We start from the raw sequence: 217526 nt of genomic DNA, 5'->3' as shown, positions 1-217526 counted from the left end.
TTAAGGCAGTTTCCGTTGCTCGTAACGATGGCCGAGCCGCTTTCAGAGACTACCACTGCCGGGTTACTCCCCGAGACGGCGGTGTATTCAACGGCCCCCTTGACTGTGCCGCTTATCGGGTTGATGCGGAGGAGCACGGGGCTTCCGTCCTCGGACGTTCCAGTTGCGAGCAGGTCCCCCCCGTCGAAGGCCAGGGAGTGCTTGAATGAGGGGTACACCGAGTAAGTCCTCTGCCAGATGACGCTGCCGTAGGGGTTCAGACGGAGAACCCAGAGGCGCGGCTCACCTCCGACCTCAGTGTAGCCCGCCACGAAAACACTGCTCCCGGCCGTGACGACCGACGTCCCCATGTCGGATTCGCTGAGGCCGTAGACCTTTGCCCACAGGGGGTTTCCTTTATCGTCGAGCTTCATCACGAAGAGATCCGAGTTCGCGGGAGTGCCGGCTCTCCTCACCGTTCCAACCGCGATTACGTCGCCCTTGTCGTCGATGGAAACGTCTTTGAGCTCTACCTCCAGCCCGTTCCCCCCGGGAACGTAGTACTTGGACCAGAGCACGTCCCCGTAGCGGTCTAGCCTGAGAACCCAGGGGTAGAGGGAACTGTCAACCTCGGTGCTCCCCGCGGCCACCAAATCCCCGTTCGGGAGGATCGCTAGGCCAGTTAGCTCGTCGTTCCCGCCGCTCCCGTAGAACCTCACCCAGAACTCATCCCCGTTTGACGCTCCCGCAATGCCTGAAAACACCATCAAAGTGAGCAGTGCCGCAGTTATTAACACTCCCATCCTCATGTCGCCCACCGAATCCTCTCGCTGGCATTTTCCCTTAAGCGTTGTGGTCTTCCCTGGCCATAGGTTAGCTCTCCGGGTTCATCGCCCTCTCTGCAAAACGGACGTCGAGGGGATTCCTGACCTTGAAGAAGCTCAGCGTAACTTTGGGGTTCCTCTTGGCCAGCTCCTCGATTGATACCGGCTCGTAGTCGAGGAACTCCGTTATTCTGCCCAGATTTCTGTACCCCTCGGCTAAGGCTGCCTCTATGGCGTCCGCTAGTGCATCCGGCTCGTAGACCGCGTGCGTAACCTCCGCCGTTCCGTCCTTCCAGACGGGTATCAGAGCATCAGGCTCGCCCTCGTAGAAGAGGCCCACCAGGTAGTTCACCAGGAAGGGCATCACGAGCGGCATGTTGCCCTCAACCAGGAAAAAGGGCTCATCGGGAAGGGTCTTCAGAAGGGCCTCGGTTTTACTCCTCGCGCTCACCGGAACGGGGTTCAGAACGTGGAGAGAGTAGGTTTTGAGTTTGTCCTTTCTTACGACTGTGAGGGTCTCGTCTACCCTCTTGCTCATCAAGAGTCTTTTCTCGGTGAGTTTTATCACCGGGTCGCCGTTGATAGGCAGTGTGTAGTTCTCCCACCTCTTTTCTGGGAACGCGAGGATTAGGGCTTTCATGGGTTTGAAGTTTGAGGGGCCATTTAAAAACCCTGCCCACCGAAACTTTTAAATACTAAAGGTTACTAAAATTGGGTGGAACACACGGAGGAGGTGATGGACATGGCGGAGATGATAATACCCTACCCCCAGCTCCAGAAGATTCTGGAGAGAACCTGTGAGCTCGCGGTGATCAAGCCCCGCGCCGAGGAGATGATGGAGATCGTCGAGAAGAAGCTGGCGGATCTCTTCGAGGTTGCCTACGAGAACGCGAAGGCCGAGCGCTCCGAAACCATAAAGCTCAGGCACATACCGATTACCAAGGGCTTCAAGAACAGCATGAACCTCTTCAGGGCCGTCATAGAGGACGAGAAGGTTCAGATGGAGCCCATCAGGAAGTACGTCCTCAAGAAGATACCCGGCGACATACCTCTCGAGGAGGAGGTAGTCAACGAGCTCCCGATTATAGCGGGAACCCTCTTCGTGCTCGTTGGAAGGGTCATCAAGGCCCTCCATCCAGAGATCAAGAACGTCTATCCTGAGCACATCGAGGAAGCGGGGAAGGTGCTGGATTACACGCTTTGAAGGTTTAACTCCTTAAACTCTCCTTTTATCCACTCGAAGTGCCTGTCCTTCGTGAAGAGCATCAGCTCGCGGTTTATCGCAACGGCGGCAACCACTGCATCAACCGCCGGAATCGGTGTTCCCTTTTTCACCATCGCCTGAGAAATCTTGATTGCCAGCAGATAGTCCTCCAGAGTTGGTGTTATCACGGTTAAGCCAAGCTCGAGACCCCTTGGAAACTCAACGATGTTGAGAACCGTCGTGTATCCCCTGAGCTTCTTCCCGGATTTGAGAGCGTCAATCAGGACGTTGGTGTCGTAGAGAGCCTCTTCCATTCCTCATCCCTCGTTTCTTTGAGTGCCTCCTCGTACTTCTCAACCGGCGTTTCCTCGAGCTCCTTCCTGAATTCTTCACCGAGGAGGGATAGCAGTTCTTCCGATTCAAGCTCTTCCGCCTCGATTTTCGCGAGATACTCTATTATGGCCCTCCTCGCCACCTCGCTCCACTTTATCTCAGGGTGCTCCTTCATCTTCTTGTATATGTCGGGAGGAACGGAGAGGGTTATGTTGGGCATGGGATCACCGCACATAATTATGTGGGCTCACGTATTTAAGACTTTCACCTCTCCCGCCACTCGACCACGGAAAGAGCCGAAAAACCCACTATCAACCAGAAAGCCAGGGAAAGGATGGCAACCCCCGTCGCCTTGCCGCTCATGACTGCCGAGGCGCTCACAGTGGGAATCAGGAGCAGGGGTTTCCTCAGTGGCTCCGGAACCACGCTGAGTGGGTAATACACCGGCGGAAAGACCGTCAGGAGTGTCGTTAGAATCGTTGAGAGTCGCATAACCGTTAGGGGCTCCCTTATCCTCGCCCCGAGGAACGTTCCCAAGGAGACGCTCCAGAGCCAGAGGGCAGTTACCGCGAAGAGAATTCGGGGCAAACTCTCAACTCCCCCACTCATGGTTAGGAAAAACGCCAGCACGATGACGTAAGGAAGAGCGGGCAGGCTCATGCCGATGGAAACCCCGAGGGTCTTCTCGATTCCTCTCCCCGGGATGGAGGTGAAGATGTCGTAGAACTTCGAGCGGACCTTCATGCCCACGAGCTCTATCGAGAGATCCGCTATTCCAACCCCGACGATGAAGCTCACCATCGCACCGGCTATCGCTGAGGAAAGGAACCTTCCCCCGCTGACGACATAGACTATGAAGACGAACGAAAGGGGCTGTATCGCGAAGCTGAGCATAGATGCCTTTCCCTTCATCAGCGCCCTGCGGTAGTACTCCACTATCGCGAGAATCATTCAAGATCACCCACGAGAAACACATCTTCTATGGTGAGCCCCTCCCTCCTGAAGGGGAACCCGAGCTCTTCAAGGAGCTCTATGGCATCTCTTTCCTCGGCCTTTGAGCGTAGGTAAATGAAGGTGTTCCTTCCGGCTCTTCTTACCACGAAATCATCCTTGAAGTCGCCGAAGACGACGAGCTTCGAGGTGAAGCCGGAGAGGTAGTGCTCCGCTATTTTCTCTGGCTCTCCGAAGGCGAGGACCTTGCCACCCTTGACGAGCAGGACCAGATCTGACACGCTCGATATCTCGTTGAGGTAGTGACTCGTCAGGACTATCGTTGAAGTCTCCACCCGTTTTCGGAGTATCTCCCACAGCCTAAGCCTGCTCTCGACGTCGAGGCCAACGGTGGGCTCGTCCAGGAAGTAAAGTTCTGCATTGGCCGACAGGACCATCGCGAGGAGGGTCTTCCTCACCATCCCGCCCGAGAGCGTCGAGACTATCCTGTCCGGATAATCAATCCCGAACTCCTCCATGGCTCTCTCAGCCCTGCTTTTGGCTTCCCCCTTCGGCAGGCCGCGCATCCTGAGGTAGTGATAGACGTACTCGAAAGGCGTTAGCGTGTAGAAGTGTGCTCTAGCCTCCTGCGGGAGGAGGGCTATCCTCTTCTTTATCCCGTCCCTGCACTTCTTTATCTCCTCTCCAAAGAGCCTGACGGTTCCCCCGTCATAGGCCAGCAGACAGCTCAGAATCCTGATGAGGGTGGTTTTTCCGGCACCGTTGGGCCCGATTATCCCCAGGATAACCCCCTCGGGGACGGAAAAGGATACGGAGTCGAGGGCCCTTAGGCTTCCGTAGTACTTTGTCAGACTCTCGACTTCGATGACCTTCATACTTGGAAACTTTCAGGGGCGAAAAATAAAAGATTTTGGGCTACTTGAGCCACCTCTCCATCCACCCAGCTATCAGCTCCAGCCTCTTAACCCTGTGCTTCGGCTTTCCACTCCTGCTTAAGTCGTGGTTCTCGCCCGGGAAGAGCGCAAGCTCGACGGTCTTGCCGAGGTACTTGAGGGCCGTGTAGAACTGCAACGCCTCGGGAAGCCAGCACCGGTAGTCCTCGGTCGAGTGGATTATGAGGAGAGGTGTTTCAACGTTGGGAGCGTACTTCAGTGGGCTCTTCTCCCAGTAGCCCTCTGTGTTGCTCCAGGGGTCGCCGCCTATCTGGTCCGGGGCGAAGAAGTAGCCTATGTCCGTCGTTCCAAAGAAGCTCACCCAGTTCGAGATTGAGCGCTGGGTAACTGCCGCTTTGAACCTCTTCGTGTGGCCGACTATCCAGTTCGTCATGAAACCGCCGTAGGAACCGCCGGTAACTCCTATCCTTTCTCCATCTATGAAGTCGAACCTCTTTAGAGCCTCGTCAATGACCTCCATCAAATCCTGATAATCCCTCTCACCGTAGTGTCCCCTTATATCGGCGAACTCTTCTCCATAACCGTCGCTACCGCGCGGGTTGGAGAGTATCACAACGAAGCCTTTGGCAGTAAGAACGTGGAACTCGTGCATGAAGGAGTAGCCGTAGGCGGTTTTAGGCCCGCCGTGGATCTCAAGAACGGCCGGATACTTCCTCCCGGGTTCGAAGTTCACGGGCCTCATAACCCACGCGTCTATCTCAACGCCGTCGCTGGCCCTAACTTTGAAATACTCGGGCTTGGAGAGGGTGTATTCCCTAATCCAGCCGTTGAAGTTGGTGAGCTTCCTCTCCCTCCCGTCCCTCAGAACGTATAGCTCCAGGGGAGTAACGGCGTCCTGGGCCGTGAAGGCTATGTAATCCCCTATGGCAAAGCTCTCAACGCTCCTGTCTCCGCCGACAACGCGCTCTATCTTCCCCTCGAGGTTAACCCTGAAGAGGTTCGCCTTCGGCCCGTCGGTGGCAACATAGTAAACCCAGCCGTCCCTGAAGACCAGCTCCGCCCTCTGGCTCCCCCTAACATCGCTGTTGAGGGAGTTGTATGCCGAGCGGTCAAGCTTGGCTGTTAGCTTCCTCATCTCGCCGGTTTCGGGGTTGTAATAGTAGATGTGGGTGTTCGTGGGGATCCCGCGCTCGCGGGTGTTGGTCTTGATAATGAAGGTCCCATCGTCGAGCGGAATGAAATCCGAGATGCTCCACTTCCCCGGCGTCAGGCGTCTCGCTTTCCTCCCTTCAAGCACGTAGAGGTCACTCACCATCGGCTTCCTCTCGCGGTCTTCCTGGGCAATGAAGTAGAGCTTTCCTCTGTGGAAGCGAACCTGCGAGACGTCGAGGTTCTTCGGCGTCAGACGTTTCTTCTTTCCGGTTTCAACGTCCACCAGATAGACGACGCTCCTCTTCCCGTAGACCCAGCCGACGCCGTTGAACCAGAAAGGAAGCTCTTTGATAATGTGCACATCATCTTTGGGCTTCTTTTCGACGTCTATTGGCGTCACAACCGCTATGCCCTTCCCGTCCTCGGTGAAGCGGAGGTTTTTGATTCCGTACTTGAACTTTGCTAAGAGTCTCGCCTCTCCGCCGTCGGTCGGGATGACGTAGAGCTCGGCCTCCTCACCTTTATCGCGCTTTGAGGTAAACGCCACAAGCTTTCCGTCCGGCGAGAACCTTGGATTGGAGTCCTTTTTGCCGGAGGTGAAGGGCTTAACCTTCCTGCCATCGTAGAGGTAGAGCCTCGAGAAGTAGTCGTCCTTCTCAACGCTTATCTCCGTCACCTGGAAGACGAGTTTTCTCCTGAAGGCATCAACGTTGCCAACGAGCCTGAACTTTCCGAGGTCCTTCTCAGCTAGACCCTTCGGCATTAGAACCACCGAATTAATTCGGTCTTTTTCGTATAAAAGCTTAGCGTTTCGATTATCGTCTGAAATGCACCCTATGAGAAAAGGTAATAAACCCCAAACCAACATGTTTCTTCATGAGAGGAGCCCTGAAAGTAATCGGTGTTGCTGTGTTGATCCTCATCTTGACGTCCACATTTCAGTGGGTTGAATACGAGAAGGCCTACGGGGTGGCAGAGGCTCTCCCCTGCAACGGGACGCTCGCACCGTACAGGGCCGAGGTAACGTCTTTTCTCCCTCCCTGGGATCTTCTTCAAAAAGCCCTTGGACAGAGGAAAAGGCGCGGTGAGATCGAGATCCTCGTCCCGGAGGGGGTTAGGGGTTCAAAGAAGAGCCTAGAGTACGACATCCTTCTAGATATTGCCTCCCATAGGCTCAGCTCCGATGCTAAAGATCTAAGGAGCATGCTGACCGGCGGAAACTCCACAGAACACGTGAAGGACATGTTTTTCTGGGTAAAGGTGGACTACTTCGTTATGAAATTCGCCGGGGACTACGGGAAGAAAAACCTCACGGAAGTGGTCATTAAACCGTCACCGCCCCTCGGCTGGCTCATAGAGGTTAAAGATGCACTCTCAGTTCTCAACGAGCCTGTCAAAAACGTACTCTTTGCATTTTTGCTGTCGTTGGGTATATTTTCCCTGGCACTCCTCTGGTTTTACATCCTCGGCAGGGTTTTTCAGAGGTTTGGGGTAAAATCCTCCGTTCTGAAAGGTGTACTTGCAGTGGTAACCCTGCTCTTGATCTCCTTCCCAGCCGCTCGTGTTGTCCTGTGGCTGGGTGGGAATGCGGATCGGTCCGAGACCTGGGGCGGAGAGAACTTCTGTGGTTGGGTGGACATCCCAGAGGGCCGTCTTTGGAATATGGCCGTCGATTACGTGTACTCCCACGAGAACACCAGCTCCTGCGAGGTCCTCGGCTACCTCAGGGGGCACCTCACCCGGGGGGAGTTTGAGACCCTTCAAAGGGCCGTCCGCGTTGAATGTCCCCAGCTTATCCAAAGGGAGGGATGACGGTGGGTAAGGTAAAGGTTCTGCTTCCGATAGCAATAGTGGCCCTCCTGGTTGGTTTTCCGATCTATCAGGAGGTCTCCTACAGGAACGTGGGGGAGAGGCTTGAGGATTATTCCGTCCTCTCCACACAGCCCCATTTCGAGAAGGAAGTGGCCCCGGTGCTCGCCGGGAGGTTCCTCGACTCGCTCGAGGATCGCGTCATCGGATACGAGTACTCCCCCTACTACGATGCCTACGTCCTCTACGTGAAAGGGAAAGTCGATGGATCCAACGAGAACCATCTCTACGCCGGTGATATGGAGGTGCTCAGTGACCAGTACGAGAGGTTCCTTCGCGTTACTGCCAGGGAGTTCGCGGGGTATCTCTCCACGGGGAACGAAACGCTCCTCCGCGATGCGATGCTTGATGCCTACGAGCTCGTGATAATCCGGGCCCACATCGAGAGCATGAAAAGGTGGGAGAACGTGACCGCGGTTATCTTAAAACGCGGCAGACCCCTGAGTTCGATGCTGGACTCTCTGAGCTTTCTAAAGGTTCTGCTATTGTCCTTGGTAGCCCTGGGGGTGGGCATAGCAGCGCCGTTCTTCGCCTTTGATCTATGGGACAAGTACGGGATCAAGCTCATACTGGCGGTCTTAATTGTGGCGCTCCTCTCGTGGGGCCTCTTTCACGTTTTCACCTCCCACGGAGAACCCCTGGAGGACTTCGGGCGGGCTGGAAATCTGAGCATGAACTGTCAGGGACTCGAGTACGGGGTGGAGCTCAACGGTGGGGCCGAGAAGGAGATCCTAAGGGCCAGGGACTACGCGCTTGCCTATGCCCCTTGGGGGGAGAAAGGCGTCGTTTTTGTATTCCGGCCAGAAGACGCTTCCCGTTTCCTGGACGGCCTTAAGAGAAGGACCCTCGTCCTGGGCATGTGGAACTCCTCCAGCGTGGCTTTCTCTTTGGGGGATAATCTGGACGAGTACTCCGTGAAAAACCTGGACAGGATCTCTGAGAAAGTCGTGAGGGACCTCGTAAACATCTCAGGGGGAAGAATAAGTGATGAGGACGCCAGGACGCTCTTAAAGCTTACCCGGGAGAACTACCTGGCGTCCCTGGTGAAAAGGGTGCCGGTGGGCAACTGCACCAGGGTGCGCCTCCTCTTCAACGCCGGGCCCTGATCACCACCTTTTTAAATCCCCCCTCTCCCTTTTATCCGGGGATGAGAGATGACCGTCAAGGTCCGCTTCGATAAGGAAGTGAGAGACTACGCAAAGGGCGAGAAGGTTAAGGATGAGGTTCTTAAGCTCACCGAGACCGCCCTCGCTCAAGCGCTTGAGAAGTTTCACAGGAGAATGATAGTCATCGAGGGCGACACCGAGAGAAAGGCTGAAATAGCCGGAATTCTTGCGGGTGCTTCGGCGAGGGTTCTGAACGAGATTCTCGACGAGCTGATGAAGAAAAGGTTGAGGGACGAGAGCGAGAGCGCGATAGAGGTTCTCTACGCGACTGATGCCTTGGGTGAAGACACCTTCGGCAGGAAGCGCTACGAGGCATTCAGGAAGCACTTCGACGTTTTAGCGGGAGGAAGCGCCGAGGTTAAAGCTGTAACCTTCAAGCACACCCGTGATATACTCGGAAGAACCTATGACCTCCTCATCCTGGACATGAGCTACGATTATTCCCCGAACGACCTCGGCAGGATCATCGAGACGGTTAGAGGCGGCGGGCTGATATTCATCCTCGCGCATCCGTTCAAGAAGTGGAAGGACATGTGGACGGGCTTCCACAAGAGCCTAGTTACTCCGCCTTACACGATAGACGACGTGAAGAAGCGCTTCAACAGGCGCCTCATAAGAAAGTTCACCGAGTACGGCGAGATCTACATAATCACCGAGAACGGCAAGATAAGGAAGAAGCCGAAGAGGAGCAAGAGCCAGGCGAAGATAAAGGGCCGGAAGGGAGTCCCCATCCCTGAAGAGACCCTCTTCCCGCGCGAGCTCTACGAGATGGCGCTGACCGAGGGGCAGGTTGAAGTCCTCAAAGCCTTTGAGAACCTCGTTGAGAACGAGGGCATGCTGGTTATCACGGCCGACAGGGGTCGCGGAAAGAGCGTTTCCGTTGGTATCGCGGCGATTGGTCTGGCGCTCGCCCTTGGAAAGCGCACGCGCATAGTTGTAACTGCCCCCGAGCCTGAGAACGTCCAGGCCCTCTTCCGCTTCGCCAGGCGCGCCCTCGAGAGGCTCGGCTTCAAGCCCTACGTCGTCGAGGAGAAGGGCCTCATAAAGGAGCTGTATGCGAGGAAGATCGGCCTGCGCTACTATCCGCCGGCCGAGGGTTACAGGAAGAGCGCCGACCTCTACATACTCGACGAAGCAGCTGGAATCCACGTGCCGATACTCCACAAGTACCTGAACAAGGAGCGTGTTGTTTATTCCTCAACCATACACGGCTATGAAGGAGCAGGAAGGGGCTTCTCCGTCAAGTTCCTCAAGAAAGCGAGGGAGAAGCGCGAGTTTAGGGAGCTTCACATGGACGAGCCTATCAGATATGCTTATGGTGATCCAATAGAGAAGTGGCTCTTCGACGTCCTCCTCCTCGATGCCGAACCGGTCGAGCTCACCGAGGAAGACTACGAGCTCATCAAGAACAAGGAGGTATACTTCGAGGAGCCCGACCTCGATGACTGGTTCGAACATGACAGGGAAGACCTTAGAAACTTCGTTGGAATTTACATCCTCGCCCACTACCGCAACAGGCCGAGCGACGTGGCGCTTTTGGCAGACGCGCCCCACCACGAGGCGAGGGTACTCCGCCTCAAGAACGGCAAGATAGTTACGGCGGTGCAGATAGCCAAGGAGGGCGGCATTCCGAAGAAGGTCATAGAGAAGATGGCCAAGGGCTACAAGCCGAGGGGGAACATAATCCCGGACATGATGGTCAAGCACCACATGCTCAAGGAGTTCGCAAAGCTCAAGGGCTACCGCATCGTGAGGATAGCGACGCACCCAGACGCGATGGACATGGGGCTGGGCAGCAAGGCGCTGGAGCTTCTCGAAAAGGAGGCCAGAGAGAAGGGTCTCGACTGGATAGGTTCCGGCTTCGGAGCGAGTGAGGAGCTTGCACGCTTCTGGGTGAAAAACGGCTTCGCGGTTGTGCACCTCAGCCCGGCGAGGAACCCGGTCAGTGGGGAATTTACGGCCATAGTCCTCAAGCCGATAAGCGAGAAGGCCAAGAAGCTCATCCGCCAGGCCAACGACGAGTTCAGGATAAGGCTGACGGAGTGGCTTGGAGATACGCACCGCGAGCTTGAGCCTGAGATAGCGCGCTGGCTCTTCGAGACGCCCTTCGGTGAGGCCGTCGATTATCCAGTTCACCTGACGGATGTCCAGAAGAAGCGTCTCGATGCGTTTACAGGCAAGGTTCTCACCTACGACACCGTTGTCGATGCAGTGAAGCCGATAGTCAAGCTCTACTTCCTCGACGGCTGGATGAAGCCCTACCTCGACGAGAGGCAGATAAAGCTGCTGATCTACAGGGTTCTGCAGGCCCACAGCTGGGAAGAAACCGCGAGGCTCATAGACAGGACCGAGATGTTCACAATGATCGAGATCAGGGACATAATCAGGGGGCTGTGGTACTACTACAAGAGGCTCCTCCGGGGATGAATAATTTTTTAACGTCCTCATCCAACTCGCCCCGTGATGACATCGATGTACAGCGGTGTTTCCCATGGCGGGAAAGTGGGAGAAGATAGTTTCGATGACCAAGAGCGGGATCAGGATCATCGGACAGATGAAGCGGAAGGTCTCAAGGGAAAAGAAGATAGCCCTCCTCATAGACGGGCCCAACATCCTGAGGAAGGAGTTCGGAGTGAAGCTGGAGGATCTCGTAGATGCTCTCTCCGAGATAGGGGACATCAGAGTGGCCAAGGTCGTACTCAACCAGTACGCACCCCAGGGACTGATAGAGGCCATATCCAACCAGGGCTTTGAGCCAATGGTTGTCTCGGGTGAAACTGGCGTGAAGCTCGCGGTAGAGGCTATGAAGGAGATCTACAATCCCCACATCGACATCATAGCCATAGCCACGAGGAACGCCGAGTTCCTGCCGGTCGTCCTAAAGGCCAAGGAGAAGGGGAAGGAGACGGTCGTTATAGGCGTCGAGCCGGGATTCTCGGTCGCGCTGAAGCACGCCGCTGACTACGCGATAATCCTCGGCGGTGGAGGGGCATGAAGGAGACCATCTTCAGGATACTCAAGAGGGGCGAGAAGGAAGGCCGGGAGGAGGTCCCGAGCAAGACCATAGGCCTCATAATAGACGGGCCCAACATCCTGAGGAAGGAGTTCGGCATCAAACTTGAGGACATAATGGAGGCCCTGAGCAGGATAGGGAGCGTTAGGATAGCCAAGGTGATCCTAAACCAGTACGCGCCGCAGGGACTGATAGAGGCGGTGGTTAATCAGGGGCTTGAGCCCGTGATAGTGGCCGGCGACACCGACGTGAGGGTCGCCATCGAGGCCATGGAGATGATATACAACGCGGACGTCGACGTAATAGCCCTGGCCTCCCGCGATGCGGACTTTCTCCCGATAATAATCGAGGCGAAGAGGAGGGGCAAGGAAACCGTTGTCATAGGCGTTGATCCGGGCTTTTCCATAGCGCTCCAGAACGCGGCAGATTACGTCATAAAGATGGAGTCGGCCAGGAGGGAAGAAACCGGGCCGTCAGGACCGAGAAGGGGTTGAGGGGATGCCCATGACCTCAATGCTCATCGTGGCGATTGCCTTCCTAGTGGGGCTCGTCCTTCTCGTCAAGGGGAGCGACCTCTTCATCGAAGCTGCGGCGAGGGTTGCGAAGGGGTTCGGCGTCAGCGAGTTCATGATAGCCCTCGTCCTGGCCAGCATAGCGACGACCCTGCCGGAGGTTACGGTCTCGGCTTTAGCGGCGTTCAGGGGAAGCAGCGACATAGCCCTCGGAAACGCGATAGGGAGTGCATTGGCCAACATAGCCCTCATCCTCGGCGTGACATCGATGATACTGCCCCTCGACGTCGATGAGGACTCCTGGAGGCATTCGCTCTTCCTGATCGGCATAACAGCCTACGTATCCCTCCTAATGCTCGACGGAACGATAGGCAGACTCGACGGCCTCAGCCTGATAGCGATCTACGCCGGCTTCATCTACTACCTCTACAAGCGACACGTGAGCCTTGAGGAGATAGAGGCCGAAGGCAGGGGCAACCCGCGCAGGGACGTTCTCATACTCTTCGGATCCGGCCTTCTGGTAATCGGTGGCGCTGAGATGGTGGTTGACAGCGCGGTTAAGATAGCCAGGGCCGCCGGCATTCCGGAGGTAGTGATCGGCCTCACTCTGGTGTCTATAGGGACCTCACTGCCAGAGTTCACAAACTCCCTGATGGCCGCGATCAAAAAGCTCCCCAACATAAGCGTCGGCAACATCATAGGGGCCGACATACTCGACATCCTGATGGTCATCGGCATAGCCTCGATAATAAGGCCCATAAAGGTCGATCCGGCGGTTCTCCACACAACAGTCCCGCTGACACTCCTCGCGATGCTCGTCCTCACCGTCTCCCTCAGGAGGAACAGCCGGGTCGGCAGGAAGACGGGGCTCATTTTCCTGGCCATATACGCGTACTTCCTCTACGTCTCGTTCTTGGGCTGATCCACTATTCTTTTAAACTCCCCTCCCCGAGTCAGGGACATGATAGTTGCCATCGTCGACGGCTACACCGACGAGCCGGCTGGCCTGGGCGTTCCGCCTTACCTCGGCATCTACCCGAGGTACGCCTACGGGGCGATAAAGAAGGCCAGGAAGGACGCCAGTATTTTCTACCTCACCATAGACGACCTAAGGGCCACCTTTGAGGGGGAAAAAGGAATCGCCACGAAGAACAAGACTCCAAACTTCCCAAAGACCCGCGAAATACTCGAAAAGGCCGACATCATAGTGTACATCGGCGGCCTTCACACTCCAGGAAAATACCTCTCCGCAGTTCCCTCCCAGGTTGAAGAAATCGCCAGGTTCGTAAAGCCCTTCAAAGGCATCAAAATCCTCGGTGGACCGGCCTTCATGGGCTCAGCTCACGCCGGCGGAACAAGGATAACCTCCCGCGAGCTCTCTTTAGCTCATTCCGTTTTCGACCACGTTGTGTACGGCGACCTTGAGGCTTTCCTCTTCGATTTCCTCAGCAGGCCCAACGATGCAGACCCCTTCCGCTTCAGGGACTATGGCGAATTGAGGGACTACGCAATTATCGGGGCGGAAGTCGTCAGGCAGTTCCCGGACTTTCCAGACTTTGTAATAGTCGAGATCGAAACCCAGCGCGGCTGTCCGAAGGCGATGGGCATAGGCGGCTGCTCCTTCTGCACCGAGCCGGTTCGCTATAGAGCGGTCGAGGACAGGCCCGTTGAAGACGTTGTGGCAGAGGTTAAGGCCCTCTACGACCTCGGCGTTAGGCACTTCCGCGTGGGGAGGCAGAGCTGCATATTCTCCTACATGGCGAAACCGAATGACCGGGTTCCGGTCCCAAATCCTGAGGCAATAGAAAAGCTCTTTGCTGGAATACGTTCCGTTGCTCCTCATGTTAAAACCCTCCACGTGGACAACGCGAATCCTGCGGTGATAGCGAATTATCCCGAGGAGAGCATTAGAATAGCCAAGGCCCTCATCAAGTACGGAACTCCAGGCAACGTCGTTGCCTTCGGCCTGGAAAGTGCCGATCCCAAGGTTGCCAGGCTAAACAACCTCAACGCCACGGCAGAGGAAACCTACGAGGCGGTAAGGATACTCAACGAGGTTGGCGGAAAGAGAGGCCCCAACGGCATGCCCTGGCTTCTTCCTGGGATAAACATCATCTTCGGTCTCCCGGGAGAGACTAAGAAGAGCTACGAGATAACCTTCCAGTTCCTAAAGAGACTTTTGGACGATGGCCTGATGGTGAGGCGCATAAACATCCGCCAGGTGGTCGTCTTCCCCGGCACACCTCTCTGGCACATGAGGGACAAAGTTAAGACAGAGAAGCACAAAAGGTTAATCCAGCACTACAAGTACAAGATAAGGCACGAGATCGATTTGCCAATGCTCAGGCGCGTCGTTCCGGTGGGCACGGTCTTGAGGGACGTTCGCGCGGAAGTTTTCGACAACGGCCTCACCTACGGCAGGCAGATAGGGAGCTACCCCCTCATCGTTGGCATTCCCAAGGAGGTTCCGCTGAACGGGTTTTACGACGTCCTGATAGTTGATCACGGCTTCAGAAGCATAACGGGAATCCCTGTTCCGATAAACGTGAACCGCGAGAGTCCAAAAGTCCTCCAGATGATCCCGGGCATAGGGAAGAAGAGGGCCGTCAAGATACTGGCGCAAAGACCACTCTCCAAGGAAGCCTTCCTTGAGATGGTCGATCCGGGTTTGAGAGGGGTTTTAAAGGATCTGGTTGAGGTGTGAGGTGGTAACCATGGAGCAGAGGACCCACAGGCTTACCTCGGAGAGGCTTGTCGGGAGGCCCGTCCTGATCGAGCCTGGAAAAGCGGAAGTCGAGCTCGTTACCACAGAGGAAATGGCAGTTGACGAGTACGGTCTAGTACACGGCGGCTTTACCTTCGGTTTAGCAGACTACGCCGCTATGCTGGCTGTCAACGAGCCCACCGTCGTCCTCGGAAAGGCCGAAGTCAGGTTCCTCAAGCCGGTGAAGGCTGGCGAAAAGCTAAGGGCCGAGGCAAGAGTAGAGGAAGACCTCGGGAGGAAGAAGGTGGTCATTGCCAGCGTCCTCAACGAAGAGAACGAGAAAGTTTTTGAGGGAACCTTCCACTGCTACGTTCTTGAGAAGCACGTCCTGGAAAGGGAGGAATAAAGGGATCAAACGAGCTTTTTCTCCCTCAGGACCTTTTCCATTCTGTCCATTGCCTCCTCGAGCTTCTCGTAGGCCGTTGCATAGCTTATCCTGATGTAGCCCTCGCCGGCCTTTCCGAAGGCACTTCCAGGGACGACGGCAACCCTCGCCTCCTTCAGCATTAACTCGCTGAACTCCTTGCCGGTCAGGCCAGTGTCTCTGATGCGCGGGAAGATGTAGAAGGCACCCTTGGGCTTAACCGTCGGGAGGCCCATCTCGTTAAGCCTCTTCCAGACGAGGTTCCTCCTCCTGTCGTATTCCCTGCGCATCTCCTCAACTGCCTTCCAGCTCCTCTCATCTTCGAGGGCCTTCGCAGCAGCGTACTGGACGAACGTTACCGGACAGGTGGAGTTGTACATCTGGAAGCGGGTCATCTTCTCGATGATCCAGGCGGGAGCGGCGACAAAGCCGAGTCTCCAACCGGTCATGGCAAAGGTCTTGGAGAAGCCGTTGACGGTAATGGTTCTCTCGAACATGCCGTCGAGGGAAGCTATGCTGTGGTTCTTAACGCCGTCGTAGACGAAGTGCTCGTAGACCTCGTCGCTGAAAACTATGAGGTCGTGCTCCAGCGCGAAGTCGGCTATCTCCTCGATGTCCTTCTTTGTCAGGACCGCTCCGGTCGGGTTGTTAGGGCTGTTGATGATGAGCGCCCTCGTTTTCTCGGTGACGTACTTTTCAAGGTCATCAACGGAAAGCCTGAACTCGTTCTCCTCGTAGGTCGGCACCTCAACGGGCTTTCCACCCGCGAGTATTACAGCTGGAGCGTAGCTCACGAACATCGGGGATGGGATCAGAACCTCCTCGCCGTCCTTCAGAAATGCTGCGAGACCCATCAGAAACGCCTGGTTCGCGCCGGTCAGGATCATTATCTCGCTCTTTGGGTCGGCCTCTATGCCGTTCTGCTCCTTTAGCTTTTTAGCCACAGCTTCGCGGAGCATTGGCAGGCCAGCGTTCGGGCCATAATGGGTGTAGCCCTTGTCTAGACCCTCCTTGGCGTACTCCTTGATATGCTCGGGGGTGTCAAAATCGGGCTCGCCGATTCCGAGTGAGATCACATCCTCCATCCCAGCAGCCAAATCGAAGAGCTTCCTTATCTCAGAAGGGTTTACCAGCTCAAGTCTGTCGCTCAGCGCCATCGTGATCACCGAAAACCCTAGGAGGGAATGCTTATAACGTTACCTGAGGGAAAAAGAGTGCCCTGCGGGACTTTATTGATCATCAGAGACCGTATCATTCCCCGGGTGGACTAACATCAACGTACGTTTCAACGGCCCTTCTAACCCTATCGACGAAATCCTTCCGCGCGTAGACGCACCATGTCCACTGCGTGTCTTTGAGCTCGACGAGAGACCTAACCAGGGGCGAAACCTCGCTGAGCCTCTTCACGCCCTCCAGCGTTTCCACGAAGGCGTTCCTCTCCTCGAACTTCGGCTTGGGAGGATAGTCGAGGATCGCCAGATGGTTGAACTCCGCCTCTAGAGTTTTCTTTATGTCGCGGAGCTCGCCCTCTAGGAGTTCCTTCCCCGAACAGAGGGCCCTTTTGTAGAGCATCCTTTCGTCAACGGCCCTAACCAGCTCGCGAACCTCTGCCCTCTCGCTCCCCCTGAGCCTTGAGATCAGGTCGATCTCGTCCATGGTTCTTACCTCCTCCTGGGCCAGCCCCTCGAGCTTAACTGCCTCCGTTATCATGGCCCCGGCTATCCTCGAGACGTGGTGCTGGTAGACCGTTGAGTACATCATGCTCCTCGCCAGGAGGAGGTTTTGGGCCGCAGTGAGGCCTTTTTCACGGACCAGGAGCCTTTTCCCGTCCCAGTGCAGGTTCCTGACGAGCCTTTCGAGGTCAACCAGACCGTAGGCAACGCCGGTGTAGTAGGCGTCCCTGACTAGGTAGTCCATCCTGTCGGCGTCTATGTCGCCGCTGACGAGGGGGTGCCCGAGGAGGCCTAGAACCTCCTTTAGGGAGTACCTCTCCCCTATAACGTCCCCGATCTCTCCGTGCTTGATTATCCACACCGTGTTGGCCTCGTGTTTGGGGAAGAGGGACTCGAGGGTATGAGAGAAAGGGTAGTGACCGAGGTCGTGGAGCAGGGCTGCGTAGACGACGCCCTCCTCGATCTCTGGGTTGCGTGAGCTTATTTCCTTGGCCAGGTGGTAGGTTCCGAGGGAGTGCTCGAAACGGGTGTGTCTGGCGGACGGGTAGGCCAGAAAAGCGAGCCCGAGCTGGGTTATCCTTCTCAGCCTCTGGAACTCAGGCGTATCAACGAGCCTAACGGCGAAGTCTTCGAGCTCTATGGTCCTGTGAACCGGGTCGTGGACGAGCTTCATAGGAATCACTCAGTAAACGTTCTCCCTCTTTCCGATTTTCAGAATTCGTATTGACCTTTCTTGTTTTTGATACTCGAATATAACCCGATATTCGCCGATTCTGAGGCGGTATACATCCTCATATCCCCGAAGTTTTTGAACGTCTAACCTTGCAAGGGGAAAGAAGGCTAACTTAGAAATCCGGTCTTTTATTAGCTCCCTCTCTTTTTCAGGAATGCTCATGAGTTCTTTAAGGGCACTTTTGCTGATTAGTACTCTGTTCTCAAAGCTCATTCTTTACCACGTCCCAGATGAGGAACTCGTCTCTTCTCCTCTCCTCCACAGCTTTCCGTTCCCATTCCTCCGGTTCTGCATCCTCTATGAGCTGAAGATTAACCTCAATGAGCTCCCTGAGGTATCGTTCCAGTTCATCCATCCTATGAAGGATCTCCGCGAGAGTACTCACAATATCGCCCCCGTGAAAATGGTAGATAAAGAAAAAAACTACTCCCTCTCCCTTATCACCTTGACGAGCTTGTACCTCCTCCCGTTGCAGTCTACTTCCCCCATGATCTCCAGGATCTTGACGGTGTCCCCCTCGAAGAGGCCCTCCGGCCTTACAAGGTTAAGCTTGTCCGGGTCGCTGCAGTCCACGAACTTGAGAGAGATCTTCGAGCCTATGATGGCCGTCCTTGGATCCATAAGGATCTCGATGGAGGGCTCCACCACTTCAACGACGCGAACCTTCCCCTCGTGCAGTGGACAGGAGTGCTCTATGTTCCTGACTTTGACGACCTTGTACCTCCTCCCTGGCTCGAGGTTGCCTACGCAGACCCTTGCCAGCCTGCAGGTCTTGCAGGGCTCAGCTGGACCGTAGTAGATGAACTCCATCCCCGGTTTTGCCAGCTTTTCACCGACCAGCGTGATGACCATTCCAAACACCTCCGGCTAATGAAGACATGACCCTAGATAACCCCAGTGATTTTAGCCGCTTTTTCAGCCGCGTCCCACGTCAGGCCATCGCGCCCCAGTATTGTATAGCGCTCGGGCCTTATCGTGTGGGCTATCGTCAGGGCATTGATTATTACCTCTGGATCGATTCCAAGCTCGTATGCGTTGGTAGGTGCGCCAACCCTCTTTAAGGTTTCCCTGATCCGCTCCCACTTGAGGCCGTGAAGGTAGGCCATGATTATCGTCCCGACCCCACACTGCTCCCCGTGGAGGGCCGGCTTTGGGGCGAGCATGTCCAGGGCGTGGCTGAAGAGGTGCTCTGCACCGCTGGCGGGTCTGGAAGAGCCCGCTATGCTCATAGCGACGCCGCTCGATATCAGGCCCTTTATCACCTTCCTGACGCTCTCCTCGTTTCCGAGTCTTATGATGTCCGCGTTCTTTATCACCATCTTGGCGCTCATGAGGGAGAGCGAGGCCGCGTACTCGCTGTAGTACTCGCCCCTGATCCTATGGGCTAACTGCCAGTCCTTAACGGCGGTTAGGTTGCTTATTATGTCACCCACACCCGCCGCCAGGTAGCGGTAGGGGGCGGTCTTTATGACCTTCACGTCTGCTATGACTGCTATCGGGGGTCTGGCTTTCACCGAGGTCTTCGCGCCCAAATCTTTTATGGACGCGTTGGCGCTCGCTATGCCGTCGTGGGAAGCTGTGGTCGGGAAGCTTATGAAAGGAAGTTCCAGACGGTAGGAGGCGAGCTTGGCGACGTCTATTATGCTCCCGCCGCCGACCGCTATGAGCCAGTCGGCATTAAGCTCCCTGGCCAGACCCATAACCCTCTCGACTTCCTCCATCGTGGCCCCCTTCACAACGACCCCAGAAACCTCAAACTCCCGTGATAGGTTCTCCTCAACCTCCTCACCCGCTATCTTTCTCGTCCGGGGGCCGTAGAGAACGAGAACCCTCTTCCCCAGCTTAAGCCTCTTCGCCACGTTCACGGTTTCCCCAGCCAGATTCTCACCGAGGAGTACTTCCCGCGGCAGCTCCATCAAGTGCACCTTTTTCACCTCACCTAACTAAGGTGCCCGAGCTTAAAAATTGATTGGCGTACCCTATGCATGACGTCTGGATCCCTGGGCACCCAAGGGAAGCTCGGGCCCGTTCACTTCATGGGAGGAAATTTTGGGGACGTTTCCCCGTGTGTGGCCGCGTTAGAGGCTGAACTCCATTCACGCTCCAAAACCTTTAAGTGATCCGGCCCCATCCCTACACGGTGGTGAAATGAATCTCCAGGAGTTCTTCCAGAGGTACTTCGTGGATCCGATAAAGTACAACCAGGGCTACAATCCTGTCAACACGACGGTCTACGCCATAATCCTTGGCGTAGCCGTGCTCCTCCTCTACAAGCTTCTGAAAAAGCTTGACATCCGCGTCGATGAGCGCTTTTTCGTAGCGTTGATGCCCTACATCATCCTGGGCCCGCTCATGAGGGCGATGACGGACAGGGGCATGCTCCCAAGGACCTACCTCACCGTGAGTCCCGGCGGCTACTTCGTGATAGCGGCCTTTGCCCTCGCTTCCCTCTTCGTTGTCTGGAGGCACGTAGGGCCGGGGGAGAAGTTCTACCCCCTCTACCGGGACTTCGGCCTCGTCCTCGTTGGCGGGTTGATCTTCCTGCTGGTCATCAACCTGGACAAGGTGGATTTTAGGTGGAACTACTTCGCCTACTTCGTACCGGCTTTTCTGGCGGCGGAGGGGTTCGTATGGCTCCTTTCCCGGAAGTTTGAGCTGATAAAGAACAACGGGATCCTGTTCTACACCCACTTCTACGACGCCACAACGACCTTCGTCGGGATCCAGTTCTTCGGCTACTGGGAGCAGCACGTTCTCGCTAGGACGCTGATCAACCTGACCGGCACTGCCGCCGTCATGTACCTCGAAAAGGTCCTGATCCTTCTTCCGATAGTCTGGATCCTCGATAGAATGATGGAGGAAGAAGATCCGGATCTTATAAACTTCGTCAAGCTGGCGATGTTCATCCTCGGCTTCGGGCCGGGGACCAGGAACCTGCTGATAACCCTAATGGGGGTGTGATTGTGGACGTTCAGTGGAACGGGATAGTCTTTTCCCTAGCGAAGGACGTGGGAAAGGCCGTTATGCCCATCTTCGGCAAACCAAAGGCCGGGGAAAACGTCGGCACGAACGTGAGCGGTGACGTCACCAAGTACGTCGACAAGGTATCCGAGGAGCTCGTCCTTGAGAGACTTAAGCCGTTGGGTATAAACGTCGTCAGCGAGGAGATAGGTTTCCTCGACAACGGAAGCGACTACACTGCTGTGGTTGACCCCATAGACGGCTCCTACAACTTCGCCGCTGGCATACCGATCTTCGCCTTCAGCTTTGCGCTCTTCAGGGGCAGAAAACCGGTTTACGCGGCGCTCTATGAGCCCGTGACCGGGAACTACTACGAGGCCGTCCCCGGGGAAGGGGCCTATATGAACGGTGAGCCCATAAACGTTAAGCCCAAGCCACCGGAAAAAGCTGCTCTCAGCTTCTACACCCGGGGCCGGGGAACAGGGCTCATAAAACGCGTGAAGAGGGTGAGAGTCCTTGGAGCCATAGCCGTTGAGCTTGCATATCTCGCCAGGGGCACCCTCCAGGGCGTCGTCGACATAAGGAACTACGTTAGACCAACGGACATAGCGGCCGGGACGATAATAGCTAGAGAAGCCGGGGCATTGGTCGTGGACGAGATGGGCAGGGAACTCAAGGTTAAGCTGAGCGCGGAGGAGAAGATGAACATGATCGCGGCCAGCGACGAGAAGCTCCTGGAGATAATCCTCGAAGAGGTGAATGGTTGATGGGTTTGGAGGACGTACTGAAAGCTGCTAGACACGCGTGGATGACCTACGCCCTTTTCATCGTAAACGTGGCCGTCTTTGCCTACGAGCTCTACCTGAGCGGTTCGCTGACTGTCCAGACGAAAGCTCTTCTCAGGCTGGCCCTGATAAACTTCTGCGTCACCGACTGCCACGAGTACTGGAGATTGATAAGCGCCATCTTCGTCCACCTGAGCTGGCTTCACCTGGCCATGAACATGTTCTTCCTGATATACCTGGGCAGCCAGCTGGAGATCTTCGTGGGGAGGCTGAGGTACCTCGTGCTCTACTTCACCGCGGGGATATTCGGCAACGTGCTCACCGTCGCCCTGATGGATCCTTGGACGGTAAGCGGAGGCGCCAGCGGGGCCCTCTTCGGCATAGCGGGGGCGCTCATAATGATAGAGGGCGTTCTCAAGAGGAACATCCAGACTGCCCTGGCCAACGCCTTCTTCCTTTTCCTGATAAACAGCTGGATGCCCCACGTCAACGCGGTTGCACATCTCGGTGGGCTCATAGTTGGCATAGCCTTCGGCTACCTCTACGGCCAATACGTTAAAGAGAGGATGGCCCGCATGCTCTACTGGGATGAGTTTTACTGAGGTGATCCCATGAAAGCGGACGAGAGGTGGAGCGGTGTTTACTCCTTTGAGGACTCCCCCTTCATAATGGAGATCCTTACCGAGCTCAGGGACAAGAGAACGGGGAGCATAGCCTTCAGGAAGGGACTCGTCAAGCTGGGGAGGTACATGGGCTACGAGCTGACGAAGACGATGGAGACGGAGGAGGTGGAGATCGAGACTCCCCTGGAGAAAACTAGGGGCACTGTCGTCAAGGACAGGAGGGACGTCGTCATCATAACCGTCCTCCGCGCTGCGATACCGCTCATGGAGGGTCTGATAAAGGTTCTGGAGCACGCGAGGGTCGGCATAGTTTCCGCTTCCAGGGGCAAGGCACCGAAGTTCGAGATAGAGATGAACTACATCAAGATACCTGACCTCAAGCCGGAGGACACCGTCATAGTCGCGGACCCTATGATAGCGACCGGCTCAACGCTGATAAAGGTTCTCAAGGAGGTCAAGAAGTACGGCAGGCCGAAGCGCCTCCTAGTCCTCGGGGTTCTGGCTGCTCCGGAGGGAATATCCCGGATAAAGGCCGAGTTCCCCGAGGTGGAGATCTTCGTGGCCAAGGTCGACAGGGAGCTCAACGAGAAGGGCTACATCCTGCCTGGCTTAGGGGACGCCGGCGACAGGGCTTTCGGCGCGCCCCTCAAAGGGATCCAGGGGTGACCCGTTTACTTCTTTCCCTTTAAGATGGCGCGACTAAATTTCCAACTATCCGGCAGCAACCCCCCAAAGGCTGACAAAGTAACTACGAAAACCTTATTAAATTTCAGTGTTGAACTTTAGTACGTTAGGATCATGGCAGAATTCACACCGGAGGGGCTAAAATGAGGATAGAAATAAAGCTGAGACCCATTGGGGAGGATCCAATACTGCCCTTTAACTACAACTACGAGGTATACCGCCAGATAGTCGACAAGATCACGCTCATATCTCCCGATATCGCGAAGGAGGTAGAGCTCAGTCACGTCGATCACTTCACCTTTTCTAGGATCCTTGTTAGAAAGCGTGAGCTCCTCCCCGAGAGGGGGATAAGGATACTCTCTGATACGGTTTCCCTTTACATATCGTCCCATTCTCCGGAGGTCATACAGGCCATAGTCGAGGGGTTCATGACGAGCCCTTCGATGAAGATAGGCGAGACGGATTTTGTGGCGGATGATATAAAGCCCCTCAAGGAGCCAAAAATCTACAACGGGGTGCTCTTCTCAACCCTCAGCCCGATAATAGTTCGCACGGTTAAGTTCGAGAACAACAGGATGAAGATCTGGGACCTCTACCCGAGCGAGCCGACCTTCTTCGACAAGCTCCGGAAGGTCATGCTCCTGAGGTACTCCGAACTCTACGGGCACACGCCCGAAGATTCGGCCTTTAAAGTCGAGGTCGTGAAGTTCAAGCCCGTCAGGATACTCGTGGCGGACACATACTACAGGGGCTCCCTTATGATATTCCGCTACTTTGGCTCGCAGGAGATAGCGCGCTTTGGCTACGACCTCGGCTTTGGGGAGAAGACGCGCTACGGCTTTGGGATGGTGAAGGTCATAGACGAGGACAAAACAAAGACTCTAGGGTGAAGCCCTCGGCCCTTTCTTTTTAGGAGAGGCCGGCGTATAAGTTCCTTCTTCAACCAGTAGAGTTAAAAAGCCCCGCGAGGATTATGTTCTGGTGGGAAAGATGAGCAGTTTTGATGAGGTTAAGCGCTCAGACTCGGGTTACGATGATTACATCACTTTCCTCAAGAGGAGGGTCAGGCAGCTTGAGCTCCAGGTTAGAACGCTTGAAGCGGACAAGGAGAGGCTGGAGAGGGAGCTCTCTCGCCTCAGGATGGAGATGTCGAGGCTCAGGCAGCCGCCGGCATTCGCAGGGACTGTGATAGAGGTTCTCGACGACGACAGGGCAATAGTGCAGAACTACAACGGGCCGCGCTTCGTCGTCAGGATAGCGCCGTGGATAGAGCGCGACAAGCTTAAACCCGGTTCCAGGGTGGCACTAGACCAGAGGACGATGGCGGTCGTTGAGCTACTCCCGAGCGAGAAGGATCCGAGCGTTCTTGGTTTCGAGGTCATCGAGAGGCCGCGGGTTACTTACGCGGACGTCGGCGGTCTGGAGAGGCAGCTCCACGAGCTCAGGGAGGCAGTGGAGCTTCCGCTTAAGCACCCGGACCTCTTTGAGAAGGTCGGTATAGAGCCCCCTAAGGGCGTCCTCCTCTACGGTCCACCGGGCTGTGGAAAAACCCTGATGGCTAAGGCCGTGGCAAATCACGTCAACGCCACCTTCATCCGCGTCGTCGGCAGCGAGCTCGTCAGGAAGTTCATAGGCGAGGGTGCCCGCTTGGTTCACGAGCTCTTCGAGCTGGCGAAGGAGAAAGCTCCAACGATAATATTCATCGACGAGATAGACGCCATAGGCGCGAAGAGGATGGACGAAACTACGGGCGGCGAGAGAGAAGTGAACAGGACGCTGATGCAGCTCCTGGCGGAGATGGACGGCTTCGACCCGAGGGGGAACGTTAAAGTTATAGCGGCAACTAACAGGCCGGACATCCTGGATCCGGCCCTGCTGAGGCCCGGAAGGTTCGACAGGCTCATAGAAGTGCCGCTCCCGGACTTCAAGGGCAGGCTCGAGATACTCAAAGTCCACACCAGGAAGATGAACCTCAAGAACGTTGACCTGACGGTTATAGCGGACATAACGGAAGGTGCCAGTGGGGCGGACCTCAAGGCCATCGCGACGGAGGCCGGGATGTTCGCCATAAGGGACAGGAGAACCTACGTGACCCAGGAGGACTTCCTCAAGGCCGTCGACAAGGTTCTCGGTGCGGAGAAGAGGCTTGCACAGGCCATAGCTATGCACGAGGTCATGTACGGCTGACGACAAGCCTTTTATACCTTTTTTGAGTTTTAACTTTGATGGCTATGGGGTGGAGAAGGTTTCTAACCCTGGGCATTGTAGTCCTTCTAGCCATCGCGGTTCTTGTGGTGTACCTCACCGTTCCTTCCCAGGAGGAGCCCCGTTTCATACTCCAACGGAACAGCACCCTGGAACAGGGCCACGCGGTGGTGGGGCGTGGGGGAGAGGCCATAGCAAACTTCAGCGGGCGGTTTGCGGTTACGGTTTATCGGGAATCCGGTAGGATCCACGTTCACATAGGCACCCTGGAGAAGAGTCATATAACGGACGTCAAGGTCTACGTGAGGAGGAACTTCCTAAACGGCCTTTACGTGGAGCTCGAACCCCCGTGCTGTGGGGCCCGTGAGGTTATAACCCGGAGAAAGGTCGACTACGGAGTCCTCTACGTCATCCATTTGCGGGATCTTCGGGAGGCCGGGAGAGGCGATCTGGAGCTCACCTTCGTGGACAGGGCCCCCGAGAACGAACTCACGATAAGGGTCGAGGTTGAGGCAAAGGAGCACTACAGGCCCTACCGCGGAGAGGCCGTTTTCGTGGTCGTTGACCCCTATGCGAGTTATTCCCACTAGCCCACGCAGCGGAGGCCCCGCAAGGTTTTTATACTATCGCGAGTTTTAACTTTTGGTGGTACCCTTGAAGAAAAAGTGGCCCGCTCTCCTGGTCGTTGCGGTTCTGACGGCCGTGGTCCTACCTCTCGCCCACACAATGACTCCGGCGAAGGTCAACGCGAGGGTTATGGTGTCCGACGGAAACGTCACCCCCACTTACCCCACCGAGGTCGGCCCGGGGAAATGGGCGCTAGCCAACTTCAGCGGGAAGTTCTGGGTGGCCCTGGCCAGAGAATCCGGGAGGATAGTCCTCCAGATCAGACCCCTCGAAGGCTACAGGCTTGAGGAGGTCAGGGTCGTTGTCCCGGTGCGGTACGGGGCCAACCTGAAGATCAAGCCTCCTCTAGTAGGTAGGACAGTTGTCCACCTTGAGGGGGATTCGTATGTGGTCGAGTCAAAGGACTTCGGGGATCTGGGTAAAGGTCAGATAGTGCTGGCATTCTTTGAGGGCACGCCGAGAACATCGGCCCTGATGGAAGTCCACGTCAGGGTAAAGAGGGGCCTGAGGAGCTACACCGGCGACTGGGCCTTCTTCATAAGAAACCCCTCCGGCTGATGGCTACATTTATAAATCTCCCCTCCGATGGGGGCAGGGAGAGAAGATGGTCAGCAAACTGCTCGCGCTCGAGGCTTATCCTAACCTCCGGGACCTCGACTTCAGGATTCTGAGGGGAGTAGAGCTCAACATGCGTCACCACCGCTGGGTGCCCCTGGAGGACGTGGCGCGCTTCGCCAGGGTTGACGTTGAGACCGCATCGTTCCGCCTTGGAAAGCTCGACAACTGGGGCCTCGTGGTCAGGAGGAGCGACATAGGCTACATAGGCTACCAGCTCACGATACACGGCTACGACACTCTCGCTATACGGGCCCTGGCGAAGAAAGGCGTCGTTGAGGCCATAAGCACGGCCCAGATAGGCGTTGGGAAAGATGCCGACGTTTACGTCGGAGTAACCCCCTCGGGGGAGAAAGTCGCCGTAAAGTTCAACCGAATCGGGGGGAGGACTGCCTCGAGGAAGGCAGCGTACCACAGGCACGTGTTCCACGACAAACGTCACACGAGCTGGCTGTACGTCTCAAGACTCATAGCGAAGAAGGAGCACGAGGCCTTAACGCTCCTCAGCCCGATAGCGAAGGTTCCGAGGCCAGTGGCATGGAACAGGCACGTTCTGGTCATGGAGTTCATCGAAGGAACCGAGCTCGCCGACCTGAGGGACACCGACCTGACGCGGAAAGAGGCCGGCGAGATACTCTCGAAGATCCTCGACGAGTACCTTAAGATAGTCCGCTTCGGGATAGTCCACTCCGATATGAGCGAGTTCAACATAGTTTTAACCAACGACGGCGACATCCTTATAATCGATTGGGCCCAATACATCACGACGGCGTACCCCGAGAGCTACGAACTCCTCAGGAGGGATCTGACGGTTCTAATCAACGCCTTCAAGCGCAGGTGGGGTGTGAAGGTAGGGTTTGACGAGGTCTGGGATAGTTTCGAGGAAGCTTGGAAAGCGAGCAGAGGTGAGGGGCATGGTCATTAAGTACGAACCCCTGAACCGAAGGGAGCGCATCATCAGGCTCTTCCGCGAGGCGATAGAGGCCGAGAACGAGAACGATCTTGAGACCGCGAAGAGGAAGCTCGACGAGATACTCCACGAGAGCATGGAACATGAGCCCGAGCTGTACTTCGAGGCCTGCTTCAGGCTGGCGGAGGTGTTCCTCCAGGAGGACAACTACAGGGGGGCCGTTAAGTGCGCCCTCCGCGCCATAGCCCGGGCCCCCAACGAGAACCTATTCAGGCTGGGCTTTAAGAGGCTGGGCGACATGTTGGCGATAATACGGGACTCGGGGAAGCTGGAAGAGCTGGGCCGTGATGGGGAGAGCTTTTTCCCGCACGTTGGGGAGGACGAGGACCTCAGGGACTTTGTTGACGCCATGATCAGGCTGGCGAGGGGAGAAAGGGTGGAAAAGGAGTTCCCGCTCAAGGAGATGAACGAGGCCCTCTCAGTCCTCAGAGGATAGTCTCTATGATCCTCTTCACGTACTCTTTTTCAGGTCTAACCGGGAAGTTGTAGGGCTCCTTTCTCGGCCTCTCGTTGTAGTAGGGCCTGTTGCAGCCGGGGCAACCATGGGTGGAGAAGACCTCGGGCGGAACCAGCTCCGCAAGCTCCTCTTTTGGGATCCTAAAGCCGGTGAGGTTGCCGTCGTTGTCGAAGGTGAAGTCCTCCACGGAGGCGAGGCCAGCCTCAAGGAGATGCCTCGCTAGCTGGATCCGGCGGTAGCGCTCGAGGGACGGCGGCCTGGCGTTCTCAAGGCGCGTTCCCTTAACTGGAGTGAACGCGAAGAGGGAAACCTCGGCGTTCATGTCATAGGCCCTCGCCATCGTCTCGACCATCTCCCTGTCGGTCTCACCGAGGCCCACTATGAGGTGGACGAAGGCCCTTCCGGGGCCGAAGACGTCGATGACGTCCCGGGTAAAGGCCCACATGTCGTCCCAGGAGTAGAGGGAGTCCTTGACTTCTCCGTAAACCCGCTCGCTCGCGGCATCTAGACCCACCCCGATGTAGTCAACGCCCCTCTTTTTGAACTCCTCCAGCGTTCTCTTTTCAACGGGCGTTATCGAGACCGATACCGGTAGGTCAAAGGGAGCAAAGGCCTCGAGGAGATCCAAGACGTCCTCCACCATCCCCGGGTAGTCTATCGTCTGGAGGCAGATCCGGGAGAAGTTCCCCTTCGGTAGTGCATCCAAAACCTCCTCAAGCTCGAAGGCCGGCCAGGTGATGCGGGAGAGCTTTTCCAGGTCGGCCCTGCTCTCCCTCGCCTGGACGCAGAAGGCGCAGTTGTTCCTACAGTGGCCCGGCCAGTAGGTCATGAGGTAAGCGGTGGTCGGCCTGGCGAGCATCTTTCCCTTCCTTAGGCCCATCGCAACCGCCGTTCCGTAGGAGACCCTTATGAATTCAACCATGTTCACCACCTACGACGTGCGGCGAGATGACGGTTAAAAGCGCTACCCCTCCGAGGAGAGGGAGAAAGGCGAGAACGCCGGCGTAGCCCAGCAGTCCAGCTGCGTAGCCGAGGGTGAACTGGCCACCCATCGTCCCGAGGTCGAAGAACATCGTGTAGACGCTAGAGCCCATCGTCCTTATCCTCTGGGGCAGGTTTCCAAGGGCCATGAGCTGCATCGCCGGGACGGCAAGACCGAAGCCGGCGCCGATGAGAACCGCGCTCGCGTAGGAAGCAGGGGGAGTCGTAAAGCGGAGGAGAACCAGGTAGCCGGCTATGACCGTTATCAGGCCCGCCGCGGAGACGGGTATCGGGCCCATCCTGTCGGCGCTCCTGCCCCCGAGGACCCTCGTGACGAAGCTCGCTATCCCGATGACCATCATGTACGTCCCGAAGACCCTCTGGGGATAGGAGAGCTCCTTGTAGAGGGCTGGAAGGAAGGTGCTCACGCCGGCGTAGGAAGCGGCGAAAAAGAGGAGAGCCAGCGATGCCGCCACGAAGTAGGGCCTTAGAAGTTCGGAGTAGTCTGCCCTCTCACTATTCTCCGTCCGTACGAAGGTCTTTCCGACTCTCCCCCTAACTGGAAGGACGAAGAGGGCACCGATGGCTGAGAAGAGCACCACAAGGGAGAACGCACCGGAAAAGCCGAGGTAGTCCGAGGCGTAGCCGCCGAGGGCGGGGCCGACGATGTTGCCGAGGGAGAACATCATGCCTCTCCAGCCAAGGGTCTCGCCGACCCTCCCGACGGGGGCGAGGTCAACGGCCGTGGAGAGGCTCGAGGGGAAAAAGATACCCATCGAGAAGCCGTGTAGCGCCCTACTAAAGGCGAAGAGCCAGATGCTGCCCGTTAAAGCCGCGGCAACGTAGAGGGAACCGGAAACGAGGCTCAGGAGGTTCCCGAGGATCATAGCCTCGAGCCTGTAGCCCCTGTCGCCGACGACCCCACCTATCGGCTTAGAAATCAGTGAGAGGACCGAGGTTATCCCTGCCAAAAGACCCACCAGAAAGGGGCTGGCGCCGAGGGTCATTGAGAAAGGTGACACTATGGGGTTGACTGAGCTTATGCCCAGGAAGAAAAAGAAGGTCGAGAGGTTGAGGAGCCATATGTCCCGGAAGTTTCCGTCCACTAAACCCCGACCTCCGGTTCGTCCATGCCGTCCTTCATGAAGGCGTGGCTCATGTGCTTGGTGTTCTTGGCGAAGCCGACGTTTCCGCGGGAATCGACCATTATGATGCCCATCGTGTCTTTCCCGAAGTATTTGGTCGCGAGGCTTATCGCGGCTTCGCTGGCTGTTTGTGCGTCCATACCCAGCCTCACGAAGTCGGTGGCGCTCTTCGCCAAAGCGAGCTTTATGGCAACCTCCCCGAGACCTGTGCAGGAAGCTCCAGCAACCTCGTTGGCGTATGTTCCGCCGCCGATTATCGGCGTGTCGCCAACCCTGCCGAACATCTTGAGGAAGACGCCTCCGGTTGAGGTTCCGGCAACCACCTCCTCGCCGTCGAAGGCCACCGCTCCGACGGTACTCCTCAGAACCTCCGGGTACTCCTTTATCAGCTCGTTGAGCTTCTTCCAGTGTCTGGTTTCGCCCCTCTCGATAAGCTTCTTCCTGAGTTCTTCCCACTGCTTCAGTCTCTCGTCGGTTACTGGGTTGTACTCCTCGAAGCCGAGCAGACGGGCGAACTTCACGGCTCCTTCGCCGCTCAAAAGGACGTGGTCCGTCTTCTCCATGACCTTTCTGGCGACGCTTATCGGGTTCTTAACACCCCAGATTCCGGCAACAGCGCCGGCGTCAAGGGTTTTCCCGCGCATTATCGCCGCGTCCATCTCGACCTTGCCGTCAAGGGTTAGAACGCTCCCGGTCCCGGCGTTAAAGACCGGGTTGTCCTCGAGGGCTTTAACCGCTTCCTCGACAGCATCCAGGGCAGAACCGCGCTTCAGCTCCCTCCAGCCAGCCAAGACAGCTTCCCTGACACCGTCAAGGACCTTCGGAATGCGCTCCTCCTTTTTAATCGTCCCGGCCCCGCCGTGGACTATGATAGCGACCATCGACACCACCGCTGAAAAAAGAGCTCGAAAGGTTAAAAGAGTTATGGAAACGGAATCACTTCATCGAGACGAGGAGTATACCGACGATTGCGAGCGCAAGTCCCTCGAATATCCTCCTGTTCGGGGTTTCCCTCAGGAACAGTACCGCCATGAGGGACGTTAAAAGCGGGTTTATGGCCGAGACCGGGGCCGAGATCTGGGAACCCACCGCCTGGGTGGAGTAAACGAAGAGGAACTGGCCCAGGAAGAGGCCGCTGAAGGCCGCTCCAGAGAGCACCGCGAGCTCACGGAGGTTCGTGTTCAGTATCTCTCCCCTGTAGGCCGGGAGAAAGACCGAGACACCAACGGCCGCTGAGAACATCCTGAAGCCGGCTAACGTCAGGGGGTTGAAGTGCCCGGTAAGCCAGTCCATCATCGTTATTGCGATGCTCCACGAGATGGGAGCGATCAGGGCGTAGACGAAGCCTCTAGGATCCGCGTGCTCCTCATCCTCCGCCCTGCGGACAATTACTATGGCCAGGACTATCAGGAGGGCACCCAGGTATACCCTAAAGCCCACCTTCCTCCCGAGGAAGAGCGACGCCCAGAGGACGGCCCATAAGGGATAGGTGGAGGTCACGGGGACGGTTCTCGAGACCCCCATCCTGTGGAGGGCGTGGAAGTAGAAGTAATCGCCTATCACAAAGCCGAACTGGGCCGAGACGAAGGCCACCGCAAGGTAGAGGGGATCGGAATGGAGTATCTCGTCTATCCCGCCAGTTGGGATCAGAACCGCCAGGTACATCAGGGAAACGATGTAAAGCCTGGTTATGTTGGCCGCCACGGGGCTCTTGGACCTCATCCCTACCTTTATGAGGATCGTTGCAGTTGCCCAGCAGAGGGCCGACGCGAGTGCAGCCGCCACTCCTACTATAGTCCCGTCCATGATGGTTGGGGGATTGCTTCAGCTTAAAAGTTTAACGTTTCGATGGGCCTCAAAAGGAGGGGATATAAAGCCCCGGGAGAAACATGGGACGTGATGACCTCGGCAGTTGCTGACGGAAGGATGATGACGATCTTGAGTGCTGAAAATTTAAAGCTCAGGCCTTGAGGAAGGCCTCAACTAGGTTCCTCGTCTCGACAAAGGCCTCCAGGGGGATGCCCTTCGGGAGCCCCCCGACTTCCCCCTTGACGTCCTTCAAAACGCCCTCTCCAGCGCCGAGGAACATGCCCTCGCTGACTATTCCCCTGAAGTTCGCCGGCGGGAGCAGAGCCACTGCAACGCGGTTTCCTTCCTTAACGGTTAGGTCGTTTGTGACGACGGTTATCGCCCTGTCGCCAATGTTCACGTTGGTAACCAAAAGCCTGTCGGCGTTCGGGTGCTTGGCGACGCTCATGACTTCCCCGACCTTTATGTCAACCGCTATGACCGGGTCGTTTATCTTGCCGAGGGAAAGCCTTTTGTCGAGGTTGAGGATCGTGTTGAGGAAGAACTTTATCTTAGCCACTGCCTCCTCGACCTTCTCGCGCTCGCCCTTGTCCGCCAGGCTTAGGAATTTGTGGTGCCAGTCTTCTCCACCTAAAGCCTCGATTATGCCCTCGGCCTTCTCCTTGAGGGCCTTCATCTGGGGCGTGTCGACTAGCTCCTTCGGGTCAACGTAGGTGTACCTCATCGCCTGTATCTCGGGGATCATCTCCTTAGCGAGCTGGATTGCCCCCTTCTTGTCCCATTTGCCCTTGAACTTGGCCCCCTCGATCGTCTTCAGGAAGAGCTCAACGCTTTTCTCCGCCACTAGCAACCGGTAGTCCTTGCTCGTATCCCACATACTCCCCACCGCCAAGTTGCTGGAGGACCCTGCTCTTAATGGTTTCGCTCGGTATGCTCATAGCGACCGATCTCGCCATCAGCTCGTCGCCCTGTTTGTGGTAGTGAACGGCCACCCTGGAGAGGATCTCCGAGAGGAACCTGTCGCTCCGTATGAAGTTCGTGATCCTGAGGGCCAGGTCCGGGTGGTCCAGCTTCAGGAAGTCCCTGGCCATCTCGACCAGCTCCCGCTCGTCGACGTCCGAGAATGTGAGGAGGTTGATGGCGTCGTTGAAGACCTCCCTTCCGAGTTCGGGGTAGTCGTTGGCGTAGAGCCAGAAGGCGACCTCCAAGAAGGCCAGGCCCCTGCGTTCCGGCGGGACGTACCTGGCCATCAATATCGCATCGTCCACCCTGTCCTCTGCCAGAAGGCGCCTCAGGAACTCCACGTCCCCGTTTACGGCCCTGTCTATTACCCTAGCCTTAGCCTCGATCGAGTTGGCCAGGAACTCTATCCCTATGTACCTGTACACCTCGGCGGCCGTTTCTAGGTACAGTCTGGCCCAGTCGCCGTAGTCCACCCACTCGATGGACATCGTGAGCGCGTCGCCCAGCTTTCTGAGGAGCCTGATGGCCTTCTCTGGCTCGTCCTCCCTAGCTAGCATCAGGCTCTCAAAGGCCGCGTTGAAGAGAGAGTACGCGTCCTCGTATAGGCCGGCCCTAACGAGGTTTATTGCAACCGCTATGTGCGCCTCGGCCTTCCACAGGGGGAAGCCTATTGCCCGGGCCGTGGAGATGGCCTGCTCGAAGAATTTGACGCCTTCCTTCTCGTCGCCCGATGAGAAGAGAGCCTCACCTATTATCGAAAGGATGAGGGCCTTGCTCTTCCTGTCTGGGGCATAGGTGGCACACTTCAAGAGCTCGCCCTTGACGAGCTCGTAGTCTCTCATGCGGGTGACCCTTTTCAGGAGCTCGGCTAGAAGCTCGGCCCTGGTCACGTCCTCCTTTTCCTCCGAGATAACCCTCAGGGCCTCCCGGACTCTATCCCGTCTCACATACTCCTCAATCCGCTCTATCAACATCCAAACTGCCCCCCTCCCCCCGTGGGCTATTAGAACCACCTGATTCAACTTCCAGCTCGGGGGGCGTTTTAGGCTCTGCCCGGGCCAGAGTATTCTCAACCTCCTGAATAGCCCTTACGACCTTATCCCTAATAAGGATATCGCCTATCCTCATCGCGAGTTCCCTGGCCTGTTCTACCTCCCCCCTGCGCGCGTGGGTGATGGCGATCTCGCCGATGAGCTCCGAGAACCTCCTCTCGTCTCTCAGGATGCCCGCCAGAACAAGGGCCTCGTTGAGCTTCCCTATCCTGAGGAACTTGTAGGCAACCGCCTCTATCTCACCCTCCCTGACCCTGAACTTGCCCACCAGGAGCATCTCCGTTGCGTCGTTGAAGACCTCCCTCGCCAGGTCGCTGTAGTCGTGGATGAACAGCCAGTAGGCGACGTTGAGCATCGCAACGGCCCTCTCGGCAGGTGGCAGGAACCTGGCCATCTGGAGGGCCCTGTCGACGTCCCCCCTCTCTAAGAGCTCCGTGACCGCGAGAGAGCCTCTCTTAAAGACCTCCGCGGCCGTTTTTATCCTCTCTTCCATCTCCCTGGCCTGAAGCTTGAACCCGAGGCTCTCGTAGATCTCCTCCGCGAGCCTGTAGAATTCCAGGGCTATCTCGTTTGGTATCTCCTCGGCGCTCCTCTCAACCCTCCTGGCCAGGTTAACGAGGCCCGAGACGACCTCCGAGTACATCGCCCTTGCTGACTGGAGCCTCTCAAAAGCTTCCCTGAAGGCCCTCAGCCCGTCGCTGTACCTACCGGAGAGCACCAGGTTCTTCCCTATCACTCCCAGTATCTCTGCGGTCTCCATGGGCGAGGGTATCCTCCCGATGAGCTCAAACGCCCTCTGGAAGTGCCTCTCCCCATCTCTCTCCATCTCCAGGGCGTAGAACGCTTTCGCAGCGTAGGATTCCGCTATGGCCAACTCCTTAGGCGATTTTATCTCCTTGATCGTCTCGATGAGCGGGGGAACGAACTCCTCCCGGTAGGACCTCGATATCACCTCGGCTATCATGACGGCCCTCCTGAACGGGTCCCTCTCGCGCAGTGCCTCGGCAAAAGCCCCCCGATAGTTCCCGAGGCGAAGTTGCTCCCTGAACCTCTCCACGCCTTTCACCTTGGTTTAGTACGACGGCCGGCCTAAAAAGGCTTTCGAAAGAGAGTTATGGAAGAACTAGAGAAAAGACGCCTCGTAGTTGACCAGAACCTCATTCACCACCGTCCACGCCATCAGGGGACCTTTGTAAAGGCTGACCCTCCTTCCCTCAACCCCATCAATCCGCCTGAAGTCCCCGTGGGGAAAGCCGCCGACGATGACGGCGGGGTTTTCGAGAGCGCTGAGCTCCTTCCCCAGATCCCTCGGTTTCATGGGCTCCCCCCTCTCGTGGGCTATGAAGACTCCGTCGGGTCCGATCCTTTTCAAGAGCCCCTCCAAGCTCAGCTCCTCGATCCTAAGGAGTTCAAGATCCTCCGGAACCGCCCCATTTTTAAAGAGGCTCTCCATGAGGCCGACGAAGCGGTTGTAGTTTCTGGGGATCCTCGTCTCGGGCTTTATCGTGATGACCTCGTCGTTCCGGGTGTGAACGTAGACCCTCAGCCTTCCCTCCTTGTTGGCGATGCTCTCAAGGGCGTTGAGGAGGCAGACGTGGACTATGTCTGGCCTGCCCCTCCTCTCCCCCTCGGAGAGCTTCTTCAGGGCCGCGTGGTGGTACGTGCTGTCGAGGAGCATCTCAGTGGGCTTCTTGCCCCTCCTCCTCGCGTGGTTGAGGACGGCCGGATGGTCCGCTATCTCCCCAGGGACGAGTTCGAGCTCGGCCTCAGCTACTATCAGGTTCAGCATGCTCCCACCTCTCCAGCCGTATGTCCCTCTCCCGCAGCTCCCTCACGAGCCGGGCGTAGGTATCGGCCCTCATGCCGATTATCTCGGGCGGGATGACCCCAAAGGTACAGGTGCCCTCGACCACCATCCTCGCTATTATAGCTGCGGTGAAGCCCGTGACCCTGGCCATCGACGTAAAGCCGCCTTTTTCCTCGTCGTAGAGGAGGTAGCGGATCTCCCTCTCCCCTTTCCCTATGACCTCCATCAATGAGAAGTCGGGGCTCTCGTACTGCATCAGGGGGGATATAACCTTTAGCGTGTGATCCACGTGCTCCGGGGCAAAGAAGCCGAGCTCCCTCAACACCTTCATCCGCTCAAGGTGCCCGGGCCAGCGGAGCGTCCACTCCTCGAGCCTCTTTGCCTTTACAGACTCCAGGAGGGAGCGCAGTCCATCGCTCAGAAACGCCTCAAAGTCCATCCCCTTGATCCTGACCCGTTCGATGCTCTCGAACGGATCCACAGCCCTCACCTCACCCTCCCTGATAACCCTCGCGGGCCTAACGTATTCTTCAATTAGGTCTTTCGGTGACCATGTAATTCTGTAATAAAGTGGAGGTCTCGGGTTCTTTGGAAGGCCGCCAACGTAGATCTTGGCCTCCTCGAGCTCCTCCAGCTCCTGGTAGATCCTCCCAACCAGGACGTTGCTCAGACCCGGTGCAAAGCCCGCATCGAACAGTACCGTGATCCTAGCTTCCTCCGCCTCGGAGTGGAGCTCAGCTGGGTTCTCGGGCATGAAGGAGACATCCACGAGGTCAACACCGGCCCGTATGGCGGCCTTGACCGTTGAAAACCCGAACCTTCCAGGCAGGGCGCCCACCACTAAATCAAACCCCTTCATAACCCTGACGAGCTCCCCAAAGTCCGAGGCGTCGATTTTGAGGGGCTCGGCGAAATCTCTTACAGATTTGAACCTCTCAGTTGAGGCGTCGCCAACGTGAACCTCAAAGTCCCGGCTCAGATCCCAAGCTATGGCCCTTCCAACGTTTCCCCCGCCAAGTACCAAAACCTCCGTCATGCCATCACCCCACTCATCGGTGGTTGCTAAAGGCCTACCCAACCAGCTCCGAGAGCCTCTCGTCCACGTCAAGCAGCTCCCGGAGGTTCTCGATCTTTATGAAGTTCTCGCGCTCGTAGAGAAGTGCAACGTCGTGTTTGTACGGCGACGCCTTCTGGACGAACAGGGCGTTGTCGTCCGTGACGTAGGTGAACCTGCTCGGGCTGTCGTCCACCCACACTATCGGCTCGTCAGGGTGGAGGTTTCTAATGGCCATAAACTTCTGGAGCATGTCCCTGGTGCTCTTGAAGGTTATGACCGAGTCGAACTCGTCGTACCAGCCCGTCTTCTTCAGGAAGATGACCTTTCCGCCGGGGTACGTGTGCTCCCCCGAGAAACTAACCACAGTCCTCCCGGCCTTCCTCAGCGCCCTAACGACCCTTCTGGCGTTTGGGAGGTCCTGTATGAACTTGGGCATGAGGCGATAGTACTCGTGTATCGTACCCTGGGCAACGAGCTCGTGGATAACGCCCAAATGCCTGTAGGTCAGCTTCCCCTTGATGAAGAGGAAGAGTGCTGTGTAGTACTCGTCGTAGAGGTCGCTCTCTATCACCGCGGGCATCGTCCGCTCTATCGCGAGTCTCAGAGCCTTTTCAACGGCCTGGTGGCTGTCCACGAGGGTCCCGTCGAAATCGAAAAGGTACACGATCATGGGCAACACTAGTACGCCTTGGGCGCTTGGAATTATAAACCCTGCCCCGTGCAAAAATTTTAAAAGTCTAAAACTGTACACCGGATGGAGAATTTTTGCAAGGCTTAAGCTTATAAGGGAACGTGATGAGTGAGTGGGGGTGATGCTCATGGCTTACCACAGGGGAAAGAAGGGTGGAAACAGGAAGAACCAGAACCAGGGGGAGGAGGTAATTCGCGTTCCCCTCCCGAAGGAGGGACAGCTCTTTGGGATAATCGAGCAGGCCCTCGGTTCCGGATGGATGGACGTCCGCTGTGAGGACGGAAAGGTGAGGAGATGCAGGATTCCGGGCAAGCTCAAGAGGAGGATGTGGATGCGCGTTGGGGATGTTGTCATAGTCCAGCCCTGGCCCGTTCAGAGCGACCAGCGCGGGGACATAGTCTACCGCTACACTAAGACACAGGTGGACTGGCTCCTCAGAAAGGGTAAGATAAGCCAGGACTTCCTAAGCGGCGGCGAGCTCCTCTTCTGAGCCCGCTTTAGCATTCTAACTCAAGAGTGATGGGCATGCTCGAGGAACGCCTTGACAGGGAGATCGAAGACATCCTCGGCCTGCGGGAGAGGCGGGAGAAGGACAGCGAGCTCTACAAGATAGCCAACGAGGTCTTTGACAGGACCACCAAGGAGACCCTGGCTTACTTTCATCGAAGGGGCAGGATAGAGGCCCTTTACGGCGTTATAAGTACCGGCAAAGAGGCCAACGTTTTCGCGGGCGTGGATTCGGACGGGAACAGGATAGCGGTGAAGATATACCGCACCTACACCACCGAGTTCAGGCGGATATGGGAGTACCTCGCGGCAGATCCTAGAATCGGCTACCTACCTAAGGATATGAGGAAGCTTGTCTTCGTCTGGACCCGGAGGGAGTTTAAAAACCTCCAGAGGGCGATAAAATACGCGGTTAGAGTCCCCGAGCCTGTAGCTTTCAGGAACAACGTGCTGATAATGGAGTTTATCGGGGACGAACTTCCAGCCCCCAGGCTGAAGGACGTGGAGAGAGAACTGTCCAGGGAGGACTTCGAGGAGCTCTACGACTTCGCGATGGGCGTTATAGAGCGCCTCTGGAAGAGGGGGGACATGGTTCACGGCGACCTTAGCGAGTACAACATCCTGCTCCATGGGAGGCCGGTCGTTATAGACTGGTCCCAGGCGACCGTGAGGAGGAACAGGATGAGTCTCGAGCTCCTCAGGAGGGATCTGAGGAATATAATCAGCTACTTCAGGAAGAGGGGAGTCGGGACCGAGGATCCCGACGAGAAGTTTCAACAGCTCACTGGGATTTGAGGGGTGAGATTATGGACGAGTTCGAGAGACTGCTGAGCAAGTACGAGAGGATCGACAAGGACGGCAGACCCCTGAAGGAGGAACCCGAGGTCGAGATAGACTACGCCGCCGAGGGCGAACAGGAGGAGTTCCTTCGGATACCCAAGGAGAGGGTCGCCGTTGTGATAGGCAAGAAGGGGAAAACAAAGAGGGAGATCGAAGAGAGGACCGGGACTAAAATAGAGATCGACAGCGAGACTGGGGAGGTCTTCATAACCGCAAAGAAGGGCACCAAGGACCCCCTTGCAGTTTGGAAGGCCCGTGATATAGTCCTGGCGATAGGTAGGGGTTTCTCTCCGGAGAGGGCTTTTAGGCTTCTCAACGAGGGGGAGACGCTGGAGGTCATCAACCTCACCGACATAATAATCGGGAACGACAAGAACGCCCTCCCGAGGGTAAGGGGCCGCATCATAGGGAGGAAGGGTAGAACCCGGGAGATAATAGAGGAGATGAGCGGAACGGACGTCAGCGTCTACGGGAAGACCGTCGCAATAATAGGCAACCCGATCCAGATCGAGGTCGCCAAGACGGCCATAGAGAAGCTCGCCAGGGGGTCGCCCCATGGCGTCGTTTACAAATACCTTGAGAGGAGGAAGAAGGACCTCGAGCTCGAAAGCACGGCCTATTACGAGGCCATAGAAGGGGGAGTGCCCCCCGTGGAGCTCAAGGATGAGGAGGAAGGGGATGAGTGAAGATGGCCGAGGCAAGCCAGCTTTTTAAGGAGTTCAAAATTCAGAGCGTCAGCGAGTTCTTCAGGCGGAACGCGGCAATGCTCGGCTACACGGGCAAAGTCCGCTCGCTCACAACGCTTGTTCACGAGGCGGTGACGAACTCGCTCGATGCGTGCGAAGAGGCCGGGATACCTCCATACGTCAGGGTGGAGATAGAGGAGCTGGGGAGTGAACACTACAAGGTCGTCGTCGAGGACAACGGGCCGGGGATTCCGGAGAAGTACATAACCCACGTCTTCGGTAAGATGCTGGCAGGAACCAAGGCGCACAGGAACATACAGAGCCGCGGCCAGCAGGGTATCGGTATAAGCGGTGCGGTAATGTTCGCCCAGATAACGAGCGGAAAAGCTACGCGCGTCATCACCTCAACTGGAAACGATGAGATAGTCGAGGCCTGGGTTAAAATCGACGTGGACAGGAACGAGGGTAAAATCGTCAAGAAGGAGAAGCACCCCAACCCGAGGGGCTGGCGCGGCACGAGGATAGAGCTTGAGGTGAAGAACGTCCGCTACATCCGCTCGAGGCAGGGCGTTTACTGGTACCTCAAGCTTACTGCGATAGCGAATCCGCACGCCCACATCGAGCTTATTGAACCTGACGGAAAGCTCATCGTCTTCCCGCGCTCGAGCGACGAAGTGCCAGAGCCGCCGGTTGAGATGAAGCCTCACCCTCGCGGCGTCCTCACGGACGACGTTTACAGGATGGCCAAGAAGACGAGGAAGAACACCGTGAAGCGCTTCCTCATCGGCGAGTTCTCGAGGATAAGCGACAAGAAGATCGATGAACTGATAGAGTACATAGCCGCCCTACGGCTCATAAAGACCGAGAAGGACAAGAAGGTCCAGGAGCAGCTCCGCCAGAGGCTCGCCAAAGGCGAGGTTAAAGCCGTCCTCCGCTCCTTCAGGGGGTACACCAAGATCGTCAAGCAGGTGGCAAAGATAATGGAGAAGCCGCCGGAGAAGCTCACCTGGCACGAGGCGGAGGAGATAGTCGAGGCCTTCAAGTACATGAAGTTTCTCGCTCCGCCGACCCACGGTTTAAGACCTATAGGCGAGGAGAACATCGAGAAGGGCCTGAAAGGAATTCTCAAGCCGGAGTTCGTGACCGCTGTGACGAGGCCGCCCAAAGTCTACTCAGGTGGAATCCCCTTCCAGGTGGAGGTCGGCATAGCCTACGGCGGCGAAATTCCGGCCGGCTTTGACGTCTTCAGGTACGCCAACCGCGTCCCGCTCCTCTTCGATGCCGGCTCGTGTGTAACAACCATCGCGGCCCGCTCCATAGACTGGAAGCGCTACAAGGTCGATGACCCGGAGAGAACGCCCCTCGTTGTCATGATAAACGTCATCAGCGTCCACGTGCCCTACACCGGAACCGGAAAGCAGAGCATAGCCAACGTGGAGGAGATACACAACGAGATCCGCCTGGCCATAATGGACGCGGCCAGAAAGCTGCAGACCTACCTAAGCGGCAAGCACAGGAAGCTCTACCAGGTCAAGAGGAGGAAGACCTTCGAGAAGTACGTCCCCGAGATCGCGAGAGCCCTCAGCGTCCTCACGGGCGAGCCAGAGGATAGGGTCCAGGACTACTTCCTGCGGTTCATAGAGAGCCATTTCTCGGCCGAGGAGGTGAGCGAGAATGCCTAAACCAAAGGCCATAAAGCGCGAGAAGCCGAAGGAGAAGTTCTCCTACGACCCAAAAAAGGTTCTCAGCAAGCTTGAGGAGTACGGGAGACAGATACTCGAGGACATAAAGAGTGGGAAGAACCCCCACTTCGATATACCCATGCGCGGCCTCAGCAACGTCTACTTTGACGAGAAGAGGCGCGTCATCAGGATGGGCGACAAGATCTCCAGGAGGTACTTCCTCAACGTGGCTCACGCCAGAAAGTTCATGCAGACGCTCCTGATTATGGCCTACGTTAAGCGCCTAGTCAGCGAGAACAAGCACGCGAGCCTTCGTGAAGCCTACTACGCCAACAAACACACGATCCCCGGAACGAGGGAGAACACCTTCGAGGATCAGAGCGAGAGCGATCCGATCATAGAGGACCTCGAGAGGATGATGGGTGTATTGAGGGAGGAGATGCACCTCACAGCCGACAGGCGCGGCTACATCTACGGCGACATAGTCATCCGCGATGGCGAGGACGAGTTCAACGCCTCAAGGCTCGGAAGCGGCGGCTGGGCCGTCCCCGGGACGGTGGAGCACATCCAGTTCCCTGAGATAAACGTTGACTACGCTCTGGTCGTCGAGACCGCCGCTATGGCCGACCGTCTGATCGAGGAAAAGTTCCCGAAGAAGGAAAACGCCCTAATCATAGCGACGCAGGGACAGGCCTCGCGTGGCGTCAGGCGTTTGATTCACAGGCTGCACTACGAGGAGGGCCTTCCGATCATAGTCTTCACCGACGGCGACCCCTACGGTTGGTACATCTACTCCACCATAAAGCAGGGCTCGATCAACCTAGCTTACCTCAGCGACAAGCTGGCCACCCCAGAGGCCAAGTTCGTCGGCATGACGATGGACGACATAAAGCGCTACGGCCTTGAAAACGTCACGGAGAAGCTCAAGGGAATCCCCCCCAACAAGAAGGGCGGACCAACCGGCGACTACAAGCGCATAATCGAGGAGATGAACTACCCCTGGTTCCAGAACAGGGAGTGGCAGAGGCAGCTCCAGATGGCCCTCAAGATGGGCGTCAGGATTGAGCAGCAGGCCTTGGCCAACAAAAGCTTGGAATTCGTCGCCAAGGAGTACCTCCCCGGAAAAATAAACAGCGGTGACCTGCTGCCATGACGACGACCGAGGAGCTCGTCGCGCAGGTTAACAAGATACTGGACGATATCGGAATAGATATGGCCGGGCTATTTGAGGATTTCGACGTTCCTACGGTCTCCTATTATCTGAACCGGAACCTCTCGATACTGAGCGACCTTGAGGAGGAGCTTGAGCGCAGGGTAGGTGACGTGCCCTCCTCCGCCGGCCCCTACGACAAGAAGAGCCGGGACCCCCACCTCCAGTGGGTCTACAGGAAGAAGAGAAACAGGCTCCTGGCCCTCGAGAGGCTCAAAGCCTCTATAACCGCCCACAAGATGGCGCTGGCCCTGATCTCGGCCAACTACACCTTCCGCCTGGGTAGGAGGGAGGTAGGCGTAGGCGACATCAAGCAGGAGCACCTTTCCCGCGTAAAGGCAATCCCGAAGCCGGTTAGACTCGGCCGCATCGAGACCCTGCCCTACCTCGCCTACTCTGGCGACATACTGCGGCTCTTGGCCAGGGAGAACATAAGCGTTAGAGAGTCCTTCAAGGCAATAAAGGGCAGGCTTAGGGAGAAGGGCACGGTTCAGACGAGGGGGCTGAGGATAGAGGTCGAGTACTGGGAGAACAACAGGCTCAAAAAGGCCCGGCTCGACCTTCCAGCGGATGCGGACATAGAGGCCGAGCTCAGGAGCCGCTACGGGCGGAGGTTCCGCTGGAGGGTGCTGAGCTTCGTGAAGACCAAGGGTGTCCTCATAAACAACCACTACACGGTTGACAACCTCGCCCTCGCTTATTCAATCCTCGATCCAGAGAACGGCGCCGAAAAGCTTGGCCTGGACCTCTTCCGCTACTACATCCTCACCTCCGAGGTGGAGAGGCAAGGCCTCGGCCTGTACCCGGACATAAGGCTCTGCATAGACTGCCACTACTCGATATTCGACCTGCCCTTCAGGAGCGAACCCGACTTCAGGACGGGCTACGGGAGCATGCTTGTCATAAGGAAGTGCGAGATGGAGGGCATGCTCTCCGGAAGGAGGACCGACATAAGCAGCGTCCCCAACCACATCTTGGGGGGAGTCCTCCTCTACGGCATGACGCCTTGGGATGAGGAGAAGGTCTCCAAGATTTTGGGCATCCCCAGGGACGAGCTCGAGGAGGGGATAAGGAAGTTCGTGATCTCCGGCCTGCACAACACCCTCTTTGCAGACACCAAGAAGTTCGAGAGGTTCATGCCGAAGAGCGACAGGGCAAGGCAGTTCTTAGAGCTCCTCCAGGGGTGATGGGATGAGGGTGGAGGTAAAGGCCAGGAACAACGCCGAACTCATACGGAAGATACGCGAGAGCCTCGGCCCAGAGGTGACCGAGGTCTACATAAACCTCCGCCCGACGAAGGAGATAGTCGTCAGGATCCTGGAGAACGCCCCGAACGTCAGGAGGATAAGCTGTCCCCCGAGCCTCTACCCCAAGGTCTCGAAGAAGATAATCAACGCCCTCGCCCAGGTGGGCGTGGAGCTCGTCCCCGAGGGCTACCCCAGGGGCAGGCCGAGGAAGTACAGCGAGGAGACGATCAAAACCGTCCTGGAGATGTTTTCCTCCGGCAGGGGGCCCAAGGAGATAAGCCGCTCCCTCGGGATCCCCCTGAGGACGGTCTACTACCTCATCGAGAGGGCCTCTGAGGTGGGCGAATGCCCGAGGCAAAGGCCCCACTCCGGGTGAGCCTGCTCTTCATCTCCCTCCTCCTCGGGATGGCCCTGGTTATGTCCGCGAGGATCGGCCTTGGGGTGACGTCGGTCAACGTTGACCTCCTCTACTTCATCGGCCTCCTCCTCTCCTTCGGACTGCTGGGTTATGGCCTTTCCTACATCCGTTTTGGCGTCAGGCCGAGGAGACGGAAGAAAAGGTACGCCCTCCTCTCGGGGATGCTGTGGATAATAGCCTTTGGCGTCGCCCTCTACCTCCTCCTCAACCCGAGACCTCAGCCCACGTATTCAACGAACCAGACCGGGATACCCCACACCGGTGACTTCCAGGCGATAAAAGGCGGGATCAGGGCAATCTACAGGGCCCTTCCCGGCTACCTCTACCTAGTCCCCTACCTGCTGCTCTTCGCGGTTCCCGCCCTCATCCTGGTGAGGCGGAGGCTGAGAAGGTCTTCTTCCCCATGGAAGGGCGTGAAGTTCGACCCCGGGCTCAGGTACGAGGACATCACGGGCCCGCCGCGAGAGAGGGTCATCAGGATGTACAAGAACGTTGTCGCGGGTCTGGTCGAGAGGGGCTACCCCTACAGGAGGAGCTGGACGCACAGGGAGCACGAGGAGAGGTTGAGGGAAGTTTTTCCGGATCTCCAGGATCTGGACGTCCTGACGAGGCTGTTCGAGAAGGCAAAGTACGCCGACAGGCTGGATCCCGAGGACGTGAGGTTGGCGAGGAGGAGCTACGAGAGGCTGATGAGGCTCCTCAGGTAGCTTTAAAAGCCCCCTGCGTTAGAGTGACCTAAAGCGAGATGAGGGTGATAGAATGCCCGTCGAGACCCAGGAGGAGAGGCCAAGCATAAGGGAGCCCCTGCGGAGGGTTGGTATAACGAACCTGCGCACCGTGGCGAAGATAAACTGGAAGGGAAGGGTCTACACCTTCCTCCCGCTCTTCGAGATCACAATAGACCTCCCCGCTGAGAAGAAGGGCATCCACATGAGCCGCCTGGTGGAGAGCATCACAGAGGCCATGAGTGAGGCGGTGGAGGAGGAGGTGAGGGAAGCTCACAGCTCCCTCGAGGAGCTCGGGAGGTGCATAATCAGGCGCCTTGAGGGCAAGCACCCCCACAGGCGCGCCGAGGTGTGGATAAAGACCCACCTTATAATCCCGCGCGAGACCCCGGCGAGTGGGAGAACCAGCTACGAGCCCTACGACGTCGAGGTCGGGGTTATCAAGAACGAGGACGGGACCTTTGAGAAGGTTCTCCGCGTGAAGGTGATCGGTAACACGGTCTGCCCCCACGCGATGGCCAACAACAACGGAAAGACCCACATCCAGCGCGCGGTGGGGGAGCTGGAGGTGCAGGCAAACTTCGACGAGGAGATAGCGCTTGAGAGCATGATCGACGTAGTCGAGGGCTCGTTCAGCAGCCCCACCTACACCCTCCTCAAGACCCCGGACGAGAACGCCGTGGTCCAGAGGATGTTCGAGAACCCCAAGTTCGTCGAGGACGTGGCCAGGGAGATATTCTCCAAGGCCAAGGAGCGCTTTAAAGGGAAAATACACGTTAGGGTAACAAGCAACGAGAGCATCCACAAGCACGACGTTATAGCCGAGACGTGGAGCTAGCTACGTCGCGTACTGCCCGTAGTAGGCTATCGCCCTCAGGAGCTCGTTGAAGCCCTCGAAGGTCACAAGCGAGAGCGGTATCGCGTCCTGCTCAAGCCTCTTTTTTATTACCGCCCTTATCTCCTCGACCCGCTCCCGGGAAACCAGGTCGATCTTGTTTATGACGACTATTATGGGCTTCTCGTAGCGGAACTTAAGGAGGTGGTGCAGCTTCTCCATTCCCCTGTGGAGGCCGACGGTGGCGTCGACCATGTGAATAACCACGTCTGCTGAAACTATCTCGTCCAGGATCTCCCTGAACTTCTCCTCGCTGAGGACCTTCCCCCTGGTTTCCCTCCTCGGGTCGAAGAGTCCAGCGGTGTCTATGAGAACGAACTCGTCCGCCCCCCCAAGCGGGTTCTTCATGCTCTTCGGTATCTTGAGCTTCCCGAAGCGGCGTTTTATCGTTCCCTTCGTGGTTCCTGGGAGGTTCTCAACCTCACTGACCTTTCCCCCGGTGAGGGCGTTCATCAACGTTGATTTCCCGACGTTCTCTGCACCTATGATCGCAACCTTTATCAACCTCCCACCCCCGCAAGGTTTATCTTCTCATCGACGACTAACCTTTGGGGGTATATAAATAGCAAGGAAGGGGCGGTGGCCATGCCAAAAAGGGTCAAGCTCGGTCATCATTATTACTACCTGACCAACGGTGAGGAGCTCAAATCCGGCTCTTTCCGCGGAAAGAACGTGGTCTTTGAGGGGGTCATCGAGGGGAAGCCCCTCGTGGAGTTCCTGCCCATGGAACTCCCGAGCTACAGGACTACCTTCACCGTTGACGGCATAAGGGTCGAGTTCTCCGGGAGCCCGTGCATAGGCGCCGGGGAAAAGGTGAAGGTCTACGGGAGGTTCCTTGGGGACTGCATAATCGCGAGTGCCGTTGAGAGCGAGAGGGCACTCTTCGTGGCGGAGGACTGAAAATGGGCCTCCTAGGACTCTTCCTAGAGGCGGGCAACCTGAAAAGGCTCAAGAGAAGCGGCTGGCTCCTGAGGGGCGTTCCAGATCCAGAGAGCATAGCAGACCACTCCTTCAGGACGGCCCTCATGACCCTCTTCCTGGCCGAGGAGCTTAGGGACAGAGGGATCGAAATCGACGTTGAAAAGGCCCTCAAGCTGGCCCTCCTACACGATTTAGCGGAGGCGAGGATAACCGACATCCCGCTGCCAGCCCAGAAGTACTTCGACAAGGCCGGGGGTGAGGTGAGGGCACTGGAGGAAATGCTCGAACCAACGGGCAGGGCGGAGGAATACGTCGAGCTATTTCTGGAGTACGAGAACGAGAGCACCCTCGAGGGAAAGCTGGTCAAGTTTGCCGACAGGCTTGAGATGCTCATCCAGGCGTACGAGTACGAGAAAGCCGGCTTCAAGAACCTTGACGAGTTCTGGGAAGTCGCTGAAAAGCTCAGGGAGAGCGAACTTTACAGGCACTTCGGACAATTGGTGGAGGGGATCCTAAAGCTGCGAAAACAGAAGAGTTTACCGTAAACCCAGTTGTTTACTCAAAACGCTTAAATATCCTGTTCTGTCCATCATACCGGTGGTTCCATGAGGCGGGCCGGTGTAATCCTAGCTGCGCTTCTGATGGCGGCCGTTTTCGCTGCAGGCTGCATAAACTCAGACTCAGGGGAGAAGGAGACCCTGATAATTTTCCACGCGGGTTCGCTCAGCGTTCCGTTCCAGCAGCTTGAGAAGGAATTCCAGGACTACGCCAAAAAGAACCTCGGCGTTGAGGTTGCATTCCAGGACGAGGCCAGCGGGAGCGTTAAGGCCGTTAGAAAGGTCACCGATCTCAAAAAGCAGGCCGACATAGTTGCCGTTGCCGACTACACCCTGATCCCACAGCTGCTCATCCCAAACTACACGGACTTCTACGTCCTCTTCGCCACCAACGAGATCGTCATAGCCTTCACTGACAAAAGTAAGTACGCCGACGAGATGAAATCTAATCCAGACAGATGGTACGGGATCCTCGCCAGGCCCGGGGTTACCTTCGGCTTTTCCGATCCAAACCAGGACCCCTGCGGCTACCGCTCTGTCATGGTCATGAAGCTGGCAGACATCTACTACGGAAAGCCCATATTTGAGACACTGGTTGAGAAGAACACCAACATACGCTCCAACGGCACCCATATCTACGCACCCAAAGAGATCGAGCTCAAGTCCAACAAGGTCGTCATAAGACCCAAGGAGACCGACTTAACCGGCCTCGTCGAGAGCGGCAGCTTGGACTACTTCTTCATCTACAAGAGCGTGGCAGAGCAACACAACCTGAGCTACATAACCCTGCCGGACGAGATAAACCTGAAGGACTTCAGCAAGGCAGATTACTACAGGCAGGTCAGCATAACCCTCGGCTCCACCGGGAAGACCATAGAGGCAAAGCCCATCGTCTACGGCGTCACCGTGCTCAAGGACGCCCCCCACAGGAATCTTGCAGTCGAGTTCCTCAAGTTTCTGCTCGGCGAAAGGGGGAAGGAGGTGTTCAAGGAGAACCACCAGGACTTCCTCAACCCGCCCGTGGCCTTTGGAAACGTTCCCGATGAAATAAAGGGGCTGGTCGAGGTCAAGGGATGATCTTTCCTTTTTATTTGCCCAGCGAGAGCTCCTTCGCCCTAACAACCACCGCGTTCTCAGGTAGATCCACCTCGCCGCGCGTTATTATCACCGCCCCTTCGTAGGTCGTTATCGTCACTTTCACTTTCTTGAAGCCTCCGGTTTCTCCAAATATCACGAGAGGCTTCTCCTTCAGCTCAAGGAACTTCTTGAAGGTTTCAGGCTCGACGAAGACGAGAACCCCACCGGCTATAACGCGGTTGGCATCAACGGCCATTCCGCATCCCACAAGCACCACCCTAAAGGTTTAAGACGTTGGGGCTGATTTGGTTTTCGGTGGGAAGGTTTATTAAACGCCTAGTGAACTCTCTACGGTGTGGAAAATGGAGGCCTCCAGGGGAGTTACGGTAAACCGGGAGTGGAGGGCCAAGATGGACGAGCTGAGGGCAAAAGCTCGAGAAAACGTCGATGAAGTTCTCAAGCGCGCCTTCGGGTCGATAAAATCGGAGAAGTCCTGGCGCGAGCTGGAGGCTGGGCTTTATGAAACAGGGGCAGGATTTTGAGGGACTGGGACCTGAGGAGCATGTGATTCTTAGGCATCGTCTTAAAAACCCTGATTTCCTGAAGGAGGATGAATTTTGGAGAATACTGGAGGAATCCCTATGAAAGCCCGCGTCATAGAGCGCTTCAAGTTCGAGGCCGCCCACGCGGTCGTCATAGACGGCAAGCCCGAGGAGATACACGGGCACACCTTCAGGCTTGAGGTTACCGTCGAAGGCCCGCTGAGGAACGGCTACGTCATCGACTTCCTCCAGCTGAGGACGATAGTTGAGGATGTCATCAAAAAACTCGACCACCGGAACCTCAACGCCCTCTTCGAGAACCCCACGACTGAAAACATAGCCCTTTGGATTGCCGGCGAGGTTGAGAAGCGGCTTCCTGAAAGGGTCAGACTCCACCGCCTTGTGCTCTGGGAGGGCGACGATAACGGGGTGGAGTTTGAGTTTTAGGGGTCTTCTTCACGTGAGTTTTTGTGAGTTCACGTGGAGATTCATCCCCCGAGTTACTACGGGTGCCCAGACTTAGACCGCCCCGCTCACTCACCTTCTCTCCCAGCACACTACGGCAGGACAGGTCGCCCGAACACTCGCAGGGTTCAACCAGCCCTCCACCTCACCTTGTTCACCGACTTCATTGGGCCAGCATCACAACCAAAAACTATTTAAGTAAACAAGTATTTAAGTATTTTGGTGAATACAATGGGCGTCATAACCGTGAAAATCCCAGACGAGTTGGAAGTCGAATTCCGAAAGAAAATCCTCGACGTTTATGGGGTTAAAAAAGGAGCCCTCGGAAAGGCCATAACGGAGGCAATCGAGCTATGGCTCGAAAAACACGAAAACTCCGAAAAGCAGAAGTGAACTACATTACAATTAAAACGAGACTCGAACCAGAAACACGGGAAGACTACCTGAAACTCGCCCTCCTAACAGAAAAGTTCAAAAGGGCCGTTGAACTCGCAATAAGGCTCCATCTCAAAGGGGTCACAAAGGCTGAGGGTGTAAAAGAAGTCTCCCGACGGGTTCTTAACAACTGGTGGTATTCTGATAGTGCGTGGGATTATGCGAAAATGCTCCGCAAGGGTGCAGAACAGAACGGCGGGAATCCGAGACACATTCACTTGAAATCCAAGTTCCTCATTAGCAAGCCCAAGGAGAACGAGAAGGGGAACAGGAACGTGAGGATTAAAGGATTGAGCGTTAAAATCCGTTCGAACGGCGAATGGCTAAACTTTAAACTGAAAACCGCCGAAAAGTTTCTTCCAGTTATTTTTGATGCTCAGAAGTTCAAATATGGTGCTCAGGTTATTCTGAGGAATGGAAATGTTTACCTGCACGTTCAAGTGCCGTTTGAGGTTTATTTCAGGCACTTTGGAAAAACGGCCATCGGAAGGCTTTACGCCGGGTTTGATTTGAACTCTGACAGGGTGAACATGGTCATCCTCGATGAGGACGGTGTTATTCGGGACGTTAGGGTTGAGCACTTTCCGGAGGTTAATTCTCCGGGGTTTTCAAAAAGGAAGGCGAGGGATTTAAGGTTGAAGGCTCTCGCCCGCCTGCTGGATTATGCGTACCATCACGGTGTTGGGGTCGTGTTCTTTGAGGATTTGGGGAGGATTAAAAGGAGAAACGGAAAGGCGACAGCTTCAAGGAGGGGGAATCGGAAGGCGTCGAATTTTGCTAAGAAGGAGTTGCTTGAGCACGGTGTTGTTATGGCCTTGAATAGGGGTTTTGAGGTTTATCTGGTTAATCCTACTGGTTCTTCCAAGTTGGGGCGAGAGTTGGCTCGGGGCTTGGGTCTGGATGGTCACTCATCGTCGGCGTTTGTCATTGGGTGGTGGGGGTTGAACTCACTAAAACTCACAAACAAGAAGAACAGTTAAACAAGGCGAAACCCTTAAAAAGATTCTAATTAGAATCATTCTCATGAGAATCATTCCGCGGAGAATTGAACTTGAGCACTTGAAGGTTTCCGGATGGAAGATGGTCTACGGAAGGCGAAAGACCGGGAAGACGTTTTTAGTCAAGAACTTCCTGCGTTACGATGGCTACTTCTTCGTAAACAGGAACGGGACGATTCTCGACGTAACTTCTGGAAGAGTGCTCTCCTACGAGGAGTTTAGGAAGGAGTTCATCGGGCGGCTTGGAGGGGGCACTATCGTTGTGGACGAGTTCCACAGACTTCCCCAAGAGTTTCTTGACCTCCTGCACGCTTACTCGCCGGAGGGCGAGCTGATACTGATAACCTCGACCCTCTGGCTGGCTATGAGGCTTTTGGGGGAGAGGGAAAGCCCCCTCCTTGGTGTTGTAACCCCGGTCAGAATTGGGCTCATAGACGAGAGGGAAATCCTCCTTGAGCTTTCAAAGGAGGTCGAAGGGAAAGAGCTGGTGGAAGCATCGGTTTATCTTAGAGAGCCGATTTTAGTTCCCCTTTACAAACCGCCTTTGAGGGAGTTCCTGGCGAAATACCTGCACTCATCCGGCGCCCTCGTTGCGGAGATTGTTGGAGAGGCCTTCTCCGAGGAGGAGCTGAGGCTCTCGGAAGTTTACCTTGCCACACTGCACTCCATAGCGGCTGGAAAGTCCAAGAGCACCGAGATAGGGAACCACCTCCTCTCCAGGGGGCTGATTGAGTCCCAGTCGAGCGTCCAGAAGTACCTGAAAGTTTTGACCGCCATGGGTTTGGTTAGAAAGAAGCCGATACACGGGAAGAAGAAGCGCTTCCGCTACTTCATAGCCTCTCCCCTGCTCGACCTCCACTTCTACCTCGAGGCGAAATACGCCTACACCGAACTCGAAACTCCGGAGGAATTCATCAGGAAGGCGGTGGACGAGAAGCTTCCAAGACATGTGGAGGATTTCATCGAGGGCCTTCTGGCAAAGGTTTACGGTTTAAGGCCCGTCAGCGTTGAGAGACCCGAGCTTGAACTGGACATCGCCCTGGAGGGCTTCAAGAAGCTCGAAATCGTTGGGGAGGTTAAATGGAAGAACCGCGTGAGGAGGGAGGAAGTAAGGAAGATCGAGGAGAAGCTGTGGAAGTTCGACTGCAGAAGAGTCCTCATCGTGCCAAGCTTTGAAGTCCTCGAGAGGGAACCGGAGGGAATCGAGGTTCTAACGCCGAAGGATCTGGTAGGGCTGGCGAGGGAAAGTCTGGGTGGAGAGCCTCGGACCGATTGAAAGAAAAAACTTTTTGGGAGTGCGGATCAACATTAGATGATGCCTATGCTGACCCTTGAGGAGATCGAAGCCATCTTGAAAGCCCACAGGCGGGAGCTTGAGGCGAGGTTTAGGGTTAAGGAGATAGGGGTCTTCGGCTCCTACGTCCGCGGTGAGGCGACCGAGAGAAGCGACGTGGACATCCTGGTGGACTTCTACGAGATCCCTTCTCTGCTGAAGTTCATCGAGCTTGAGGAATACCTTGAGGATCTCCTCGGCATCAAGGTTGACCTCGTCATGAAATCCGCTCTAAAGCCCAAGATTGGGGAGCATGTGGGGAGGGAGGTCATCTACGTATGAAACGAACCCATGAGGATTACCTGAAGGATATACTGGACGCCATTGCGTCCATAGAGGAGTTTACTTCCGGCATGGACTTTGAAGACTTCTCTAAGGACAGGAAAACCCAGTTTGCGGTCATCAGAGCACTCGAGATAATCGGGGAAGCGGCAAAGGCCATTCCGGAGGACTTTAAGAGGGAACATCCCGAAGTCCCGTGGAGGGAAATGGCGAGAATGAGGGACAAGCTGATACACGCCTACTTCGGCGTTGATCTCCGCGTCGTGTGGAAGACGCTAAAAGAGGACGTTCCATTCCTGAAGGAGGTTCTCTCGAACCTTTAACAGTCTCCTGACCGGGGCAAATCGGCCCTGACTTCCCTCACGCTTTCAACCATCGCCACGCCATTGCTCGAGCCGTTCAGGTCGATTCTTCTTGGAATCAGGGACTTAACCGGAACGGCCTTCTCCTTCTCCTCCGTCAGCGACCAGTCTATCAGGTCACCCTCCTCAACATCAAGCGCCCTTATCAGCCCTACCGGCCCCTCGATGATGTACTTCGCGGCCTTCTTTGGCGCGTAAAGGCGCCACTTTCTGGCCCTCTTGAAGTCCACAACGCGTCTCGCCGAGTCCAGCCAGATGACGTCTATCTCCGAAAGCATGAAGAAGGTGTGGATTGAGGCGTTGGCCTTGGTTTCAGCGGGCAGGACGAAGACAAGGGCGTAGTTGACGTTCCTGGCCAGCATTAGCCCCCTGAAGCGCTTGAAGAAAGTGTCCGCCATCCTGACGGGCCCGTGCCAGATTCTGCCCTTGGTCTCGTTGGTTATCATAGTAAGAAATGGATGGGCCGGATTGATAAGTTTTTGGGAGGGGAGGAGAAAATCAGAGCTCCCCTGCCTTGGCCTTCTCCCCGAGCTCGAAGCCCTTCTTGAGGGCCCTGAGGTTTATCTCCTCCGTGCCCTTTGGAACCGCGTCGAGGACGGCCTTCTCTATGGCCTCCCTGCCCACGACGCCGGTCCACGCCGTCAGGATTCCAAGGGTCAAGATGTTCATGGTCAGGCTCAGGCCGGTGGTCTCCTCGGCTATCTCCGTGAGCGGGAGGGCTATGACGTCGAGCTTCTTCTCGAACTCGAGGTCGCGGTGGGGCACGAGCTCCTCTTCGATGATTACCTTGGCGCCCTCCTTCACCGTGTGGAGGTACTTGCTGTAGGCCTCCTGGGAGAAGAAGACCGCGTAGTCGGGCTCGAGCGTCTTGGGGTAGTCTATCGGCTCGTCGCTTATAACTACTTCCGCCTTGCTCGCACCGCCCCTCGACTCCGGCCCGTAGGCCTGGGTCTGGACCGCGTAGAGGTTCTCGTAAACGGCCGCCGCCCTTCCTAGGATAACGCTCGCCAAAATGACACCCTGGCCTCCAAAGCCGCTGAAGAGGATTTCCTTCCTCATTCTTCCCACCCCATCATCTTCTTGGCGCGCTTCTTATATGCCTCGTACTCCCTTACAAGGCCCGGCCTGTCCCTGTCCACGAACTCGCCGATGACGATCTTGCCCTCGAGCTCTTCCGGTGACATCTTCTTGGCCTTTGCCAGAGGAACGGTTATCTTCTGGTACCAGCGGAGCAGTTCCGGGGCAGTCTTCATCCTGTTCCTCCTCCCGAAGCTGACCGGACACGGTGAGAGGAACTCGACGAGGGTGAATCCCTCCTTCTGGAGTGCCTTCTTTATGCTGTTGATGCCTTGGAGGTAGTTGAAGACGCTCCACCTGGCCACGTAGTTGGCCCCAGCCGAGACCGCTAGATCAGCTATGTCGAAGGGGTTCTCGAACTGGCCGTAGGGGGCGGTGGTGCCCTTGAGGCCCTTCAGGGCGGTAGGCGCGACCTGTCCTCCGGTCATTCCGTAGGTGAAGTTGTTGATGAGAATAACCGTAACGTCGAGGTTCCTCCTTATAGCGTGGATGAAGTGGTTACCGCCTATTGCCGCGGCATCGCCGTCGCCCATGAAGGCGATTATCTTGAGGTTCGGGTTTGCGAGCTTTATGCCTGTCGCAAACGCCAAAGCCCTCCCGTGGGTGGTGTGGAGGCCGTCGAAGTTCACAAACCCTGGAACGCGGGAGGAACAGCCTATTCCGCTGACCCACACTATCTCGTCGGGATTGAGCTGAAGGTCGTCTATCGCGCGGAGCGTGTATTGTAACGCCGAGCCGATTCCACAGCCCGGGCAGAATATCGTCGGAAGCATGTCCTTCCTGAGGTACTTCTCGCGGATCTCGTAAGCGGACTTCAGGTACATCATCCCACCACCCTTTCAACGATCTCCATTGGAGTGTGAACCTCGCCGCCGATCTTGCTTATCAGCTCCACCTCTGTCTTCCCGTTTGCACCTTCCTTGACTAGGTGGTAGAGCTGCCCCATGTTCATCTCGGGCACGTATATCTTCCTCACGTTCTCCGCTAACTCCTCGATCATGTCGAAGTCGAAGGGCCATATAGTGTTGAGCTTGAGCAGGCCGGCCTTAACTCCCCTCTCGCGGAGTATCTTGACGGCCCTTATCGCGGAGCGTGAAACTATGCCTGTGCTGATTATCGCTATTTCCGCATCGTCAAGCTCGAAGGTTTCGTAGTCGATTATGTCGTCCTTGTGGTCGAGTATCTTGCGGTATATCCTCTCTATGAGCTTCTGCTGAACTTCAGGCTCGACCGTCCTCGGGTGGCCGCTCTCGTCATGGGTGAGGCCGGTGACGTAGGTGCGATACCCCTTCCCGAATATCGGCATGGGTGGAACTCCGTCGCCGTGAGGATCGCCGAAGGGAAGTTTAGCCTCCTCCTCGTTGGCGGGGAGCTTCCTGTTAACGATCTCGATCTCATCCGGGTTGGGGATGTAAACGCGCTCGCGCATGTGGGCAAGCTCGGCGTCGCCGAGTATGACCACGGGCGTCCTGTACTTCTCGGCGATGTTGAAGGCCTTGATGGTCAGGTCAAATGCCTCCTGAACTGTTGAGGGGCTAAGAACGACGAGCATGTGGTCACCGTGCGTTCCCCATATGGCCTGCATTATGTCGCCCTGCGCCGGAAACGTTGGCTGGCCCGTTGAAGGGCCGCCGCGCATCATGTTGACGACGACTATCGGTGTCTCAGTCATCACAGCATAGCCGAGGTTCTCCTGCATGAGCGAGAAGCCCGGACCGCTCGTTGCCGTCATAGCCTTTGCACCGGCCCACGAGGCGCCGATTATCGCCGCTATGCTCGCAAGCTCGTCCTCCATCTGTATGCTCACGCCATCTACCAGGGGCATGTAGAGCGCCATCGCCTCGAATATCTCGCTCGCGGGCGTTATCGGGTAGCCGGCGTAGAAGCGGCAGCCCGCTAAGATAGCCGCCCTCGCTATGGCCTCATCGCCCTGGATGAAATCGGACTTTCCAACCGGAAACGGGTATCTCATTTCGATCCCTCCTCATACCCGGCCGCGAAGGCCTTCAGGTTTATCTCCTCGGTGCCCTTTGGGACGCGTCTCCTTATCGCTTCCTCGACGTTTTCCTTCTTCACGACGTCGGTCTTGGCGACAAGATAGCCTAGGGCCACCATGTTCACCGTTAAAGCGAGTCCGGTCGTTTCTTCGGCTATTCTCGTGAAGGGTGCACCTATGTAGTCCCTATCGGGCTTTACTAGGTCGGTGTCGATGATGAGCAGGCCGTCCTCCCTCAGCTCGTCCTTAACGGTGTCGTAGCCGAGCTGGGCAAGGGCCACGAGAACGTCCGCTTTAGTCACGATAACGTCGTAGATCGGCTCCTTTGAGATTATGACGTCCGCAATCGAGTGGCCTCCCCTACTCGCTGAACTGTAGTCCTGGGTCTGGAGAACGTTGAGACCCTCGATGGCGGCAGCCTCTCCGAGGATGACGCCGGCCAGGACGACGCCCTGGCCTCCAATGCCGGCGAACCTAATCTGCATCTTTCACTCCCCCTTAAGCCCGAAGTGCTCCTGGACTTCATCAATCAGCTTGTTAAGCTCGGTAACGAACTCCGGCCTCTCCCTGTTCACGAACTCGCCGATGACGAACTTGCCCTCAAGCTCTTCCGGCGACATGTTCTTTGCCTTGCTTATCGGCACGCTGTTCTTGAGGAACCAGCGGACCATCTCAGCCGGCTCCTTCATCCTGTTCCTCCTTCCGTACTGGACTGGGCACTGGGAAATTACCTCAACGAGCGAAAAGCCCTTGACCTGGAGGGCCTTCTTGATGCTCTCGATGAGCTGGTAGATGTGGGCAGTAGTCCATCTGGCAACGTAGCTCGCTCCAGCGGCCGCGACAGTCTCGCTTATCTGGAGCGGGTGCTCGATGTTCCTGTAGGGGGTTGTTGTGGTCTTTGCTCCGAATGGGGTCGTGGGGGCAACCTGACCGCCGGTCATTCCGTAGATGAAGTTGTTGACGAGTATGACCGTTATGTCGATGTTCCTTCTGGCGGCGTGGATTAGGTGGTTTCCTCCTATGCTGGCCAGATCGCCGTCGCCACTTATGACGACGACCTTCTTGTCAGGAAGGCCGACCTTGACGCCGGTGGCGAAGGCTATCGCCCTGCCGTGGGTCGTGTGGAGGGTATCGGCGAGGAAGTAGGGTGAGGCTATCCAGGCGGAGCAGCCTATTCCGCTGACAACTACCAAATCCTTTGGGTCTATCTTCAGCCCGTCAACCGCGTTGGCGAAGGCGTTCAGGACGGTTCCACCGCCGCAGCCGGGGCAGAGAGCTGTAGGAAGGGCCTCCTTCCTCAGGTACTTGATGAGCTGATATTTGGAATAAATCTCCTTGGCCATCAGGCAACACCCCTTATCTCGCGCAGGATTTCCTCAACGGTCAGCGGGACGCCGCCTATCTTGTTCACGCCCTTGAGCAGGACGTCGTCGTTGAGGTAGCGCTCGACCTCGATTATCATCTGTCCCAGGTTCATCTCGGCGACGAGAACCGCTCTGACCTTCTTCCCGAGTTGCCTCATTCTCTCGCCCGGGAACGGGTGGACGGTCTTCGGCACGAAGAGGCCGACCTTAATGCCCTCCTCTCTGGCCTTGAGGACTGCTCCGAGGGCGGGTCTGGCCGTTACGCCCCAGCTGACAACAAGGATTTCTGCGTCGTCTGTGAAGTGCTCTTCGTACTTCTCGTAAACGTCTCTGTTCTGCTCTATCTTCCTGTGGATTCTCCTCACGAGCTTGTCGTGGACTTCGGGGGTGTAAACATCCCTCAGGCCGTTCTCCTTGTGGGTCGAACCGGTGACGTGAGTGAAGTAGCCGTGGCCGAAGAGCGGCATCGGGGGAACGCCATCGCCGTGGGGGTCGCCGAAGGGGAGTCTTGCCTCCTCTTCGTTGGCAGGAAGCTTGCGGTAGGTAATCTCGACCTCCTCAACCTCTGGGATCCTTATCTGCTCCCTCGTGTGTGCCAGGACTCCATCGAAGAGCACAATGACTGGCGTCCTGAGCCTCTCGGCGATGTTGAAGGCCCTTATCGTTTCCCAGAATGCGTCCTGTCCGCTGGTCGGGGAGAGGGCGACTATCGGGTGGTCGCCGTGGGTGCCCCACCTTGCCTGGAAGAAGTCCCCCTGAGCACCTTTCGTTGCCTGCCCCGTTGAAGGGCCGCTCCTCTGGACGTCAACGAGAACGAGTGGTGTCTCGGTCATCACCGCGTAGCCGAGGTTCTCCTGCATGAGGCTGAAACCGGGGCCGGCGGTGGCGGTCATCACCTTGAAGCCGGTCCATGAGGCCCCGACCATCGCGGCTATGCTGCCTATCTCGTCCTCCATCTGAAGGTAGTAGCCGCCGAGCTTCGGAAGCTCCCTGGCCATCGTCTCGGCTATCTCGCTCGACGGGGTTATCGGGTAGCCGGCGTAGAAGCGGCAGCCCGCGAAGATTGCCCCGTAGGCAACAGCCTCGTTGCCCTGCATGAAGTAGTTGCCCGGCTTGTAGAGCTTTTTGAGGAGCCTAACCTGCTCCGGCTCGTCGCCGCGGATGATCATGAGTCACCACCTTACCGCGATGGCGAAGTCCGGGCAGAGAAGCTCGCAGAGCTTGCACTTGACGCACTTTTCAGCGTGGACGGGAACCGGGTAGTGGACACCCTTTTCGCTCAGCTCCTTGCTCCACTCGAAGACCTTTCTCGGGCACATCTCGACGCAGATTCCGCAGCCCTTACAGAGAAAAGTGTCGACGTCGATTTCAACAACGCCCTCCGCTTTGCCAGTCACGAGGTAGTTCTCCTTCACGACAACGGTTTTCCCTTCGACGTTCGCCATAATCATCACCCGCGATTTGCTAACCCCGTTTACGTTTGTCAACATTTAAAGGTTTCGTGGGTGCCCAGAAGTGGCCATTAAAGACTCGGGAGAATGAGCGATGTGGGGGCCGATTCTGGGAAAACGGGAAGGGAAAAGGGGTGAAATCACCACGTAACCAGCTGCCAGTCGAGGAGGCCGTTCTCAACGATGTACTCCCACCTCTCGCGGCATTCTGGTTTAAGGTTCTCGATGTGGCTGATATCCTGGGTTGCCGAGAACTTCTTGATGGCCCTACCTATTGCACGGTCGTAGTCGGTCAGGCAGTTGTGGGGGCCGCGCTTTGAACCCGCTCCAACCGGGTCGCTGAGGATCCTTTTAGTGGGGAACTTCCTCTTGGCCCATATGAGAAGCTCAACCGCACTCCAGAGCCATGGCGGCCTGTACTCCTTCTTCTCCCAGAGCCTCTCGTAGAGCGTCCCCCTCTGGATATCTGTGATGTTGATCGAGAAGGTGTCGGTGTAGGGTTCGGCCCTGATTATGCTCTCCTTAGCGTCCCTGATGCCGTCCCTCTCGGAGAGAAAGATCGGCTTGAGCAGGAGGTAGGTTTTCACCTTCGCCCCGGCCTTGTGGGTTATCTCAGCGGCTCTAACGAAGTCCGCGAAGGTGTTGCCCTTGTTGATGGAGAGGTCGGCGATGTCATCGTTGGCCGTTTCAAGACCTATCGCCACCTCGAAGTGCTTGTCTGGAACTATCTCAGCCAGCTCTTTAACGGCATCGTAGCGCACGAGCTCGCTCCTGCTCTCGATGACTATCTCCTTGACCTCATCAATCCCCGCGAGTATCTCAAAGATTTTCTTCCTCGTCTCGGGCTTCAGCTCGCCGTTGTCGAGGAATGAACCCGATGTAAACATCCTAACAGCGAAGGGGCCCTTCTTGCCCTCGATTTTTTTGAGTGCCTCGCGGACGTAATCGACTATCGCTTCCTGGCTCCACTTTATCTTAGGCGCAGCGGTTGGATACGCGCACATGTAGCAGGCCTCTCCAATCCTAAAGCGGTAGCAGCCTATCGTGGGGAGGATTATGAAGAGCGCCGTTCCCGGCTTTCCGGCGACGTTGTCCTCGCTCGTCCAGTACGTCATCTTCTCACCTGAAGGCCGCTGGTGGTTAGGGTTTTTAAAGGTGAGGGAAGGCTTTAAATCCTCTAAGCCGAACTCATTTTGGTGGGAGGATGGAAGACGTCGACAAGATAATTGCCCAGCACAGGAACGAGGATCCCCTATGGCTTGAGATTCAGCTCGCGATCCTCTTGGGGAAAATTGACAAAAAGGAAGCCTTGAAACGGGCCAAAGGGGTTATGAAAACCTCCAAATCCTGGCAGGAGCTGGAGGTCGAGATGTATGATGAGCTTGTTCCTTGACAGCAACGTCTTCACCGAGTACCTTAAAGGGAACCCGGATGCCTCAGCCGTTCTTTCCAAACTGATTGATGGTGACTTCAGACCGTTCACTAACGAAACGGTCTACAATGAGGTTCTCTTTATCTATCTTCGCTCCAGCATCGGGGGATACTGAACCCTCAAACGGCGCAAGGAGGACATCAAGAGATTAACAAAACTCTTCATCGGTCAAGTTTTACCCCTGCTAGGCTCGACGAACTTTCTTGATACAACCCACGAGATCGCCCTTCTATCCATTAAATTCAGCGCGGAATACGGTCTCCTCCCAAGCGACGCCCTGATCCTCGCAACCGCGAAATACTACGGCCTCGACGGAATAGTCGCCCTCGATTCTGACCTCGTTGACGTTGCACCACGTGAGGGCCTCTCGGTGATCTCAAAAGTGGGGGATTTGGAGAAGAAGCCGTAAAACACTTCTAACCAGGTGCTGGCGGAAGCTATTTATATCTGGTGGCCAAAAGATAAAATGGTGAGAGAATGGAAGTCGTGGTGAAAAGGATAGACCCCCAGGGGAGGATTCTCCTTCCAAAGGAGCTTAGGGAAAAGCTCGGCGAGGAGGTAATACTCGTTGACCTCGGCGACAGGGTTGAGATACTGCCGAGGGGAAAGCGGGACCTTACACGGTTCTTCGATACCGTCGAGGTTGAAGAGCTGAAGGAGTGGGAAGAGCTGAAGAAGGAGCTGTGGTCCGAGTGAAGTTCATAGACGCCAACGTCTTCATATACGCCTTCCTCAAGCCCCGGAAGGAGCCTCCAGAGAACGTCAAGGCTATCAAAGAGAGCGCTAAGAAGATCCTCGAGAGAGTCAGCGAGGGAGAGGAAGTTGTCACGACGGTGGTTCATCTGAGCGAAGTGGCAAACGTTGTGGAAAGCAGAGCTGGAAAGGGGAAAGCAGTCGCGATAGTTCTCTCTATGCTTACCTCCCAAAATATCAGGATCCTTGACGTTTCAACTGCGGACTACCTCAGGGCGGCGTTGATCGCGGAGGAGAAAAACCTCGGCATAAACGATGCGCTCGCCTATCTTAAAATGAGGGAACTCGGAATCGACGAAATCTACACCTTCGACAGGGATTTTGAGAGGCTTGATGTAAAGGTAGTGAGGGAGTAGCGATGAGAATCCTCCTAACAAACGACGACGGGATTTACTCCAACGGAATTCGAGCCGCGGTAAGGGCACTAAGCGAGCTTGGTGAAGTCTACGTCGTTGCTCCCCTCTTCCAGAGGAGCGCCAGCGGTAGAGCCATGACGCTTCACAGGCCCATTAGGGCAAAGCTCGTGGACGTCCCCGGGGCCAGAGTGGCCTGCGGTATAGACGGCACTCCAACTGATTGCGTTATCTTCGCCCTGGCCCGATTTGGGAGCTTCGATTTAGCGGTCAGCGGAATAAACCTCGGCGAGAACCTCAGCACCGAGATAACCGTCTCAGGGACTGCTTCTGCCGCAATTGAAGCCGCTACCCATGGTATTCCGAGCATCGCTATGAGCTTGGAAGTGGACTGGAAGAAGACACTCGGCGAGGGGGAAGGAGTGGACTTCTCGGTCTCGGCGCACTTCCTCAGGAGGATAGCGAAGGCGGTACTGGAGAACGGCCTTCCCCCAGAAGTGGACATGCTCAACGTCAACGTGCCGAACGACGCGACGCCTGAAACCGGAATCGCCATCACGAGGTTGGCCAGAAAGCGCTACAACCCCACCATCGAGGAGCGCGTCGACCCGAGGGGGCATCCGTACTACTGGATAGTTGGGAGGAGGACGACAGAATTCGAGCCGGGAACGGACGCTTACGCCCTCAAGGTAGAGAGAAAGGTCAGCGTAACGCCGATAAACATCGACATGACTGCAGGGGTTGAGTTTGGGGAAGTGAGAGAAGCCCTGGGGCTGTAGTGAGCCCTGTATGGGGCCGGATCCTTTTAGGAGGTTGTGCTTACTTTGAAAGGCAATCCGGGGACGGTGGTGATGGGAGGCATGAAAGAACAATCCCAGCGTCGGGAATTCAATGGAGCTTTCTACGCGGCGTTTTCAGCCCTAGAGGTTCTGCTCCTGTTTTTGCTTCCGTCGAACTACTACGTTCAGACCTCCTGTTGGTCGAGAAGCCCTCCAGCCTGCAGCTTTCACTTCAGGCCTTCCTTGGAGTTCTTCCTCCTCGTATCGCTACCTTTCTTAGCCCTGATCGCCCTTGGACTGTTGCTAAAGTGGAAAGACCGAGTTGTGATCTTCTCAGCATCCTGGGCGACCGTTCTCGTCGGGGTCTTTCTGCTTGGGCTCACCGACGCCTCCCCGGCGGTTCTTGCGGTGGCGATTCTCCCTGCCCTACTTTTGAATGACGAAGGGAAGGTCTCCTCAGCTGTGTCATTAGTCGTTCTCATTGCCGTTTACGCGCTTGCCAAGATGGGGATGGCCCGGGCTATATAGCGTAGCCCGAGGAGACGAGAACCGTCCACACCGCGCTTTTGGTTGAGTTTTCACCCTCCAGTTGGCAAGATTTATAACTTTTGGGGGCTAAACTACTCAGGTGATAACATGAAGCGGTTTGCGGTGGCTGTAGTTCTGTTCGTCCTCCTTGGGCTCACTGGAAGCGCCTTGGCAAGTGCCACCACTGTGGCCGTTGATCTAGCTCACGGGGAGAACGCCAGGTACCTCGTGGATCCCGTGCTGGATGAGGAGAATCAGAGTCGCATACTCGCACCCTCCATCGTCGATGCGATCGGGGACGTTGAATGGGCCTATTTCGGGGATCCGGGCCTGCTCCCAGAGGAGAAGATAAAGAATCTGGGGAACGAGATAACGCCGGAGGCCCTCGAGGGCGTTGACGTCCTCATCCTCGGCCAGCCAACGGACCCCCTAACTGAAAACGAGGTGGAGGCAATAAAAGAGTGGTTTCTCAAAGGAAAAAAGGTGCTGTGGATAGCCGGCGGTAACGGAAGCGAAACAACCGTCAACTCGGTTCTTGAAGAGTTAAGCTCCCTCCGCGTTGAGAGTGCTGGTGCTAACGACGCCATCTTGGCAAATATAATCCCAGACAACGATATTCCCTTCAGAGGCCTGATAACCAAGGGGTTCATTCATGGGGGAAGCGTTCTCTTTGGGAACAATCCGGACAGACTAATTTTCATTAACGTTGATGTGATAAAGCCACTGAGTGGGAAGGACAGACCTTCCAACACATATTGCATAGCCATGGCTGGAAACGCCACCCTCCTAGCAGCTCAAGTGGTTCCGGCGAGTGGGTACCAGAGCGTCCTCATAGTGAGCGTAGGAAGCCCCTACGGAGAAAACTCGCTCTGGAGTCCTACCTTTAACGGAACCCAGCTCGATGGCCCCCAGTTCGTCAGCAACCTTCTCCACTGGGCAACCTTTGTTGCCAAGAAGGGCGTGCCCGAAACCCTCTTTGAGCTCTCCGATCCGAGCGGCGACGACCACGGGCCTGGGACCTACACCTACCCGACCGATGCCGTCTTCAACGGGAGCGGCCTCTTTGACCTCACGGGGCTTTCAGTCCAGAGAACCGGGGACGGGTACGTTCTGGCATTCCACCTCAAAAACCTCGGGGGCAACCCGTGGGGCGCCCCTAACGGCTTCAGCCTCCAGGTAATCGAGGCCTACCTGGACTTCAAGGACGGCGGAAACACTTCCGCCATCGGGCCAGGGCCGAACGTCCGGCTCGATCCGGGGCACCCGTGGGACGTTGCAATTAGGCTTACCGGCTGGGACTCGGAGCTCGTCCTCCCCAACGGCACGGTGGTCAAGGGTCTCCGCACCTTCGTGGATTCCCAAGGAAACACCATAAACGTCGTCGTTCCTGCTAAGTACGTTGGGGAGCTGAAGGTCAAGGGACCGAGGTTCCCGAGGATAGCGGTTCTGGTTGGGAGCCAGGACGGCTTCGGCGTTGACCAGTGGAGGAAAGTCGATGTCAAAGCTGGCCAGTGGACCATCGGGGGCGCCGATGCTAACGCGGTAAAAGCCGGCGTTGCCCCGCGCCTCATGGACCTCCTCGTCCCCGACTGGTTCACACCCTCCCAGGAGGAACAGCTCGGCAGCTACAACGCGAGCTCCAAGGAGTTGGCGGTTGTGAGGATGGTGCCCCTCGTTGAGGTCGGCTACCTCACGATAACGAGCGAGCCCTCTGGGGCTGAGGTGACCATCGACGACGTCAGCGTGGGCAATACTCCAATTGAGAAGCTCGCCCTCCCGGTCGGAGTCCACACGGTCAAGCTCCACCTTGACGGCTACCAGGACGAGGAGTTCAGCGTCTCGATAACTCCGGGCTTACTAACGATCCCCGTCAACCTGACTCCCGAGACGGGCATGATAACCGTAACCACCAGCCCGAGCGGTGCCACCGTTTTCATCGACGGCAAGCAGGTCGGAAAGACACCCCTCGAAAAGTACAGGCTCCCCGTGGGCACCCACGAGGTCGTCGTAAAGCTCGACGGATACAGGGAGGAGAGCTTCAACGTGTCCATCCAGAAGGACAAGGAGCTGAGCTTCAACTTCGAACTCGTCCCGCTGGGAGGCGGAACGACGACTACCACAACCACGACTACGACTACAACCACGACGACAACTAGCAGTACCAGGAGCACCACTACAACAAGCTCTCCGGGCAAGACCACGACCACCACTACGACCAAGGGCAAGGGTGGAATCTGCGGCCCAGCGGCCCTCGTTGGGCTGGCGGTAGTGCCGCTCCTCCTCAGGAGGAGGCGTTGAACTTTCCTTTTTAGCAAACTTTTTATTGGTTCCAGACCTTTCCCCTTGGAGGTGAGTCTTTTGAAGGGACGGCTGACGTTCACAGGACTGTTCCTGCTTCTGTTCCTCTTCACTGGGTTCTCGGCGGCTACCGCTGGAGGTTTGGTTCTAAAGGTTGAGACACCGGGCCTGACGTCCCCGATAGCCGTCGACTCCTCCAGCGGCGACATAGTTGTGGGTGGGATCTCAAACGGGACCGGTCTGGGGGATTTCGACGTTTTTCTGATGAAGCTGGCCGAGGACGGAAAGATACTGTGGAAGAAAGCCTACGGTGGAGCGGAAAGGGACATACTCTACTCCGTCAAACTCCTCCCGAACGGCAACGCCGTGGCAACGGGTGGAAGCACGTCCCTGGGAGGCGGTTGGGTCTTTGAAGTTGGGAAGAACGGGAACGTCCTCTGGAGCAAAACGTACAACACAAGCATGGTTTACTCCGCCATACCCTACTCCGACGGTTTCCTCGCAGTTTCGTCTATCTCGGGAGTGCCCCTCCTCATGAGGCTGGATTCCAAGGGCAACGTCGAGAGCGCTCGCATACTCACCCCTGGTGAAAGTGCCCTGCCCGTGAAGATAGTCGTCCTTCCAGGTGAGCCCATATTCGTGGCCGGTGTGAAGGAGTCCGGAGAAACGAAGTCTCCGGATTTCTGGCTCGCCAGGATCTCCGGAGACGGTAAGGTAATATGGCAGAAGACCTATGGGGGAAACGGAACCGAGAAACTCTACGATGCTGAACTCGACGCCAGAGGTGTAACATTAGTGGGCTACACGTCTTCCTTCTCCACCAGCGGCGTTGATCTGCTCGTCGTCAGGACGGATCTCTTGGGAAACGTCGAGTGGGCGAAGGTAATAGGCGGCCCGGGCGACGACTGGGCGAACGGAGTTTCACTCCTCCCCACTGGAGATCTGGTGCTCGGGGGAATATCGTACTCCAGCGGGGATACGCAGGCGTGGATCCTTGTGATGGACACTTCGGGCAGGGTGAAGAAGTGGATAACCTTCGGAACCCCCCGTATGGACTGGATAAGGGCGGTGACCGTGACCCCAGACGGGAAACTCGTTGTTGCGGGCGGGATAGATGGGAAAGCCAGCGGGCCGGGAAACCTCGTGGAAAACCGGCCAATGGTGGCCATTTTCGATGGTTCCAGCTTTGAGGGGATTGAAAACTGCACGATGGTTGTTGGACGTCCTCCTATCAGTGTCAAGGACGCCGAGATTACCGTCACCATCGGAAAACCCGTGAGCAGTCCCCCGGACGTTACGATTACTGCAAGGGAAGCCGATCCAAAGGTAAAGGAAATGGGCGGAAAGGCGGTTGTCGTGTGCTCACCGGGCGCAACCACAGAATCCACTACGCCCAGTACCACCTCCCCCCCGGCAACCACCTCTAGTTCCCCCCCGGACAGAACCACGACGACCACCCACAGGGGGGGCTGGTCAATCTGCGGCCCTGTGGCTCTTGTAGCGCTCTCCATCCTTCCGCTTGTACTTAGAAGGAGATGGTAGAGTGACCGAATCGAAGGAGGAGAAAACGAGCCCCTCCATCACGGTGCTAGCGTACTCCGAGGACGACTTCACTAGCAAAAAGCTGGCCAGCGTTGGAGAGCTCGACGAGTATAGAGGGTACCCGGTAGTCTGGGTGAACGTTAACGGCTTTGAACTGGCAGAGGAGATCAGGGATTACTTCGGCATCAGCGAGGCCATAGTCCGGGCCCTTCGGAGGAAGGCCCCAGAGGTCAGGACGATGTTCTTCGACGACCACCTATTCCTCCTTCTCCACCAGGTCTACGGGGTGGAAGGGGGGCTGAAGAGGGAAAAGGTCGCCCTCATCCTCAAGGGCCGCTTTCTCATAACCATCCAAGAGGTCAGGGGAGACGTTTTCAACGGGGTGCGAGAGAGGATACGCGAGGGGGAGGGGCTCTTCAGGAAGCGCGGCCCGGACTACCTCCTGGTCTCCCTTCTTGAGGCCATAGTTGAGAACTACGTTCCAATACTGGAGCGCATAAGCGCGGAGATGGAGAGGACTGAATCACAGATCCTGAAGAAACCCGATCAGGCGATCCTGAGGAGGATACACCACATGAGACGCGAGATCCTCTTCATGCGCCGCACGGTGTTCCCGCTCCTCGAGTGCTTCAGGCGGTTGAGGGCGGATGGTTCCAGCTTCCTGGGAAAAGAAACCGTAAAGCAGGTGGAGGAGCTCCACGACCACGTGCGCGATATTCTCGGGGTCGTCGAGACCCAGAAAGAGCTCGCCGACAGCCTCGTTAGCTTCTACTACTCCACGATCTCGATGAGGACAAACGAGATAATCCGCATCCTGACTGTGGTCTCGACGATATTCATCCCGCTGACGTTCATAACTGGCCTCTACGGCATGAACTTCCGCTACATGCCCGAGCTCTACTGGCGCTACAGCTACCCGGCGGTTCTCCTCCTGATGCTCGGGATAGCGGTCGGTATGCTGGCGTACTTCAGGAGAAAGGGGTGGCTCTAGAAGTCTTCAATGCCGAGGGCGAGCTTAACAGCTTTCTCCGCTATTACGTCCATCGGGTCTATCAGGGGGACGCTCAGGTCTTCTGGCCTCAACGCCACGCTCACTTCAGTGCAGCCCGCTATTATTCCATCGGAGCGCTTTTCCAGCCGCCTGGCCACTTTGAGGAGGAGCTTCCTTCCCAGCTCGAGGTTCCCCGCCTTGACCCCCGCGTAGATGGCACGCATGACCCTCTCCTGGTCGACTTTGTTCGGCACCGCTATGCCGACGCCGTACTTGAGGAGCGCCCTGTGGTAGACGAGCCCTTTGATTGTCCCATCGGTAGCGAGGAGGCCGACCTTCCGCAAGCCCATCTCCTTGACTACCTTTGCCGTTTCCTCGATCATGCTGACGAGAGGAACCTTTATCGCCTTCTGGATGGTCTCCGCAAAGAAGTGGGCGGTGTTGCAGGGCATTATGATGAAGTCGGCGCCCCACTCCTCGAGCTTCCTCGCGCTGGCTATTAGCTCGGGCCTCGGGTCCTCTCCGTTCCCGAGGATGAAGGCCGTCCTGTCCGGTATCTTCGGGTTGTTGTAGATGATTATCCTCGGGTGATCCTGGTCGCGCTTCGCGGGGGTTTTCTCGACTATCCTCCTGAAGAGGTCAGCGGTGGCAAGCGGACCCATGCCGCCGAGGATGCCTATGACGCGCTCGGCCATGCTATCACCGGCTTATTCCTCCAGCCACACCGAGTCGTCGCCGTGGTAGTTCAGCTTCACCACGAAGAGCCTGAAGGGTTCATCGCGCTCGTTGATAACCCAGTGGACAGTCTTTGGCTTGACGAGGAAGATATCGCCGGGCTTTGCCAGATACTCGGTCTCGCCTATACCGAGCCTCGCCTCGCCGTCCATTATGTAGAAGAGCTCGTACTGGCGCTCGTGATAGTGCTTTTTGACCGTCTGGCCCGGTTTGACCTCGACTATCTGGGCGTAAGAGCCTTCCGGCAGTTCTCCTTCGAAGAGGGGGAGCTTTCTGTAAGTTCCCCTGTCTATGAGGTTCTTGATTTCGGCTTTCATTTCACCACCCTACTCAGCTTAACCCTTCAGGTTGAAAAGCTTTCCTTTTCGACACCTATCGAAATGCTCAAAAGACTTTTATACCCAGCCGACGATTCATCAACGAACAAACGTAAACGGTGATAGCCATGGAAGCACTTGAGAGGGCCCTTAAGTGGGCTGAGGAAAACCTGAAGGCCGAATACATAGAGCTCCGCTACGAGGACCTTAGGAAGACAACGCTCGGCCTCAAGGACGGCGTTTTTACGAGCTTCACAGGAAAGCTCCACAGGGGAGTCGCGATAAGGGTTTTAGCCGATGGCGCATGGGGATTTTCCTCAACCAGCGAGCTGAATAATCTTGAGAAGAAAATCGAGGAGGCCTATAAGCTGGCAAAGGCGGCGGCCCAGACGAAGAAGGAGAAAATCCAGCTGGCGGATATAAAACCGGTCGAGGACTTCGTGAAGAGCAAGATGCGCGTTAAGCCTCGCGAAGTGGACATCGAGGAGAAGGTTGCCCACCTCAGGGAGCTTGAGAAACTCCTGAAAGAGAACGAGGCCGTTAAGAGCGTCCAGATACGCTATGAGGACGGAGGAGGAAGGAAAGTACTCCTCACCAACGAGGGGACGAGGATAGAGTGGGACTACAACTATCTCTACCAGGGAACCTACGTCACTGGAAAGGCCGATGGAAAGCTGGCGATGGCGAGGGACAGCATCGGAGCCGTTGACTACGGCTGGGAGCTGATGACGGAGATAGAGCCAAACGAGAAAGTGACCGAGAGGCTTCTCAGGAAGATGCACAGCCAGCTGAGAGGAGTTGCCCCGAAGCGCGGCGAGTGGCCGATAGTTGCCGGCCCGATAGTCGTTGGAATCATCGCCCACGAGGCTTTGGGCCACCTCGCCGAGGCTGACCTGACGATAAACTCGCCCTTCAAGGACCTCATCGGCAAGCAGATCGCACCGGAGTACGTTACCATGAGCGAGCGCCATGTTGAGGGCGGCTTTGGAAACGATAAGTACGACGACGAGGGCGTTCCTGTTAAGGACATCCACATAATCGAGAACGGAATACTCAAAGAGATAATGCTCAACCGCGAGTATGCCCACAAATGGGGCATGGAACCTAACGGCCACGCCAGAGCTGAAAGCTACCGCTACCCGCCGATAATAAGGATGAGGAACACCATCTTCGAGCCCGGTGACCACTCCTTCGAGGAGCTCATCGAGGACATCAAGTTCGGCTACTACGTCGTCGACTTCCGCGGCGGCCAGGCCCAGCTCAACAGCGCCTTCCAGGTTGGGATCCAAGAGGGCTACGTCATCAGGGACGGCGAGATAGCGGAGCCGATAAGGGACACCTCGATTACGGGCGTTGCCATCGAGGCCCTGAAGAAGATAAGCGCCGTTGGAAAGGACTTCGGTCTCGAGGTCGGCTTCTGTGGAAAGGGACAGACGGCCTTCGTCAGCTCCGGCGGTCCGCACATGAAGTTCGACGGAGGAATTCTCATAGGGTGAGGTGGTGAAGATGGAGAACCTCATACGCTTCGGCGAGAAGCTTTTCGACGAGCTCGAGATAGCCGTCTACCGCTCAAGGGACGTTTCCACCAACGTCGAGCTGAACGAGATTTCGATGGCCTCGACGAGGAGCGGCGCGGTGACGGTAATCCGCGGAATAAAGGACAAGCGCCTCGGCCTCGCCATCATCGACAGCGACGAGCCCGAGAGGATCAAGGAGGCGATAGAGCAGGCGGCAAAGATGGCCAAGCTCAACTCCCCGGACGAGAAGTGGGTCTCCCTCCCGGAGCCGGGGAAGTACAGGGATAAGCCAAAGCCGAACTACGAGCTTAAGGAGGCATCGCCTGACGTTCTCGTCGAGAAGCTCGTCCACGGCATAAAGCTCGCCCGCGAGAAGGACCCCAACGCTGTAGTAGCTGGCGGTGAGGGCGGCGTCAGCTGGGAGGAGAGGCATATCGTCAACTCCCACGGGATTGACGTCTTCCAGGAGGGCGGAGCGGCGTTCTTCTTCATCGAGCTCGTCGGCAGGAAAGGGGACGTTGTGACGCCGGGCATCTTCGACTTCGACGCCAGGAGAGACCTCAACCTCGACATCGACGGCGTCGTCGAGAGGGCCGTCCAGAAAGTTAAGTGGGCCTACAACGTGGAGAAGAGCAGGAACGAGGAAGTCCCGATAATCCTCGGCCCTTGGGCAATAGCAGGGCTGTTTGGCTTTGCACTGCTCCCTGCCTTCAGCGGGGAGAGGCTCGTTAAGGAGACGACACCGCTAGCCGGAAAGGTCGGGGAGAAAATAGCGAGCGAGGTTTTGACAATCTACGACGACCCCTTCCACCCGCTCTCCCTTGAGCCGGCCATAGCCGACGGCGAGGGCGTTCCAACGAGGACGAACGTCCTCATCGAGAACGGAACCTTCAAGGGCTTCGTCTGGGACAACTACTGGGCGAAGGTTTACGGAACAGATAGCACCGGGAACGGGAAGAGGGATTTGAGAAGCGGCGGGGTTGGTATAGGGTTCCACAACGTCGTGATAGAGAACGGTAAACAACCCCTCGAAGACCTCATAGGAGAGATTGACAGGGGCTACCTCGTCGACGGCCTCCAGGGTGCTCACTCCAGCAACCCTGACAACGGAAACTTCGCCGTAACTGCAAACCCGGCCTTCCTCATCGAGGACGGTGAAGTCAAGGGCGCGAGCGTCTTCCTCATAGCCGGAAACGTCTACGAGCTACTTAGGAAGGCAAGCAAGGTAACCAAGGAGCAGACGGTAATGCCCTTCATGAACACGATGATAACGCCGTACATAAAGTTCGAGAACGTGAAGATAGCGGGGAAGTGACTACCCCCGCTTTATCCATTCTTCCACAGGCAGGAGCCTGACAACGCGCCCCCCGAGCTTGATCTTTTTATCCTTCCCCTTTTCCCACGTGACCACCGTTAGCTCTCCGATCCCTGTCTCTGCAGAAGCTTCAACGAGCGCCGCCAGCTCCCTCTCCCTGTTCTCTGGATGGAGCCTCCACGAGACCTGTATCAGCTCTTCTCCCGGAATTATGAAGTCAACCTCTCTGCCACTTCCGGTTACGTAGAAGAAGAAGTCCTCGTTTGGTTCAAAGCCTCGTTTGAGGAGCTCAGTGAATACGAGGTTCTCCAGGAGTCTCCCGCGGTCGCTAACTCCGAGAACCTTGAGAAGACCGTTGTCAACGAAGTATGGCTTGAAGCCGAGGAGCTCTTTCTTCTTTTCAGACTTCACGTGGGCCCTGAGTGGGAACAACACTAAGGCGTCGTTCAGGTATTCTATGTAATTGGCCAGCGTTGGCTTTCCGACTGCTATGCCCAAACTTTTCATCGTGGAGTGCAACTTGGTTACCGACGTGTGGCTTGATGAAGCTAGGAGTTTGAAGAGGAATCTAAGCGCCTTGAGATTGTCAACGCGCCACCTCTCGACGACGTCACGGTAGATTGTGACGTCAAGTATCTCCCTCAGAATCTCGCGCCTGAGCTCCGGCTGGAAGACCACCTCGGGATAGGAGCCCCATTCGAGGCACTCCCTAATGACTCCCAGGAGCTTTCCCCTTGCCTCAAGGCCGGGGAGGACTTTTTCAAGCCCCCTGACCCTCAGAACCTCAGAGAGCGAGAAGGGGTAGAGGTTCAGGGTTATAGCCCTTCCCCTCAGGACGGTCGCTATCTCCTTTGAGAGAAGCCTTGATGAGGAACCTGTCAGAATTACCCTATGCCCCATGTCGAGGACGTACCTAACGAAACGCTCCCAGCCGTCAACCACCTGGACTTCATCGAGCAGGAAAAGGAGTTTCTCACCTTTGGGGACGGATATAAGGGAATAATAACTTCTCAGCATCTCCATTAAGTCCTCAGCGGTTGCCCCAACGAGGCGTGGATCCTCGAAGTTTATGTAGAGGCTCCTTCTCCGCTCCGGATCGAGTTCGTCCCATAGCTGAAAGAGGAAGAACGTTTTTCCGGCTCTTCTGGGCCCAACAATGGCCAGGGCACGGCTCTTAGGGAGCTTAACCTCGACCTCTCGCCTGGTGTATTCCACCCTTAGCTCTAGATAGTCCGAGATTACCTCTACCCAGGTTGCTCGTTCAATCATGTTTTATACATAAAACATTCTATTTAAAAGGATTGTTCTACGCAGAAAACATCACTCCACCCTGAAGTCTATCGCGATGTTGAACTGCCTCGGCGCATAGGGGCGGACTTTTCTCCGGTCGATGAACTCAACCGTGAGGCCGAGCTCCCTGGCAATGGCCCTTATCTTTGCCTCATGCTCTGAGTAGAGATCCTCCTCGGGGCCGAAACCGTAGTAGTGGATTACTCCCCCGGGCTTGACGCTCAGCATTGCCTCCCTCAAAAACCGGTCGGCGAACTTGGGGAGGTTCATTATAACGCGGTCGGCCTTTATCTTTCCTGCAACCTTCCTTACGTCGCCCAAAACGGGAATCACGTTGTTTGTTTTGTTGAGGCGAATGTTCTCCTCGAGGTAGCGAACGGCCCAGGGGTTTAAGTCAACGGCGAAGACAAGCTTAGCTTTTTTCGCAAGGAGTATCGAGTACGGCCCGACGCCGGCGAACATGTCGAAGACGACCTCGCCCGGCCGCGTCCTCTCAAAAACCCGCATCCTCTCGGTGGCGAGCCTCGGGGTGTAGTAAACCCTCGCAACGTCGAGCTTCAGTCGTATACCGTTCTCGCGGTGAAGGGTTTCGGTTCTCTTCTCCCCAGCGAGATGGATGAGCTCCCTCACGCGGTATTCGCCCTCAACTTTGCTCCCCTTGGCGAAGACGGCCTTTATGTGGCGGTGGACTTTGAGGATCGCCTCGCCGATGGCCCTTCCGTGGAGCATCAGCTCTTCGGGGAGTTCGATTATAGCGATGTCCCCAATGATGTCAAATGAGCTCGGCAGGAGCGGCCTGAGCTCTTTCGGAACCTCAACGACCTCGCGGTAGCTGTGGGGCCTCTTCTTCAGCCTTTCGAACTCCGCCTCAATGAGCTCGAAGCCCTCAACCGGCTCCGTAACAGGGAAGAGGACAAAGTCTCCCTCCCGTTTTATGGAGTATCCTTTAGCCAGGACATCGAGTTCGAGGAGCTTCCTTCTGGTCTTCTCGGCCTCTTTCTTGGGGACTTTTACGGCGAGCATCGGTGGGGAATGGGAGGAGTAATCTATAAAAATTTTATTAATTTTATTTTTGAGACTTATACTGGGATAACACCTAGGAACTCTCTAATAACATCCAATAAATCGTTATACCAAGGCTCTGCTTCAAACCACTTTTCTGTTATACTTATCTTGATCAATTTGTCCTTAGAGACCTTCATTTCTTTAGCAATTTTTTCTAGTGCACTATGTGGATCATCATCCAACAATTTGTCCCGACTTCTAGAGGAGATCCTGATAAAATTAATACCTTTAGAGACTATCTGCCTTTCTAAACTGTGAGGGATTAGATGCACATGTATTCTAAGTTTATAACTCTCGTCAACAGTCGAAACGATTGAGAATTCATTTGGTAAGTCCCTTGAAGGTAGTATCTTTGTGTTAGGTAGGGCCCTACTCGTTATTTCTTTCTGTATCTTTTCAATAGTTTCATTTAATGGAACCCCATCTTCATCTAAAATAACTAAAAATTTTAGTTCTTCGGGAATCTTTCCCATCATATCCTGAACAATTCGTGGTAGCACTTTGTATATTATGGTTTGTTTACCATTATCCCCATACACGATGATGCCAAAATTAGTTTTGATATAGTGGTACTCTTTAGGATTGAGTAACATCCTTCTCAAAATGTTTATCCCTCTTTGGAACTTCTTATCGTGGGCAGTAGGGACAGTGTCTACACTAAAATGATGCTCTAACAATGATCTAACAAATACCACGTCTATAATACCCTCTAGGATAAGGACATTCATTATGATCACCATAAATTTTATGTGTACCTTAAATCGGTTCCAATTTCAGTTATTTCGTCCTTTGCGGTAATTCCTCCAAGAACTTCAGCATATACATTCTTCGTGTCTTCCCTGTAATGAAGACGCACAACATTGATATCCCGGAGTTTATCTTCTTTTTCAGCATATTCAAGTAGAGCATTTAAGAAGTCCATGCTATGTGTTGAAATAAAGAATTGGATCCTTTCAGAATTATCCACAACTTCCTCCGCAATAATTTCCATAAAATAAGGGTGTAATGAAATCTCGGGTTCTTCTAATATAATCGCACCTTGCTCAACTAGGGTAATTAAAAAGCTTAAGTTTAGTAAAGCAATGAACCCATCCCCCATAGAAGATAGTGGAATTGGATTATCATGATGAGAAACCATCACATACATTCCTTGTTCAATTTTTCGAATGTCCTCAAAGTATGGGATTCTTTCCTTGAGATGCCCAATAAGTTTCTTAATGATTCCCTTTGATACAATCAGATCATACAACCTTCCAACATTAGTTGCAAATATAGATTTTTGAAAATTAACGATAGTATCAACATGTGGAATCATTTCGGGAGTAGATTCAAAAATTTTCTGAATTCCACCTATATAAATTGGCGGAAAGTAATATCTTCTTATGCCCTTAGAGTTAGGGGATACCCTCAACTTTACCGGTTCTGGCATATATAAATACAACTTCACTATGTTCATTAACTGGTCATATACTGTGATTAAAATTTTTGATTTGTGTATAACTTTTGTAGATATTTCATCAATGATTTGTTCCAGTAATTTTTGATCCTCACTAAAAAGATCCGATTCCCTGTACCTTCTAGAATTTTGTGATAAATATCTTCTTAAGTCGTGTTTCATTGATGTTGCTATTTCCTCGTCAATACCATGCTTAATAGCGCTCGCAACAAAGTAATCTAGTGTTTTTTGTAACAAAGAGTATTCCCGTTCAAATTCTTTTTCTATGTATTCTTCATATATATGCTTTGCTCGATTTTCAAAATGTTCCATAATAATACCATACCTCTCATCATCCGGGAGTCCCTCAGGATAATATTCAATAGAGATGGTGTAAATTTGTCCGTTTAATTCTACTAATATCTCGGCCATGTCTCCATCTACGTGAACAATGTAGCTAGGGTTATAGTTTTTTATCTCAAATAAATATTCCAGCACATCGAATCCAACTGAGTCTTCAAAATTGCTTCCTGCAGTCATCGCTAAACTGATTGTTTCTAATAACGAGGACTTTCCCGTATTGTTTGGGCCAACGAATATGTTTATTGACTTTGGGGTAAACTCGATTTGTTTAAGTCCGCGATAGTTCTTAATCTGTACATTTTTTAGTAGCTCCATGCGTCAATCCCCCACAGGTTCATACTTTCCCAGGGTTATTAACTTTTCTAGGCTACTATGCAATCTCCCAATTACCATCAAGGGCAACCTAAACGTTAATACGAATGATGCTTGCGCAAGGAGCTTTGTAGAACATAGCCCAACAAAGATTCAACTCTTCTCACCACTATATGGAATGAGTTTGCATGTCCTCAGAAATTGCAGGTTCCCAGCGAATTTAACTCAAAATCCCGATGTTAAGACCCGTTTCCCTTTCTCTTAACGCCCTTTGGACGTCTTTTTAGTGTAAACCGCCTGGGCATAGCTTGTGGAAGGTTCCTGCTTAGAGTAAAGGTTTTTGAGTTACAGAACTCTGCTAGTAAATGCGTTTTCAAGAAGAGCTACGGACTTTGATGAAACTTTGCGAAGGCAAAGTTTCTTATGGTGCCCCGGCCGGGATTTGAACCCGGGGCGCGGGCTCGAAAGGCCCGCATGTTTGACCGGGCTACACCACCGGGGCTCGATATTAGGGAAGGGCGAGCGTTTAAAAATCTTTCGTATAACCCGCCCAGCAACCTTTTTAACCCCTCTCCCAAGGCACAACCGATGGCCATGATGACGCTCGCCGACGTATTCAGGGAAGCACTCGGGGAGAAGGGCATAGAGAGCATTGGAACCCTCTCGAAGAGGTTTAGGAAGTCGAGGAACAAGCTCCAGGACATAGCGATAGAGATAGTCCACGGGAAGGGGGCGATCTTCAGGGTTCCGGAGAAGACCGCGGTGGCCTGGGATCTCGACGGAAAGCGCGTCGAGGGCTCCCACTACGCCTACGCCCCGCTCTGCATGATGGAGAAGTTCGAGCCGGTTCTCACCCCCGACGAGCTCCGCTCAAGGCTCCCCGACTGGCCCTACTTCATAATCGACCTCTACCACTGGGACAGGCACACCCAGAAAGAGAAGGGCAAGATCTGCCTTCAGGTCACCCAAAGCTACGGCCTCCTGAGGGACTACTTCACCGGAAAAGAGCTCGCCGTCACCTGGGCCAATGAGGAGTTCAGGCGGATGTTCAACGGCCCTCTGGACAGAATAACGGCCTACGAAGGCCCAACCGCGGAGTTTCTGGCTGAGAAGGAAATAGACGAGGTCGTCCTCCTAGACCCCTGGGCAGAGGAGGTTCTGAGTGAGAAGGACTTCGACGTTAAGGCATTCATAATCGGCGGAATCGTCGACACCGGCGGAACCAAAAAGAAGACCACGCCGAAGATCGGCGAGGAGCTTGAGAGGGCCGGAATAAGGGTACGCAGGAGGAAGATAGTCCTCAGGGGCGACGTCGTCGGCGTCCCGGACAGGATAAACCGCATTCTCGGGATACTCCTCAAGATGATGGTGGAAGGGAAGAGCATGGACGAGGCGGTTTACGAGATGCAGGAGCCGCTCCACGCCCGCTGGCGCCTCAGAAAGGAGCTTCCGAAGCACGCAGTCCGCTACAAGGTGGATGGAAGAACCTACCGCGTCGTGGAGAAGGAGCTTTTCGATGAATACTCCCAATGGCTCAAAATCCGCTGGGAGGACTTCGTGAAGGTGCTCAGGGAGCTTAACCTCATAGCCTTGGAGAGAAGAAGGATACACCACCTCAACAAGATATCAAACGCGAGAATAATCAACGGCAAGCTCTACCGCGTTCTGCTCCTCAAGAAGGCCGCGATGCTGTGCTACAACTGCTGATGTTCTCTGTTGTTCTCGGACCTTCCTTATTTCCGGCAAGTTGCGGCAAAAGAGATCCAAAAATGGAAATTCCCTACCACAAGCTGCAAAATCTCATTTGCGGTATCCCCGTCTCCGTCCTTCGAACAGTATTAGTATGAGTATCGCAACTTTCAAGGCAAATCTCTGAGTTCCCGAAAGCTCTGGGAGGTCAATTCCAAAGTAAGTCAGGAGGGCTGCGATTGCAACCACTGCCCCGATGACCATCAACGCCTTTTTCCACCACGGCAGTGAAATTTTGATCTTGCCCTCAAAAAGATCTCTGGCAAAGTTCTCAAAACCCTTCTCGTTGGTGATGATGATTTCTTCAACCCTGCTTTTCATCCTCTTCACGATCAGATCCTTTACTGTCGTGAGCTTAACGTCTCCGGGATCCTTGCCCTTACTGCTCTCTTGAATTTGCCCGTTTGGAACCGCGTAGAATTCCCCGAGCAGGTTCACGACAACTGCACTTCCTTTTTTCTCGCAGAGATCCTTGAGAACTTCGGCCGTATTCTCCGGAGTGTGTAACTGGACGGGCCTAATACCCATTGATTTAAGTTCCTGAGAGAGCGGCACCCACTCTTCGGGCTTTTTTGTGTCCCCCACGTAGTACACGAGACACTTGCCCATTCCACCACCCATCGGTTAAAAAATCCGGTGCTTTAAAAGAGTTACGAGATTCAGTTTTTTAGCAGAAAATGGATAAAAAGTAGTTTCTTCAGAAGAAGAGAACGACCGCATCTCCAACGACCGCGGTCTCTACCTCCTCGCCCTCGCTGAACACCGCCTTCCTGAGCACGATGTCGTCCTTGGTCAGCTCGACCTTCTGGCCGTCGGCCTCGAACTCGACCTTTCCGCTCTCCTTGAGGGCCTTTGCGACCTCTTCCGCGTTCTCCTTGAGGTAGGCGGTTATCTTGGGCACGAGCTTTCCGTATTTCGGCCCGACCGTTCTGAAGTTCGGCTTTATCTCGATGATGCGCTCTTCGAGTTCCGGCTCTCCTTTGATAATCTCAAGCCTCTCGATGTTCATGGTTCCTGCTATGTCCCTCTCTATGGCCTTGAGCTTCTCGTAGCTGTCCGTGGCGTATATTGCCACGTGCTTGAGCTTCGCGTTCAAAGCGAGGCCGTGGTTGTTCTTGTAGCGCCTCATGACGCCGACTATCTCCCTGGCGAGCTCGCCGAGCTTCTCTGCCTCCTCGTCTATCTTCGCCTCGTCGTACTTCGGCCAGTCAAGGAGGTGCACGCTCTTGGCCCCAACGCGCTCCTTGAACATGTGGTGGTAGAGCTCCTCGGTGATGTGCGGGGCGAACGGAGCGAGGAGGAGCATCACGTTGTAGAGCAGCTCGTAGAGCGCCGCCTTGGCCTTGAGCTTGCTCTCCTCGTCGTCGCCGTAGAGGCGGTACTTGATCATCTCGATGTAGTCATCCGCAACCTCGTGCCAGACGAAGGTCATGAGCTCCCTCGTGAGCAGGTTGAAGCGGTACTTCTCCATCTCCTCGGTGGCGAACTTTATGAGCCTGTGGAGCCTGCTGAGGATCCAGCGGTCGAGGGGCTCGAGCTCGGCTGGCGCTTTAGCGGGGTCGAAGTCCTCAAGGTGCCTCTCGGCGAAGCGGTAGATGTTCCAGACCTTCTGGAGGAAGCGGTAGTTGTAGTCAACCGTCTCCCACTTGAACGGGTGGTCCTCTCCGGGCGGCGCTAAGGCAGTCCAGAGCCTAAGAGCATCCGCCCCGTACTTCGGAATGACCTCGTCCGGTGCAACCACGTTGCCGTAGCTCTTGCTCATCTTCCTTCCGTCCGGCCCGGCGACCATACCGTTGATGAGGATGTCGTCCCAGGGCTTCTCTCCGGTGAGAACCCATGTCCTGAATATCGTGTAGAACGCCCACGTCCTGATGATGTCCGTTCCCTGCGGCCTCAGAGCGGTCGGGAAGTTGTGCTCGAACCAGCGCTTTCCTTCCTCGTCGCCCTTTATCGCGTCGTGCCACCTGCTTATGATCAGGGCTGTCAGACTTGAGTCGACCCAGCAGTCGAGAACATCGGTCACCGGCTCCGGGTCGCTGCCGTCGGAGCACTTCCTCGGCGGCTTGTCGAAGCGTGGGTCAACGGGCAGGTCCTCCTCGTTGGGCAGGATTATCTCACCGTTCTTGCAGACCCAGAACGGGATGGGCGTTCCAAAGACGCGCTGCCTGCTTATGACCCAGTCCCAGTCCATTGACTCGGCCCAGTCCTTTAGTCTCAAGAACATGTCGCTCGGGTACCAGTTTATCCCCTCCGCCACCTTAACGATCTCGTCCGTGAAGTCCTTGACCTTGATGAACCACTGCTTCTTGGGCAGGAGCTCAATCGGGGCCATACAGGAGCTCCTCTCGGTGTGCCTCAAAACCCTGTGCTTTATCTTCTCCTTCTTATAGAGGAGGCCCATCTTCTCCAGATCTTCGGCGATTTTCTTCCTCGCCTCCTCAGTCTTGAGACCCTTGTATGGCCCGGCCCTCTCGTTCATCGTTCCGTCCTCGTTGATCGCTATGATCACTGGCAGGTTGTAGCGCTTCTGCCAGACGACGTCCTGCTCGTCACCGTAGGTACAGTTATAGACAGCTCCGGTTCCAAAGGTGGGGTCAACGTCCTCATCTGCTATAACGGGCACTTCCCTTTCAAATATCGGGAGCTTCACCTTCTTGCCGACTACGTCTTTATAGCGCTCGTCCTCGGGGTGGACGAAGACCGCAACACATGCGGGCATGAGCTCGGGCCTGGTGGTGGCTATCGGGACGTGGCCGGAACCGTCGGCGAGCGGGAGCTTAATGTAGTAGAGGAAGCCGTCCTCCTCGACGTAACCAACTTCAGCCTTTGCCAAACTCGTCCTACAGCGCGGGCACCAGTAGACCGGGTGCTCGGAGCGGTAGAGCATGCCCTTCTTGTAGAACTCGAGGAGGGACTTCTGGACGGCAGCTTTGTACCAGTCGTCCATCGTGTGGTACTCGAGGTCCCAGTCGGCTGAGTAGCCTATGCGGATGAACTGGTTGCGCATCGCCTCAATGGCCTGCCAGGTCCACTCGATACACTTCTGCAGGAACTTTTCCGGTTCATCCTTGCTTATCCCGAACTCCTTCTCGACCTTGAGCTCGGTCGGGAGCCCGTGGTTGTCGAAGCCCTGAGGGAAGAGCACGTTGTAGCCGGTCATCCTCTTGTAGCGCGCGATTATGTCGATCCAGGTGTGGCTGAGCACGTGGCCGAGGTGGAGCGTTCCGCTCGTGAACGGCGGCGGGGTGTCTATCGCGTAGCTCGGCCTCTTCTCGTCGAGCTCGTACTTGTAGATCTTCTCATCGAGCCAGAACTTCTGCCACTTGGGCTCAATCTCGTTGGGGTCGTAGTTCTTCGGGAGCATCCTATCATCCTCCGTTGGGTTTTTCAGTGATGTTACCCCCTTCAGCGGGGGCGCTTAAAAAGGTTAATCTCCAGATGGGGAAGGCCGACAGCAGGCCGAGGGAGCCGGCCAAGACGTAGGCCAACTCAAGGCCGAGGTTTCCGGCCAGGGCACCTATGGCGGTGTTTGCAATTGCCATGAAGGCACTTCCAACGGTGCTCAGCGTCGAGTTCACGGTGGAGCGGGTCTCACTCGGAATGAAGTCGTTTTTCAGCACCGCCATTAGTGGGCCCCTAGCCCCCAGCGTGACCTCTACCGCGAAGAGCAGCGTAAGGCTCGTCCATACGTTGGGGGCCAAACCGAGGAGCAGGATTTCAAGGCCAAGGGCGACCGTCAGCAACGCCAGGGTCTCGGGCGTCGGGTCGAGTCTTCTCGATAGCCTAGCCCCCACCGACGTTGTGAGGAGCATCAGGGCGAAGAGGGGCCCGAGGTATTTGGCCGGAAGTCCCCGTGCCTTCAGCAGGAGCATCCAGAAGGTGAAGAAGGCCCTGGCCGGGAAGCTGAGCAGGAACGACGAAATCAGGAGCAGGTGAAGGCCCCGGTTTCCGATGACCTCGGCTAGGCCCCTGCGCAGTATTCCGGAGTAGCCGAGCTCGGCCTCCCCCCTGTTGTCCGGCAGGAGTACCAAGGCCATAGCTCCGGACAGGATCGAGAGGGTTCCTGCAACGAGCACCGGGAGGTTGGGGGCAACGTTTGCCAGCACTCCCCCAAGGAAGCCGCCGACAAATCTGACCGGGCCCGAGAGTTCTTTGACCCTCCCGAGGATTGCCTTCACGGCTTCTCTGTCCTTCAACGAATCGTAGAGCCATGGAACCATCGTTCCGCTGACGAGTGCGCTCCCGAGGCCGGAAAGGGACGCCCCCAGAATGGCCCCAATCAGGCCTCCCGAAAGGGCCACCACGAGCAGTCCGAGCCCGAAGAGAGAACTCCCGAGGGCGTACGTCTTTATTCTGCCGTACCTGTCGGCAACTCCGCCGGTCGGGAAGTCCGTGAGGAGCTGTGCAAGTTCCGAAACGCTCTGAACTAGGCCGATCTCAGAAAAGCCGAGCCCGATGTTTTTAAGCCAAAGGCTCAGGTAGGGCCCGAGAACCGCCGGGCTGAGGGAACTCACTAACGCCGTCGTTATAAAGCTCCATTTCAGACCGCGCTCCCCGTTTCCGATGGACGATAGGCATCACCCAGGTATAAAGATGGACATGGGTTTAAAAATTTTGGGGTTACCTTACTGCTACCAGCCAGTACCTCCTGTCGTTGGGCCTCAGCTCGTGGAGGTTCCCGTAGATTTTGACCTTCCTGAAGTGCCTCTCCGCCAAAAGCCGCATCTCCCTCGGCGTGTATATGTTGAGCTCGTCGTCCACCACGAACGCCCTGACGCTCCCGTCGGGCCGAATTATCTGAACCAGCCTCTTGAAGTGGAGCTTCTGCGTCGCAGGTTCCACCTCGCGCCAGTCTGTTATGACCAACCGCTCATCGCCCTTCCGCTCGTCCCACACCGCTAGAGAGCTTTCACCGTAGAACCAGCACGGGAAGTCGGCGATGAAAACTCCACCCGGTTTCAGGGCTCGTTTTACAGAATTAAACAATTCTTGAATTGCAGAATCATCGAAATACATGATGGACGAGAAGAACATCGTCACGGCGTCGAACTCTTCCTCAAAATCAATCTCAAGCGCATTGCCCTGGACGAACTCAACTTTCAGCCCCTCTCCTTCGGCTTTCTTCCTCGCGATCGCCAGCATCTCCCCGTGGAGGTCGAGACCAACCACGCCATAACCGCGCCTCGCCAGTTCGAGCGTCGGGATTCCAGTTCCGCAGGCGAGATCAAGGACTCGCTTAACTTCCCTCTCCGTGTCCTTCCTAAAAATCTCCTCGACAAAGTCTATCTCCTCCCCGATCCGCTCGGCCCTTCCCCTGTAAATCGCGTCGTAGTACTCCGCCAGGACCGTGTAGAGCTCGTGCATGGCACCACCAAAAATATGAAGTTCTGCTCATTTAAACGTGTTTCGCCCCCACCAAACAATGAAAAATGAAAAAGCTCATCCTCGCTCGTAGAGACCGACCACCTCCCCCCAAGCGAGGACGTGCCCCTCCATCGCCTTTTCGAGGTCTTTTCTACCCGCGCCTGCCTTCAGGTGAAGCTCGGTGTCGAGGGCGTAGACCTTGAAGTGGTAGTGGTGTGGCTTTCCTCTCGGCGGGCAGGGGCCGTTGTAGCCTATCCTTCCAAAGTCGTTCCTTCCCTGGATTACGTGAACGGGCTCCTTTACCTCTCCCCTTTTGGGTATTCCCATCGGGATCTCGCCCGTTGGTGGGATATCCCACGCTATCCAGTGGGTGAAGGTTCCGGCTGGTGCGTCCGGATCGTCCACAATAATCACCAGGCTCTTCGTGCCCTCTGGAAGCTTTCCTATGTAAATCGGCGGGTTTATGTCGTTGCCGTCGCAGGTGTACTCCTTGGGTATCGTCTCACCGTCGTGGAAGACGGAACCCACCTCAAGGCTCTTGGCACCCATTTTTCCACCTCCCTCCGAAATACAACCGCTAATTAGGACTAAGAGCGCCAGAACGACTGAGATTACCCACCTCATGACAAGAACTATGTGTCTAAACGTAAAAGCTTTTTGGGAAAAGGCCAACACAAATGAGAAAACTCCCCGCAGGGGTGATGGTATGGATCTCAGGGGGAAGGTCGCCCTCGTTACCGGCTCCGCCCGGGGCATAGGAAGGGTGGTAGCGATTGAGCTTGCGAAGAGAGGAACCAACGTCGTCGTAAACTACGCCCACAGCGAGGAGGAGGCAAGAAAGACCGAAGAGATGTGCAGGCAATACGGCGTCGAAACCCTCGTCGTCAAAGCGGACGTCAGCAACCGAGAGGAAGTCAGGCGAATGGTGGAGAAAATAATCGAGCGCTTCGGGAGGATAGACGTACTGGTGAACAACGCCGGGATTCTGGGAAAGGCCCTGAAGCCTATGGAGGTGACCGACGAGGACTGGGACGCTGTTCTCGGCGTAAACCTCAAGGGGGCCTTCATAGTGACGCAGGAGGTTCTTAGGCACATGAAGAAGGGTAAAATAGTCAACATAGCCTCCATAGCCGGGAAGGACGGCGGAACGGTCGGTCCGCACTACGCGGCCTCGAAGGGCGGCCTCATAGCGCTTACCTTCAACCTCGCGAGGCATCTTGCCCCGGATATACTCGTCAACGCGGTAGCGCCAGGCCCGGTGGACACGGAACTGATTGGCCCGGAGATAAAGGAAAAGCTGAGGAAGCTCTCCCTGACGGGGGAGATAGCCCACGCCGTGATCTTTCTCCTTGAAAACGACCACCTGACCTCCTCCCCGCCGTGAGGAGCTTAACCCCTCGCTAAGGGCGGAGAGGTTCGAGGGGTCTCATTAAAGCCCAACTCAAAGCGGGTTTTCAACCCCTCCGGCCCGGTCTTCGGCCAATTACCCCTCCTCTGAGCGTAAAGCCCGCTCAGATTCGGGGTTATGGTTTTCACTGCTTTTCTCAAAATGTTAAACGCTCCAACCAAGTCGGCATTAAAGATAATCCCCGCCACGGGACACTTAAATAAACCCCTAACAAACCTTGCCCCCTCGTGGGGCTTCCCGCAGACGGGGCAAGTTTTCGAAGTGTAAGCCTCATCAACGACAACAACTTTGATACCATACTCCTCAGCGACCTCCTTGAGGCGCTGAATCATCGTGTTGAACCGCCACACGTGAGAGAGAATGAAATTCTGCTTTTTACCCCTGTCAGAGTCTCTGGCTATTCCCTTCGGGTAACCCACGACAATCCTCGAAACTCCGAGGCGATACAGCCTCTCGACGGTTCTCCTGACGGCAGTGTTAATGTAGTGCCTCGCCTGTAGTTTAGCCTTCTCGTGCATTCTCTTGAGTTTTCTACTCGTTTTTGCCCCACTCTTGTTGAGCTTAGACTGATAATCGGCGATGGCTCTTCGGAAGTAGAAGTCTATGGCTTTTAACGGTCTTCCATTCACGAGAAAGCTTTCGCCGTTTTCCACGTAAACGGCCATTAAGTTGTTCACTCCGAGGTCAATGCCGGCTGAAAGGTCGTCCAACGGCTCTCTCGGAACCCTCACCCATTCACCATTGGTTAGCTTCTCCTCCACCGTGATGCTAACGTGGGCATACCATTTTCGCTTAACATTGTCATAAGTTATTTCCAATCTTCCTTGCTTGCCTTTCAAGTGTATTCTACCCTTAAACTGGACTTCCAAGCGTTTGAACTTTCCAAGCCCCTTGAGGATTAACTTGTTGCCTTCAATCTTGTATTGGTCGTTTCTGAGGACGATTAAGGGTTTTCTCTTCCCATCGTCCTTCAAGTAGTTCGGTGGTTTGGGTTTAAGCCATTCTGGTAGTTCTCCGTTTCTTTTGCTCTTTAAGAGTGAGAAGAATGAGCGCCAAGCTTCAGCGTTTTTCCTGCAAATCTGCTGGACTGTTGCCGAGCCGATTTCCTTCTTGAACTCTTCATAAACAATCTTTTCAGTCTTGTTGAAGTCCACTAGTTTGCCTTCAAAAAATTCTTGCCTGCGGAGGTAGTTTACTCGGTTCCAAGCTTTAGCCCCAATGTCGGCTAACTTGAAGAGGGTTTTCTCCTGCTCTTTGCTTGGTTGGAGTTTTACCGTTACTGTCCTCTTCGTTTTAACTCACGCTCCCATTGAGTTTCAACGTAGTGCCTAAGGATCTCGTCCGTTATGTAGCCGACTGAGGCGACAAAATAGGAGCGTGACCAGAGTCTCCCGTGTGTTGTCTTACTCCTCAGTTCGGGAAATTCTTGGAGGAGTTTTCTCGCTGTCTTACCCTTCAAGTGGTTCACTATTTGGGCTGGCGAGAGGTTGGGTTTAGCTTGGAGGAAAACGTGAACGTGGTCTGGCATTACTTCGAGGGCAATAACCTCACACCCGATTTCTTCCGAGTATTCCTTGAGCATTTCTTTGAGTCTTTCAGCGACTTTTCCGGTGAGGATATCCCTTCTGTATTTTGGTATCCAGATGAAGTGATAGGTTATGAAGTGTTTTGCGTGCCTTGTTCTCTTGATTCTTGGTGATTCGGGTTTCATTGTGAATCCCTTAGTGTATTGTCTGCATTACTGCTTAAATGTTTTTCGCCTTCCTGTTTGAGGGCTGGTTTTAGAATTACTGCATCCCCGCCCTAAAGGGCGAGGCTTTCGAGAGAGAAATGTAACCGGTGAGCTCATAGACGTCAACGGCGGCAGGCTGATGGACTAACCGAATAACCTTTTAACCTCCTCCTTCCAATATTCCCTTTGATACCGATGGACGTGCTGTGGGAGAAAGAGGTTGACGCTTCGAGCATAGTGGTTTCACCGAGACCTGTCTGGAAGTGCCGCTCCTGTCCTATGTATGGGAAGAGACCTTCCTGTCCCCCCTACGCCCCGGACTGGAGGGAAGCCAGGGAATGGATCAGGAGCTTTAAGAAGGCCCTTTTAGTGAAGTTCTCGGTGGACATGGAGAGGTTCGAGGAGGAAAAGAGGAAAATCCTCCTCTGGCTCCTCAGGAGGGAAGCCGAGCTCTTCAGGAAGGGGGAGCTCTACGCGATGGCCCTCTTCCCCGGCAGCTGCAACCTCTGCGACGACTGTCCCTTTGAGAGGGGCGAGCCCTGCAGGATGCCCGAGAAGGTCAGGCCGAGCGTTGACGCCGTCGGGATAGAGCTTTCCAGCATCGTTGATATAGACTTCTCCGAGAGCGTCCTCTACGGGTTGATAATGGTCGAGTAGGTGGTAGCATGATCCACGTCGCCCTGCTTGGCAGGACCCCCTGGGCCCTCGTGAACACGTACTACGCCTCGCTTATGGGGGGATCGAGGCCCAGGAAGGTCTACGTCGTGACCGAGAGGCGCTACGCCGGCTCAATCCCAAAGGTGGTCGAGGCTATAAAAGCCATCTCAGCCGCGTACGGCTTAAGCCCGGAAATCGAAACCCGGCTTATAAACGACGACGATTTCCTAATGGCGGAGAGAACCCTCGGGGAGCTTTTCTCGGGCTTCAACGGTGAAGAGGTAGTGCTCAACATGACCTCTGGCAGGAAAGCCTTGGTAGCTGCAGCCATAATCCAGAGCAGGGTGGCCAACGTGAGGGAGATCCTCTACATGGCCCTCCTGGACGTTGCGTTCCCCAACAGGCCCTACATGATGCTCCCCCTCCACATGCAGAGGCTCAAGAACTTCCTGGGTGGGAAAAATGCGGAGTGAGGAAGTAGTTATCGAGAAACCCGAGCTCCAGATCCTGATTAACCTTCTCCAGGAGAGGGGGAAGCTCGAAGTCGGCTACCCCGTCTACGGTATCCCTCTTTTTCGAGCGGAAGTTTCCGAAAGGGGCTATCTCGTCAAAGCCACCGCCGACAGGCACCACTTTAAATCCAGACATCCGGAGCTTCCCTCGTACTCCGACTTCTACGAGGCCTTCATCTCCTCGGGGATCATCACGTACGACAACATCGAGGAGTTCGAGCACATGCTCGAGGTCTACAAAGTTCTCAGGCGCGGTGTTGCCTTCGCCCCGGACACCAACGTCTTCTACCACCGCTTCATATCCTCCTACCGCCCCCTCGACGGCTACCCCATCGTGGTCGCGGAGGACGTCAAGAACGAGATCGAGAGCTCGATGAACTACAAGTACCGCTCCCAGTACCTCTCGGAGATCATGAGGAGCGTTAAAAACGGCCACCTCCTGAGAGAGCTCGCCAACAGGAGGACGAAAAAGGCCAGGAAAGCGGCCTACGTTGCCCTCAAGGAGTTCGAGGCCTTAAAGGACAGGATAATCATTGCGGAGAGGTACGGCGAGGGCCACAACAACGACGAGGTCATAGTGAAGACCCTGAAGCACTTCGACGAGATGAGTCCGTCTCTCCTCGTCTTCCTCACCGCGGACCTAGCCGTCACGGACGTGGCCAGGATGGAGGGCCTCGAGTACTTCCTTTTCGAGTACCCGACCAGGGCCCTCGGAACCCACGAGGTCTCTGCTTATCAGCTCAGGACGCTCATCTTCAACCTCGCGGCCGTTTTCGGCCTCGTGGATCTCAACGGAACCCTCGTCTACGGGGAGTTTGGGGGGAAGCGGAAGCTGAACGAGCTGAAGCTTGTATTCAGCGACGGAGAACTCAGGGGCGAGTTCGAGTTCCACCTGAACCTCTGCAGGAAGCTGACTGGCATAATGGAAAGATAGGAATCCAGAGGTTTTAGGTTCCTCCTAGAAGCAGCCTTACCTTCCTCAGAACATCCCCCGCGTTCCCTCCGAAGATCAAAACCATCGGCTCCTTGCCCCAGTCGCCGAGGTGGTAGACTAGGTCGGGTCTCTCTTTTGCCCTTTTCACCGCGCTCTCGATGCCCCACTCCATTGTTCCTTTCTCGGCCCTCTTCACATCCTTGGGCTCTTCCCTCCTGTCGTAGAAGGAAACGACGAGGCCAAGCTTTTCGGCCCTCTCAACGAGTTCTTCTGAATAGCGGAGGTTCAGAACGGCCTTAACCTCGGGATAAAACTCGCGCATCTTGAGGAGGGCCCTTTTAAGGTGGTCGCTCGCTCCAAGCTCGACCAGCCCAACGGGCTTAATTGTCTCACCGTAGCGGACGATTCTACCCTTAACTGCAAAAACCTCGTTGAAGGACGTAGCTAGGGCAAAGTTGGTCCCAACCTCCGGGATGTGGGGGTTGATTCTCTCTCCAAGCTTTACAAGCTCTTCGACGGCCTTTTCAAGCTCTTCCTTGGCCCTCCAGCGGTGGGCGTCCCTCTCGATCTCCCAGAGTGGATTAACGGCCTTGGCCTCAGCCTTCGAGAATCTTATCGAGCCTTCAACGAAGCGTTTAGCCTTCTCAACTGCCTCCGGAGGCTCAAACCCTCTGGAGAGGAACGCCGCCAAAGCAGATGAGAAGACGCAACCGGTTCCGTGGGTGAAGCCTTCAACCCTCTCCCCCGGAAACTCGTAAAATATCCCCTTCCAGTAGAGGACGTCCGTGTAACTCAAATGCCCGCCCTTGAGGACGACGGCCTTTGCCCCCAGCTCCTCGGCAATTGCCTTCGCCGCTTTTTTCATGTCCTCAACTGAGCGAATTCTCAACCCGCTCAGTGCTTCCGTCTCTGGGACGTTTGGAGTGACTATCGAGCCGGGGATTAGGCTTTTGATTGACTCAACTGAATTCACGAGCTTCGCTCCGGTACTGGAAACGATAACGGGGTCAAAGACCCTCGTCAAGCCTTTCGTCTCCTTCTCTACCGCCTCCCCGATCCCATCGCTTCCGATCATCCCGATTTTTACCGCTCTGATCTCAAAGTTCTCCTTGACGGCCCTTATCTGCTCCCTCACGACCTCTGGTGGGAGCGCGTGGTAGCCCATAACCTCCGAGGGGTTCTGGTAGGTGACGGCCGTTAAAACGGGGAGCGGGTGCTCACCGAGAGCAGAAACAGTCTCTATGTCTGCCTTTAAACCGGCCCCGCCTCCTGTGTCGAGGCCGGCAATGATTAAAACGGCCAACCCTATCACCTCAGCTTCTCAAGGATTTCAAGGGCCGCTTTCCTTCCGCTCAGGAACATCCCGCCGAATATCGGCCCCATCCTCGGCGCTCCTGCCAAAGCGTTCGCCGCCATGCCCGTGACGTACAGGCCCGGGAAGATCTCCCTCGTGTGTTTTACCGTCAGCTCTTCCCCTTTCTCGGCCCACATAGGTCCTTCTCCAGGAATCCTCTCTATCAGCCCGCGCTTGAGGAGGTGCTGGCTTATCTGCGCTCCATGGCCGGTGGAGTCAATCACGAATTTGGCCTCGACCGTGAGGGGGTCAACGTGGAGGCCCGTCATCATCACCGGCGTCCAGTTGATTACTATTCCGGCGACGCGGTCGTCCTTGACGACCAAGTCTTCAACTTCAATCATGTTGAAGAACTTCACACCAGCTTTCACGGCCCTGCTCGCGAGGGTCGTTGCCGTTTCTATTGCATCTGCAACGTAGAGGCCGTTCCTGAAGGGCCTGTAGTTTATCCCGAACTCGTCAAGTATCTCCCTCGCCTCCTCCTGGACGACTATCCTGTTGAAGCCCATAGCACCGCCCCAGATGCCGCCGCCTATTGAGAGCTTCTTCTCGAAGATTGCCACCTTCGCACCGTTCTTGGCCAGATAATAACCGGCGACCATTCCGGAGGGACCGGCACCTACAATGGCAACATCCAGCGAAAGGTTGTCGAGAAGGTCGTTGAAGTATGCCTCGACTATCGCCCTGCTTATCTCAACCTCCTTCATCCCCACCACCCAAAACCTTTTAAGCCGCGGTCAAAACTAAGTTTTTGAATTTAAAAACTTTGTTATAAACTGGTTTTAAAACCGGGTGATGGGCATGACGCAGCTTGAGGCCGCGAAGAGGGGAGAGATAACCGAAGAAATAAAGTTCGTGGCGGAAAAAGAGGGGATAAGCCCCGAAAAACTCAGGAGGAGCGTTGCCAGGGGTCATACGGTAATCTTCCGCAACGTTAAGCACGACTGGGTTAAACCGGTGGCCGTCGGCAACGTCGTCCGCGTTAAGGTGAACGCGAACATAGGCACCTCCCGCGACATAGTTGACGTCAAGGCCGAGATAGAGAAGGCAAAAACCGCTGTAAAATACGGCGCGGACACGATAATGGACCTCTCAACCGGCGGGGACCTCGACGAGATAAGGAGAACCATAATGCACGCCGTTGACGTGCCAGTTGGTACTGTCCCAATCTATCAGGCCGCCGAGGAGATGCTTGCCAAAGGGAAGGCCATCATCGAGATGAGCGAGGACGACATGTGGAGAGCCGTTGAGAAGCACTTCAGGGATGGGGTTGACTACACCACGATTCACGTTGGAGTAACCAGGGAAGTCGTCGAGAAGATGAAAAGGACGAAGCGCGTTGTCGGCATGGTCTCGCGCGGTGGGACGTTTTTAGCGGCCTGGATACTCCACTGGGGCGAGGAGAATCCCTTCTACAAAAACTACGACTACCTGCTTGAGCTGGCAAAGGAATACGATGTGGTTCTCAGCCTTGGCGACGGCCTGAGGCCCGGCGGACTTCCCGATGCCGGCGATGAACTCCAGATAGCGGAACTTTACACCCTTGGGAGGCTGGTCAGGAAGGCGAGAGAGACAGGCGTTCAGACGATGGTCGAGGGGCCGGGACATGTGCCTATAGACCAGATAGCAGCCCAGGTGAAGCTGGCAAAGATAGCGACGAACAACGCGCCCTTCTACGTTCTTGGGCCGATAGTTACGGACATCTTTCCGGGCTATGACCACATCACCGCGGCAATAGGCGGGGCAATAGCCGCCTTGAACGGCGCGGACTTCCTCTGCTACGTGACTCCAGCCGAACACCTCGGTCTTCCGGACGTCGAGCACGTCCGCCAGGGCGTTATCGCGGCGAAGATAGCGGCGCATGCAGTGAACCTGACCCGCTTTGAGGCCGACTTCAGGAAGGACTACCTCATGAGCTTAGCGAGAGGGAGTCTCGACTGGGCGAAGCAGTTCGAGCTGAGCCAGGACCGGGAGAGGTTCATTGAAATAAGGAAGGAGAGGCCAACAAAGACGGAAGCCTGCTCGATGTGCGGTGATTTGTGCGCGATAAAGCTCATCAACGACATGTTGCAGAAGGGGTGAGAGCTTGAGGCTCGTCTACTCCGGCAAGACCAAGGACGTCTACGAGGACGGCCCATACCTAATTTTTCGCTTCAAAGACACCGTTCTCGGCGGGAACGGCGAGGAGGACAGCGGGGGCAACGAGGTCGTTGGCGAAAAGGCAGGAAAAGGGAGCGTTATATTGGCCCAGACCGAGTTCTTCTTTCGTCTCCTCGACAGGAACGGGATAAAGACGCACTTCGTCGAGAGGATTGACGATAGAAGGGCACGCTTTCTGAAGGCGGAGAGGATTCCGCTGGAGGTCATCTACCGCGAACTCGCCTACGGGAGCTTCCTGCGGAGATACAAGGGATGGGTAAGGCCGTTCCAGCGGTTGGGAATAGTTGAGTTCACACTCAAGGACGACTCCCTCGACGACCCGTTGATAGTGGAGGATGCAATAGTTTCCCTCGGAATCGCGAACAGGGAAGAGGTTGAGGAGATCAGAGAAACAACGAGAAGAGCTGCCGAAATCCTGCGGGAGTTCTTCTCATCTAAGGGCCTCCAGCTCGTTGACTTCAAGCTCGAGTTCGGTAGGTTGAACGGAGGGCTAATCATCATAGACGAGCTGAGCGGGGACACGATGCGCGTTGCCAAAGACGGGAGGGTTCTAACCCGGGAAGAACTGCTGGAGGTGATTGGATGATAATCTCGACGATAGCTTCGCACTCCTCCCTTCAGATTCTCCTCGGAGCTAAGGACGAGGGCTTTAAGACGAGGCTCTACGTGAAGCCCGGGAGAAAGGTCTTCTACTCTTCGACAAGGCTCGCGGACGAGCTCGTCGTCACGGAAGACATGGGCGCGGTTCTTGAGGACGACGGAATAGTGGTCCCGCACGGCTCCTTCGTGGCCTACCTCGGGCTCAGGGCGATAGAGAACGCCAGAGCTAAGTTCTTCGGCAACAAACGTTTTCTAAAGTGGGAGACGACCTTTGAACTGCAGGACAAGGCACTCGACAAAGCCGGAATACCGCGCGTTGAGGTTGTCGAGCCGGAAGAGGTTAAGCCCGACGAGCTTTACTTCGTCCGCCTCGAGGGACCGAGGGGCGGTAGCGGGCACTTTATCGCCCTTGGAAATGAGTTGAGGGACAAGCTGGAGGGGGTTAAGAGCAACTACCGCGTGGAGCGCTTCATCCCCGGCGTTTACCTCTACGTCCACTTCTTCCACTCGCCAGTCCTGGGCAGGCTTGAGCTTTTGGGCGTTGATGAGCGGGTGGTTATAGCGGACGGGAACGCCCGCTGGCCCGTGAAACCGCTTCCATACACCATAGCGGGCAATGTCGGCGTTGCCCTCAGGGAGTCGCTCCTGCCGAGGCTCTACGACTACGGTTTGGCTTTCGTTGAAGCGATGAAAAAACTAGAACCACCCGGAATAATCGGCCCCTTCGCCCTCCACTTCGCCTACGACGGAGAATTCAGGGCTATTGGCTTCGCCTCGCGGATAGACGGTGGCTCAAACGCCCTCCACTGGTACGGACGGCTCTACTGGGGGGAGCCAATGAGCGTAGGGAGGAGGATAGCGCGGGAGATAAGGCTCGCCCTTGAGGAGGACAGGCTTGAGGAGGTGGTAGCGTGACCTATACGGGTAGAACTCTAGGAATTGGCCTGATGAACGGCAAACCCTTCGCTTTCTACCTCCTCTGCTCCCGCTCCTTCCCGAAGAGAAAGGTCATGATTAAGAACAACGCCGCCTACATAATCAATCGAACCGAGACGGACAACCCCTACGTGAGCTATCCCGTTGTGAGGACGAACGAGAGGTACACGGTGGTTACCAACGGCCTCCACACGGACTTCGTCTTCCAGGCCCTCGAGTGGGAGAGGCCAAGGAAGGCTTTAGTCCACGTTCTCGACGCGATGGACTACGAGAGGGACGAATACAACACGCCGAGGATAGCTGGAGTTATAGAGCGCGGGAGCGAGCGGGGCTGGCTCGGCTTCGTCGGAAGGTATGAGTTCTGGGTGAGAGAACTGAAACTGAAGGAAGGCAAAGCCTTCGTTACAGCGACCTACAACGTGGATGGCTTCGTTGAACTCGGCCTGAACGGCTTCAGTTCGGCCGGGGAACTGACTTCTGAGGTTCTTAAGCTTCCCTTTGAGCACAAAATACTCTCGATAGGAATAGTGGAAAAAGGGAAAGGGTGGGAGCTTGAAGTTGCCCCCTGATCAACCGAAGGCCGCCTCAAGCTCCTCGTCGATCTTCTCGACCTCCGTCAGGATGCTGATCACCACCATAACTATGGCCGAGACCACCGCGCCGCTCACGTAGATGTACTCCCAGTACGGGAAGTTCAGGACTCCCGCGGCTCCGAGCACCGCCACCAGCGACCCTGCGGCCATTCCTGCCAGGGCTCCCTCTTTGGTGGCCCTCTTCCAGTAGAGCCCCAGTATAAGCGGGACGAAGACCCCGGAGGTGTAGACGTCGTAGGAGTATATGAGCAGCTCGACTATTCCTTTGATGGCCAGCGCCGCCCCGAGGGAGAGTAGCCCGACCGCCACCGTGGTGAGCACCGAGAGCCTCAATAGCTTCTTCTCGTCGCCCTTCTCCCCCGCGATTCCCTCGTAGAAGTCCTTGACGATGTGCGAGGTTGCAGCGGAGAGCAGGGAATCAGCGGTGCTCATGATGGCCGCGAGTACGGCCGCCACGAATATCGCTCCCACGGTACCACCGAAGACCGAGATGACCAGCATCGGAACCGCGGTCTTCGGCGACTCTATCACCGCCTCGGGGTTGCCCGACAGCGCCACCGCCAGCATTCCAGCGAGGGCCGGAAGCAGGGAGAGCGCCATGAGCAGCACACCGGCGTATATCGCTCCCTTCCTGGCCGTCCCCTCGTCCTTCGCCGCGAAGAGCCTCTGGTAGAAGTCCTGGCCGATGAGGGTGTACATGACCGTCGCCACCAAAGTAAGCGCCAGCAGCGACGGGCCGAGCGAGGTGAGGCTGAAGTATTCGCTTGGGGGCTGCGGGAGCCCGCTTATTCCGTCCAGGGCCGTTCTGAGGCCGGAGATGCCCCCAACTTTGATTAGGCCAAGGACCACCGCCACGAATATTCCGATGCTCCCGATTATAATCTGGATGAAGTCCGTTAACGCCACCGCCCACAGCCCCGAGAGGGCAGTGTAGGCTATGAACACGAGTGTCGCGAAGACGGCTCCAGCCGTCCCCGGAAGGCCTATCGCCTCGAACACCGCCGAGGCCGCCCAGACCTGTGCCCCGAGGATGCCCACGAGCGCGAGCAGGGACAGACTGGCCGCAAGCAGGCGGATCGTCTTGCTCCCGTAGCGCATCTCCAGGACTTCGGGGACAGTATAGCGGGCCAGAACGCGCATTGGCCGCGCGAGGGTCAGTCCGAGAACCAGAAGCCCGAGACCGCAGGCGAAGCCGTACCAAATACCACCTAACCCGTAGGTTGCTCCCCAGCTAGCTCCGCCCAGGATGAAAGCCACCACCGTAGTGGGTGGCTGCGAGGGTACCAACTAGAAGTCCCAGTCCCAGCCTCCTTCCCGCCAGGAGGAAGTCGGCCGAGGTCTTGACGTACTTCCGCGCGTACGCTGAAACTGCTAGCATCGCTCCCATGTAAACCGCTATCGTCGTCCATATCACGTCCATCTTCGACACCTCGGAGTGTCACCAAAAGAAAGGGGAAGAGAATATAAGTCTTTCCAAAAGATCCCTGAAAAAATGGCAAAAAAACAAAGAAAATCCCAAATTAGTTGACATTATGACAAAGATCCTGGCGCTGGCATCTCCTTCACGTGGACGTCCATCTGCGGGAACGGGATCTCGATTCCCTCCTTCGTGTAGATATCGTAGATGGCCCTCGTTAGGTCGCCTTTTACAGTCCAGTAGTCCTCAGTCTTCGCCCAGGCCCTCAGCTGGAGGTTTATGGAAGAGTCCGCGAGGGCAGTTATAACCACCGTTGGCTCGGGCTCCTTGAGGACTTTGGGGTGGTTCTTCATCAAGTCTATGGCTAACTTTATCGCTCTGTCGAGATCGGTGCCGTAGGCGACTCCAACGTCAACGTCCACCCTCCTGGTCGGCATCCTCGTGTAGTTGACTATCGGGCCGCCCCAGATGAGCCTGTTCGGTATGGCAATGAAAACGTTGTCTGCTGTCAGAAGCTCGGTGTTCATAACTCCAATCGACGTGACTTTTCCGGTGTGTCCCCCTATCGTCACCACATCGCCCAGGTCGAAGGGCCTTAATGCCGCTATCCAGATGCCCGATGCTAGGTTCGTGAGAGTGTCCTGCATCCCGAAGCCCAGGATGAGGCCCATCACCGCCGAGAGGCCGATCACAACCGAACCCACCCCAACTCCAAGGGTCCTGACCGCGAGCAGAATCACCGCAACGTAGAGGAGCGCAGAGAGAAAGCGCCCCAGGAACTCAACTACGAGATCGGGAAGCTTCGTTTTCCTCAGACCCCTCTTGAACGAGGAAGTTACGACCTTAGCGGCGATCCAGCCAACGACCAGAACCACAAGGGCCGTCGCGATTTGGACCGGCGTTATCCCCACGTAGGGGAGGGGCCTATCAAAAGCTACCACAGTATCACCTCATGTTAAATCCAAGCCCATGTATTTAACACTTTCCGCAACCTAAGTGCAGAAAAGACGGAAAAGAAAGACTAAAGATCAACCTCCAGCTCCCTCATCAGGTTGGCCATCTCAAGTGCCGCCATGGCGTACTCGAAGCCCTTGTTGCTCTTAATTCCGGCCCTGTTGAGACCCTGAAGCTCATCCTCAACCGTTATGACGCCGAAGATAACCGGGACGCCGGTCTGGAGGGAGACGTTCGCAACGCCCTTGGCAACTTCGTTGGCAACGAGGTCGAAGTGCTTCGTTTCTCCCCTCACAACGGCACCAAGCGCTAAAACCGCGTTGTACCTTCCGCTCTCAGCGAGCTTTTTGGCAACGAGAGGTATCTCGAAGGAACCGGGAACCTTGACAACATCGACTGCATCGACGTTGTGCCTCCTGAAGCAGTCTAGGGCGCCTTCAAGCATTTCGCCGGTAAGCAGGTCGTTGAACCTGCCGACCACGACCGCTATCCTCAGACCTCTTCCGTCAAAGCTACCCTCGACGGTCCTTACCTCCATAACACCACCACCGAATTCTTTAGTTCAATAATTACCGAACTGCATAATTAAATCTTCACAGGGAGCCTGTGGCCGAGCTTCTCGGCCTTCACCTTGAGGTAGGGCCTGTTGTGCTCAGTAACTTCCGGAGGGGCCGGGACTATCTCCGCCACTTCAATCCCGAACTCCTCAAGGGCTTTGGCTTTCGCCGGGTTGTTGGTTATGAGCCTGATCTTGGAGACCCCAAGGGCACGGAGCATCTGGAAGGCGGCTTCATAGGTCCTCTCGTCGGCCTTGTGGCCCAAAGCCTCGTTGGCCTCCACCGTGTCTAAGCCTTTGTCCTGGAGCTCGTAGGCCTTTATCTTCTCCTTCAGGCCGATTCCCCTGCCCTCCTGATCCATGTAGAGGAGTATGCCGCCTTCTTGGGCTATCATCCTCAGCGAGTTGGCCAACTGGCTACCGCAGTCGCACTTGAGCGAGGCGAGCGTGTCGCCGGTGAGACACTTGGAGTGAACCCTGACGAGCGGAACCTCGCCGTAGGGCTCCTTGACTATGGCCACATGCTCCTTAAAGTCGAGCTCGTTGTCGAATGCTATTATCCTGAAGTCGCCGTACTTGGTCGGAAGTCTCGCGTTGGCGTAGACCTTAATCAGCTGTTTCCGCTTTACGAACTCCTTCCAGACGTCGTCGATGTTTACAACGGGCAAACCGTGCTCCTCCGCGAGCTTTAGCGCGTATTCCCTGTTGTGGGAGTCGCCTTTTTCGTCGAGTATCTCGACTATGAGGGCGTATCTCTTAAAGCCGAGGATCTCCATGAGCTCAAGCGAGCCTTCAGTGTGGCCGCGACGCCTGTTCAGGCCAATCCCCCCGAGCAGGTGGAGGTGGCCTGGATACCTAAAGTGCTCAACCGAAAGGTCCTCAGCCAGCTTTCTGGCCGTTAGAGCTCTTTCTTCGGCGGTTATGCCCGTGAAGTTTTCCCTGTAGTCAACGGGAATCAGAAAGTTCGTTTCACCATCTTTGCTCGGCAGCGGGAAGAAGCCCCTTTTCAATGCCTCCTCCATGTCCATCGTGAGGCAGAGGAGGCCCTTCATCGAGAGCATGAAGTTCACGACCTTGGGAGAAGCTATTTCGGCTGGATAAACCAAATCGGCCTCGAACTCCCTCCTGTCGTCGATGAGAACGACGGGTTTTCCCTCGAGAACTTTCCTCTTTATTGAGTCCCAGTTCATCTTTCCGTCCCCTGAGGCAAATTTGTTCCAGATCTTTTAAAAATTTGTTCCAGAGATGGAATTCTAGGCGAGCGTTGGTTCTAATACTCCCATAGGATATTTTCAACATGCTGTTAAATATTAGAATGATCTATTGGCCAGGTGATTTTCGAGTGGCACATTGCGTAGTAAAAATTATTAACCCAAAGACGTACTTCCTATAGAGGTGATAGGGAGGTCTGACGATGGCTGGTAGAAGGTTAATTGCAGCCCTCTGGGTTCTCCTGGTGGTAGTGAGTCCAATGACGGTCCCTGGAGCAGTTAAAGCAGCCTCAACCGGCGATACAGCTACTTACTGGGCAAAAACATACGGAAGCAACGGATGGGACGATGCTCAGGCAGTTACTATTGCCCCCAACGGGGATGTTATAGTGGCCGGATACACTGAAGGTGACGTTTGGGTTCTGAGGCTTGACAGCAAAGGAAATATAAAATGGCAGAAGGCCTACGGGGGAAGCGGTACGGAGTGGGCCAACGCAGTTGCTATTGCTCCAAATGGGGACATTATAGTGGCAGGTCGCACTAAAAGCTCTGGTGCTGGCAATATTGACGTCTGGGTTCTGAGGCTTGACGAGAATGGAAACATAAAGTGGCAGAGAACTTACGATGGAAGCGATTGGGGTGAGGCCTACGCGGTTGCTCTCGCTGAAAACGGGGACATTATCGTAGCTGGAGAAGCTGCAGGCAAAGTTTGGGTTCTGAGGCTCGACGGGAATGGTAACGTAAAGTGGCAGAAAACCTACGGAGGATATGGATGGGAAGAGGCCCGAGCCGTTACCATCGCCAAAAACGGGGACATTATTGTGGCTGGAGAAACTACAAGCCTTAGTGCCAGTGGGGCAGATGTCTGGATCTTGAGGCTCGACGGGAATGGTAACGTTAAGTGGCAGAGAACCTACGGGGGAGGACAAGAAGACAAGGCCTATGCTGTTTCTCTTGATGAAAATGGGGATATCATTGTGGCTGGCTACACCGAGAGCTTTGACGTTGGTAATGGCGATTTCTGGGTTCTTAGGCTCGATGAGGATGGCGATGTAAAGTGGGGAAAAGCCTATGGAAGCAACGGATGGGATGTGGCCTATGCAGTTGGCATTACACCGGACGGGGACATTGTGGTTGGTGGAAGAACCTCAGGCTTTGGTGCTGGCAAAGCAGATGGTTGGGTTCTTCGGTTGGATAGCAATGGAAACATCAAATGGCAGAAAACCTACGGTGGAACACGGGAGGACGAGGTTAATGCCGTTGCTATCACTCCAAACGGCGATATTATCGTGGCGGGGGCAACTAAAAGCTTCGGCGCCGGTGACTACGATGCGTGGGTTATTAAACTGCCCAATGACGGAAATCTACCCGGATGCAATCTCTCAAAAGACTCAAATGCCGAAGTAAAAGAAACCCACCCCCATCCTATCACCATAACCACCCCAAATATCCTGATCCAGGACACCAACGCTGAAGTTAAAACTGAAAACATTACACTCCAAGTGCAGTACTTCAATGCCAGCGCATCTAGGGGACCCTACTGGGCAAAAACCTACGGAGGGAGAGAGGGTGATGGGGCCACCTCAGTTGCCATAGCCGAAAATGGTGACGTTATAATAGCGGGCGTGTATGGGGCTTCCACTGAAGACGGTTCAAAAAGCGACGTTTGGATTCTTAGGCTTGATAAGAACGGCAACGTGAAGTGGCAAAAGACCTATGGGGGAAACGGTACGGAGTGGGCCAACGCAGTTGCTATTGCTCCAAATGGGGACATTATCGTGGTTGGCGTAACCAACAGCTTCGGTGCCGGAGAAGGAGATTTCTGGGTTCTCAGGCTTGACAAGAATGGAAAAATAAAGTGGCAGAAAACTTATGGAATGGGCGGTGAGGACTTCGCTTACGCGGTCGCCCTCGCTCCAGACGGAGACATTGTAGTTACTGGCTACGGCAGTGGGAACGTTTGGGTTCTTCGCCTAGATGGAAACGGTAACGTGAAGTGGCAGAAGACCTACAATGGAAAATACGGTGGCTGGGCCACCGCCGTTGCCATAGCACCAAACGGGGACATCATTGTAGCTGGATTTACTAAAAGCTTTGGCGCTGGTTGGTACGACGTTTGGGTTCTCAGGCTCGATGCAGAGGGTAACTTGAAGTGGCAAAGGACCTATGGTAGCAGTGATTATGACAAGGCATACTCAGTTATCACAGCGTATAACGGGGACATTATTGTGGCTGGTTATTACGGGGCAAGTGAGGTAGGAGGCTCCGACGCTGACGCTTGGATTCTTAGACTCGACGAAAACGGCAATGTTAAATGGGACAGAACTTACGGAGGATTTCAAGAGGATGAAGCCACTGCGGTTGCTCTCGCTCCCAATGGGGACATTATCATGGTTGGGACAACCAAAAGCTTTGGCACTGGAGAAGGAGACTTCTGGGTTCTTCGCTTAGATGAAACTGGAAACGTTAAATGGCAGAGAACCTACGGAGGAAGTGATATTGATATGGCTCACGCAGTTGCTCTTGCCCCCAGTGGAACCATCATCGTGGCAGGATTTACTAAAAGCTTCGGGGCGGGTGATTATGACGTTTGGGTTCTTAGCCTACCCGAAAACGGGTCCCTCCCAGGTTGTGACTTTTGTAGAGACTCAAGCGCCTATGGCATGGGTGGAGGACTAGAAATATCGGAGGACCTCACCGTTCAGATCCAAAATACCAGAGCCGAGATTAAAACAAAGGACATTAATGTTCAGACTCAGTGCGAAGTTAAGTACTCAGCGTCCCTGCTTACCCTCAAATCGGTCCCTGAGGGGGCGAGAGTTTACATCAACGGCACCTTCAAGGGGACCACTCCACTAATACTCAATCTCAGCCCGGGGACTTATGAGGTACAGCTCGCGATGAAAGACTACCAGAATTACACAGCAACAATAACCCTCCTCGCTGGGGAGAGCGAGGAACTAAGAGTCAACCTAACTCCCTCCTTCGGTTACCTGACCGTTACATCCACTCCAAGCGGTGCTGTTGTTTTCGTTGATGGTGAAGAGATCGGAAGCACACCGCTGGAAAAGTACAAGCTCTCGACAGGTCAGCATCACGTTGTCGTAAGGAAGAATGGCTACAAGGAGGAGAACTTCACAATCACAATAGAAGCAGGAGAGGAGGCCAAGAAAAACTTTGAGCTCACCCCGGTTCAAACCACAACTACAACGACCACTGGATCAGCCGCTACTACAGTGGTCACTACCACCACTACCCCCCAACCAACATCTCCCAGCACAACCACAGCAACGAGTAGTACCGAGAGCACCAAAGATAACATTTGCGGACCGGCGGTGATCGCTGGCCTGACTCTAATTCCCCTTCTCCTCAGAAGAAAGACCCGCTGAGTCCCCACATTCTTTTATTTTTCCCTTAGCAGGGATGAGGAGCCGATGCACTGACCTATAACTTTCTTTCCCTGAGGATCCTCCTCACGTACCTCGCTATGACGTCTATCTCGTAGTTCACCCTCTCGCCGGGCCTCAGGAGGCCGAGGTTCGTCTTCTCCAGCGTGTAGGGGATCACCTGAATCCAGAAGCGGTTGCTCTCTACCCTCGCCACCGTAAGAGAGACGCCGTTCAAAGCGATAGAGCCCTTCTCAGCCACTCCCCACCTCTCGGGTGGCATCTCAAAGGCCATCCACGTCGTGTTCCCGCTCGTCCTCTTTGCTATAAATCGGATTGTCCCGTCCACGTGGCCCGTCACTATGTGCCCGTCGAAGTGGCCATTGGCCGGCATAGCCCTTTCGAGGTTGACGACCCTAGCCTCCCTCAGGTTCGTCCTCCTCAGGGTCTCCTCACCGACGTCGAAGGTGGCTATTCTCCCGTCGAAGTCCACGACGGTCAGGCAGGCGCCGTTTACCGCCACACTATCGCCAGGTTTAACCTCAAAGGGAACCTCCACGTAGAGCTTTCCGGCGGAGTAGCGGGCTTTGCCGGTTGCCTCAACTATCCCGCTGAACATCTTCACCACCAGGATAAGCCATAACCAAAAAGCTCTCCCCGAGCCTCTCCATCGAGTCTATCCTCAAGATAGGGGCCTTGCTCGCTTCCTCAACCTTCAGGCACTCGAAGGGCTTTATCCCATTGCCGAAGAGCTTCGGCCCGTAGAAGAGGTAGAACTTGTCGGCGTAGCGTAAAAACTGGCAGGCTATTCTACCTCCCTCTATCAAAACGCTGTCTATGCCGAGTTCGCCGAGCTTTCTCAGGATTTCTTCAGGCTCGGTTATCGGGTAGGCCTCCGCTATGCCCTCGAACTTCTCCGGCCTCTCCGTGAAGAAAATCACCCTCCCGTCCTCGAAGAGTCTGAACTTTCTTCCATTCCTTACCTCATCGGCTATCCTGCCCGAGCGGTCAAGTATTACCTTAACCTTTGGCGGGCAGTTCTCAAGCCTGCAGTTGAGCCTCGGATTGTCGGCTAAGACGGTTCCGGAACCCACCATTATCGCCATGTGTCTTCTCCTTAGCTCTTGAACCCTCTCGCGAGCCTTCTCTCCGGTTATCCACTGGGAAGAGCCGTTTTCAGTCGCTATAAAACCGTCCAAAGTTAGAGCGAGCTTGATTGAGACAAAGGGGATCTTAGTGGTTATATACTTTATGAAGATCTCGTTTAGCTTTCTGGCCTCATCTTCAAGGACTCCCACTTCCACCTCTATCCCTGCTTTTCTCATCTTTTCGATCCCTTGTCCTGCCACGAGGGGGTTTGGGTCCTTCATCGCAACGACGACCCGCTTAAAGCCCTCCCTGATTATCCTGTCGGCACACGGCGGCTGCTTCCCCCAGTGGGAGCAGGGTTCGAGGGTCACGTACATCGTGGCTCCTCTAACATCGTACCCCTTAGCCTTTGCGTCCTCTATGGCGTTGACTTCAGCGTGCTTCTCGCCGAACTTTCTGTGCCAGCCTGCCCCTATTACCTTACCGTTCTTGACTATGACCGCCCCGACCATCGGGTTCGGGTTCACCCAGCCCTCTCCCCTCTTCGCCAGCTCCAGGGCGAGGCGCATGTAGTCTTCGTCTTTCATTCCACCACCGGCGAGAGTTTGTTCCGTTTCTTTTAAGATTTTGTTCCACATCGGGAATTTCCAAGTGCCGCATTTCTATGTGGTGGCCGGTCCGATTGGTGAAGGCGAATCCCTAAAGTCTTCCCCGATATCTCCGCGATTTTCAACGTTAGACGAACCGAAAGGTTTATATATTCGAACCTTCATGGTTTATAGTGAAGACGACACACAAAAAGAAGAGGTGATGAAAGATGGTCGTCATAGGAGAAAAGTTCCCGGAAGTTGAGGTTAAGACCACCCACGGAGTGATAAAGCTCCCGGACTACTTCACCGAGCAGGGCAAGTGGTTCGTGCTCTTCAGCCACCCGGCCGACTTCACCCCGGTCTGTACGACCGAGTTCTACGGCATGCAGAAGCGCGTTGAGGAGTTCAGGAAGCTCGGCGTCGAGCCCATCGGGCTCAGCGTTGACCAGGTCTTCAGCCACCTCAAGTGGATGGAGTGGATAAAGGAGAACCTCGGCGAGGAGATAACCTTCCCGGTTATAGCGGACGACCGCGGCGACCTCGCCGAGAAGCTCGGCATGATACCGAGCGGCGCAACGATAACCGCCAGGGCTGTCTTCATCGTTGACGACAAGGGCGTCATCAGGGCCATCGTCTACTACCCGGCCGAGGTCGGCAGGGACTGGGACGAGATCCTCAGGCTCGTCAAGGCCCTCAAGATAAGCACCGAGAAGGGCGTCGCCCTGCCGCACAAGTGGCCCAACAACGAGCTTATCGGCGACCGCGCCATAGTCCCGCCTGCGGCCAGTGTCGACGACATCAAGGCCAGGGAAGAGGCCAAGGCCAAGGGCGAGATCGAGTGCTACGACTGGTGGTTCTGCCACAAGAAGCTTGAGTGAAGGGTTTTCCCCTTCTTTTCTGTTCTCTTCTGTCGGTTCCAATTCCGAATAACGAAAGGGTTCTCAGAGCACCTTCAGCTCCTCGAACTTTACCAGCACCTCTGCTTTGCTCATTATCAGGTTCTGCCTCACCACCTCTCTCCCGTCCTTCAGGTAGACAAGCGTAGGGACGTTGAGGACGTCAAAGCGATTCACGAGCTCGTTCCACTCTTCTGCGTTTACATGGACGACCTTGATCTCCGGGAACTCTTTTATCAGTTCTTCCATAAAGTTCTCGACGAGCCTGCACGGCGGACAGCCTGGGATGGAGAACCACAGCACCACCCTTCCGCTTTCAAAGTCGGTTTTCCCGTCGTATTCAACTATCATCTCCACCACCTCAAATCTTCACCCTCTTGAGCAGGAGCGAGTTCGTGACAACGCTCACGCTGCTGATGCTCATCGCTCCAGCGGCCCACTCCGGCCGGAACTCTATCCCGAAGAGGACGAAAGCTAAGCCGGCAGCGAAGGGTATGAGCATCGTGTTGTAGAACATCGCCCAGAAGATGTTCTGCTTTATCTTCCCGAGGGTCTTCTGGCTGAGCTTTATGGCCCTCACCACATCCCTCGGGTCGTTCTTCATGAGAACGATGTCGCCGCTCTCCATCGCTATGTCGGTGGCGTTCCCAACGGCTATGCCGATGTCGGCCTGTGCAAGGGCGGGTGCATCGTTTATGCCGTCTCCGACAAAGACCACTATCTCGCCCCTCTCCTGGAGCTTTTTGACCTCGCTGGCCTTCTCACCCGGCAAAACCTCCGCGAGGATGTAGTCAACGCCAAGGGCCTTTCCTATCGCCTCGGCCGTTCTTCTGTTGTCGCCGGTTATCATGCCGACCTTCTTGCCCATCCTGTGGAGCTCCTTTATGGCTTCTTTGGCGCCCTCCTTTATTGTGTCCGCTATGCCAAAGACGCCGGCTATTTTTCCATCTATTGCGACTATTACGGCCGTCTTTGCCTCGTTCTCAAGCTCCCTCAGGGTTGCCTCGACTTCATCGAGGTCTAGGCCCTTCTCAACCATGAGATTCCTGTTTCCGGCGAGGACTTCCCTTCCGCCGACGACTGCCCTAACGCCTTTACCTGTTATTGCCTCGAACTCCTCGGGCTCCTCAAGCTCAAGGCCGAGCTCCTCAGCTTTCCTCACCACCGCCTCGCCGAGCGGATGCTCGGAGCGCCTCTCGGCCGAGGCAACCAGCCTTAGGAACTCTCTCTCGTCAATTCCAATGGCTATGACGTCAGTAACCTCCGGCTGCCCCTTGGTCAGCGTTCCGGTTTTGTCGAAGAGGACAACCGTTGCTTTCCTCGCTATCTCCAGCACCTCGCCGTTCTTGATGAGTATCCCCATCTCAGCCCCCTTGCCCATGCCGACGGTCAGAGCTGTCGGGGTTGCCAGCCCGAAGGCACAGGGGCACGCTATGACGAGAACGCTGAGGAGCGTCGTGAACGCGAAGAGGAGCGGCTCTCCGACCACGAAGTACCAGTATGCGAAGGAGAGCAGCGCTATGGTGAGCACTGCCGGGATGAAGTATGTAACTATAGTGTCGGCCAGCTTCTGTATCGGCGGCTTCGTGTTCTGGGCCTCCTCGACGAGCCTTATTATCTGGGCCAGAACGGTGTCCCTGCCCACGCGCTTCGCCTCGATTTTGAGGACGGAGTTCCTGTTTATCGTCCCCCCTATGACCTCGTCGCCCTTTTTCTTTATGTTGGGCACAGGTTCGCCGGTTATCATGGATTCGTCGACGTAGCTCTCCCCTTCTAGCACGATTCCGTCAACAGGAATCCTCTCGCCGGGCCTGACTATGACGACGTCGCCCACCTTAACCTCGCTTATCGGGACCTCGATTTCCTCCCCGTCCCTCAGGACGGTGGCCTTCTTCGCCTGAAGGCCCATGAGCTTCTTTATCGCCTCGCTCGTCCTTCCCTTGGCCCTCGTTTCGAGGTACCGGCCGAGCAGCAGAAATGCCATGAGCAGGACGCTGGCCTCGTAGAAGTTGAATTCCTCGGGGATTATCCCCACGGTCGCCAGGACGCTGGCAAGGTAGGCCGAGCCTATGCCTATGGAGTACATGACCTCCATGCTGAGGTTTCGGTGTTTGAGGGAAGCGAGGGCCTTCCCAAATATCCCCCTGCCTGCGTAGGCTATTGCTACGGTGGACAGAACGAACTGGAGCGGCATCAGGTAGGGTATCTCGAACCCGAAGCGGTAAACCTGCATCGAGGCGAAGAGCGCTATTCCTATGCCCCACGCGACGGCCAGCTTCCTCTTCATGTCCCTTAGGGCTTTCTCCCTCAGTTCCCTCTCGACGTCGTGGGTTTCTTCTCCTTCCACACCTATGAACTGGTAGCCCACGCTCTCAACGGCCTTTTTGATGTCCTCGATATCAACCACACTCGGGTCGTAGCTCACCCTGGCGGTTTCGGTTCCGAGGTTGACGCTCGCGTCGAGAACACCCGGGAGCTCCTTGAGCGCGGCCTCTATCGTCTTGACGCACATGGCGCACGTCATTCCACCGATTTTGAACACGACGTCCTTCCTCTCGCGCACCACGGTGTAGCCGACGTCTTCTATGGCCTTGATGATCTGATTCAGGCTGACTTCCGATTCGTCGAACTTCACGAGTACCGTTTCGGCCCCGAGGTTGACAGTAGCGTCTTTAACCCCCTCCAAGTCCCTCAGAGCGGCCTCTATGGTTTTAACACACATTGCACAGGTCATGCCGTTGACCTTAAGCGTGATCTCCACTTTCCTCACCTGAACTTACTACTCGGGAGGGCTTATGGGGATTATTTTTTACAATGTGGAAAGCAGAACCGGAGAACTTTTATAGTTTGAAGACCAAACTACCGTGGGGAACGGCCATGAGAATAGACGAGCTCGATCTGAAGCTTATTTACCTCCTTATGGACAACTCAAGGCTCAGCATTTCCGAACTTGCCGAAAGGCTTGGTGTGAGCAGGCCAACTGTGAAATCCAGGCTCGAAAAGCTTGAGAAGGAGGGCGTGATAAGGGGATACACCATAAAGCTCAACCCAGACCTGCTCAGGGCCCACAACGTTGTAGCGCTCATCGTGAAGACCGACGAGCCGGAGAAGATGAACGAGTTCGAGGAGATAATCGAGATAAACCGCTTCACGAGCAGGAAGTACCTCATAAAGATTGCCGTTGAAAACATGGAGGAGCTCAGAAAGGTTATAGAGGGAGCGGGCTTCGAGGTCATCGAGATAATGCCCATTCTGGAGAGCGTTGAGCGGACTAGCCCGCCCAAGGTCAAGGTGCCCTTCAAGTGCGACTACTGCGGGAAGGAGATAGTGGGAGAGCCGATAGTCTACAAGTACCGCAACAGGGTCTACTTCTTCTGCTGCCCGACCTGCCTGAGGGAGTTCAAGAAGACGAGGGAGAACATAGAAAAGTTCAAACTAAAGGAAAAAGACAAAGTAGAGAACGCTCACGAGCACGAGCACCACGCCCATGATTAGATCTCCCCTCCCGCTTACCGAAGAGAGCCTATCCACTGCCCTCCCAGTCTCGCGTACCTGCTCCCGTAGTGGAAACCCAGGGTGACGAGGGCAAAGGGCAGCACGGATATTCCAATGAACACCACAAGAAGTGCCATGGTGATCCCTGGGGGATACTGGCCGGAAAGCAGGGAGCTCACCAGTAGGTACGAGGGAAGCACGCAGGACAGTGAGAGGAACGCCATCACTCCCCCAACAACAAAAGCCGCCGGCGGGGAGGTGGCCTTTTCAAGAACCTGATTGCTTCTTTCCCTCAGCGGGCTGGAGAGGGGTATCCTCACATAGCCCAGTGCTGAAAGTATCTTGTAAACTCCCACGGTTATCCCAAAGGCGACCACAAAGTACCTGAGCAGAGGTATCTTGGTGTGCAGGTTCATGAGGGCAGCGGCTATTATCGAATAGCCCAGAAATGCGCCGGCGGTGAACGCCAGGCCAACCCTGAGAACCTTCCTCTCGTCCGTAAGGGCTATCATAGAGAGAAGGAACACTATCATGAGGAATATGGAAGGCCGAAGGGCGTTGAGAATCCCGAGGGCTATTATCGAGAACGTCACCCCCGTGAACTCGGTCACCTGGCCCAGGGAGTCCAGCGGTATATCCGCGGCAGTCATAAGAATTGCGTCTGAAACCGACATGGTAGCCCACCTAATGCTCCATCGATGGCGCCCCAGGGCGCACGATCTTCACGGATGAATACGAGTTCATTGATATATTAACTTTATCCCCCCTCGCGAGGCACGGGACTTCTATGGGGTGGGTGTACCTAACCTTCAGAACCTCACCGTTTGCGTCTATTATCGCGGTGCAGGTGAGCTTTGTGCCTGTTTGATCTGGAATGCAGTTGGTATCAGCCAAAACAAGGGCATTGGTTGAGTTCAAGGGGCGTCCTTCAACGAGGACTCCGTGAAAAGTGTCCCGGGCATCCCCACCTCCCACTGAAAAGTATCCAAGGGCCAGAAGCAACACAAGCAGAACCGCTACAATGCCCGCTACCGCATCCCTCATATCTCTCACCGCAGGGGACTATAAAAACAATGAAACTTGGAGAGGGCTTACTCGCCGCTCTCCTCGATCCCCATGTACCTCTCGCAGGCCTCGTGCCTCTCCCTCATCCATTCCCAGTTTCCGGCCATGTGCTCCTCCATCTCGGCCTCCATCTCCTCGTGGATTTCCGTGAAGTTCCCGCCCGCCATGTAGTCCTCCATTTCTTCGTGCTCGTCCATCATGCCGTAACCCATGGGGCCGTGCATGCCGTATCCACCCATTGGACCGAAGCCCCAGCGCGGACTGGTTTTCTCGGCTATGTCGAATCCTCTACTGTGTGCCATCCCCAGGGGAACGGCTATGAGCGCCCCTATGAGGAGCCCTATGAAGAGCGACTTCCACTCCATTCCGCATCACCTCTTTATTTGCTTCCATGTTGGGATTGGCTGGAGGGAATAATAGGCTTATTATTTCCAGACTGGCAAACCAGCAAAGCGGATTTTTCGCTGGTGAAAGAGTGAGGCACTCCGTACCAGCGATAGTGCAAGTCAGTAAACACCGCCCAACAGCCGGCGACGAAGACCGCTTCAGAACTGTACCTTGGCATCATGCGGTACTGACAGGGATGTTTTTCAACACAACAAAAAAGGAGGAGAAACGCATGAACACAAAATCCTCAGCCCTCGAGGAGCTTTCTCCTTCTCCTCTCGTACTCCTCGTCGTCTATCTCTCCCCTTGCGTACTTCTCGTCCAGGATTTCAAGGGCCCTGCTCTTTGAGGATCCACCGCTTGAGCTCTGCTCAACCAGCCACTTAATGAACCAGACTATTCCCACGATTATCAGTACCCAGAACAGGAGCATGAATACTGCCCCGAACCAGCCAAACCAGCCGAATCCCATCATGTCGTGCCACCCCCACGTTCCTTCTCCGGCGTGTGCCAGAAACTGGCCGCCGTTAATGCTTTCGAACATCATCTCAGTACCTCCAAGGGCCTCTCAGTGGGGAAGAACATAACCCTTATTCCTGCCAGAATGGGAAAAATAAAGGCCCAAAATTTCAAAAATAAAAGTTCAGGCCCTCAAAAACCTCGCGTTTATGGCCACTATCACGGTGCTCATGCTCATCAGCAGCGCTCCCAGTGCTGGGCTGAGGAGTATTCCGTAGCCGTAGAGTACACCCGCCGCCAGAGGGATGGCGAAGGTGTTGTATCCGGTCGCCCATGCCAAATTCTGCACCATCTTCTTGTATGTGGCCTTCGCCAGGTGCACCGCCGTTATGACGTCCCTTGGGTCGTTCTTGACGAGGATTATGTCCGCGCTCTCTATCGCAACATCCGTTCCTGCTCCAATGGCTACCCCCACATCGGCCTGAATCAGCGCCGGTGCGTCGTTTATGCCGTCGCCGACCATGGCCACAGTGTAACCCTGCTCCTGGAGCTCCTTGACCTTCTCCGACTTCTGGTGGGGCAGGACTTCGGCGAAGAAGCCATCGAGGCCGAGCTCCTCAGCAACCCACTTCGCGACCTTGGCGTTGTCTCCGGTGAGCATGTAGGCCTTTATGCCCATCTCGTGGAGCTTTTCAACAGCCTCCCTTGATTCGGGCCTTATCCTGTCCGCCAGAGCGAGCGCACCCACGAGCTTCCCGTCGATTACCAGGAAGACCACAGTCTTGCCCTGCTCCAGAACCCCCTTGACGCGCCCGTCTTCTCTCCAGAGCCCGTTCTCCTTGAGAAAGCCGGGGCTTACGACGAGAACCTCTTTGCCGTTGATGACGCCCTGGACGCCCTTGCCGGGCAGGACCTTTGACTCACTGACGCCGTAGGGCTCAAGGCCGAGTTCCTTGGCCTTCTCAACTATTCCCTGAGCTATCGGGTGACTGGACTGTCCTTCGAGCGCCGCGGCGTATTTCAGGATTTCCTCCTCGCCGAGCTCGTCCAGCTGGATTACCTCCGTTACCTCGAACTTCCCCTCGGTAAGCGTTCCTGTCTTGTCGAAGACGACCACCTGAACGTCCTTGGCCCTCTCAAAGGCCTCCCTGTTCCTGATGAGGATCCCCTTCTTGGCCGAGATCGAGGTCGAGACCGAGACTACCAGAGGCACGGCCAGGCCGAGGGCGTGCGGGCACGTTATGACCATCACCGTTACCATCCTTTCTAGGGCAAAGACGAAGGGCTTGCCGAGGTAGAGCCACGTGCCGAGGGTTATCGTTCCGGCGGTTATGGCGATGAGAGTGAGGTAGAAGGCGGCCCTGTTTGCCAGATCCTGTGTCTTCGAGCGGGTTTCCTGCGCCTGCCTGACGAGCTCGACGACCTGCATCAGGTAGGTGTCCTTTCCCGTCTTCTCTATTCTGACCTTTATTGCGCCCTCAAGGTTTATGGAACCGCCGATGACGCCCTCTCCGGGCTTCTTGTAGACGGGCTTTGACTCTCCTGTGAGCATGGCCTCGTTTACACTCGTTTCGCCCTCGACGATGACGCCGTCGGAGGGTATCTTCTCGCCCGGCTTGACGAGGACTATGTCTCCCTTCTTCAGCTCGCTGACCGGGACGTCCCTGATCCTCTCGGGCGTTACGAGGTGGGCCTCCGTCGGCATGAGCTTTATGAGCTCTTCAAGTGCCCTTGAAGCACCCAAAACAGAGCGCATCTCGATGTAGTGGCCGATGAGCATGATGTCGATAAGCGTCGCCAGCTCCCAGTAGAAGGTCTTGCCCGGAAGGCCAAAGGTCACCGCGGCGCTGTAGAAGAAGGCAACGGTTATCGCCAGGGCAATGAGCGTCATCATGCCGGGAAGCTTCTTTTCGAGCTCCTCCTTCATGCCCTTCAGGAACGGCCAGCCGCCGTAGAAGTAGACAACCGCCGAGAGACCGAAGAGAACGTAGTGGTCGCCGGGAAACGTCAGCTCGAATCCAAAGAAGTTCTGTATCAGCGGAGACAGGATCAGGATTGGAATCGTGAGTATGGCCGAGACTATAAAGCGCCTCTTGAAGTCCTCCATCATCATCTCGTGGTGCTTCGCGTGGGAGTGTTCGTGCCCTCCCCCGGCATGTTCATGTTCTTCAGGCCCCATATGCCCGTGTTCCTCATGAGCAGTATGTTCATGGGAGCCTGCCTCCTCTCCATGCGACATTTTCTTCATCTCACCGTCAACGTTTTCTTCCTCACCCATATCATTCACCACGTTTTGGTTGCTGTTTTAAACCTATTTAAGGCTCATCGTTTGAAAAATGAAAAATCAAACCCTATCAACGACTCCCTTCAGTATCTCCTCGACCTTTCCGGCGACTTCGAGGAGCTCGTCGTTCCCGGTCACACTCATAGCCTTTGTCGGGAGCAGGAGGCTCACGTGGGTCTTCCCTTCCTTAACGTAGACAGTCAGGTTGCACGGCAGGAACGAACCGCTGTTGACGTCAATGCCTATCAGCTTGCTTGAGTAGTTCGGGTTGCAGGCGCCTAGGATAACGTAGGGCTCCATCTCAAGGCCGAGCTTCTCCTTGAAGAGGCTGTCAACCCTGACCTCGCTGAGGACCCCGAAGCCCTCCTTCTTCAGCTCCTCCTTGACCCTCTCAACGGTCTCGTCAAAGCCAGTCTCAACGACCCTGACGTAGGCGTACTCTTTCTGGGGCTCCTCCATTCCATGCATCCCGTGCTTTCCGTCCATGCCTTTCATGCCTTCTCCTTGACCCTTGCAGCCGCCCTTCATCCTTCCTTTGCTCTTCATTCCCTTCATGCCACCTTTCATGCCCATTCCGTGCATGCCTTTCTTTTCCTTCATTTCATTCATCTCGCCGTTCATTTTGAATCACCTTTTCCTTTGTCAGTGTTTACTCTACTGCAAGAGTTAATAGGGTTGCTATTTACAGAATAGGAAATCCAGCAGGCAAAAACTTCCACAATGAAGGGAACGTGTGGGGTTTCTGCGGTGGAGTTACCAAAACAGAAAAGATGAAAGAGTGGCCTCACCTCAGAATCCTCATCGCGTTGAAGACCGCTATCAGGGCGACGCCGACGTCCGCGAAGACAGCCTCCCACATCGTCGCCTCGCCGAGGATTCCGAGGCCTATGAAGGTCAGCTTAACACCGAGGGCGAAGATTATGTTCTGCCAGACTATCCTCTGTGTCCTGCGGGCGATCTTTATGCCCCTCGGTAGCTTTGACGGCTTGTCGTCCATTATGACGACGTCGGCCGTTTCTATTGCCGCATCGCTCCCGAGGGCCCCCATTGCAACACCCACGTCTGCCCTAGCGAGCACCGGAGCGTCGTTTATACCGTCTCCGACGAAGACGACCTTCCCGTTGCCCTTCTCCTTCTCGAGTTCCTCTATCACCTTCACCTTGTCCTCCGGGAGCAGTTCAGCGTAGAAGTCGTCGAGGCCGATCTGCTTCGCTATTTCCGCCGCGACCTCTCTGTTGTCGCCGGTGACCATGACGACCTTCTTGACACCGAGGCGCTTGAGCTCTTTCACCGCGATTGGGGAGTCCTCCTTTATCTCGTCGGAGATTATGATGTAGCCCGCGTACTTGCCGTTGATGACGACGTGGGCGACAGTGCCTTTAACCCTGCAGGTGTCGTGCTCGATGTTGAAGCGGTGGAGCAGCCTGTCATTGCCCACCATGACCTCGACGCCGTCTATTCTCGCCCTGACGCCGTGACCGGCTATCTCCTCGTACTCGACTATCTCACTCTCGTTGATCTCCTTCCCGTAGGCGTCCCTTATGGCCTTCGCTATCGGGTGGTTCGAGTGTGCCTCGGCCAGTGCCGCGAACCTGATGATTTCCTCCTCTGTGAAGCCGTTTCTCGTCTCGATCTTCGTCACCTTGAAGACGCCCTTGGTCAGCGTCCCCGTCTTGTCGAAGGCAACTATACTGGCATCTTTGAGGGCATCGAGGTAGTTGGAGCCCTTGACGAGGATTCCCTCCTTAGCGGCCCTCCCGATTCCGCCGAAGTATCCGAGCGGGATTGAGAGCACTAGAGCACACGGGCACGAGATGACGAGTACCACTAAGGCTCTGTAGACCCAGGGGGTGAACGGGTCCCCTGTCACGAGCGGTGGGACGAGGGCTATAAGCGCCGCGATTCCAACGACTGCCGGCGTGTAGTAGTGGGCGAAGCGCGTTATGAACCTCTCCGTTTTGGCCTTCCTCGCGCTGGCGTTCTCGACGAGCTCGAGGATTCTCGAGATTGTGGACTCTCTCAGCTCCTTGGTTACCCTGACCTTGAGAAGACCTGAAAGGTTGACCATGCCGGAGAGGATTTCCTCGCCTTCCTTCACAGTCCTAGGTACGCTCTCACCGGTCAGTGCGGATGTGTCGACGGTTGAAGTGCCCTCGATGACGACGCCATCGACGGGAACCCTTTCACCGGGCTTGATTATTATGATGTCCCCGACTTTAAGCTCCTCCGGCTTTACCCTAATCACCTCACCGTTCCTGAGCAGGTTGGCGTACTCTGCCTTGAGTGCCAAAAGGGCCTTTATCGAGCGCCTGGATTTATCAACCGCCATGTCCTGGAAGAACTCTCCGACAACGTAGAACAGCATGACCGCTACTCCTTCTGGATACTCCCTGATGAGGAAGGCACCTATTGTGGCGACCGCTATGAGAAAGTTCTCGTCGAAGACGTTGCCATGGAGAGAGTTCACCACTGCACTCCTCAGAACCTTCCAGCCCGCTATGACGTAGCTCGCAAGGAAGATTCCGAAGACGAAGGCGTCGTCTATGCCGTAGTAGTAGCGCATCACGATACCGACCGTAAAGAGGACCAATGAGAGTCCGATGTAATAGACGGTCTTCCAGTAGTCCCCTTCGCCATGCTCGTGGCTGTGGCCGTGTCCATGTTCGTGTCCGTGGCCATGCTCCTCCTCAACAACCTCCACGTCCGGCTCAACTTTCTTGATTATTTCTTTGGCTTTCTCAACGTCCCCCTCTATAACAGCTTCCTTCGTTGCAAAGTTTACAACGGCGAACTCGAAGCCCTCCTTCTTGAGGGCCTCCTCTATCTCATAGGCGCAGCTCGCGCAGTCGAGACCTTCCAGCTTAAGCTTCTGGGGCATCATCTCACCTCCGAAAGGTGAACCATAGCAATCCTCAATATCTCCTTGATGTGCTCGTCATCGAGGCGGTAGAAGACGTTCTTACCGTCCTTGCGGTAGCTGACTATCTTCCTGTCCTTGAGGATGCGGAGCTGGTGGGAGATTGCCGAGACTGAGAGCTTCGTTACCGCGGATAGGTCGCAGGTGCAGAGCTCCCCGGCCTCCATGAGTGCCAGCAGGATTTTAAGCCTCGTCGGGTTGCCGAGGGCGTCGAAAAAGTCGGCTACCTCGAGTATGGTCTCCTCCTCCGGGAGCTTTGACTGGGCCTCGAGCACCTTGTCGAGGTGCTCCTCGTAAACCTTACAGACCTCGGTCATCTTTCATCACCTCTACATTTGAGCATTTGTGCAAATGTTTATAAACCTTACCGTGGAGCGGTTCATGGAAGATGCAAATTAGGACAACCGCACTATATCACTCCGTTTCACAAGACGGCTGCCTATATGGTACCATTAAATGTGTGAAACCCGAAGAAACCAGTTGAAACCCTAAAGTCCCGCCGTTTCCCTAAAATAAGTCACGACTCAAGGTCAGGTTGGTGATGCGACATGTGGGATGCAGTAAGAAAAACCAAGAAGTTGATTGCGGGGCTCTTGCTTGCCCTGCTACTGGCGGGGGGACAGGCCTTCGCCAGCAACGTTACCGGAGCAGGTAACACTACCACCAGCGGCACAGCGATGGCGGTGAACGCGACCTTCAACGTCACCCTCCAGGAGGGGGCTTACTACATGCTGACCCTCCTTGACGGAGTGGCCAACTACACCGCCGACTTAATGGGCAACATGAGTACCATTGACAACGAGACTTCGAGCTTATACGCCGAAGCCGAGAACCTCAGGCAGAGCGCCTGGGCGGCCTATGACATGGCCAACTACAGCGCGGCCATAACCATAGCAATGAACGCCATGGAAACATACGAGCTCGTGATTGAGAGGGCAATGCCCGCAAACACTGCAGGCAGTCCCGGCATGAACCAGGGTATGGGCGGCATGGGCAACGGACAGGAGGCGCTCTACTGGGCGAAGATCGAGCTCCAGAGGGCCAGGGAGTACCTCGCCTACGTCTCCAGGATAATAGACGAGGCCACAAAGCTCGGCATTGACACCTCTGAGATATCGGCGCTCTACAGCCAGACCGTCGAGGCGTACAACCGGGTCGAGGCCGACATCGAAAACGGCGACGTTTCAAGTCTCAGAGACGACATGAGGAGGGCCGAGAGCCTCAGGATGCAGCTTGAGATGGCAGTCGAGAGCGGCCCGGTCAGGGCCATACTCATGGCCAGCGCGGACAACATAGCCCAGACGTTCATGAAGAAGATCGAAGCCGAGCTCAACAAGACCGCGAAGCTCATGGAGATAATCTCAAACCTCACCGCCAACGGCACTGGAACGGGAATGATGAACATGCTCCAGATGCGCCAGATGGAGATCCAGAGGATGCTGGAGATGGTGAAATCGGCCGTCCAGGCCGGGCAGTACGAGAGGGCGCTCTACATGATAAGGGAGATCAACGAGGAGCTCTCCGAGGCCATCACGGAGATAAACATGGCCGCCATGCAGTTCCGCGACACCTACATGGGAGAGTACTGCGGGAACTACTGGAGTGGTAACCCCAACGGAACCCAAGACTACCCCCAGTACTGCAACCAGAGCTGGTGGATGGAATGGGGAAGCTCGATGATGGGCAACGGAATGACGGGCTGGAGCGGTGAACCGGGACACTCCCAGTGGAGCGCTCAGGACGACTGGAACATGGGCTGGGGCATGGGACACGGAATGGGAGATTGGAACGATCCCTGGTGGGGAGAGAACGAACATGGAAGGAACCGGGGAGAGTCCAAGGACAACAGTAGGGATACAAACAGGATGGGAACAGGAAACACCAATACTAGAAACGCTCGTACCGATGCAAATACTAACCACAACATGTGGGGCCACAACACAAACGATGATATGAGCAATGTCAACAATAATTCCAACAGCCATCACAACAGCTGGAACTCAGGACATGAGATGGAATGGAACAACAGTTCCTCGGAGGATTACTGGTGGAGCTGGACGGGCAATAACACTACCGGGAGCAATTGGAGCGGGCACTGGGCCGGCAACCAAAACGGCACTGGAAACTGGACTTCGAACCAGACCAGCAGCACCAACGGGAACACAACCCACGGCAGCATGGGGGACAACCACATGAACGATGACACCCCCGGGGGCATGGACGATATGAACGACATGGACAACGGCACCGGCAACCAGGACAACCACATGGAAGATCCCAACGAGGACTCCGGCAACACCGGGGGATGCGGCAACTGCACCGGCGGTGGAAACGGCAGTAACGGGAACGATGACAACGACAACGGCGGTGGAAACGATGATCACGACAACGGTGGCGGTAACGGTAGCTGGGGCAACTGGTGGGGCGGTTGAACCAGAAGGATGGAGGTGAGTCCCAGTGTTCAGAAAAGTCTTCAGTGCTCTGCTCCTCCTTTCCCTATTTATTCCCCTTTCATCGGCCCAGTATACAGTGGAGTCTACGGAGCTGGTTGTGTACCCGGACGGGTACGTTAAGGTTGCTCAGGTCGTGAGGCCCGATGATTACACAGTCGCGGTCACGCTCCCCCTCCTCAACGAATCGCCCGAGGGGATTATGGTCGTGGACGAAGACGGTTCTCCACTCCCCTACGAGATTGTCAACTCAACGTTAGCGGTTTACTTCGAAAATGCCAGCCTTGTAAAGGTTACCTACTACACTTCCGCCCTCACGTCCAAGGAGGGCTCGGTCTGGAGGATTAAATTGAGCTCCGATACTCCCGTAACGTTCCACCTCCCCGACAACGCGGTGGTTGTGAAACTGAACACCGTGCCCCTGATGGTTGAGAGGAACCACATCGTGATGCCCGCCGGGAACGTGAGCATCTCGTACGTTATAGAGAGGTTCGCCGGCGAAGACCCGGCTTACGCCGGAGACCTCCCCAGCGATGGCGGGGATGTGGGCGGAGAAGTGGGATCGCCCAGCACATCTGTGGCAGATGGGAGTGGAACCGGCTGGCCGCTCTACCTGGTGCCGGCTCTGGGGATTGCCTTCGCTGGAGTGGGATATTCGGTCATGGCAAAGAGGAGGCGCAAGCCCGATGAGGAAGATGGCCCTCTCCCGCTGACGAGGGAGGAATACCGGAGAAAGCTGGAGGAGAGCGACCTCACGAGCGACGAGATAAGGGTGCTCCTCTACATCTACGACAGGGGCGGCAGGACTACGCAGGCAGAGGTGAAGAAGATGCTCAACATACCGAAGACGACGGCGTGGAGAATGTTTAAGCGCCTCGAGGAGAGGGGCCTGATCAGGGTCTACAAGAAGAGGCGGGAGAACTGGGTGGAGCTCGTTTTCTGATCCCCGCCTTTTGATTATCCCCTTTCAGAAGGTTTTAAATAATTGCCCCTCGGATACCGTTATATGTCGGAGGTTGTTATCGAACCCGCCAAAGGAACGCGGGAAGAGGCAGAACACTTCGCGGAGCTCATGCACATCTCAGCCCCCGAGTACTTCCCCGACCTTCTGGGAAAAAAGTTCAAGGAGTTCTTTGTGAGGGCTTTCCTCGAAAAGGGGAACCTTTTCAGCCACGAGCACGTCTTTTTTGCGAAGTTCGAGGGGAAGATAGCAGGGATGCTCCTGAGCTACGACTGGAGGGCCAAGAAGAGGGAGGAAACGGGAACCGGCTGGCTCATGATGAAGGTCCTCGGCTTCGACTTCCTCAAGCAACTGCCTGCCTTCATAAGCGCCACCTCCGGGAGCGGAAAGCTTGAGGAGGGCGACTACTACATCAGCAACATAGCCGTTTATCCCGAATTCAGAGGGAAGAAGATAGGAAAGACTTTGATGCTCAAAGCCGAAGAGCTGGCAAGGGAGAAAAACTCGAAAAGGCTCGCCCTGGACGTCGAGGTGGACAACGAGGTGGCGATAGCGGTTTACAAAAAGCTCGGCTACACCGTCAAGAGGGAGCACGAGATTGAGCTGGGCGGGAAAAAGTACAGGTTCTACAGGATGGTGAAGCCACTGGAGTAACCTCACACCGCACAGCAGGGCATCTTCGAAACGTCCCCCTTGAAGATGAGAAAATCGTAGTTTTCCATGCTAAGCCCCTCCAGAGACAAAAGCAAAAGAGGGTGGGGTTTAGGGCCTCAGTGGTGGCAGCCGCCCCGGCGGTGCCCCATGCCGTGCCCGTGATGGGAGTGCCCCATGCTCCCCATTCCGACGTATCTCTCAGGGTTCGCCTCGAACTCCGCCTTGCACCCAGGGGAGCAGAAGTAGTAGACCTTCCTGCCGTACTCGACCTTGAGCCCGGTGTTCTCGTCAACCTCCATTCCGCAGACGGGGTCAATCGGCATTCAGGCCACTTCCACTTCGTAGCCGTACCTCTCTATGGCCTTGACTACCTCCTCCAGGCGGACCTTTCCGGGGTCGAACTCGACCACAGCCGTTTTGGTCTCGAGGTCGGCTTTCCCCTCGGCCCCAACGCTCTTTATCGCCTTCTCAATCCTCATAACGCAGTGCTTGCAGCTCATGTTCGGTATTTTCAAAACTGCCTTCGTCATTCACATCACCACTCAGAACTCGAAGGGAAAGCTTATGGGGCTTATCGTTCCCAGAATGGAAGGTCTGACGGGACGAATTTTAGAAAAGTGAAAATCAGAGGGAGTCTATTATCGCCTTGACCTGCTCCTCTATGGGCCTCATGAGTTCCGCGACTTCCTCGCCGGCTATCCTCCAGGCAACGTTCGGAAGGGTAACGCCGAGGTAGTTCCCGTCCTCGGTGCGGTAGCCGAAGCCAGTGCACGGAAGAAGTGCCCCTATGTTCGGGTCTATCTTGACCAGCTCCTCGACGAGCTCGCTGTGGCAGATGAAGAGCAGGTGGTAGTCCGCTATTATGCCTTTCTCAGTTTCGGTCATGGCAACAGGAATGCGTTCCCCGATCAGCAGGAAGCCGGCCTCTTCCAGCCTCTTTTTGAACCGCTCCCACAGGAAGTCCAGGTCCTCATCAAAGCGCCTAACGTAGTAGAACTCCATCCAATCACCCCCAGCTCGTCCACGTTGTCTCAGCTATTATGCACCTCCCGAAGCTGTATTCAACACCCTCCTCATCAAGGAGCCTCGCTATCTCGTCGCTCTCCGCGCCGGGCTGGAACCAGAGTTTTTTGAAACCCGCCTCAACGGCCCCCCTGGCAACTTCCAAACCGACCTTCGGCGGAACCACGAAGACCACGACGTCCACGTCTCTGGGGAGCTCCCTTACGCTCCGGTAGCACTTTAAGCCCTCGATCTCGTCGTATCTGGGATTAACCGGAAGAACCTCAAAGCCCTTCGCGAGCAAATTCCTGAGAATAACGTTGCCGTACTTGTCTGGGTTGGGGCTTGCCCCGACGAGGGCTATCCTCCTGAATTCCCTCACATCCACTCTCACCACCACGGATGAATTCACCTTCATGCTTTTTATGCATTGCTGGACAGAAATGGGTAAAAACAGGGCTCAGGTGGTGCTCTTCGCAACCTCCTTGCCCCTGTCGAGTGTTGGAGTCTTCCCGTAGGCCCTCAGCACGAGGTAGAGGGCTGTGAAGAGATAGCCGAACTGGACTATTACCCTGCCCCACTCCATGCTGACTGAGTAGCCGAAGAGCACCGCAAAGACCGAGCCAATGGCCCCATTGTGGTGCCAGATGCTCTCGCTTGGGATTCCAAGGTCGTAGGCGATGCTGGCAAGGAAGCCCAGGGAATAGCCCTCCTCCTCGGCCCACTCGATGAGCTCGTGCGTTCCGTAGCCCGCTAGGCCGGCAGCAACGAAGACCAGCAGTATCGAGCTGAAGTAGAAGAACTTCCTGAGGTTTATCCTCATGCCAAGGCCGTAGATCAGATAAGCAAGGACAACCGCTCCGACGAGCCCTACAACGAGGCCTGTGAGGGTTCCACCGAGGTCCTGAGTGGCGAAGGGCGTCAGGAAGAGGACGGTCTCAAGCCCCTCGCGGAAGACCACGACGAAGGTGAAGCCTATCAGCGCCAGAGGCGCTATGGCCGTGCTCACCTTGCTCTCTATCTCGGCCTTGATGTTCTTCCCCTTGGTCGCCATCCAGTATATCATGCTCGTAAGGACTATCACGGCCAGGTAAGACGCTACCCCCTCGAAGAGCTCGGTCTCCTCAAGACCGCCGTAGAACCTGAGTATTCCCACTCCCAGGAGCACGCTGACTCCAACGGAGAGGGCGAGTCCCACCCAAACGTCACGAACCTGCTTTGCCCTGCCAGTCCTGTTCAGGTAGGCAACTATTATGGCAACTATTATAGCGGCCTCAAGGGCCTCCCTGAATGTTATGAGGAACGCGGCAACGTTCATTGGTTCACCTCCCAGATTTTTTAGGCCAGTCTAAAATTTGTAGAGTAACTTATGAGTTTTATTCTTGCCAAATTGAAACTTCGAACTAGATTTCCAGAATTTCGGGGTACATTACAGCATATGACACAGGTCAAACCTTCGAGGTTCGAATTGAAAAATTGAGCAAATGATATTCAAATGGATTACACACTTTCGTGAAATCCTCAGGTATGGGTGCTTCAGAATCCCAGGGCACATCCAATGAGAGTTCTCAGAATGCAAAATATTGGGGAAATCCAATTGCCACACAGAAGACTCCACAGGTCCTGAAAAAAGTGGGAAAAGTCAGAGCTTCCCCACAAGATCAAGGCTGACCTCAAGGGCCTCTTTGCCGGGCTCCCAGCTCGCAGGGCAGACCTGGCCGGGGTGTTCGCGGACGTACTTTGAGGCGCGTAGCCTTCTGAGTATCTCCTTTGCACTCCTGCCGATGCTCAGGTCGTGCATCTCCATGTGGACGACTTTGCCATCGGGGTCTATTATGAAGGTGGCCCTCCACGAAACGCCCTCGTCCTCGATGTAAGTCCCGAAGAGCCTGCAGACTTTGCCAGCCGGGTCGGCGAGCATCGGGTATCTGATCTTCTTTATCCCAGGGGAGGTGTCGTGCCAGGCCTTGTGAACGTAGGCGGTGTCGGTTGAAACGCTTATTATCTCCGCTCTTTCCTTCCTGAACTCATCGTAGTAATCGGCCAGCTCCTCAAGCTCCGTAGGGCAGACGAAGGTGAAGTCAGCCGGATAGAACGCCAAGACCACCCACTTGCCCCTGTAGTCCGAGAACTTCAGCTTTCCTATCTCGTCCTTCTCAGGGAAGTAGGCATCTGCCTCGAAGTCGGGAACTATTTCTCCAACCTTTACCATTTCGATATCACCGTCAGGTATTAGGGTCACCTAATTTAAAAAGGTTCCTCTAACAAAATGAGAAGTTTCGAAATTCAGTGCTTTCCGATTTGGAGGGCAAATTTAAATAATCCAGGGACGAACCTTCCTCGGTGAGGGTATGAAGGTTAAGATAATTCTCGGAACGGCAAGGGAAGGGAGGAAGAGTGAGGGGGTCGCGAGATACCTCAACAGAAAGGCGGAAGAACTCGGCTGGGAAGCGGAGATAATAGATGTAAAGGACTACCTCCTCTGCTACACCCACCGCTGGAAGGTAACGCCTGAGATTGAGCGTTACAGGGCTAAAATCCTCGAGGCTGATGCCCTTGTGATAGTCGCACCGGAGTACAACGGGAGCTATCCGGGGGAGCTGAAGATACTCCTTGACACGATTTACGACGAGTACGAGGCCCTACCCGTTGGAATCGCCACGGTTTCGGTCGTTACAGGTGGAACGCGGCTCCTGATGGAGCTCAGAACGGCGACGGTGAACTACAAGATGCTCCCCGTTGGACAGGTGCTCTTCTACAACGTGGACGATATCTTCGAGGGTGGGAAACTCAAGGACGAGAGGTACGAAGAGAGGGTTGAACGGCTTTTCAAGACCCTTGAGAAGTACGCAAAGGCCCTTAAGCCGATAAGAAACGAGGTGAGGGAAAAGCTGAGGGAGAGGGAGGAGCATCTTTAAAGAAAAAGGAAAGACTTTTTCATCCCCCTTCACCTCTCCGAGGCTTGCTCAGTCTTTGAGAGCTTTTCCACCCCTTCGGACGGCAGAACCACGAGCCTAACGCTCGACGCTTTCATGGGCAGTGTACCCCGTACTGCTACCGTTCCGTCGGTGTTGAGAACCTTGAAGGCCACTACTCTTGCTTCTTTCCCGGTCTGCGGGTTCCTGCCGGTGATGACCTCGACGAAGACTCTGTTGAGGTAGCTTGGTGCTAATCTCTCGCCCTCGCTTATCCCCGATTCATCTATGATGATGTTCACGTTGCCCTTTGAGTCCGAGACCACGAACACTCTCACCTCGGCGGAGTAGTCTGTGAGTCCTTCCGCCGGAATGGGGATGAACGGCCCGGTGCCGAAGTCGGTGATGTTGATGCTCTCCGGGGCAGGAACCTCGTCGAAGGGCTCGCTCCCAAAGGTCTCCCTGAAGATGCCGTTCAAAAGCGGACTGAAGGTGCACGAGCAGGCCTCAGCCGGCATCTCCGTCGAGGCTTCGACGGAAGTTACCGCGCTCTGGAACGCGTCCAGCGCCTTCTTCGCTCTCTCGGTTTCGACCTTCGTTCCGCCCATCCTGACGTTTATGTTGACGAGCTGCTCGGCGAGCTGCTTGAGGTCAGCTTTCATAACAAGGGTCTGCACCGTGTACTGGCCGGGCATCAGGTAGAGGTCTTCCATAGGGGCGGGGTCGTAGGGGCCCGTATCAGTGGGCTCAAACACAAACGGGGCCACGTTGGGGGCTGGGCACACGAGGGGTGGGTCAGGCTCTTCTGGCAGCAGTGTCATGGTGTTGCTGTCGAGAGGAAGCGGCCGGTAGCAGAAGCCATCGTCGTCCACCATTCCAAGTAGGGTTGTGTTGACCGGCGGTATCTGGTAGTAGCCGTTCTCGTCGGGCAGGACCTTCGCGACGGTCTCCCCTGTGTTCGGGTCAATGAGCCTTATGGCGCCTGGCTTTCCTTCACCGATGGCCTTTATCCACGCGCCCTTTTTCGCCCCGATTACTCCCGCGATCTGGCCGGCCCCCACGGTTCTCCCGCCTTCCCTAATGCTCCGGACAAGAACGCTACCGGTTCCGACCTGGTAGATCTCGATGCTCTCAAGCTCGTAGCCCTCCGTGATGGAGTACATCTTCTCGACCATCTGGGGGACGTCCATCTTGGTTACCTTCCTGTCTCCGGCGTAGAAGAAGTCCCCTCTCCTGTTGTAGAAGGCCTCTATCGGCTCGCCGGTGGTGGCGTTCTCCCAGTAGGCCTTCTCGACCGCGCTTATACCGACGGCGCTCTGGAGGTTAAGCAACTGATAGTACCTCAGTCTCGCGAGGTCGTAAAGGATGGCCGCCCGCTTGTCGGGGTCTTTCTCGTTATCTGCCATTTCCCTAAGCTCTTCCGCCTTTGCGTCCCAGTTCGAGAACTCACCATCCGTTATCTCGAAGCCCGTCTTTTCGAGCTGGGCCCTAGCATTGTCTATCGCGTTCTCGTACTGGCTTACGAGGGTCAGGATTTCCTCATCGGCCACCTTAGGGGGTTCAGTTGCCGTGCTCTCGGTCGGGGCTGTGGTCCTACTCCCGGTTTCTGATGAAATCGTCTCGGTTACGTTCCCCTGGTCAATGCATCCCGATATGAACGCGCCGAGCATCACGACGCTTAAAAGCAGGGCAAAACCTGCAAGCTTTCCAATTTTCATTTTTTACACCTTTCTCCAGTCACGAAACGGTAAAAATCGAGGAGAACTCGTCGAGTGACTTATAGTCAAGGTTAGGCGAGGACGTTATTAACGGTTATGCTTGCAAAGTGGAAAGAATTGGGCGAAAGGGCTTCCCCCTCGAGTGCCACCAGGAGAGTAAAGACCATTATTAGATCACCTAATAGATCTCCTGGGTGCCGCAGAAAGCCAGTCCGTGAACATGATGAAATCTCCTTGCAGTAACCCATAGCAAGCTTGGAGGTCTTCCACGAGTCAGTAAACATAGAAAAAATAGAGTCCCGACGCAAACTACGTAGCACTTTCCAGAACAGAAAGGGCAGTGTTACACCATCCTAGGAAAGGAAAACGTTATCGCGACCGTGTACGCTTTTTGGAAATCCATAATGCCTAAAGGTTTTAAAAGTGCAAATTAAAGACCCTTATCGCTACACATTTGGAAAAGATAATCCTCATAAATCTTCCTAGCTACAGGTGACTGTACTCCAAAGGAGGTGTTCATGTGTTCAGGTACAGGAAGAAGCTGGATATGGGCCTTAAAGAGGCGGAGGAAAAGTTCAAGGCGAAGCTCGAGGAGAAGGGCTACAAGGTCGTTGTGGAGTTCACCCCGAGCGACGTTGTGAAGGCCAAGGTCGGCGTCGATATGGAGCCCTACAGGATCCTCTGGGTCTGCAACCCCAAGATATTCTACGAGATGACGAAGGAGGACTACGAGATCGGATCCTTCGCGCCCTGCCCGGTTCTCCTCTATGAGAGGGATGGAGAAGTCTACATCGCCATAAACACCGCCGAGGACGTCCTGCCGATAATAGAGAAGCCCCTCGAGGACGTGAAGTCCGTCATAGAATCCCTCTGATCTTCTCAAATTTCATTTTCCCGTGTGTAGAGATTGGAAAAACAAAATTGGGAAATCAAAGGAGCTCCTCGACGAGCTCCGCGGTGGCGCTTCTCGCTTTGCTCCTCAGCCTCTCGAGGTGACCGCTCAGCGCCTCTCCAATGCCGTGTATAAAGAGGCTCAAAGCTTCTTCCCTGTCGAGACCCCTGGACCTGAGGTAGAAGAGGGCATCTTCATCGAACTGCCTGACCGTCGAGGAGTGGAAGGCGCTCTCTATCTCCCCAGTGTCCACTTCGAGCATCGGCACGCTCACGCCGAGGGAGCCCTCGTCCATTATCGTTACCTCGGAGACCACGCCGCTGGAGGAATTTCTCGCGCTCTCGAAGACCTTTGCAACTCCCCTGTGGACGACCCAGCCTTTCCGGTAGGAAAAGCCGTGAACCCTCGTCTCACTCATGCTCCTTTCCCCGTACTGAAGGACGTTGGTGAGGTAGTCAACCGCTGAACCGACGGCTATGGGAATCCCCCTGAGGGTCAGCTCGCTTTCGGCACCTTCGAGCGAGTAGTCCTCCCTGTGGTGGCTCATCTCACCGCCGTGAACTGCCGTGAATGCCCTGATCCTGCTCCTTTCGGCCAGGCTCGCCCTCAGGAGGTAGTGGGAAAGGGACTTATGCCTCCCAACGGTGAGGAGCTCAAGCTCCGCGTTTCTAACCTTCAGTTCGACCACGAGGGACTTGGTGCCCTCCTCAGCCATGTCGTAGATGATGACCGGAACCTTCGCGTTCTCAACCTCTATGCTCAGGTGGTGGCTCACGAAGGCCCCCTCCGAGAGGTGGGAGACTATCACGAGGGGTTCAGCTAAGTCTTCGGTTATCCTCAGCTTATAGGCCTTTCTGAGGGCGTAGAAGTGAAAGCCCAGAATCCTCGACTCCTCCGGCTGCGACAGACCGAGGGTTCCTTCGCTCAGCTCAACCCCCTCTGGGAGGTTAAGCTTTACCTCGCTGCCCGAGAAGGTGACGTGCCCTTTAACAGGCACCTTACCGGCCTTTGCCTTCGTCGGGAGCTTAAGCGGCGAGTTCTCCTCGAAGAGCTTCCACTTGGTGTAGCTCTTTATCGTCGGACTGTCGCCGTACTTCTGGTAGGTGAGCCTTTCGAGGGCTTCTCTCTCAATAAGCATCAGCCAACACCTCCTACCTCGCTGAACTCAAGCTCTATGACCTTCTTGAGCACCTCGACGTACTCGAAGGGCAGGCCCTCCAGAACCTCACTGATGAAGCCGAGGACGATGAGGCTCTTCGCCTCCTCCTCGCTTATGCCCCTCTGGTTCATGTAGAAGAGCTTGTCCTCTCCGAGCTTTCCGGTGGTTGCCTCGTGGATTATGCTTGCGGTCGGCTCGTCGTTCTGGTTGTGCGGGTAGGTGTAGGCCTTGCTCTCCTCGTCGAGTATGAGCGAGTCGCACGAGACCGTAGCTGTAGAGTTCTTTGCCCCCTTGAGGATCCTCACCAGGCCGCGGTAGATGTTCGTCCCGCCGTTGGCGCTTATGCTCTTCGAGACTATCTTCGAGCTCGTGTTCGGAGCGAGGTGCCAGGTCTTTGCCCCAGTATCCTTGAGGTAGGGCCCGTTGCTGAGAGAAACGACGTACTGAGCGGTTCTGGCCCCCTCACCCTTGAGCACGCTCGACGGGTAGGTGTAGGTTATGTGGCTGCCTATACTCCCCTCTATCCACTCGACGTAGGCGTTCTCCTCGATTATCGCCCTCTTGTTGTTGAAGTTTATCACGTTCCTGCTCCAGTTCTGTATGGTGGTGAACTTGACCGTCGCTCCCTTGTGGGCGTATATCTCGACCATGCCGTCGTGGAAGGAGAAGCCCTTGTACATCGGCGCGCTGCAGCCCTCTATGAAGTGGACGTAGCTTCCCTCGTCCGCTATGAGTAGCGTATGCTCGAACTGGCCCTCCAGGGCCGAGCCTATGACGAAGAAAGCCTCTATCGGGAATGGAACTCTAACACCTTTTGGAATATAAACGAACGCCCCACCGCTCCACAGGGCGTGGTGCAAAGCCGAGAACTTGTGCTCTCCGGGCGGAAATACCCTCCCGAAGTACTTCTTCACCAGGTCTGGATACTTCTGCACGGCCTCCTCCATCGGGACCATTATTATGCCCTTCCTCTCGAACTCCTCCTTGAGCTGGGAATAAACGCTTTCGCTGTCGAAGACCGCTGTAAGGCCAGAGAGGAACTTCTTCTCTATCTCGGGGATGTTGAGTCTCTCGAAAGTCTTCCTGATGTTCTCGGGTAAATCGTCCCAGTCCCTGATCTCGTTGCCAACCTCTGGCTTTGAGTAGAGGGAGAAGCTCTCCAGGTCGAGCTCCTCAATGCCGACCACCCACTTCGGCATCGGGAGCTTCTTGAAGAGCTCCAAAGCCTTGAGCCTGTGCCTGAGCATCCACTCCGGCTCGTTCTTTATGCGCGATATCTCCCTGATGGCGTCCTCGGTGAGCTCGCCGCGCAGCTCGATTTCCTTGGGGTAGGGGACGGCAGTGCCCAGGATTTCCTCCAGCGAACCGGCCTTGAGTATCTCCTCAAGCCTTGACTGCTGTTTCATCGCCGTTCACCGCCGCGAAGCCCTTCTCCTCAATAAGCTTCACAAGCTCCATTCCGCCCGTGGCGACAAGCTTGCCCTCCTTGAGGACGTGCACCCTCTGGGGGTTGAGGTACTCTAGGATTCTGCCATAGTGTGTGATGAGCAAAATCCCGGTTCCCTCGCTGTGGAGCCTCGCTATTACCCCGGCTATCACCTTGAGCGAGTCGACGTCAACGCCGCTGTCCGGCTCGTCCAGGATCAGGAGCCTGGGCTTTACGAGATACGCCTGGAGCATCTCAAGCTTCTTCCTCTCGCCGCCGGAGAAGCCGACGTTCAGCTCCCTGGAGAGCATCGAGGTGTCCAGACCGAGCTCTTCAACGGCCTTGAATATCATATCGTATGCTTCAACCTCGTCCACGCCCCTGAGGTTCTTGAGGGTTCTCTGGAGGAAGTTTATGACCTTAACCCCCTCGACCTCGACCGGGTGCTGGAAGCTCAGGAAGATGCCCTTCCTGGCCCTCTCCTCGGGCTTTGCGCCGGTTATGTCCTCACCGTCGAAGAGTATCTTTCCTTTAGTAACGGCGTACTTCGGGTGGCCGGCAATCGTCAGTGCGAGCGTCGATTTTCCGCTCCCGTTTGGCCCCATAACGACGTGGAGTTCGCCCTCATTGAGAGTTAAACCCACACCACGAAGGATTTCCTTGTCCGAGACGCTGACGTGGAGATTTTCCACCTTGAGCATGAACATCACCCCTTTTTATCTACACGGTTTTGGGTAGAAAAGTACACTTTTAAAACCTTTCTTCACAGATCTGGGCAATAAAAGGAGAGGCCAGCTTAACCCTTCAGCCCGGCCTCCTCAAGAACCTCCAGAACCCTCTGGAACTGCTCAAGCTTCCCGCCCGTAACAACCCTTTCCGGCCGGAAGGGACAGTCGCAGTAGGGGTACTCGAGAAAGGCCTCGTACGTCCCGATCTTTCTGGCTATCGCCACTATCTCCTCCTTGTCCATACCCAGGAGGGGCCTGTGGACGGGGAAATTAACGCTCATCGTCTCGAAGTAGAGGTTGGCCAGCGTCTGGGAAGCGACCTGTCCGAGGCTGTCCCCTGTGACGATGCCCAACGCCCCCTTCTCCCTCGCTATCTCCGCGGCCCTTCTCAGCATGGCCACCTTGCAGACCACGCACGTCCACTCGCGGAGATTGGCCCTTACCAGGACCGAGACGTAGGGCTTCAGGATCTCAAAGTGGTTCTCCACTATCAGCTCTATCGGCTCGGGCGAGTAGTCCTCGAGAATGTCAACGACCCTCTCAACGACGCTCTTTGCGTTCGTGCCCTGGTCGAAGTGGAGCGCTGTAATCGCTGCCCCGCGCTTGAGCATGAGGAAGGCGGCGACCGGCGAGTCTATACCCCCGCTCAGCAGGACGACGACTTTGCCCTGTGTCCCAACCGGCAGACCTCCAACGCCCCTGAGCTTCTCGAAGAAAACGTAGGCCCTCCCTGCTATTATCTCGATTCCTATCGTCAGCTCGGGGTTCTCCAGGTCGACCTTCCAGCCGAAGTTTTCAACGACGAAAGCGCCTATCTCGCGGTTTATCTCGATGGAGGTTCTCAGGAAGGTCTTATCAAGTCTCTGGGTTTCAACCTTGAAGCTTTTTGGAGCAAACTCCTTCAGGGCTTCCCTCAGGTAGGCGGGAACCTCCCCGTAGTCCATCACCCTCGCGGGGGAGACCGAAACAACGCCGGGCACTTTGGCGATTATTCTGGCCGCTTCGTCGGGAGCGTCTACGAGGATTCTGCCCCGGATTATCTTTGCTTTCCCTTCAATGCCCTTCCTCCTCAGCGCGGCGAGTACGTTGTCCCTGAGCTTCCTCTCGAACTCCCTCCTCTTACCTCCCTTGATGCCTATCTCCCCGTAGCGGACGATTATCACTTCAACCACCCAGGTAGCGGGCGAAGACGTTCTTCGCCTCGTTTTCGTCTTCAACGCCCCTGATGACCATCCTGCCGCCCTGGAATATCATTATCTCGAGGTAGTCGTCCTCGAACTGAATGAACTGGCTCGTCTTCAAGGCCTCTATCCCGAGCTTTTCCAGGCGTTTTTCAAGCTCATCGAAGTTCACGGCCATTCTAACGGGCGGGGTGACCTGCATCGAGCCGTCGCAGAGGCGCTCCACCTTTATCTTTTTCTCCAGAAACTCGAACTTTCTCAGGGAGCATGCCGGACAGTCCTCCCTCCTCGGCACCTCGACCTTCTCGAAGTCGAGGGTCTTGGTGTCGAAGAATATCAGCTCGCTCTTCACCTCCTCGCCGAGGAGTATTTTCGCCGCCAGAGAGACCGCCATGGAAGCGGCCATCGGTGGCACGTAGCTCATTATTCCCGCTACCGCACAGGTCGGCATCGGGCTCTCCGGGAGCTTGGGCATCAGGCAGCGGAAGCAGGCGGTCTTCCCAGGGATTATGGGCATCACGTTGCCGTAAGTGGCCAAAACGCCCACGTAAATCCAGGGCTTGTTGTTCTTGACAGCGTAGTCGTTTATGACCTGCCTCGTGTAGATGTTGTCCGTCCCGTCGATTATGAGGTCTGCCTCGTCGAGCAGGCCCACCGTCCCGGGGTTCAAGTCTTCAAAGTGGCCCTCAACACCGAAGCGCTCCTTCAGGACTTCAACCTTCGGCTTTCCGACGTCCTCTTTGCTGTAAATCGTCCTTGGTAAATCGCTCTCGTCAACGAAGTCCCTGTCAATGACGATTATCCTTCCAACGCCGAGCTTGTGGAGGAAGTAGACCTCCCAGCTGCCCAGCGCTCCCGCTCCAACAACGGCAACGGTGCTCTCGCTCAGCTTTCTCTGTCCCTCTACACCTATGATCGGGAAGTGCCTCGAAAAGTCCATTCCAACCTCCATCGCTCTCACCAGGGTTCCATTGGGCAGGGGAATAAAAAGGGTTTTGGAAACCAAAGGTTTCCTAGCCCTCACTGTCCTGCCATGCACTCAACAAAGGCCTCCCAGACCTTGAAGGGCCCAGTGATGCAGGTCACGTAGCAGTTGCAGTTAAAGCTCCCGTAGCGGCACTCCAGGGCGCTGCAGATGGTCGAGGGGTCTGCGGGATCGAGGCCGTCGAGAGGGCCGAGGCACGGGTGTATGCGTCCCCACCCGGGCTTTGGAATCTGGTTCCAGATGTCGTCGGCGTAGCCGTTTATGGAGGCACCGCTCACCACCGCGTTCGTTTCGGGCATGGGCGGCCAAGGGGCAACGCAGGGGAAGCGCTCTATTGCGTCCCAGATGAGGGCGAAGTAGCGGGCAAAGATCGTGGCCGGCAGGAAATCCCTGGCCTGGAGGCAGCAGAGCCTGCACGATTCTCCCTCAACAACCCCCACCATCGAGGCCTTGAGCTTGCAGAGCTCGCACTCCTCGGGGGTGAAGCTCCCCCCACTCATCGGGCCTTTGGGATAAGTGCCGGGGTGCATCGTGTTGAGGGTTGCCCTTCCGAAGGCGGCGGAGAAGCCGTTGTAGCCGGGCCCGTTTTGCAGGGTCGCGTTCAAACCGGGGAAGAATGGCACTGTCAGGTTTCTGCTCTCGGCCATCGCGACGGTGAAGGCTGTGGCTGCGTTTCCAGACCTGAGCACAATCTCATGCCTCCCGTAGTCGAGCGGCACCTCAAGCCTTCCCTTTCCGTCGGTCGCTCCAACAACCTCCCCGTCCACTTCCACGGTCACGTTGGCAGCGTAGAACGCCGGAGGCATGACAACAATGAGGGAGAGCTTAAGGGGCCTTTTTCCGGTTTCTCCTCCCCTGGGCACGGCGAAGTAGCCCGCCACCAAGAGAAGGCCTATCAGCAGCAGGGCCAGCCCGCGCCGGTCTTTCCGCGCGTACAGGAAGATTCCAGCCGCTCCAACGACAACCCCAAGGACTACCAGGACTATGCCCCAGTTAAAGCCTCCTCCCTCGGGCCTCTCAGTTGGGGTATAGCTCGCGTTCTCGACGAAGAAGGAGAAATAGCCTTCCGAGTCCGTCCACACAGTCCTCCCGGAGACGTTTATCGGCGCCCCGGGAACGTCAACCTTCCCGTGGATTATCCTCCCGCCCTCGACTTCAAGGCTCTCCTTCCAGAGGAGCTTTGGTCTCAGGTCGCTTAAAACCCTCGTCCGGTTCATGTAAACGTCTTCCCCGTCGAAGTAGACCGCCGTCAGGTTGTATTCTCCAGCTAAGAAAGTGGCGTTCCACTCTATGCTCTCCCCCCACCTCGCGAGCTTCCCGTTGATGTAGAGGAAAACCGGGCCGGGGAAGTACTCCTTTGGAGTAACCCACGCCCTAACCGTCCCGTTCTCGTAGGTGAGGTGGACCTTGGGGCGGAGCTCGTCAAGGAGAACCAGGTTTCCCCCGGAACCGACGTAGCCGCCGCCGAAGTCGTGGGTGAAGGCAACGCCCTGAAATACGATATAGCCCTCCTCCTGCCACCTTTTCTCGACCCTTTCCAGCCTTGGTTCTATCTCCACCTCGCCCCTCCTTGCCTCAAGGACTTTGGTGTAGCCCCCCAGGAGGACTTCCTCGGCCTGGCCCGTCGTCCTCTCCAGAGATGCCCTGTACGTCCACGTAACGTTCTCCGGGTTGAAGAGAACCAGATCCCAGTCGGAGTTCATGACGAGCACGTAATCACCGAAGACCTTGACGTGGAGGGGCCTGCCTATGAGCTCCAGGAAGCTTAGGCTCCCGTTTTCGGGTTCAAACATCACGGCACCTACGGCTTCCCCCTCCATTATGGCGGCGTAGACAGTCAAATTCCTGTCCACTACGATCCCGTCCGGAACGAGGGTGGCTTGCTCCTGGGGGAATCGCCAGATGTAGTAGGTGCCGTTCCCAGGAAAGAGCACTCCAAGGCCGCCTTTGGGCTCGTCCTTGAACTCGACGGTGAAGTATATCCTGTCGAGCACCGGAAAGGCGTCGTAGACCCTGAAAGTCTCGTTGGAGAGGCGGTAGAATGTCATCGTGCCGTTTCTCAGTATGCCTACGCCCCCGTTCCCGTTCAGCATACCGGCGAAATAAGCCCTATTTCCCCTGGCGTAAACGTGGACAAACTGGAGACCCGGATACTCCCAGGCGTAGAGGGTGTCGTTTCTCGGGTCAAGGGCCAGAGCCGGCCCCCAGTCCGCGACCATATAGACCTTATCTCCGACGGAGAGGCCGTTCAGGAGGTAGGGCTGATCCCAGTAGGTGAAGTGCGTCCCGTTCGTCTTGAGCCACACCCTTTCACCGTATGTGCTGAAGTAAAGGCCGTCCGGGGAGAGCCTCGGGTGGAGAATTATTCCGCCCACGCCCCATACGAGGACCTTCCCAGCAGAGGCCAGGGGCAGGGTGACGAGGAGAAGGAACACCACGAGGGAGAGCCTCCGCGGCAGGTACAACTCCTACACCCCCGGTATAATTATGCTAACTGCGGCGTTGAATCAAATAAGGCTTTCTGGCCACATATGTGAAAAATCGCCCAGCGGGGCTTTCCAATAGCCGCTATGGGAGGGGGCATTCTTTAAAAAATGAATGCCAGTCATCGCCCGAACCCTCAATGGAAAAACTTATCGCCCCGAAATGCCATGAGCAACTGGTGCTGGAGATGGAGTTCTTCGAAGTCCTTCGCAGGAGGAGGAGCGTGAGGCGCTTTCAGGACAGGCCCGTGCCGCGAGAGCTGGTTGAGAAGCTCCTTGAGGCTGCCTTTCTCTCGCCGAGTTCCTTCAACAAGAGGCCCTGGCACTTCATCGTGGTTGACGACGGGGAAAAGCTCAAAGCCCTATCGGAGGCCAAGCTTGGGGCTTCGGGTCTGGCCACTGCACCGCTGGCGATAGTTATTACGGCGGACGAAGGCCGGAGCGACGTCTGGGTGGAAGATGCCAGCATAGCGGCGGAGCACATTCAGCTGGCTGCCTTTGACCTTGGCCTAAGCTCCTTCTGGGTGCAGATAAGGAACAGGAAGCACAGCGAAGAAAAAACGGCTGAGGAGTACGTCAGGGAGCTTCTGGGAATCCCGGAAAACTACCGCGTGCTGTGCATTATAGGGATTGGCTATCCCGCGGAGAAAAAGCCTCCCCGCGGGGAGGAGGTCTTCGAGTGGGACAAGGTGAGCCTCAACAGGTTCGGAGAACGGTTTAGGGGGACAGAATAGTCCAATGAAACGCCCTTCAAGAAATCCTTTTTAACGCCCCCTCCCACTCTTCCGGGGTGGAGCGGGTGAAGAGGGAGTTCCTAGCGGTCATCGTTTTCCTGCTCTTTGCCGGTCTCGCGGCTGGCGGGGAAGTTTCCTATGGTAGCCTGAAGTTCCACGACGTTTCGAGCGAGAAGGAGCTGGAAACCATCCTGTCAGCCCACGAGGGTGAGTACTTCTTCATCTTCTACCACTCCGAGACCTGTCCGGCTTGTCGGTACATGAAGGAGAGTGTTTTTCCGACGCAGAAAGCCAGGGAGACCCTGAGCGGCATCAACCTGGTGGCAATTGATGTTTACAGAGGTCGGGGAATCACAAACCTGAGATACACCGTCAAAGGTAGGGTTCTCGTAATTCAGCCGGACAACTCGGGCTATTACACGCCGAAGAAGCCGGGGGAGAGAATAAACGTCGGCGTCCCCGGGACGCCAACGATGGTGCTCTTCAAGGTTGAGAACGGGGAGAAGGTTCTCAAGGGAGTAGCAGTTGGTGCCCTGAACCCAGACGGCCTGGAGTTCTTCGTGAGGACTGCGATTGGAGATGAGCTCCAGGCCTCAGCCGACAACGGCACCCGGCCTGAAACCGCAAAAGATGAAGCACCTGCCGGGAAATCCCCGGACACAAGGCTGAGCCTGGCAGTTCTCCTCCCCATCTTCTCCGCTGGAGTGCTGAGCGTCTTCTCTCCCTGCGTGCTGCCCATTATAGTAGGAACCCTCTCCCTGACCTTCGCGAGGAGGAAGGTCGAGGCCATTATAGCCGGAATGGTGGCTTCCTTCGCCCTCCTCGGTGCCCTAGTTGGAAGTCTGGGGGACTACGCCTCCGGGATACAGGGTGCGCTCTACCTCATCGGAGGGGTTGGCTTCATAGTCATTGGGGCGAGTTTCTTGAGCAACGACTTAAGGGCGAGGCTCGAGAGGTTCCTAAGCTTCTCCCCCACGGACAGGGTGGCATCGAAAAGGGGCTTAGCTTATGACTTCGCCCTTGGTTCAGCTCTAGGGGTAACGTGGCTGGGCTGCATAGCCCCATATGTGGGCTTCGCGGTAATAACAGCCGCACTGACTGGGGAGACCCTTAAGGGAGTCGTCGTAATGGGGACCTACGGCCTCGGGATGGGACTCACCGTTTACCTGCTGACCGCCTCGAAAGATCTGGGCGAATGGGTGAACCGAAAATTCCTCTCCGGAAGGCTAAGCCTCAGTGATTCAAAAAAGGCAAAGTGGGAGATGGCCCTTGGGGTCATCCTCATCGGGCTGGGTCTTCTTATGCTGACGGAGATTACCCCGCTAAAGCTCTGGAGTGGGCTGTTCGAGGCCCTCGCCTCGGTGTGAGGGTTAGGTGACCCTCTCAAGCCCATTCTCTTTTACGATGTACGTGTCCTCGTGCTTTATCGCCCCTTCCGGAATCATGAGCGGCGGGTGGATTATGCTGAGCACCATGTTCTCCTGCACTTTAGCGGCCCTCTGGGGGACGACGATGGTGGTTATCGGAGGCTCCTCTATCAAAAGGCCAACGCCGTGGGTGTAGCCAGCTAAATATGCGTCGCCAAAGCCCCTCTCCTTGAAAAAGTTCGCCAGCTTCTTCTCCACACTGGCGAGTGAAGCTCCAACCTTCGTCTCCTCAAGGGCGAGCCTTAAGGCCTCCTCTTTGACCTCAATGGCCCTCCGGACTCTCTCGCCGGGGTCACCGATTACGAAGGTCCTAGCGGTGTTGGCGTAGTAGTGGTTCCAGTCGGCGCCGATGACGACGGTGACGACTCCGTTCTCCGGGACTTTAAGATCTCTAAACGGCTCCGCGTGCGCCCTTGGGGTGGTTGAGACGTAGACCTTCGGATCCTCGCTCCCGTTGAGCATAAGCTCCCTCACTACCTCGGCCGCTATCTCCAGCTCGCTCTTTCCGGGTTTTATAACCTCTTCCGCGACCTTCATGCCGCGTTGCACTATCTTTCCGGCCTTCCTTATGTTCTCAAGCTCCCACTCATCCTTGATCATTCTCAGGCTCATCGTCAGGTCGAGAATGTCCACGATCTCTACCGTGGGGTTTAGGCGCTGGAAGAGCTTGAGGAAGATTAGATAGGCGTCGCGCTCTATGCCGAACTCAAGGCCGACCCTCTGGAAGCCGTTCCCGTTCACCCAGGTGACAACTCCCGCCATCAAATCCTCGACGCGCTGGTATTCGATCACGTTCTCTATCCAGCTCTTCTCCCTGAAAAGCTCCGCCTCTCCCTTAACGACATAGACCGTTGGCTCGCCCTCCGCTGGAATTAAAAGGCTCGGGCGGAGCCACTTCGTACCGGTGAAGTATATGAAGCTCGAAAGCGTCCTGATGACGGCTCCATCGATATCGTTCTCCCTCAGGAGCTCCTGAAAGCGCTCAACTCGCCTTTTGAATATCTCCTCCTTTCCCCGCATCTCAGTCCCTCCAGTCCAGCAGTCTTTTCTCACCCTCTATCTTTTTATAGGGCGCGATGTCCATCGTCATCTCCAGAGTTCCTATGTACTCACCCTTCTCGTTGAACAGAGGCACGTACTTGATGTAGACGTATTTGGGGCCCAGTTTAAGCCAGAAAACAGCTTCTTTCTTTCTGCCCTCCTTGAAGGCCCTTAGGATTTTGTTCACGATGTGGACGCTCTTCGGCGGGTGGCAGAGCTGGACGGGCCTTCCGAGCACGGAAGGGGTTCTGGTGAATATTCTCTCGCCGGGCGAGAAGAACCTCACCCTGTCGTCCTTGTCTATGAAGGTCACGTCAACGGGAAGGGCCTCGAATATTGCCTTCAGCTCCTCCACGCTAACGTATCCCGTGCCGAGATCTATATCACCATCCCGCTTGAGCTGGCTTTTATCGAACTCCAGCGGCTGGCCCTTCAGTGCCTCCTGGACCTCCTTCGGGAGACCGAGAAGTTGCTCGATGCTGAGCTCAGGATTAATTTCCCACGGATGGAGCGGCTTAACGTCCTCTCCGGGGTCCCAGGCAGGCGGGTTGACCTTGTAGAAGCCTATCTCGTCCTCCTGCATCCTTATTGCCTTCCACTCGCCCTCACTTAGGAGGGCCTTGAGGGTCGGGTAGTAGATGTTGTTCTCCCTGAAGACCATGTCGCTGAGCGCGAAGGCTGCCTCACCGGCTTTGTTCTTGAAGCGCTCTACGAACTCCTCCCAGGGCATCTCGTCTCTCTTCCTCAGAAGCTCGGCTAGATACTTTATCATGAACCTTATCTCGTCGTGCTTCGTCCAGAGAACGGTGGCTATGGCAGTCAAACCGCGCCGCTCGATATATGGAAAGGTGAGCATCTCCTCGCGGTTGTAGTGGGTGAAGCCTACCTTCCTGAGGTTGCCTACGATCTCTTCCAGAACCCCCAGAATTTCCTTCCTCATGCGCTCGTCCTTTGTCGTTGCCAGTGTTCTCGCGTAGAGGTTGAGCATCTCTGCATCTTTCATTATCTCCTTGTTTTCCTGATAGAGGGTCTTTAGCGGGTGGCCGTCCGGTAGGTCCTTCTCCTCAAGCTCGTCCGTGCCCTTAACGGCCTCACGGAAGAGCTCGACGTGTAGGTCGCACATCTTGGCTATGTCCTTCGCCGAGATGCCCTCCTTAACGAGCTCCTGCTCGATGAGGGGTATCTCAAGGGGCGAGATTCCACTCAACACCTGTCTAAAATCCTCCTTGAGCTTCTCGACACTCTCTCCCTTGTGGATCCTAAGGAGCAGCTTCTTCAGCTGTTCTTTCTTATATTCGCGGTTGTTCAATAACTCGGTCATCGTTATCACCTTCATGACGGGTGTCATACTGGGTACTTTTAAGCGTTTCTGGGCAGATTTGCCCAACAACCTTTATATGTCGCATGTCATAAAAGGGAACGGTGATGGAGAATGATGCTCGATGTCCGAGGATTACAGCCTCCCCAGCCGGCGGTTATGATAATAGAGGCCCTTGGAAAGCTCAAGACTGGAGAGACGCTTGAGGTAATCGGCGACAAGCCCTTCGTGGACATGATACCGAAGCTCGAGGAAGCGGGCTACGAAGTTGAGGTCAAGGAAGTTAGCGGATTCTTCGTTCTAAGGGTCACGAAAACCAAAGACTCTAAGGAGCTCAGCATGGAGGTCAAGGAGTGCGACGACAGACTCGAGGAGATAACCGAAGACACTAACGTGGCCAAGCTTTTGAAGGCATATCCTGAGTCCCTCAAGATACTCGTGAAGTACGGCTTCTCCCCGCTTGAGAACCCAGTGATGAGGAAAACTTTAGCGAGGACGATAACCCTGAGGGGAGCAAAGGAGCTCATCGGTATGAGCGACGAGAAGTTCAGGGAAATGATGGCAGAGCTGAAGGCGCTGGAAAAGAGGTGATACTTTTCTCTCCCTTATTCTTCAGTTGCAGAATTCAACCATAAACCAATTACATAGCAAAGATTAAAAGAAAGGGAGCCTCACTCCAGCTCCTCAGCGAGCGGGGCGCCCTCGTCGACGCTGATACCCTTGTTCAGCATGTCCCTCAAGTCCCTCTCCGGGTCTCCGATGAGCCTCAGGTCGAACTGCCTCCTGAGTGTCTCGAAGACGTTTGGTGTGAGGAACTCTGGAGCCTTGGGCCCGATGTAGATGCCCTTTATCCCGAGGTAGAGGAGCGAGTAGAGTATCGCTATGGCCTTCTGCTCCATCCAGCTCAGGACTATGCTGACGGGCAGGGAGTTCACGTCGGTTCCAAGCTCGCTGGCGAGGGCAACGGCGATTTCAATTATCGAGTAGACGTTGTTGCACTGCCCGAAGTCGAGGAAGCGCGGGATGCCCTCGATGGTGCCGTAGTCCCTCGCGTTGTAGCGGAACTTACCGCACGCTGCCGAGAGTATGAGCGCATCGTCGGGAATCAGCTCGGTGAGCCTCTCGTAGTAGCCCATACCCTTGTGCGGCGTATCACAGCCTCCCACCACGAAGATGTGCCTTATCTTGCCCTCCTGAATCAGCTCTATGAGCCTGTCCTTCATGGCCAGCACGTTGGTGTGGTGGAAGCCGGTGAGGAGCTTTCCGCCGCCGTAGGCCTCCATTCTCGGCGTTTCAAGGGCGCGCTTTATGAGCGGCTCAAAGTTGTAGTCCTCTATGTGGGGAACCCCCTCAAGGCCCGCTATTCCGACGGTAAAGATTCTGTCCTGGTATGCCTTAGTCGGCTGCTGGACGCAGTTGCTCGTTCCCAGGATTACCCCGGGGAACTCGGCAAACTCCTTCTTCTGGTAGAGCCACGAGCCTCCCCAGTTGCCGTAAAGCGTTTTAAACTTCTTCAGCTCTGGATAGGCATGGGCCGGGAACATCTCGGCGTGGGTGTAGACCTCGATCTCCTCTTCGAGGCCCATCTCCTCTATCTGCCTGAGGAGTTCGTATAGAGCCTTGTAACTGTGGCCGGTGACGAGTATGCCGTGTCCCTCGGCCGTTCCGGTCGGGACTTCGACGGGTTCGGGCCTTCCGAAGGTCTCAACGTAAGCTTTATCAAGGAGCTTCATGGCCTCAAGGTGGACCCTTCCGTTCTCAAGGATGAGCTCAAAGAAGCGGTTTTTGTCGAAGTTCACGTTGGTGAGCGTCGAATAGAGAGCCTCCGCTAAAAAGTGGCCTATTCCGGGGTCGTCGTAGCCGACCTCAAGGGCGTGGTAGTAGTACGCGGAGGTACCCTTTATGCCGTAGAGCAGGGCCTCCTGGAGAGCGTTGAGGTCAGGATCCTTGCCGCAGACTCCCCTTATGGTACACCCTCCAGCCAGGCTCATCGAGCACTGGTTGCAGAGCATATCAAACGATTCCGGAACGCGTATCGCCATTTCCACCCCTCCTTTTTATGACACTTGTCATATCCCCGATAATTAGTGAACCGCCTTTCATAAAAGCTTTGCGGTTTCTTAACCTAAAGCGGCCATATGACTTATGTCATAACAACGAAGGCAGGATTTTGGCAGAAAGGTTTAAATATTCCACGCGTCATAAAGGGTACCATGAAGACCAACGCCTTTGAAGTTGCTTCGCGCTACATTTACCCCTCCATCCGGAGACGTTTGGTGGAGGTATTGAGGGAACGGGGCCTCAAGCAGACGGAGATAGCAGAACTCCTCCACATAACCCAGTCAGCGGTTTCGCGCTATCTAGGGAGGGGCAGAGGGGCATTAATAGATATAAGGGAGTACCCCGATGTTGACGCCGAGATCAAAGAACTCGCAGACAGAATAATCCGGGAAAGACCAAACGAGTATGCCATACATGCGGAACTCGTGAAGATCTCCCTCGAATTCCTCGGTAGGGGCTACGCATGCTCCTTCCACTCCCGGATTGATCCCGAGATAAACCCCTCTGAATGTCGCGTTTGCCTCGAACTTTTCGGGTGAGCTAAGGCTTCTCGGGCCGGCTAAGAGAAGGTTTATACCTTTCGACTCAGATTTTATCACGGTGATTAACGTGAAAAGAGCGCTCGTCACTTTAACTCCCCCGGAGAGCAAGAGGCTCATAGCGAAGGCTGTCGTTGCGATGCCCGAGGTGAAGCACGCCCTCAAGCACGGCTTCGTGTACATAGCCACAGGGACAACGGCCGCCTACGTAGCCGAGGAAATCCTCGGAGAGAAGATAGAGAAGGAAAAGTGGACCGTTGGGGTGATAAGCAAGGGCAGAACCTGCGTCACGCCAAAGGCAACATGGCCAAAGCACCTCGTCCTCTACAGGGGCGAGCCCTTCGACGACCCGCTTGAGGCCCTCAAGAGGATGGGGCCGAAGGACGTCTTCATTAAGGGCGCCAACGCGATAGACATCAACTGGAACGTCGCCGTTTTCGCCGCCGCCCCGGACGGCGGGACGATAGGGAAGACCTTCGGCTGGACCATAACCAAGGGCGTCTTCACGATAACGCCTGTGAGCCTCGAGAAGTTCGTGCCGACGCCGGTCGAGGAGAGCGCGAAGCTGACGGGCATCTACTCCTTCGACTGGGGGACGGGGCTTTACTCCGCCCTAGTGCCGATACCCCACTCCCACCCGGTTACCGAGGTTGAGGCCTACAGGATACTCGCGGGGGTTGAGGCGATACCGATAGCCGCTGGCGGGGCCGGAGGGGCCGAGGGGAGCGTGACCCTCGTCCTTGAGGGAGAGGACGAGGCCATGGATAGGGCGAGGGAGATAACGAAGGCTATCAAGGGTGAGCCATACCTCAAGCCCTACACCGAGGAGTGCTCGGTCTGTCCGTTTGCGAACATCTGCGGCCTCGGAGGGGGCGATTTTTGATTCCTTTTTCTATGAACTCCCCTTCAAAGATGAATTTTTAAACCTCCGTTTTGCTCCCCATTCGGGTGAGACTGGTGGACGAGCTTGAGATGATTAGGAGGAAGAAGATGTTGGAGCTCATGAAGAGGGCGGGAATGATAGAGGTCAAACCAAAGGGACCCAAGGTCGTCATCGAGGTTATAACCTCGCCCGGCTGTCCCTACTGCCCGATAGCTTGGGCAATGGCCCAGGAGCTGGAGAGAAAGTATGAGGGGGTCGTCGCGAGAGAGCTAAGCGTTGCAACCCCAGAGGGACAGAGGAAGGCGATGGAGCACAACATCCTCGGAACGCCCACGGTTCTCATAAACAACCGGGTGGAGTTCATAGGCGTCCCGAACTTCGCGGAGTTTGAGAGGAGAGTTAAAATGTACCTTGAGATGAGCTGAGATCAAAGAGAAAAGATGTTCTTCCGCCCTATTATTTCATCCCTCTTCCTACCCGACTTCAAGTCCTCGATGAGCTTCAGGACGCGCTTCTTTATTTCATCCCTAACCTGGCGGTACTTCTCAATCGGCTTTCCATAGGGGTCATCGAGCCCCCAGTCCCACGTTTTTTCGGGGGAAGCGTAGGGGCACTTGTCGAAGCAGCCCATCGTTATCACGAGGTACGCTTTATCCGCCATCTCCTCGGTATAGAGCTTTGGGTACTGGCCATCGAGGGAGATCCCAACCTCTTCCATGACCCTCCTCGCGAGCGGGTCTATCTCGTCGGCAGGTTCCGTCCCTGCGCTCATTGCCCTAAAGCGCGGGTCGTCGTTGAAGTGGTTGAAGAACGCCTCCGCCATTTGACTTCTAGCGGAGTTCTTGACGCAGACGAAGAGTATGAGCCTCTCTCCCATCTCCATAACCCGAGGGACTCGGAAGTGGGGTTTAAATCCCTTGCCTCAGTGGATCATAGGGCCGATAGTGTAATGCCCAGCCTCGTCTGGATAGCCACCTGTGAGAGGGCTTCTTCTCTGCGAAGTTCGAGGCCGGTAGCACCGCCCCAACGCCCGCGGAGGAATGATACATTCTCACCCCAACTATTTTTGGTTCACAAAAGAAAATTATATAAACCTAATCAGCAAACCTTATCATGTCGAAAGTCGAACTTAAGTGGAGTGATGTCGCATGGCCGAGTTTAAGGAAGACGTTTCTATAGTTCTGGGCGGTGCTGCCGGCCAGGGCATCCAGACCGTCGAAGGGATTCTGACGTACGCCTTCAAGAAGTCCGGCTACCACGTGTATGCAAACAAGGAGTACATGTCCCGCGTGAGGGGCGGGATCAACACTACGGAGATAAGGGTCTCATCCAAGCGCGTCAGGGCCTTCGTGAGGAGAATAGACATCCTCGTCCCCTTCAAGCAGGGCGTCCTGAGCTGGGTGGAGGACAGGCTGGGCGAGAACACCGTAGTCCTGGGGGAGAAGGAAAACGTCGAGGAGAGCTTTCTCGGGAGGGTGAACCTCGTCGAGGTTCCGCTCACGAAGATGGCCCTCGAGACGGGGAGCCAGCTCTACCTCAACACGACGGCAGCAGGTCTTATAGTCGGCCTCTTCCATGGCGATTTTGGTGCCATCGAGGAGTACATCAGAAAGCGCTTTGGGAGCAAGGGCGAGAACGTCGTGAAGAAGAACATCGAGGCGGCAAAGAAAGGCTACGACCTCGGCGTTAAGCTCTGCGAGGAGGGGACTATAGCGGTTGATGTTCAGAGGGACGAGAAGATCAGGGAAGAGGTCCTCCTCACCGGAACGGAGGCTGTGGGAATAGGTGCCCTCGCCGGCGGAATGAACTTCCTGAGCTTCTATCCGATGAGCCCGTCAACAGGAGTTTCCACCTTCGCGGCCCAGCATGCCGAGGACTTCGAGATAGTGGTCGAGCAGGTGGAGGACGAGATTTCGGCGATAAACATGGCTCTGGGAGCGTGGTACGCCGGGGCGAGGGCAATGGTGAGCACCTCCGGCGGCGGCTTCGCGCTCATGAGCGAGGCGCTAAGTTTGGCAGGAATGGCCGAGAATCCGGTTGTGATACACCTCGCCCAGAGGCCGGGGCCGGCTACGGGTCTGCCAACGAGGACGATGCAGGGCGACCTAAACCTCGTCCTCTACGCCGGCCACGGAGACTTCCCGAGGATAATTTTAGCTCCGGGAAGCCTTGAGGAGGCCTTCTACCTCACGGCGGAGGCCTTCAACCTGGCCGATAAGTACCAGGTACCCGTGATAATCCTCACAGACCAGTACTTTGTCGATACTTACTACAACCTACCCGCGCCAGATGTCAAAAAGGTGAAGTTCGAGCGCCACATCGTCGAGGCGAAGCCCGGTTATAAGAGATACGAGCTGACGGAGGACGGAATCTCGCCGAGGGCCGTTCCAGGCTACGGCGAGGACGTCGTGATAGCCAACGGGAACGAGCACGACGAATGGGGCGACATAACCGAGGATGCTGAGCTGACGGTGAGGATGCAGGAGAAGAGGGCAGTCAAAAAGCTCGAGACCATAAAGAGGAACGCCCCGCTGCCGAAGCTGAGTGGAAACGAGAACGCCGAGTACCTTGTGGTCAGCTGGGGCTCAACGCTCCACGCCGTCGAGGAGGCCCTCGAGAGGCTTGGAAGCGAGAAAGTTGCCCATCTGCACTTCAGCTGGGTCTACCCGCTCAACCCGGAGACGAAGAAGCTCTTCGAGGGCAGGAAGGTGGTAGTGGTCGAGAACAACATCACCGGCCAGTTCGCCGACCTTCTTTGGAAGGAGCTCGGAGTTAAGGCCGACCACAGGGTTCTGAAGTACGACGGGAGGCCGTTCTCGGTTGAAGAGGTTGTGGAGGCCCTCAAGGGGGTGATCGAATGAACGTCCAGCTTCCCACCGGCAGGGAGGCCTTCGAGCCCAAGCGGCCCGGGAGCAGGGACATAGCCTGGTGCCCCGGATGTGGAAACTTCGGCATAAGGAACATACTCATCTCGGCATTAGCGGAGCTCAACCTGAGGCCGAGCGAGGTGGCCATCGTAAGCGGCATAGGGCAGGCCGCGAAGATGCCCCACTACATCAACGCCAACGGCTATCACACGCTGCACGGCAGGGCCATACCGATAGCGACGGGCGTTAAGGCCGCGAACCCTGAGCTGACCGTTATTGCTGAGGGCGGAGACGGCGACATGTACGCCGAGGGCGGGAACCACCTCATGCACGCCATCAGGAGGAACCCCGACATAACCGTCCTCATCCACGACAACCAGATATACGGCCTCACCAAGGGACAGGCGTCCCCGACGACGATGGTGGGGATGAAGACGCCGACCCAGCCATGGGGCGTCTTCGAGGAGCCCTTCAACCCAGTTGCGCTTGCAGTTGCTTTGAACGCCTCCTTCGTGGCGAGAACCTTCATGGGCTACTTCAAGGAGAGCGTCGAGATAATAAAGCAGGCGATTCGGCATAGGGGCCTCGCGATAGTGGATATACTCCACCCGTGTGTGAGCTTCAACAAGGTGAACACCTACGCCTGGTACAGGGAGCACACCTACTGGATGGACGACCACGATCCCCACGACAGGGAGGCCGCTTTCAGGCGCGCGATAGAGACCGACCCGCTTCCGCTGGGAATCTTCTACGTGAACGAGAGGCCGACCTTCGAGGAGAGCGTCCCGGCCTACAGGGAGGACAAGACCCCACTCTGGAAGCGCGGGCCGAAGCTCGACCTCGTGGAGAGGTTCTTCGAGGAGAAGAAGCTCTGATTTTTCTTTTAATTTCCAGTTATTCCTTATCTCAGGCCGAGCTGGGCGTGTAAAACCATCGGTTTAGGATTGCTTTTTAACCTTCTGAATTAAACTCCTCATCATGACTGCCAAGATCCTTATCGTTGGAAACGGGCCGGGCGGAGTGGAGCTGGCTAGGCGCCTCTCTGGAGAGTTCGAGGTTGCCATCGTTGAGAGGGAAAACCTCCCCCACTACTCCAAGCCGATGCTGAGCCACTACATAGCGGGCCTCCTGCCCGAGGAGAAGCTGTTCCCGTATTCTCTGGAATGGTACGGCGAGAAGGGCATTGACCTGCATCTCGGAACCGAGGCCAAAGTTATAGACCGGGCCAGGAAGGTTCTCGTGACGGACAAAGGGGGAATTCCCTACGACATCCTCGTCCTCGCTACAGGGGCGAAGGCGAGAGAACCTACCGCCCCAGGGAGGGAGCACATACTCACCCTCAGAACCTTCTCCGACGCGAGAAGGATAAAGGAGAGGCTCGAAAAGGAGGGAGAGATAACGATCCTCGGCGGCGGCTTCATAGCCCTTGAACTTGCGGGGAACGTCGCCAAGGCCGGTTATACCGTCAGGCTCGTCCACAGGAAGAGGACCCTTCTGGGCCTCGATGAAGAGCTCAGCGAAATAATACGGGAGAGGCTGGAAAAAGCGGGCGTCGAGTTCAACCTCGAGGCCAACGTCCTGGGCGCCGATGAGGAGGGCGTGAACACGGACAGAGGTTATATCCCAGGAAGGCTCAAGGTCTGCGCCTACGGGATAGTCCCGAACGTTGAGCTTGCCCGAAGGAGCGGGATACACACCGGACGGGGAGTCCTCGTAGACGACCGCTTCAGAACCTCAGCAAAGGACATCTACGCCATAGGCGACTGCGCCGAGCACAGCGGAATAATCTGCGGTACCGCGAAGGCCGCGGCGGAGCACGCCCGGGTGCTGGCAAACCTCCTCCTCGGGAAGGATGACAGCTACGACTTCTCCTTCCGCTCGGCCTACTTCAAGCTCGGTGACTTCAACGTGGCCATAATTGGAAACACCCGCGGTGAGGGCGAGTGGCTCGATGAGCGGACGAAGGTCTTCTACAGGGACGGGGGGCCAACCGGAGCCGTCGTCCTCGGTGATGTCAGAAAAGCACTCAAGCTCGAAAAAGCCATCAGAGAGGGGCTGCCTATTGACTGAAGTGAGGAGTTGTCCAAACCTTTGGTTTGGAAAATCGTTATATATGCCTTCCACCGATATCCTATTGCAACCCCGTTTGCTGGGTGATACGGTATGGTAGTGAAGAGGAAAATGACCCGGAAGTTTTTGGAAGATGCTTTCGCCGGCGAAAGCATGGCCCACATGAGGTACCTGATCTTCGCCGAGCAGGCTGAGAAGGAAGGCTTTCCGAACATAGCCAAGCTCTTCAGGGCTATCGCCCATGCCGAGTTCGTCCACGCGAAGAACCACTTCATAGCCCTTGGAAACCTTGGCAAGACCCCTGAGAACCTCCAGGCGGGAATAGACGGCGAGACCTACGAGGTCGAGGAGATGTACCCCGTCTTCAAGAACGCCGCCGAGTTCCAGGGCGAGAAGGACGCCGTGAGAACGACCCACTACGCCCTCGAGGCGGAGAAGATACACGCTGAGCTCTACAAGAAAGCCAAGGAGAAGGCCGAGAGCGGCGAGGACATCGAGATAAAGAAGGTCTACATCTGCCCGGTCTGCGGCTACACCGCCGTCGACGAGGCCCCCGAGTACTGCCCCGTCTGCGGCGCCCCGAGGGAGAAGTTCGTGGTCTTCGAGTGAGCCTTTCGTTTTTTGGTTTCTCAAGTTTGAACCGCAAACCTTATAAGGACGACCTAACAACATTAGGATGGTGAAAGAAATGGCCAAATGGAAGTGTATAGTCTGCGGATACATCTACGATGAGGACGAGGGCGACCCCGACACTGGAATAGAGCCCGGAACCAAGTTTGAAGATTTGCCGGACGACTGGGTCTGCCCCCTCTGCGGTGCTCCCAAGGACATGTTTGAAAAAATAGAGTGAGGTGGTCGAGATGATAAGCGGAACCATAAAGAGCGGAGACTGGAAGGGGGAGAAGCACGTCCCCGTTATAGAGTACGAGAAGGACGGAGACCTCGTCAAGGTCGAGGTTGCCGTCGGCAAGGAGATACCCCATCCGAACACCCCGGAGCACCACATAGCCTGGATCGAGCTCTACTTCCACCCTGAGGGCGAGAACTTCCCGATAATGGTCGGCAGGGTGGCCTTCACCAACCATAGCGACCCGCTCACCGAGCCGAGGGCCATCTTCTTCTTCAGAACCGAGAAGAAGGGCAAGCTCTACGCCCTCAGCTACTGCAACATCCATGGTCTCTGGGAGAACGAGGTCGCGCTCGAGTGATCTTTCGCTTTGTTTCCAACTTTTCTTCCCTATTGAGGCCTGAGAAAGAGTTCAGTTTCCAATGAAAGGGTTTAAGAGGATTGAAGTGTATAACGAGATTGGGCTTTTGCTCGAAGAATGGGGTGATGAAGATGGTTCCGCCTGAGCTTGAAGAGGGGCTTCCCCTCGAAAAGATGAAGGATTTCTCCCTCGAGGAGCTTCTCGGAATGGCCATAAAGGCCGAGATAGGCGCCAGGAGATTCTACGAGAGCCTCGCCGAGAGGATTGAGGTTCAGGAGCTCAAGAACAAGATAGAGTGGCTCGCGGGCGAGGAGAAGAAGCACGAGGAGCTTCTGAGGAAAATCTATGCCAACATGTTCCCGGGAAAGGAAGTGGTCTTCCCGAAGGAGCACATCGGGCCCGAGCTCCAGCCGGTCGCGAGGAAGCTCCACGGCGTCGATGACATAATAGAGCTCATCCGCTGGGCCATGAAGGCCGAGGAGATAGCGGCGAAGTTCTACGCCGAGCTTGAGGGTATGGTCGAGGCCGACGAGAAGAAGCGCCTCATGCGCTACCTCAGCGATATGGAGTGGGGCCACTACTACAACCTCAAGGCCGAGTATGAACTCCTCCTCGACTGGGCCATGTACAGCCAGATGATGAACGTCGGCCCGTGAAAGCTTCCACATCTTTTCCCGATTTTCAGTTCAGAGCGGGCAGTCTATTCTCCAGAAAACGAACCCTGCCAAAAAGCATCAAAAAAGAAACCGACCAAGGCCGGTGCTCACTCCTTGTACTTAGCTATCAGCTCCGCTAAAAGTTTGTGGTGCTCCTGCTCGTTCTTGACGAGGGCCTCGGCGAGGCCTTTGAAGAGCGGGTGGGTCATCTTCTCCGCCATCTTCTTGTAGGTCTCTATCATGTCCTTCTCTATCTCGAGGTGCATCTCGGCGAAGCGCTTGACGAGGGCCCTCTGCTCCGGCGAGAGCTCAACGTCCTTGACCTCCTCAAGCGGCCCCTCACCGGCGAGCTTCTCCAGCTCCTTCTGGGCGTTGAGGATGGCCTCCATGAGGTGCTTGTGGATGACGGTATCAACGGCTATCCTCCCGACGACCTCCTCAACCTTAGTGTACCTCAGGCCCTGTCCCCTTATGAGTTTGAGGCCGTCGGTATAGCTGGAAGCGGCCTTCTTCTCGGTTTCGTACGCCTTCTTAACCAATGGCTCTGACATGGACATCACCGAAATAATATGGACATCGAACGTTAATAACGTTTTTCATTGAACTCAAAATAACAAAGCCGCTCTCAAAGCGACTTCACGAACTCTCCGAGCGTTACTTGGAGGACCAGCTGAAGGTGGGACTTGACCGTCAGATTTTGTTCTTCCATTGGAGGAAATCTTTTTATATTATGTTCTCTCATGTAAGAACAAAGGTGAACCCTAATGCTAGACAGGGATGCGGTCACACAGTACCTCCTTGATTTCCAGGAGAGGGAGCTTCCAAACGGCGTTGAGAGGGAACTGAAAGTCCCGCTGGGTAGAAACTATGTTGTCTCCATAGTCGGCCCCAGGAGGGCGGGCAAGACCTTCTACTTCTATCAGCTCATCGGGAAGCTCCCCAGGGAGGAAGTTATGTTCGTTGACTTCGAGCACCCCCTTCTGGAGGGCTTTGAACCGAAGGACATCGTCGAGCTCCTCAAGCTACAGAGAGAAGTGGCCGGGGAACCGTCCTACATATTCCTTGACGAGGTTCAGGAGGTAAGGGGCTGGGAGAAGTTCGTGCGCTATCTTCAGGACGAGGGCTACCACGTCTTCGTCACGGGTTCCTCTTCAAAGCTCCTCTCAAGGGAGATATCAACCCAGATGAGGGGTAGAGCGTTGAAGTTTACCCTGCTCCCCTTCAGCTTTCGCGAGTTCCTTAAGGCGAGGGGCTTCGAGCCCAAAAAGCGGCTCAGTTCAAGGAGAGAAGCCGAGGTAAAGGCCCACCTGATGGAATACCTAAGGTGGGGCGGCTTCCCGCAGGTTGTCTTTGAGGGAGAAGAAGCCCTTAAGGAAGCCCTACTGATGGAGTACCTCGACATGGTCGTCTACAAGGACGTGGTGGAGAGATACGGGGTGAGGAACACCCACCTCGTGAAGCTCCTGATACGCTCCCTCATGCGCTCCTTCGCGAAGGAATTCAGCGTTAACTCGCTCTTCAACACCCTGAAGTCCCAGGGAATCAAGGTGAGTAAAGCCTCGCTCTATGAATACCTCGACCATCTGGAAGATGCGATGGCGGTCTTCCTCCTGAAGAAGTTCTCCTACTCCCTGAGAACTTCGGAGCTCTCGGTTCCCAAAGCATACCCGGTAGACACGGGGCTGCCAAGGCTGTTCTCCTTTTCCCCAGACATTGGGCGGCTCATGGAGAACGCGGTCTTCCTCGAACTCCTCAGGCGGGGAAAGGAGGTCTACTACTACAAAGAGCACAGGGAAGTTGACTTTGTGGTAGTGGAGCGCGGCTCACCGGTGGAGCTGATCCAGGTCACCTACGCGAGGGACTGGGATGATATACGACCGCGGGAGCTCGATGCCCTCACCGCCGTCGGGAAGAAGCTCAACGTGAAGAACCTGACGGTGGTAACTTGGGACTACGAGGAAGAGGGCGACGTTAGGTTCGTCCCGCTGTGGAAGTGGCCGATCGAGTGGAATCCTAATCTTCCTTAGTACTAATCGTGATTAGGATTTGGGCCTGTACTTTTTGAACTCCCCGGCCTCTATACTCCACCGTTGTGCTTATGCTGAGAAGGAGGGAATTTGAGAAAGTCGCAGAATTCTTGAGGGGCTATCAGGTTAGATCCCAAGGTAACGAAAATCCAAATGAAAAATGCGGAAAATCAAAGCCAAAAACTCACAGCTCGACCTTTATCCCGGTTTCTTCCTCGACTTCCTCGAAGCCGTGCTTCATGTACTTCGCCAGCTCCTCGTCAACCTCGAAGAGGGCAGCCAGGAATTCCCCGAAGTGCTCCTTCTCCTCGTTGGCGACGTCTAAGAAAATGTGCCTTATCCTCTCGTCCTCTATTCCCTCGGCCAGCTGCTCGTAGAAGCTTATGGCGTCGAGCTCGGCCTCGATGGCCCAGCGGAGGGCCTGGGCGATCTCCCTCTTGGTCAGGGGCCTGTCCTTCGGGAGCTCAAAGGGGTATTTCGCCAGCATGGTACCACCACTCCTAATTCTCTTTCCGTCCTAATAACCTTGTCCCCGTCACCTGAGGAACTTCGAGACGTAGGGGCTCTCGCCCGGTTTGCTCCTCCTGAAGTGGCCGCTCGGCTTGCCCGTCAAAAGCTCCTCGAACCAGGCCTCGTGCTCTATCTCCTCGTGGAGTATCGCAAGGGCCAAATCGTAGGTCCTCGGGTCTTTGCCCATCGTGTAGTTGCATATCTCCGTGTAGACTCCAACGGCACAGCGCTCGGCCTCGAGGAGAACCTTGAGAATGTTCTCGACCGTGGGTTCTTCCGGCAGGTACGCATCCCTGCACCAGGCCATCTTTGAGAAGTCCACGATATCCCTCGGCAGCTCCCCGCCGAGCTCATAAATCCGCGGCACGAGGGCCTCGAAGTGGTTCCTGTCCTCGAGGCGCGCATCCTCGACGATCTCCTTTATCGTCTCACCATCCATGCCCACGGCGTGGTTCCTCAGAACCGTGTAGTAGTAATAGGTCGTGAACTCCGCCGCAGCAGCCCTCAGCAACATATCCAAAAGCTTCTCCACGTCTATACCGGCCCGCTCAACGAGCCGTCTGTTGTGTTCCGACATAGGTTTCACCATCCATTTGTCGTCGTCATACTTAATAAACGTTTCTGTTTAGAAATCATTTCTATTTAGGAAAGCTTATAAAGTAGCCCGCCCTATGACAATCCATGTGGAGGGAAAAGGCCATAGAAAAGCTCAGGGAGAACGGCTACAAGCTCACCCCCCAGAGGCTCAAGCTGGTGGAGGTTCTCGCCGAAGTTGGGGAGACCCACCCGTCCCTCAGCGAGCTCCTCGAGGAGATAAGAAAGGAGTTTCCCACGATGAGCTTCTCGACGCTGTACTCCAACGTCCTGACGCTGAGGGAGCTCGGGCTAGTTGAGCTCTTCTCCCTCGGGGGCGAGACGAGGGTCGAGGTGAACACGGAACCTCACGTCAACCTGATCGAGGGTGAGAGGATAATCGACGTCGACGACCCGGAGATAATCGATGCAATAAGGAGAAAAACGGGGAGAAGGGTTAAGCTCGTCAATGTGCTGGTTGAATGAGGGCCAAGCATCTGATGGATTCAATCCACCTCGAGGCTGAAGTCCTGGTAGTCCATCCAGATGCCGGTCTTCATCACCGAGTCGTACTGCGCCTTGAGGAGCTCGTAGTGGGCCTTCTCCACCTTCGCCAGCTCCTCGAAGGTTCTCTTAACGCTCTCGCGCTCGGCTTCCTTAGCGGCCCTCTCGTAGAACTCCCAGGTGCGCTTTTCCTGCTCCATCCCTATCTTGACCGCGTCGACCTCGCTGAGTTCCCCTTCGTACTTCGGCGTGAGCTCCTCCAGGACCTTCGTGTCCACCGCCGGGAGCTCACAGGCCTCTATGAGGGCCTCAACGAACTTCTCCTCGAAGATCTCCCAGTGTGAGGCCTCCTCACCGGCAAGGAACAGAAACATCCTCTTTGCCCGCTCGTCTTTGGTCTTCCTCGCAAGCTCTATGTAAAACTTTAACTCGGCCTTCTCGACCTCGAGGGCCAGGGCAAGGGCTTCAAGTTCGTTCATGGTACCACCGTATTGGGTTGTCACTCACCCTTAATTAGCCTTTTGACCTCTTCCAGAACCTTAGCCGCGTGTCCCTTTGCCCGAACCTTTATCTTCTTCCACACGATCTCTCCATCGGGGTTCAGGATGAAGGTGCTCCTTATGGCGCCCTCGTACTCCCTTCCGTAGCTCTTTTTCTTTCCCCACGCGCCGAGGGCCTTGTGGAGCTCGGCGTTTGGATCGCTGACCAGCTTCACCCCAAGCCCGTGCTTCTCCTTGAACCTCCGGTGGCTCTTTGGCGAGTCCCTGGAAACACCGATCACCTGAACCCCGAGCTTCTCAAACTCCGGGAGGAGCTCTGTGAACTCCTTTGCCTCCGTTGTACATCCCGGCGTGTTGTCCTTGGGGTAGAAGTAGAGAACCGTCCACTTGCCAAGAACGAGCTCTTTCAGGGGCCTCTCCTCCCCGTCTTCGTCCAAAACCCTTACGTCGAGGTAGTCCATGCTATCACCGTTACAATTAGGGGAACCTAATTCATAAGCTTTTTGGAGAAGGAAACGAAAAATCAGTGGTGCCGAAGGATGGGGGATGAGATGGGAACTCTGAAGATCGAAAGGGTTGAAAGGCCGCTTGAGCTGAAGGAAGAGCTTCTGGGCTTTGTCTTCCGCATCTACCAGGGCACGGGGGGAGCTTACCCGGCCCTCGAGTGGGTCGAGGATAAGCCCTCAACCGACGACTTCGAGGGCTTCAGAGAGGTCTACGAGTCCTTCCTGGAGTTCCGCCTTGGAAAGGAGTTCGATGAACTCTACGTGCTCAGGAAAGACGGGAGAATAATCGGCACGGTAGCGCTCGTCTACAACCTGGAGGGTAAAGACGTCTGGTGGGTGCCCGATGAGATAAAGGGCGAGAAAACAGGTCTCATCGAGTTCTTCATGGTCGATCCCTCGTACAAGGGACAGGGTTACGGCTCGAGGCTCCTTGAGTTTGCGGTGGAAAGGCTGAGGGAGTTGGGCAAGGAGGCCTACGTGATAACCTTCCCCCACCTGGAGGCTTATTCATATTATATGAAGAAAGGCTTCACCAAGGTCATGGATTACCGGGAGTTCGTCGTACTCAGGAAAAACGTGAGCCCATAGCCAGTATCCAAAACTGACCAGGAATCCTTTTATACCCCTATGAGCAGGGCACTCAAGGCCCTAGGCGTAAGGTCGTGATGTCATGGGAAAGATTGTTTTCACATTTCTTGTAATCACACTCCTCGTGGGTGGGACGTACCTTCTGGGCAGAGATAATGGGGACACAGTTACGATTGATGCCCCAAAGGAACTGGACGTCATCCAGATCACCGGCCTCGTCGAGAGGCCCTACAACCTGACCTACGATGAGCTAACGGCGCTCCCCTCGAGGAACGTCACGGCGGTTCTCTACTGCGTCGACAGCCCGGACAGGCCGAGGAAGAACGGCACGTGGACGGGCGTCCCGCTGAAGGTCATTCTCGAAAGGGCTGGAGTGATGGAAGACGCCTACAAGGTGGCCCTCTACGCCAGCGACGGCTACAGCACGGACCTATACCTTGCCACTATTATGAACGATGAGGAGGTAATCATCGCCTACGAGTTCAACGGGGAGCCGATAAGCCCGAGGCTCGTCGTCCCGGGCAGGTGGGGCTACAAATGGATCAAGTACCTCACAAAGATAGAGCTCGTCAGCTACGACTTCAAGGGCACCTGGGAGAGCGCCGGCTATCCGGACGACGCCTACATCGAGAACGATGAAAGCCCCTGGAGGTGAGTCCTTTGAGGGCGAGAACGGCACTGGCGATAGTGGAGTGGACGTCGCTTCCGCTCCTCCTCCTGGCGGGACTGCTGGTCATCAGCGGCTACGGGCTGACGAGCGAGGCAGCCAGAACCGCATCACTCGGCCTGCTGACCTTCTCCCGCTCGCAGGAGATACACCTGAGCAGAGTTGTAAAGCTGGGCTTCGTCTCCCTTCTTGTCCTCCACACCTACGCTGGAACTGAGATGCTCGCGGAGAAGCTCCGCGCAAGGGAAAGGGAGAGGCTCGCCTCTCTTGTCGAGTACGGTGTGATTGCCTTTCTGATCTACGTTGGCTGGATAGCGCTGAACGGGGAGTTCGGGTGAGCGGACTCAAAAACAGCAGAAAATGAGAGGGGACTCAGAAGTTGAAGTTTATGTCCTTCATGAGCTGGTCGTAGAACTCCTCCTTGTAGATGTCCGGGTAGCGCATGATGTAGTCGTACTGCTTCTTCAGGATGTTGTAGTGGTTCCGCTCCATGTCGGCGAGCATCTCTAGGATGAGGCGCGTGTTCTCGGTGGCGGCGTAGCCGGCCAGCTCTTTATACAGGCGCTCGCTGACGAGCTCGGCCTGCATCGCTATCTCGTAGACCTCGTCGACGTTGATGTCGGGCTTCTTAATCGCCTCCGCCATCTTCTCGGCAATGACCTTGAACTCGCCCATGACGTCTATCTCTATCTTCTTCGGCTCCGTCCTTCCTCCCTCGAACTTCTCGGCCATCCTCTCGATTATCTCGCGGTGCTTGTCCTCTTCCTTCGCGAGGAACAGGAGCTCGTCACGGATTATGTCGCTCTTGCTTATGGAAGCCAGCTTCTCGTAGGCCTCCTTAGCCCTTATCTCCGCGTTCACGGCAATCTCAAAAACCTCTTTGTCGGTTATCTCCATAGAACTCACCATTAGTGGTTCTTCTGCACCTGTTATTAACGTTTTTGGTCACTAATGTCCCGCCCACCATTTGTCTGGGCTGTGGCGATGACAATCTCGTACTCGAAAACCTCCGACCGGGCAGGGGATACCACCAGGCACCTCAAGATTTTGGGCACTCGACCTAAGAACCTCAATTCGAGCCTCTTCCCCACCGGTGGGAAAGATTTATAACCGGGCCTTTAAAGTGAGTGGTGAACAAGCTCATCAGGTTAGAAGGTGGTGTAAATGGGAAGAAGGGAAGAGATGATTGCGAAGATTAAGGAGCTCATGAACCAGCCCGAGAGGATCAGGAACATGGGTATTGCCGCTCACATTGACCACGGTAAAACGACTCTGAGCGACAACCTGCTCGCCGGAGCGGGAATGATCAGCGAGGAGCTCGCCGGAAAGCAGCTCGTCCTCGACTTCGACGAGCAGGAGCAGGCGAGGGGTATTACCATCAACGCGGCCAACGTCTCGATGGTCCACAACTACGAGGGCAACGACTACCTCATCAACCTCATCGACACCCCGGGTCACGTTGACTTCGGTGGTGACGTTACCAGGGCCATGCGTGCCATAGACGGTGCGATCATCGTCGTTGACGCCGTCGAGGGTGTCATGCCCCAGACCGAGACCGTCCTCAGGCAGGCCCTCAGGGAGTACGTCAAGCCCGTTCTCTTCATCAACAAGGTCGACCGTCTCATAAAGGAGCTCAAGCTCAACCCGCAGCAGATGCAGGAGCGTTTTGTCAAGGTCATCACCGACGTCAACAGGCTCATCAAGCGCTACGCCCCGGAGGAGTTCAAGAACCAGTGGCTGGTTAAAGTTGAGGACGGTAGCGTTGCATTTGGAAGTGCCTACTACAACTGGGCCCTCAGCGTTCCGTTCATGAAGAAGACCGGCGTCTCCTTCAAGGACATCATCGACCTCACCAACGCCGGCGACCTCAAGACCCTCCGCCAGAAGGCCCCGCTCCACGTCGTCGTTCTCGATATGGTCGTTAGACACCTCCCGAACCCGCTCGAGGCCCAGAAGTACAGGATCCCGCACCTCTGGAGGGGCGACGTCGAGAGCGAGGTCGGCCAGGCCATGCTCCGCTGTGATCCAAAGGGTAAGATGGTTATGGTCGTCACTAAGATCATCCTCGACAAGCACGCCGGTGAAGTCGCTACCGGCCGTGTCTGGAGCGGTACCGTGAAGACCGGTCAGGAGGTCTACCTCATCAACAGTAAGAGGAAAGCCAGGATCCAGCAGGTCGGTATCTACATGGGTCCCGAGAGGGTCAACATGGAGGCAGTCCCGGCTGGAAACATCGTCGCCGTTACCGGCCTCCGCGATGCCATGGCCGGTGAGACCGTCTCAGTCGAGAAGGTGGAGCCCTTCGAGGCCCTCCACTACGCGAGCGAGCCGGTCGTTACCGTGGCTATCGAAGCTAAAAACGTCAAGGACCTTCCGAAGCTCGTTGAGGCTCTGAGACAGCTCGCGAAGGAGGACCCAACTCTGCACGTCAAGATCGATGAGGAGACCGGCCAGCACCTCCTCAGCGGTATGGGTGAGCTCCACCTCGAGGTCAAGCTCCACAGGCTCAAGACCGAGTGGAAGCTCGACGTCGAGGTTTCACCGCCGATCGTCGTCTACCGTGAGAGCGTCACCAAGATGAGCCCGATCGTAGAAGGAAAGTCCCCGAACAAGCACAACAGGTTCTACATCACCGTCGAGCCACTTCCGGACGAGATCTACAAGGCCATCCGCGAGGGCGAGATACCCGAGGGCAGGCCGAAGGACCCGAAGGCCGTTGCCAAGAAGCTGGCCGAGCTCGGAATGGACTACGAGGTCGCCAAGGGCATCGTCGACGTCTACAACGGCAACATATTCCTCGACAACACCAAGGGTATCCAGTACCTCAACGAGGTCATGGATCTGCTCGTCGATGGTTTCCACCAGGCCATGGACGAGGGCCCGCTGGCTAAGGAGCCCGTCATGAAGGTCATGGTTCGCCTGCACGACGCCAAGATCCACGAGGACAACGTCCACCGCGGCCCGGCCCAGATCTACCCTGCCATCAGGACCGCTATCCACTGCGCCATGATGAAGGCCAACCCCGTGCTTTACGAGCCCTACCAGAAGGTCATCATCAACATACCGTACGAGTACATGGGTTCGGTCAGCAGGGAGATCAACCAGAGGCGTGGCCAGCTCATCGACATGAGGCAGGAGGGCGAGGTCATGATAATCATCGCCGAGGCCCCGGTAGCAGAGATGTTCGGTTTCGCCGGTGCCCTCAGGAGCGCCACCAGTGGAAAGGCCCTCTGGAGCACGGAGCACGCGGGCTTCAAGCGCGTTCCTGGAGAGCTCGCAACCAACATAATCAGGCAGATCAGGCAGAGGAAGGGCCTCGACCCGAACCCGCCGAAGGAGCAGGACGTCTGCCCGCAGCAGTGAGCGGGCTCTCCGTAGTCTCTTCTATTTCGTTTCCGTTTTCACAATTCTACAGGAGTTTTCGGGTTGTAGGCACTCATATCCTCCCTAGGATCGCAGGGCACGTCCACACGTCTCTCAGGCCCTTCCGCAAAGAGGTAAACACCCGTGACACCAGCAGCAAGGCCCACAACCGCCACATCGTATCCCATTGTCACCAGAGCAGCAAAAACAACGACCAGCAAGATGAATACCTTGAACAACGTTTCTATCACCGTTCAGGGATCACCGTGAAAAGGTATAAGCATTTCCGGACACATATGGGTAGAATAGCTCAGGGCCTCTGGCATTAAGAGGTCATCTAAAGGCATAGCCAAAAGAGCTCCACTTACCCCATAAGATGCCGGGAAAGAAGCAAAGCCCACCCCGGGCAACTCATCCCTCGGCCAGAAGCAGGCCCAGCTCGTTGTAGGCCCTGATCCTTTCGAATCCCTCTTTTTTCAGGGCTGAGATAACATCCTTGAGAATCCTGTTCTGGACGTTTATGGCCAGCATTTGACAGAAATGGCACTCGGGGGTGGAGCGAGCCATGAGGAGGAACACGTCAACGTCCTTTCCTTTGACCGTCAGTCCGTAGAGCAGGCCCTCATCTACTATGTCCAGGCCGGTCTCCGGGTCCTTAACTCCCCTGAGGATCTCAACGACGTTTTGAACCTCCGGAGGAAGCCCCTTTACGGCGACCCTTTCATTCCCAGCTTTCCGGGGTTTAAAAAGGTCAAACAGACCCATCTAGACCGCCCTTGCCAGATCCTCGGCCTTGTATCCCCGCTTGTTCTCAAAGAGCCCGACGATGTTGTTCCCCAGGTCGTAGACGTAGACGTTCTGGAACTTCACGAGGGCGAAGCGCTCCATTATGTCGCCGATTATCTTGGAGTAAGCTATCGCGCTCTCGCCGGTTATGTTGTACTCCGCGTGGCTCTCGAAGCGGAGCCATATCTTAAGGGTGTCCCCGTTCACCTCAAGGCCGGCTACAACACCGGAGTCGAGTATATCCCCACCAGTTACTGGGTCGGTTATCTTGGCGAGCTCCTCGAGGACTGGTTTGTAGTGCTCGGGCCATTCCCGGTCCGGCATGTAAACCTTCATTTTTTCTCACCCACAGGGGGTTAGAACGCACCTTTATAACACCTTCTGGGCAGAATTGTGAAACCTCTCCGCGGCCACTGTATGGAGTCTTATGAGCGTGTACACCCAAAGGGTAAGGGAGAGCAGGTAAACGACCGAACCCGCTGTTCTCCAGGTTTCAAAGCTCGTTAGCCATACTGTGAGGACGATGCCCCACGAGGACATCCCCGCCAGAGCTTTGTACTCACGGGGGGTTCCGACGTACCCTGCGATCGCGTTGATGAGGAGGAGCACCGAGAGTGTTGAAGCAAGCTCGATGACGCCCATCATCGCGTTCCTTCGGAGGAATACCAGGGGCAAGAGGAGAAAAGACTGGAGGAGCAGCGTAAAGGTGGCCCGTACGAGACCGCTCTCCGAGAGGGCGTAGGCAATGAGGGCCGGGCCCAGGAGGACCAACAAAGCCACAACATTGCTCTTGATGGCAATGCTCAGCCCAGCAAAGCCCAGGGCAGTCAAAAATCCTCCCGCGAGGACGCACCACGAGATGCGCTCTTTTCCGAGCCTGTTTACTTCAACCTCCCTCGAGAGGCTCCACGTGAGGAATATACCGGCCAAGGTCAGAAGACCGCCGGCACTCATGAAAACAGTGTAGAGATCCGCCATGTTACCATCTTCCAGTGTCTTTAGGGGGAGGGTACTATAAACCTTCCGAAAGGTGGGACGTGGTGAACTCAAACGTTCACTGGGGGGCCTAAATGCCCAGAAAACCTTAAATGGACTTTTTCCAAACCAAAAACCCGGTGATGCCCGTGCACGACGTTGAAAGGGCTCTCCAGAGCTTTCATTCAATAAAAATACGGGACATAATGCCCCCGATGACATCCATGCCCGTGGTAACGGGGGACTCGGCTATACTCAACGTCCTCAAGCTGCTCAGGACGAGGCACCATGTCTGGGTTGTTGAGGACAGGGAGAGCATGAAGCTGATCGGGGTTATCCGCTACCTTGACGTCATAGACACCTTCCTCCCCCCGGATGCCCACAAGTTCAAGCTCGGGATGACGAGCAGGACGATGCGCTCCATGCTTGGCGGAGCGGAGAAAGCCGAGGACGTCGTCGAGAGGAACGTTCTCACGATAGACGAAGACTCAACCGTGCTCGATGCTCTGACCAAGATGAGGAAGTACAAAACGCAGGTCCTGGCCGTTGTCAAGGACGACCGCCTCGTCGGCGAGATAAGCCTTCGCATTCTGATAGACGAGTTCCTGAGACTGCTGAGGGTGGGTGATGTGAAATGGACGCAACATGGCTCCTCTTCACGATCGGAGTAGCTCTAATACTGGCGAAGATCGGCGACAGCATAATAGAGCGCTTTGAACTCCCCGGTGTCCTCGGAGAGCTGATAATGGGAATGATCCTGGGAAACCTCGTCTACTTCGGTATAGTGGGCCCCCAGTACCTGCCGATAGTCAGCGGGCAGGGCTTCACCACGAGCGCAACCGAGGTTTCCGAGTTCCTGGCAAAGCTGGGCATAATATTCCTCCTCTTCCTGGGTGCGCTGGACACCGACATAGAACAGCTCAAGAAGACGGGCGTAACAGCCACGATTTCAACCGTTCTGGGTGTTTTCGTTCCATTGATAATGGGCTGGTACGCCCTCATGGCGATGGGCTACCCCAGCAGGGAGGCCTTCGCGGGCGGAGTTCTGCTAACGGCAACGAGCATCGGGTTAACGGTTCGCGTCATGATGGACCTCGGCGTTCTCAGGAGCGAGGTCGGTGCCGCTTCGCTCAGCGCGAGCGTCATGGACGACTTCCTGGGGATAGCGCTCATAATATTCGCGGTCGGGAGTGGTAGCTTGATAGACCTCAGCGTCAAAATAGTCGCCTTCTTCATAATAACCGGGGTCATAGCATGGTACCTCATCGACTACTACATCAAGTTCGCCGAGAGGCTCCACGTCGAGAAGGGCATCCTTGGAGCGGCTCTAGGCATGATGTTCCTCTTCGCGGCCTTAGCTGAGAGCTGGTTCGCGGCTGCCATCGAAGGCGCCTTCATGATGGGCCTCGTCCTCTCGAAACTCCCGGAAGGAAAGCGCCTCATGGAGGACGTGAGGGCCATCGGCTACGGCCTCCTGATCCCGTTCTTCTTCATCCACACGGGGGCAATGCTGAACCTCAAGGTGTTTGAGAACGCCGACGCACTCGTACTCGCGGGCGTCCTGTCGGCGATAGCCATAGTTGGTAAGGTAGTTGGCAGGGGCTTCGGCGCGTGGATAACGGCGTGGGGCCGCGGAAGGGAATTCCTCATGACAAAGGAGAACGCTTGGATGTCCCTTCAGATGGGAATCGGCTCGATACCGAGGACGGAGGTCGCCCTCGTCGACCTCATGGTCGCCATCCACGGCGGGGCAATTCCACGGGCCGATGCGCCCAAGTTCATCGCGGCGACGCTGATATTCATAACAGTCTCTGTGCTGATAACTCCACCACTCCTCAAGTGGGCTTTCAAGAGGGACATAGAGGCCACCACAGCGGGCAAGTTAGAGGCCAGGAAGAGCAGGATCCATGAGAGGAAGAAGAAGGTTGCGGAAAGCAAAAAGCCCAGGAAGGCAAGGGAAACGGGAACCGAGGCCTGATCCTCTTTTCCCTTTTAAGGCTTTTTTAGTCTCCGGCGGAAATGGCTGTTTATCTCGTTTTTCCCAGCTCAGCCCGCTTAGAGAACGAATTTTCAAGGGAAGGATGTAAACCCCAGAAAACTTTAAATTTCCATGCGGAACTCAGTAGGATAGCTCGAGATCACGTACAGACCGTTATACCCGCATTAAAACTGACGCATTTCAAAAAGGTTTAAGTGTTTGGGAGCGTACCCCCGGAGGTGGATAGATTGCTACCAACTGGCATCGAGAGGCTCGACGAGATCCTCGGCGGGGGCATTAAGAAGGGCCTCAACGTCGCGCTCATAGGTTCCTTTGAGGAGGACAACATCCTCCTTATGCACCAGGCTGCATACAGCATGCTCCGGAACGGCCACAGGGTTCTCATAGCCGAGTTCAGGCAGGCACCAGATGTTTTGATGGAGTGGCTCTCCTACTACGGGATTCAGTACGCCGACTACATTGAGAACGGCCGCCTCAAGATACTCGACGGGTTCACGAACCTCTACTCACTCCGGCCCGTCCAGGGGGACGGGATAATACCCAACCCCCGGGATCTCGGGATCACCGTGGGGATAATTCGAAACGAGCTATCCAGTGGCAACTACGACATCCTTCTCATAGATGACCTGACGGTCCTCTACGCCCTCCAATCCGATAAGGACGCCTACATTCGTGTCATCATAAGGCTGGTAAACTCGATAAAAGGCCTCAGGGGCCAAGTGCTGGCCGGAATAAACTCGGAGGTCTTCGAGAAGGGGGATCTGGCAAAGCTTTTGCTCGGCTTTGAGTACGTCATCGAGGCCAAAGACGGTAGGATAAAGCCCCTCAGATCCTACTATCCCCTCAGACTCCCCGTGGGACACATACCCTACAGGAAAACCGAGCGGGGAATAGAGAGCCTCTGGGAGAGCTACTACTCCCTCGAGGATCTTAAAAACAGCCTGTACCTGGACGAGGAGAGCAACCTGTGGCGCGGGAGTTCGAGGGTTCAAATAATCGACGAGGAGAGCGAGGCCTCCCTCATCGAGTTCGTGTACCACTACCTAGGCCCCGAGGAGGGTAGGAGGTTCCTCTACCTGTGGGGCCGCTACGAGTTCCGCGGCGTTGGGAGGACGTACAGGGACATATATGGGTCTATCAAGGAGGCCTTTGACCACTTCACCTCGGCGACGGAAACTTCTGGAGGCGGCAGGCTTGAGGTGGTTCAGCTGTCCGAGGATCTGGTAATCCTGAGGGGGAGGAACCTCTTTCCCCGCATAAAGGGCTTCGAGCATCCGGCACATGTGAACTACGCCGGGGAGATATCCCAGTTCCTCGAGGAGTACACCGGCGACCGCTGGGAGGGCGAGGAGGTTCACTGCCAGGCTATGGGGCACGAGTACTGCGAGTTCGTGTTCAAGAGGAAGGCCCCATGAAAAACGCCCCAAATTTTGGACATTTTTTAGGATGTTGGCGGTACTTGGGAATTCGGTTGGAGATGCTCCAAACTTTAACGAGAAACCTTAAATAGGATTGGAGGATAACTAATACAGTAGCGGCGCGGTGATCAGTGATGATCGAGTACCTGTCAATAGTGGCCATCGCTTCCGCAGGGGTCGCGGTGTACTACGCCATGGACATCGCCGAGAAGGTAAAATCCCGCTTTTTTGAACTCAAAAACGAGACCGAGAGTTCCCTCGAGGACATGGAGTCCTTCAAAAAGGAGGTTCTAGAAAAGATAAGCTCCCTGACAGCGGAGGTCGAGAGGCTGAAGAGCAACAGGGAAGGAACGGTGGAAGACTGGAAGCTTAAGTCCCTCTCGGAGAAGGTTGCCAAGCTGGAGGAGTTGGTTAAGGGAAAGCTCAAGGAGTTTGAGAACAAAGATGTCCAGGTGACTTACGAGATAGGGGCCCTGAAGAAAGAGGTCGACGAACTGAAATCATCGGTTCAGAGCTTACAGGAGGAAGTTCTCGAGGGGAAAGAGGAACTGAAAGCCCAGCTGAAGGAGGAGCTCCTTAGGGAGGTAGAGGAGGAGATAGAGCACCTGGAGGATCTTATCGAGAGAAGAAAGGACGAGGAGGTAAGGGAGTTCCTGGACCTCATAACCACCGCCATAACCCTGGAGCCCGAGAAGATAGGTTCGGGCCTTATGGAAGCCAAGAGGGCCCTTCTGTCCCTCAGGGACATAGCCAAGGTGTACGTCCTCACGGAGAAGGGAAAGGACGAGTTCTATTCTCTCAAGGAGAACCTCCTGGGCCTCCTCAGGAACCTGAGGAAGCTAGCTGTGATAGCTGTTCCTGAGGAAGAGGTCTACTCAAGGTTTAGGGACGCTATGATCCTGGTAAAGAGGCTCGAGCTACCCATGAAGGACGAGAGGAATGGAAAGGAGCTGAACCCGGAGAAGAGCTTCATAGAGATCCACAGGATCATCTACAAAGTCGCCGGCGAGTTAGATTCGCTGGCGGAGATGATAAACGAGCCGGTGCCAGTTACGCCGATAGAGAAGGAGTTCTACGAGAAGCTCAGGATCCAGTTCGAGGAGCTGAGGAAGCTGGAGGAGCAGGTCGAGATGCTCATGGCCAGGCTAGGCGGGGAGAAGGTCCTGAAGGAAGAGCGGAAAGTCGAGAAAAAGCCGTCTAAAAAAGAGCTCGAAGAGCTCCTCGAAGAGCTGGGCCTCTGATCACCACTCCTCCCCGAACAGCCTCTCGAGGTCGACCATGATGAGTAACCTTTCCCCGTTGTTTATCTTGGCTATGCCCTTGATGAAGCGCGTGTCCATTCTCGAGACCAGGGTCTTGGGCGTGGGCTCTATCTGATCCTCGGTGAGGGTCACGACGTCCGAGACCGCGTCGACGATTATGCCTATTATCTCTCCCTTCACCTCCGCTATTATGATCTTCTTGTTGCTTAGATCCTCGTCATCGTAGTAGCCGAGCTTCTTCTTGAGGTTGACGACGGTGGTTATCTGGCCCCTGAGGTTTATGACACCCTCGACGTAGTCCGGCGCGTTGGGGACCCTCGTTATGGGCATCATCTCCTTTATCTCCCTGACCTTGGATATCTCGAGGCAGAACTCCTCGTTTCCGACCCTGAAGGCCACAACCTGGACTTCGGCCATACCCACTCACCTCAAACCTTGATACGTGCAACGGCCCCTATAAGCCCTTCGAGTCTCCCAATCAACCTGCCCAGCATATCCCTAAGCGGTTCGGCCCTGGAGGATGCCTCACTCGATACCTCGACCGCCTCTTGGGCGGTGTCCATGAGCTCGGTGTTTAGGGCTGATATCTCATCAACCGCGCTCACCAGGTACTGGACGGCACTCGCCTGCTGGTCGACGCCCTTTGAGATCTCGTTCATCATGTTGGCTATCTCGTTGGCCCTCCTAGCTATATCGTCGAAGGCCGCTATGAGGTGCTGTATCGACTCCCCGACCTCCTGGGTAACCCGGGTGTTCTCGTGTATTGACGAGACGACCCCGCTAACGCTCTCCTGCATCTCCTTTATTAGGTCGCCTATCTGCTTGGCTGAGCTCCTGGACTGCTCCGCGAGCTCCCTAACGCTGTCGGCGACGACGGCGAAGCCTCTCCCCTGCTCCCCAGCCCTTGCCGCTTCAATTGCCGCGTTCAAAGCAAGCAAATTCGTCTGCTCGGCAATGTCGGTTATGACGTCTACTATCTGGCCTATCTTCTCCGAGTACTCTGAGAGTATGTTGACAGCCCGCTCCATCTCCCTGCTGACGTCGTTGATCTTGGCCACCTTTAGCGCTGCCTCGTCCGATATCTCCTTGCCCTTCTCGGCGGCGTTTGCCGACTCTATGGTGAACTCCGCCACCTGCTGGGTCTGCGTGCTTATCTGCTCTATTGCAGCGGAGAGGGCCTGGATGTGATCGTTGAGCTCGGCGATCTTGACGCTCTGCGTCTCAAGGCGCGTGATTAGGTCGTTCAATGCCTCGTAGGCGCGTTCTAATGCTTCGAGAGATCCCGATGCCTCCCTAAGGCTGTCGAGCTCGTTTCTGATCTCCTCGAGCGTTCCCTTAACGGTCGTGAGCATCTCTATCCAGCTGTCCTTAACGTCGTTGTACACCTTGAGAAGGGTCGATGTCGTGGGAACCTTACCCGTGAGATCTCCCTGGGCAACCCTGTTGAGATCCTGCAAGAGGAAGCGGAGGTCCGGGGTTTCCTTCCCCCTGAGGGGCACTAGGTATTCCTGAATATCGCTGAGCTCAGGGGGAATGGAAACGCTCTTCCCCTGACTGAGATCCCTGAGAACCCTCTTCACCAGGGCGTACTTGCTCTTCTGGAGGTACGCGTCCTCAAGGTACTTGGCCGCGATAACGCCGAGAACAACGCCTCCAGCGAGTCCCACTAGGGTGTGCCCGCCGTAAGCCAAGATGCCCGTGACTATTGGAGGGGTTGCAACGGCACCGATCGTCGTCGCCTTCATGCCCACCACCGCACTTGGAGATAATCCCAGTATGATTCGAGCTCGATGTTAGATGTTAGCCAAAATACTCTCCTAAACACTGTCTATTATTCAACCAAGGGCATAAAAAGTTTTCGTTAGCCGTTTTCAAAGACAGACTGATCAATTTCACGGAAAAAAGCTCGTAACAACCTACATATGCACCTACACACACACATACACGCAAGGGTTTTTTAATTGGCTAGGTCATAGTAATTGTAGTAAATCTAATCCGGCAGTTAGATCTTTGAAGCAAGCCCAACTGCTGGAGGTTAAGGCCATGGAGGTTCAGGACAGGGGCTATCAGCTTATCAAGCAGGAACTTTTCAAGCACCTCAACACGGACAGCCAAGCGTACAAGGACTCGTACCTACTACGCAGGATTCGGGCTAGGATGAGAAAGCTCGGGATAACGGACTTCATGGAGTACTACAGGCTGATAAAGAAGAACAAGCAGGAACTCGATGACCTATTGCTCACGGTCGCCATAAACGTCACGGAGTTCTTCAGGGATCCCATAGTGTGGAAGACCCTCGAGAGAAAGGTCCTCCCCCAGCTTATAGAGTTCAAAAAGCAGCACCACAGCACCATTATAAACGTCTGGAGCGCGGCGTGCTCAACAGGCCAAGAGCCCTACTCGATAGCCATGATGTTCAGCGAGTTCCTCGGGGACCAGATGTCGCGGTTCAAACTGAAGATACTGGCGACTGACATCGACAGGGAGGCCCTAAGCACCGCCATCAGGGGGGTGTACCCCAAAGACGTCGTTGAGAAGAGCGTCCCGAAGCACATGATAGCCAAGTACTTCATGCCAATGGGCGACCACTACCGCATTTCCCCGAAGATAAGGCGCTACGTTCAGTTCAAGCACTTCAACCTCCTGTCGGATAGGTATCCAAGGGGCTTTGATATGATCTTCATCCGAAACGTGCTGATATACATGACCCGTGAAGCTCAAGAACAGGTCTTCCAGAATCTATATGAGTCGCTGGAGGATCACGGTTACCTCATCCTCGGAAAGACTGAAACTATACTGGGCAACGCCGCCCGGCTGTTTAAACTCTATGATCTGGTTGCAAGGATCTACGTGAAAAACCCAAACCCGAGAAGGAGGTGAATTTGGATGGCAAGGGTGCTCGTGGTTGATGACGCCGCCTTTATGAGGATGCTGGTCAAGAAGATACTGACCCAGGCCGGCCATCAGATAGTTGGTGAAGCGAGCAACGGAAAGGAGGCAGTTGAGAAGTACAAGCAGCTGAAGCCCGATCTGGTGACCATGGACATAGTCATGCCAGAGATGGACGGCATAACGGCCGTTAAGGAGATCATGAAGATCGATCCAAACGCCAAGATCATAATGATCACCGCCGTTGGTCAGGAAGCCAAGGTTATGGAGGCCCTGAAGAGCGGCGCCAAGGGTTACATCGTAAAACCCTTCCAGGCCCCCAAGGTCATTGAGGAGGTCAACAGGGTCCTTTCCTCTTGAAGGGTGGTTTTATGCCACTGAGGAAGAAGATCAGGGTGCTCGTCGTAGATGACTCGGCCTTCATGAGGAAGATCCTCAGGGATATCCTGGAGTCTGACCCGGAGATCGAGGTCTGCTGCGAGGCCAGGGACGGTGTTGAGGCCATTGAAAAGGTCAGACAGCACAAACCCGACGTGATAACCCTGGATATAGAGATGCCCCGCATGAACGGTCTGGACGCACTGAAGTTCATAATGAACAAGTACCCCACTGCGGTCATAATGGTGAGCGCCCTGACGCAGGAGGGGGCTGAGGCCACCATAAAGGCCCTGGAGTACGGCGCGATAGACTTCATCCCCAAGCCTTCCTCGTCAATCTCGATAAACATGAGGGACCTAAAGGACGAGATAATAGCGAAGGTCAAGGAAGCAGCTAGAGTTCCGGTGAGGTTCCTCCAGTTCAGGAGGAGAAGACTACTAAGGGAGCAGATGACCAAGGTCAGGAAGAAAGGGGAAGCTGCCAGGAGGGCGGTGGCGATAGCGGCATCCACCGGAGGGCCGCAGTCCCTCCTCAAAGTCTTTGAGAAGTTTCCGAGCGAGATGAACGCTGGGATCCTGCTCGTCCAGCACATGCCCCCAGGCTTTACGAAGTCCTTCGCCATGAGGCTCGACAGGATATCTAAGATCAACGTTAAGGAGGCTGAAGACGGGGAGGTGGTCTACAACAACTGGGCCTATGTCGCACCCGGCGATTACCACATGGAAGTTACAATGAGAAACGGCAAGCCGACGATAAAGCTCTACAAGGGGCCGAAGATCCACGGTGTAAGGCCCGCTGCCGATCCAATGATGAAGAGCGTGGCCAACCTCTTCGGGAGGAAAACAGTGGGGGTTGTCATGACGGGTATGGGCAGGGACGGTGCCGAGGGACTGGCCGAGATCAAGAGGAAGGGCGGCATAACCATAGCCCAGGACAAGGAGACGTCGATAATCTTCGGAATGCCAAAGGCGGCAATAGAACTGGGCGTCGTTGACTACGTCGTGCCCCTGGATAAAATCGCGGATACGATTGTTATGGCGCTGAGAAAGATCCCGAGGTGAGCCGTATGGAAGACATGTCCCAGTACATTGAGGAGTTCCTTGCCGATGCCAGGGATAGAATAGACAGCATAAGCAACGCCGTCCTAAAGCTCGAAGACGCAGTCAAGGAGGGCAACGAGGAGGCAAAAAGGGAAAGCATAGACCAGATATTCAGGGACGCACACACGCTCAAGGGGACAGCGGCCACAATGGGCTTCATGAAGCTCAGCGAGACGGCACATAAGATGGAGAACCTCTTCGACGCCATAAGGAACGGTGTTGTTGAAGCCACCCCTGAGGTCGTGGATCTGGTTCTGGAGTTCATAGACGCCATTGAGGCCATGCTCGATAACATAGAGGAGACCGGTAGCGAGGGTGACGTGGACGTAAGCGGGATCATAGAGCAGGCCAACAAGCTCCTAAAGGGCTACAAGCGGGAGAAGAAGGAAGAAAAAGGGGAAAAACCGGAGGAGCTCCAGGAAAAGGAAACCGAGGAGAAGGTGGAAGAGGTCTCGCCGCCCCCAGCAGAAGGGCCGGGGAGGGAGTACTTGGTTAAAGTCATATTCCATCCGGACGCCCAGCTCAAGGGCGTTAGGGCTTTTCTGATACTTAACGACCTCGAGGAGATAGGGGACGTCCTGGAGACGAAGCCCGACAGGAAGATCATCGAGGACGGTTCGGCCGAGGAGAACGAGCTTGAGTTCAGGGTCAGGACTGAGTTTCCGCCCGAGGAAATCAAGAAGACCGTGACCAGACATCCGGAGGTGAAGGAGGCCGTTATAACACCTGTGGGGAGTGGAGGCGAGGAAAGCGCCGAGGCAGTTGGCGGAGAGAAGGTGACCATCAGGGTCGTCCTGCAAAAGGACGCGCCCCTAAAGGGCATCCGATCATTCCTCATCCTCCAAGACCTCCAGAACATGGGTAAGGTGCTCGAGACCAACCCATCCCCAGACGCCATCCAGAACGGCGAGCTGATCGATGGGCACTACTTCGAGGTAGTGATGGTGCCGTCAAAGCCCATCGAGGAGATTAAGGGTGCGATACTCAAACACCCCGACGTTGAGAGCGTCCTAGTTGGGGCCGAAGCCGAGGCCAAAGCTGAAGCTAAGAGGGAGGAGAAAGCCGAGAAGAAGCCCGAGGCAAAGGCCCCACCCACGGTTAAGCGCGAGAAGATCAAGATGTCGAAGCTCATCAAGGTCGACGTCTCCCACCTCGACAAGCTCATGAACCTGGTTGGAGAGCTCGTGATAAACCGCGGAAGGCTGGAGCAGATAGCCGAGAGACTGGGCGACAGAGAGCTGTTAGAGAGCCTCTCAACGACCTCCCGCTTGATGGCCGAGCTTCAGGACGAGATAATGCAGATGCGCCTTACTCCCGTTGCAGAGGTCTTCAACAAGTTCCCGCGCATGGTCAGGAGCTTGGCCAGAAAGGAGGGCAAGGAAGTAGAGTTCATCATGGAGGGAACCGACATAGAGGTCGACAGGACAATCCTCGACAAGCTCGGCGACGTTCTAGTTCACCTCCTCAGAAACGCCATAGACCACGGAATCGAGCCGCCAGAGGAGAGGGAAAAGCTTGGGAAGCCGAGGGCAGGAAGGCTTGAGCTCATAGCCAGACGTGAGAGGAGCCACGTCGTCATAATAGTGAGGGACGACGGAAGGGGCATAGACCCGGAGAAGGTGAAGAAGAAGGCCATAGAGAAGGGCCTCATAACGCCAGAGCAAGCGGCTGAGATGAGCGACGAAGAGGCGATAAACCTGATATTCCTGCCGGGCTTCAGCACCGCTGAAAAGGTAACGGACGTCTCGGGAAGAGGAGTGGGTATGGACGTCGTCCAGGACGTCATCAAGGCCCTTAACGGTAGTATAAGCGTGCAGACGGAGGTCGGTAAGGGAACCACCTTCACGCTGAAGCTACCCATCAGCATGGCCATCATCCAAGCCCTCCTCATCAAGGTTCAGGACGAGACCTACGCGATCCCGATAAACAACATTCTGGAGACGATAGAGGTCAAGAGGAAGGACCTGAAGACGATAGGCGGCAAGGAAGTGATCGTGCTGAGGGGCGAGATAATACCCCTCATCTCTCTCCACGAGCTCTTTGGACTTCCTTATCCGGACAGTGAGGAGTTCCCGGCCATCATCGTGGACTTTGGGGCGCAGAAGATAGCCCTAAGAGTAGACGAACTGCTCCACAAGAAGGACATCGTCATTAAGTCCCTCGGAAAGGCCTTATCGAACATAAAGGGCTTCGCCGGAGCTACCATCCTTGGTGACGGTAGCGTTGTCCTCATCGTGGACATAAACAGCTTGCTGGGAGGTATAGGCGGTGGACTATGACAAGAGCATAAAGGAGCTCGGGGAGTTCGAGAAGAGTGCCCTGCTCGAGACCTTCAACATAGGTGCCTCCAGGGCCGCCGATGCCCTGAGCGAGATGATAGGTCACCCTGTGAACATAGCGGTTCCAGGCCTGGATGTGGTCTCCATAAAAGTCCTCCCCGAGAAGGTCGGTGAGGACGTAAAGGTGGCAGTCTACGTCGGCCTCGGAAAGGAGTTCAGCGGACACGCCTTCTTCATCCTCGATTTCGACGACGCCTGCAGGCTGTTTGATCTTATGATGATGCAGGAACCCGGGACGACCAAGGAGATAGACGAGATGGTCCAGTCCGCGATAATGGAGATGGGCAACATACTCATTTCCGCCTACGCAAACGCCCTGAGCGAGTTCCTCGGACTGACCATTGAGCAGAGCCCCCCCGAACTGGCCATAGACTTCCTCCCGGCTATCCTCGACTTCGCCCTCGCGGACATCGGCCAGCACTGCGACTACACGATACTCCTCAAAACTACAATAACCGTTGAGGGAATGGAGTTTAAGGAGCACTTCTTCATCCTCCCGAAGCCGGAGGACATGATGAAGGTCGTGGAAAAGCTCACGGGGGGAATGTTATGAAGATAAGCGAGTGGTATAAGGACATATTCCGGGAGGCCTCGAACATCGCCATGAGCCACGCTCTCACCTCGCTATCCCAGATGATAGGCGGGCCGATAGAGATGGAGCCACCGGAAGTGACAATACTCTCGCGCGTGGAGTTCCTGAAGCACCTGGCCCAGAGCGGTATATCAAAGAGCTTCGTCGTGGGCTTCGACATCACGGAGGGGCTCAACGGCCTCACGATCCTCCAGTTTCCGACCCGGAGTGCCATAAACCTCTCGGCGGCACTTATGGGAATGGATCCCTCGGGAATGACCGAACTCGATGAGATGGGCAGATCTGCGATAACGGAGGTCGGCAACATACTCATCTCAGTGTACACTGATATCCTGGCGAAGCTAGTTGGGGAACCCGTCTCCCTGAGCCCGCCGAAGCCGATAAGTTCCCTCTACGACATAGAGAAAGAACTCAACAGGCCCGAGCTCAGGAACGTGGACAACGTGTTCCTCTTCAAGACGCGCTTCTACGAGGAGAACATAGGGTTCGAGAGCTACTTCTACCTCGTGCCCGACGAGGCGTCGTTTGAGAAGCTCGTAACGAGGCTGGAGGAGCAGGTAAAGGAGGCGGGGGGCGAGTGAGATGGAGTTCAAGAAGAAAATACTCTCGATCGTAATTTTGGGTTTTGTTATAGTGGCCGTGCTCACCAGTGGTATGTTGCTCTACGGAGGCAAGAACACTGCGAACGAAATAGAGAAGAACCTCAACCCCCTCATGACTCAATGGGCAGAGCAGACGGTAAGTTCTAAGTCCGAAGCACTTGCGAACGAGTTTGATGCGTTTTTTAAAGAGATCGAGGCCCTAGGAAGGACGACAGAGGAGCTGACAGTGATCTCACTAAACGATCTCAAAAGCGAGGGGGTGGAGTTCGGCGATCCCGGGTACGCCGACAAGCTCAGGCCCATAATCCTCGAGCACTTCCAGGTTATTACTAAATCCGAGTCAAAACTCAGCGCCGTCTACTTTGGCGATATAAACGGGAACATGTTCATATATCCAGAGCAGGAGCTACCCCAGGGATACGATCCCAGAGTCAGGCCGTGGTACAAAAAGGCAGTGGAGGTCAACGGGCCCGCGTGGAGCGACCCCTACAAGGACGCCTCGAGCGGGAAATGGGTCATCACCTACGCAATCCCCGTTTACTACAATGGAAAATTTGTGGGCGTAATAGGCCTCGACGTCTTCATCGATACACTCATCGAGCAGGTGAAAAACGTCAAAGTCGGTGATAGCGGCTACGCCTACGTGGTCAACAAGGATGGTCTGGTAGTTGCCCACCCGAACGAACAGTACGTTATGAAGCTCAACATCTTTGAACAGGAGAGCCTCAAAGCGGTGGCGGACATCGTCAGGAGCGGGAAGGACAGCGGGGTCGTTACGTACACGTGGCAGGGCGTCGAGGCGACTGCGGCTGGATACAAGATACCAAGCACCGGTTGGTACGTCTTCACAAAGGTTCCAACCGCAGAGATCAGCAGGGGAGTTATGAACATCGTTAAGACGACCCAAGAGAGCACGCAGAAGACGACGTACATGATGATAGTCTTCCTCCTCCTAGTGTCTGCCGTGATAATCTCAATTGCGTACAAAATGGTCGATTCGACCCTCAAGCCCCTGGTGGCCCTGGGAGCCGCCGCCAGAGCCCTAGCTGAGGGCAGGCTCAGCGAGGTTAAGAACCGCCTGAGGGGGATCAGGTACCTCGAGGAAGACGAGATCGGCATGCTCATCAAGGCCTTCGAGTCCGTATCCAAGGACATGGTGGGAACACTGCAGAGCATAGCGGAGAAGCTGGAGCGCCTTGCCGAGGGCGACTTGAGCAACGGTCTAACAGTCGAAGCCAAAGGCGAACTCAGGGAGATCATAGAGGACGTCAAGAACATGAGCGCCAAGATGAGACAGCTCATCGGCAACATCGTTGGACTCACAGAGAGGCTTGAGAAGCACTCCAACATGCTTGCTCAGGTGGCGAGTGATGTTACTGAGGCTATTAATCAGGTGAATGAGGCGGTCCAGCAGGTTAGTATTGAGGCGCAAAGACAGCAGGAGAACATTAACGAGATTACCGAGGGAGTTAGGCTTGTCGCGGATGTCAGCGAGGAGAGCGTTAGAGCAATGGAGGAGTTCGAGGGGGCAATCCAGGAAGTGGTGAACATTGCCTCGGAAGGCAAGGAGAAGGGCGAGGTTTCAGCCCAGCAGATTGAGAGTATTCAGGCGATGATGAGCGAGATCGAGCAGGCGGTCAACAAGGTTAACGAGATGAGCAGGAGTATTGAGGAGATTACGAATGTCATCACTGGGATTGCCGAGCAGACGAACTTGCTTGCCTTGAACGCGGCTATTGAAGCGGCCAGGGCTGGAGAGGCCGGAAGAGGATTCGCTGTGGTTGCCCAGGAGATTAGGAATCTGGCCGAGGAGAGTAAGAAGGCTGCTGACAACATTAAGGACATTATTGGCAGGATGACTGAGGAGATCAGGGATGCTGTTAATGCCACGCAGAGGGGTGTTAGTGTTGTCAGCGAGAGTTCTGAGACGTTGAGAGAAACTACCGAGTACCTGACCAACATAGCTGAACTCATAAGTGAAACCGGGAGTAGGCTTGGGAGTGTGAAGGAGCAGATTATTCGGACGCAGGAGGAGGTTGATAAGGCGTTGAAGGCTTTGGAGAACTTGGCTGCTTCGGCTGAAGAAACCACTGCCTCGGCCGAGGAAGTTAGCTCGGCCGTTGAAGAGCAGACTGCTGCGATAGAAGAACTCAAGAGAGCAGCAGAAGAGCTGAGGAAGATCGTCTTAGAGCTCCGGCAGGAGACGGCCAACTTCAGGCTTTGATTTTCCCCTTTGATTTTGGGCGGTGGTGAAGATCGTGGAGATAAAGGTCGGCATCGGCGACCACGCGGTGGCAAAGAAGACCGGAATAATAAGCACCTACGGGTTAGGCTCCTGTGTAGGCATTACCCTCTACGACAGGCTCACAAAGGTAGGCGGCCTGCTCCACGCCCTCCTCCCGGAGAGCGCCCGCTACGGCGGAAAGGGCAACCCGGCGAAGTACGTTGATACGGGCCTGGAGCTCCTGATAAGGGACATGATGAAGCTCGGAGCCTCGCCCAGGAGGATGGAGGCGAAGCTCTTCGGGGGGGCGCATATGTTCTCCAACGTCAGCAACGAGAACCTAATGATCGGAAAGAAGAACGTGGAAGTGGCAAAGAGGGAGCTCAAGAAACGCGGCATAAAGCTAGTCGCCGAGGACACTGGGGGCAGGGGAGGGAGGACGATATACCTCGACGTTAGCACCGGAAAGGTTCGGATGAGAAAGGTCTCCGGGGGAAAGGTTATGGAAATGGTGTTTTAGGGGGTGAGAAATGTGGACACCGCAACACTGCTGTTGGTCCTCGGTGGGTTCATTGGGACTATATTGGTGGTGGTCGTGCTGATATCCAGGATGATGAACACATACACCAGCGAGATCTACGAGCTCCTCAGGGCCAGCAGGCTGGGAACTGAGGAGATCAGCGCTCCACCTCAGCCCCAGCCCAAGCCGGCGGAGAGTTCGCTCAAGGTCCCCCAGACGACACCAAAGCCCTCCGCCAGTGAGGAAGAGCTCGTTAAGAAGCTCAGGGAAGTACTGAACGAGAGGATGAGCAGGGTTCTCGACGAGGCCAAGGAGAAGAAGAGCCGCCTGCTTACCCTGCTCGACTTTGCCAGGGGCTACGCTCTGGGGTACGTCAGCGAGGACGACTACAACGCCTTCTTGGTGAAGGTCCTGAACGAACTCGATGACTTCAAGAGGCTCTGGCTCATGAAGTTCCCGTCAAGGAAGGACAAAGAGAAACTCGAGCTGATGATGAGCTACGTCGCCAAGGCAAAGCTTCCCGTGGCCATAAAAACGAAGGAGAAGGGCATCATAACCCTGACCCACGAGGAGGCCCTGATAAAGATAACCGAGTACCTAAACAGCGCCATGGCCATATTGGACGAGCTGATAGAGAAAGCCGGCGAGAGCCCAGCAATAACGCCACTCGAGATAAAGCTCTCGAACGAGGTGAAGAAGCTCCAAGAAAAGGTTAAAAGGCTTGAGGAGAGGCTCGAGGAAATGAGCATGTGAAAGAGGGATCACGATGCCAGTGATGCAGGCTAGGGTTAAGGCAGCGATACAGTCCTCATGGAAGGGATCCGCTGGGGTTAGGTGGAGGGATGCGATAGCCTACGTAGAACCGGATAAGATAGGCCTCAAGTACCTCAAGATGGGCGAGGTTGTGGGAGAGGACGTCTTTCCGTTTTCGGCCCTGACTGATATCAGCATTAAAATCCCCGATGAGGTAAAATTAGACCCGGAACTCCCCCATTTCGGGCTCAAGTTCTACCTGCCCTCCGGGGAGAAGACGCTCTTCCTGACGATTGGTAAGAACATGTTGATATACGACGAGAAGACCTTCAAGGCGTTCGTTCATAAGATATTCGAGGTTCTGATAAACGGGGCCCCTGTAAAGCTTCTTCTGGCTAGGATGAGGGGTGGCGCCCTAAACATGGATGCCAAATGGCAGGATGGTGTCCTCAAGATCGTCGTCGTCCGGTCGATAAGGAGAGCTAGGAAGGAGCGCAACATAATAGTTCTGGTCGAGGGAAGGCCCGTGTCCCTTTTTGCGGACATGGAGGATCTGGACATCGAAGAGATAGAGATGGGCGATAAGAAGGTTGAGGCGTGGAAGATAAAGCACTTCTACGAAAACGAGAGCGTTGTGTCGTACCTCCTCGTGGAGGACAAAAAGCTCAGGCTGTACATCATCAGGTACCTCCTCACTTACAGAAGGGACTACATGGAGCTCCTCATAAAAGCGGCCGAGGAGTTCCCTCAGATAAAGGCCGAGTTCCAAGAGGAGCTTGAGCGCGAGCTCAAAGAACTCGGCGGCCTTGACGAGATGGAGCAGCAGGTGCTCATGGCCCTCTATTCCGGGATGGATCCCCTAACGCTCCACGAGATGTTTGGAATAAGCGAGAAGGAAATCGAGGAGATATACGACAGGCTGATGGACAAGGGGCTGCTCAAGCTGGTCATGATAAGGAAGGTCGTTGACCTGACGAGAGAGGGCAGAAAGCTGGTAAACAAGATGATGAAGTACGGCTTGGGCATGATGTGACCCCCTTCTTTTCTGGACAATTTTTTCACAACACGTTCCCAAACGGCCGTTATTAGAGAATATCCAGCCTTATTTGGTATACCGTATAGAATCTCCAAGTTCATGACTAGCCATATGTAGGCATTTGTGTAGGTACTTGGTGAATATACAGGAAGCTGGGGAATGCCTTGGATTTTTCTAACAAAAAAGCTTAAATATGCCTTCTTCCACCGTTTAGCGTCTGAGTAATACGGTAAAATCAAAACCGGGATGGAATAAGCTCGGGTTTCCGCGCTAATCTGCGCGGCTGCCCCGGTATCGTGTTAAAATAAGGGGTGGAATCGAAGGTTGGACTCAAATGGTTCGGGGATCAAATTGAGCATGGATAAAGTCCGAGCTTCGTTCTTTATTTTTATCAAATTTTCAAACGCTAATTTTCCCTATGTGCAAACCTTCTGGGAGGAAAAGGTCGAGGCTTTCGACTTTCTTCAGGAACGGGATCATCTTAACGCCTTCCCGCACGTCAAAACCTTCGATATACGGGTTTATCGTGGGGAGTATGAGGAACTCCCCCGTTCTCACGAAGACCTTTACCTTCCTTCCGGTCCCACCTTTCTTGAAGGTATAGGCCGGGTGGATGTGTCCCAGGTAAGCTTCCTTAAAAGAGACGTCGGGCAGAGAAGTGTGGCCGTGGAGGAAGAGCTGGTCATCGAGAGTGAAGTACGGGACAACGCGGACGTTTTTAAAGGCCCCAACGGCCTCCTCAATCCTGCCGTCGTGGTTACCCTTCGTTATCACGATCTCAACGCCCTTCAGCCGAGAAAAAAACTCCATGAGGACCTTCTTCACCGAAAAGCTCAGGCCCAGCGGTTCTTTAACGTCCCCGAGAATGACCAGCAGATCGGGGTCCCTCTCGAGTATGAAATCCGCTAGGGCCTTTTCAAAGCCAGTCCTGATCCGTAGCCCCCTGGAGAACTCAAAGCCAATGTGGGGATCAGCCATGAGGAGAACTCTCCCGACCGAGGCCTTCAACTCAAGGGAGAGAAACTCAAAGGACTTGAAGGGAGCCTCCATAGAACCACCGGAAAACAAGTGAAACGAGAGGAGAGATCAGATGAGTCCGCGCTCCTTCTTCCTCTGCCTCTTGAGCCTGCGGATCCTCTTCTTGATCCACTTCCACCTCATCCTGCCCTTCTTCTTCCACTTCCTCGGTCTCCTCTTCATGAGCGTCACCAGCCGCTTGTCACCGGGAGGGTTTTTAAGCTTTTTCATCGATACGGGTTCTTCACCACCAATACAAAAAAAGCTGGATCAAATGATTTTTACGGGTAAAAACGGGCCCTCTATCGCGATTACAGCCGAACTTTTTTTAAAGGTCTACAACGGGTTCTACGGCGTTGTCTGGATGGATATATGCTTATCACATGCAATGCGTTATCGACAAAAACGCATTGCCAATAATATCTGGAATCAAACACGAAAAAGCCAAATACAGGCCAGGAAACCATGTCTAGATGGTGTAACAGATCACAACAAATTTTATGTACCATGGGAACGAAGGGGAACCCGGTGGGAGGGGTGGTAAAGGTAGCGTTCGGGCAGATGAAACCCGTTTTTCTGGATCCTGAGGCCAACTACTCAAAGGCCGAGAGGCTGATTGCCGAGGCCGCCGAGAACGATGCGAGACTCATAGTCCTACCCGAGCTCTTCGACACCGGCTACAACTTCAAGAGCAAGGACGAGGTTCTGGAGGTGGCCTCCCCGATTCCGGACGGAAAAACCACGCAGGTTCTAATAAGGCTGGCGAGGAGGTACAGGATCTTCATTGTGGCCGGAACCGCCGAGAAAGACCACTACGGGAGGCTCTACAACTCGGCGGTGGTGGTTGGACCCGGCGGCTATATCGGGCGGTACCGCAAGGTACACCTCTTCGCCCGCGAGAAGGAGTTCTTCGAGGCCGGAAACCTCGGTTTTGAGGTCTTTCACCTGGGTTTTGCCCGGATCGGTGTGATGATATGCTTCGACTGGTTCTTCCCGGAATCGGCGAGAACGCTGGCCTTAAAGGGGGCCGAGATAATAGCCCACCCCGCCAACCTCGTCATGCCCTACGCTCCTAGGGCCATGCCAATTAGAGCCCTGGAGAACAGGGTGTACACGATAACCGCCGATCGAGTCGGCGAGGAGAGGGGTTTAAGGTTCATAGGGAGGAGCCAGATAAACTCGCCCCTGGCAGAAACCCTCGTCGAGGGAAGTGAGGACGGGGAGGAGGTTGGGATAGCAGAGATAGACCTCGACCTCGCCCGGACAAAGAGGCTGAACGACTACAACGACGTCTTCCTGGACCGCCGGCCCGAGTACTACGCCCGCTAGACCCTGGGTATTGGCTCCCTCAGATAAACCACGTCCGAAACGTGAGCTACGGAGTGCTCGCCCGCGGTTATTACTCTGGCCTCGTTGAACAGGGCCTTTCCTATCCCGGCAAGACCGGCGAGGTCCCAGTAGCGGTACTCAGCCTCCCCGAGCCTCTCGAAGCCCGGAAGGCGGTAGTAGACCCTCCTAATGGTGCCCCTCTTACGGTCGTAGCCGGCGTCTATCGAAACGATCTCGCCGGCCTCGTCCCTGCCCTCAACCAGGAGCTCGCGGTAGGCTTTTCTGTAGAAGAGGCTGTAGGCCCTGTCGGTCTCCTCGATCATGAAAACGCCGTCGCCTTCAAGGGCCTTGGCGACGTTCCTGAAGAGCTCCGCCGCCTGGAGGGGATCGAAGTGCGGCATCGTGAGCCCCCAGATAAGGGCGATGTCAAAGGTTCCCAGCTTCCTGAGGTTGTCCATACAGTGCATAACAGCCCCGTAGACTTCAACGTTGCTACCCTCAAGCCACCCCTCAACCCTAACGAGGGCTTCCTTCCGCTTCTCCACAAGGGTTAGCTCGACCTCCCTCCCCCACTCCGTGAGAACCTCCGCCAGAGCCGCTCCGGCAAGCCCTGTCCCGGCACAGAGGTCGAGGATTCTGATCTTCTTCCTATCCGGGAGCAGGTTCTCCTTAACCGCCCAGTTGAAGAAGGTTTTCGTCCCTACAAACCTCCTCTGGGCCCTTTCGTCCCCAGGGTCCATCGGCCATCTGATCCACGAGTAGAGCTCCTCAAGCCCGGCCATGCTCTCACCAAAGTTAAGGGCCGCATCACGTTTAAGGAGTTTTTGATCACTTGGGAAGCCTGAGTGCCAGTGCGAAGGCCACTCCCAGGGGAATCAGAGTGCTCAGGAAGTTCAGGGTGAAGCTTATCCCCGCGAGGTAGCCGCCGATGAGGGGCCCGACCACCCAACCGAGGCTCATCATGGTGTTGAGCAGGCCCATCCCCTGGGCCCTCTCGCCCGCCTTTACCTTTTCGGCCACGTAGGCAGAGGTGGAGTTTATTGTGAGAACCCACTTTACCCCGGACAGGAAGGCCACTCCGAAGACGAGCCAGACGTTCTTAACGAACGCGTAGAGCAGAAAAGCCAAAGCGTAGCCGGCTATTGCAACGAGGTAGAACCTTCTGGCACCGTATCTGTCGATCAGCTTTCCCAGGAAGTAGCCGGTCAAAGCCGCCGCCAAGCTTTCTATACCGAAGATAACTCCGACGCTCCACTCGCCAAACAGCTCCTTGAAGTAAACAGAGGAAACCGAGTAGAACTGGCCGCTGGCGACCATGACGAGGAAGACCGTGAAGTAAAAGAGACCCAGTTCTCCCTCCATCAGCCGCCTGAAGGCTGACCCCTTGACCGTGGCGCGCCAGCTTTCCCTACCCTCCTGGACGAGTATCATCCCAAGGATGGAGCGCCCCCGTGAAGGCCTCTCCCTAATGAGCAGAACCAGCCCCGCGGACAGGAAGAGGAGAAGGCCAGATATTAGGAACACTCCCTTTATCCCCAGGTAGCCCACCACCAGCGAGCCGAGGAAGTTGCCCACCATGTAGCCAGCGTTCTCTACCGAGTTGAAGAGGCCGAAGATGGAGCCGGCCTTCGTTGAGAGTTCCGATATGAGTGCCGAGTGGGCCGGAGTCATGGCGGAACCAAAGACGCCCTGGAGGGTCCTGAGTACCAGAACCTGTATGGGGGACGTGGCTAGAACCATCAGCGTGTAGAACAGTCCTATCGAGGCGGCCCCAAAGGCTATGAAGGCCCTTCTATTGCCGCTTGAGTCGGAGAGCCAACCGAAGGGGTACTGAAAGATCGTGGAGGTAACGTTGAAGGCAACCGAGAGGAGGCCTATCATGAACATGCCCGCGCCCAAGTACCTCATGTAGACGCCGAGGTATGGGAAGGCCATTCCAAAGGCCATGTTGGCGATGAACATCGCTATGGCCAGGATCAGAACGTTTCTCCGCTTAACCCGGAGCTTTTTGAGCTTGAGGGTCCTCTCCCGCTTCCCCTGGATAACGACCATCTCACGCTTTGGCATCAGCGAGAAGAGCAAAGTTCGCTTTATAAAATTTCCGTCGAAAGGATAAGAAAAGGGTTGAAGTCAGCCCATCTGCAGGGCCTGACCGCGAAGCTCGCCACGCTCGAAGCGATACGGGTCGTACCACTCAACAGGAAGGTCTGTCTTTCCTTTCGTTACGAGGTCCGCCACCATCTCAGCAACGGCAGGGGCCATCATGAAGCCGTGCCCGGAGAAGCCAGCGGCAATGTAGTAGTCGCTCAGCTCCTCGATTTTGCCTATCGCCGGGTTGCTGTCCGGTGTTTTAGCGTAGTGGCCAGCCCACGTCCTCAGGATTAGAAGCTCCCTTAAGGCGGGGATTATCTTGGTGAAGTAATAACTCACCTCGCGCATGAACTCGTAGGTCGGGTTGAGGTCGTAGGTCGGGCCCAGCTCGTAGCCGACGCCTCCGATTATTCCGCCGTGGCTCGTCTGGGTCAGGTAAGCGTGGCCATACTTGAATGAAATCACCATCGGTTTGACCGAGCCCTTCTTTATGGGCTGAGTGATGACGGCCTGGTGCTTGTAGGGCTCTATCGGTATCTTCGTTCTTATCCCCGCCATCGCGTTGATGAGCTTGGCCCACGCGTTCGTGGCGTTGATAACGATGCCCGTCTTTATGACCCCTCTACTCGTTTTCAGCCCCTTAATCTCGCCGTTCTCGATGATGAAGTCCTTCACTTCTGTGTACTCAACTAACTTAGCCCCGAATTCCTCAGCATGGAGCGCGAACTTGGCCGTTGAGTGGAAGGGACTGGCCTTTCCGTCGGTCGGGTTCCAGGAAGCGGCAACAACCTCACTTATGTCCAAAAGCGGGACTATCTCTTTGGCTTCCTCGGGGGTTATGAGCCTTGTTGGAACGCCAAAGCGATTTTGAATGGCTATGTTCCTCTTGAACTCCTCAACCTCCTCATCGTCGTAGAGCAGGAAGAGGTAGCCTGTCTGTTCAAAGGGGAAGCCGTACTCCTCGCTGTATTTTTTCCACAGCTCAACAGACCTCTTCATCACCCTGACGTTCGCCTCGTCGTTGAACTGCTGTCTTATCCCCGTTCCACACCTGAATGTTGAACCGGAACCTATGAAGCGCTTCTCGATGACCGTAACCTCTTCCCCGCGCTTGGCAAGCTCATGAGCGATTGTAACCCCAACTATTCCACCGCCGATGACCGTTATCTCGCTCTTTTCGGGAAGGTTTCTCGTCGGCATCTTCAATCCCTCCCAGCGACAACCTTCATCTTGACGTTCTTTATCGGTGGCCTAGCGACGGGTATGTCAAGCCTGTCCATGCTCATTCCGCTCCTCTGGGAGACTAGCAAGGCCCCGTTGAAGAGGCAGAAGCGTCCCTGGCAGAAGCCCATCGCGAGGTGTGTTAAGCGCTTGATTATCTGCAGGTCGGTTATGCCGCTCTTAACGACGTCGTCAACCTTCCCGAGGGTGACGCCGCAGCCGCATATCTGGACGTCCTCGCCCCTGAACTCATCGAGCGGGAACCTCGGAATCGGCCTCGAAACGGGCTCGTACTCCCTCAGTTTCTCCTCGTAGATACAGGGCTCGACCTCGAAACCAAACTCACTGAGGATGTGGGCCCCGACGAGCTTTCCTTCGATGTAGTTCGCGTAGTGCGGCTTTATGCTCACGGCGCTTCCGGCGACGTAGATTCCGTCCCTTATCCTGTGCTGGGAGTCAAGAACCGGGATGTAGTAGCCGCGCTTGAAGCGGAGCTTTCCTCCGGCCTGGGTGACGGGGTTTATGTCCGGAACCCTTCCGTCGGCCATTATGACGGCATCCACCTCGTAAACGTTGCCGTTCTCGTCGATGAGGCGCTCAACTCTGTCGTTGCCCTCGACGCGCCTCGGGTTTGGAACCACAACGTACTCTATGCCCCAGCGTTCGAGTTCAGCGGTTATCTCCTCCGGGAAGGCCCCAACAACGGCGACCTTCCTTCCCGGCGCGACGCCCCAAACGTTGATGACCTCGAGCGCGTCGCTCCTCCTGAAGACTCCCGGATAATCGTTGTTCTCGAAGAGCATTATGGAATCAACAGCGCCCGTAGCTAAAACAACGCGCTTGGCCATGAACTCTATGAGCTGGTCGTTCCTAACGGCCGGAACGAGGAAGTACTCTCCCTTGTCGAACACGCCGAGGGCGGTCGTCCTGAGGAAGACGCGGACGTTCTCCGGGAAGTTCGTGAGCCTCTCTATGGCCTCCCTCGGGTTTCCGAAGCCCTCCTGCTCAACGCCCTTGAGCCACATGTCGCCGCCGAGCCAGCCCTTCTCCTCGATGAGCGCGACGGTCAGCTTTCCTCCAATCTCCTCGACGGTGCCGAGGCCTGCCGGGCCTGCTCCAATGACCGCCACGTCCACCACGTACCTCAAAACGGGCTTGCCCTCGTCTATCTCAACCTGCTCCTGGAACTCGTCGTAGCGCTGCCTCTCCACCCTCATTCCGTCCTTGACAACAAGCTTCCTGCCGTTGACGTTCCTGACGCCGTTAACCGTGACAGGAACCGGGCCGAAGGTGAACGCTCCCCTGTGCCTTCCCTCGGTGCTTACCGTGAGCCAGTAGACGCCGTTGGCGAGCATCGCAACAGGGAACTTCTCGCCCTCGTAGGCCTCGTAGGGCTTCCCCTCAAAATAAATCGTGACCTTCTTAGAAGGGTCCTTCTCGGTCAGGTCGAGTGGTCTCATGCTCCCACCTCGAAGATTTCACAATCTGCGTTCTTTCCTATACACCAATGTTTATAAATGTTAGGCTGTCCAAAAATGGTTCAGAACCTTTAGTTTTGTACTTATGAAAAGCAAAGATAAAAAGAGGGTCAGGCGAGTCCCTTGGTCAGGACGAACTCGGCTACGTTCTCGACCTGGCTCTTGGCCCTGGCCTCGGTGACGCTCTTCTTTCCGGTCTCGATTGGAACCTTCCTGAAGAGCTTTTCGTGGGTCTCGACGATCTCCCTGGGCGGCTTGGTGAGGAGACTGACGATTATTATGATGAAGAGCGTTATGAAGAAGTTGATGAAGAACACCGGAACGTCCTGGAACCAGCCGCCTATGGTGCCCCATATACCCGGGGCGTCCTTGGTGAAGGCCCAGCCGTAGATCTTGGCCTCGAAGATGACCTCGCTGATAAGACCGTAGGCCATTCCGATTATTGCCCCTTCCTTGGTGGTCCTCTTCCACCACAGGCTGAGCACGAGTATCGGACCGAATCCGACTGCCAATCCGCCCCAGGCAGTCGCGACCATCTGGTAGATGACCTTAGGACCGCTTATCGCGAACCAGAGGCCCACTAAGGCCACACCAAAGACGACCAGCCTTGAGATGTTGACCATCTGCTTCTTTCCAACTTCCTTGCCGAGAACCTTGTGGTAGAAGTCCCTAGCTATTGCCGAGGAAGCCACAAGGAGCTGCGAATCAGCGGTGCTCATGACGGCCGAGATTATACCGGCTATGACGAATCCCGCGAGCCAGCTCGGCATCAGCTCAACGGCCATCGCTGGTATGACCTTCTCGGGGTCGCTGACCTCCAGTATTCCAGCCTGGGCCATGGCAAAGCCAAGGAATCCCGCGAAGAACGCACCCCAGAGGACGAGGATCGTCCAGGTGCCGCTGATGAAGATACCCGGTCTTCTGAGCTTCCTCGGGTCTTCAACGCTCATGTAGCGCGTGACGATGTGGGGCTGGCCGAGGTAGCCGACTATCCACGAGGCGTAGCCGATGGCGAAGATTATCGCGGCCCAGCCGGTCGCCCCTCCGAATGGATGGAGCTTTGCCGGATCTGCAGAGGCTATGATCTCCGTGGCCCTTCCAAGCCCACCGATCTTGGCTAGGGCAAGGAAAGGTACGATGATCAGCGTCAGCAACATGAAGAGGGCCTGAACGACGTCCGTCCAGACAACGGCGAAGAAACCACCGGTGATAACGTAGGCAGTCAGGATTATCACCGTCAGGATTATGCCAGCGTTGTCGCTTATGTCAAAACCCTCGGCAAAGGTCTTTCCTCCTGCGGCGAATTGAGCTGCAACGTAGGCGGTCATGAAGACAATGATTATCAGCGCGCTGAGGATTCTTATCAGCTTTGTGTCGTCCTTCAGACGGGCCTCGAGGTAGTCGGGCAGGGTTATGGCCCTGAACTTACCGGCGTAGATCCTGAGCCTTGGACCGATGAGGACGTAGTCGGCGAGGGTACCGAAGAGACAGCCGATTCCAGCCCAGAATGCTCCGAGACCAGTTGAAAAGGCCTTACTCGGATACGCCAGCATCAGCCAGCCGCTGAAGTCGCTGGCCTTGTCGGAGAGGGTTGCGGCCAGAACATGGACCTTCCTGCCGCCGACAAAGTACTGGTCTTCGGTCTTGGTGTACTTGTTGGCCCACCAGCCGATGTAAGCCAGAAGGGCGAGGTACACCAGAAAACCAAAGAGTATCCCCGTGTTCATGCCTTACCCTCCTTCTTCAGCTCTTTGATAAGGTCTTCGTCGTACGCCAAAATCTCGTCGTCCACATAGTACTCCTTGCCGGTTATTCTGTCCCAAAAGCCGTACAAAAACATCGTTAAAATCCCTAAAAGCGTTGGAACCAACAGCGTTGCCCAAGCTGCACCACTCAGACCCATATTGAATCCCTCCTGAATACATATGGTGGGCAATGTTCATTATCATACTATGTCAACAAAAGGTTATAAACCTGTCGTCCCAGAGAGATTTGGCCCCTTTGGTAGGAGAGGTTTATACAGAGCTAGGATGGCGTGATGAGCTATGAAGGTCAAGGTCATGCGCCCCATATTCCAGCCCGAGACCGAGGAGAGGGATTTTGTGCTTTACCCATACCACATCTTCCACCTGAGGCTCTTCTACAAGCGCCTCGGCATGAAGGACAGGGTTATGGACTACTTCGCCTACGTTGACCTCTACCGCCTCGGCGCCGAGAGGGGAGATGGCTTCATCGACCTCTACGAGTGGAACGTCGAGGAGAAGAAGGTCATGAAGCCGCTGGTCGACTACGAGGAGGCCGAGAAGAAGGCCTTCGAGAGCGCCATAATCTGGGGTAACTCGAGGGTTGTTTCCTGGTGGCTTCCAAGGATAGAGGTCGTCAGGCACGAGCGAGCTTATAAGGTCTTCTGGATATACGAGAAGGACGGCGAGAAGCTCATAATGGACAGCCTCGACGGAAAAGAGTACTCCCTCGATGCAATGCTCGGAAAGAGCGGGAGGAGCTGTAAGGGGCCGTTCTGCAGGTAGACGAAAACGTTATCAAATTCGCGGATAACTCCAGGTTAGGTGGGTAAAAATGGATGTAACCCTCAAGGTAAAGGTTCCAGAGGGGGTCGACGAGGGATTGGTCGGCGAGCTGGCAGAGATATTCGCGCGGGCCCAGGCCCTGAAACTGCTCGCGCTGAAAAAGCAGGAACCAAAAAGGGAGAGGGCTTCGTGGAGGGAGCTCTATGAGTACCTACAGGAGTACCGGGACTTTTCTGGACAGTAACGTCATCCTCAACCTGCTGTTTGAGACCGAATTAACCGATGAGGCTGAGAAGGCGTTTTCACTGGCCAAGAACCCCGTGGTTTCTGAGACGGTGGTAGACGAGTGCGTTTACGTTACCCTTCGGAGGAAGGCAGCCTCCAGGGGAATTAAAAGCCTGCATGAGCTTAAGCGTTTCCTGAAAGAGGATGAAGGAAAGGCCCTTCTCAGGGAAGCCTCAGAACTCGTGCTTTCATTCATCGGAGCTCACGGAATAGAGATAATCGAAGACCCCGACATATTCCTCACCCTCAGCATTGCCGAGAAATATGGCCTGCTCATCCACGACGCCAAGATACTGGGGGCGATGGTCTCCGCGGGGATAAGGAGAATCGCAACGCTGGACAAGGACTTCGAGGGAATTCCAATAATAGAGGTAATCAGGTCGGAACCAGCACCGAAGGGAGACTAATCATCTGGCGTGAATCTCCACTATGTCCCCATCCTCCAAAACGTGGTCGGCTCCAACCCTCTGGCCCGGGAACTTGACGCTCTTGCCCCAGACGCGCGCGTATCTGAAGTTCTTGGCGAAGTCCTTGTGTATCCTCTCCGCCAAATCCATAACCGTCGAGCCCTTCTTGAGCGGCACGGGCGGGTAGGCCGGCTCCTCTCCGGGGCTCTTGGTAAAGACTCTGATTATTCCAGCCAATTCGTAGAGCTCGTCCTTTAGCTTATCCAGCTGTATCTTTCTCTTCGCCGAAACGGGGATTATCTTGAAGCGGTCGCCGTAAGCTTTGACCAGCTTCTCGTAGTTCTCCCTGCTCCCCGGAGCGTCGCCCTTGTTGGCTATGATTATCGCCCTCCTCCAGACAAGGCTTTCATCGAGTGCATCTGCGAACTCCTCCAGCGTTACCGGTTCTTTGACCGTGATTTCGGCGGAGTGGATCCTCTCCTCGCGGAGCATCTTCATGACCTCGTTTATGTCGCCCTTGATGTTCTCCTGGCCGTTGATGACTATTCCGCCCATCGCGGTCCTCTTTATCTCGACCCTCGGCTTCCTCTTGTTGAGCTTTATACCGGCCCTCTCGAACTCCTTTAGGAGGATTTCCATCTGCTTAACTGGATCCTGAGAGAGGTCAACTACGATAGCTATGGCGTCGGCGTTCCTGATAACGCTTAGGAGCTGAGGCCCCATTCCCTTTCCGAGGGCGGCCCCCTCGACGAGACCGGGAACCTCGACGAGCTGAATCTGGACGTCTTTATGGTGCATCATGCCCGGGATGGGCTCGACCGTCGTGAAGGCGTAGTCAGCGACGTCCGCATCGACGTTCGTGAGCGCCTTCATCAGGGAACTTTTGCCGACGTTAGGAAGGCCTGCCAGGACTATCTGGGCTGCCCCTTCCTTCTTAACTGCCATGGAAGGGCCGCCGCCACCCTTGCGCATCTGGCGCTGCTTTTCGAGCTCCTTCCTGAGCTCCGCTAGCTTGCGCTTTATCTGAAGTCTGAGCTTCTCGGTTCCCTTGTGCTTCGGAACGGTGGCGTACATCTTCTCGAGTGCCCTTATCTTTTCGGGAATGGTCTTGGCGTTCCTGTACTCCTCCTCGGCCGCTAGGTACTCCGCTGTCACGTTCGTAGGCATTGGCACCACCCGCTGCTCTCTTCCCCCAAATTTAGGGGTTCGGGCGGTTTTATAAAAGTTAGGTAGGTCTCTAGATCGGCACCTTTATATAGTGTGCCGAAAATTTTTTAGAGGTGATCCCAGTGCGGACCGGACTTGATGATATAGACAAGAAAATCCTGACGATCCTCCAGGAGAACAGCAGATCACCCCTCAGGGAGATCGCCCGGGAAGTGGGTTTGGCAGAGTCCACGGTCTACGAGAGGATAAAGAAGCTCAGGGAGAGGGGCGTCATCAAGAAGTTTACGGTAGTTCTGGACCCTGGGTCGCTTGGCCTCAACATACTGGCCTTCGTTTTGATAAAGTCGAAGGCGGGCATGTACTCTCACGTAGCGACGGAGCTCAAGAAGCATCCGAAGATAGTGGAGGTCTACGAGACGACGGGGGATTACGACATGCTCGTCAAGATCCGGGCGAGGGACAGCGATGAGCTCAACGCGTTTCTCGACAGGATAGGGGACATAGAGGGCGTTGAGTCCACCCACACGATGGTGGTCTTAAAGACCCACAAGGAGACGGCTGGAATGCCGCTTGAATGACCTTTCCCTTTTAACCCGCTAGGTTTTTAAGAATGGGCTTCTCAAGATAAACTGCCGACAGCGAGGGGACACAACCCCTCGCACGGGCTCGGTCAACCCGCCTCCGCGAGGTATCGGGTTCTGTGAGCGGAGCGTGCTCACGCCGAGCCCACAGGGCCGGGAGCATCCACCCGCGCGAACGAATGAACGCGGGCCTCTGTGCCCGGCCCACACCCCGTAAACTATTCGAAAATCAACACTATATTGTGGACAAATTTCAAGGCAATAGCCAGATTTTGTGTAACATTTTTCACAAACCGCTCGAAATTTGAAAAAAGCACAAACTTTTTAAACCCTATGAAGCAAAACTTTCATAGGGGAGAAAAGATGACTACAAGGGACGACCTCTACGAGCGGTTGGAGGGGCTTCTCAGATCGCTGGGCTTCAAAAAAACCGAGCTTAGGGTATACAGGCTCCTCTTGGAGAAGAAGCGCCCCATGAGGATCACTGAGATCCAGCGAGAACTCGGAATCAGCGAGAGGTCGGTTAGGGAGCACGTCCTCAACCTCTACCGGAAGGGCGTCCTCAGGAGATCCCTGATAGAACAGGGGTGGCTCGGCTACGCCTACACCGCCATCTCCCCGAAGGAGCTCATCGAGAGGATAAAGGAGAACATAATCCAAAAGATAAGCGAGATAGAAAGGGAGATCTCGGATTAGGCCGTCTCAACAATGCCTGCCCTGAGGAGCACGTCAACGAGCTCCCGCAGCTTTTCTGAGTCCACTTCCCCGAACTCCTCCTCAAGGGCCCTGTATGCCTCCTCCTCGGGCAAAAGTTCCCCGAGCATTACAAGCTCGTGGAGGTGGAGGAGAACCTTCCTGTCCTTTGTCATCTCCCTGAACCTCTCGGCCAGCCCTTGGTCTACCTTTCTGATATACTCGTGGGTTATCAGCCCCCTGACCTTCCACCTGAGCCAGGGCTTTGATTCCATCTTCTGCCCCATCTCAACCCCGAAGAACTCCCCGTCCCTGGCGAGGCCGTGCATAACGAGCTTCTCCGCGATCTCGGTTTCCCTCTCCATCCCGAGCTCGCCAAGGTACTTCATCGCGTAGCCCCTGGCGAACCGGTGGATGTCCTCCTTAGGGGCCGTGGAGAGGAAGAGAACTGCCCTCAGAACTCCCTTTCCGATTATCTCAAGCGTTTCTCTGCTTACTTTCTCTGGCGTGTCCTCGCTGGAGTGGTAGAACCTGTCCGGCCACGTTATTGGCATGACCGCTGGGACGCCGAAGAAGTTGAAGACGTCGTGATCGCTCCCCATCTCGTACGGGTAGGCCTTAACCTTGAGGGCCGGAACGGGAGAGCCGGAGAAACTCATCCCGCCGGATGAGTTCTCGGCGTTGATGAAGTGCTCCAGCGCGCCAGATACTATGGAGAACCGCGAGAGAGGGGCTCTGACGATCATCAGAGTGGAGCCTGAGCGATCCTCGCTTCCCCCCACCATGTCGAGGTTTACGACGGCGTAGTAGTCATCCAAGCGGGCGTGTTTCTGAATGAAGGCCTGGGTTCCGTAGTACTCCGGAACCCACAGGAAGGCGAAGCCAAAGCGGAACGAGTCGTTCCAGAGCCGGCTCAGTATCCTGGCGAGCTCCACGAGCATGGCGCTCCCTGAGGCGTTGTCGTTGGCCCCGGGCCTGGGATGGCAGATGTGTGCAGAGAAGAGGATGAAGGGCGGTTTTCCCACCTCGGCGTACAGGATGGGGAGGGTTTCCCTCCCCTTTATCTCGGACTGAACCGAGAACCTGACCCTCACGTTTGCCCCGGAGAGGGCTCTGTCCATGGCATCAAGGGCCCAGCTCTCGGGGATCGCGAGAGCGGGTATCTTTGCCCAGTTGAGATCGTCCTTTGAGAGGAAGAGGCCTATGTACGGGACAGCCTTTCCTGTACCCTTTCTGTACGCGATGAACGCCAGGGCACCGGCCTCGTTTGCCTTCCTGTAAGCTTCCCGCCAGTCCTTACCCACTAGGACAACCTTTCCCTCGGCCCTCCCCCAGTCCTCGTCCCTGAGGACGGGCAAGAGCTCACCTTCCCCCTCACCGGGCGGCGAGTGTGCCATGGCCACGAGGGGAGTCATGCTCGAGTCCAGCCTCTTTCCATTGATCTCCACCTCGGCGCGGATGAGATCCCACTCTATCGGGGACCTGAGGGTAAGGTACCAGCTCTCCCCATCGTACCGCTCCTCGTAGAGCTTCGTGGAGAGACCCCACGTTTCAAGCTCTTCCTTCAGATACCTGACGGCTTCAGCGAGCTCTTTCGATCCCTGGATCCTGTGAAACTGGCTTATCTCCGCTATATCGTGCAAAACACGGTCAGAACTGAAGGCCTTCACTTCGGAGGAGAACTCCTTGGAGGACATGCTCACTCCCCCTCAAGCTTGAGCATTTTGGGGAGGTCGAGGTGCTTGAGGGTGTCGAGGAACTCCGGCGGAAGGATGAGCTTGGTGGTCTCGAGGAAGCGGGCGAACTCGACCTCGAGCCTTTCCCTCGTTTCCGAGACCCTCTCGGGGGTTGCAGGCATCTCGACCTTCGGACGAGATGGTTTCTCTTCGGTCAACCTGCCCTTCTCAATCAGACCGAGGTTTATCTCCTCCGTCCTCTTTCGGGCACCATCGGCTTTACCCCTGTTGTAGGCCTCCTTAATCAGGTCGTAAACCCCCAGCTCCTTGGCCTGCTCGTAGATCTCGCTCTTCTTCTCTCCCACCCACGATATCCATTCGCTGTGTCCCCGGTAACCCACGAAATAGCCGAAGTTGTAGGCCTCCTCAAGGAGTTTTTTAACTTCCCGTCTCGCGTTTTTGGAGTTTCCCGCCATGATCTCACCTCAGAACGGGGCTTCGTTGTAGACCTTAATCCCCTCGTCCGTAAAGCGTATCCTCTTCAGGTTGCTGTCGTGGGGGACACCCCTCATCTTGAGTATCTGGATGGCCCTCACCATCTGGTAGTTGCGCATGAAGTGGTGGATGACCAGAACGCCGTCAGCTAGGTAGTGCTCGTCGGTGTACGCGTCGCTCTGGAGCATTTCGGAGGTTATTAGCGTTGTTGTTTCGAGCTCCTGAAGGGCCCTTACGAACCTTCCGAGGGCCCAGCGCTTGTTCTCCGGATCCTTTACGAGATGTTCCATGGAGGTGAACGAATCTATGACAGCCCTCTTTATTCCCTCCTCGTTTATTATCTGGAGGATATGGTTGAAGAGCTCGTTCCAGGTGAGCCTGTACTCGGCCCTTAGCAGGAGTCTGCCTAAATCGTGAAACGTTATCGTCTTGGACTTGGCGTATCCCAGGAGCCCGAAGTTGTAGCGAAGCATGTCCTGGAGTATAATCCTGGGGTTCTCCACGAGGGACACGAAAACTCCCTTCTCCCCGTTTTTGGCCCCCTCAACCAGGAACTGGATCCCCATGGTGGTCTTCCCGCTACCGGGGGGGCCGGTCACGAGGTAAACCCTTCCCGGGAGAAACCCGCCGCCTATGAGTTCGTCAAGGCCCGGGACGCCAGAGGGAACGCGGTCCAAGCTTTTGAGGATCTCCCCCACGTACAAGTACTTTCACCCCACTAACTTTTGGAGCCTCCTGTATTTAAGCTTAGCTAGGGTGAGGTTTATAACTCCCAGCTCAAACCACGAGGGGGATGGGAATGAAGGGTGTAAAGCTGGCCGCCTTCGACCTTGAGGGGACTCTGGTGAAGTCCGTTTCTGGCTGGGTGGAGCTCCACAAGCGCTTCGGGACGTGGGAGAAGGGGAAGGAGTACGCGGACATGTTCTTCAGGGGCGAGATAGACTACGCAACGTGGGCCGAGCTGGACGCGTCCCTCTGGAGGGGGCACACGAGGGAGGAGATAATGGAGTGGGTCGGGACAGTCGAGTACATGGATGGAGCCGGGGAGCTCATCGAGTTTTTGAGGGGAAATGGCATTAAAATCGCGATTATAAGCAGTGGCCTCATGTGCCTGGCATCCAAGGTCGGGAGAGAGCTCGGCGTTGATTACGTCTTCGCCAACGAGCTAGTGTTTGACGAGAGGGGCATCATAACAGGGAAGGTCAGGCCGCACGTGGACTTTCAAGGCAAGGGGGCGATCCTCAGAAGGCTGAAGGAGGAGCTCAAGCCTGAGCTGACGGTTGCCGTCGGCGACGGATACAACGATATAGCGATGTTCAGGGAAGCTGACGTCAGCATAGCGATAAACCCCCACGAGGGCGTTGAGGGGGACCACGTCGTTGAGAGCCTCCACGAGGTCAGGGAGATAATAGAGGGCCTCCTTGAGGAAGGCTTTTAACCCGGACCGAGAACTCCTCCTGGGCCCGGCTGCCGCCCTCCCCACCGAGTGGTGAGGTGGGGCTTCCGGTTGGGCCCACAGGGGATGATGAGCTTTTGCTTTGCCGAGCCGTGACGAGCACGCCCTTCCCTGACCCGCGAAAAAGTAAAATCAAGCTCAATGGCCCCGCCTTAAGAGGGCCGGCAGGAGGGCCGGGGCGAGGAACAGGGCCGGCCCGCAGATTCTCTCCCCACGAGTCCTCACGGGACTGGGAACCGGGGAGGAGGTTTCTTCCTCCCTCGAGGGATTCTCCGTGCTCGTGGAGGGCGTTGGAGTCGGTTCCGTGCTCTCCCGGGGCAGTGTCACGTTGATCTCCCTGAAACCCCCAGCCGATAGTTTCACGTAAAGGGTCAGGTTTTCGTAGCCTTCACTGGCTAGCGTTACGGTGTAGTTCCCCGGAGGGAGCTCAAGCTCCAGCGGAGTTCTTCCCTTAAACCCGCCGTTTACGTAGACGGAAGCACCAGACGGAGATGAGATCACCCTCAATACCGAAGGCCGCTGAGCTAACTTCGCCAGGACCTCCCTGAACTCGCCGGGGGATAGGGTAACGTTCACAGCGTACCGCTCGTAGCCGTCTTTGACCAGCTCCAGAGTGTAGTTCCCGGGGGACAGCTGGAACTGGGCCGGGGTCTTACCTCTGTACCTGCCGTTTATGTACACCCCAGCTCCCGGAGGGAGCGAGGCAACCTCCAGCCTCGCCAGGGGGAGCGGCCTGAGGACGAAGAGGAGCCGCTTAACCTCGCCCCTCCCCAGGGTCACGTTCGCGCTCCGTTCACCGTAGCCCTCTTTGACAACCCTCACCACGTAGGTCCCCGGGGAGAGCAAAACGCCTCCTGTCGGAGTGCGCCCCACGAGGCTGCCGTTCACGTAGACCTCAGCTCCCGCAGGGATTGAATCCACACTGAGGTTGCCGAAGAGCGGCTCCAGCTTCGGCCGGAGCTCGATGGCTTCTCCCGGCCTTAAGACGACGGTTGTGTTCCAGTTCCGGTAGTGGTAGTTAATGACCTCGATCCTGTAAGTTCCCGGCGGCAGGTAGAGCTCTCTGGGCTCGTCTGAAACGAAGATTCCGTTCACCAGGATCCACGTGTCAGGGGGTATCCCAGAGAGCCTCAAGCGACCAAAGTTCCCCCGGAGGGGAATGCTGAGCTTTCCTGGCTTAGCCAGGGGCAGGTAATCAACGTTGTTAACGTTGATGGTGTATGAACCATCGCAGATCCCGTTGTTGTCGGAGTCGGTGCAGGTCTCGCTGTAGCCATGTCCTAGGGGGGAGGCCCAGTAGTTGCCCCCGATGAATGGGCCGCCGACCACATTGGGTCCCCGGCTCAAAGTGGTGTTCCAGCGGCAAGCGGGGCTGTTGTCATGGGGGTACAGGGGAAAGACCACGTTTTCCGTGTTGTTGAAGAGGTTGTTGTAGATGAGACTTGAGGGATGACACTCCAAGATCGAGAGGCCCACTTTGAAACCGCTGATAACGTTCGAGGACACAACGACCCTCGAACCCCTCAGGACAACGCCCTCCTCCACGACCTGCCCCCTCAGAGGGATTATGACGTTGTTGGTTATGAAGACGCTCCCGTTTCTGGATCCTCCAACCGACAGATGGCCTATGACGTTCCCCTCTATGACCACCGGATTCTTGGCGTAAACATCGAGACTTCCCAGAAAGCTGTCCTCAACCACGCTCGGCCCATCACCGGAACCTTCGTCCCTTAAATCCAAGTGCCCCACGGTAGCATTTCTCACCCTCAGTCCCGTCGAGTTCTCGATCCACAGCAATCCGACGCTGATGTTCTGAAGGCTAACGCCCTCTGTTGACATTAGATAGATGCGGGATATCAGCGAACCATCTGAGGAGAGGAGGGTGGAGTTGGAGACCCCGTACGCGTAAATCTTCTTGATCTCCGCCGAGGGGCCGAAGACTACACTCGTGTTCGTCAGATTGGCCAGTATGAGCTGGCGTATAGTTTCGTTGTCGATCCTGACCTCGCCGTTCCTGACGTCCCTGACCTGGACGATCTTCTCACCCCTCAGGTTCTCCACGCCGCTTATCCTGTGGGTGGCGTAGTGCTCGAGCCTTTCGCCCGTAATATCTATCTCCCAGCCAACGCGGCAGTTCCTTATGGTCAGCCCCACGGAGTTCCTTATGAAGAGGTCGTACCCCCTCCCCCTGGAGAGGTTGCTGTTCTCGATGAGCAGGTCCCGCGAGTAGGCTATCAGGGTGCCCCACTTCGTAACGTTGACGGAATCTATCACCAAGCCAGTGGAGTTCACCACTATAAGCTCGCCAACGCTCCTTCCCCTAACCTCTCCGCCCCTAGTGTTGGCGATGTAGAGGACTGGGTAACCGTCTATCGTCACGTTCTCCATCCTGTAGTGGGTGTAATCCTCAGGTTCCCAGCCCAGCAGACTGATTCCTCCTCCGCTGATAGCAACGTTCCTCAGCGATACGTACCTCGAATCCATGAGATCAACCGATCCTCCCTCAACGAGCGCGTTTTCCAGGCTGAGGTTGTACACGTTCCACAGGCCAACCGCCGAAGAGGCACTCGACCCGTTGACGATAACGTTCCGTATCCTCACCCCAGAGGACCAGGTAATGCCCAGAACGTAGTTTCTTGAGGTACGCCCGGTTAGCTTCACTCCCTCAAGTTTGAGTCCCCGAGAGAGATACGCGAAGATAGCACCGTTCACGGACACGTTCCTAATGGCTATGTGGGTAATGACTAAACTCCGTCCTCCAACCACCAGATCGCCCCTGAGGGAGAGGCCCTCGACGGTAACGTCCCCTACGGTTACGTGAACGCCTGATTTACCGTTCCCGACGACTGCCTTTCCAAGTACCACTGAGATTACCCTAACCCCCGGAACATCGATCGTGAGGCTTTCGTTGTAGCGCCCTGGGTACACGAGAATGACCCCATTTTCGTCGATGGCCTTCAGCGCCGCCGTTATGTTCGTGTAGTCGGCTCCAGGGAAGTCCCTTCGGTCGTCGTCAACGTAGAGGACTTTCCTCCTGGTTTTCGGGTAGACCACGCCGTTCAAACCCAGGGAGGGATCGCCGTAGAGGTTGAAGTTGTAGAGGTTCATCACCCAGAGCGGATCGGAGACGTAGAAGCTCGCCTTTCCGACGTAGAGGGCCTCACCGGCGGACATTCCCTCCAGAAGGTTCCTCACGTAGACGTAGCCAAGGGTGAAGTCGTTGGGGATCATCTTGGGCTCCCAAGTCCCCATCGCGTACCAGCTCTCCCTCGTCGACCCCACAGTAGCTATGGCGACCGATTTGAGGAGGGCGTACTGGAGGTTTTCGCTATCCTCGGGGTAGCCGTTGAGGCACGAGCCCTGGAAGACGAAGGTGGGCTCGGGCTTGAGCCTTGAAACCGTTGAGAGGTCGACAAGGGGGTAGATCCTCATCTCAGAGTCCTCGGGGATGCCGTCACCGTCGTCGCTGGCCCAAACCTTCCTGTAGGCGGCCCTCCGCGAGCCGTGGGCGAGCCAGAGGACGATGCCGTAGCCTTTGTTCCACTCCCTGACGAAGTTCTCCTCCGTGGTGTCGTAGTCGTAGTAGGCCGCGCTTTTCGGTACGGGCGAGAGGCTGGCTCCCTCGTACATGGCGGTGACGTTGAAGCCCAGGGGCTCCGCGATCTGGCCCACGTAGTACGGCAACCTCCTCCCGTCGGTCATCTCCTCAACGGGCCCGCCGTTTTCCTTTGCGTAGTCGATCACGGCCATCGGGAGGAGTATCCTTTTGGGTGCCCCATCAAACGCCATCAGCCTTTTGAGGATCGAGTCCAGAGCGGTGTAGTTGTCGTTGTAAACCGGGATCCTGCCGACGAAGACCTCAGGAGACAGATCAACGCCGCCCTCGCCGAAGTCGTCTGGGTATTCGCCGTAGTAGCCGTCCCCGTCAAGGTCCCAGTTTCCGCTCAGATCCGCGTAGAAGTAGTCAGTTGGGGTGGAGTTGTAAACGATCGTCCCGTTAGTGGCCGGATCGACGTACCTAACCCGCGGCCAGGCCATTATCATCGGGACGTCCCCGTAGGTGTCGTTTGGATCGCTCGGGTCGTCGGGGTCGGGGTTGCCTATCAGGAGGACGTATTTGATGTTGAAGAGGATGTAGTGGCTCTTCAGCCAGTTCCGTATGTTGACGGCTCTCCGCTGGCCCTCCGCGTAGCCGTAGTCGTCCTCCGTGACGAGATATACCGCGAACCCCCTCTCCTTCAGGTGCTCGATGTAGCGGGACAGCTCTTTACTGCCCGCGACCGTCGCCTTGGTGGTCACTATCGCATAGCCCACCCGGGGCGCGTTGTCCGGTATCTTCACATCCAATTTGTAGTCATGAGAAGCTAAGGAGCCCCAGCCGGCGGCATCAAGAGGAGCGAGAGCTAGGATTATGAGGAACACGGCCGTTAAAGCAACGCCCGTTCTTTTTGGCCATCTTCCTCCCCACATCCCGGATGCCCCCAAATTTATCCTCTGCTCACTCGTATCAGAAAGTACCATTGAACGTTTAAATTTTTTGTGGGAAACCGTCGATTTCGTTGTGAAGCCTCTCAAATGAGGGGATTTAGTATGGAACCTCGCGTTCCAAATGGGAGTGAGAGAACCCAACAAAAGAAAAATTTAAATATTTCAACGACCCATCCAGTACGTACTACGCACCTTGGTACACGGGGTGGTACCTTGAGGTTCCTAATAAGACTGCTGCCCGAGGGGGAGCCCTTCAGAATCCCGTTCAACAACATGCGCTTTATCCAAGGCCTCGTATACCACAGGATCGGCAGAACCGACCCGGGCCTGAGCCTGAACCTGCACAACCCAAAGGTCCCAAAGCTCTTCACCTACTCCCTCTTCATGGCCGAGAGGCGTGAACTCGCTGGGGACGGGAGCGGTCTCCTGGGCTACGGCCACGGCTTCTTCTACTTCTCCACAGCAGTTCCCGAGATAGCCGAGACGTTCATTCGGGGACTCCTCGAAAACCCGGAGGTCGAGCTGTGGGGCGAGCGCTTCACGGTGGAGACGATAAAGGCACTCTACGAACCCGAGAGGCTAAGTGGGAGGAAGTTCGTGACGCTCTCACCCGTCGCCGTAACCACCAAAAGGGTTCAGTTCGGAAGGCCCAGGAACTACGACCTCAGCCCGGCCGAGCCCGAGTTCTACGAGCTGATACTGGAGAACCTCCGGGAGAAGTACACCCTTATTCACGGGGCGAGGCCGCCGGAAGAGTTCGAGATGAAGGTTCTGAGTGCAAAGCCCAAGCGCTTCGAGGTGAAGCCCGGCATATATCAGAGGGCGTGGCACCTCGTTTTCAAGGCCAGAGGCGACGAAGGTTTGCTCCGGGTTGGCTATCTGACCGGTTTCGGGGAGAAGAACTCGATAGGCTTCGGGATGGTGAAGGTTGATGGGAGGAGGCCGAGGGTGAAGAAGACATGGAAGGGAGGTGACGGAAATCGGAAAGGTAAAGACGCTTGAGGAGTTCCTGACAGACCCCCGAACCCAGGAGCATTCAGCGCATGGAGAGAAGCACTCCTCACTGTTCACCTGGACTGGACATCCCTTTGTCGATGCAGGACTGGTTGCGCTACTTCTTCTCAGCGGTAAAGAAAAGCCAGAGGAACTCACAGAGGAGGACGTTGAGAACGCAATTAAATTTGCATCGGAGTTATACGCAAAGAACGAGTGGAGCACTAGCTACATTCACGCAATGATAATGCCCAACAATGGGATAATATTGGCCAATCCCGGAACAACCGCACCAATAAGCAATGCAATCAAAAAGGCCGTCAAAAAGGATAATGGGATTCCTTCCAATCCTGAGACACTTCACGAATTGAACATGAAAATCCAAGAAAAATTCGACGAACAACTTGCTGAAGACATTGTGGGGTTCATAAAATCCTTGGGAAAAATTGACTACAAAACCCTAGACGAACTGGCCAAGAAGATTGTCTCGCTGGTTTTAAAGCAGCCGTTTGTTACAGCGGCGTTAAAAAGGAGAATACAGCGAAACCTTTGGGAATTATTTGGCGAGATTAAAACTCCAAACATCAAAGATGCCCAAGAATCAATTTGCGCCATATGTGGCAGACACCCCGTTTACACCAAAAAAGAGAGGTATCGTTCGGTTTTTCCATTGCTGGGTACCGGAGACGTCCCCAACTATTTCCCCTTAGGAAACACTATGGGGGAGTACATTTGTGCGCACTGCCTCTTCCTCGCCCAGATGATGCCGCTAATAGCCTACCGCCTCTCAAGGGTCCTGGTGATCCACGCTTATCCCTACGAACTCATGCTCGAGTTCCACAGGGAGGCGCTGGATGACGTCAGGAAGACGGAGCTTGCCTCCGTTGCCAGGAACTTCAGGAGGCCGGAGAACTTCCTCTTTGAGAAGCTTATCGAAATAGGGACGAGGCTCGAAACGGGAAAGCTTGAAAACGCCTCGATAACCCTCTATTATTTTGTCAACAACAACCAGGGGCAGGAGGTAGACGTTATCTACATCCCGAATTCGGTTCTGCGGTTCGTGGCCTTTGCCGCCAGGGTGGACAGGAATGGCTGGAGCAACATAGTTGCGATGGGCTGGAGAAGGAGGCCCAGCAGGGATGAAGTTGAGGAGTTCAAGAGGCGCTATCCCAACGACGTCTACGCGAGGCTCCTCTCGGGCAAAAGCATACTGCCCTACTTCATCGACCCCCATAGAAGGCGGGCCAACTCAAAATGGAGGCTTCTCTCGTTTTACTGCTCGGAGGTGTTGGGTTTGGATAGAGATGCCCTGGAGTTCGTTAAAGGTGTTGCCGACAGGATTGTTGAGACGGTCGAAAAATTACCGGACAACAAGCTCTCGAAACGCGTCAGGGAGCTTGAGAGGGCGGAAAAGCTCTACCAGTTTGAGGGATTCTTCATAAGGGTCGAGAGGGACAGGCAGGAGCTGGGAATTCCCAGTGCCTTGATGGGCTTCGACGACTTCGCACGGATTCTCACGAGCTACGGTGAGGACCTGAACGTCTCCTGGAAGACCGTCAAGAACCTGCTCCTCTTCCGCATCTATGAAAAGCTCCACGACAGGTTGATGAAGGCCTCGGAGGAGGCCGGAGAACCCGAAGAAGAGGAATTTGAGGAGGGTGAAGAATGAGGTTTGCAACCGGGCTGGTTTTGATAGACGCTCCCCATTCCGCCCTGAACATGCTCGGCATAGATGAAAGCCTAGCCGACAGGAACGTTACGAGGGTGAAAACCTTCAGACGCGGGGGGAAGCGCTATCCCTACGTCTCCCCGCAGGCCTGGCGTTACTGGTGGCGCTTTACCCTAAAGCAGCACTTCGACTGGGAACTTTCGCCTTTGTACCGCGAGCAGAAGCAGGTCTTTACAGCCGCGAACCCGCTTAAATACCCGGACGATGACGTCTTCGGCTACATGAGGGCCTTCAAGAAGGGCGGTGTAAACGTTACCGTCACGAGGGTTTCGCCCCTGAAGAACACCCCACTAATCTCGGTTCTGCCGGACAGGAACTCCCTGACTGTCGATGAGGGCTACGCTTCCAGACACGAAGGCGACCCCGTTCCGTACAGCCAGGAGTTCTACTCCACGGTCTTCAAGGGGGCTTTCTCGCTCGACCTCGATGCGGTCGGAAGGTTCACGATAATCAGCAAGGCGGGCTTCAAGAACCTCCTCACCCGGGACGACCTTCCGAAGAAGAGGAACAAGAACAACGAGGAAGTGTTCAGAGAAGTGGAGGAGATGGAGAAACTGGCGGAGGAACTCGGAGTCAAGACGGGCGAAAGGGAATGGCTCATGCCCCCGGAGATAAGGAAGAAGCGCGCCTCTGAGGCAATCAAAGCCCTCCGCTTCCTCACCGGTGGGGCAAAGCAGACGCAGTACCACACCGACGTAACACCGAAGTTCGTCCTTTTGCTCAACGTTGATGCGGGGATAAACCCCTTCATAAGCGACCTTGTTTTCGAGGAAAACGGTGAAGTTAGGTTCGATGCGGAGGCGCTCGCAAGGAGGCTCGGAGACCTGAAAGAGGTCATCCCGGAGGGAACAAAGCTCTACCTTGGCTACGACGCCGGCTTCGTGCGCTCCCTTGGCTGGGACATCGAGAAAATCGCTGAAACACTGAGAACCTCGGGCGTGGAGGTCTTCGTTGGAACCGTGGGTGAGGCCATAGAAGAGTTTGCGAAGGAAATCGAAGCCTACTATGGGTGAGCAGATGATAAGGGTGAAGCTTAGGGCATGGACGGCTTCCTTTCGCTTTCCAACCTTTCAGTCTGGATACCAGCCGACCCTGCCGGTCCCACCGCCGTCCACGATACAGGGAGTACTCTCGGCCGCGAAGGGTGAACCGGTTTACCTAACGGAGATTCCCTACGTCGGCTACGTCTTCAGGAGCGAGGGGCTCGGAGTTGACCTCGAAAAAATCTACGCCCTGGGAAAGGTCGAGACTGACATAATGAGGCGCGAGTTCCATTATGGAGCGGAGCTTTACCTTTATCTCTCAGACGAATGGGAGGAACACTTCAAGAGGCCAAAATACCAGCTCCTCCTTGGAAGGTCAAGCGACGTTGCAACCGTTGAGGAAATAAAAAGGGTGGAGCTCGAGGAGAAGGAAGCCCCATTGGGAGGCACAGTCGTTCCCATTGGCATCGGTCTTCCCGGCATGGTCCACTCGCTCGTCGTTGAGTACGACTACTCCAGCGTCCCGAGAAGGGCAAGACTGGTGAAACCCTTCGTCGTCCTCCCGTTCCCAAGGACTCCTGGGGAAAGGAGGAGACAGACGAGAAAAGCCATCTATGACCCGGAGTTGGACATCGGGGTTTACCTCCACAGGTGGGGCGGATGAAGCTCTGCTACGCCAAGTTCAATCCCCACCAGTTCCTTGAGTGCCATACCCTCGATGCAATCAACGTCCTGAAAAGCTTGAAAAACTCGTTTCACTGGCTCGAAGAACTCTCGCCAGGAATCTTCGAGCTTTCCTTTTATTCGGTTCTCCTCCATGATATAGGGAAGTGTGCCTCGGGATTCCAGAAGAATCCTAGGAAATGGGGCTACCGACACGAGCTTCTCTCGGTCCCCTTCGTCCAGTTCTTGGACCACGGGGAGCGGGAGAAAAACCTCATCGCGCTGGTCATACTCACACACCACAAAACGCTCGACGAGCTGGAGCAAATTCTTCCCGTCAGGGATGAGAGCCTTTCGCCGGAGTTCTATGAGAAGCTCGAGGAGCTTCTGGAGAGGGCGGAATATCTGGAGCGAATGTTCATACCAAGGATTCCGAACGTGGAGGCGTACTACTTCGGCACGAAGAGACCCCCGAAGAGGTTTAAACTCCCTCCCGACTGGCGGGAAAGGCTCCGGGACTTCGACTTTCAGGCGCTGAAGGAGTGGTACGAAGAGAACCTCGACGGAGAAAGGTTCACCCTGACATTCCTTCGGGGCCTACTCAACGCCTCCGACCATCTGGCCTCGGCCGGCGAGATTTCCATTGTGCTCCTTCCGGACATTGGGGAAAGGCTTGAACTCAGGATTCCACGCGGAAAGCTTCGTCCCCTCCAAGTAAAAGCATCGGAACACCGCGGAAACCTCATCCTGAAGGCCCCGACGGGCTACGGAAAAACAGAGGCTGCACTGCTCTGGGCCAACAGAAACGCCTTGAGGAGCGGAAAGGAGATAGCGAGTAGAATCTTCTACGTCCTCCCATACAAGGCGAGCATCAACGCTATGCACCGCAGACTTCTCGGCCTCTTTTCAGACCCGGAACTCGTTGGGGTTCTCCACAGCTCCGCCGGTTTCTACCTCTACTCGTCCTCATTGGAATATAGAAGGCTCGGCTCGCTCTACCGGAAGATATACACTCCTTTGAAGGTCACGACGCCGTTCCAGCTCATGAAGGCCTTCTTTGGTGTTGGCTTCCCGGAGATGCTGAAAACGGAGCTGGCAGGCTCACTCCTGATTTTCGACGAGATACACGCCTACGAACCGAACGTCCTCGGGATAATCCTCGCAATGCTCGAAGAGGTTGCCCCGCTGAAGGCAAAGGTCATGGTCATGACCGCGACCCTTCCTGATTTCCTTGAGAACCTCATCAGGGAAACCTTACCCTTCGGGGAGCTAAAGACTCCGCCGGAGGAAGCAGACAACTTCACCCGCCATCGGGTTCATGTCATTGATGGAAGCATGGACTCCGTTGGAGAGCGTATAGAAGAGCTGGGGCTTCACCAGAAGGTAAAGGAGACCTCGAAACCGGCTCTCATAGCCTGCAACAGCGTTGACAGGGCCGTGGCCACATACAATACCCTAAAAGAGGAAGGTTTTAACGTTCTGCTCCTCCACAGCAGGTTCACGCACGGCGACAGGGAGAGCAAGGAGAGGGCGCTCTTAGAGAGGATGACCGATTACGACTTCGTCGTTGCGACTCAAGTGGTGGAAGTTTCGCTCGACGTGAGCTTTTCAACGATTCTTACAGAACCCGCTCCGCTCGATGCGCTCGTACAGCGCTTTGGAAGGGTTAACAGGCAGGGATGGCGGAATGGAAGGATAGAAGACGTTTACGTCCTAACCCATGGTTCCGAGGCAGACAGGAAAATTTACAGAGACTACGAGGTGGTTGAGGAGAGCGTTAAACTGCTGGAAGAGCTTGACGGTAAGGAGCTGAGGGAATCGCTCGTTCCGGAGCTCGTCAGCAGGGCATACTCACCAATCTCGGAGAAGCTAGCTGAGAAGGTTCAGAACTATAAAAAACGCGCAAAGGAAGTCTTTAGTAGTGTGAAACCTCTTATAAAGGGAGAGGACGAAAGGAAGTTCTACGAGATATTCAACGGACTTGAGGCCGTTCCGGGTATATACGCAGGCGAGGTTCTCAGGCTTATCGAGAGGGGAATGGGAATCGAGGCCCACCGCTACCTCGTGCCCGTGCCGATGTGGCTCTACTGGGCCGAGAGCGATAGCTTCCACAGGCTCAGCGACAGGGGACCGGGAAAACATATTCTCGTGGTGGAGCTTGAGTACAGCCCTGAAACGGGACTTTTAAGGGAGCCTCTAACTGGAGGAGATATACTGTGACAGGGGGTAAGGGTGTATCTAATAAGACCTCCATTCCACGGAGCCTCGAAGAATACTCCCTCGACGAACTCATCATAACCGGCACCGAAATCAACTACCTCTTCATCTGTCCGACGAAGCTCTGGTATTTCTCCCACGGCATAACCATGGAGGGGGAAAGCGAGTGGGTTGACCTTGGGAGGTTCCTCCACGAGAGGCGCTACGCCAACGAGGAGAAGGAGGTCCAGATAGGGAGCATAAAGATAGACTTCATCCGGAAGGGAGAGCTTATAGAGGTCCACGAGGTCAAGCTCGGGAAATCAATGGAGAAGGCCCATGAGATGCAGGCCTTCTATTACCTCTACTACCTCAAGCGGCTTGGCGTTAAAGCAAAGGCGGTTCTCCACTACCCCAAGCTAAACGAGACGAGGGAGGTAACGCTGGACGGCCATGAAGGGGAAGTGGAAGCGGCCATACGCGAGGTTCAAAGGGTGAAATCACTACCCGCTCCACCGGAGCCGGTCAAATCAAAGAAGTGCAAAAAGTGCGCCTACTACGAGCTGTGCTGGATTTGAGGTGGTGGGAGTGAAAAGAAGAACTCTACGGTTGGGAAAGCGTCTTTCCCCCGAAGATATCGAGAAATCCATAATGAGAGCTTTGACGAATGCGTTGGAGAAATCGAGGGCTTCCCAAAAGAGGGGCCAGAGAAAGAGAAGGAAGCAAAGAACGCTCACAATGGTGAAGGAAAATGAGAAAGCGCTCCCTCACCCTTTTCTCTGACGGGAACCTCTTCCGGAGGGAGAACACCCTCTACTTTGAGAACGCCAAAGGGAAGAAGCCTCTGGCAATAGAGGGAATCTACGACATCTACGTCTATGGCCACGTGAACATAAGCTCCCAGGCGCTACATTTCCTCGCCCAGAAAGGGATAGCGGTTCACTTCTTCAACCACTACGGCTACTACGACGGTAGCTTTTATCCAAGGGAGAGCCTCAACTCCGGGGATTTGGTCATAAGGCAGGTCGAGCACTACCTTAACAGGGAGAAAAGGTTGAAGCTGGCAAAGCTCTTCGTCAAAGGCTCGGCCCTTAACATGGAGCGCAATCTGAAGCGCTGGAAGGTTGCCGATGGATTCTCTGAGGAGCTGAGGGAACTCCTAGATGAACTTGAGGGGGCGCGGAAGATAACCGACGTCATGAACGTCGAGGCCCGAATACGGCAGGAGTACTACACCCGCTGGGACGAGCACCTGCCGGAGGGCTTCAGGATAGTCAAACGCATGAGGAGGCCGCCGGGGAACGAGATGAACGCGCTTATAAGCTTCCTCAACTCCAGGCTCTATGCAACCATCGTGAGCGAGCTCTACAACACCCAGCTGGTTCCGACGGTGAGCTACCTCCACGAGCCGGGCGAGAGGAGGTTTTCCTTAGCTTTAGACCTGAGCGAGATTTTCAAGCCGATTGTAGCGGACAGAATAGCGACCCGGTTGGTAAAGCAGGAGATAATCAGGAAAGAACACTTCCGAAGCGAGCTGAACGGCGTCCTCCTGACGAAAGAGGGCATGAAGCTCGTCCTAGAGCACTACAACAGGGAACTGGCCAAGGGTGTTAAACACCCCGGTCTGAAGAAGAACGTCACAAAGCAGAGGCTGATAAGGCTTGAGGGCTACAAGCTGATAAAGCACCTCGTCGGCGTTAAGGAGTACGAGCCGCTTATGGTGTGGTTTTAGATAATATCCTCCAGCGGGTTCTTTTCCACCCCCATCGTTTCCCTCCGGGGCATTGAGCGGAGTTTGTAGATGACAATGGAGTCCTCATCCTCATCTATTATCTCCTTAAGCCCAGCCTTTATCCGCTCGAACTCCGCCCGGGTTACTTCCCCCTCGAAGACGCTGTTCTGGGCCCAGTGGAGGTGTTGTCTGAGAAACTTTTTCACCTTGTTCACCCGCTCGACGGAAACGTCGTAAACAATGACGACGTACATGGAACCACCGTACAAATTAGGATGAGGACTTTTAGACCTTTCCGCATCACGGGGAGACAGCTTTAATTTCAAAATCCTCGCCTGGAAGGGTCCTTCCTAGAGAAAGACCCCCTATTGGGATTCTGGAAGTCTTTAGTAACGTTTTGTTATTATCTAACAAATCGTTACGTTTATTCCATGAATTATAACAAAATTTTTTCGGAATGCCAAATAGAGCAGGGATAGGGCCCCTATAGCACAAAATCCTATAGAAAAACGATACTTTGTCTTGAAGAAGCTTGTGAACTCCAAAAACCAGATTCAAACCTCTCTGGTTCCCCTGGAAGTCTCACGTACAATTCTGAACATCACGAAATTCGGGGCAGGAACGCATCCTGATGGTCTCTTTTTCTCCAGGACGTTCCCGAATTCAGGGTTTCTGGTGGGAGTTTTAAGACCCCTCTGGAGAAAAGCTTATAAGATTGGAGTGTTTTTACCCGTTTGTAGGGCTAACCAAGGAAAATCCCGCCCTGTTGCAATAAGACTCTAGGAGAATTGAAAGGGGTTATTCGCGCTGAACTCCCTGCGCGAGAGCTGAGTTGCAATAAGACTCTAGGAGAATTGAAAGTTTGGCTTCGTATGCGGGAGGTGCAGCGCTGGGGATGAGTTGCAATAAGACTCTAGGAGAATTGAAAGTCTCTTTGTTCATGCGGTATGCCTTGAGGAGAATGTGTTGCAATAAGACTCTAGGAGAATTGAAAGCGATGGTCTGAACGCTGCCCGAAATCGTTTTTCCGAGGTTGCAATAAGACTCTAGGAGAATTGAAAGTGTTCTGGTTAGCTGCTTGCTCTCTCAGCGTTTGTACGTTGCAATAAGACTCTAGGAGAATTGAAAGGCGCTTTGAAACAACAAAAAGGCGCCCCTGGCGGGCGAAGGTTGCAATAAGACTCCCAACTCCTAGTTATTGCTCCTTTAAGAGGTAAATTCTTGAGGGGGTCTGGGGGACGGAACGTCCCCCCAGCAAAAACTCACTCCGAGGCCATGATCTCCATAACCCTATCAAAAACCGCCCTGTGGTTCCCGAAGGCCTCGAACATCCTGTTCGAGTAGTTCCTTGATGCAGTCTCAAGGAAGGAGCGCAGGTTCCTGCTTATCTCATCGCTCATAGGAACGTTGAGGGGCATCGGCTCGTAGTAGTCGAGACCCTTTATCAGGGCGGTGGAGAAGTACCAGAGGGTCTTCCTGACCTTTCTGCCGCTGATCTTTGAAAAGCTCGCCTCCATGCAGTTGAAGGCCGAGTGGAGTATGACTATCATGCCCACCTCAACACCCTTCCTCAAGAGGCCGGCCCGCTCCCGATCGTCCTTCAGGTCTTTTATCCTGTACCCGCTCCGGGTCTTCTCGTCGTAGGGAACTTTAACGTCGTAGACGCCCTCAACCCTGGGATCGTAGACCAGGACGTCGGTGCCGCCGACGGCGTACAGCTTGCCATCCCTAGCCTCGATTACGGTGTTCTCTGTGCTGAGAACTGGAAGCCCCTCGGCAAGTGCCAAAACGGACATGGTGCTCTTGCCGGTGTGAGGGTAGCCGATGAAGAGTATGGCCTTACCGTTGGGGGCAACGACGCTGACGGAGTCAGTTACAAAGATCCTCCTGGATTTAGCGCCGGCCCTGGCCGCAGCCTGGAGCGTGAAGAACACCGGGGCCTCGTTGCCGTAGGCAGATGGTACTGCTGACTCGATCTTGTACTCGTCCCTCCCAAGATGGTCGTAGACCGCGCTGAAGACGCGGAAGGTCTCCCCCCTGAAGCGCTCTATCACGACCTCGGGATTGGTTCCCCTACTGGGGGAGACGTCGGGGAGGTAGCGTCTCGCGAAAAGACCCCTCAGACCGTCCTCAAAACCATCCTCAAGTTCCCCGGTGAATGCAAAGTTGACCCCGCCTATCTCCACGTTCATCCGCTTCCCCGCTTGGGAGTGAGGAGAACTGCTTAATAATTTTCCGGAGGGATTAACTAGAAAATGTCAAAAACAGCCAGGGCCCTCTCACTCGAGGGCCGCGAGGAGCTTCTCCATAAACATCTTCTCCGGATAAGCACCCTCGAACTGAACCTTGTCCTCGCCGTCGACCTGTATGACGATCTTCGGCACCGCCATGACGCTGTACTGGTCGGCCCACTCCGGATACTCGATGGCCTCGACCATGTCGCCGAGTATCTTGCCCTTGCCGGCGTTGGTGTTCTCGATGGCGAACTTGTGGGCCATCCTGACGGCGAGCGGGCAGTACGGGCAGGTTGGCGTCACAAAGACGAGTATCCTGACGTCCCTGTCGATCTTGGCAAGCTCCTCCTTGCTCTCGCCCATGAGGTCGGTGGTCGCGTTGCTGACGTCAACGATGTCCTCGAGGAACGCTCCAAACTCGTGGCCGGCCGGGAGGCCAAAGAACCTGACGCCCATGTCCTTGCCGTCCTGGGTTATGGTGACGGCCGGGGCGCGGTCGATCCTGTACTTCTGGGCGATCTCCTTGCCCTCCGGCGTATCAAAGTCGTGGAACTCGTAACTGAGCTTGTCGGTGAGCTCGCTGAGCTCCTGAACCAGCTGCTTGAGCTGGTCGCAGTACTGGCAGTGCTCCTTGCCCGTGAAGCCGATGATCTTAACGGGGTTCGTCATCTTGGAAAAGAACTCCTCCTTGATGACCTTCTTATCAGCGTCGCTGATCAGTCCCATTTCTCAACACCTCCTTATCTAAAGGTTTATAACGTTTTGAGCGCAATCTAACCCGGAGTTCAATCTCCAGTTTGCAACCTAAGGTTGAATGTTCACTATATAAGCTTTGCGTCACAGATTTGGGTGGTGTGGGTCATGCCTGAGTCAGGACCGGATGTGTTTTATATCCTCGGAAACAAGGTCCGAAGGGATCTCCTGAGCCATCTAACCTGTACCGAGTGCTACTTCAGCTTTCTGAGCAGCAAGGTCAGCGTTTCTTCAACGGCAGTTGCGAAGCACCTTAAAATAATGGAGCGCGAGGGTATTTTGAAGTCCTACGAGAGGGAGGGGCCGTTTATAGGGCCCGCGAGGAAGTACTACGAGATAGACATCTCGAAGACCTTCGTGACCACGATAACCCCCCACATATTCTGGTACCGGGGGCTGGATCTCAATGAAGCCCCCATCGAGAGGGCAACCATAGACCTGTCCGCCGTGGAAGTGGAGGACGGCGACCTCTACGTGCAGATACACGGGTTTCTCCAGCTGACGGAGGAGCTCGGCAAGATCCTCTCCCTGCTCCAGGCAGTAGAGCACAAGAGGGACAGGCTCATGGCCAGGATAAAGGAGACCTACCTGAAGGAGATAGGCGACATGACCCAGCTGGCAATCCTTCACTACGTCCTCCTCCACGGGGAGGCCACGGTGGACGAGCTCAGCGACAGGCTCAACCTCAAGGAGAGGGAGGTCCTGGCTAAGGCCCGTGAACTGGACAGGTTCGTCCCGTTAATAATAAAAGACGGAGTAGTGAAAATCGACGGGGAAAGGTTGAAACAAAGGATCGGCGGTGAAAACGATGCCGGAGAAGATTAAAATCCTCGTCAACGAAGACCGCTGCTACCTCTGCGGTGGCTGCGCTGGTGTCTGTCCGACACTGGCAATAGAGGTTCACTCGAGCGGCTGGGAGTTCTTCCAGGACAAGTGCATCAGCTGTAGAATATGCATCAACGCCTGTCCGGTCGGAGCGCTCAGCGCCGAGCCCCTGGAGGTGAAAGGATGAAGGAGATGAAATACGACGTTGTCGTCGTCGGTGCCGGTATTGCTGGGCCGATAGTTGCCAGAAACGTTGCTAAAGCCGGCTATTCTGTTCTTCTCATCGATAAGAAGCCCGCCATCGGCACTCCAAAGCAGTGTGCCGAGGGCATAAGCATGAAGGTCTTCGAGGAGTACGACATCCCCTACGACAGGCGCTACATCAACCGCGAGATCTACGGTGCCAAGCTCTATTCTCCAAGCGGTTACGAACTTGAGCTAAGGTATAAGGAGGTCAGCGGTGTAATCCTCGAGAGGAAGGTCTTCGACAAGATGCTCGCCTACTACGCCGCTAAAGCGGGTGCAGATGTTTTGGCGAGGACAGAGGCACAGGACGTCATAAGGAAGGACGGCAAAATAGCGGGAATCAAGGCCAAGCACGAGGACGAGCCGGTTGAGATTTACGCGGACATTATAGTCGCTGCCGACGGCGTCGAGAGCATGATAGCCAGGAAAGCTGGAATAAACACCTACGCTCCGCCACACGAGTTCGACTCAAGCTACGAGTACGAGATGCTAATCGAGGGCTTTGATCCAGACCTCATACACCTCTGGTTCGGCAACGAGATTGCCCCGAGGGGCTACGTCTGGGTCTTCCCGAAGGACGAGGACAGGGCCAACGTGGGAATAGGTATTGCCTCCGATCACCCGCAGACGGCAAAGTACTACCTCGACAAGTGGCTCGAGGAGAACAAGATCCCGGCCAAGAAGATACTCGAAGTAAACGTCGGAGTCGTCCCGGTCGGCGGCTTCGTGAAGGAGCTGGCGAAGGACAACGTTCTCGTCGTTGGCGACGCGGCCAGGCAGGTCAACCCGATGCACGGCGGCGGAATGGCCGAGGCAATGGAAGCGGGAACCATAGCGAGCAAGTGGATTGTAAAGGCCCTGGAAGAGGAGAACCTCTCGCTCCTCCAGAACTACACGAAGGAGTGGTGGGAGACCGACGGAAAGAGGCTCGAGAAGGTTCTAAAGGTCAGGCGCGTTACGGAAAAGCTAACCGACGAAGACCTCGACCTGTTTATCCAGATACTCAGCGGGGCAGACGCGGAGAAGATAGCCTCTGGAGACTACGTCGAGGTCATAAAGGCCCTCCTCAAGCACCCGAAGATCCTCATGAGCAAGAGGAGACTCAGCCTTCTCAAGGAACTTCTCTGAGCCTGAATCCCTTTCTCTTCTTCCTTGAGAACACGACTATCTCCCTCGCCTTTCCAAAGCTCAGACTTCCCCAGGGGGAGCTTATACCCTTGGAGTTCTCGATGAGGTAGTAGAGCTCAACTTCTCCGGAAACAGTTTTTCTGAAACCTGAAACGTCTGGGAGCTCGGTTATCTCGTCGCAGGTTCCGTCCGAGCACTCCAGCGGTCTCTCGTCGAGTCCAGCACTGAGCTCAAGGGTTAGTAGCCTGGCAACTTCCTCCATCGGGGCAGGATAAAGCGTGTAGAGCCTCCTGACAGCCTTTAAAAGCACTGGAAAGCGCCTGTCTGTCCTCCCAATCCCGTATCCGAGCCCCCTCAATGGATCCCTTACTGGCCTCCCGTGGAGGGCGTTCCTGAGCTGTACAACGCGGTTGGCCCATACCATAGTGGGCTTGGGTTCCCCGAGGAGGGAAAAGCGTCTGTCGATGGAAAAGCCCCTCTCCGGATCCAAGTCCTTGAGCGGAGAAAGCCAGAGGTCGAGTTCCGGCTCGCTGACCAAGAGGTGACCTGCCTTGAGAACGGAAAGGCCGTCCAAGAACAGGCCGTAAGAGTCCTCGACGATGTCGTCTCTCCCGGCCGAGAAGGCGTAAAGGCTTGCATCACCGAGTCCAAGGACGAAGGTTGACTGGACCCCAAAGAGCGTCTCCAGAGTAACCTCGCCGAGCCTAACTTCGTCCCTCAGCCCCTCGAGGAACTCGCGGGCGTTGTCGAGCAGAACCCTCGCAGTCCTCCCCCACTCGTCCATAGTCGTAGATCATGCAAAGGGAAGATAAGGCTATCGCCTCTTCCACCCCTTGCAGTTCATGTCAACGCATATCTCGTACTCCCTGTTTCCTTCGCGAATTTTGACGACGGGGGCGCCACCGCAGCAGGTCTTGTCCGTCGGGATTATCTCGCCGCGCTGGAGGAGCGGATAAGTGACGTCGCACTTGGGCCAGTTGGAGCAACCGACGAACCTCTTGCCGGTCTTCCTGTTGTAGCGGACGACCAGGTCACCGCCGCACTTGGGACACTTCCCGATGACTAGAGGCTTTTTCTCGGGCTTCCGGACCTTTGCATTCCCGTCAACGGCCCCCTGGACCCCGCGCTCTTCCTCCTCGCTGAGCTCCTTAACCGCGCCGGTATTCCCTGCGGGGGTCTTTGACTTGGTCACTCCCGTGCCGGTCGTTTCGAGAAGTATCCTCCCTATGTCCAGCTCCTTCTCCTTGAAGACCTTGAGGATTTTAACAAGCTGATTCTTGCTCTCCTCGATGACCTGCTCCCTCCCGGCTTTTCCGGCCATTATCTCCTCCATCTTCTCCTCAAAGGCCCTCGTCAGTTCGACGCTCACTATGTCGGGCACGTTCTTCTCGAGGGCTTCCACAACCCTCATTCCCAGGGGGGTCACCTTTATCTTCTTCTTGCCCTCTATGTAGCCCCTCTGGTAGAGCGTCTCAAGGATTTGAGCGCGCGTTGCTTTCGTTCCAATGCCCAAGTCCTCCATTTTCTTTATCACCGCCGCCGGGGAGTAGCGCGCCGGCGGTTTGGTCTTCTTCTTCTCGCGCTTTATCTGGAGGACCTTTACGGGCTCACCCTCTTTGAAGGCCGGAAGGATAACCTCGTCGAACTTGACGTATCTGCCGTAAACCTTTAGCCAGCCCTCCTTGACCGTTCTCGAGCCACTGAGGATGAAGCGGTGGTTGTTGGAATTTATCACAACTTTCATGCTCTCCCTGACTGCCGGTTCCATGAACAGAGCTAAAAAGCGCCTGACTATCAAATCGTAGAGGTTTTGCTCGTCCTTGGTAAGCTCCCCCGGCTTGGGAAGTTCGCCTGTAGGATATATTGCAGGGTGTGCCGGGTCCTCCTTCTTACCCTCGACGGGTTTGAGTTTTTCTTTGCCCAGAAGCTCGTGTGCAAAGGGCTTGTACTCCGGGAGTTTGGCGAGGTTTTGAAGTATCGAGCGGAAGTTCAGGTTCTTGGGAAGCTTCTGCGATGAGGTGCGGGGGTATGAGGATAGGCCTCGCTCATACAAGCGCTGTGCAAGCTCCAGCGTCTTCTTCGGGCTGTAGCCGAAGGCGGAATAGGCCTCTCTCTGCAGGGTTCCAAGGTCAAAGGGGACGGGGGGATTCCTCTTCTGCTGTTTGACTTCAACCTTCTCAACGAAGGCAGGTCCCTTCTTGGCCTCCTGAACTATCCTTTTAGCTTCTTCCTCGTCCCAGATTTTGTCCTTTTCGTAGCTGGCCGTGTACTTCTCGCCGTTCTTTTCAAGGAGCATCTTGATGACCCAGTAGGGCTTGGGCTGGAAGTTCTGAATTTCCCTCTCGCGTTCAACGAGGAACTTTAGCGTTGGCCCCTGAACCCTTCCGGTTGAGAGAACCATCCACTTACCGCTGGCCCTTTTTATGGCCGATGTTAGGGCCCGGGATAGGTTCACGCCCCAGTACCAGTCCAAAACGTGGCGTGCTATTCCAGCGTCCGCCATGCCGAAGTTTATGGTTGGCTCGAGGTTATACCAGGCCTTGAGGAGGTCCTTCTTGGTTAAAGCGGAGAACTTCATGCGCTTTGCCTTGGATGGATCAACGCCACAGGCGTATTTGAGGGCGGTATAGCCTATCACCTCTCCCTCTGTATCGTAGTCACAGGCGACGATGAACTCGTCTGCCCGCTTCGCGAGCGTGGCTAAAGCCTTTATGTAGTCCTTCGCGTAGCTTTTCCCCTTTTCGGCGACATAGACAGGCACCCACCCGATATCGAAGATGGGATAACCATAGGTTTTCGTTTTCGGGGCAAGGGAGAAGAGATGGCCAACGGCAGGGGCCACTATGACCCTCTTCCCGTCGCGGGTGAACTCGTAATAGCTCACCTTCCCTATGGTTTTTCTAACGGGTTTACCTTCCGCCAGGGCGTAGGCAATTTTTCTGGCAACGTTGGGCTTCTCCGCTATGATGAGCGTTACCATGGCGACACCTTGGTTGGTTCGGCGGGAGGTTATAAAAATCATTTGGCGGGCCTCGTTTGGAAGCTTCCCAATAGGGCTCCAATTTCTAAAACGGCCCTTGAAGTTTGAAGACTCTTGAAAGTCTTTACCCTTCCACCAGCGCTTTGAGAAGCAAAAGGCTGAAAGGGGGCCAGTGGAGATGTCGGCCCCCTGGGGGTCCCGACGTCATCGCAACCCACAACTCGTCGGGCGCTTGGTTTTAGCCGCAAAGCCTTATAACCCTTGGCCCAACTCCCAGACGGTGCGGAACATGGTTGGAACCGTGAGCAAGATAGTTCGCTTTCACGATGAGGAGGAGTTCATCGAGGTAATGGATTCCGCCCTCGAAGGCTTTTCGTACTTGGCAAGCAAATACGGACACAATCCGGTTGAGGGGATCGTGCTCTGGGATCAAATGGGAATTAGGGACGACGAGGGGCTTAAGGTGTTCCGCGTCGGGGAGTTCCCCTTCGTTGAAGGTACATTAAAGCTCGACCTCGAAACGATCCGCGTTCTAGAGAAGTATTTCGACGAGATGGAGAGCAAGTGGGACGAGCTGAGCGTTGAGGACATAGCCAACTTCGTGGATCTGATAAACGACGCCCTGGGAAGGGAGGTAGTCGTTTACGACGCCTACAGCCTGGGCCTCGACAGAAACACCGCCTACCTAATCATGAACCTAGTTAACCTCCAGTACCTGGACGGTATTCTGGAAGGTAGCGATCGGGAGATCTTCGAGAGGAGCGTTGAACTGCTCCTCCAGTACCTCTAGCCAAACAATTAAACAATTCGGTAATTGCAGAATTAGTTGGAGGTGGGAGGGTGCTCTTCAAAAAGAAGGGCGTCTTCACCGAGGAAGACGCGAGAAAAGTGGTGGAGTGGATGAGCTCCCATCCGGAGGAGAGAGAGCTAATAGTCATGGCCGAGAGGGTTACCGACGAGGCTAAGAGAAGGCTCTGGGACTACGCGAGGGCCGTCCAGCTCATGGCCGACATGACCGGCGAAAACAGGAGCGTCAGGGTCGAGATACTCGAGGGCTTCGTGAGCGAGAGGGTGAAGGGGCTGGACGTGGGGGAATTGTGAGGTGATAAAGTGAGGCTCATAATGGCCGAGGTCTTCAACAGCTGGCAGGGCGAAGGGGGGAGCGTTGAGGGGAGCGCCTTCGGCAGGAGGCAGATCTTTGTTAGGTTCGCGGGCTGCGACCTTCGTTGCCAGTGGTGCGACTCCAAACAGTACATCGACGCTTCCCGCGTTTCCCGCTGGCGCTACGAGGTCGAACCCTTCACCGGGAAGTTTGAGTATAAACCGAACCCCGCTTCGCTCGATGAGGTGGTTGAGGCCATTCTCCGCCTCGATACTGGAGATATACACTCGATAAGCTACACGGGCGGCGAGCCGACTCTACAGATAAAGCCGCTGAAGGCCCTGATGGAGCGCATGAAAGAGCACGGCTTCGACAACTTCCTCGAAACCCACGGAGGGCTTCCCGAGCTTATCAAAAAGGTAGCACACCTCGTCGACTACGCGAGCGTTGACATAAAGGACGAGACGGCAGAGGCAACCGAGGACTGGAGAGACCTCGTCCTCAGGGAGGTCGAGAGCATCAGAATCCTAAAAAAAGCGGGTGCAAAGACCTACGCCAAGCTCGTCGTTACTTCAGGGACAAAGGTTGAAAACGTCCGCTGGTATGCGGAATTGCTGAAGGATCTGGCACCACTCGTCATCCAGCCGAGGGAGCCGATCGAGATAAGCCAGAAAAGGCTTATGGAGCTCTACCGTGAAGCGGCTGGGGTAATGGGTCGAAAGAACGTGGGCCTGAGCTTCCAGGTTCACAAATACCTCAACGTCCTATGAGGTGGTGGCATGCTGTACGTTGAGATCCTTGGAAACCTGCCCGAGATGGCGTGGGATGAGGTAAGGGCCATGCTGGAGCTGGCCGGAGGAAGGATAGCCAATCAGGACTACCTGTTCCTGAAGCTCGACGCCGGGGAGGAGGCCTTCCCATACCTGGACCGGCTGGGCCTGGCCCACGAATATGGACTGCTCGTGGTCGAGGCAGATTCAGTTGAGGAGCTCCTCGACAAAGCCGGGGAAGCCGAGTGGCCGATCAAAGGGACCTTCAAGGTCGACACCGAGACGATGGCCAACTGCGGTCATGATGTTCTTGACCTGCCACGGAAGCTCGGGGCGGTGATACACGCACAGGGTTTCAGGGTTAACCTCTCAAAGCCGGACACGCTCGTTAGGGTCTACTGCGGCGAGAAACTCTACGCCGGGATAAGGCTCCGCTTCTTCGACCCAAAGGACTTCGAAAAGAGAAAGGCCCACCACAGGCCCTTCTTCAGACCCATCTCGCTCCATCCGAGGGTTTCTAGGGCCCTGGTGAACCTCACCAAAGCGAAGAGGGAAATCCTCGACCCCTTCATGGGCGCCGGCGGGATCCTGATGGAGGCCGGTTTAATCGGCCTGAAGGTCTACGGAGTGGACATAAAACCGGAGATGGTTGAAGGCGCGGAGATGAACCTAAGGCACTACGGGGTAAAGGATTACGAGCTCAGGCTCGGCGATGCAACTAAACTTGAGAAGCTTTTTCCGGATAAGAAGTTCGAGGCTATAGCCACTGACCCACCCTACGGCACCTCCGCAACGCTTGCCGGCAGAAAAAGGGACGAGCTGTACAGGAAGGCACTGGAGAGCATGTACAGCGTTCTCAAACCCGGTGGAAGGCTGGCGATAGCGTTTCCGGCTGACTTCGATGGTAAAACCGAAGGCGAGAAGGCTGGATTCAAACTCCTCGCCAAGTACTACCAGAGGGTGCATAAAAGCCTCGAACGGTACTTCTACGTGTTTGAAAGGGAATAGGCCTGGAAAAAGTTCAGCGAAGGGTTTTTATGATCCTGCGCGTTCCAGACATCGGTGGTGGGTATGTGCGATAATCGAACCTTAACCCTCGTTGAGTTCGTTGAGAACCTCGCACTCGGTGAGGACGTGGTCGTTGAGTACAGCTCGGAGGAGCCCGCTTACCTGCTCTTCCGCGAAATTCTGAGCGAGCTTTCCAGAACGGGTGGCTTCATAATAGTCGATGAACTCGACCAGCTCCACATCTTCAGGACTCACCTCCGCCTCTCCGGAAGGGACACCTCGTGCATAGACGACTCGACCGTCATCAAGATGGGAGGGATAATCCAGACCGGCAGGGTCGCGGGAAGGGTGGACCTCACAAAGGAACCCCCAGTGAGGAAGAAACACTACGAAGAACTGATACGGTCCATCGAGGGGAGGTACAAGTTCAGGGTCGTGGTTGGGTTCGATAAGATCCTCTCCAGCTACGAAAACGATCCAAGGGAGCGGGAGAGGATATTCGGCTACCTCATCAGGCCCCACATTGGGTCCGAAAACCGCATCACGCTGTACCTGATAAACAGGGATCTCGTGAGGGACACAGTTAGAAAAGAGCTGAGGGAGCACGCCACCCGCGTCCTCGAAAGCGAGTTCAACGGAAAGGGCTTCACCCTGAGGATCGTCAAGTCCATAGTTCCTGAAGAGTACGGGTGTGCCGTGAGCGTCCCAATAAGAGGGGATGAATAAAACGGGGCTCACTCAAGCCAGATCTCAAGCCTCTGCTTTCCCTTTCCAAGGCTGGAGCGCTTGAACTTCCTAAGGTGGCCGATTTCCTTTATGTCCCTCACGTGTGTGCCACCGCAGGGGATTACCTCGAAGTCCCTTATCTGGGTGTACCTGGTCTCACCTTCCCACCAGATCTTCATCTCGCCCCCCTCGTCAACGAGCTTGTTGAAGGTCTCGATTATCTGCCCCTTCCACTGGTTGACGTTCTCCGGGTAAACTATGTCGTAGCGGCCCTTCTCGGCGCTCATGCCGCTGCCGTAGAGCTGCCACTCGCCGGGAAGAACGAGGTTAAGAACGTGCTCCAGAAGGTGCATCGCGCTGTGTATGCGCATCAGCCTGTACCTGTAGTCCCAGTCGATTTTGAGCTCGACCTCGTCTCCAACTTTGAACTTCTCGGGCTTGGCAACAACGTGCCAGACGTTGCCCTCTTCATCCTTGTAGACGTCGAGAACCTCGACGCCGCTTATCGTCCCCCTGTCGTGGGGCTGGCCGCCGCCGGTCGGGTAGAAGATCGTCTGGTCGAGGAGGAGCGCGTTGTCCCTGACTTCCAGAACCTTTGCTCTAGCCTCCCTCAGATAGGCGTCCTCGTAGTAGAGCTTCCTAGTCACGTTCATCACCACAGAACAGTTGGCGGGCACCATTTAAATGGATATCGAAAAAGGAAAGGGGAGCAACTCAGCGGCTCTTCCTGCGGAGGAGGAGCGGTATCACTGCAAGCCCGATGAGCGCCGCCGGGCCACAGATCCCGCCGGATTTACCCTTCTTGAACCTTATCTCGACGGAGCTGAAGTCCGTGAGCAGGTTGTTCACGTCCTCCTCGGAAGCCCCGTAGAACAGGAAGGTCGAGGCGTTTATCAGGAGGCGGTTTTTCTCGGCCTTAACGTCCATTTTGAAGGTGTTCCCGTGGATCTCCTTCGAGGTGCCGTTTGGGTAGGACACGAACTTCCAGCCCTTGGGGAGGAGGATCTCGGCGCTGAAGGTGTAGTTGAACTCCGAGGCGGTTCTGAAGGAGACCATGTCCTTGAGGCCCATCGTCGGGTTCAGTTTGAGGACGTAGGTGCCGTTTACGAGCTTGGTGTAGTTGGAGAGGATGTACCTGGCCTCAACAACTAGCGGCTCGGTGTTGTTGAGGTTCTTGATGTTTATCCCGGCCCCCTCGACTACCGCCCCCATCCTGGCGAACATCTGGACGTGGTACTTGAGGAGCTGCTGTTCGAACTTCTGCTTTCCGTACTTGGCTATCTGGAGCTTCTTCATCAGTATCTCGCCAAGGGGCTCAACGTACTCGTCCCTCATCGTGAGTATAACCGTACCGTTTTTGAGGACTTCAACGGTTACGTACTCCCTCATGACGCGCGTTGCGTAGGTCTCCTTAC

The 217526-nt window shown here is 55.5% G+C and carries 236 protein-coding genes, 1 tRNA gene, 1 pseudogene and 1 CRISPR repeat array (2 of these 239 running past the window's edge); of the genes and pseudogenes, 123 read left to right on the top strand and 115 right to left on the bottom strand.

All coding sequences use genetic code 11. From position 1 onward, the window contains the following. A protein-coding gene (locus tag ACZ5AM_RS06925) for a PEGA domain-containing protein (RefSeq protein WP_464914300.1) crosses the window boundary here: on the bottom strand, positions 1-788 show its beginning. 1123 nt of this gene lie to the left of the window's left edge; 788 of the gene's 1911 nt are visible here — the first part of the coding sequence; the start codon lies at positions 786-788; its stop codon lies off the left edge, out of view. Positions 789-852: 64 nt separating this feature from the next. Continuing rightward, entirely contained in the window at positions 853-1443 is a 591-nt protein-coding gene (gene mobA, locus ACZ5AM_RS06920; protein WP_464914299.1) for a molybdenum cofactor guanylyltransferase, read from the bottom strand. A 102-nt stretch (positions 1444-1545) separates the two neighbouring features. On the opposite strand from mobA, the gene ACZ5AM_RS06915 reads away from it, so the two are divergent. Continuing rightward, on the top strand, positions 1546-2007 hold the full coding sequence (locus tag ACZ5AM_RS06915) for a DUF1931 family protein (RefSeq protein WP_464916040.1): 462 nt from the start codon (positions 1546-1548) through the stop codon (positions 2005-2007). Here the strand turns inward: ACZ5AM_RS06915 and ACZ5AM_RS06910 are convergent. From ACZ5AM_RS06910 to ACZ5AM_RS06890, 5 genes are read right to left on the bottom strand one after another with little or no spacing between them, the layout of a single operon-like run. Further along, a complete protein-coding gene (locus tag ACZ5AM_RS06910; RefSeq protein ID WP_464914298.1) occupies positions 1995-2321 on the bottom strand; it encodes a PIN domain-containing protein in 327 nt (108 codons plus the stop codon). The two genes, ACZ5AM_RS06915 and ACZ5AM_RS06910, sit on opposite strands and share 13 nt — an antisense overlap. Continuing rightward, positions 2288-2560 carry a hypothetical protein gene (locus ACZ5AM_RS06905; RefSeq protein ID WP_464914297.1) on the bottom strand — a complete coding sequence of 91 codons (273 nt, stop codon included), beginning with the start codon at positions 2558-2560 and terminating at the stop codon, positions 2288-2290. The genes ACZ5AM_RS06910 and ACZ5AM_RS06905 overlap by 34 nt, the downstream gene beginning before the upstream one ends. A gap of 44 nt (positions 2561-2604) precedes the next feature. Further along, positions 2605-3291, bottom strand: coding sequence for a multidrug transporter (locus ACZ5AM_RS06900; protein ID WP_464914296.1), 687 nt, complete (start codon positions 3289-3291; stop codon positions 2605-2607). Then, positions 3288-4166, bottom strand: coding sequence for an ABC transporter ATP-binding protein (locus ACZ5AM_RS06895; protein WP_464914295.1), 879 nt, complete (start codon positions 4164-4166; stop codon positions 3288-3290). Before ACZ5AM_RS06895 ends, ACZ5AM_RS06900 begins: the two co-directional genes overlap by 4 nt. A 40-nt stretch (positions 4167-4206) precedes the next feature. After that, entirely contained in the window at positions 4207-6099 is a 1893-nt protein-coding gene (locus ACZ5AM_RS06890) for a S9 family peptidase (RefSeq protein WP_464916039.1), read from the bottom strand. Positions 6100-6212: 113 nt separating this feature from the next. Between ACZ5AM_RS06890 and ACZ5AM_RS06885 the strand changes: the two genes are divergently transcribed. The 8 genes from ACZ5AM_RS06885 (at position 6213) to ACZ5AM_RS06850 (ending at position 15006) form a co-directional block, all read left to right on the top strand. Beyond that, entirely contained in the window at positions 6213-7148 is a 936-nt protein-coding gene (locus tag ACZ5AM_RS06885; RefSeq protein WP_464914294.1) for a hypothetical protein, read from the top strand. Between the two features lie 2 nt (positions 7149-7150). Next, on the top strand, positions 7151-8311 hold the full coding sequence (locus ACZ5AM_RS06880; RefSeq protein ID WP_464914293.1) for a hypothetical protein: 1161 nt from the start codon (positions 7151-7153) through the stop codon (positions 8309-8311). A 48-nt stretch (positions 8312-8359) separates the two neighbouring features. Further along, positions 8360-10798 carry a tRNA(Met) cytidine acetyltransferase TmcA gene (locus ACZ5AM_RS06875; protein WP_464914292.1) on the top strand — a complete coding sequence of 813 codons (2439 nt, stop codon included), beginning with the start codon at positions 8360-8362 and terminating at the stop codon, positions 10796-10798. 64 nt (positions 10799-10862) lie between these two features. Beyond that, positions 10863-11366 carry a TIGR00288 family NYN domain-containing protein gene (locus ACZ5AM_RS06870; protein ID WP_464914291.1) on the top strand — a complete coding sequence of 168 codons (504 nt, stop codon included), beginning with the start codon at positions 10863-10865 and terminating at the stop codon, positions 11364-11366. Further along, entirely contained in the window at positions 11363-11878 is a 516-nt protein-coding gene (locus ACZ5AM_RS06865) for a TIGR00288 family NYN domain-containing protein (protein WP_464914290.1), read from the top strand. Before ACZ5AM_RS06870 ends, ACZ5AM_RS06865 begins: the two co-directional genes overlap by 4 nt. A gap of 10 nt (positions 11879-11888) precedes the next feature. Next, positions 11889-12818: a calcium/sodium antiporter gene (locus ACZ5AM_RS06860; protein ID WP_464916038.1), complete on the top strand. Its 930-nt coding sequence runs from the start codon at positions 11889-11891 to the stop codon at positions 12816-12818. Positions 12819-12857: 39 nt separating this feature from the next. Continuing rightward, a complete protein-coding gene (locus ACZ5AM_RS06855; RefSeq protein ID WP_464914289.1) occupies positions 12858-14600 on the top strand; it encodes a radical SAM protein in 1743 nt (580 codons plus the stop codon). Between the two features lie 10 nt (positions 14601-14610). Continuing rightward, the gene (locus ACZ5AM_RS06850) at positions 14611-15006 is read left to right on the top strand and encodes a PaaI family thioesterase (RefSeq protein ID WP_464914288.1); all 396 of its coding nucleotides are present in this window, start codon (positions 14611-14613) and stop codon (positions 15004-15006) included. A gap of 5 nt (positions 15007-15011) precedes the next feature. Here ACZ5AM_RS06850 and ACZ5AM_RS06845 read toward each other — a convergent pair whose 3' ends face one another. The 6 genes from ACZ5AM_RS06845 to ACZ5AM_RS06820 all read right to left on the bottom strand — a co-directional run bounded on the left by ACZ5AM_RS06845 (position 15012) and on the right by ACZ5AM_RS06820 (position 19355). Beyond that, positions 15012-16181 (bottom strand): pyridoxal phosphate-dependent aminotransferase, encoded by a 1170-nt coding sequence (locus ACZ5AM_RS06845; protein ID WP_464916037.1) that lies wholly within the window; start codon positions 16179-16181, stop codon positions 15012-15014. A gap of 94 nt (positions 16182-16275) precedes the next feature. Beyond that, entirely contained in the window at positions 16276-17370 is a 1095-nt protein-coding gene (locus ACZ5AM_RS06840; protein WP_464916036.1) for an HD domain-containing protein, read from the bottom strand. A gap of 9 nt (positions 17371-17379) precedes the next feature. After that, entirely contained in the window at positions 17380-17643 is a 264-nt protein-coding gene (locus ACZ5AM_RS06835; RefSeq protein WP_464914287.1) for a type II toxin-antitoxin system RelE family toxin, read from the bottom strand. Then, positions 17633-17815, bottom strand: coding sequence for a hypothetical protein (locus tag ACZ5AM_RS06830; protein ID WP_464914286.1), 183 nt, complete (start codon positions 17813-17815; stop codon positions 17633-17635). The genes ACZ5AM_RS06835 and ACZ5AM_RS06830 overlap by 11 nt, the downstream gene beginning before the upstream one ends. 38 nt (positions 17816-17853) lie before the next feature. Further along, positions 17854-18282, bottom strand: coding sequence for a UPF0179 family protein (locus tag ACZ5AM_RS06825; protein ID WP_464914285.1), 429 nt, complete (start codon positions 18280-18282; stop codon positions 17854-17856). Between the two features lie 32 nt (positions 18283-18314). Next, entirely contained in the window at positions 18315-19355 is a 1041-nt protein-coding gene (locus ACZ5AM_RS06820) for an NAD(P)-dependent glycerol-1-phosphate dehydrogenase (protein ID WP_464914284.1), read from the bottom strand. A 223-nt stretch (positions 19356-19578) separates the two neighbouring features. Here ACZ5AM_RS06820 and ACZ5AM_RS06815 point away from each other — a divergent pair, with 223 nt between their 5' ends. The 10 genes from ACZ5AM_RS06815 to ACZ5AM_RS06770 all read left to right on the top strand — a co-directional run bounded on the left by ACZ5AM_RS06815 (position 19579) and on the right by ACZ5AM_RS06770 (position 27336). Next, positions 19579-20391, top strand: a complete 813-nt coding sequence (locus tag ACZ5AM_RS06815; protein WP_464914283.1) for a DUF63 family protein — start codon at positions 19579-19581, stop codon at positions 20389-20391. A 62-nt stretch (positions 20392-20453) separates the two neighbouring features. After that, a complete protein-coding gene (locus ACZ5AM_RS06810; RefSeq protein ID WP_464916035.1) occupies positions 20454-21158 on the top strand; it encodes a bifunctional fructose-bisphosphatase/inositol-phosphate phosphatase in 705 nt (234 codons plus the stop codon). Next, positions 21158-21778 carry a rhomboid family intramembrane serine protease gene (locus tag ACZ5AM_RS06805; protein WP_464914282.1) on the top strand — a complete coding sequence of 207 codons (621 nt, stop codon included), beginning with the start codon at positions 21158-21160 and terminating at the stop codon, positions 21776-21778. Before ACZ5AM_RS06810 ends, ACZ5AM_RS06805 begins: the two co-directional genes overlap by 1 nt. A gap of 9 nt (positions 21779-21787) precedes the next feature. Continuing rightward, positions 21788-22465 (top strand): uracil phosphoribosyltransferase, encoded by a 678-nt coding sequence (gene upp / locus ACZ5AM_RS06800; RefSeq protein ID WP_464914281.1) that lies wholly within the window; start codon positions 21788-21790, stop codon positions 22463-22465. 161 nt (positions 22466-22626) lie between these two features. After that, positions 22627-23373 (top strand): CRISPR-associated endoribonuclease Cas6, encoded by a 747-nt coding sequence (gene cas6, locus ACZ5AM_RS06795; RefSeq protein WP_464914280.1) that lies wholly within the window; start codon positions 22627-22629, stop codon positions 23371-23373. Between the two features lie 100 nt (positions 23374-23473). Further along, complete coding sequence (locus ACZ5AM_RS06790) at positions 23474-24670, top strand: proteasome-activating nucleotidase (RefSeq protein WP_464916034.1); 1197 nt, start codon at positions 23474-23476, stop codon at positions 24668-24670. 38 nt (positions 24671-24708) lie between these two features. After that, positions 24709-25278, top strand: a complete 570-nt coding sequence (locus ACZ5AM_RS06785) for a hypothetical protein (RefSeq protein ID WP_464914279.1) — start codon at positions 24709-24711, stop codon at positions 25276-25278. A 55-nt stretch (positions 25279-25333) separates the two neighbouring features. Further along, the gene (locus tag ACZ5AM_RS06780; protein WP_464914278.1) at positions 25334-25873 is read left to right on the top strand and encodes a hypothetical protein; all 540 of its coding nucleotides are present in this window, start codon (positions 25334-25336) and stop codon (positions 25871-25873) included. A 46-nt stretch (positions 25874-25919) separates the two neighbouring features. Continuing rightward, entirely contained in the window at positions 25920-26855 is a 936-nt protein-coding gene (locus tag ACZ5AM_RS06775; protein WP_464914277.1) for an RIO1 family regulatory kinase/ATPase domain-containing protein, read from the top strand. Further along, on the top strand, positions 26845-27336 hold the full coding sequence (locus tag ACZ5AM_RS06770) for a hypothetical protein (RefSeq protein ID WP_464914276.1): 492 nt from the start codon (positions 26845-26847) through the stop codon (positions 27334-27336). The genes ACZ5AM_RS06775 and ACZ5AM_RS06770 overlap by 11 nt, the downstream gene beginning before the upstream one ends. Here the strand turns inward: ACZ5AM_RS06770 and ACZ5AM_RS06765 are convergent. The 10 genes from ACZ5AM_RS06765 to ACZ5AM_RS06720 all read right to left on the bottom strand — a co-directional run bounded on the left by ACZ5AM_RS06765 (position 27326) and on the right by ACZ5AM_RS06720 (position 36841). Next, complete coding sequence (locus ACZ5AM_RS06765) at positions 27326-28279, bottom strand: radical SAM protein (protein WP_464914275.1); 954 nt, start codon at positions 28277-28279, stop codon at positions 27326-27328. The two genes, ACZ5AM_RS06770 and ACZ5AM_RS06765, sit on opposite strands and share 11 nt — an antisense overlap. Beyond that, entirely contained in the window at positions 28272-29444 is a 1173-nt protein-coding gene (locus ACZ5AM_RS06760; protein ID WP_464914274.1) for an MFS transporter, read from the bottom strand. Before ACZ5AM_RS06760 ends, ACZ5AM_RS06765 begins: the two co-directional genes overlap by 8 nt. Next, positions 29444-30364 carry an isoaspartyl peptidase/L-asparaginase family protein gene (locus tag ACZ5AM_RS06755; RefSeq protein ID WP_464916033.1) on the bottom strand — a complete coding sequence of 307 codons (921 nt, stop codon included), beginning with the start codon at positions 30362-30364 and terminating at the stop codon, positions 29444-29446. The genes ACZ5AM_RS06760 and ACZ5AM_RS06755 overlap by 1 nt, the downstream gene beginning before the upstream one ends. A 55-nt stretch (positions 30365-30419) precedes the next feature. Next, positions 30420-31289, bottom strand: a complete 870-nt coding sequence (locus tag ACZ5AM_RS06750; protein ID WP_464914273.1) for a DMT family transporter — start codon at positions 31287-31289, stop codon at positions 30420-30422. Between the two features lie 154 nt (positions 31290-31443). After that, positions 31444-32169, bottom strand: coding sequence for a tRNA-binding protein (locus ACZ5AM_RS06745; protein WP_464914272.1), 726 nt, complete (start codon positions 32167-32169; stop codon positions 31444-31446). After that, on the bottom strand, positions 32117-33229 hold the full coding sequence (locus ACZ5AM_RS06740) for a tetratricopeptide repeat protein (protein WP_464914271.1): 1113 nt from the start codon (positions 33227-33229) through the stop codon (positions 32117-32119). The genes ACZ5AM_RS06745 and ACZ5AM_RS06740 overlap by 53 nt, the downstream gene beginning before the upstream one ends. Then, positions 33210-34373: a tetratricopeptide repeat protein gene (locus ACZ5AM_RS06735; protein ID WP_464914270.1), complete on the bottom strand. Its 1164-nt coding sequence runs from the start codon at positions 34371-34373 to the stop codon at positions 33210-33212. The genes ACZ5AM_RS06740 and ACZ5AM_RS06735 overlap by 20 nt, the downstream gene beginning before the upstream one ends. Positions 34374-34430: 57 nt before the next feature. Continuing rightward, the gene (locus ACZ5AM_RS06730) at positions 34431-35096 is read right to left on the bottom strand and encodes a 16S rRNA methyltransferase (protein WP_464914269.1); all 666 of its coding nucleotides are present in this window, start codon (positions 35094-35096) and stop codon (positions 34431-34433) included. Continuing rightward, the gene (locus ACZ5AM_RS06725; protein ID WP_464914268.1) at positions 35074-36150 is read right to left on the bottom strand and encodes a saccharopine dehydrogenase family protein; all 1077 of its coding nucleotides are present in this window, start codon (positions 36148-36150) and stop codon (positions 35074-35076) included. The genes ACZ5AM_RS06730 and ACZ5AM_RS06725 overlap by 23 nt, the downstream gene beginning before the upstream one ends. 34 nt (positions 36151-36184) lie before the next feature. After that, positions 36185-36841, bottom strand: coding sequence for an HAD family hydrolase (locus tag ACZ5AM_RS06720; RefSeq protein WP_464916032.1), 657 nt, complete (start codon positions 36839-36841; stop codon positions 36185-36187). A 148-nt stretch (positions 36842-36989) separates the two neighbouring features. On the opposite strand from ACZ5AM_RS06720, the gene eif1A reads away from it, so the two are divergent. From eif1A to ACZ5AM_RS06675, 9 genes are read left to right on the top strand one after another with little or no spacing between them, the layout of a single operon-like run. After that, complete coding sequence (gene eif1A, locus ACZ5AM_RS06715) at positions 36990-37352, top strand: translation initiation factor eIF-1A (protein ID WP_464916031.1); 363 nt, start codon at positions 36990-36992, stop codon at positions 37350-37352. Between the two features lie 35 nt (positions 37353-37387). Next, a complete protein-coding gene (locus ACZ5AM_RS06710) occupies positions 37388-38164 on the top strand; it encodes a serine protein kinase RIO (RefSeq protein WP_464916030.1) in 777 nt (258 codons plus the stop codon). A gap of 11 nt (positions 38165-38175) precedes the next feature. Continuing rightward, positions 38176-38895 (top strand): KH domain-containing protein, encoded by a 720-nt coding sequence (locus ACZ5AM_RS06705; protein WP_464914267.1) that lies wholly within the window; start codon positions 38176-38178, stop codon positions 38893-38895. A gap of 2 nt (positions 38896-38897) precedes the next feature. Continuing rightward, positions 38898-40577: a DNA topoisomerase VI subunit B gene (top6B, locus tag ACZ5AM_RS06700; protein WP_464916029.1), complete on the top strand. Its 1680-nt coding sequence runs from the start codon at positions 38898-38900 to the stop codon at positions 40575-40577. Beyond that, the gene (locus ACZ5AM_RS06695) at positions 40570-41730 is read left to right on the top strand and encodes a DNA topoisomerase IV subunit A (RefSeq protein WP_464914266.1); all 1161 of its coding nucleotides are present in this window, start codon (positions 40570-40572) and stop codon (positions 41728-41730) included. Before top6B ends, ACZ5AM_RS06695 begins: the two co-directional genes overlap by 8 nt. Beyond that, complete coding sequence (locus ACZ5AM_RS06690) at positions 41727-42974, top strand: DUF530 family protein (RefSeq protein ID WP_464914265.1); 1248 nt, start codon at positions 41727-41729, stop codon at positions 42972-42974. The genes ACZ5AM_RS06695 and ACZ5AM_RS06690 overlap by 4 nt, the downstream gene beginning before the upstream one ends. Positions 42975-42978: 4 nt before the next feature. Next, complete coding sequence (locus ACZ5AM_RS06685) at positions 42979-43410, top strand: DUF1699 family protein (protein ID WP_464914264.1); 432 nt, start codon at positions 42979-42981, stop codon at positions 43408-43410. Continuing rightward, positions 43380-44159, top strand: coding sequence for a DUF4129 domain-containing protein (locus tag ACZ5AM_RS06680; protein ID WP_464914263.1), 780 nt, complete (start codon positions 43380-43382; stop codon positions 44157-44159). Before ACZ5AM_RS06685 ends, ACZ5AM_RS06680 begins: the two co-directional genes overlap by 31 nt. A 52-nt stretch (positions 44160-44211) precedes the next feature. Then, positions 44212-45015: a GTP cyclohydrolase IV gene (locus tag ACZ5AM_RS06675; RefSeq protein WP_464914262.1), complete on the top strand. Its 804-nt coding sequence runs from the start codon at positions 44212-44214 to the stop codon at positions 45013-45015. On the opposite strand, the gene ACZ5AM_RS06670 is transcribed toward ACZ5AM_RS06675, so the two are convergent. Further along, complete coding sequence (locus ACZ5AM_RS06670) at positions 45016-45576, bottom strand: Era-like GTP-binding protein (protein WP_464914261.1); 561 nt, start codon at positions 45574-45576, stop codon at positions 45016-45018. Positions 45577-45657: 81 nt separating this feature from the next. Between ACZ5AM_RS06670 and ACZ5AM_RS06665 the strand changes: the two genes are divergently transcribed. From ACZ5AM_RS06665 to wtpA, 3 genes are read left to right on the top strand one after another with little or no spacing between them, the layout of a single operon-like run. Beyond that, positions 45658-45972, top strand: a complete 315-nt coding sequence (locus ACZ5AM_RS06665; protein ID WP_464914260.1) for a GTP-binding protein — start codon at positions 45658-45660, stop codon at positions 45970-45972. A 2-nt stretch (positions 45973-45974) separates the two neighbouring features. Beyond that, complete coding sequence (locus tag ACZ5AM_RS06660) at positions 45975-46538, top strand: HD domain-containing protein (RefSeq protein WP_464914259.1); 564 nt, start codon at positions 45975-45977, stop codon at positions 46536-46538. Between the two features lie 60 nt (positions 46539-46598). Continuing rightward, positions 46599-47627 carry a tungstate ABC transporter substrate-binding protein WtpA gene (wtpA, locus tag ACZ5AM_RS06655; protein ID WP_464914258.1) on the top strand — a complete coding sequence of 343 codons (1029 nt, stop codon included), beginning with the start codon at positions 46599-46601 and terminating at the stop codon, positions 47625-47627. Positions 47628-47637: 10 nt separating this feature from the next. Here the strand turns inward: wtpA and ACZ5AM_RS06650 are convergent, their stop codons facing one another. Next, positions 47638-47901 carry a hypothetical protein gene (locus tag ACZ5AM_RS06650; protein WP_464914257.1) on the bottom strand — a complete coding sequence of 88 codons (264 nt, stop codon included), beginning with the start codon at positions 47899-47901 and terminating at the stop codon, positions 47638-47640. Positions 47902-47980: 79 nt separating this feature from the next. On the opposite strand from ACZ5AM_RS06650, the gene ACZ5AM_RS06645 reads away from it, so the two are divergent. The 7 genes from ACZ5AM_RS06645 to ACZ5AM_RS06615 all read left to right on the top strand — a co-directional run bounded on the left by ACZ5AM_RS06645 (position 47981) and on the right by ACZ5AM_RS06615 (position 52005). Next, entirely contained in the window at positions 47981-48169 is a 189-nt protein-coding gene (locus ACZ5AM_RS06645; RefSeq protein WP_464914256.1) for a hypothetical protein, read from the top strand. 99 nt (positions 48170-48268) lie between these two features. Continuing rightward, a complete protein-coding gene (locus ACZ5AM_RS06640) occupies positions 48269-48616 on the top strand; it encodes a 6-pyruvoyl trahydropterin synthase family protein (RefSeq protein WP_464914255.1) in 348 nt (115 codons plus the stop codon). A 240-nt stretch (positions 48617-48856) separates the two neighbouring features. Continuing rightward, a complete protein-coding gene (locus ACZ5AM_RS06635; protein WP_464916178.1) occupies positions 48857-49027 on the top strand; it encodes a hypothetical protein in 171 nt (56 codons plus the stop codon). After that, a complete protein-coding gene (locus tag ACZ5AM_RS06630) occupies positions 49024-50049 on the top strand; it encodes a transposase (protein WP_464914254.1) in 1026 nt (341 codons plus the stop codon). The genes ACZ5AM_RS06635 and ACZ5AM_RS06630 overlap by 4 nt, the downstream gene beginning before the upstream one ends. 43 nt (positions 50050-50092) lie before the next feature. Further along, positions 50093-51343 carry an ATP-binding protein gene (locus ACZ5AM_RS06625; protein ID WP_464914253.1) on the top strand — a complete coding sequence of 417 codons (1251 nt, stop codon included), beginning with the start codon at positions 50093-50095 and terminating at the stop codon, positions 51341-51343. A 39-nt stretch (positions 51344-51382) separates the two neighbouring features. Continuing rightward, positions 51383-51682 (top strand): type VII toxin-antitoxin system antitoxin protein adenylyltransferase MntA, encoded by a 300-nt coding sequence (gene mntA, locus ACZ5AM_RS06620; RefSeq protein ID WP_464914252.1) that lies wholly within the window; start codon positions 51383-51385, stop codon positions 51680-51682. After that, complete coding sequence (locus ACZ5AM_RS06615; protein ID WP_464914251.1) at positions 51679-52005, top strand: HepT-like ribonuclease domain-containing protein; 327 nt, start codon at positions 51679-51681, stop codon at positions 52003-52005. The genes mntA and ACZ5AM_RS06615 overlap by 4 nt, the downstream gene beginning before the upstream one ends. Here the strand turns inward: ACZ5AM_RS06615 and ACZ5AM_RS06610 are convergent. The 9 genes from ACZ5AM_RS06610 to ACZ5AM_RS06570 all read right to left on the bottom strand — a co-directional run bounded on the left by ACZ5AM_RS06610 (position 52002) and on the right by ACZ5AM_RS06570 (position 59047). Beyond that, positions 52002-52490, bottom strand: a complete 489-nt coding sequence (locus ACZ5AM_RS06610) for a DUF192 domain-containing protein (protein ID WP_464914250.1) — start codon at positions 52488-52490, stop codon at positions 52002-52004. The genes ACZ5AM_RS06615 and ACZ5AM_RS06610 overlap by 4 nt on opposite strands. Before the next feature lie 52 nt (positions 52491-52542). Next, positions 52543-53103 carry a 2-oxoacid:ferredoxin oxidoreductase subunit gamma gene (locus tag ACZ5AM_RS06605; protein ID WP_464914249.1) on the bottom strand — a complete coding sequence of 187 codons (561 nt, stop codon included), beginning with the start codon at positions 53101-53103 and terminating at the stop codon, positions 52543-52545. Then, positions 53100-53945 (bottom strand): 2-oxoacid:ferredoxin oxidoreductase subunit beta, encoded by an 846-nt coding sequence (locus tag ACZ5AM_RS06600; RefSeq protein ID WP_464916028.1) that lies wholly within the window; start codon positions 53943-53945, stop codon positions 53100-53102. Before ACZ5AM_RS06600 ends, ACZ5AM_RS06605 begins: the two co-directional genes overlap by 4 nt. Beyond that, positions 53945-55093, bottom strand: coding sequence for a 2-oxoacid:acceptor oxidoreductase subunit alpha (locus tag ACZ5AM_RS06595; protein ID WP_464914248.1), 1149 nt, complete (start codon positions 55091-55093; stop codon positions 53945-53947). The genes ACZ5AM_RS06600 and ACZ5AM_RS06595 overlap by 1 nt, the downstream gene beginning before the upstream one ends. Continuing rightward, a complete protein-coding gene (locus ACZ5AM_RS06590; protein WP_464914247.1) occupies positions 55090-55602 on the bottom strand; it encodes a 2-oxoacid:ferredoxin oxidoreductase subunit gamma in 513 nt (170 codons plus the stop codon). Before ACZ5AM_RS06590 ends, ACZ5AM_RS06595 begins: the two co-directional genes overlap by 4 nt. Positions 55603-55605: 3 nt before the next feature. After that, a complete protein-coding gene (locus ACZ5AM_RS06585; RefSeq protein WP_464914246.1) occupies positions 55606-56460 on the bottom strand; it encodes a 2-oxoacid:ferredoxin oxidoreductase subunit beta in 855 nt (284 codons plus the stop codon). Further along, positions 56460-57650, bottom strand: a complete 1191-nt coding sequence (locus ACZ5AM_RS06580; RefSeq protein WP_464914245.1) for a 2-oxoacid:acceptor oxidoreductase subunit alpha — start codon at positions 57648-57650, stop codon at positions 56460-56462. Before ACZ5AM_RS06580 ends, ACZ5AM_RS06585 begins: the two co-directional genes overlap by 1 nt. 3 nt (positions 57651-57653) lie before the next feature. Continuing rightward, positions 57654-57926: a 2-oxoglutarate ferredoxin oxidoreductase subunit delta gene (locus tag ACZ5AM_RS06575; RefSeq protein ID WP_464914244.1), complete on the bottom strand. Its 273-nt coding sequence runs from the start codon at positions 57924-57926 to the stop codon at positions 57654-57656. A gap of 146 nt (positions 57927-58072) precedes the next feature. Next, positions 58073-59047: an archaeosine biosynthesis radical SAM protein RaSEA gene (locus tag ACZ5AM_RS06570; protein WP_464914243.1), complete on the bottom strand. Its 975-nt coding sequence runs from the start codon at positions 59045-59047 to the stop codon at positions 58073-58075. An 89-nt stretch (positions 59048-59136) separates the two neighbouring features. On the opposite strand from ACZ5AM_RS06570, the gene ACZ5AM_RS06565 reads away from it, so the two are divergent. From ACZ5AM_RS06565 to corA, 10 genes are all read left to right on the top strand, one after another. Beyond that, positions 59137-59325 (top strand): hypothetical protein, encoded by a 189-nt coding sequence (locus tag ACZ5AM_RS06565; RefSeq protein ID WP_464914242.1) that lies wholly within the window; start codon positions 59137-59139, stop codon positions 59323-59325. Continuing rightward, entirely contained in the window at positions 59306-59479 is a 174-nt protein-coding gene (locus ACZ5AM_RS06560; protein ID WP_464914241.1) for a hypothetical protein, read from the top strand. The genes ACZ5AM_RS06565 and ACZ5AM_RS06560 overlap by 20 nt, the downstream gene beginning before the upstream one ends. A gap of 24 nt (positions 59480-59503) precedes the next feature. Then, the gene (locus ACZ5AM_RS06555) at positions 59504-59773 is read left to right on the top strand and encodes a PIN domain-containing protein (RefSeq protein WP_464916027.1); all 270 of its coding nucleotides are present in this window, start codon (positions 59504-59506) and stop codon (positions 59771-59773) included. A gap of 68 nt (positions 59774-59841) precedes the next feature. Next, on the top strand, positions 59842-60060 hold the full coding sequence (locus ACZ5AM_RS06550) for an MraZ C-terminal domain-containing protein (protein ID WP_464914240.1): 219 nt from the start codon (positions 59842-59844) through the stop codon (positions 60058-60060). Further along, positions 60057-60473: a type II toxin-antitoxin system VapC family toxin gene (locus ACZ5AM_RS06545; protein WP_464914239.1), complete on the top strand. Its 417-nt coding sequence runs from the start codon at positions 60057-60059 to the stop codon at positions 60471-60473. The genes ACZ5AM_RS06550 and ACZ5AM_RS06545 overlap by 4 nt, the downstream gene beginning before the upstream one ends. A 2-nt stretch (positions 60474-60475) precedes the next feature. Beyond that, positions 60476-61249 carry a 5'/3'-nucleotidase SurE gene (surE, locus tag ACZ5AM_RS06540; RefSeq protein WP_464914238.1) on the top strand — a complete coding sequence of 258 codons (774 nt, stop codon included), beginning with the start codon at positions 60476-60478 and terminating at the stop codon, positions 61247-61249. 72 nt (positions 61250-61321) lie between these two features. Continuing rightward, a complete protein-coding gene (locus tag ACZ5AM_RS06535) occupies positions 61322-61777 on the top strand; it encodes a hypothetical protein (RefSeq protein ID WP_464914237.1) in 456 nt (151 codons plus the stop codon). Positions 61778-61885: 108 nt separating this feature from the next. Further along, positions 61886-64075 carry a glucodextranase DOMON-like domain-containing protein gene (locus ACZ5AM_RS06530; protein ID WP_464914236.1) on the top strand — a complete coding sequence of 730 codons (2190 nt, stop codon included), beginning with the start codon at positions 61886-61888 and terminating at the stop codon, positions 64073-64075. A 51-nt stretch (positions 64076-64126) separates the two neighbouring features. After that, the gene (locus tag ACZ5AM_RS06525; RefSeq protein ID WP_464914235.1) at positions 64127-65617 is read left to right on the top strand and encodes a CGP-CTERM sorting domain-containing protein; all 1491 of its coding nucleotides are present in this window, start codon (positions 64127-64129) and stop codon (positions 65615-65617) included. A gap of 1 nt (position 65618) precedes the next feature. Further along, the gene (gene corA / locus ACZ5AM_RS06520) at positions 65619-66608 is read left to right on the top strand and encodes a magnesium/cobalt transporter CorA (protein WP_464914234.1); all 990 of its coding nucleotides are present in this window, start codon (positions 65619-65621) and stop codon (positions 66606-66608) included. On the opposite strand, the gene cuyB is transcribed toward corA, so the two are convergent. Beyond that, positions 66605-67303 carry a cysteate racemase gene (gene cuyB / locus ACZ5AM_RS06515; RefSeq protein WP_464914233.1) on the bottom strand — a complete coding sequence of 233 codons (699 nt, stop codon included), beginning with the start codon at positions 67301-67303 and terminating at the stop codon, positions 66605-66607. The genes corA and cuyB overlap by 4 nt on opposite strands. A 12-nt stretch (positions 67304-67315) precedes the next feature. Next, entirely contained in the window at positions 67316-67660 is a 345-nt protein-coding gene (locus ACZ5AM_RS06510) for a cupin domain-containing protein (RefSeq protein WP_464914232.1), read from the bottom strand. 128 nt (positions 67661-67788) lie between these two features. On the opposite strand from ACZ5AM_RS06510, the gene ACZ5AM_RS06505 reads away from it, so the two are divergent. Next, on the top strand, positions 67789-69156 hold the full coding sequence (locus ACZ5AM_RS06505; protein ID WP_464914231.1) for a metallopeptidase TldD-related protein: 1368 nt from the start codon (positions 67789-67791) through the stop codon (positions 69154-69156). Between the two features lie 10 nt (positions 69157-69166). Then, complete coding sequence (locus ACZ5AM_RS06500; RefSeq protein WP_464916026.1) at positions 69167-70492, top strand: TldD/PmbA family protein; 1326 nt, start codon at positions 69167-69169, stop codon at positions 70490-70492. On the opposite strand, the gene ACZ5AM_RS06495 is transcribed toward ACZ5AM_RS06500, so the two are convergent. From ACZ5AM_RS06495 to ACZ5AM_RS06475, 5 genes are all read right to left on the bottom strand, one after another. Continuing rightward, positions 70493-71761, bottom strand: a complete 1269-nt coding sequence (locus ACZ5AM_RS06495; protein WP_464914230.1) for an ATP-binding protein — start codon at positions 71759-71761, stop codon at positions 70493-70495. Between the two features lie 51 nt (positions 71762-71812). After that, positions 71813-72805, bottom strand: a complete 993-nt coding sequence (trm5b, locus tag ACZ5AM_RS06490) for a tRNA (guanine(37)-N1)-methyltransferase Trm5b (RefSeq protein WP_464914229.1) — start codon at positions 72803-72805, stop codon at positions 71813-71815. 56 nt (positions 72806-72861) lie between these two features. Next, entirely contained in the window at positions 72862-73584 is a 723-nt protein-coding gene (locus ACZ5AM_RS06485) for a hypothetical protein (RefSeq protein ID WP_464914228.1), read from the bottom strand. Positions 73585-73592: 8 nt separating this feature from the next. After that, positions 73593-74960, bottom strand: coding sequence for an AAA family ATPase (locus tag ACZ5AM_RS06480; protein WP_464914227.1), 1368 nt, complete (start codon positions 74958-74960; stop codon positions 73593-73595). Between the two features lie 421 nt (positions 74961-75381). After that, positions 75382-75459 (bottom strand) — tRNA-Glu (locus ACZ5AM_RS06475). Between the two features lie 92 nt (positions 75460-75551). On the opposite strand from ACZ5AM_RS06475, the gene trm10 reads away from it, so the two are divergent. Then, positions 75552-76664, top strand: a complete 1113-nt coding sequence (trm10, locus tag ACZ5AM_RS06470) for a tRNA (guanine(9)-/adenine(9)-N1)-methyltransferase (protein ID WP_464916025.1) — start codon at positions 75552-75554, stop codon at positions 76662-76664. A 93-nt stretch (positions 76665-76757) separates the two neighbouring features. Here trm10 and ACZ5AM_RS06465 read toward each other — a convergent pair whose 3' ends face one another. The 5 genes from ACZ5AM_RS06465 to ACZ5AM_RS06445 all read right to left on the bottom strand — a co-directional run bounded on the left by ACZ5AM_RS06465 (position 76758) and on the right by ACZ5AM_RS06445 (position 82694). Continuing rightward, positions 76758-77327, bottom strand: a complete 570-nt coding sequence (locus tag ACZ5AM_RS06465; RefSeq protein ID WP_464914226.1) for a hypothetical protein — start codon at positions 77325-77327, stop codon at positions 76758-76760. 76 nt (positions 77328-77403) lie between these two features. Next, positions 77404-80070 carry a valine--tRNA ligase gene (locus tag ACZ5AM_RS06460; protein WP_464914225.1) on the bottom strand — a complete coding sequence of 889 codons (2667 nt, stop codon included), beginning with the start codon at positions 80068-80070 and terminating at the stop codon, positions 77404-77406. A 4-nt stretch (positions 80071-80074) separates the two neighbouring features. Continuing rightward, positions 80075-81220, bottom strand: coding sequence for an MFS transporter (locus tag ACZ5AM_RS06455; protein ID WP_464914224.1), 1146 nt, complete (start codon positions 81218-81220; stop codon positions 80075-80077). Between the two features lie 106 nt (positions 81221-81326). Next, the gene (locus tag ACZ5AM_RS06450; protein WP_464914223.1) at positions 81327-82070 is read right to left on the bottom strand and encodes a class I SAM-dependent methyltransferase; all 744 of its coding nucleotides are present in this window, start codon (positions 82068-82070) and stop codon (positions 81327-81329) included. A 75-nt stretch (positions 82071-82145) separates the two neighbouring features. Next, positions 82146-82694 (bottom strand): YbhB/YbcL family Raf kinase inhibitor-like protein, encoded by a 549-nt coding sequence (locus tag ACZ5AM_RS06445; RefSeq protein WP_464914222.1) that lies wholly within the window; start codon positions 82692-82694, stop codon positions 82146-82148. An 82-nt stretch (positions 82695-82776) separates the two neighbouring features. Between ACZ5AM_RS06445 and ACZ5AM_RS06440 the strand changes: the two genes are divergently transcribed. Continuing rightward, a complete protein-coding gene (locus ACZ5AM_RS06440) occupies positions 82777-83454 on the top strand; it encodes an SDR family NAD(P)-dependent oxidoreductase (protein WP_464914221.1) in 678 nt (225 codons plus the stop codon). A 5-nt stretch (positions 83455-83459) separates the two neighbouring features. Here ACZ5AM_RS06440 and ACZ5AM_RS06435 read toward each other — a convergent pair. Continuing rightward, a pseudogene (locus tag ACZ5AM_RS06435) lies at positions 83460-84767 on the bottom strand (RNA-guided endonuclease InsQ/TnpB family protein); the annotation flags it as partial. Then, positions 84755-85189, bottom strand: a complete 435-nt coding sequence (tnpA, locus tag ACZ5AM_RS06430) for an IS200/IS605 family transposase (RefSeq protein ID WP_464914220.1) — start codon at positions 85187-85189, stop codon at positions 84755-84757. The pseudogene ACZ5AM_RS06435 and the gene tnpA, both read right to left, overlap by 13 nt. 216 nt (positions 85190-85405) lie before the next feature. On the opposite strand from tnpA, the gene ACZ5AM_RS06425 reads away from it, so the two are divergent. Genes ACZ5AM_RS06425 through ACZ5AM_RS06415 form a run of 3 tightly spaced genes read left to right on the top strand, consistent with a single transcriptional unit; the run spans position 85406 to position 87313 of the window. Beyond that, positions 85406-85867: a DUF2284 domain-containing protein gene (locus tag ACZ5AM_RS06425; protein ID WP_464916024.1), complete on the top strand. Its 462-nt coding sequence runs from the start codon at positions 85406-85408 to the stop codon at positions 85865-85867. 8 nt (positions 85868-85875) lie between these two features. Next, entirely contained in the window at positions 85876-86340 is a 465-nt protein-coding gene (locus tag ACZ5AM_RS06420) for a hypothetical protein (protein WP_464914219.1), read from the top strand. Further along, positions 86330-87313 carry a PIN domain-containing protein gene (locus ACZ5AM_RS06415; protein ID WP_464914218.1) on the top strand — a complete coding sequence of 328 codons (984 nt, stop codon included), beginning with the start codon at positions 86330-86332 and terminating at the stop codon, positions 87311-87313. Before ACZ5AM_RS06420 ends, ACZ5AM_RS06415 begins: the two co-directional genes overlap by 11 nt. Before the next feature lie 13 nt (positions 87314-87326). Here the strand turns inward: ACZ5AM_RS06415 and thiD are convergent, their stop codons facing one another. Both thiD and ACZ5AM_RS06405 read right to left on the bottom strand, forming a co-directional pair. Beyond that, positions 87327-88616, bottom strand: coding sequence for a bifunctional hydroxymethylpyrimidine kinase/phosphomethylpyrimidine kinase (thiD, locus tag ACZ5AM_RS06410; RefSeq protein WP_464914217.1), 1290 nt, complete (start codon positions 88614-88616; stop codon positions 87327-87329). 5 nt (positions 88617-88621) lie between these two features. Continuing rightward, positions 88622-89374: a sulfide-dependent adenosine diphosphate thiazole synthase gene (locus ACZ5AM_RS06405; protein ID WP_464916023.1), complete on the bottom strand. Its 753-nt coding sequence runs from the start codon at positions 89372-89374 to the stop codon at positions 88622-88624. A 94-nt stretch (positions 89375-89468) separates the two neighbouring features. Between ACZ5AM_RS06405 and thiC the strand changes: the two genes are divergently transcribed. Genes thiC through ACZ5AM_RS06385 form a run of 4 tightly spaced genes read left to right on the top strand, consistent with a single transcriptional unit; the run spans position 89469 to position 92932 of the window. Next, entirely contained in the window at positions 89469-90749 is a 1281-nt protein-coding gene (gene thiC, locus ACZ5AM_RS06400) for a phosphomethylpyrimidine synthase ThiC (RefSeq protein ID WP_464916022.1), read from the top strand. A 4-nt stretch (positions 90750-90753) separates the two neighbouring features. Beyond that, positions 90754-91413, top strand: a complete 660-nt coding sequence (locus tag ACZ5AM_RS06395) for a phosphoribosylaminoimidazolesuccinocarboxamide synthase (RefSeq protein ID WP_464914216.1) — start codon at positions 90754-90756, stop codon at positions 91411-91413. Beyond that, positions 91410-92342 (top strand): formate--phosphoribosylaminoimidazolecarboxamide ligase, encoded by a 933-nt coding sequence (locus ACZ5AM_RS06390; RefSeq protein ID WP_464914215.1) that lies wholly within the window; start codon positions 91410-91412, stop codon positions 92340-92342. The genes ACZ5AM_RS06395 and ACZ5AM_RS06390 overlap by 4 nt, the downstream gene beginning before the upstream one ends. Further along, positions 92339-92932, top strand: a complete 594-nt coding sequence (locus ACZ5AM_RS06385) for an IMP cyclohydrolase (RefSeq protein WP_464914214.1) — start codon at positions 92339-92341, stop codon at positions 92930-92932. The genes ACZ5AM_RS06390 and ACZ5AM_RS06385 overlap by 4 nt, the downstream gene beginning before the upstream one ends. Here the strand turns inward: ACZ5AM_RS06385 and ACZ5AM_RS06380 are convergent, their stop codons facing one another. The 5 genes from ACZ5AM_RS06380 to ACZ5AM_RS06360 all read right to left on the bottom strand — a co-directional run bounded on the left by ACZ5AM_RS06380 (position 92933) and on the right by ACZ5AM_RS06360 (position 97073). After that, complete coding sequence (locus tag ACZ5AM_RS06380) at positions 92933-94213, bottom strand: sodium:solute symporter family protein (protein WP_464914213.1); 1281 nt, start codon at positions 94211-94213, stop codon at positions 92933-92935. It lies immediately after the preceding gene. Further along, on the bottom strand, positions 94188-94376 hold the full coding sequence (locus ACZ5AM_RS06375) for a hypothetical protein (RefSeq protein ID WP_464914212.1): 189 nt from the start codon (positions 94374-94376) through the stop codon (positions 94188-94190). The genes ACZ5AM_RS06380 and ACZ5AM_RS06375 overlap by 26 nt, the downstream gene beginning before the upstream one ends. A gap of 110 nt (positions 94377-94486) precedes the next feature. Further along, complete coding sequence (locus ACZ5AM_RS06370) at positions 94487-95314, bottom strand: mechanosensitive ion channel family protein (RefSeq protein ID WP_464914211.1); 828 nt, start codon at positions 95312-95314, stop codon at positions 94487-94489. 80 nt (positions 95315-95394) lie between these two features. Further along, positions 95395-95865, bottom strand: a complete 471-nt coding sequence (ribH, locus tag ACZ5AM_RS06365) for a 6,7-dimethyl-8-ribityllumazine synthase (protein ID WP_464914210.1) — start codon at positions 95863-95865, stop codon at positions 95395-95397. Positions 95866-95912: 47 nt separating this feature from the next. Then, complete coding sequence (locus ACZ5AM_RS06360; protein WP_464914209.1) at positions 95913-97073, bottom strand: bifunctional 3,4-dihydroxy-2-butanone-4-phosphate synthase/GTP cyclohydrolase II; 1161 nt, start codon at positions 97071-97073, stop codon at positions 95913-95915. Between the two features lie 224 nt (positions 97074-97297). Here ACZ5AM_RS06360 and ACZ5AM_RS06355 point away from each other — a divergent pair, with 224 nt between their 5' ends. Then, positions 97298-100483 (top strand): PEGA domain-containing protein, encoded by a 3186-nt coding sequence (locus ACZ5AM_RS06355; protein ID WP_464914208.1) that lies wholly within the window; start codon positions 97298-97300, stop codon positions 100481-100483. Positions 100484-100538: 55 nt separating this feature from the next. On the opposite strand, the gene ACZ5AM_RS06350 is transcribed toward ACZ5AM_RS06355, so the two are convergent. Continuing rightward, positions 100539-101099, bottom strand: coding sequence for a riboflavin synthase (locus ACZ5AM_RS06350; RefSeq protein ID WP_464916021.1), 561 nt, complete (start codon positions 101097-101099; stop codon positions 100539-100541). Further along, complete coding sequence (ribD, locus tag ACZ5AM_RS06345) at positions 101080-102156, bottom strand: bifunctional diaminohydroxyphosphoribosylaminopyrimidine deaminase/5-amino-6-(5-phosphoribosylamino)uracil reductase RibD (protein WP_464914207.1); 1077 nt, start codon at positions 102154-102156, stop codon at positions 101080-101082. The genes ACZ5AM_RS06350 and ribD overlap by 20 nt, the downstream gene beginning before the upstream one ends. Before the next feature lie 230 nt (positions 102157-102386). Between ribD and ACZ5AM_RS06340 the strand changes: the two genes are divergently transcribed. Next, entirely contained in the window at positions 102387-103037 is a 651-nt protein-coding gene (locus ACZ5AM_RS06340; protein WP_464914206.1) for a peroxiredoxin, read from the top strand. Between the two features lie 63 nt (positions 103038-103100). On the opposite strand, the gene ACZ5AM_RS06335 is transcribed toward ACZ5AM_RS06340, so the two are convergent. Further along, complete coding sequence (locus tag ACZ5AM_RS06335) at positions 103101-103406, bottom strand: thioredoxin family protein (RefSeq protein WP_464914205.1); 306 nt, start codon at positions 103404-103406, stop codon at positions 103101-103103. A 10-nt stretch (positions 103407-103416) separates the two neighbouring features. Then, positions 103417-105816 (bottom strand): heavy metal translocating P-type ATPase, encoded by a 2400-nt coding sequence (locus ACZ5AM_RS06330; RefSeq protein ID WP_464914204.1) that lies wholly within the window; start codon positions 105814-105816, stop codon positions 103417-103419. A gap of 116 nt (positions 105817-105932) precedes the next feature. Here ACZ5AM_RS06330 and ACZ5AM_RS06325 point away from each other — a divergent pair, with 116 nt between their 5' ends. Next, complete coding sequence (locus ACZ5AM_RS06325) at positions 105933-106550, top strand: TRASH domain-containing protein (RefSeq protein WP_464914203.1); 618 nt, start codon at positions 105933-105935, stop codon at positions 106548-106550. 14 nt (positions 106551-106564) lie between these two features. On the opposite strand, the gene ACZ5AM_RS06320 is transcribed toward ACZ5AM_RS06325, so the two are convergent. The 8 genes from ACZ5AM_RS06320 to ACZ5AM_RS06285 form a co-directional block, all read right to left on the bottom strand. After that, positions 106565-107224: a cytochrome C biogenesis protein gene (locus ACZ5AM_RS06320; RefSeq protein WP_464914202.1), complete on the bottom strand. Its 660-nt coding sequence runs from the start codon at positions 107222-107224 to the stop codon at positions 106565-106567. A gap of 10 nt (positions 107225-107234) precedes the next feature. Continuing rightward, complete coding sequence (locus ACZ5AM_RS06315) at positions 107235-107594, bottom strand: hypothetical protein (RefSeq protein WP_464914201.1); 360 nt, start codon at positions 107592-107594, stop codon at positions 107235-107237. A gap of 47 nt (positions 107595-107641) precedes the next feature. Next, a complete protein-coding gene (locus ACZ5AM_RS06310) occupies positions 107642-107980 on the bottom strand; it encodes a hypothetical protein (protein WP_464914200.1) in 339 nt (112 codons plus the stop codon). Positions 107981-108249: 269 nt separating this feature from the next. Then, the gene (locus ACZ5AM_RS06305) at positions 108250-108549 is read right to left on the bottom strand and encodes an SHOCT domain-containing protein (RefSeq protein ID WP_464914199.1); all 300 of its coding nucleotides are present in this window, start codon (positions 108547-108549) and stop codon (positions 108250-108252) included. Between the two features lie 96 nt (positions 108550-108645). Then, positions 108646-110739, bottom strand: a complete 2094-nt coding sequence (locus ACZ5AM_RS06300) for a heavy metal translocating P-type ATPase (protein ID WP_464914198.1) — start codon at positions 110737-110739, stop codon at positions 108646-108648. Positions 110740-110805: 66 nt separating this feature from the next. Next, on the bottom strand, positions 110806-111345 hold the full coding sequence (locus tag ACZ5AM_RS06295) for a DUF302 domain-containing protein (RefSeq protein WP_464914197.1): 540 nt from the start codon (positions 111343-111345) through the stop codon (positions 110806-110808). Between the two features lie 184 nt (positions 111346-111529). Then, entirely contained in the window at positions 111530-113623 is a 2094-nt protein-coding gene (locus tag ACZ5AM_RS06290; protein WP_464914196.1) for a heavy metal translocating P-type ATPase, read from the bottom strand. Continuing rightward, entirely contained in the window at positions 113623-113979 is a 357-nt protein-coding gene (locus tag ACZ5AM_RS06285; RefSeq protein ID WP_464914195.1) for an ArsR/SmtB family transcription factor, read from the bottom strand. The genes ACZ5AM_RS06290 and ACZ5AM_RS06285 overlap by 1 nt, the downstream gene beginning before the upstream one ends. A gap of 231 nt (positions 113980-114210) precedes the next feature. On the opposite strand from ACZ5AM_RS06285, the gene ACZ5AM_RS06280 reads away from it, so the two are divergent. From ACZ5AM_RS06280 to ACZ5AM_RS06270, 3 genes are all read left to right on the top strand, one after another. Beyond that, on the top strand, positions 114211-116094 hold the full coding sequence (locus ACZ5AM_RS06280; protein ID WP_464914194.1) for a hypothetical protein: 1884 nt from the start codon (positions 114211-114213) through the stop codon (positions 116092-116094). A 25-nt stretch (positions 116095-116119) separates the two neighbouring features. Then, positions 116120-117055 carry a helix-turn-helix transcriptional regulator gene (locus ACZ5AM_RS06275; RefSeq protein WP_464914193.1) on the top strand — a complete coding sequence of 312 codons (936 nt, stop codon included), beginning with the start codon at positions 116120-116122 and terminating at the stop codon, positions 117053-117055. Positions 117056-117118: 63 nt separating this feature from the next. Next, the gene (locus ACZ5AM_RS06270) at positions 117119-117727 is read left to right on the top strand and encodes a GNAT family N-acetyltransferase (RefSeq protein ID WP_464914192.1); all 609 of its coding nucleotides are present in this window, start codon (positions 117119-117121) and stop codon (positions 117725-117727) included. A gap of 116 nt (positions 117728-117843) precedes the next feature. Here ACZ5AM_RS06270 and ACZ5AM_RS06265 read toward each other — a convergent pair whose 3' ends face one another. The 6 genes from ACZ5AM_RS06265 to ACZ5AM_RS06240 all read right to left on the bottom strand — a co-directional run bounded on the left by ACZ5AM_RS06265 (position 117844) and on the right by ACZ5AM_RS06240 (position 120941). Beyond that, on the bottom strand, positions 117844-118050 hold the full coding sequence (locus ACZ5AM_RS06265; RefSeq protein ID WP_464914191.1) for a YHS domain-containing protein: 207 nt from the start codon (positions 118048-118050) through the stop codon (positions 117844-117846). Beyond that, on the bottom strand, positions 118051-118257 hold the full coding sequence (locus ACZ5AM_RS06260; protein WP_464914190.1) for a heavy-metal-associated domain-containing protein: 207 nt from the start codon (positions 118255-118257) through the stop codon (positions 118051-118053). 94 nt (positions 118258-118351) lie between these two features. Next, on the bottom strand, positions 118352-118729 hold the full coding sequence (locus ACZ5AM_RS06255) for a DUF302 domain-containing protein (protein ID WP_464914189.1): 378 nt from the start codon (positions 118727-118729) through the stop codon (positions 118352-118354). A gap of 4 nt (positions 118730-118733) precedes the next feature. Then, on the bottom strand, positions 118734-119117 hold the full coding sequence (locus ACZ5AM_RS06250; protein WP_464914188.1) for a CoA-binding protein: 384 nt from the start codon (positions 119115-119117) through the stop codon (positions 118734-118736). A gap of 72 nt (positions 119118-119189) precedes the next feature. After that, complete coding sequence (locus ACZ5AM_RS06245) at positions 119190-120047, bottom strand: FTR1 family iron permease (RefSeq protein WP_464914187.1); 858 nt, start codon at positions 120045-120047, stop codon at positions 119190-119192. A 324-nt stretch (positions 120048-120371) separates the two neighbouring features. After that, on the bottom strand, positions 120372-120941 hold the full coding sequence (locus ACZ5AM_RS06240) for a peroxiredoxin (RefSeq protein ID WP_464916020.1): 570 nt from the start codon (positions 120939-120941) through the stop codon (positions 120372-120374). Between the two features lie 139 nt (positions 120942-121080). On the opposite strand from ACZ5AM_RS06240, the gene ACZ5AM_RS06235 reads away from it, so the two are divergent. Then, entirely contained in the window at positions 121081-121647 is a 567-nt protein-coding gene (locus ACZ5AM_RS06235; protein ID WP_464914186.1) for an NADPH-dependent FMN reductase, read from the top strand. Between the two features lie 29 nt (positions 121648-121676). On the opposite strand, the gene ACZ5AM_RS06230 is transcribed toward ACZ5AM_RS06235, so the two are convergent. Continuing rightward, a complete protein-coding gene (locus tag ACZ5AM_RS06230) occupies positions 121677-123362 on the bottom strand; it encodes a hypothetical protein (protein ID WP_464914185.1) in 1686 nt (561 codons plus the stop codon). Between the two features lie 520 nt (positions 123363-123882). Here ACZ5AM_RS06230 and ACZ5AM_RS06225 point away from each other — a divergent pair. Next, entirely contained in the window at positions 123883-124236 is a 354-nt protein-coding gene (locus ACZ5AM_RS06225) for a DUF302 domain-containing protein (protein ID WP_464914184.1), read from the top strand. 55 nt (positions 124237-124291) lie between these two features. Here the strand turns inward: ACZ5AM_RS06225 and ACZ5AM_RS06220 are convergent, their stop codons facing one another. From ACZ5AM_RS06220 to ACZ5AM_RS06195, 6 genes are all read right to left on the bottom strand, one after another. Continuing rightward, entirely contained in the window at positions 124292-125392 is a 1101-nt protein-coding gene (locus ACZ5AM_RS06220) for a SufD family Fe-S cluster assembly protein (protein WP_464914183.1), read from the bottom strand. Beyond that, positions 125392-126819: a Fe-S cluster assembly protein SufB gene (gene sufB / locus ACZ5AM_RS06215; RefSeq protein ID WP_464914182.1), complete on the bottom strand. Its 1428-nt coding sequence runs from the start codon at positions 126817-126819 to the stop codon at positions 125392-125394. The genes ACZ5AM_RS06220 and sufB overlap by 1 nt, the downstream gene beginning before the upstream one ends. Continuing rightward, positions 126797-127540, bottom strand: coding sequence for a Fe-S cluster assembly ATPase SufC (gene sufC / locus ACZ5AM_RS06210; RefSeq protein WP_464916019.1), 744 nt, complete (start codon positions 127538-127540; stop codon positions 126797-126799). Before sufC ends, sufB begins: the two co-directional genes overlap by 23 nt. A gap of 95 nt (positions 127541-127635) precedes the next feature. Then, positions 127636-128730 (bottom strand): tRNA uracil 4-sulfurtransferase ThiI, encoded by a 1095-nt coding sequence (thiI, locus tag ACZ5AM_RS06205; protein WP_464914181.1) that lies wholly within the window; start codon positions 128728-128730, stop codon positions 127636-127638. Between the two features lies 1 nt (position 128731). After that, on the bottom strand, positions 128732-129700 hold the full coding sequence (locus tag ACZ5AM_RS06200; RefSeq protein WP_464916018.1) for a HesA/MoeB/ThiF family protein: 969 nt from the start codon (positions 129698-129700) through the stop codon (positions 128732-128734). Positions 129701-129768: 68 nt separating this feature from the next. After that, positions 129769-132198 carry a hypothetical protein gene (locus ACZ5AM_RS06195; RefSeq protein WP_464914180.1) on the bottom strand — a complete coding sequence of 810 codons (2430 nt, stop codon included), beginning with the start codon at positions 132196-132198 and terminating at the stop codon, positions 129769-129771. 206 nt (positions 132199-132404) lie between these two features. Here ACZ5AM_RS06195 and ACZ5AM_RS06190 point away from each other — a divergent pair, with 206 nt between their 5' ends. Together ACZ5AM_RS06190 and ACZ5AM_RS06185 are read left to right on the top strand one after the other, a co-directional pair. Then, entirely contained in the window at positions 132405-132950 is a 546-nt protein-coding gene (locus ACZ5AM_RS06190) for a nitroreductase family protein (protein ID WP_464916017.1), read from the top strand. A 65-nt stretch (positions 132951-133015) separates the two neighbouring features. Then, entirely contained in the window at positions 133016-134317 is a 1302-nt protein-coding gene (locus ACZ5AM_RS06185) for an urease accessory protein UreH domain-containing protein (RefSeq protein WP_464916016.1), read from the top strand. Positions 134318-134320: 3 nt separating this feature from the next. Here ACZ5AM_RS06185 and ACZ5AM_RS06180 read toward each other — a convergent pair whose 3' ends face one another. Both ACZ5AM_RS06180 and ACZ5AM_RS06175 read right to left on the bottom strand, forming a co-directional pair. Continuing rightward, entirely contained in the window at positions 134321-135397 is a 1077-nt protein-coding gene (locus ACZ5AM_RS06180; protein WP_464914179.1) for a M24 family metallopeptidase, read from the bottom strand. Between the two features lies 1 nt (position 135398). Next, on the bottom strand, positions 135399-136739 hold the full coding sequence (locus ACZ5AM_RS06175) for a DUF438 domain-containing protein (RefSeq protein WP_464916015.1): 1341 nt from the start codon (positions 136737-136739) through the stop codon (positions 135399-135401). A 111-nt stretch (positions 136740-136850) separates the two neighbouring features. Here ACZ5AM_RS06175 and ACZ5AM_RS06170 point away from each other — a divergent pair, with 111 nt between their 5' ends. After that, positions 136851-137327, top strand: coding sequence for a DUF1858 domain-containing protein (locus ACZ5AM_RS06170; protein WP_464914178.1), 477 nt, complete (start codon positions 136851-136853; stop codon positions 137325-137327). 80 nt (positions 137328-137407) lie between these two features. On the opposite strand, the gene hcp is transcribed toward ACZ5AM_RS06170, so the two are convergent. After that, positions 137408-138778 (bottom strand): hydroxylamine reductase, encoded by a 1371-nt coding sequence (hcp, locus tag ACZ5AM_RS06165; RefSeq protein WP_464914177.1) that lies wholly within the window; start codon positions 138776-138778, stop codon positions 137408-137410. A 171-nt stretch (positions 138779-138949) separates the two neighbouring features. Here hcp and ACZ5AM_RS06160 point away from each other — a divergent pair, with 171 nt between their 5' ends. From ACZ5AM_RS06160 to ACZ5AM_RS06150, 3 genes are all read left to right on the top strand, one after another. Continuing rightward, positions 138950-139336 (top strand): transcriptional regulator, encoded by a 387-nt coding sequence (locus tag ACZ5AM_RS06160; RefSeq protein WP_464914176.1) that lies wholly within the window; start codon positions 138950-138952, stop codon positions 139334-139336. A 70-nt stretch (positions 139337-139406) separates the two neighbouring features. Then, positions 139407-140219 (top strand): hypothetical protein, encoded by an 813-nt coding sequence (locus ACZ5AM_RS06155; protein WP_464916014.1) that lies wholly within the window; start codon positions 139407-139409, stop codon positions 140217-140219. Positions 140220-140293: 74 nt separating this feature from the next. Continuing rightward, positions 140294-140644, top strand: a complete 351-nt coding sequence (locus ACZ5AM_RS06150; protein ID WP_464916013.1) for a thioredoxin family protein — start codon at positions 140294-140296, stop codon at positions 140642-140644. A gap of 2 nt (positions 140645-140646) precedes the next feature. On the opposite strand, the gene ACZ5AM_RS06145 is transcribed toward ACZ5AM_RS06150, so the two are convergent. Continuing rightward, positions 140647-141102 (bottom strand): arsenate reductase ArsC, encoded by a 456-nt coding sequence (locus ACZ5AM_RS06145; RefSeq protein ID WP_464914175.1) that lies wholly within the window; start codon positions 141100-141102, stop codon positions 140647-140649. A 265-nt stretch (positions 141103-141367) separates the two neighbouring features. Here ACZ5AM_RS06145 and ACZ5AM_RS06140 point away from each other — a divergent pair, with 265 nt between their 5' ends. The 7 genes from ACZ5AM_RS06140 (at position 141368) to ACZ5AM_RS06110 (ending at position 147020) form a co-directional block, all read left to right on the top strand. Continuing rightward, positions 141368-143080 carry a 2-oxoacid:acceptor oxidoreductase subunit alpha gene (locus ACZ5AM_RS06140; protein WP_464914174.1) on the top strand — a complete coding sequence of 571 codons (1713 nt, stop codon included), beginning with the start codon at positions 141368-141370 and terminating at the stop codon, positions 143078-143080. Continuing rightward, entirely contained in the window at positions 143077-143961 is an 885-nt protein-coding gene (locus tag ACZ5AM_RS06135; protein WP_464914173.1) for a thiamine pyrophosphate-dependent enzyme, read from the top strand. The genes ACZ5AM_RS06140 and ACZ5AM_RS06135 overlap by 4 nt, the downstream gene beginning before the upstream one ends. Positions 143962-144064: 103 nt before the next feature. After that, a complete protein-coding gene (locus ACZ5AM_RS06130) occupies positions 144065-145156 on the top strand; it encodes an NAD(P)/FAD-dependent oxidoreductase (protein WP_464914172.1) in 1092 nt (363 codons plus the stop codon). A 93-nt stretch (positions 145157-145249) separates the two neighbouring features. Then, complete coding sequence (locus ACZ5AM_RS06125) at positions 145250-145765, top strand: rubrerythrin family protein (RefSeq protein ID WP_464914171.1); 516 nt, start codon at positions 145250-145252, stop codon at positions 145763-145765. A 79-nt stretch (positions 145766-145844) separates the two neighbouring features. Further along, positions 145845-146006, top strand: a complete 162-nt coding sequence (rd, locus tag ACZ5AM_RS06120; protein WP_464916012.1) for a rubredoxin — start codon at positions 145845-145847, stop codon at positions 146004-146006. 10 nt (positions 146007-146016) lie between these two features. Then, the gene (locus ACZ5AM_RS06115) at positions 146017-146364 is read left to right on the top strand and encodes a class II SORL domain-containing protein (RefSeq protein ID WP_464914170.1); all 348 of its coding nucleotides are present in this window, start codon (positions 146017-146019) and stop codon (positions 146362-146364) included. Between the two features lie 131 nt (positions 146365-146495). Continuing rightward, positions 146496-147020, top strand: coding sequence for a ferritin family protein (locus ACZ5AM_RS06110; RefSeq protein WP_464916011.1), 525 nt, complete (start codon positions 146496-146498; stop codon positions 147018-147020). 107 nt (positions 147021-147127) lie between these two features. On the opposite strand, the gene ACZ5AM_RS06105 is transcribed toward ACZ5AM_RS06110, so the two are convergent. Next, positions 147128-147577 (bottom strand): ferritin family protein, encoded by a 450-nt coding sequence (locus ACZ5AM_RS06105; RefSeq protein ID WP_464916010.1) that lies wholly within the window; start codon positions 147575-147577, stop codon positions 147128-147130. 207 nt (positions 147578-147784) lie between these two features. Between ACZ5AM_RS06105 and ACZ5AM_RS06100 the strand changes: the two genes are divergently transcribed. Then, entirely contained in the window at positions 147785-149047 is a 1263-nt protein-coding gene (locus tag ACZ5AM_RS06100; protein WP_464914169.1) for an ATP-binding protein, read from the top strand. A gap of 184 nt (positions 149048-149231) precedes the next feature. Here ACZ5AM_RS06100 and ACZ5AM_RS06095 read toward each other — a convergent pair whose 3' ends face one another. Together ACZ5AM_RS06095 and dps are read right to left on the bottom strand one after the other, a co-directional pair. Continuing rightward, positions 149232-149534 (bottom strand): ferritin family protein, encoded by a 303-nt coding sequence (locus ACZ5AM_RS06095; protein ID WP_464914168.1) that lies wholly within the window; start codon positions 149532-149534, stop codon positions 149232-149234. 48 nt (positions 149535-149582) lie between these two features. Then, complete coding sequence (dps, locus tag ACZ5AM_RS06090; protein ID WP_464916009.1) at positions 149583-150134, bottom strand: DNA protection during starvation protein; 552 nt, start codon at positions 150132-150134, stop codon at positions 149583-149585. Between the two features lie 104 nt (positions 150135-150238). Here dps and ACZ5AM_RS06085 point away from each other — a divergent pair, with 104 nt between their 5' ends. Then, entirely contained in the window at positions 150239-150616 is a 378-nt protein-coding gene (locus tag ACZ5AM_RS06085) for a transcriptional repressor (protein WP_464914167.1), read from the top strand. A 20-nt stretch (positions 150617-150636) separates the two neighbouring features. Here ACZ5AM_RS06085 and ACZ5AM_RS06080 read toward each other — a convergent pair whose 3' ends face one another. Next, the gene (locus ACZ5AM_RS06080; protein WP_464914166.1) at positions 150637-151113 is read right to left on the bottom strand and encodes a ferritin family protein; all 477 of its coding nucleotides are present in this window, start codon (positions 151111-151113) and stop codon (positions 150637-150639) included. Positions 151114-151133: 20 nt separating this feature from the next. Continuing rightward, positions 151134-151595, bottom strand: coding sequence for a peroxiredoxin (locus ACZ5AM_RS06075; protein ID WP_464914165.1), 462 nt, complete (start codon positions 151593-151595; stop codon positions 151134-151136). A 78-nt stretch (positions 151596-151673) separates the two neighbouring features. Here ACZ5AM_RS06075 and ACZ5AM_RS06070 point away from each other — a divergent pair, with 78 nt between their 5' ends. The 3 genes from ACZ5AM_RS06070 (at position 151674) to ACZ5AM_RS06060 (ending at position 153233) form a co-directional block, all read left to right on the top strand. Next, positions 151674-152228, top strand: coding sequence for a GNAT family N-acetyltransferase (locus ACZ5AM_RS06070; protein ID WP_464914164.1), 555 nt, complete (start codon positions 151674-151676; stop codon positions 152226-152228). An 82-nt stretch (positions 152229-152310) separates the two neighbouring features. Continuing rightward, positions 152311-152883: a molybdopterin-dependent oxidoreductase gene (locus tag ACZ5AM_RS06065; protein ID WP_464914163.1), complete on the top strand. Its 573-nt coding sequence runs from the start codon at positions 152311-152313 to the stop codon at positions 152881-152883. A gap of 5 nt (positions 152884-152888) precedes the next feature. Further along, complete coding sequence (locus ACZ5AM_RS06060; protein WP_464914162.1) at positions 152889-153233, top strand: hypothetical protein; 345 nt, start codon at positions 152889-152891, stop codon at positions 153231-153233. Between the two features lie 34 nt (positions 153234-153267). Here ACZ5AM_RS06060 and ACZ5AM_RS06055 read toward each other — a convergent pair whose 3' ends face one another. Next, positions 153268-153792, bottom strand: a complete 525-nt coding sequence (locus ACZ5AM_RS06055) for a ferritin-like domain-containing protein (protein ID WP_464916008.1) — start codon at positions 153790-153792, stop codon at positions 153268-153270. A 267-nt stretch (positions 153793-154059) separates the two neighbouring features. Here ACZ5AM_RS06055 and ACZ5AM_RS06050 point away from each other — a divergent pair, with 267 nt between their 5' ends. Continuing rightward, on the top strand, positions 154060-156258 hold the full coding sequence (locus ACZ5AM_RS06050; protein WP_464914161.1) for an elongation factor EF-2: 2199 nt from the start codon (positions 154060-154062) through the stop codon (positions 156256-156258). 38 nt (positions 156259-156296) lie between these two features. Here the strand turns inward: ACZ5AM_RS06050 and ACZ5AM_RS06045 are convergent, their stop codons facing one another. The 4 genes from ACZ5AM_RS06045 to ACZ5AM_RS06030 all read right to left on the bottom strand — a co-directional run bounded on the left by ACZ5AM_RS06045 (position 156297) and on the right by ACZ5AM_RS06030 (position 158022). Next, positions 156297-156509: a hypothetical protein gene (locus ACZ5AM_RS06045; RefSeq protein ID WP_464914160.1), complete on the bottom strand. Its 213-nt coding sequence runs from the start codon at positions 156507-156509 to the stop codon at positions 156297-156299. Positions 156510-156669: 160 nt separating this feature from the next. Further along, positions 156670-157023 (bottom strand): iron-sulfur cluster assembly protein, encoded by a 354-nt coding sequence (locus ACZ5AM_RS06040; protein WP_464914159.1) that lies wholly within the window; start codon positions 157021-157023, stop codon positions 156670-156672. Then, complete coding sequence (locus ACZ5AM_RS06035; protein WP_464914158.1) at positions 157024-157380, bottom strand: iron-sulfur cluster assembly protein; 357 nt, start codon at positions 157378-157380, stop codon at positions 157024-157026. It lies immediately after the preceding gene. 33 nt (positions 157381-157413) lie between these two features. After that, entirely contained in the window at positions 157414-158022 is a 609-nt protein-coding gene (locus tag ACZ5AM_RS06030) for a hypothetical protein (RefSeq protein ID WP_464914157.1), read from the bottom strand. 146 nt (positions 158023-158168) lie between these two features. Here ACZ5AM_RS06030 and ACZ5AM_RS06025 point away from each other — a divergent pair, with 146 nt between their 5' ends. The 4 genes from ACZ5AM_RS06025 (at position 158169) to ACZ5AM_RS06010 (ending at position 162677) form a co-directional block, all read left to right on the top strand. Beyond that, on the top strand, positions 158169-158690 hold the full coding sequence (locus ACZ5AM_RS06025; protein WP_464916007.1) for a CBS domain-containing protein: 522 nt from the start codon (positions 158169-158171) through the stop codon (positions 158688-158690). Next, positions 158654-159997, top strand: a complete 1344-nt coding sequence (locus ACZ5AM_RS06020; protein ID WP_464914156.1) for a cation:proton antiporter — start codon at positions 158654-158656, stop codon at positions 159995-159997. The genes ACZ5AM_RS06025 and ACZ5AM_RS06020 overlap by 37 nt, the downstream gene beginning before the upstream one ends. Positions 159998-160236: 239 nt before the next feature. Then, positions 160237-161433: a V4R domain-containing protein gene (locus tag ACZ5AM_RS06015; protein ID WP_464914155.1), complete on the top strand. Its 1197-nt coding sequence runs from the start codon at positions 160237-160239 to the stop codon at positions 161431-161433. Positions 161434-161570: 137 nt separating this feature from the next. Beyond that, on the top strand, positions 161571-162677 hold the full coding sequence (locus ACZ5AM_RS06010) for a hypothetical protein (RefSeq protein WP_464914154.1): 1107 nt from the start codon (positions 161571-161573) through the stop codon (positions 162675-162677). Here the strand turns inward: ACZ5AM_RS06010 and ACZ5AM_RS06005 are convergent, their stop codons facing one another. Beyond that, positions 162678-163115: a chemotaxis protein CheW gene (locus ACZ5AM_RS06005; RefSeq protein ID WP_464914153.1), complete on the bottom strand. Its 438-nt coding sequence runs from the start codon at positions 163113-163115 to the stop codon at positions 162678-162680. It abuts the gene before it with no gap. Between the two features lie 11 nt (positions 163116-163126). Next, positions 163127-164443 carry a methyl-accepting chemotaxis protein gene (locus ACZ5AM_RS06000; protein WP_464914152.1) on the bottom strand — a complete coding sequence of 439 codons (1317 nt, stop codon included), beginning with the start codon at positions 164441-164443 and terminating at the stop codon, positions 163127-163129. A 298-nt stretch (positions 164444-164741) separates the two neighbouring features. Between ACZ5AM_RS06000 and ACZ5AM_RS05995 the strand changes: the two genes are divergently transcribed. Genes ACZ5AM_RS05995 through ACZ5AM_RS05950 form a run of 10 tightly spaced genes read left to right on the top strand, consistent with a single transcriptional unit; the run spans position 164742 to position 175128 of the window. Then, positions 164742-165578 (top strand): CheR family methyltransferase, encoded by an 837-nt coding sequence (locus ACZ5AM_RS05995; RefSeq protein WP_464914151.1) that lies wholly within the window; start codon positions 164742-164744, stop codon positions 165576-165578. A gap of 6 nt (positions 165579-165584) precedes the next feature. Beyond that, a complete protein-coding gene (locus ACZ5AM_RS05990) occupies positions 165585-165947 on the top strand; it encodes a response regulator (protein WP_464914150.1) in 363 nt (120 codons plus the stop codon). A gap of 11 nt (positions 165948-165958) precedes the next feature. Then, entirely contained in the window at positions 165959-167026 is a 1068-nt protein-coding gene (locus ACZ5AM_RS05985) for a protein-glutamate methylesterase/protein-glutamine glutaminase (RefSeq protein ID WP_464914149.1), read from the top strand. A gap of 5 nt (positions 167027-167031) precedes the next feature. Continuing rightward, entirely contained in the window at positions 167032-169344 is a 2313-nt protein-coding gene (locus ACZ5AM_RS05980) for a chemotaxis protein CheW (protein WP_464914148.1), read from the top strand. After that, positions 169334-169957, top strand: coding sequence for a chemotaxis protein CheC (locus tag ACZ5AM_RS05975; protein ID WP_464914147.1), 624 nt, complete (start codon positions 169334-169336; stop codon positions 169955-169957). Before ACZ5AM_RS05980 ends, ACZ5AM_RS05975 begins: the two co-directional genes overlap by 11 nt. After that, complete coding sequence (locus ACZ5AM_RS05970; RefSeq protein ID WP_464914146.1) at positions 169954-170577, top strand: chemotaxis protein CheC; 624 nt, start codon at positions 169954-169956, stop codon at positions 170575-170577. Before ACZ5AM_RS05975 ends, ACZ5AM_RS05970 begins: the two co-directional genes overlap by 4 nt. 1 nt (position 170578) lies before the next feature. Next, positions 170579-172822: a methyl-accepting chemotaxis protein gene (locus tag ACZ5AM_RS05965; protein WP_464914145.1), complete on the top strand. Its 2244-nt coding sequence runs from the start codon at positions 170579-170581 to the stop codon at positions 172820-172822. 34 nt (positions 172823-172856) lie between these two features. Then, entirely contained in the window at positions 172857-173342 is a 486-nt protein-coding gene (locus ACZ5AM_RS05960; RefSeq protein ID WP_464916006.1) for a chemotaxis protein CheD, read from the top strand. Between the two features lie 12 nt (positions 173343-173354). Beyond that, the gene (locus ACZ5AM_RS05955) at positions 173355-174095 is read left to right on the top strand and encodes a hypothetical protein (protein ID WP_464914144.1); all 741 of its coding nucleotides are present in this window, start codon (positions 173355-173357) and stop codon (positions 174093-174095) included. A gap of 13 nt (positions 174096-174108) precedes the next feature. Then, positions 174109-175128 carry a CheF family chemotaxis protein gene (locus ACZ5AM_RS05950; RefSeq protein WP_464914143.1) on the top strand — a complete coding sequence of 340 codons (1020 nt, stop codon included), beginning with the start codon at positions 174109-174111 and terminating at the stop codon, positions 175126-175128. Between the two features lie 402 nt (positions 175129-175530). Here the strand turns inward: ACZ5AM_RS05950 and ACZ5AM_RS05945 are convergent, their stop codons facing one another. After that, on the bottom strand, positions 175531-176181 hold the full coding sequence (locus ACZ5AM_RS05945) for a metallophosphoesterase (protein ID WP_464914142.1): 651 nt from the start codon (positions 176179-176181) through the stop codon (positions 175531-175533). Positions 176182-176217: 36 nt separating this feature from the next. Continuing rightward, positions 176218-176340 carry a hypothetical protein gene (locus tag ACZ5AM_RS05940; RefSeq protein WP_257789807.1) on the bottom strand — a complete coding sequence of 41 codons (123 nt, stop codon included), beginning with the start codon at positions 176338-176340 and terminating at the stop codon, positions 176218-176220. Positions 176341-176685: 345 nt separating this feature from the next. On the opposite strand from ACZ5AM_RS05940, the gene ACZ5AM_RS05935 reads away from it, so the two are divergent. Continuing rightward, positions 176686-177477: a nitrilase gene (locus ACZ5AM_RS05935; RefSeq protein WP_464914141.1), complete on the top strand. Its 792-nt coding sequence runs from the start codon at positions 176686-176688 to the stop codon at positions 177475-177477. Here the strand turns inward: ACZ5AM_RS05935 and ACZ5AM_RS05930 are convergent. The 5 genes from ACZ5AM_RS05930 to ACZ5AM_RS05910 form a co-directional block, all read right to left on the bottom strand. Then, entirely contained in the window at positions 177474-178259 is a 786-nt protein-coding gene (locus tag ACZ5AM_RS05930; protein ID WP_464914140.1) for a class I SAM-dependent methyltransferase, read from the bottom strand. The genes ACZ5AM_RS05935 and ACZ5AM_RS05930 overlap by 4 nt on opposite strands. Positions 178260-178305: 46 nt before the next feature. After that, a complete protein-coding gene (locus ACZ5AM_RS05925) occupies positions 178306-179544 on the bottom strand; it encodes an MFS transporter (RefSeq protein WP_464914139.1) in 1239 nt (412 codons plus the stop codon). 63 nt (positions 179545-179607) lie between these two features. Continuing rightward, a complete protein-coding gene (locus tag ACZ5AM_RS05920) occupies positions 179608-180768 on the bottom strand; it encodes an NAD(P)/FAD-dependent oxidoreductase (RefSeq protein WP_464914138.1) in 1161 nt (386 codons plus the stop codon). A 2-nt stretch (positions 180769-180770) separates the two neighbouring features. After that, positions 180771-182249 carry an FAD-dependent oxidoreductase gene (locus ACZ5AM_RS05915; protein ID WP_464914137.1) on the bottom strand — a complete coding sequence of 493 codons (1479 nt, stop codon included), beginning with the start codon at positions 182247-182249 and terminating at the stop codon, positions 180771-180773. Between the two features lie 128 nt (positions 182250-182377). Continuing rightward, positions 182378-183994: a sodium/proline symporter gene (locus ACZ5AM_RS05910; RefSeq protein ID WP_464914136.1), complete on the bottom strand. Its 1617-nt coding sequence runs from the start codon at positions 183992-183994 to the stop codon at positions 182378-182380. A 318-nt stretch (positions 183995-184312) separates the two neighbouring features. On the opposite strand from ACZ5AM_RS05910, the gene ACZ5AM_RS05905 reads away from it, so the two are divergent. Genes ACZ5AM_RS05905 through ACZ5AM_RS05895 form a run of 3 tightly spaced genes read left to right on the top strand, consistent with a single transcriptional unit; the run spans position 184313 to position 185487 of the window. Then, complete coding sequence (locus ACZ5AM_RS05905) at positions 184313-184795, top strand: hypothetical protein (RefSeq protein WP_464914135.1); 483 nt, start codon at positions 184313-184315, stop codon at positions 184793-184795. A 49-nt stretch (positions 184796-184844) separates the two neighbouring features. Next, entirely contained in the window at positions 184845-185039 is a 195-nt protein-coding gene (locus tag ACZ5AM_RS05900; protein ID WP_464914134.1) for a hypothetical protein, read from the top strand. Beyond that, positions 184999-185487, top strand: a complete 489-nt coding sequence (locus ACZ5AM_RS05895; protein ID WP_464914133.1) for a PIN domain-containing protein — start codon at positions 184999-185001, stop codon at positions 185485-185487. The genes ACZ5AM_RS05900 and ACZ5AM_RS05895 overlap by 41 nt, the downstream gene beginning before the upstream one ends. Here ACZ5AM_RS05895 and ACZ5AM_RS05890 read toward each other — a convergent pair whose 3' ends face one another. Then, positions 185488-186654 (bottom strand): OBG GTPase family GTP-binding protein, encoded by a 1167-nt coding sequence (locus ACZ5AM_RS05890; protein ID WP_464914132.1) that lies wholly within the window; start codon positions 186652-186654, stop codon positions 185488-185490. It lies immediately after the preceding gene. Between the two features lie 122 nt (positions 186655-186776). Here ACZ5AM_RS05890 and ACZ5AM_RS05885 point away from each other — a divergent pair, with 122 nt between their 5' ends. Then, entirely contained in the window at positions 186777-187232 is a 456-nt protein-coding gene (locus ACZ5AM_RS05885) for an Lrp/AsnC family transcriptional regulator (protein ID WP_464916005.1), read from the top strand. A gap of 366 nt (positions 187233-187598) precedes the next feature. Next, positions 187599-187931, top strand: coding sequence for a helix-turn-helix domain-containing protein (locus ACZ5AM_RS05880; protein ID WP_464914131.1), 333 nt, complete (start codon positions 187599-187601; stop codon positions 187929-187931). Here ACZ5AM_RS05880 and ACZ5AM_RS05875 read toward each other — a convergent pair. From ACZ5AM_RS05875 to ACZ5AM_RS05865, 3 genes are read right to left on the bottom strand one after another with little or no spacing between them, the layout of a single operon-like run. Beyond that, the gene (locus ACZ5AM_RS05875) at positions 187928-189625 is read right to left on the bottom strand and encodes a DUF4910 domain-containing protein (RefSeq protein WP_464916004.1); all 1698 of its coding nucleotides are present in this window, start codon (positions 189623-189625) and stop codon (positions 187928-187930) included. The genes ACZ5AM_RS05880 and ACZ5AM_RS05875 overlap by 4 nt on opposite strands. A 2-nt stretch (positions 189626-189627) precedes the next feature. Beyond that, positions 189628-190080, bottom strand: coding sequence for a hypothetical protein (locus ACZ5AM_RS05870; protein ID WP_464914130.1), 453 nt, complete (start codon positions 190078-190080; stop codon positions 189628-189630). Between the two features lie 9 nt (positions 190081-190089). Beyond that, complete coding sequence (locus ACZ5AM_RS05865; RefSeq protein WP_464914129.1) at positions 190090-190803, bottom strand: RAD55 family ATPase; 714 nt, start codon at positions 190801-190803, stop codon at positions 190090-190092. A gap of 89 nt (positions 190804-190892) precedes the next feature. Between ACZ5AM_RS05865 and ACZ5AM_RS05860 the strand changes: the two genes are divergently transcribed. Then, entirely contained in the window at positions 190893-191537 is a 645-nt protein-coding gene (locus tag ACZ5AM_RS05860) for an HAD-IB family phosphatase (RefSeq protein ID WP_464914128.1), read from the top strand. A 156-nt stretch (positions 191538-191693) separates the two neighbouring features. Here the strand turns inward: ACZ5AM_RS05860 and ACZ5AM_RS05855 are convergent, their stop codons facing one another. Beyond that, the gene (locus ACZ5AM_RS05855) at positions 191694-195977 is read right to left on the bottom strand and encodes a PEGA domain-containing protein (RefSeq protein ID WP_464914127.1); all 4284 of its coding nucleotides are present in this window, start codon (positions 195975-195977) and stop codon (positions 191694-191696) included. Between the two features lie 279 nt (positions 195978-196256). Between ACZ5AM_RS05855 and cas6 (ACZ5AM_RS05850) the strand changes: the two genes are divergently transcribed. The 8 genes from cas6 (ACZ5AM_RS05850) to cas1b are packed head-to-tail and all read left to right on the top strand — an operon-like array spanning position 196257 to position 204339. Further along, positions 196257-197045, top strand: a complete 789-nt coding sequence (gene cas6 / locus ACZ5AM_RS05850; RefSeq protein WP_464914126.1) for a CRISPR-associated endoribonuclease Cas6 — start codon at positions 196257-196259, stop codon at positions 197043-197045. Further along, entirely contained in the window at positions 197014-198705 is a 1692-nt protein-coding gene (gene cas8a1, locus ACZ5AM_RS05845) for a type I-B CRISPR-associated protein Cas8b1/Cst1 (RefSeq protein ID WP_464914125.1), read from the top strand. Before cas6 (ACZ5AM_RS05850) ends, cas8a1 begins: the two co-directional genes overlap by 32 nt. Next, complete coding sequence (gene cas7i / locus ACZ5AM_RS05840; RefSeq protein ID WP_464914124.1) at positions 198702-199778, top strand: type I-B CRISPR-associated protein Cas7/Cst2/DevR; 1077 nt, start codon at positions 198702-198704, stop codon at positions 199776-199778. The genes cas8a1 and cas7i overlap by 4 nt, the downstream gene beginning before the upstream one ends. Before the next feature lie 4 nt (positions 199779-199782). Beyond that, positions 199783-200412: a type I-B CRISPR-associated protein Cas5b gene (gene cas5b / locus ACZ5AM_RS05835; RefSeq protein WP_464914123.1), complete on the top strand. Its 630-nt coding sequence runs from the start codon at positions 199783-199785 to the stop codon at positions 200410-200412. Further along, the gene (gene cas3 / locus ACZ5AM_RS05830; RefSeq protein WP_464914122.1) at positions 200409-202631 is read left to right on the top strand and encodes a CRISPR-associated helicase Cas3'; all 2223 of its coding nucleotides are present in this window, start codon (positions 200409-200411) and stop codon (positions 202629-202631) included. The genes cas5b and cas3 overlap by 4 nt, the downstream gene beginning before the upstream one ends. Beyond that, positions 202628-203185, top strand: a complete 558-nt coding sequence (cas4, locus tag ACZ5AM_RS05825; RefSeq protein ID WP_464914121.1) for a CRISPR-associated protein Cas4 — start codon at positions 202628-202630, stop codon at positions 203183-203185. The genes cas3 and cas4 overlap by 4 nt, the downstream gene beginning before the upstream one ends. Before the next feature lie 4 nt (positions 203186-203189). Continuing rightward, entirely contained in the window at positions 203190-203390 is a 201-nt protein-coding gene (locus ACZ5AM_RS05820) for a hypothetical protein (RefSeq protein WP_464914120.1), read from the top strand. Further along, positions 203359-204339, top strand: a complete 981-nt coding sequence (cas1b, locus tag ACZ5AM_RS05815; protein WP_464914119.1) for a type I-B CRISPR-associated endonuclease Cas1b — start codon at positions 203359-203361, stop codon at positions 204337-204339. Before ACZ5AM_RS05820 ends, cas1b begins: the two co-directional genes overlap by 32 nt. Here cas1b and cas2 read toward each other — a convergent pair. From cas2 to pdo, 3 genes are all read right to left on the bottom strand, one after another. Continuing rightward, the gene (gene cas2, locus ACZ5AM_RS05810; protein ID WP_464914118.1) at positions 204336-204593 is read right to left on the bottom strand and encodes a CRISPR-associated endonuclease Cas2; all 258 of its coding nucleotides are present in this window, start codon (positions 204591-204593) and stop codon (positions 204336-204338) included. The two genes, cas1b and cas2, sit on opposite strands and share 4 nt — an antisense overlap. A 511-nt stretch (positions 204594-205104) precedes the next feature. Next, positions 205105-205468: direct repeats of the CRISPR family, unit length 30 nt; unit sequence GTTGCAATAAGACTCTAGGAGAATTGAAAG. 133 nt (positions 205469-205601) lie between these two features. Then, on the bottom strand, positions 205602-206531 hold the full coding sequence (locus ACZ5AM_RS05805) for a hypothetical protein (protein ID WP_464914117.1): 930 nt from the start codon (positions 206529-206531) through the stop codon (positions 205602-205604). An 87-nt stretch (positions 206532-206618) separates the two neighbouring features. Then, positions 206619-207299 carry a protein disulfide oxidoreductase gene (gene pdo / locus ACZ5AM_RS05800; protein WP_464914116.1) on the bottom strand — a complete coding sequence of 227 codons (681 nt, stop codon included), beginning with the start codon at positions 207297-207299 and terminating at the stop codon, positions 206619-206621. 135 nt (positions 207300-207434) lie between these two features. Here pdo and surR point away from each other — a divergent pair, with 135 nt between their 5' ends. From surR to ACZ5AM_RS05785, 3 genes are read left to right on the top strand one after another with little or no spacing between them, the layout of a single operon-like run. Next, positions 207435-208151, top strand: coding sequence for a sulfur metabolism transcriptional regulator SurR (surR, locus tag ACZ5AM_RS05795; protein WP_464914115.1), 717 nt, complete (start codon positions 207435-207437; stop codon positions 208149-208151). Continuing rightward, positions 208135-208338, top strand: coding sequence for a DUF362 domain-containing protein (locus ACZ5AM_RS05790; RefSeq protein WP_464914114.1), 204 nt, complete (start codon positions 208135-208137; stop codon positions 208336-208338). The genes surR and ACZ5AM_RS05790 overlap by 17 nt, the downstream gene beginning before the upstream one ends. Before the next feature lie 5 nt (positions 208339-208343). Then, on the top strand, positions 208344-209525 hold the full coding sequence (locus ACZ5AM_RS05785) for a geranylgeranyl reductase family protein (RefSeq protein WP_464916003.1): 1182 nt from the start codon (positions 208344-208346) through the stop codon (positions 209523-209525). Here ACZ5AM_RS05785 and ACZ5AM_RS05780 read toward each other — a convergent pair. Together ACZ5AM_RS05780 and topA are read right to left on the bottom strand one after the other, a co-directional pair. Beyond that, on the bottom strand, positions 209509-210309 hold the full coding sequence (locus tag ACZ5AM_RS05780; RefSeq protein ID WP_464914113.1) for a hypothetical protein: 801 nt from the start codon (positions 210307-210309) through the stop codon (positions 209509-209511). The two genes, ACZ5AM_RS05785 and ACZ5AM_RS05780, sit on opposite strands and share 17 nt — an antisense overlap. Before the next feature lie 30 nt (positions 210310-210339). After that, positions 210340-212505 carry a DNA topoisomerase I gene (gene topA / locus ACZ5AM_RS05775; protein WP_464914112.1) on the bottom strand — a complete coding sequence of 722 codons (2166 nt, stop codon included), beginning with the start codon at positions 212503-212505 and terminating at the stop codon, positions 210340-210342. A gap of 289 nt (positions 212506-212794) precedes the next feature. Between topA and ACZ5AM_RS05770 the strand changes: the two genes are divergently transcribed. The 5 genes from ACZ5AM_RS05770 to ACZ5AM_RS05750 all read left to right on the top strand — a co-directional run bounded on the left by ACZ5AM_RS05770 (position 212795) and on the right by ACZ5AM_RS05750 (position 216111). After that, positions 212795-213295: a hypothetical protein gene (locus ACZ5AM_RS05770; RefSeq protein ID WP_464916002.1), complete on the top strand. Its 501-nt coding sequence runs from the start codon at positions 212795-212797 to the stop codon at positions 213293-213295. A 50-nt stretch (positions 213296-213345) separates the two neighbouring features. Then, positions 213346-213606, top strand: coding sequence for a hypothetical protein (locus ACZ5AM_RS05765; protein ID WP_464914111.1), 261 nt, complete (start codon positions 213346-213348; stop codon positions 213604-213606). A 9-nt stretch (positions 213607-213615) separates the two neighbouring features. Continuing rightward, positions 213616-214377 carry a 7-carboxy-7-deazaguanine synthase QueE gene (locus tag ACZ5AM_RS05760; RefSeq protein WP_464914110.1) on the top strand — a complete coding sequence of 254 codons (762 nt, stop codon included), beginning with the start codon at positions 213616-213618 and terminating at the stop codon, positions 214375-214377. Between the two features lie 9 nt (positions 214378-214386). Next, entirely contained in the window at positions 214387-215385 is a 999-nt protein-coding gene (locus tag ACZ5AM_RS05755; RefSeq protein ID WP_464914109.1) for a TIGR01177 family methyltransferase, read from the top strand. 63 nt (positions 215386-215448) lie between these two features. Next, positions 215449-216111 (top strand): DUF257 family protein, encoded by a 663-nt coding sequence (locus ACZ5AM_RS05750; protein WP_464916001.1) that lies wholly within the window; start codon positions 215449-215451, stop codon positions 216109-216111. An 8-nt stretch (positions 216112-216119) separates the two neighbouring features. Here ACZ5AM_RS05750 and ACZ5AM_RS05745 read toward each other — a convergent pair whose 3' ends face one another. Further along, entirely contained in the window at positions 216120-216758 is a 639-nt protein-coding gene (locus ACZ5AM_RS05745) for an alanine--tRNA ligase-related protein (protein WP_464916000.1), read from the bottom strand. Positions 216759-216825: 67 nt separating this feature from the next. Next, positions 216826-217526 carry the end of a CGP-CTERM sorting domain-containing protein gene (locus ACZ5AM_RS05740; RefSeq protein WP_464914108.1) on the bottom strand. Its footprint extends 742 nt past the window's final position, so 701 of the gene's 1443 nt are visible here — the last part of the coding sequence; its start codon lies off the right edge, out of view; it ends in the stop codon at positions 216826-216828.

Source organism: Thermococcus fumicolans (assembly GCF_055386755.1).
Note: the sequence above shows the minus strand (reverse complement) of the source record. Positions and strands in the feature narration are given on the sequence as shown.

What these genes read in the sequence shown, in the direction of transcription:
- ACZ5AM_RS05790 (WP_464914114.1), top strand. Translation starts at nt 208,135, where the DNA reads ATGCCGGAGAAGATTAAAATCCTCGTCAACGAAGACCGCTGCTACCTC.
- ACZ5AM_RS06130 (WP_464914172.1), top strand. Translation starts at nt 144,065, where the DNA reads ATGACTGCCAAGATCCTTATCGTTGGAAACGGGCCGGGCGGAGTGGAG.
- dps (WP_464916009.1), bottom strand. Translation starts at nt 150,134, where the DNA reads ATGTCGGAACACAACAGACGGCTCGTTGAGCGGGCCGGTATAGACGTG.
- ACZ5AM_RS05750 (WP_464916001.1), top strand. Translation starts at nt 215,449, where the DNA reads ATGTGCGATAATCGAACCTTAACCCTCGTTGAGTTCGTTGAGAACCTC.
- ACZ5AM_RS06665 (WP_464914260.1), top strand. Translation starts at nt 45,658, where the DNA reads ATGCCAAAAAGGGTCAAGCTCGGTCATCATTATTACTACCTGACCAAC.
- surE (WP_464914238.1), top strand. Translation starts at nt 60,476, where the DNA reads ATGAGAATCCTCCTAACAAACGACGACGGGATTTACTCCAACGGAATT.
- ACZ5AM_RS06005 (WP_464914153.1), bottom strand. Translation starts at nt 163,115, where the DNA reads ATGGCCGAAGTCCAGGTTGTGGCCTTCAGGGTCGGAAACGAGGAGTTC.
- ACZ5AM_RS06705 (WP_464914267.1), top strand. Translation starts at nt 38,176, where the DNA reads ATGGACGAGTTCGAGAGACTGCTGAGCAAGTACGAGAGGATCGACAAG.
- ACZ5AM_RS05770 (WP_464916002.1), top strand. Translation starts at nt 212,795, where the DNA reads ATGGTTGGAACCGTGAGCAAGATAGTTCGCTTTCACGATGAGGAGGAG.
- ACZ5AM_RS06560 (WP_464914241.1), top strand. Translation starts at nt 59,306, where the DNA reads ATGATGAGCTTGTTCCTTGACAGCAACGTCTTCACCGAGTACCTTAAA.
- topA (WP_464914112.1), bottom strand. Translation starts at nt 212,505, where the DNA reads ATGGTAACGCTCATCATAGCGGAGAAGCCCAACGTTGCCAGAAAAATT.
- ACZ5AM_RS06300 (WP_464914198.1), bottom strand. Translation starts at nt 110,739, where the DNA reads ATGGGTGAGGAAGAAAACGTTGACGGTGAGATGAAGAAAATGTCGCAT.
- ACZ5AM_RS06810 (WP_464916035.1), top strand. Translation starts at nt 20,454, where the DNA reads ATGCCCATCTTCGGCAAACCAAAGGCCGGGGAAAACGTCGGCACGAAC.
- upp (WP_464914281.1), top strand. Translation starts at nt 21,788, where the DNA reads ATGAAAGCGGACGAGAGGTGGAGCGGTGTTTACTCCTTTGAGGACTCC.
- ACZ5AM_RS06175 (WP_464916015.1), bottom strand. Translation starts at nt 136,739, where the DNA reads ATGACCGAGTTATTGAACAACCGCGAATATAAGAAAGAACAGCTGAAG.
- ACZ5AM_RS06835 (WP_464914287.1), bottom strand. Translation starts at nt 17,643, where the DNA reads ATGAGCTTTGAGAACAGAGTACTAATCAGCAAAAGTGCCCTTAAAGAA.
- ACZ5AM_RS06160 (WP_464914176.1), top strand. Translation starts at nt 138,950, where the DNA reads ATGAAGACCAACGCCTTTGAAGTTGCTTCGCGCTACATTTACCCCTCC.
- pdo (WP_464914116.1), bottom strand. Translation starts at nt 207,299, where the DNA reads ATGGGACTGATCAGCGACGCTGATAAGAAGGTCATCAAGGAGGAGTTC.
- ACZ5AM_RS06580 (WP_464914245.1), bottom strand. Translation starts at nt 57,650, where the DNA reads ATGATCATCCGCGGCGACGAGCCGGAGCAGGTTAGGCTCCTCAAAAAG.
- ACZ5AM_RS05880 (WP_464914131.1), top strand. Translation starts at nt 187,599, where the DNA reads ATGACTACAAGGGACGACCTCTACGAGCGGTTGGAGGGGCTTCTCAGA.
- ACZ5AM_RS06625 (WP_464914253.1), top strand. Translation starts at nt 50,093, where the DNA reads ATGAGAATCATTCCGCGGAGAATTGAACTTGAGCACTTGAAGGTTTCC.
- ACZ5AM_RS06530 (WP_464914236.1), top strand. Translation starts at nt 61,886, where the DNA reads ATGAAGCGGTTTGCGGTGGCTGTAGTTCTGTTCGTCCTCCTTGGGCTC.
- ACZ5AM_RS06740 (WP_464914271.1), bottom strand. Translation starts at nt 33,229, where the DNA reads ATGTTGATAGAGCGGATTGAGGAGTATGTGAGACGGGATAGAGTCCGG.
- ACZ5AM_RS06310 (WP_464914200.1), bottom strand. Translation starts at nt 107,980, where the DNA reads ATGGAGTGGAAGTCGCTCTTCATAGGGCTCCTCATAGGGGCGCTCATA.
- ACZ5AM_RS06085 (WP_464914167.1), top strand. Translation starts at nt 150,239, where the DNA reads ATGTGGAGGGAAAAGGCCATAGAAAAGCTCAGGGAGAACGGCTACAAG.
- rd (WP_464916012.1), top strand. Translation starts at nt 145,845, where the DNA reads ATGGCCAAATGGAAGTGTATAGTCTGCGGATACATCTACGATGAGGAC.
- wtpA (WP_464914258.1), top strand. Translation starts at nt 46,599, where the DNA reads ATGAGGCGGGCCGGTGTAATCCTAGCTGCGCTTCTGATGGCGGCCGTT.
- surR (WP_464914115.1), top strand. Translation starts at nt 207,435, where the DNA reads ATGCCTGAGTCAGGACCGGATGTGTTTTATATCCTCGGAAACAAGGTC.
- ACZ5AM_RS06865 (WP_464914290.1), top strand. Translation starts at nt 11,363, where the DNA reads ATGAAGGAGACCATCTTCAGGATACTCAAGAGGGGCGAGAAGGAAGGC.
- ACZ5AM_RS06565 (WP_464914242.1), top strand. Translation starts at nt 59,137, where the DNA reads ATGGAAGACGTCGACAAGATAATTGCCCAGCACAGGAACGAGGATCCC.
- ACZ5AM_RS06000 (WP_464914152.1), bottom strand. Translation starts at nt 164,443, where the DNA reads ATGAAGGCGACGACGATCGGTGCCGTTGCAACCCCTCCAATAGTCACG.
- ACZ5AM_RS06720 (WP_464916032.1), bottom strand. Translation starts at nt 36,841, where the DNA reads ATGATCGTGTACCTTTTCGATTTCGACGGGACCCTCGTGGACAGCCAC.
- mobA (WP_464914299.1), bottom strand. Translation starts at nt 1,443, where the DNA reads ATGAAAGCCCTAATCCTCGCGTTCCCAGAAAAGAGGTGGGAGAACTAC.
- ACZ5AM_RS06450 (WP_464914223.1), bottom strand. Translation starts at nt 82,070, where the DNA reads ATGCACGAGCTCTACACGGTCCTGGCGGAGTACTACGACGCGATTTAC.
- ACZ5AM_RS05925 (WP_464914139.1), bottom strand. Translation starts at nt 179,544, where the DNA reads ATGCCAAAGCGTGAGATGGTCGTTATCCAGGGGAAGCGGGAGAGGACC.
- ACZ5AM_RS06855 (WP_464914289.1), top strand. Translation starts at nt 12,858, where the DNA reads ATGATAGTTGCCATCGTCGACGGCTACACCGACGAGCCGGCTGGCCTG.
- ACZ5AM_RS06280 (WP_464914194.1), top strand. Translation starts at nt 114,211, where the DNA reads ATGTGGGATGCAGTAAGAAAAACCAAGAAGTTGATTGCGGGGCTCTTG.
- ACZ5AM_RS06510 (WP_464914232.1), bottom strand. Translation starts at nt 67,660, where the DNA reads ATGAAAGCCGAAATCAAGAACCTCATAGACAGGGGAACTTACAGAAAG.
- ACZ5AM_RS06695 (WP_464914266.1), top strand. Translation starts at nt 40,570, where the DNA reads ATGCCTAAACCAAAGGCCATAAAGCGCGAGAAGCCGAAGGAGAAGTTC.
- ACZ5AM_RS06180 (WP_464914179.1), bottom strand. Translation starts at nt 135,397, where the DNA reads ATGCGGGGAAAGGAGGAGATATTCAAAAGGCGAGTTGAGCGCTTTCAG.
- ACZ5AM_RS06040 (WP_464914159.1), bottom strand. Translation starts at nt 157,023, where the DNA reads ATGGGTCTGTTTGACCTTTTTAAACCCCGGAAAGCTGGGAATGAAAGG.
- ACZ5AM_RS06805 (WP_464914282.1), top strand. Translation starts at nt 21,158, where the DNA reads ATGGGTTTGGAGGACGTACTGAAAGCTGCTAGACACGCGTGGATGACC.
- ACZ5AM_RS06375 (WP_464914212.1), bottom strand. Translation starts at nt 94,376, where the DNA reads ATGGACGTGATATGGACGACGATAGCGGTTTACATGGGAGCGATGCTA.
- ACZ5AM_RS06080 (WP_464914166.1), bottom strand. Translation starts at nt 151,113, where the DNA reads ATGAACGAACTTGAAGCCCTTGCCCTGGCCCTCGAGGTCGAGAAGGCC.
- ACZ5AM_RS06785 (WP_464914279.1), top strand. Translation starts at nt 24,709, where the DNA reads ATGGCTATGGGGTGGAGAAGGTTTCTAACCCTGGGCATTGTAGTCCTT.
- cas6 (WP_464914280.1), top strand. Translation starts at nt 22,627, where the DNA reads ATGAGGATAGAAATAAAGCTGAGACCCATTGGGGAGGATCCAATACTG.
- eif1A (WP_464916031.1), top strand. Translation starts at nt 36,990, where the DNA reads ATGGCTTACCACAGGGGAAAGAAGGGTGGAAACAGGAAGAACCAGAAC.
- ACZ5AM_RS05910 (WP_464914136.1), bottom strand. Translation starts at nt 183,994, where the DNA reads ATGAACACGGGGATACTCTTTGGTTTTCTGGTGTACCTCGCCCTTCTG.
- ACZ5AM_RS06355 (WP_464914208.1), top strand. Translation starts at nt 97,298, where the DNA reads ATGGCTGGTAGAAGGTTAATTGCAGCCCTCTGGGTTCTCCTGGTGGTA.
- ACZ5AM_RS06445 (WP_464914222.1), bottom strand. Translation starts at nt 82,694, where the DNA reads ATGAGGTGGGTAATCTCAGTCGTTCTGGCGCTCTTAGTCCTAATTAGC.
- ACZ5AM_RS06290 (WP_464914196.1), bottom strand. Translation starts at nt 113,623, where the DNA reads ATGCCCCAGAAGCTTAAGCTGGAAGGTCTCGACTGCGCGAGCTGCGCC.
- cas5b (WP_464914123.1), top strand. Translation starts at nt 199,783, where the DNA reads ATGATAAGGGTGAAGCTTAGGGCATGGACGGCTTCCTTTCGCTTTCCA.
- ACZ5AM_RS05905 (WP_464914135.1), top strand. Translation starts at nt 184,313, where the DNA reads ATGAAGGTCAAGGTCATGCGCCCCATATTCCAGCCCGAGACCGAGGAG.
- top6B (WP_464916029.1), top strand. Translation starts at nt 38,898, where the DNA reads ATGGCCGAGGCAAGCCAGCTTTTTAAGGAGTTCAAAATTCAGAGCGTC.
- ACZ5AM_RS06245 (WP_464914187.1), bottom strand. Translation starts at nt 120,047, where the DNA reads ATGAACGTTGCCGCGTTCCTCATAACATTCAGGGAGGCCCTTGAGGCC.
- ACZ5AM_RS06270 (WP_464914192.1), top strand. Translation starts at nt 117,119, where the DNA reads ATGTCGGAGGTTGTTATCGAACCCGCCAAAGGAACGCGGGAAGAGGCA.
- ACZ5AM_RS06505 (WP_464914231.1), top strand. Translation starts at nt 67,789, where the DNA reads ATGGAAGCACTTGAGAGGGCCCTTAAGTGGGCTGAGGAAAACCTGAAG.
- ACZ5AM_RS05755 (WP_464914109.1), top strand. Translation starts at nt 214,387, where the DNA reads ATGCTGTACGTTGAGATCCTTGGAAACCTGCCCGAGATGGCGTGGGAT.
- ACZ5AM_RS05995 (WP_464914151.1), top strand. Translation starts at nt 164,742, where the DNA reads ATGGAGGTTCAGGACAGGGGCTATCAGCTTATCAAGCAGGAACTTTTC.
- ACZ5AM_RS06610 (WP_464914250.1), bottom strand. Translation starts at nt 52,490, where the DNA reads ATGATAACCAACGAGACCAAGGGCAGAATCTGGCACGGGCCCGTCAGG.
- ACZ5AM_RS05860 (WP_464914128.1), top strand. Translation starts at nt 190,893, where the DNA reads ATGGGAATGAAGGGTGTAAAGCTGGCCGCCTTCGACCTTGAGGGGACT.
- ACZ5AM_RS06340 (WP_464914206.1), top strand. Translation starts at nt 102,387, where the DNA reads ATGGTCGTCATAGGAGAAAAGTTCCCGGAAGTTGAGGTTAAGACCACC.
- ACZ5AM_RS06905 (WP_464914297.1), bottom strand. Translation starts at nt 2,560, where the DNA reads ATGCCCAACATAACCCTCTCCGTTCCTCCCGACATATACAAGAAGATG.
- mntA (WP_464914252.1), top strand. Translation starts at nt 51,383, where the DNA reads ATGCCTATGCTGACCCTTGAGGAGATCGAAGCCATCTTGAAAGCCCAC.
- ACZ5AM_RS06360 (WP_464914209.1), bottom strand. Translation starts at nt 97,073, where the DNA reads ATGAACTGGGACTCAATAAAGAGGAAAGTTCTCGAGGGAAAACCCGTC.
- ACZ5AM_RS06170 (WP_464914178.1), top strand. Translation starts at nt 136,851, where the DNA reads ATGATGCTCGATGTCCGAGGATTACAGCCTCCCCAGCCGGCGGTTATG.
- ACZ5AM_RS06260 (WP_464914190.1), bottom strand. Translation starts at nt 118,257, where the DNA reads ATGACGAAGGCAGTTTTGAAAATACCGAACATGAGCTGCAAGCACTGC.
- ACZ5AM_RS06755 (WP_464916033.1), bottom strand. Translation starts at nt 30,364, where the DNA reads ATGGTCGCTATCATAGTCCACGGCGGGGCCGGGACGATTAAAAAGGAG.
- ACZ5AM_RS06725 (WP_464914268.1), bottom strand. Translation starts at nt 36,150, where the DNA reads ATGACGGAGGTTTTGGTACTTGGCGGGGGAAACGTTGGAAGGGCCATA.
- ACZ5AM_RS06585 (WP_464914246.1), bottom strand. Translation starts at nt 56,460, where the DNA reads ATGGCCAAGGAGATTTATTCCAAATATCAGCTCATCAAGTACCTGAGG.
- sufB (WP_464914182.1), bottom strand. Translation starts at nt 126,819, where the DNA reads ATGAAACAGCAGTCAAGGCTTGAGGAGATACTCAAGGCCGGTTCGCTG.
- ACZ5AM_RS05875 (WP_464916004.1), bottom strand. Translation starts at nt 189,625, where the DNA reads ATGTCCTCCAAGGAGTTCTCCTCCGAAGTGAAGGCCTTCAGTTCTGAC.
- ACZ5AM_RS06775 (WP_464914277.1), top strand. Translation starts at nt 25,920, where the DNA reads ATGGTCAGCAAACTGCTCGCGCTCGAGGCTTATCCTAACCTCCGGGAC.
- ACZ5AM_RS06640 (WP_464914255.1), top strand. Translation starts at nt 48,269, where the DNA reads ATGAAAGCCCGCGTCATAGAGCGCTTCAAGTTCGAGGCCGCCCACGCG.
- ACZ5AM_RS06065 (WP_464914163.1), top strand. Translation starts at nt 152,311, where the DNA reads ATGGGAAAGATTGTTTTCACATTTCTTGTAATCACACTCCTCGTGGGT.
- ACZ5AM_RS06750 (WP_464914273.1), bottom strand. Translation starts at nt 31,289, where the DNA reads ATGGACGGGACTATAGTAGGAGTGGCGGCTGCACTCGCGTCGGCCCTC.
- ACZ5AM_RS06020 (WP_464914156.1), top strand. Translation starts at nt 158,654, where the DNA reads ATGGACGCAACATGGCTCCTCTTCACGATCGGAGTAGCTCTAATACTG.
- ACZ5AM_RS06790 (WP_464916034.1), top strand. Translation starts at nt 23,474, where the DNA reads ATGAGCAGTTTTGATGAGGTTAAGCGCTCAGACTCGGGTTACGATGAT.
- ACZ5AM_RS06850 (WP_464914288.1), top strand. Translation starts at nt 14,611, where the DNA reads ATGGAGCAGAGGACCCACAGGCTTACCTCGGAGAGGCTTGTCGGGAGG.
- ACZ5AM_RS06730 (WP_464914269.1), bottom strand. Translation starts at nt 35,096, where the DNA reads ATGCTGAACCTGATAGTAGCTGAGGCCGAGCTCGAACTCGTCCCTGGG.
- ACZ5AM_RS06315 (WP_464914201.1), bottom strand. Translation starts at nt 107,594, where the DNA reads ATGAGGGATGCGGTAGCGGGCATTGTAGCGGTTCTGCTTGTGTTGCTT.
- ACZ5AM_RS05930 (WP_464914140.1), bottom strand. Translation starts at nt 178,259, where the DNA reads ATGGCCGGGCTTGAGGAGCTCTACTCGTGGATCAGATGGCCGATGGAC.
- ACZ5AM_RS06860 (WP_464916038.1), top strand. Translation starts at nt 11,889, where the DNA reads ATGACCTCAATGCTCATCGTGGCGATTGCCTTCCTAGTGGGGCTCGTC.
- ACZ5AM_RS06845 (WP_464916037.1), bottom strand. Translation starts at nt 16,181, where the DNA reads ATGGCGCTGAGCGACAGACTTGAGCTGGTAAACCCTTCTGAGATAAGG.
- ACZ5AM_RS06220 (WP_464914183.1), bottom strand. Translation starts at nt 125,392, where the DNA reads ATGCTTATTGAGAGAGAAGCCCTCGAAAGGCTCACCTACCAGAAGTAC.
- ACZ5AM_RS05985 (WP_464914149.1), top strand. Translation starts at nt 165,959, where the DNA reads ATGCCACTGAGGAAGAAGATCAGGGTGCTCGTCGTAGATGACTCGGCC.
- ACZ5AM_RS06900 (WP_464914296.1), bottom strand. Translation starts at nt 3,291, where the DNA reads ATGATTCTCGCGATAGTGGAGTACTACCGCAGGGCGCTGATGAAGGGA.
- ACZ5AM_RS06320 (WP_464914202.1), bottom strand. Translation starts at nt 107,224, where the DNA reads ATGTCGGTTTCAGACGCAATTCTTATGACTGCCGCGGATATACCGCTG.
- ACZ5AM_RS06035 (WP_464914158.1), bottom strand. Translation starts at nt 157,380, where the DNA reads ATGAAGGTTTACATGCCGGACCGGGAATGGCCCGAGCACTACAAACCA.
- ACZ5AM_RS05950 (WP_464914143.1), top strand. Translation starts at nt 174,109, where the DNA reads ATGCCAGTGATGCAGGCTAGGGTTAAGGCAGCGATACAGTCCTCATGG.
- ACZ5AM_RS06535 (WP_464914237.1), top strand. Translation starts at nt 61,322, where the DNA reads ATGGGAGGCATGAAAGAACAATCCCAGCGTCGGGAATTCAATGGAGCT.
- ACZ5AM_RS05870 (WP_464914130.1), bottom strand. Translation starts at nt 190,080, where the DNA reads ATGGCGGGAAACTCCAAAAACGCGAGACGGGAAGTTAAAAAACTCCTT.
- ACZ5AM_RS06055 (WP_464916008.1), bottom strand. Translation starts at nt 153,792, where the DNA reads ATGGAGATAACCGACAAAGAGGTTTTTGAGATTGCCGTGAACGCGGAG.
- ACZ5AM_RS06100 (WP_464914169.1), top strand. Translation starts at nt 147,785, where the DNA reads ATGCTAGACAGGGATGCGGTCACACAGTACCTCCTTGATTTCCAGGAG.
- ACZ5AM_RS05780 (WP_464914113.1), bottom strand. Translation starts at nt 210,309, where the DNA reads ATGGACGAGTGGGGGAGGACTGCGAGGGTTCTGCTCGACAACGCCCGC.
- sufC (WP_464916019.1), bottom strand. Translation starts at nt 127,540, where the DNA reads ATGCTCAAGGTGGAAAATCTCCACGTCAGCGTCTCGGACAAGGAAATC.
- cas2 (WP_464914118.1), bottom strand. Translation starts at nt 204,593, where the DNA reads ATGTACGTCGTCATTGTTTACGACGTTTCCGTCGAGCGGGTGAACAAG.
- ACZ5AM_RS05970 (WP_464914146.1), top strand. Translation starts at nt 169,954, where the DNA reads ATGAAGATAAGCGAGTGGTATAAGGACATATTCCGGGAGGCCTCGAAC.
- ACZ5AM_RS06910 (WP_464914298.1), bottom strand. Translation starts at nt 2,321, where the DNA reads ATGGAAGAGGCTCTCTACGACACCAACGTCCTGATTGACGCTCTCAAA.
- ACZ5AM_RS06265 (WP_464914191.1), bottom strand. Translation starts at nt 118,050, where the DNA reads ATGCCGATTGACCCCGTCTGCGGAATGGAGGTTGACGAGAACACCGGG.
- ACZ5AM_RS06685 (WP_464914264.1), top strand. Translation starts at nt 42,979, where the DNA reads ATGAGGGTGGAGGTAAAGGCCAGGAACAACGCCGAACTCATACGGAAG.
- ACZ5AM_RS06075 (WP_464914165.1), bottom strand. Translation starts at nt 151,595, where the DNA reads ATGGACTACCTCGACGTAAGGGTTTTGGACGAAGACGGGGAGGAGAGG.
- ACZ5AM_RS06190 (WP_464916017.1), top strand. Translation starts at nt 132,405, where the DNA reads ATGGAGTTCTTCGAAGTCCTTCGCAGGAGGAGGAGCGTGAGGCGCTTT.
- ACZ5AM_RS06875 (WP_464914292.1), top strand. Translation starts at nt 8,360, where the DNA reads ATGACCGTCAAGGTCCGCTTCGATAAGGAAGTGAGAGACTACGCAAAG.
- ACZ5AM_RS06885 (WP_464914294.1), top strand. Translation starts at nt 6,213, where the DNA reads ATGAGAGGAGCCCTGAAAGTAATCGGTGTTGCTGTGTTGATCCTCATC.
- ACZ5AM_RS06050 (WP_464914161.1), top strand. Translation starts at nt 154,060, where the DNA reads ATGGGAAGAAGGGAAGAGATGATTGCGAAGATTAAGGAGCTCATGAAC.
- cas7i (WP_464914124.1), top strand. Translation starts at nt 198,702, where the DNA reads ATGAGGTTTGCAACCGGGCTGGTTTTGATAGACGCTCCCCATTCCGCC.
- ACZ5AM_RS05965 (WP_464914145.1), top strand. Translation starts at nt 170,579, where the DNA reads ATGGAGTTCAAGAAGAAAATACTCTCGATCGTAATTTTGGGTTTTGTT.
- ACZ5AM_RS06915 (WP_464916040.1), top strand. Translation starts at nt 1,546, where the DNA reads ATGGCGGAGATGATAATACCCTACCCCCAGCTCCAGAAGATTCTGGAG.
- ACZ5AM_RS06335 (WP_464914205.1), bottom strand. Translation starts at nt 103,406, where the DNA reads ATGATAGTTGAATACGACGGGAAAACCGACTTTGAAAGCGGAAGGGTG.
- ACZ5AM_RS06010 (WP_464914154.1), top strand. Translation starts at nt 161,571, where the DNA reads ATGATCGAGTACCTGTCAATAGTGGCCATCGCTTCCGCAGGGGTCGCG.
- ACZ5AM_RS06460 (WP_464914225.1), bottom strand. Translation starts at nt 80,070, where the DNA reads ATGCTCCCGAAGAACTACGACCCCAACGAGATTGAGCCCAAGTGGCAG.
- ACZ5AM_RS05980 (WP_464914148.1), top strand. Translation starts at nt 167,032, where the DNA reads ATGGAAGACATGTCCCAGTACATTGAGGAGTTCCTTGCCGATGCCAGG.
- ACZ5AM_RS06890 (WP_464916039.1), bottom strand. Translation starts at nt 6,099, where the DNA reads ATGCCGAAGGGTCTAGCTGAGAAGGACCTCGGAAAGTTCAGGCTCGTT.
- ACZ5AM_RS05920 (WP_464914138.1), bottom strand. Translation starts at nt 180,768, where the DNA reads ATGCCGACGAGAAACCTTCCCGAAAAGAGCGAGATAACGGTCATCGGC.
- ACZ5AM_RS06600 (WP_464916028.1), bottom strand. Translation starts at nt 53,945, where the DNA reads ATGTACCTGAAGTCCGCTTACGAGATCCGCGAGAAGTACCTCAGGAAG.
- ACZ5AM_RS06710 (WP_464916030.1), top strand. Translation starts at nt 37,388, where the DNA reads ATGCTCGAGGAACGCCTTGACAGGGAGATCGAAGACATCCTCGGCCTG.
- ACZ5AM_RS06235 (WP_464914186.1), top strand. Translation starts at nt 121,081, where the DNA reads ATGAAGGTTAAGATAATTCTCGGAACGGCAAGGGAAGGGAGGAAGAGT.
- ACZ5AM_RS06425 (WP_464916024.1), top strand. Translation starts at nt 85,406, where the DNA reads ATGGACGTGCTGTGGGAGAAAGAGGTTGACGCTTCGAGCATAGTGGTT.
- ACZ5AM_RS06745 (WP_464914272.1), bottom strand. Translation starts at nt 32,169, where the DNA reads ATGTGGGATACGAGCAAGGACTACCGGTTGCTAGTGGCGGAGAAAAGC.
- ACZ5AM_RS06125 (WP_464914171.1), top strand. Translation starts at nt 145,250, where the DNA reads ATGGTAGTGAAGAGGAAAATGACCCGGAAGTTTTTGGAAGATGCTTTC.
- trm5b (WP_464914229.1), bottom strand. Translation starts at nt 72,805, where the DNA reads ATGCTCGCCGTAAAAGTCCCCAAGAAAGAGGCCGAGAAGACCAGAAGG.
- ACZ5AM_RS06440 (WP_464914221.1), top strand. Translation starts at nt 82,777, where the DNA reads ATGGATCTCAGGGGGAAGGTCGCCCTCGTTACCGGCTCCGCCCGGGGC.
- ACZ5AM_RS05915 (WP_464914137.1), bottom strand. Translation starts at nt 182,249, where the DNA reads ATGAGACCACTCGACCTGACCGAGAAGGACCCTTCTAAGAAGGTCACG.
- ACZ5AM_RS06030 (WP_464914157.1), bottom strand. Translation starts at nt 158,022, where the DNA reads ATGGCGGATCTCTACACTGTTTTCATGAGTGCCGGCGGTCTTCTGACC.
- ACZ5AM_RS05785 (WP_464916003.1), top strand. Translation starts at nt 208,344, where the DNA reads ATGAAATACGACGTTGTCGTCGTCGGTGCCGGTATTGCTGGGCCGATA.
- ACZ5AM_RS06480 (WP_464914227.1), bottom strand. Translation starts at nt 74,960, where the DNA reads ATGGAGCTACTAAAAAATGTACAGATTAAGAACTATCGCGGACTTAAA.
- ACZ5AM_RS05805 (WP_464914117.1), bottom strand. Translation starts at nt 206,531, where the DNA reads ATGAACGTGGAGATAGGCGGGGTCAACTTTGCATTCACCGGGGAACTT.
- ACZ5AM_RS06420 (WP_464914219.1), top strand. Translation starts at nt 85,876, where the DNA reads ATGATCCACGTCGCCCTGCTTGGCAGGACCCCCTGGGCCCTCGTGAAC.
- ACZ5AM_RS06145 (WP_464914175.1), bottom strand. Translation starts at nt 141,102, where the DNA reads ATGGAGATGGGAGAGAGGCTCATACTCTTCGTCTGCGTCAAGAACTCC.
- ACZ5AM_RS06110 (WP_464916011.1), top strand. Translation starts at nt 146,496, where the DNA reads ATGGTTCCGCCTGAGCTTGAAGAGGGGCTTCCCCTCGAAAAGATGAAG.
- ACZ5AM_RS06825 (WP_464914285.1), bottom strand. Translation starts at nt 18,282, where the DNA reads ATGGTCATCACGCTGGTCGGTGAAAAGCTGGCAAAACCGGGGATGGAG.
- hcp (WP_464914177.1), bottom strand. Translation starts at nt 138,778, where the DNA reads ATGGCGATACGCGTTCCGGAATCGTTTGATATGCTCTGCAACCAGTGC.
- ACZ5AM_RS06135 (WP_464914173.1), top strand. Translation starts at nt 143,077, where the DNA reads ATGAACGTCCAGCTTCCCACCGGCAGGGAGGCCTTCGAGCCCAAGCGG.
- tnpA (WP_464914220.1), bottom strand. Translation starts at nt 85,189, where the DNA reads ATGAAACCCGAATCACCAAGAATCAAGAGAACAAGGCACGCAAAACAC.
- ACZ5AM_RS06895 (WP_464914295.1), bottom strand. Translation starts at nt 4,166, where the DNA reads ATGAAGGTCATCGAAGTCGAGAGTCTGACAAAGTACTACGGAAGCCTA.
- ribH (WP_464914210.1), bottom strand. Translation starts at nt 95,865, where the DNA reads ATGGAGGTAAGGACCGTCGAGGGTAGCTTTGACGGAAGAGGTCTGAGG.
- ACZ5AM_RS06200 (WP_464916018.1), bottom strand. Translation starts at nt 129,700, where the DNA reads ATGGAGGTTGGAATGGACTTTTCGAGGCACTTCCCGATCATAGGTGTA.
- ACZ5AM_RS06255 (WP_464914189.1), bottom strand. Translation starts at nt 118,729, where the DNA reads ATGGAGTTCTACTACGTTAGGCGCTTTGATGAGGACCTGGACTTCCTG.
- ACZ5AM_RS05900 (WP_464914134.1), top strand. Translation starts at nt 184,845, where the DNA reads ATGGATGTAACCCTCAAGGTAAAGGTTCCAGAGGGGGTCGACGAGGGA.
- ACZ5AM_RS06500 (WP_464916026.1), top strand. Translation starts at nt 69,167, where the DNA reads ATGGAGAACCTCATACGCTTCGGCGAGAAGCTTTTCGACGAGCTCGAG.
- ACZ5AM_RS06070 (WP_464914164.1), top strand. Translation starts at nt 151,674, where the DNA reads ATGGGGGATGAGATGGGAACTCTGAAGATCGAAAGGGTTGAAAGGCCG.
- ACZ5AM_RS06770 (WP_464914276.1), top strand. Translation starts at nt 26,845, where the DNA reads ATGGTCATTAAGTACGAACCCCTGAACCGAAGGGAGCGCATCATCAGG.
- ribD (WP_464914207.1), bottom strand. Translation starts at nt 102,156, where the DNA reads ATGAAAGACGAAGACTACATGCGCCTCGCCCTGGAGCTGGCGAAGAGG.
- ACZ5AM_RS06675 (WP_464914262.1), top strand. Translation starts at nt 44,212, where the DNA reads ATGCCCGTCGAGACCCAGGAGGAGAGGCCAAGCATAAGGGAGCCCCTG.
- ACZ5AM_RS06590 (WP_464914247.1), bottom strand. Translation starts at nt 55,602, where the DNA reads ATGCAGATTAGGTTCGCCGGCATTGGAGGCCAGGGCGTCGTCCTGGCC.
- ACZ5AM_RS06105 (WP_464916010.1), bottom strand. Translation starts at nt 147,577, where the DNA reads ATGTCCATGTCAGAGCCATTGGTTAAGAAGGCGTACGAAACCGAGAAG.
- ACZ5AM_RS06095 (WP_464914168.1), bottom strand. Translation starts at nt 149,534, where the DNA reads ATGCTGGCGAAATACCCCTTTGAGCTCCCGAAGGACAGGCCCCTGACC.
- ACZ5AM_RS06605 (WP_464914249.1), bottom strand. Translation starts at nt 53,103, where the DNA reads ATGAGGAAGGAAATCCTCTTCAGCGGCTTTGGAGGCCAGGGTGTCATT.
- ACZ5AM_RS05990 (WP_464914150.1), top strand. Translation starts at nt 165,585, where the DNA reads ATGGCAAGGGTGCTCGTGGTTGATGACGCCGCCTTTATGAGGATGCTG.
- ACZ5AM_RS05945 (WP_464914142.1), bottom strand. Translation starts at nt 176,181, where the DNA reads ATGGAGGCTCCCTTCAAGTCCTTTGAGTTTCTCTCCCTTGAGTTGAAG.
- ACZ5AM_RS06615 (WP_464914251.1), top strand. Translation starts at nt 51,679, where the DNA reads ATGAAACGAACCCATGAGGATTACCTGAAGGATATACTGGACGCCATT.
- ACZ5AM_RS06815 (WP_464914283.1), top strand. Translation starts at nt 19,579, where the DNA reads ATGAATCTCCAGGAGTTCTTCCAGAGGTACTTCGTGGATCCGATAAAG.
- cas3 (WP_464914122.1), top strand. Translation starts at nt 200,409, where the DNA reads ATGAAGCTCTGCTACGCCAAGTTCAATCCCCACCAGTTCCTTGAGTGC.
- trm10 (WP_464916025.1), top strand. Translation starts at nt 75,552, where the DNA reads ATGATGACGCTCGCCGACGTATTCAGGGAAGCACTCGGGGAGAAGGGC.
- ACZ5AM_RS06495 (WP_464914230.1), bottom strand. Translation starts at nt 71,761, where the DNA reads ATGATTGAACGAGCAACCTGGGTAGAGGTAATCTCGGACTATCTAGAG.
- ACZ5AM_RS06140 (WP_464914174.1), top strand. Translation starts at nt 141,368, where the DNA reads ATGGCCGAGTTTAAGGAAGACGTTTCTATAGTTCTGGGCGGTGCTGCC.
- ACZ5AM_RS06595 (WP_464914248.1), bottom strand. Translation starts at nt 55,093, where the DNA reads ATGAGATACCCGTTTCCGGTTGGAAAGTCCGATTTCATCCAGGGCGAT.
- ACZ5AM_RS06550 (WP_464914240.1), top strand. Translation starts at nt 59,842, where the DNA reads ATGGAAGTCGTGGTGAAAAGGATAGACCCCCAGGGGAGGATTCTCCTT.
- ACZ5AM_RS06575 (WP_464914244.1), bottom strand. Translation starts at nt 57,926, where the DNA reads ATGGCGAACGTCGAAGGGAAAACCGTTGTCGTGAAGGAGAACTACCTC.
- ACZ5AM_RS06465 (WP_464914226.1), bottom strand. Translation starts at nt 77,327, where the DNA reads ATGGGTGGTGGAATGGGCAAGTGTCTCGTGTACTACGTGGGGGACACA.
- ACZ5AM_RS06660 (WP_464914259.1), top strand. Translation starts at nt 45,975, where the DNA reads ATGGGCCTCCTAGGACTCTTCCTAGAGGCGGGCAACCTGAAAAGGCTC.
- ACZ5AM_RS06305 (WP_464914199.1), bottom strand. Translation starts at nt 108,549, where the DNA reads ATGATGTTCGAAAGCATTAACGGCGGCCAGTTTCTGGCACACGCCGGA.
- cas1b (WP_464914119.1), top strand. Translation starts at nt 203,359, where the DNA reads ATGAGAAAGCGCTCCCTCACCCTTTTCTCTGACGGGAACCTCTTCCGG.
- cuyB (WP_464914233.1), bottom strand. Translation starts at nt 67,303, where the DNA reads ATGGCCGAGCGCGTCATAGGCATCCTCGGCGGCATGGGTCCGCTTGCC.
- ACZ5AM_RS06390 (WP_464914215.1), top strand. Translation starts at nt 91,410, where the DNA reads ATGATAATCTCGACGATAGCTTCGCACTCCTCCCTTCAGATTCTCCTC.
- ACZ5AM_RS06680 (WP_464914263.1), top strand. Translation starts at nt 43,380, where the DNA reads ATGCCCGAGGCAAAGGCCCCACTCCGGGTGAGCCTGCTCTTCATCTCC.
- ACZ5AM_RS06295 (WP_464914197.1), bottom strand. Translation starts at nt 111,345, where the DNA reads ATGAAGGAAAAGAAAGGCATGCACGGAATGGGCATGAAAGGTGGCATG.
- ACZ5AM_RS06870 (WP_464914291.1), top strand. Translation starts at nt 10,863, where the DNA reads ATGGCGGGAAAGTGGGAGAAGATAGTTTCGATGACCAAGAGCGGGATC.
- ACZ5AM_RS06840 (WP_464916036.1), bottom strand. Translation starts at nt 17,370, where the DNA reads ATGAAGCTCGTCCACGACCCGGTTCACAGGACCATAGAGCTCGAAGAC.
- ACZ5AM_RS06325 (WP_464914203.1), top strand. Translation starts at nt 105,933, where the DNA reads ATGAGAATAGACGAGCTCGATCTGAAGCTTATTTACCTCCTTATGGAC.
- ACZ5AM_RS05890 (WP_464914132.1), bottom strand. Translation starts at nt 186,654, where the DNA reads ATGCCTACGAACGTGACAGCGGAGTACCTAGCGGCCGAGGAGGAGTAC.
- thiC (WP_464916022.1), top strand. Translation starts at nt 89,469, where the DNA reads ATGACGCAGCTTGAGGCCGCGAAGAGGGGAGAGATAACCGAAGAAATA.
- ACZ5AM_RS05895 (WP_464914133.1), top strand. Translation starts at nt 184,999, where the DNA reads ATGAGTACCTACAGGAGTACCGGGACTTTTCTGGACAGTAACGTCATC.
- ACZ5AM_RS06115 (WP_464914170.1), top strand. Translation starts at nt 146,017, where the DNA reads ATGATAAGCGGAACCATAAAGAGCGGAGACTGGAAGGGGGAGAAGCAC.
- ACZ5AM_RS06570 (WP_464914243.1), bottom strand. Translation starts at nt 59,047, where the DNA reads ATGACGTACTGGACGAGCGAGGACAACGTCGCCGGAAAGCCGGGAACG.
- ACZ5AM_RS06690 (WP_464914265.1), top strand. Translation starts at nt 41,727, where the DNA reads ATGACGACGACCGAGGAGCTCGTCGCGCAGGTTAACAAGATACTGGAC.
- ACZ5AM_RS06405 (WP_464916023.1), bottom strand. Translation starts at nt 89,374, where the DNA reads ATGAAGGAGGTTGAGATAAGCAGGGCGATAGTCGAGGCATACTTCAAC.
- ACZ5AM_RS06240 (WP_464916020.1), bottom strand. Translation starts at nt 120,941, where the DNA reads ATGGTAAAGGTTGGAGAAATAGTTCCCGACTTCGAGGCAGATGCCTAC.
- ACZ5AM_RS06285 (WP_464914195.1), bottom strand. Translation starts at nt 113,979, where the DNA reads ATGACCGAGGTCTGTAAGGTTTACGAGGAGCACCTCGACAAGGTGCTC.
- ACZ5AM_RS06230 (WP_464914185.1), bottom strand. Translation starts at nt 123,362, where the DNA reads ATGAAAATTGGAAAGCTTGCAGGTTTTGCCCTGCTTTTAAGCGTCGTG.
- ACZ5AM_RS06350 (WP_464916021.1), bottom strand. Translation starts at nt 101,099, where the DNA reads ATGTTCAGCGGGATAGTTGAGGCAACCGGCAAAGCCCGCTACTCCGCC.
- ACZ5AM_RS06415 (WP_464914218.1), top strand. Translation starts at nt 86,330, where the DNA reads ATGCGGAGTGAGGAAGTAGTTATCGAGAAACCCGAGCTCCAGATCCTG.
- ACZ5AM_RS06765 (WP_464914275.1), bottom strand. Translation starts at nt 28,279, where the DNA reads ATGGTTGAATTCATAAGGGTCTCCTACGGAACGGCGGTTGCGATGGGC.